Below are 167,027 nucleotides of genomic sequence, written 5' to 3' on the forward strand. Positions count from 1 at the left end.
AGCTTAGCGGAAGAACTGTGTTTTTTTACAATTCCAGTTTGGGCAGACTTCTCGTCGAAAACGAGAATATCACTAGAAGTATGCAAGAGATATTCAATTTTTTTGAGAGAAACCAGGATATTGCTATTATCTGGCGTCCACATCCATTAAGTATTAAAACAATAATGTCTATGAGACCACACTTACTTAGCCCATATCTGAAACTTGTGGAAAAGGTCAAAAATATGTCCAATGCTGTTTATGACGAGTCTGAGGATATGGATACTGCTATCATCCATTCAGACGCCTACATTGGGGATTTTAGCTCAGTCATAATTCCTTATACTTATACTGGTAAACCAATACTTAAATTCTGGCCAAATATGGATTTGGTTTTGGAAGACTTCGGAGTTAATCCCGCATATCTTGATTTTAATGAAGAACTCAACGTTCCGATCTCAGTAACCCCAGGTTCTATCTCAGATAATGCTTTCATATTTGCGGCTAAAAACCGAGGCGGTATATTTTCACTGGATCTAAAATCAGGCGATTTAACATTGATTCAGCCTTTCCAGCCCGAAAAGTACAGTCAACCACAACTTTTTGTCAAGTCACTCACTTATCAAGATACGGTATGGTTTGTTCCTGACAGATCTTCCACAGTAGTTTCCTTAAATTTCAAATCCGGAGAAATAAACGAGTACTCTCTTCCTTCGGATTGTATTTGTTACGGTCACAAACATTTTGCTACAGCAGTGCAGCATGAAGAGTACTTATGGATGCTCCCCGCTCAATCGAATATGGTTGTTCGGCTTAACATGATAACCGGGGAAATGATAGGACATAAGTTATATCCAGAAAGAACTATCGATATTCATGAAGAATCCATTTGTTCTGATGGTGTAATCTCTAATGGCTATCTATGGATTGCATTGCAGGGGAAGATGACAATCTTACAAATGGATCTTGATTCTGGGGAATTAAAAGTTCACGATCTGAAATTTCTGCAAGAGCCTATTCGATCTATCACTTCTGATGGTCAATCATTATGGCTTATTTTCGAGAAGGCGCCTTATGTCATCAAATGGAACCCTACATCCGATGCAGTGAAAGAATTTAACCATTTCCCTGAGGGCTTTGTTGGAGGAGTCAAACCTTTTTCCGGTGCTTTATTTGATGGAATGAATATATGGTTGGTACCAAATGAGGCCAATATGATAATCAAAGTTTCTCCGTACTCCGAAGAGATGTCAGTTGCCTATGCAACTCTACAAAAATCAACATGGGCAGTGATTAATTCATGGTATCTATTTGATCCGGCAGGAAAACCCCAAGGTCTAAATGCAGATCACAGCTTATTTTCAGGTGCCGTTATCAATCAAGATTGGATATGGTTCTCCCCTGTCACTGCACCAGAAATGATCGGAATAAACATAAATACAAACGAAACTAGAACAATCCCAGTAAAATTCTCAAGAATTAATGATGAAAAGACTTTTATAATCAATCGCTTTCCCGACCCGATTCAAAAAGGGGAGGGATTGAGAAGTACATTTAATAATCGATCTTTGCCACTTACATCATTTATTTATATGGTTCGTGACAAAGACGATACTTGGACTCAGAAACAACAAAAAGAGTTGCGTGCTAGCATTGCGAATTCTGATGGTAGTTGCGGCCTCAAAATCTGGGATCACATAATTGAGCATTTAGATCACTAGGATTTAATAAAAAGTACAACATGTATGATGTGGATAGAAAAGTAACCCTATCAGTAATCAGTGATCTTCTTAAGCTTTTCAAGCCGGAGGAAGATCTGACCACTGAAAGGGTTACTTTGTTCGTTTGCCTGATAGTTTCGTTGCTATTAGCCACTGCCTGTTAGAACTTATGAATGGCCCGTTAATTCAACCTTTCACTCTCGCAACCGCCGGTCCATACCTATATGAAGCCGCTAGCCCATAATACTGTTGCGCCTCAGTTTTGTTTCCCACAGACTCATAAAACACAGCCAGATTATAAGCCGCCAAGAAAGTCGAAGAACCAACTACAGTTTCAGAAACTCCCCGACGCCCCAGCTCCAGACACTTCAAGTAACTGTTTTCAATGTTTTCGATAACCGAGTAGTCCTGCGAATCAATTGCATAGTCAAGTAAAAACTGCCCCACCGCAAAGCAGAAATCAGGAGATCTCTCCAGCCACGCAACTTCATCGCCCACCAGTTCCATCGCTTTATCATAACGCTTGCATTTTGTGTAGGCTTGGAGCAACTCGGTAATATTTTCTATCGCAATTGGATCGGTTTGTCGAAGCAAAGCATACGCCTTTTCCAAGTATTGCACAGCGAGTTCGTGCTGCTTCATGCCCTGATATTGCCTACCTAACTGGAAATTCAAATATGCACTGCCAGGCTTGTCTTTCAACGCTTTCAGCAATAATGGTATATTGCGGTCAGACTTATCAGTCATATAGTAACCGTCATGCAACAACCTCAGCCCTGTCTCTACCATTGGTAAGATCGGGGTTGGTTGCTCATGAATACGCCCTTCATAGGTGACTCCTCGGGGAAACAGTCTTGGGTTAGAATGTATGCCTTCGAATGTGTGTCCATCCTCTACGAATTTGGATACAATCTCTATCAGGCCAATTCGACGAGAAGTCGATCTCGTAAATGCCCTGATCGCATCCGCGCTTTCTTCCACAAAGTACTCGTCGGCATCCAGTACAAGTAGCCAATCTCCTGACGCTTGCTTAAGCGCGTAATTTCTGGCTGCAGAGAAATCGTCGCACCATTCAAAATGAAACAACTTCGCTCCGTACTCTAAAGCTATTTCTCTTGTTTGATCCGTTGATCCCGTATCTACAACAATGATCTCGTCAACCATCGCAGCAGCGCTGCACAAACACCGAGCCAAATACTTCTCCTCATTCTTAACAATCATAGCTAACGATATCAAGGTTACACGCCCCATTGTGTTCGAATAGATATGTGATGCTCAATTAAACAATACTTTCCGTCCATTTGTTGTAGTAATCGTACAGAGCAGCTTGAAAAAAGTCGTAATGCCTTCTGTTAAGATAGGCCTCATACTTGAAGTCCAGCATTGCGTTCTTTAATTCATTCGTCTGATACTTCAAGTCTATATTGTCAAATAGCATGTAATACTGCGCGATAAGCACCTCTGCCCGACTCATCCCTTCGATTGCGCAATCTATGCTTGTATGCCATTCGTCTTGTTGAGATATTGGGTAATTGGACAAGACATATTGTAAAGCTTGAAAAACTTCTTGATTATAGGAATGAATAAGGTCCATTACTTGTTCTTTCAGAGTCTCCTTATATGAAACTGCAGACGACTCTTTGGAACCAAAACTGGCTATAAACCCTTCCGTTCCAAACGGATATAGTCTAAGACCATCCGCTGACAATAACTGATTCAACTCTACTCCATACATTCCCGAACCGTACAAAATCACCTGGCCGTTCTTAGCCGCCAAACGATTGCATTCGTACAGCATGCTTTCAAATCGGTCTCTGAACAGGTCAACGTTAATTAGAACTGCAACAAAGGCCTTGTCAGTTAAAACCTCCAAATCCTGAAAGCTTGTGCCGATGATGGAGATCCTATTATCGGAGCTGTTGGGCCTATAGTTATTCTTATCGCATAGCTCGTACAAGAGATTGTCTTTACCGAACATGCCAACCACATTTGCATATGCGCTGTTAAGCAAGTCGCCGCCCACGCTTAGCAATGCAACAGAAGCATTTCTGGAAGACATCGTCTTAAAAATCTCGGCAAAAATAACCATCGTTTGTGCCTGGATGATTCTCGGAAGATCAGACTCGTAAATCTGCTTAATCAACTGATAATAGACTTGAGCTTGCTGCTCCATACCAATCGAGGAGATGTTCCCGTACCTATCATTAAAATCGTAAATCACGTTTCCTTCAAAAACCAGCCTTCCTCCGGTAAAAACAAGCGATTCTCCATAAAGATAAATGTCTTTTATAGGATCAGTCAATTTACATGTCCCCTGGCGAGAGATTTATTAGATGATTCAACTTGTATACGATTTTTTCATAGCTAAAAAATCTTTCCTGGTATTCTTGAATATCATAACAACCTCTGGCAAAGTAACTTTCATCATTGCAAATTTCCAACAAAATTCGAGACAACTGCCTAATATTGCTGACCTCAAAACTCTTGCCACATTCCCCCCAGTTGGTGGCTTCACCTACTGCATCGATTTCACTACATATCATGTAACATCCATTTCTCGCAGCTTCAACCCATACATTCGGTGTTCCCCCTTCAAACTCGGAGGTCAATGCAAAGACTTTTGCCTTTTTATATTCGTTCTCAAGAATATCCTTATCCATAATTTTTTCGGTAAAAATCACTCTATCTCTAAGATGCGGAGATTCACTGAAAAAATCTTCAATATACGGTCTAAACGATTCTTCAATTACGCCCACCAGTTTCACTTTCCAATCGGGAATCGAGTCGGCAATTAATCGGAAGGATTCCATTAATATTTCGTTTGCCTTTTGTCGGGTTCCGATTCTACCTACTGTCAAAATCGTATTCTCTTTTTCAGAATACTCGGTTCGTTTGCGGGGGACAAAATCAGCAGAAGCGTTAGGTACATAATCAATGATATAAGGCCATTTTCGGGAAAGGTGCTGCTTCAATTTTTTGGACTCGACAGTGATTAAGTCACAGTTACCCAAAAATTCCTCATAGCCAGCCTCTCTAAAAGCTATTCTGTCTTGCCAGTAAAGGTTAGCATCCAACTTCAAAATAACTTTGCCATCGGGCCGCAATTGCTTGTAACGCCGGACCATTTCAATATGGGAAGCATAGGCTCCGAAACAAAACATCACATCAATTTTATGAAAATGTTCAGAAATATATTCGCAGCACACTTCCACCCACTCGTTTAAATCTTGAGGAGTTCTCAAGATCTCCAACTCAAGCCCGCTTAACAGTTGCTGATAGGTGTATTCCTCTTTTTGGGCAGTAACGATGACTGTCCTGTACCCTAAATATCTATGGAACATATAAGGGACAAGGCAACAATCCTTCATCAGTTGCTCATTTCTATAGTAAATATAAGGTGAAAAATTGTATATTCCCTTTGCCATATGCGTGCCGTCCTTGTCTTATAGTTTGGCTTATATTAGAGTATATCGGCCTATTTCATTCACACTATTAGAAAGTCCACAAATATTCCTTACAACTCTTGATTGTCTATTGGACTTTTCAGTAAACTATATTAATATTTAATTACGAACATCTCCACTATGCTCGTACTTCGGAGGATCAATGAACAAACTGATGTCTTTATGTATGATCGTAAAAAACGAGGAGCAATTTCTCGAACGTTGCTTAAAGAGTGTACAGGAGTGGGTAGACGAAATCATTATTGTGGACACCGGCTCTACAGATCGAACGAAAGAGATTGCTCAAGCTTTTACCAATAACATCTTTGATTTCAAATGGATTAACGACTTTGCTGCAGCCCGCAATGAAGCGCTTAAGCATGCAACCGGCAAATGGATTTTGATTCTGGATGCGGACGAATATATGGAAGAAAAAGATATTCGCGGATTAAGAGACTTCCTGGATGGCGAGAAGCCATCGACTGAATTCGTCTATCGCGTCACCGTACGTAACTTTATGGATTCATCGAATCATACCGGAATATCTGAATCTCCTATTCTCCGTATATTCCCTAACCGAGTGGGCTTCGAATATTATCGTCCTATTCATGAACAAATCCGGCTGACTACCGGTGCCCCTTACCAGATTATTGCATTGCCGTTCCAGATTCTTCATTCCGGGTATCTTGATCATGTCGTAGCCTCTCAGAACAAACATGACCGCAATATGTCTATTTTCGAGCAGATGATGAATCATACTAAACTTAATGCCTACGATCACAGCATGATTGGACAACAATTAAGTATGATGAGGAAGAGCGAAGAGGCTCTACATCATCTAGAAATTGCCTTTGCCCATGGGGACAAATCCTCACCCTGGTTCTTAAATAATCTCTGGACAATGCTCGACGTTTACCTGCAATCCCAACAGTATATCAAAGCATGGGACTTAATTGATCAACATATGGCGGAATATATCGACTATCCAGATATTCGCTGTGTGCGCGGCCTCATTCTCATCTCACTAGGAATGCGCGAACAAGCCAAGCAAGAGTTGATGCTTGCACATCAGGAAGCGGAAAATCGTGCTAGATTGCAGAAAGATATAACCCTGGTCAGCCCGAATTTGGGCATGCGCATGCCTTTATGGCTTCTTGCTATTATGTTTGAAAACGAAAATAATTTCCAGCCATGTATTCACTATCTAACGCTCTTGCTTAGAGCAGACGATCAAGACATAGAAGCATGGGTTAAAATGGTTGAGATTTTAAGTTTGAATGAATCAAGCGAGAATATTGCTGTTTTTCTGAACAGGCTACTTCATGTAGACGCATATCCAAAAAAAGTCGTTGCAATGGCTAAAATCTCAATTAGCCTAGGAAATCAGCAACTTGCGAAGTATTATGTAGACCGCTTGCCGTCCATTGATCGATTAAGTTTAAACGAACAACTGCGATATACATTATTAAGCAAAGATCCGATCACTTTCGAACAATTCCTGAAGAACAGAGCAGTTGAAGAATTGACTGAATCTGCTGCAGTTAAGATGATCATTCTCGGCTCCATCGTATGGTCTCGTCCAGAATGGATAGAGCTGTGCAATCAAGGGCTAACAGATGAAAGCGTTGGAATACAGTTTGCCAAGGATCTTCTTCAACCCGCTTTGACCAAGGAACTAGATTCTTCTTTTGAACCTGTAGCGATCGATATCTTAAGCCAACTCTACTTTTTGAAAGCATGGGATACATTCGACTCGCTCATTGACCAGTTTAGTTCAGCGGCCGTCATCAATCAATTGGCTAATGTTTTTCTATCCAAGCATTTTGTACAGCCCGCCATGCAGTTTTACCAACACTTGCTCGATCATAACGAATTAGATGCCACAAGTTGCGAAAACCTTGCCTTATTACATATCATCGATGGGAAAACCGAAGAAGCACTTGAGTTCTGGGAGCAGGCCATTTTACTGCAACCTAAAGCTCCAATAAGATTATTTATTCAATATTGTTTTTTTTGCAAAGATGCCTCTGCTAAAGCAAAAATGAAGGCCAAACTGACCGAACAATATCCGGATGATGCCAAATCGCTGCTAATCAAAGGTTTATAGTCAACAGAAAGGCCTGCGGATATCCGCAGGCCTTTCTGTTGACCTGAATACTATTCAAGTCTGCTGGGCCTCAGCCTGAGCCGATTTTCTAATCGCTGTGATCCAGGTTGCCTTTAACTCTAGCAGATGATTCAATGCCTCTTGAGCAGGCGCAGTCTCTTTGCGAGTATTGGCCGTAATTAATTGATGAATCATATATTCGTAAATTTGAACAAGATTGTGGGACAGTTCATATTCAAAATTCAGGGAGGCCACAAGCTCATGAATGACTTGCTGCGCCTTGATTAAATTGGTATTGGATTGCTGCATATTCCGCTGTTGAATCCCCTCAATCCCTGCACGCGTAAACCGAATAGCTCCATCGTACAGCATTAACAACAATTGCGGGCCGGATGTCTGTACTGCTGTCTGTTGATACTTCATAAACGGGTTCGTGTTCATCCTTATACCCCTTTGTCGAACATGATGCTTTCATGAGTACCTGTATACCCATATCCTTCTTTAAGCTTTCTGGAACCGCTAATCCGCTGAATACCTGATGAAGCCTCATCTTTTAACATTTGCATATGACTAAGAAGAATCTTGTCATACTGCCCTATACTGCTTAATAATACTTTTTCTGCTTCGGATACAGTACTTCTCGCATGCACTTCTTCCGCTAATACCTGTCTACGCTCAGTCAATCTCACATATACTTCATAGTCTGCCGGTTCCGCTAACCTTGCCAAGCGGTCACTCTCTGCCAAAACCTCTTGAACAAGCTGAATCATCTTATCCATTAGGAGAACAGGCCGGATTGTGCTTGATAACGATTCATAGCCTTCTCCATTGCAGTAAATTGCTTGTAATAAGAAGTTTCCCAACGATCCATTCGCACATTGAAGTCGCTGATGCGCGTACTAAGCGTTCTTAATTGTTCACTGATCAGGCTGGATTCCAAGAACGCTGCATCCTTGCTTGTACTCACCTTAGATGTACCTGCTTTTGATGACAGACTTTCAATACCTGTCATTAAAACGTTCGACAGACGGTTAAACAACCCACTATCGGGGTTAGTCGCTGAAGTTTTCTTTGCAGGGTCTGTTTCCTTAGTTTGTTGAATAAACAGTTTCTCGAAAGCGTTAGGGTCTGCCTCTATTGCAGCACGTAGCTTAGCTTCATCTTTAATAACTAATTTACCACGTTGCTGCCAATCCCCAGTTTCGATGCCAAAAGAGGCTAAATTGACGCTTTTCCCATCAATTGTAACGCTTGTCATCATCGAGAGCCTAAGATTATCAACCACAGTCGAAAGCGTCGGATCGCGACGCAGCAGACCACTCCGTGCCTTCTCCTCCCAGAGCTTGATTTCGTCATCTTTCATTTCTTCTTTCTGGGCGCTCGTAAGTGGAGCGTAGCTGCGGTATCGCTCTTCATTCAGTTTATTGTTAACCGACTCCAGTAAATCGTTGTAATCCTTAATAAAGGACTTGAGCGAGTCCACAATACTGTCCGTATTGGACTTAATGGATAAGTTGCTTACCGCCCCATTCGACTTTGCATTTAAAGTGATTTCAACCCCGTCTTCTGTAAACGTATTGCTGTTTCTCTCTACTGCTATTCCATTGATCACAACTTTAGCCGTACTTCCTGACTTCGTATCTACATCTGCAGGCAAAGTTGAAGGAAGAAACTTCTTCAGTAGCGACCCTGTTGAACTGTCCCACGTAATCGTTGTCGCTTCCATCGTTTTGGAGGTTAACGAAAGCTTGCCGGAAGCGGCATCAATGTACGCCGTTACATTCATTTCTTTATTTGCGTTGATCTTGGCGACCATTGAATTGAGCGTATCTTTCGTTTCATCCAATTGAATCGTCTTGTTGTTGATAGTAATGTTCACTTTACCACTGTCCAGAGTGTAATCCAAAACTCCCGCAGCCTTTAGTTCTGCTAGCGTTTTGGTTTTATCAACCTGTCCAACACCCGTCTTACTTGCGACAGACGCATTGACTCCCAATTCCGTAACCTCTATCGTCATCGCGCCAGTGACAGCAGATGAAGAAGCTTTGGCGCTGACCGCTGACGAATTGCCGGATACACTGACCTGCTTTGCATTTAAAGAACCTTCGAGTCCGTAGTTGAACAACTTGTTATTGCGCAAATCAATCATCTTAATGTTCAGGTCGCGATACTGCTCCCGCTGCCACTCCAGTGTCGTTTTTTGTTGTGTCAGCTTATCCAGAGGCGCCCGCTTCGCCTTCATTAAGTCTTTGACAAGACTGTCAATATCCAACCCCGATGTAAATCCTGTAATCCGTGTAACCATGTCTTTGACCTCCTCTATACCTTTTCATCGACCAAAATACCGGCAATTTCTTTCATTTTGACTACAAGATCAAGCGACTTCTCTGGAGGAATTTCCCGAATCAGTTCGCCGGTTTCCTTATTGAATACTTTTATCGTAACGACGTTTGTTGCGTCATGAACCTTCATCTCGAATCTTGTCTCCGGTCCTTCAAGGGACTTGATTGCACGATCGATTGCCCGAATCAATTGCTCTTCTCCTACCGACAGCTTTACGCCTTTCAATTCTGCTAATTGCAACTGTTTCCCGCTACGCACTTGCAGAATCTCCGATTGATTTGGCTGTTCAACCCCCTGTTTTACAGGTTCAGCTACGGGATTACTTGTGATCGGTGAATAACCAGTTGACTGAACATGAGTCGAAGATTGCACGTTCATGGTATCACTCCGCTCCGATAATATTGACATATTATTTATATCGACTGTTCTGCAACCAAATATTAGCTTGAACGCAAAAAAAGACCCTTGAAGATTTCCAAGGGTCTTTTTTCTGCATTCATTAAGCTTAACGGAGCAAGGACAGAACGCCTTGCGGAGCCGAGTTCGCTTGTGCAAGCATTGCTTGCGAAGATTGCAACAGGATTTGGTTCTTCGTGAGTTCGACCATTTCCTTTGCCATATCCGTATCGCGAATACGGGACTCGGAAGCCGTCAAGTTCTCGATTGTCGTACCAAGGTTGTTGGAGGTGTACTCCAGACGGTTTTGCATAGCACCCAGTTTAGCACGTTCTTTCGCTACCGTTTCAATAGCCGTTTCAATCGTGCTAATAGAAGTAGCGCCTGCCAAGCCTTGAATGTTCGAAGTCGTAATGCCTGCAATGCCAATCTTAACGGAGTTATCGTCAGCTTGGATCGATACCGTTCCGCCGGAGATGGAAATACCGTTAAACTTGGTATTTTGAAGAATGCTGTCGATTTGATTCGACAGATTTGTCAACTCAACCTCAATGCTGTCTGCCTTCTGAGTCGTAGTGTACGTACCTGTAGCATATTGAACGTTCAATTCTTTCATACGAGTAAGCATCGAGCTGATTTCGTTCATTGCGCCCTCAGCCGTTTGAATGAAAGAGATACCGTCTTGAACGTTGCGTTGAGCTTGTTCCAGACCGCGGATTTGGCCGCGCATTTTCTCGGATACAGCCAGACCTGCCGCGTCATCGCCAGCACGGTTAATACGAAGACCGGAAGACAGCTTCTCCATGTTCTTCCCTGTTGCTACGTTGTTCAAAGTCATGTTGCGGTGGTTGTTCAAAGCAGTAATGTTGTGGTTAATACGCATAATGATATTCCTCCCTGAATTATACAAATTGAGACCCGCATCCTTGCAGATCTCCTATTTACCGATAACAAGTCGGCCGCCTCGTTCCGGTCATAATCTATATATCGGTACAAAGAATCGCTAACTTAATACTGCTGTCATTATTTTTTTAATTTTTTTAACTGCTCTGATAGTGCTGCGATATCCGTCGGCTGCGCAACGGAATCAATATTCGATTCTTTGACGGAAAGAAGCAACTCTTTCCGAACGATTGGCATTTCTTTTGGCGCAGAAATCCCTAGTTTGATCGTATCTCCGTCGATCTCCAACAAGGTAATCTCTATCGAATCCTGAATGACAACGGATTGTCCCTTTTTTCGCGAAAGTACGAGCATCCCTCTCGCCCCCTTCTAGCGCCCTTCGGACGGCTCAAATAAACGATGTCTGGTCGAATATTGGGTATTGGTCAGAATGACCTGCCTGCCTTCACGATTCGTTCTATTGACGACAATCGGAGCGACCAGATTAACCGAAGCTTCTCCTGCCTCTCCCCGGATGGAGACGATGGAACGAATGAGCAAATCCTCGGCTTGACGGATTTGCAACTCCTGGCAAGACGTTTCGGCAAGATCGAACTCATAATCCTTAAAAAACAGAAACGGATCAACGACAACAAAGCTGATCGTTTCTTGGTCCGTAGATTGCAAAGTGCCAAACGGTTTATTGCTTTCGTTCTCTAAAAGGTTAAACGCCTTACAAGCTTCAAATCCGGGAAGTCCTTCTTTGAAATGTATCCTTAACGACTCAACGTTATCCGTTTTCGCTTCTGCAGACATTTTGACTGAACCTCCATAGTCAACAAAATTAGAAAAGCTATAAGCGATAACTCGCTTACAGCCAATAATGTGTCACTCTTCCCGTTATGCCGTAATGTCGATCTCGGGCGGAGTGATCGTCACTTTAGGATACTGCTGCATATAAATACGCACAGATCCGCGATGGAATTGTATATCTGGCCGATGGATTTGCGCGTCGACGGTTAAATTCCCTCGTTCAACTTGGATATTCACATCATTTGGTGTATATTGAAACGCAATATTAGTCGGAGAAGCATGTCCGAAAACCTGCAAATCTGGAGCTCCTTCAATGAAATCCCCCAGCGCGATATCTGCAATCGGGCTTCCCTTGATATGCAGCGCTCCCATTCGGTTACCGTTCTCCACGATTTGCTGAATGTTTTGCGCTGCGACCTGTTTATACTGAGAATAGATTCTTTCCCAGAAGGCTTGAGGCTTCCCCCCGGTCAAAGCATCGTTAGTTAGATTCTGATCGATGCTAAGTATGCCTGGTTTGTTGTTCGCCGTAATCGTTGCACGTTCGGAATGAATTTTCAGTTCGGGCTGCGGTCTGCTGATTTCATACTGCCCACGCTGTGATTCTATTCCGATAAGTGCCCTTTGTGACTGTATAGAAATTCTCGGGAACATATGGGGGGACACCTCAATTTTTAAGCTATCTCAGAAAATCGACCAAGGAAGGCTGAATCACTTTAGCTCCGACAGATAGGGACGCCTGATAGACCGATTCATTCACTTTTGATTTGATCAAAACATCTTCAATGTCCGCATCTTCGGTCTTCGATTGGAGCGTCGTCAAGTTCAAATTCAGATCCTGCAATCTTTGCTCCATCAACTCGACACGGTTTACTCGCGCTCCCAATTCCGCGCGCTGAGTTAAAACTTTATTTGCTCTGGAGTCCAGGAAAGTGAGTTGGGCGCTTACCGCTGACGTGTCACCGGCTTCCAAACCGGCAATCATCTGATCTAAAACGTGAAACAGATTGTCATCCTCATTCTTCGGCGCAGTCACGCCAGAAGGAGGGTAACCAAATACATCGTTTCCGGTCAGATTCACTCTCACAGGAGATCCCGAGCTAATCAGGTACTCAAGTCCGAAATCGTCTGTAAGCGTATTGGAAGCATTGGTAAGATTGGTATACGGCTCAACATCCGTAAATTGACCGTTAAACACATACTTTCCTTTGAACTGACTATTTCCGATACCCTGCAATTGTTCCTTCAGTTGCTTCATTTCCGCTGCAATATTATTCAAGGCAACATCCGGGTTAGTGCCATTGGAACCTTGAATTGCTAGTTCCTTCGCTCTCTTGACTACCTCTCCAACCTGAGAGAGCAAAGTATCACTATAATCCAACCAAGAGGCAGCCGCAGTAACATTTTCTTGGTAACGTTCATTAAGCGAAAGATCGCTTCTGTATCGCAGCGAGTAAGTGATCCCTACAGGATCGTCTGAAGGCCGATTAAGCTTCATCCCGGTTGACAATTGCTCCTGCAGCCCCTGCATCTGCCCCAGGTTCTTGTTAATGTTGCGAAGCAATTGATTGGTTATCGTTCCTTGGGTTACGCGTCCTAACACTTTACTTCACTCCCTCTCCTGCCAAATTATCTACCTACCGTACCCATACCGTTAATAATTCTATCCAATGTTTCGTCGATGGTTGTCATAAAACGAGCCGCCGCATTATAAGCATGCTGGAACTTCACCATGTTGCTCATTTCTTCGTCTAACGAAACTCCGCTTACAGATTGACGTCTCGACTCCACCTGATCAACTACGATTTTGGCGTTAGTCGTTTGACGGTTGGCTTCTTCAGCTTCAACGCCCAATTGACCGACGATAGACCGGAAGAAGTCGTTAACGGTGCCCTGCGCAGTAGCGGCTCCGGTAGCTACAGAAGAAAAGTCAATCTTCATTTCGCTGAATTGGCTGATCAGGAGCGCCAAATCCTTGTTTCCTTTGACGACAGTTTCAGGCGTCCCCGTCGTTCTCATCGAGGAGGCAATATATCCGGCATCATTAAGGATATTCTGGTTTAATCCCAAATTCCCGGCCGTCACAGGCCCTCCATCTTTGGATACGAAGAAGGTACCACCAGCCTGAGGCGGGTCCATCATCGTGTATCCGAGTTGGTGGAGACCGTTAAATCCCTGTACCGTTACAGTTAACGGAGCAGTCAAAGTGCGAGCCGTTCCACTGTAAGTGACGTTATTCAATGTTGTGCCGTCAGGCAGAACCGTCCCTGCCGGAAGCGTAACCGTAATATCTCCGTTAACCAATCCATTAACAAGCGTATCCAGTTGCCGTTGATAGTTGGCTACGTATTGATCTCTGGAAATAATCATCCCGTGAACTTCGCCGCCGTTCAAGTCGCCGCCTGCGAAGCTGGCTAGCAGCCCTTCGGCCGTTACCGGTGTGAACTCTCCATCTTCAACCAATGCTGTTCCACCCATTAACACCTGATAGTTGCCCTCAGTGGTTTCCACGCTTGTAACATTAATGATTTTGGACAATCCGTCCATTAATAAATCCCGTTGATCTCGAAGATCGTTCGCATTATCTCCAAGGCCTTCGATACGCTGAATTTGCAAGTTGAGGTTGGCGATCGTTTCGAGCGATGTATTGATTTGATTGGCTTTCACGCCTATGTTCTCAGTGATGTCGGCACTAAGATCGTCCAACTGACGGGCCGTCTGGTTGATCGCGTCCGTAACTGCCTTGGCTGTTTCGCGGACCAGTTTGCGAGCCGTTATGTCCTCCGGGTTCTCGCTAAGATCGTGCCAAGACTTCCAAAACTTATCAAGCACCGCCCGCAATCCAGTGTCCGAAGGCTCATTCACGATCGTCTCCAGCTTCTGCAGCGTATCCGCCTGAATCGACCAGCTTCCATGCGTTTTGCTCTCATTTCTAAATTGGGCATCCAAGAAACCCTCTCGAATCCGGGTGATCGAGCTGAACTCTACGCCAGTACCAAGCTGCCCCGGAATTGTCGACTTGCTCATCCCGAGCGCTTCCATCGGTTTGGTTGCCGCCATATTCACAACTTGGCGAGTATATCCGGTTGTATTAGCGTTGGCCACGTTGTGCCCGGTCGTCTGTAGAGCAGCTTGCTGCGTGAACAAACTGCGCTTGGCCGTTTCAATCGCATGGAAAGTGGAGCGTATCATTTACTATCTTCCCCATTTCGCCGTAAGTTAAAGTGACTAGGCTTTAGAATCAAAGAAGCTGAGCTTGTTTTGCCCGTACGCCGATTCGGTCGGCTTCTTGTATACATAATCTTGATCGTCATAAGAGCTGGATAAGAGATTTAAGGAAAAATCATTAAATTCGATGGATTGCTGCGTCAGCCTCATGTTCAGTTCATTCAAGGCTCTGACGTGCTCAACAGTAGCACTAAGTTTCTCTGCGAGGTTCGAAAGCTTCAATTTGTCTTCTGCGTTCGTAATCCTTCGAATAAGGCTGGCCACTGTAGTTGAGGGCGTAGGGCTGAAGCCCGCTTCCTTCAGAAATTGAACGACGGCTTGCTGGCGACGTCCTTCGGTTTCCACGATTAGCCTGACCAATCGCGACTCTTTCGTCACCATTTCGTTCAATAGCTCAATTTCGTTCGCAATCAGCGCCTCTTTCTTGCGCTCGGCAAATCCGCTCATCTGTTCATGCTGAAGCAGTAGCGTTTCCATTGCTTCGCACAATTCGTGAACTGCCATTGTTATCACCTTCCGCCATCTGGATTGCGAGCGACCTATTCACGAACGAATGGCAGCATCTTCTCGGCTAGCTTGCCGGAATCGACATGATACGTCCCCGTTGCGACTTCCTTCTTCAACGTCTCAATCCGCTGGGAGCGGTTCGGATCTTCCGCGCGCTGCGCTCCGAGAAGCTCCATCGCTTCAGCCGAAAACTGCACCTCGTCCTTGCGGCGTTTGCCGGAGGCCTGGCTGGCGCGGATATCGTTTTGCTGCTGATACGTGCGGTAGGCGCCAATGCGCTGAACATCATTTATTTTCACGAAGATCACCTCTATAAATAAAAAAGACCGATAATAATCTATCCCTATTATCGGTCAGTTCCTATGAAATGTTTAGAGTTTCCTTTAATTCCCGCCGCGGTCTTGAAGCCGATCGCCGATCTGATAGGCGCTTCTGTGCTTCTCCTCGTCAGGGTTGATGCGTGTTCCCCCCGGAGAAGTGGCATTCCGTACGTCCCGCTGCAGCCGCTTCCGGCAATTCTCGCATATGTGTCCTTCACGAATAGGCGTGCCGCAAGATTCGCAAGGATAGGTCAGGTTAGGCGCGTCCATCATCGAAATCCGGCCTTCGCGCACCCATCTGGCAATCTGTTTGATGCTGATTTCCGTTTCTTCGGATAGCTGCTGGATGTCCATGCCTTTATTTTTGCGAAGATGCTCGGCGCATCTCTCGTAATCCTTCTCCAGCTCCTGGTGGCAGTTATTGCAGACCTCTCGGAAGTTTTTCGAGAATAGTCGTCCGCATCTCGGACAGTAGGTTAAATCCATGCCATCATCTCCCCGAATTCCGACATCAACTACTACAATTGCTTAAATTATACTAAATATAACCTAAATTCGCCAGTCCATCAAAGATTATGCCGATGCAGCGGGTTTGCCGGACGGCTTGTCGACACGATTCGAGTCCGAATAGGCGGCTTGAAGCTGATTAGGAACGCTGCCGAACAGCAGCCAGGACCATCCAGTCAACCGACTCAACGCAGTGACGACGACCCAGGAAATCAGCAAGGCAAGCAGGAAGCCCCCGGCATACCAGGCGTGATGGATGAGCGTACTGCCGCCATTAGGCGGAAATTGCCGATAGACGAGCAGGACAAGCGGATGCACCAAGTACACGCCGAACGATACGATCCCCAAATGACGCAATCGGCCGACCCAGAACGAAGTGTTCATTTTTCCGCCAATCAGAAAAGCGATCTGGATCAGAACCAGCGGAGTGATCATCGTATAGAGATCCCACACGCCGTCGTATAGCGCATTCGAATACCTCGTCTGATACAGTCGAGCGTTATAGAACATCGTCACATAGGTAATGCCGGCCCCCAGCCAAACAGCCCAGAGCGCGATCCATGACGCTATTTTCGTTGCCGACAGATTTTCCTTCGCAATGATCAACCAGCCTTTGATCCGATCAAAGTAGATGCCCAGCCATGCCCCGAGAAAATAATGCCCGAAGTACGACAAAGACCAGCTCCCCCGATTCGTGACCTGCCAGTATTCGCGATTAAGCAGGAAAAATGCCCACTGTAAGCCGACGCCGATCAAGATCGCGGACGCCGCGAGCCATTTGTACCGTTTCATCAGAAACAGAAAAACCGGAAACAGCAGGTATAGCTGAATACTAATAAACACAAAATACAAATGCGTGTAGGCCTGGCCCTGCGACACTTTGCTCCAGAAGCTCGGCCACATCTGCGACAAATCCCAGGCGAAGCCGTTCTGATACCATCTCAGCACGAAATACACCATCGAAAACAGCAAATACGGAACGATAATATACATCAGCCGATTGCGATAAAACTTCTTGAAGCGCTGCAGCGTGAGCGGCTGCGGATAATAGTTGTAGAACAGCACGAAGCTGCTGAGCAAAATAAAAGAAGTCGTCCCGATCTTGGAAAAAATGTTCAGGAAGTTGTAAACCCCGAACAGAGTTGTATTTTTCATATCGATTGTTGCGAACGAGGTCGAGTGCACCATCAGCACGCCCAGAATCGCAATACCGCGTACAATGTCGATTTCGTTTAATTTAGCGCGACGTTCCATGTCTCCTCCTTTTGATTGCAGGAATGATTTGGATGAGAGTGCAATCCGAAGTCACCCTATCATAGCATAGGCGAACGCCGTCGAAAAGGAAGTTTCAATGGAATATCTCTAGGAGCGGGCCCAGAGCAAGCCGTAAATTCGACGCTCTGATTGCGGTTCGGATGCTTGCAGTAAGACGCGAGCGCACTCATCAAGCGTGCTTCCGGTCGTGTACACATCGTCCAAGACCAGGATATTTCCGGAAAAAGAGCTCCGATGAGTTGCTGCGAAATTGCCTTTCATGTCGACGACGCGACTGCGACGGGTTTTGAGACTTTGTTTCTCGGTGTGACGTAGGCGAAGGAGCAGCGGCTGATAGGTCATTCCGTACCATTGAGCCAATCTAATGGCTAACCGCTCAGCTTGGTTGAATCCGCGTTCACGCAGTCTCTCAGGAGCAAGCGGAACAGCCGTAATGAACGGGAAATGGGCTTGGGGATCCGCCGCTCGCAAACGCTCAAACGCAAATGCCGCCATAGCCGCCAAAATGGTCTCGACACCCTCGTTGCCCCGATATTTGTAAAGCGCCAGCCAGTTCTTCATCTCATCGGTGTATCGCACCGCGCAGCGACTGATCGCGTAAAAGCGTTCCGTCCTGCGAACGCAGTCCTCGCACAGCTCCGCGCGTCCGCAGACGCGACAGACCGGATTTGCAATCCAGGGGATGTTTTGAAGACAGGAGCCGCACAATGACGCCAAAGCCTTCCTCGGCGCCGAGTTCTTAACTGGAATAGGCACAGCGGCCGGACGAGAATCTCGCCCACAGATCGGGCATTCGCGCTTGGTCGGCGCAAACCAGCCACCTATGTTTATTGGCATGGGAAGATCACTCCTATTTGGACGAGATAAAGTTCTGAAAAGTTACGAATGAGGGGAAAGCCCCTCACATTTCGCAAGAATTAGCTTTGCCGACTGGGTCGCCTGCTGCGATACTCATCGTTCTTTTAAGTAACCTCTGCGTTTTGCAGCGGTATTCATCTTCTGGATCTGTCTTACCGAGCTTCGCTGAGAGCTTGTCCACTCCGGAGCGCCGTAGTAGACGAATCCGAATGGATCATCCCCCGAACGCCCCGCCCTGCCCGCCATCTGGACGAGCGAAGACGCATCGAACAGCGAGTTATGGGCGTCAATGACAAAAACGTCGCTACGCGGGATCGTAACGCCACGCTCCAAAATCGTCGTTGTCACAAGAAGCTGTACGGAGCTATCCCGGAAAGCGACAACTTTGTCGCCCCGCTCCTCGTCTTGAGAAGACGTGCCCGAGATCGCCGAAGCAGTCAGTCCAAGACTCTTCGCACCCTGACGGAGCAGGCGAACCATCGGTTCCACCTGTTTCACGTATGGCACGAACAGAAACACCTGCGCTCCTCGGGCGACGGATCGACGTATTGGGCTCAGCAGCTTACTAGGTATTGTCTGCTTACCAAGCATGAAGCGGATAGACGGCAGCTTTAATCTACCGGGCACAGGCAATGGATAACGATGGTACCGAACCGGAACTCTCGCATAGCTCAGTTTCCCGCGCGACACATCACGCTGCATCGCAACTGGAGGCGTTGCGCTAAGATATACCGTGCGCCCCTCCGGTTTGCCGCATTTACCCGCAGCGTAATGAAGCATCGGATCGTTGTGGTACGGAAAAGCATCCAACTCGTCAATCAGCACGAGATCAAACGCCCCTTGAAAACGAAGTAACTGATGGGTCGTCGCCAAAGTCAGCTCTCCTTCCCGCCACCGATCCGGACTCCCTCCATACAAAACAGCAAATCTGCGATCAGGGAACGCTTTAGCCAGCCTCGGCGCCAACTCCAACACGACATCCCTTCTTGGCGTCGCCACTAGTGCTCGCCCCCCTCTCTCCAGAACCGAATCCAGCAGCGGGAAAATCATCTCGGTCTTTCCCGCTCCCGTCACGGCCCAGAGCAGAAACGAACGCCCCCGGGAAGCCGAAGGGTCTTCCAGAAAAGCGAGCGCTTCAGCCGCAGCGTCGCTTTGCGCAGGGCTGAGCCCCCAGCGCTTGGCGAGATAGCGTCGAACTTCTTCGGCTTCGGCCGCGGTTGTGGAATTTACAGCCGGTTTGACGGCTATTTCGGGCGTCGAAGTGGCGGCCAAATGAGACGCCGACTTCGCGGCCGATATGGACATCGGGCATGTGGATTCGGTGCCCGCCGAGCCTGGGACCGGCGCGCCGACTATGAGCAGCTCGCATTCGCGGCTGCGCCCCATCGTCAGGCAAGCCTCGCAATACGCGCAGGCTTGCCTCCCACATGCGGCGCACTCCGTGCGCCGCAGCCTAGCGCTGCCGCAACGCCGGCAGCGCAATTCCGGGGCGCGACGCCGTCCGCGCCCCCACAACAGCCGAGCGCGGCGCAGCGCCCGCTCGGCCCAACCAGGCAGCCCCGCCGCAGCGGGGGCTGCAACATCATCGGGGGCCACGGCAGCCGTAAGCTGCACGGCCCCCAACAGCGCCGCGAGCTGCAGCGCAGCAAGCGGCTTGACGCCCGCGCTGCCTGCCGGCGCGGCGTCCAACAGCTGCTGCGCTTCCTCGCGGAGCAGCGAGCGGCCGGCCATGCGCTCGGCCGCTAACCCCGCCGCTTCGATCAGGCGCGAATCCGCCCCTTCCTTCAGCGCAACCCACTCTATCTCTCCACTGTATCCGGCGGATCTCGCCACATTCGCCAACCGATCCGCCCAGCTGCCGTCCTTATCTCGCCCTTCTACTGAACCTTTCGCGGAAGCTTCCTTCCCGCCGTGCAAACCCGTCGTTCGCTCAGCGTGTCTATCCGCCTTGGCCGCTCCCTCCCACTCTTCCTTCAACAAGCGGCACAACCGCTCCGCCTCGCCCAGAGGAAGCTCCTCGCGAAGGCGAACGACTTCATCCGCTCTTCCGCTCCAATACTGGCGATCCGTCTCCCAGTCGATGGAGAATATCGCCTTACGCTCTCTATTCAGTCGCACCGCATATACGACAACTCTCATACACTCCACTCCCTGGCATGAGCCAATAATCTCTCGGAAACAACAAAAAAAGCCCACCCTCATCACGCCTACACGGCAATTCGAGGTGTGCTTCACCTTGCTGCAAGCCTATTTAGTACCCGTAGTCTCCCCGCTCCGACCGGCATCACGTTACTTTGTCGACTTCAAGCCGCGAACTAAGCTCACGAATCCGCCCTGCAGGTAGTCCAGTCATTTCTTCCACAATAGCCGGATCAAGCCCTTTGGCCAGCATTTTAGTGGCGATTTCTTCCTTACTTTCTTGCCTGCCCTGCTCCAAACCCTTCTTCTCCCAGGAGGTTAACCATTCCATAACCATAGCCTCTCCTTCAGTTCTGTTTGCTCTATCTTCTACACCAACTGCTCGTTCTCCGCTTCCGTTAATGGCAAATACGTTTCGAAAAATACCGTCAGCAACTTCATTCTCGCCGGGTCCAACTGAAGCCGTGTCATCATCCGTAGAAATTCTAATTTTACGGTTACGCAGTCCTTCTTATTATATCCCATGCTGCTCAACAATGCAGCAGCCACCGGATTGTTCTTCCGCACAAACTGACGCCAACTTTTCTTGCGCAACTTCACCTCCTAGAAAAAGGTTTCAATAACTCCTTGTACTGTCGATCATGATCTATTGTAGCTGCATTGCTCATCCCGACCACTCACCCTATTTTGCCGCAAAATGCAAAAGCCACCCATCCCCCTGACCATCAAGAGAAAGAGCGGCGTGTGCTTCTCGCCCGAACAGATTTAGCAACACCGAGCAATGTTTAGTGAGTCATTTATGGGTAAAAAATTGGATGACAAAACAAAGGAGGTTACGGATTTGCGGATAGGCTAAGGTAGGTGAGGATCGGGATTATGTTGACGTGGAGCCGAGGATTAATGCGCGAGTACGTTTTCGGAATTGGACAAAGGCGGGTATGTTGAGGAGGCCGGAATTCGTGGAGTTTGTAGTTTAATGCCCGAGGTCTTTGGCTCTCGGGCTGAATGTTCTTATACAACAAAAATCCACAAAATACTGGATGACCAGAAGGAAGACGAGGACTAAAGTAACATTTTTGATAATTTTAAACTTTTTTTGTAACAAAATGTATTTAATCGTGTCTTAATATATGAAAGCTGGCCAGCTTATCACGTCGAGAGGATGATCTGTAATGAAAAAAAGAAATTTACTGCTTTTCTTTGCACTCGCATTAGGTATTTGCTTAACTTCTATTACTGCTGCAGCTGCAATTAATTTCGATCCTGGCGGTGTTGATGATATTCCGCCTCTGGCTTTGGATGCGTCCGATGAGGAAATGATACAGCACAAACAGATGTTAATGGAGAAACTTAAGAAAGAATTGAAATTCGAACCTCTTAGCGGAGACGAAACTTTGGGCAAAGAAATTATGATAAGTGAAAAGCTTGTTAAGCTCCCACCTGACACAAAGCTGGAAGGAATTATTATTTCGGACCATGGTTATAACTCCGACGATTTACCCGCATATAAGATTTCAAGAGGCGATTCGCTTATTAAGGTCAGCATTGCAACTGGAAAAATACTTGATGAACACCTAGACCCTTCTGCAAAAGGACAATCGCCATTTTCTTTCTTGGATGCGTTCACTTTTTCGGAAAAATGATAATACCAATTCCAATCTATGAGGTGAGAAAATGAAAAGACACTTATTGAGCTTCATTGCACTTTTCTTAGTTTTTGTGACCTTCAACACTACCATTTCCTCTGCTCACCACTATAGATGGATGATAATGGATCCAGCTAAGCATGCGGGATCTGCTGGTTTTAATAACATTTTCCTGTCCATTTTCAACAACGGCTATACCGAATATGGTTATACTCCTGGTGTCAGCATTGCGCCACAAATTGTCGCAGCATTCAACGCGTGGACAAGTAAGATACCTCAAACAAATTTCCGTGATATAAGTTCAACTGATGATATTAAAGTTGTTCAAATTTCATCTACAAGTACTTCATGTCAATTAAGTGCCGCAGCTTGTTTAGATGTAACTTTACGTGCCTTAGATTCAGATAGAAATGCTCACTTCAACGTAACAGGTACCATTTTTATTAGGGACACATACGCAGGGAGTGATGCACTTGAAATTTTACTTCATGAAATCGGCCACGCACTTGGTTTCCACGAAGGTTATGTAGACTCCACCGGGGCATGCAACAATGCATTGACCAGTGTAATGGACGCTTGGCGATGTGATAAACTGTCAGAGCCTTCTACCACCGATGTGAATGATTACAATAATGTGATGGGGGGGCTCATAGGAACAGCAACTGACATTTCCCATACTTGGGTTGGAAATCAGTTAAATCTAAGCTTTAAAGATAACGCTATTGGTGAATACAACTATTGGGTTCACTACTACAAGGTAGGCGATACAACACTACTTAAAGCAGCCAATGTAACGAAAGACATTGGATTAGTCAAGGGAATAACAACCTCTACGAGCCATGTCGCTAAGGATAGGATTATTACTGAAAACCTACTATTTTCAAAAGCCGGGCGTCCATCTGGACAATATAAAGCTGTAATAAAAACTTATTACAGAAACAACTTTAGTAGAAATGGGCCTGAAGTAACGTACTACTTTAATATCTAAGTTCTGAAATATCCCCGCCCGGCAACTTGGCTGAGCGGGTTTTTCTGTTTTTCTTTATCAAAATAGATCGAGAGCCTAAGCCACCAGGTTGAACGTTTTATTAATCGACATCAATCCACAATTCCAAAAATGAATATATTAAAATAAGTTAATTATATAAATTTTTACTATTTTTCAACAATTTTCATTAAATAGTGTTTTAATATATGAAAGCTGATCAGCTTATCATATCTAGCATTAGGTATTTTCTTCACGACGATCACTGCTGCAGCTGCAATCAATCTAATCCTGTAACTGAAATCAATTCCCGTCCTGAAGCTTTTGATGATTTACCGCCCTTACCGTTGGACGCATCTGATAAAGATAAAATAATGTACAAACAAAAGGTGTACGAGAAGCTCAAGTCCGAAGGAATTTTCGAAGTTGTCAGCGGTGATGAAACTTTAGGCAAAGAAATTTTGATAAATAACAAACCTATTAAACTACTGGGGATCTTCGCGGAGCAATATTCCAAGGCGGAGCAGACTCCTACTGCTCCAATACTTGCGATCCGTCTCCCAGTCGACTGAGAAGACGACCTTGCGCACCTGTTCTATCCGCACCGCATATACGACAACCCTCATCGATTTTTCACTCCCTTAAAACTTCATCCTCAGTTCCACTCCACTCGCAACGCGACCAATCGCCAACAAAATACAAAAGCCGCCCATTCCCCTGAATTCATCAGGAGAAAGAGCGGCGTGTGCTTCACGACCGTCTAGCTTTTTCACCATCGTAGCATGTATCCATGCAACGAATCAATTGGGTTTTCTCTTTCATCAGTCTTCTCTTCCATCAGTTGTCTTTCCACCAGTTATCTTTCCATCAATTTCTCTTTCATCTGTTTTCTCTTTCACGCTTTTCCCAGTAAAGATCCCTTCCCCACTGTTTCCCTTCTATACTCAGAGAGGAAGACGCTTCATCCCCTCCTGATGCCCCAGCTCCAACCAAACCACGCGCGAACCCACAGCCGATGACTCCACCATTGCCTCCGTCCGTTCGCAAACCTTTTCATATTCCTGCCTGACATCGTCCGATCCGTTCCGTCGCACCCACGCGATCCCCGAATCCCGGCGAGCCATACGCTCCAAGATCGGCCCTGTCTCGTCCGTCGAACGATCCAGCAGGACCGTTATGCCGATATCCGTTCCCGTCCTTCTCGAAAAATGCTGAAGAGTCCGAATATATCCCTCAATCTGCATCTGATGATTCCCCGCGACCAGCACATAGTGGCGACGCCCTTTGCGTGAGCTTCGACGAACGATGGCGCTCACCAGCAACGCAGCCGCAATGTACAAACCGACAATCCACAACAGCTCGGGAAGCATAGCTGTGCTCCTCCTTTGCCATGAAGATGAGCGACGGCTGACCCGAACCGGACGTTTCCTCCCCGTTCACCGACCGTCTACTCGTTCCACAATATATGCCATCTTACGTTGCGGGGTTCCGAGGCGCCCTTCTGCTCGCCAGCGCTAACTCTCATGCCCCTTTAAGAAAACCTCCCTTTAATTTCAACTTCTCTGAATACCTTGGTCTTAAGCCAAGGGACTCCCTGTCTCATCCGCCATCCCGCCTCACAAATAAAAAACCGCGATCCTCAGGCCCAGGCCCGAAAACCGCGATTGCTATTCCCTACAAAGTCACCCAACCATACTTGATCGAGTTGATAACCGCTTGAGTTCGATCGTCCACTTCCATCTTCTGCAAAATGCTGCTGACGTGGTTTTTGACCGTTTTCTCGCTAATAAACAGGTTCTCTCCGATCGTCTTGTTGCTCTTGCCCTCGGCCATCAACCGAAGCACCTCCGCCTCGCGGCGAGTAAGCGGATTGTTTCCGCGAGGTACAAGCTTGGCCACCGTCTCCCGGCTGGCCGCAGCGCCCGAAGCGGCGCCGATCTCGTCAAGATAAGTCATGCGACGGAGCTGATTGATCAGCTTGCCCGTTACTTTCGGATGTATGTATGCATGTCCTTCAGCGACCGTTCGGATCGCATTCACCAGCGACTCAGCCTCCATGTCCTTAAGCAGATACCCCGACGCGCCCTTGCGCAGAGTCTCGAACACGTAGCTTTCGTCGTCATGAATCGAGAGAATGATCACCTTGATCTCCGGAAAAATATCGCGCAGCTTCTCCGTTGCCACCACGCCGTTCTCAATCGGCATATTAATGTCGAGCAGCACGACGTCCGGCTTAGCCTGGTTACAGAATTCCAGCACCTGGATTCCGTCGCCGCACTCTCCTATAACCTCCAGATCGCTCTCCATGTTCAGAATCCGCTTCAGTCCTTCGCGGAAGAGCTGATGATCGTCGGCTAGCAGTACTTTAATCGTACGTACCGTTGTCTTATTCTCCATACGCGATTAACTCCTTTCCTGAATCCGCTTTGATGGGAACATTGATCTTGATTACCGTACCTTGACCAACTGTTGAATCGATCTCTATCTTGCCTTGCAGCAGATCCACTCGCTCATTCATTCCAATCAAGCCGAAATGGGAATGCGACTTAGAACGAACAGCCACGGCTTCCCGATTAAAACCAATTCCATTATCCTCGATAAACATCCGAACCGTATCGTCCAGAAAGATCAGCTCAAGCGAGACGAAGGTCGACTGCGCGTGCTTCAGCACATTGTTGAAGGCTTCCTGCACGAGCCGGAACATAGCCGCTTCCATCGCGTCGGGCAGCCGCTTCTCCTTGCCCGAAGTCTCGAATACGGATCTAATTCTCGTCTTCTCCTCGAAGTCCTGCACGAACTTCCGGAGCGTCGGCACCAGACCGAGATCATCCAAGGCCATCGGACGAAGGTTGAAAATAATTTTGCGAATCTCCTCCAGCCCGATCCGGATTTGCGACTTCAGGTCGATCAGCTCGCTGCGTACGACCGTAAGATCGCCCGTATCCAGCAGCCGTTCGGCAATCTCCGTTCTCAGAACGAGATTCGCCAGCGACTGCGCCGGTCCGTCGTGAATTTCCCTGGCTACTCGCTTGCGCTCATCTTCCTGGGCCAGAATGATCTTGAGACCGATCATCTGACGATTTTTCGCCGATTCCAATATCCTCGTAACCTGCGTCAGATCGCCTGACAAGTAATCAAGTACAACACTCATCTGCAGACTGATCGTGTCCGCTCGTTCGATGGACTGCTCTACTCCCCTTACCCTCATCTGCAGCTCGTCTCTACGGGCTTTCAGATAGCTTTCCTTTTCGCGGTACACCATCAAATCAAGCTGTAGCTGAGTTGCCTTCTCGTACGCCAATTTGATATCCTGCTCGGAATACCTGACGAAATCCCGGCTCACTTCCGTGAGCCGGATTCTCGCCAGTCGGTAGTCCCGTTCGATGCGATCTACCTTATCTATTGTGTCCGACGTCTCCTGCAGGACGGTCTCCAGCTCATTCGTGAGGGAGAGCAGCTCCCGGCGGGCAGCCTCGCAGATTTCGAACACTTGAACTTTGCTGTCTTCCATGACGGAAATGGCCTTCTGGATGACGCGGTCTATCTGATCAACATGATAATCCACGTTAACTACTCCCCTACTCGAGACGCCGTCTACAATCTTCCTCTATCCGCTTGCAGTCGATCACATTTTGCTATAACAAGTCGAAAACCTTTTCCGTTTTATTACTTAACTCATATAGCATTGTTTATCATACCATATTTCAGCGTTTTATTGAGAGAGGAATAGGTCCTTCGGTCTAAAATTAACGAATTGTAATCGTTTGAGTTTTATTCTCCCAATCTACTTTTTGACCGAGCTGCTCCGATATGAGACGAACCGGAACGTAGACGCTGCCCTTGATCAGCAGAGGCGCCGCAGGCACGGGCTGACGAATTCCGTTCGCGGTCATCGTGTCCTTGCCGACCCACAGCTCCAGCATTTTATCGCCGCGCAGCACCGTGACTCGCTTCGTTTTATTGTCCCAGACGACCTGCGCCCCAAGCGTATCCCCGACAAAGCGAAGCGGCAAATAGTTCGTGTTCGTGCCTTTTTGGATAAAAGGCGCTCCCGGAAGAGTGACCTTGGCACCGTCAACCGTTGCTTGCTTGTTCCCAACCTTCATTTCGATCGTCGGATTAGTAACTGCGATCTTTCCCGGTGGATACTGAAGCACCAAGTTGTCAAAAGCGATCTGGCCCAGCATCGAACGCTCGTCCTGATCATTCTCCTGATTAACGAGATACAGCTTAGTCAGCTTGGCTTCGCCCTTCAGCCCGGCTTGAGCGAGATCGAAGCGAATGTTCTTCCAGCCGGTCCAATCAACTTTATCGGCAATCGTAGCATAGGCCGGTTTGCCGTCTCCGTTGATAAACTCGGCCCGCAGCCAGTGCATGCCTCCATCGCCCATCACATCAAGCGACATAGCGCTTGGCGAGCCCTTGATCGCGATGCCTTTGCCGTCGTTCAGAACGGCGTTCGCATACCTTTTGCCGGCTCCGACCGTAAAATCGTAATCCATCGCCAGAACCTTCGACAGCTCACGCCCGGCAATTCCCGTGACGATCGCCGCCGAACCCATCGTCTCGACAGGCGTGCCGGCGAAGTTTACTCCGTACGCGGCTTTCTCGAAATCCTCCAGCACCTGCTCCGAACCCGAAGCGAGCACCGCAATTGCTCCATAGCCGTCATAGCGGGCAATCGCATAGCCTGCGGCTGCGTCGTTCTGCACCTTGTTCACCGTCAGCTTGCCGTCCTGCACCGTTGCCGTAAAGCCGCGGAACTCCCAAGACACCGACGATGCCGGTACGGACATCAGCCGTCCATCCGTCAGCTGCGCTTTGACCGGTACATTAATCACAGATCCCGGCTTCAGCAGCGTCGAGCTTGGTTCGACGATCAGCTTGGCAATCTGCGCCTCGCCGACAATCTCCAGTTTAAGCGAGTCGCTGGCGCTGCCCGATTTTACGCTGACCGTGGCCGTGCCGGCTTTCGCCGCCTGGAATGTCCCGTTCGAGAACGAACCCAACTGTTTATCGATACTCCATGTTGCGGTCAAACCGTTCGGATCGAGCGGATTGTAGTGCGTGTCATAAGCCTTCAGCGAGTAAGCCGCCTGTTGGCCGATGAACACCGTTTGCGGACCGCTGGCCGCAATGCCCTTCAATGAGCCTTGCGGAGCCGTCGTATAGACGCCGATCCCGTTCGTGACCAGACGCTGCGTCGTCCCATAAGAGGTTGGATGCGTAAGCTGCGTCTGAAAATCTCCCAACGGACGAGTCACCATCGTCGTCGACCCGCCCCCGTCCAGATTGACAGCCTTCCAGACGCCCAATTCCTTCAGCATCTGCTGCAATTCCTTCAGCGTGACGCCTTTGCGGCCACCATTCTCCTCGACGGTGAGCATATAGGCAGTGGAGCCGTCCTTGGAGAAGCCAACGGCCGTGCGCGCACGATCCGCATACCCGCTTAGCCCGTTGACATCCCGCGTGAAAGAGACGGGCGCCCCTTGGTCCATCAGGAGCGTATGTCCGCTCACCATCATCTGGAAGTCGGACGGATTGTACGTTTTGCCGGAGGCTGTTGTTAATGAATAGTCTGCAGCAACACGGTCTCCGACTGCCAGACTCGCGACGAAATTGCCGGATTCCCTTCTATTGTGCCCTCGAAGAATGAAGCCGTTCTCGGGGATCGGAGTTGAAATCGCCGCCCCTTCTACAACCTCCGTTACGATACCATCGACGATAAGCGCCTCATTCGGGGTAGCCGAACTGTTCGCAGGCCGCTCCGACGCCGTCCAGGCATTCGTATACATGTACAGAGCGTTAACGTGACTGTAGGCTTTGTCCGGCTCCGTGCGGTAGGCCGACTTGTTCAGCCCCGCCAGAGGATACGATACCCCCTTGTCCGTCGCTGTGACCGTACCGCTAAACATAAAGTTGTCGATAACAGGACGACGATCCTGAGTTACGCCAAACGCATACATTCCCTGCAACTGCTCGGTACTGGCAAGCAATTGTCCTGAAGTGATCTGCGCCCCCATCGGCACGCCTTCCGTGCCGCTTGCCGTACGGAACACGTCGCCGTTAATGCCGGCAACCGCCCCCGTCTCCCTGGTCATCGCGCCAACTGATTGCTTAGCGGTGACGCTTCCTTTCGGTCCTCCCATAGCATTGAGCTGGACGTAAGGATTTTGGAGATCCACCTGCAGAACGTGCAAAACCTCGGTCGGAATCGAAGAGTCGGACGGAATCCAGGCATAGGTCAGTTGGCGAACGCCGGAAGTCACGATCGATTCGCTTTGCTTGGAAAGCTTATAGGTGACCGCTGTCTTCTGAGTCGCGGCGACGGCATAAGGAACGGGGAGGAATCCCGAACTGACGGGACCGGTAAACACCAACACTCCTGCGAGAAAAGGCAACACAAAACGGGAACGCTTCTGTCGAGCATTTGAAGTGAATAATCGCATGTACTTCTGTTCTCCTGTAAGTCTATGAATTTAGGGAGAAGTTCCTCTACGACGCTAGTAGCGGCCATAGCTGGGCAACTTCCCATTATCCCTAATCTATTAGACTCTAAAATAGAGCAAAAGTTACAGTCGACGATCGACTTCGCAAAATTTAATAGAAAAAAGACGACGATCGCTCGCCGCCTTTTTACCTAATCTTCCACTATTACTACGTTATATAGGTTGAAACTACGAATAGGAAAACTCTCGTACTTCGCCATAAGAGTCGCCTTATCTGCGGTTCAAACTTTTATAGCAGCTCATCTCTCTCCCGCTTAGGAAGCTTGTCCCGTACAAGTAGATAGGATTGCTCCAGCATTGCAAGCACCTCGTCGTCCGGAACTATACCGTTCAAGACAACCGTATTCCAATGCTTCTTGTTCATATGGTACCCCGGCAGCACGGCTCCTTCATACTGCTGACGCAGCAGCCACGTTTCCTCAGGGTCCGCCTTCAGATTGATGCTCTCCACCTCGCCCGTATGGCCAAGCAACGCGAACATTTTGCTGCCGACGAACAGCACGGGCAGGTCGGGATCGAAAGGATAGCGAAGGGTTGTTCCGGGCCGCTGCAACCCTCTCTTCATCAGCTCGGCGTGGTTCATCGTCAACCTTCTTTCAGATCATTAGGAATCAATAAACTCTACGAACTCCAACAATCGCTTGATCATAACAACGGCCTCGGCTCGGGTCGCATTGCTCTTTGGCTTCATCGAAGTCGAGGTCACTCCACTAATAATACCGGCCTGTACACTGATCGACACGCCTTCTTTCGCCCAACTGCTGATGTTTCCTCTATCGTTGAATCGATTTAGGTTAGAACTATCGGCAGACTGCTGGACTCCGGCCACATTCATAGCCCTAACCATCATCGTCGCCATCTCTTCACGCGTAATCGGCGAGTTCGGCCGGAATTTGCCATCCGTTCCGCCTTGAACGATGCCTGCCGCACTTGCAGCTCCAATATAGGCTGCGGACGCTCCCGCTCCTTGCACGTCAGTGAACTTGCTGGCAGCCGAACGATCTCCATTCAGCCCTAGGCCGCGAACAATATACTGAGCGAAATCTGCCCTGGTAATGTTCGTTTTCGGAGCGAAAGTCGTCGGAGTTGTCCCATCCACAATAAACTTCGAAGCCAGCAAGGACACGTCTCCGTTTGCCCAGTGCGTTTTCATATCTGTATATTGCATGGTTTTGCGTACCACTGCATATTTGCTGTTGCTCTTCCGCATGAAGTTCACATACAACGAGGTTCCGCTATTCGTAATTCGTGTCGGTACATAGCTGATCTTGCCTGTCAACTGATCAAAATGCACAACAGCCAAGTTGTCAAGAGAGCCGGCAGACGCCGGAATTACAAAAGAACGCGTTACATACCTATCATAGCTGTTGATCGGGTATTCCTTCCCGCCAAATAAAATAGAAGCCGAGAAATCCGCAGGCGCAACCACTCTCTGTGCTCCTTGGGCGGCAAGCGCAGAAATGAAGGCAACATCAGATACCTTTTCAATACTTAAGAGCAGTGAAGCATCACTCGACGTGTTGCCTCCGATCTGCTGCAATTGTTTTGTAAGGTTAATCGCGTTTAACGGCAGGTTGAACTGCAAATCCCCAAAATCAAGCAGGAACTCCGCATTGGATACGTTCGTTGCCGATGAAATCAACGATTGGATCGGAAGACTGACGAGCGCTCCCGCCTCCGTAGTCGGAATACGGACGGATACCCTTGGAACGGTAACACTGCTATTCGATTTAATTAACGAGTATGACGCCGCCAGCTTGTTCGCATCGACCACATAACGTTTGGCTGCTTTTCCAGATGGCGTCACCGCTGCCGTTGCCGTCACTGCCTTCCCGACGACAAGTCTGACAGCTCCGGCGCCGTCCGACTCCAGATAATCCGGCAAATTGGCGATCGGCGTACCGGTTTGCGCGCCTACCGTAATATTGTTTAAAGCAGCAACAATGCGATCAAGCGTGTCCCTCAGTGGATTACCCGTCGTTATATAGCTAAGCGTCACCGTCTGCCCTGCCCCAACAGGAGAAGACAAGTTGAGGACAACTTGAGTTCCCGCCACTGATACTCCTGTTACGGGAACGGTTGCTCCATTATATTTTACCGTATACTGAGACGCATATGGAGCCGTATTTGGATTCAGTGGAGCGGAGTAAACTAACGTCAACTGACTGTTCGAAATGCTGGATGATGCCAATTGGGCAACATCGCTTGAACCGGAAGTAAAGTTGTATCCAACGATCGCAGGAGCAATATTCCCGGACAAGTCCATAATAGCAGGCGAGCTTTGGTAATAGTACAACAGGACCGGCACATTGGAGGAGACGCTCTGCGACAACGTCAGCTCGATTGTATTGTTCGCTACTACAACTTTTGTCACAGTAGGCGGAGTTACGCCGGTCGTAACCACCGAAAATGCAGTTATCGGAGGCACGCTGGACGGATTTAGCCCTTCATTGTAGGTCATTACAATCTTGCTGCCATTCAAAACTGCGGACGTCAACTGCGGCGGTTCGGTGTCGTATTGGTTCCGAACGTAGTAATCCGTAAATGCCGGAACCATGCTACCGCTCGGATCACGAAGAGGGTAAACCCCTGGTGCATAAGATACCGACACAGGCAATGAACTGGTCGATGAGGAATTCAGTGTCATCGTCAAAAAATTACCGCTTAAAAAAGCAGAGTTGATCCCAATAACGTTGCCGTTCTGCTTCACCGTAAACTGGCTCTGAATCTGGGTTTGGAATTGGGGAGCCACATCTGCCATCGCTTTATTGAAGGTTAATGTTAATGAACTTCCGTAAAAATACCCGTTCTCCGGCTTAGGCAAAGTAGAATCAGTAGAGTTTGTCAGAACCCTATTGGTGAAAGACGCGACTTCGATTCCGCTCGTATTTTGCAATCTTCTGGCTACAACAGCATCCGGATAATACGACAATCTGACCGTCTGTCCTACCAATACGCTACTTTGAAGACTTAGTCGTACTTCATTGCCACTGACAGAAACGCCCGTTATGGCTCTTGCTGCTTCATTTGCCGTTGCATAGAAATTGCTCGCATTTGGCGTTTTCGTGGAATCAAGATTTTCGCTGAATGTCAGGACAATACTGGAGCCGCTAATCGTCGAATTCGAAACAACCGGCACGCTGTTGGTTCCAGTCTGAAAAGTCCATTGATTTGGGTTGGTGACTCCCGCGAAAAAATTCCCCGCCTCATCGCGGATAACGTTGGCAGGAACAGTTACGGCATATAACGTTGAATTGCTGAGTTTGGCGGTACCAGTCAGCTTAAGGATCACTCTTTTGTTATTGGCAGGGTCGATCGACATCGTCAAATCTCTCTTGTTTGCTTGAGCATTTTGCGGAAAAATTTGCGCCGTCGCCGTCGAAGCCAGCGTCCCCAGCGGCTCATTAAAGGTCAAACTAAGCTCATTTAAGGAAGTACTGATCGCAGTCGCGGACACTGTCGGAAAATAAGTACTAATCGCCGGAGGAGTGGTATCCGTGAGCACCTTGAACTTCCAAGTCAATGCATCAAAGTAGTTTCCGCTCGCATCCCGATAAACGTCTGATCCGATCTGAACGGAGTAATCCGTATTATTCGCGAATTTGGGACAAGATGCTGCGGAAAGATTAAAAACAACGTTAGGATTGCCTGTATTAGCAACCGTTGCATTCGCAGGCACTGTGCAGACAAGCGCACCGCTCGCCGTTGTAATAATCACGCTCCGATTCGAGTTGGCAAAAACGGGTTCATCGAATAAAAGAGAGATTTGCGTCGCATTTACATCTGCCAGAACTCCGTTATTGGCAGGATTGAATGTCTGAATCTTCGGCTTGGTCGTGTCGAGCGCGGGTTTAGTTCTGAACGTCCAGCTGCCTGGGCCGCTTGGCGTTTGAATACCGGAATAAGCCCCGTTAAGCGGATCAACCAACGCTCCGGCATCGATCAGGACATAATAAGACGTATTATATTCCAAACCTTTTAGCGGAAGACTGACTCTCCAGTTGACCCCGACCTGGTTCAAGGTAACGTCTGCAGCCTGTACACTTACCGAATGTACCGTGACATTATCGGCAACCCTTTTTACCTGGATGTAACCCGAACCTTTCACAACTTTGCGCGCAAATTCAAATGAAAGGCTGCCCGGATTCACTGGATCCAATGTCGAATACTGATCCACAGGAACGAAATTCACGGCAACTGGGAGGAGCTGCTCCGCTCGGAACATCCACTGGCCATACGGAATCCCGACAAATGAAGCGCTATTCGAATAATTGCGCACCGTATCGGGCGGAACAACGACTGTATAGCGTACTCCGGATGTCAATCCACCAGCGGGCGTGATTACAATCGCTTTATTTTGAATATCAACTTGAACTTCTGAAGGAGAGGTTTTGGCGATGTCGTACTCCCCTACCAATGTTGTCGTATCATAATCGTACAATTGAATTTTACCGGCTCCCCGAATGATCTCTTCGTCGAAGGTGAGGATCAACTCCGTTGTCGTTACGGCCGCGCTTGCTCCATGGCTTGGAGTCATGCTAACGACAACAGGGCCTCCCGTAGCTGCCTTAGCACTTGGAAAAGCAAAAGTCTGTAAAATAAGCGCAACTGTTAAAATTAGAGATAGAGCACGAATTCGTTGCAACCGAATGACCTCCCGAAAATGAACATACTTATCTATTTCTTCGGCCAAAATGCCGCTTATCTTTAGTTTTCGGCGTTAAAAAAAGCGCGTTGCCCCCGAAATAAGGGCAACGCGCTTCTATTCATTATTTTGCTTACTCCAAATCACTATTAAGCAGCAGATTTCATAGTGTATTCTGCGAAAAGGAATCGGATTGAGGCCGTTATAGCTTCTCATTAGAGTATATAACAGTTCAGATACGACTATAGAAAGCAGCTATAAATCCATATTTAATTCGTCACATCACAATTACGTAATCAATGAAATCATTCCTTATATTAAAATAGATAACTGGATGTGTTAGGTATAAAGTGGGGTGTCTCAAAGGTCACCTTTTTATGTCCTTTGAGACACCCCACTCTGGTTATTTGAATCATACTCTTTTGCTATACACAATGTTCCTAAATTTTTGCATGTGTATTGATAAACGGAACGTTAACCGCAACAGTAATTTATAGTGCTATTGAAAAGCCATTGATGAGAATGGGGAAGAATTAAAGTAATCTATCACTGAAATATAGCGATGTTTCACTTTTTAGTTTTATTTATTATTTAGATTGCATACGACTAATTCTGACGAATTACTCCCGGACGCCGCTATCTTAAAGGTAACTACCGCTTTGTTAAAATCGTTTACTGATATGCTATGAGAATTTGTATTTACCCAAACCGACTTTGGGTTCTCCCCTTTTTGACTAGAAGTAACCAGATAATTTTCGACATCAGATTTTTCGTTCCATTTTAAGTGGATTATTTGATTTTCAATTGAACATTGCAGGTCATAATCAAAGGTATCATCAGTTCTAGCTGTTAAATTGAAATACAGAAATAAACCTATAATGCTAACAATTATTAATTTATATCCAAACCTTCTCTTTATCCCTGTCTCTATATCTCCATTTTTTTCTCTTCTAGCGGATTTAATCATTGGTTTTTCAACAAAATGATAGGTTACTGTTGAAATCAAAATAGTAAAGATCATCAAGATAATCATTGTTATAAAATTACTTTCTAACTTCATATTAGAATTAATTAAACCATAAGACGTGAAAACTATTGGATGTAGTAGATACAATGAATAAGATATTTCTCCAAAATAATCCAAAACTGTTTTCAAATGATTTTCTTTTATTGTAATATTCATTGCACTTATTACCATAGAAAAAATAGCTATTGATAACACTATTTTACCCATCCCTGTAACATAGTTTATTTGATCTTCACCGTTTATCGGAAAAAAAATAAAAATCAATACTGAAGCTATAAAAATCAACTTCGATATCCATATTTCCCCTATTTTTTTATTTGCATACAACCAGCCAATTATCAAGCCCCCAATAAACAAATACATTTGATTTAATGGACTAATAAAATCAGTCCATTGAACCGCTAAACTCAGTTGGTCATTAATTAGACTAGTAGAAAAATATCCAGTCAAAATTAAAGACAATCCAAAAAAGGTTATCAAATAATATACTGACTTCCTTGACATTATTAGAATTAAAGGTAATGCTGAATAGAACACCAATTCGTTACCAATTGACCATGCTCCAGTTGCAATATAACCATCATGGTCAAACCAGCTAAATAATAGCGAATAATTATAAAACAAATCATTAAGTTTTGGTAAAAATAAAGTGTTGCTATAAATCAAGCTCGTTAGTTCATTAACTATTAATGTTAAGGTTGTTGCTAAATAAAATAATGGCACTATTCTATATAATCTTTTAACAGCAAAACTTTTTAATAAAGTACTAGTTACTTTTTGATTCATATAAACAAGAGCCAAACTAACTCCGCTAATTAGATAAAAAGCTGAAACAGCGTATATTCCTAATCTATTATTTATTTCATTTAGGGGGTATAAATAATTAACTCCAATCCACCCAGAGAAGTGGTAGACCATAACTAATATAGCCATAATACCTCTTAGGTGGTCTAGCGAGCTTACTCTCTGAGCCTTATCCATAGATATTTCAACCTCCAACTAATTCACTTCAGAGTACCCTACCTAATAAAAAGATTAAAGTCTATTCTTTTACTTACCGGGGACCATGACGTAGTTACAAGACCATTTGCATCATTACAATTCTGACTGCTAATCAGATAACGTGCAGTTGTTTCGAGCAGTTCCCGCGCCGTTTAACCTGTCAAAACTTGTGGTTGGGGTAATAACTGTCGCTTCAGCAGAACTGTTATACTCGTGTAACTCTCCACATTTTGAAGATTCTGAAACGTAGTTCTGTCCGACACGATGGATTGTTACTCCTGCATTCTGAAAACACCTACGAATTTGTATCTGTACGTATGATTTTTCCTTACCATCTCTAGCTGCGGTTTCTTTGCTGTAAGCGATTGACCAAAATAGCGCTGACACAACCAGTAGAAGCGTTTACTGGGCGAAAGTTCGGATACTTCCACAAGGCTATTCGAAATCCTAACCAAATCGATTCCTGCCAAGGATTCGAGCAAGCATATCTTGCCGTAGTTGCCTCCTACTATCTTCATTCCCCGGATACTCGCATTAATTGGAGCGAAGAGCCGATACTCTTCAGGTGGAAGAGGAAAGAAGAGTGTTCCAGCCTTCCCTCCCATTGCCGCCTTTACGACCTCAAACCCGGAGTGTCATCTGTTATGCCGGCGCTTTTTGCTACAAGCCATGACGTTAAATATGCCCGTCAGAGTTTGCGTCTTTTGTACAATATAAGCTGCTCTTTAACGGCTGCTTGTTCGGTATACGTTCGGAACGGCAATTGGAGTTGGAGGTTCACGCCAACATTGCATGTCGTTGGTTTTAAGGTCTTGGTCCCACTGACCGTGTCCTAGACCACAGTACGGTAAGTTACTTCCGAGAGCGCCTTCATGAAGGGGATGTGCTGCAGAAAGTATTCGACGAGGTCGTTCTTCTAGCTATCAAGCATCGTCTGGTTGCGGGGCGGGTGCTTATTACGGATTCTACGCATCTGAAAGCCAGTGCCAAGAAGCGAAATTCTCCAAAGAGCAAGTGACGCAAAGTACAAAAGCTTACGTAAATGAACTAGATCAGATCGTGAGGCACATGGAGTAAGCCCTGAAGCCCCAGAAGGGGTGGAAGAACAAAAGGAGATCAAAGTGAGCACAACCGACCCGGACAGCGGTTATATGCTACGTGACGGCAAGCCGGAAGGGTTCTTCTATTTGGATCATCCAACGGACAACCACAAGTATAACATCATCACCGTTGTACATATTACATATGGCAACGTCCATGATTACATTCCCTACATCGAGCGATTGGAGCATAAGTTCGAATCGAGCATAACCTTCGCATTCAATGCAGGTTACAACACGTCGAACATTTGCAAGAGCTCCATGATAGGCAGAAGGTCGTTTATGCCTGTGAAGGACTAATCTCAATAATGGCGTTTCAAAAGGGGATCGTCAATTCAACCGATCCCCAGCATCGTGGCGGGTGACTAATGCTTAAGGAATGCACCGGTCGCGCAATTATTGTGATCACGAGTCATGTCTGGCATGAGAGTAATGAATAGGTGAGTACCAACAGCAGAAACAGGTTGGGCAAATATTTGGAGCAACTAAGTTTCCAAACTATAAAGCAAAGCTTTTGCGGATGCCAATGAGCCCCCCCGATAACCAATATCTGTCAGAATAACATCAAGAAGATCGCCAAAATCCTAGCTAAGATGAAAGGATATTGGCGATCTTTTTCTTTTTATGCTGAAGCTGCTTTTTATTGGGGTATGGTCAAGATCCCAAATCTGCTATGAAAACCTACTTTGCCAAGTTTTCCGCTAAAACGGAAGCCTGAGATATATTACGCCAAAGCCCCTTGCTTCAAAGCCTCGACACGGTCCAGACGCTCCCAAGGGAGATCGACGTCTGTGCGGCCGAAGTGGCCATATGCAGCCGTCTGGCGGTAGATAGGACGACGCAGATCAAGCATCTTAATGATGCCAGCCGGGCGAAGATCGAAGTTGCTCTTGATCAACTCGACCAGCTTCTCTTCTGCAATCTTGCCTGTGCCGTATGTGTCGACATTAATGGAAACCGGGCTAGCTACACCGATGGCATAAGCAAGCTGGATTTCGCACTTGTCGGCAAGACCTGCCGCAACGATGTTCTTAGCCACGTAGCGGGCCGCGTAAGCTGCGGAACGGTCGACCTTGGTCGGATCCTTGCCGGAGAACGCGCCACCGCCGTGACGAGCGTAGCCGCCGTAAGTATCTACGATAATTTTGCGCCCCGTAAGTCCTGCATCGCCTTGAGGACCGCCGATGACGAAACGCCCTGTTGGGTTGATGAAAAACTTCGAGTCGGCATCCAGCCACTCTGCCGGAACTTCCGGATAGATGATGTGCTCGCGAATATCTTGCTGGATTTGCTCCAGACTAATGTCTTCGGCGTGCTGAGTGGAGACAACGATCGTGTCGACTCGTACCGGCTTGCCGTCCTCGTATTGAACTGTAACTTGCGTTTTGCCGTCCGGACGCAGGTAAGCAAGCTTGCCATCCTTGCGAACTTCCGACAAACGACGAGACAGACGATGAGCCAAGGCGATCGGCAAAGGCATCAGTTCAGGAGTCTCATTCGTCGCAAAACCGAACATCAAGCCCTGATCGCCCGCACCGATGTCTTCATTCTCTTGTTGAACGTCTTTACCGTCACGCGACTCAAGAGCGGCATTAACCCCTTGAGCTATATCTGCGGACTGTTCGTTCAGCGAAGTCAACACTGCACAAGTGCTGGAATCAAAGCCATATTTCGCGCGTGTATATCCAATCTCCTTGATCGTGCGACGCGCAATGGAGGAAATATCGATAAAATCGGCTTTACTGCTGATCTCGCCGATCACGAGAACAAGTCCTGTCGCTACAGAAACCTCACAAGCTACGCGTGCATAAGGGTCCGCTTCCAAGAATGCGTCCAACACCGCGTCGGAAATTTGGTCGCAAATTTTATCCGGATGGCCTTCCGTGACCGATTCGGATGTGAAGAGATGCCTGCCTTTAATCGACAAATTCTCCAACCTCCACATATATATAAAAATCAACCTTTCCCAATTGGAAAAGGCTGTTAGGAATAAACCTTCGATAAATAATGATACCGGAAGCGTCGAGTCGTGTCAATAAAACACACGCCCAACTTTGCCAGTCCAGACATGACTTACAGAAGCGTCTGCTGAGCTTGTTGAACAAGACGTTTCGTAATTCCGCCTCCTAGAGATCCCGCTTCCCTTGAAGGCAAGTTACCAAGATAAGCTTGCCCGAATCCGGCTGCTCCTACGCTTCCCAATTCTCCCGCAAATTCCGTATCGAAGCCTTCCCCCTGCTGACCGATCTGAACGCCAAGCTCGGATGCGATTTCGTACTTCATTTGGTTGATCGCGTTCTTGCACTCCGGTACGACAAGCCTGTTGCTCCTTCTGGCCATGATCCATTCCTCCTTGAAAGTTGATGCAGTTATTATGGCTCGACTGCACCTCTTCAAGGCGTATTACATTATGGATGGTCGGGGAAAATGTAGGAGGCGGTATGCTCCGACAGATAATCCCGTAAAGCCTCTCTCCATGGTCTAAGAGGTGTAAATCCTGCTTTTATCAGCGCCTGTTGACCGAGCACAGAATAGGCTGGACGGGGCGCAGGACGTGGAAATTGTTCTGTAGAGCAAGGATGTATAACTGCCGAACTTATTCCAGCATCTTCAAAAATCGCTTTGGCAAACTCGAACCAGGAACAGTTTCCTGAATTGGAGGCATGGTAAATGCCGTATTTCTCCGATTGAACCAGTTCGATAATAAAATTAGCCAAATCATATGTGTACGTTGGCGAGCCAATCTGATCGTCCACGACCATCAGTTCCTTTTTGCTTTTTGCAAGCTGCAGCATAGTCTGCACGAAGTTCCGGCCATATTTTCCATACACCCATGATGTACGTACAACAAAACATTTCGAGGATAGCTCTAACGCATTGCGTTCACCTTCCAACTTGGAGGCTCCGTATACAGATTGAGGAGCTGTTGGATGACTTTCGGGATAAGGCTCCTTCCCCGATCCATCGAATACATAATCCGTACTGATATAGCAGAACTTAGCTCCAACTGCCTCTGCTGCTTTTGCCATATTTCGCGTACCTTCCACATTAACCGCCCAGGCCGCTTCCGGTTTGGATTCCGCTTGATCAACCGCCGTGTAGGCAGCGGCGTGAACAATGAAGTCCGGTTTTATTATCGCGCATAACGCCTGGCAGCTTTCGTAATCCGTAATGTCCAGCTCGGATCGATTCTTGCCAATAATCTCGATGCCGTCATGGTCCATATGAACAAACTCTTGCCCCAACTGTCCGCCTGCACCGGTCACCAGAAGATTTAGTTTTCGTTCGCTCATTGCCGATATGCTCCGGAAGCGATTCTGTTGATCCAATCTTCATGCTGCAAATACCATTCGATCGTTTTTTTGATCCCGGATTCGTAATCATACTGCGGCTTCCACCCAAGCTCACGACGGATTTTGGAAGCATCTATAGCGTATCTCCTATCATGCCCCAACCGGTCGTCCACGAACTGAATAAGCGTCTCCGGCTTGCCCAGCTCCTTCAAAATCGTTCTTACAACCTGAAGATTCGTTCGTTCGTTATTACCGCCGATATTGTACACTTCGCCTTTTTTACCATTATGCAGAACCAGATCGATGGCACGGCAGTGGTCCTCCACGTACAACCAATCCCTTACATTCAATCCGTCTCCATATACGGGCAAATGCCGATCCCGCAATGCTTTAGTAATTATGAGTGGGATTAACTTTTCCGGGAATTGAAAAGGTCCATAATTATTGGAGCAACGAGTAATATTGACATGCATCCCGTATGTTTCGTGATAGGCTCGAACGAGGAGATCCGCTCCCGCTTTGCTGGCTGAATACGGACTATTGGGGGCGAGCGGCGTCTCTTCGGAAAATAGCCCGTCGTCTCCTAGTGTACCGTACACTTCATCCGTTGAAATTTGTATGAACCTCGGAACGTTATATTTTCTCGCTAAGTTGAGCAGCACCTGAGTTCCCGTCACGTTCGTTCTGACGAACACCCCCGGATCGACTATACTGCGATCGACATGCGATTCTGCAGCAAAGTTAACAATTGCATCGAACCCTTCAGCGACGATCGGCTCCATCATTACCGTATCGGAAATATCAGCCTTCACGAAGCGATAGTCAGAGCCTTCCGTCAGCCCCTGCAAGTTATCCAAGTTTCCCGCATAAGTAAGCAGATCGACGTTGACCAACTGATACTGCTGATAGTTCCTTCTCATACATTGAACGAAATTACTGCCGATAAAACCGGCTCCGCCTGTAACAAGCAATTTCATGCTGACCACCCTCTAGTACTTAAAATTATGCTCCGCTTTCGCTAAAACCGGATGTCCGGCATCCTTATCCGAGAGAATTGGCTGTGTTGTTGGCCACTTAATTCCAATCGCAGGGTCATTCCACAGAATTCCTCTGTCATGCTCCTTGGAATACAGCCGATCTACCTTGTACTGCACTTCGGTATTCGGAACCAACGTGCAGAAGCCGTGAGCAAACCCTGTTGGAACAAATAATTGCCTTTTGTTGTCGGCAGACAGCTCGAAGCCTTCCCATTGTCCATATGTCGGAGAGCCTTGGCGAATGTCAACCACGACATCGTAGATGACCCCTGCTGTAACTCTGACCAGCTTGCTTTGTGCTTCCGGTTTGAGCTGATAGTGAAGCCCTCTGATCACTCCTGCTTCCTTGGATAAGGAATGGTTGTCTTGAACGAATACCTGCGGAAGTCCGACTTTTGCATATCGTATTGCCTGATAGCTCTCCAAAAAATAACCGCGTGCATCCTTGAAAACTCCCGGCTCGATCAACTTTACCCCTGCCAGCCTGCCCTCCGTAACCTTCACATGATCACCCGTATCGGATAGTTGCCGTAAGTCGGCATTCTATAGGGTATTCATATCCAGCAGCTTCGTTATGGGTTTCCAAGTATAAAAAAACTGCCCTCCTTGTAGGAGTGGCAGCTTTAATTATGAAAATGGCATGAGAACTATTGTTGAAGCTTGTACCCCCCCCGAACGAGCACGATAAGCCCTTTGCCTTGCTTAGGATCAGCCTCAACTCCTCTTTCCCCTCTCGGGTTAAGAATGAGATGATTGTTCCCGACGGGCTTGCCCGGCTTAATATCCGTACCGTCCGTTAAATCCGACAGCCCATTCGCATCCGAGCTATAGGCAATAGCCTTACCCGAACGAACTATCATCTCGCCACCATCTCCAACAATGAGCTTCGATCCCCAGGGCACTGTAACGACCTCTAACTCCGACGATGCGGCTCCGCTTCCGGAGCCCACCTTCTCTAGCTCTTGCTTAACGAGCTTGGCAACCGTTGCATCCACATACGCTTTCGTGACAATTGGATCGTCGACTGAGCCAGGGGTAGAACCGCCGTCCGCCTCGGCAGTCGATATGGCGCCTGCCGTGCCGATCGTCGCTGCCAGTATGACCGTCGCCCCACATACCGCCCATTTCTTCGGTGTCTGCAAGTTTCATCTCTCCCGTTTCGACAAGTTCTATCCATTTGTACGCATTATGGTACTGAGAAGTTGCGGTTTATTAACATTAACTCGAACCTAAGGATTAACTACTCAACACGAGGATCGTTAGCGCACTGCTCGGTTTGGATTATTTAAGTTAGATAACTCCCATACTATATTAAATAACCGATTAATTTGAATGACCCTGTGGTTATCTGAATCACTGATCAGCCAATCCCCATTTGATAATTCTCTCGCACTGTTCGGTGACAGTAACCCTCCATGGTATTCACGCACAATTTCCTTGTTGGATGGATTAACTTCAACAACACGATTGTTGTGTTCGTCTGCAATGAGATAGTTTTTATTTTTCATTTCTTGGATCGAGCTTGGGTGATTAAACCCGCCTATTTCCCATATGATTTCTTTTGATTTGTAATCTATTTCATAAGCTTTATGATTAAAGTCTACCACTAGAATATTACCATCGGTTTTACGCCAAACACCCCGAGGATATAAGAATGTTGGTTTTGACGCCCAAATGATTTTACCAGTTTGCGATAACAGAATAACTTTGCTCGTCTCCGAATTTTCTACAGTTAAGATGTCACCATCAGAAGTCACTTGCACGTCTCTAACAGCTTGGTTTAAGATTGTCGTTTCTTCACCTGTTCTTTTATTAATCTTTACTAGCTGATTATAGTTTAACAGGGAAAGAAGCAATTCATCCTTATTTAAAGGTGCAATACCGAAATACGTTTGTCCTTGTAGTTTCTTCTCCCATACGACATTTCCAAGTGGATCAATCTCCATTGCCGCCATTCCCATGTCATCGGTAACATAAGTATTTTCTTTGGGTAAAAAATAGTACATAAGATTAGGAGCGGTTACAATCTGATGGTAAATGGGAATGGTTCCTTCATTACTAATTATTGACTTTTCATGGTTGTCCGCCTCATGCCAAGCACCGCGCCGAGCTATTTCATGAAAGATATTTTCAGTAATAGAAGAATTGTTCTTGTACACATCTGTCGACAAGCCAGTGTAGATAAACATAGACAGTATAAGGATTGTCTTTGTAATTTCCACGATGATTCCTCCGATTAGATCCAGTAATTCCGTCATTAAATACGCTTGTGACTTAGGTTTGCAACTCTAGAGTCTTAACATCACCTAGCAATCTACCAAGCTTCTAACCACTTTCATCACATTTAATGTAGATTGTCCAAGACTTGTATTCTCCCACTCGCAGTTCCCCTGCCGGGTTAAGGCGATTATTAAGGCTTCTTCCAGTTGCTCCAGGTCAGTAATTCCTTTGGAAATACCCAGATTTGAGTACGCGACTTCCGTAGTATAGACCGATAAATCAACGGTAATAACTGGCTTTCCCAATAGTGCTGCCTCAAGTCCTACTGTAGAAGTCATAGTTACGACTAGATCAACGGCATGCAGCAAGGGATGCAGATTGTCTTTATTAATTTCTACTCGATCCGGCAGTTCCGAATACTTTATATCCTCGCTCGGATGAAATCTTAACAACAAAATCCAGTCGTCGTGTTTTTTCACGCATTCCATCAAGCGTTGTTCTATTAACCGAGGCAATTGCTCATTTCCAGGCTCAGGTTGGGAAGCCCATAAGATTACCTTTTTGTCTTTCCAATGTTTACGGGCTTTTAAGGATTCGCCCTCTTCCATTAAACGATTGTCCGTAAGATAATCGAAGGCCGGATTTCCAGTGACGACAATATCACTCTCGTCTCGCCCCTTCATAATGAAGAAATCTTTAATCCGCTTATCCAGCACGCATACTTTATTGCCGTAGCGCCTATCTTTAATCCATTCGATTTCCGTGAATCCAAATAGATCAACTAAGCAAATAGAAGGTATATTTAATATGCTGGCGCACGTAATTAAGGCTTGCTCCGATCTCGGGGAGTTCGTTGCAACTACCAAGTCAGGCTTGACCTTTTTAAGAAGTCTCTCCATAACGGTCAATTGCAGAAACCCCTGTCTCCCCTTTTCTGCGAATATAGCTTTGGCTTCGACTTCACCGAATCTATTCACGAGATCCATATATGACAAGCCCATGTAAGCTACTGATTCCTCGTATGATACCAACTTGGTATCCAACTGTTTAACTAGATCGCGCCCTATCCGATAAGCAGCTTGATCGTCTGGTTCAATAATATCCTTGTAGCCGATATACGGAATCCCTTCTTCCTCAAGTTTCTTTCCTGCCGTTGTCAATCCCAAAACCTCAATATCCCAATCCGTATGTCGTTGAACATACTTAATAACCGGTAAAACGGCGTTAATATGGCCACCGCCATATGCCGCAAATAGTATTTTCGTCATATCAACCTCGTTTTCATATCAATAGGATAGATCGGACTCGTTAATAAATATATCGAACCAATACTCCAAAGATATAAGTGCCCTGATTAATCGTGTATTATTTTGTTTGCCCGTTTGATGATTAGTTAGCATCGCCCTTACGTATTCTTGATTCACGATCCCTCTACGAATTAAATTGCCTTGAAGCAGTTTGGTTTCCGTAAATTCAGCAAGATCCTTTTTAAACCATTCCCCTATCGGAACGGTGAACATTTGTTTTTTTCTATAGACAAGCTCATTACCCAATAATGATTCTACTGCTTTTTTAAAAATGTATTTTGTTTCTCCATTCATTAATTTGTATTTCCCGGGAATCTTAAAGGCCAGTTCAACCATTCTGACATCTAAGAAAGGAGTACGCGCCTCTAACGAAACCGCCATCCCCATTCTATCCGGTTTCACCAAATTATTGCCGGGTAGCAGTAACATCGTATCTATGTATAGCGCTTTATTTATCCGATCCATATGCGCAGATTGTTGGAATAAAGGGGCAAGAACATCGAACGAACTTACGCTGTTGAGATTCCTGCGCTTATACTCTTCCGTCAGCAACAGATTCTTCTGTTCCTCCGTGAACAGGGAGATGTTCTCGAAGTACTTACTTTCGAATTGAAGGGCATCAAGCTCCGCTTGTTGTCCGAAGAAATGCTTGTACTTATCGTATCCGGCAAATAGCTCGTCTCCCCCGTCTCCGGTTAGAACCATTTTGACATGCTTAGCCGCCAGCTGGGAAACTTTATATGTAGGCATAAACGAAACATCGCCATGGGGTTGGTCGCAATGATAAATCATTTTAGACCACAGATTCAACATATTAAGATCGACTTTTTCCATCGTGTGATCCGTATGAAACAAATCCGCTACTTGTTGGGCATAAGGAGATTCATCAAACCTATCGTCATGGAACCCGATCGAGAAAGTCTTGACCGGCCAGTTCATATGCTTCGACATAAGCCCTACAACCGTACTTGAATCAACGCCGCCGGACAGAAACGCACCAAACGGAACATCCGCACGCAATCTTATTCTTACGGCATCATCCAATACGGATAAAATTTGGTCTATCCAGTACGAATCGCTATGTTCTTCGCAGGTAATGGACGACAGGTTCCACCACTGTTTGACATGAATATCCGATTTACTAACTTTTATCCAATGTCCTGGCATAAGGTGAGTGATATTCTTAAACATAGTTAATGGAGGAGGTACAAAGTTATAGCTCAAATAATGGCTTAGAGCAGCGTCATTTACTTTTCTGCTTATCCCCGACTTAAGAATCGTTTTGATCTCCGAACCAAACAATACCTTTCCGTTATCATCGGAAATATACATTGGTTTTACGCCGACTCTGTCTCTAATTACATACATTGCATCTTCACGAGAATCATAAATTGCGATGCTAAACATCCCGTTCAGCTTTTCTACAAAGTCGATTCCATGAACCTCATATAGCCTTAATATAACTTCGGTATCCGAGTTAGTCTTACAGGGATACCCCTTATCCGATACATATTTAGCTAATTCGATATGATTGTAGATTTCCCCGTTTTGAACCACAACGATATCTTCGTCGTCCGAAATAAACGGCTGATTTCCTCCCTCGATATCGATAATCGACAATCTTTGGTTCCCAAGCGCGACGCCTTTCCCTTCCCATATTGCGCAATCATCGGGGCCGCGATGTTTTATGCTGTCCGCCATGGATTGTAATACATTCCTCTGTAAGTTACGTCCGTCTCTACTATAATAACCAAAGATGCCGCACATGGATTAATAGCTCCCCCTTTTTACAACTTGCTTTGCCGTCAAAAAAATAATTTTTATATCGAAAGAAAAGCTGCATTCTTTTACGTAGTTCAGATCAAGTTCCTTCCTTTGCTCGATAGTAGCATCAGAGCGAAGCGTTGCCTGAGCGTATCCTGTTATGCCCGGTCTCACTCGATGCCTCATTTCCCACTCCGCATCCGAGTAGAACTCCTTTTGCGCTTGGAGATCCGGTCTAGGTCCTACTAAGCTCATATCGCCTTTCAACACATTGATGAGTTGAGGCAATTCGTCAAGACTTGTTTTTCTAAGAAAAGCTCCTACTCTTGTAATCCTCTTATCGCCTTTAGCAGTATAATAAGGGCCTCTTGACTCTGCGTCGGGTATCATACTACGAAATTTATATATTGGGAACTCCTTGCCGTAGATGCCTACCCTATTCTGTTTAAATAGGACTCCGCCTTTAGAATTTATTACGATAGCCAAGGATATTATTAATAAAAACGGTAATGTCAAAAGAAGAAAGGTGAAGCTTACAACGATGTCGAAACTTCTTTTCACACACTCATCTCCTCACTAGATCTCTTCTAGACTTCACGAACTCTTCAACTTTTGATTTGAATAGCAATCTGCCTTTTTCCGTTTCTTCAGGACTACGCTCTATTAATTTCCGTCTCAATAGTCGTAACTGTCGGATTTCCTTTTCCAGATCGACGTTTGCGATCAGCTCTTGCAGATTTTTAGCGTTCCCGTGAAACGCTCTCGATAGAATCACGGACTCCGATCCTAATCTAGCATGTTCCCCCAATACTAACTCACCGGATACGATCCCACTGCCGAATCTAGAAATTCCGCCAAAGCCAAACCGCAGTCCACGTAATTTAACGATTCCAGCCATATAGTCGACTAATCCGCCGGATAATATCTCAAACATAAAATCAAGCTTTAACGCCAAGTGCAGGTCATTTAATCCAAAATAAATTTCGGTAATCCCTTCTACCTCCGCAATCCCATCCAATCGAACCATAGCCTGTGCAGTTTCGACCAGCGGAATTACATCGCATCTCCCATTCACATAAGCACAAAATTGTTCAACTTCTTCTCTTCCATAGAACATCGGAATCATCAATATATCTGCCCCTGCATCCAAAGCCCGTTCTACTTCATCTTTCGTATTGTCATGAAACGGATTAAGACGGATAAGCATTTGGGCATCCGCAATGGACTTCTTCACCTTATATGCGTCCTCGAACGAATGACTACTGATAACGGTATCCAAATGTCCTTGCCGTTCAACTTTCCCATTCCGTTCTAAGTCAACAAATACCCGATCCACGCCTGACTGGACGGCATATTGAGCGACTTCAGGATCATTAGCTATTAACATTAATTTCATTGTTATCTACCCTCCGCTTAAACTTAATAAGAAGAATGGACCTAATCTTCTCTACCGCCAAAAATGCCAATGAAAGAGAGAGGACGCCGCCAAGCAATGCTACAATGATTTGAACCCCCACGGAGGTAGGCAAAAGGTAACTAGCAATCATTACGATCACGCTTGAGCATCCCAGTACGCAAATCATTCGTACGATATCCAGGGATATTAGTACTTTAAATAGATTAATCTTATGTCTTCTAAATAAGAATATACTTTGCGTCCCAAACAATAGCCAAAAAATAATCGTATTTGATATCATTAACCCTTCAATTTCAAAAGTCGTAACAAACAACAGACATAATGGGATAAATAAAACAACGGAAATGAGGCTAATGACAAACGGTACTTTCGTATCCCCTTTTGCGTTGAATATCATCTGAACTAAGTTTGAAAGCCCCATCGCCGGCAGTGCCAAAGCGCCTAGCATTAACAAACGGGAAATCTCATTCAAACTTTCGTTCGAAAGATTACCCCAGCCAAATGTTAGCGTAGCAATTTCCGGGCTGAACCAGGCAAAATATATGCTTACTGCAGTCGCAACTACAAAGGTCAGCCCCGCCGCAAGGGAGACCGTAGATTGCATTTCTTTTACGTCGGCATTTGCTGACATTTCTGCTAGCCTAGGCAGTAATACGATTGGTATTACCGTTAATACAGCTCCCATTGGCAGTTCAATAATTTTATTGGCAAAATTTAAAATAGATACCGCTCCATCGCCTTCGAACGAAGCAAAGCCTCTAGCGATCACTGGTATCAAAAACAACAATCCACTTGTTGAAACGACTTGGAAATAACGGAAGAGCATCCCTTTGTTAAATATTCGTGTTTTGCCACCGGTAGGGTTATTACTCGCGAATAACCTAGGAACATTCAAAATTTGTGAAGACAATCTAACCATGGAAGCAACTAATATTGCCCACGATAAATAAAATAATGCGCTACTTTGAGGAGATAGGGCAAGAACAAGAATAAGAATCGCATTAAAGATTAACGTCCCTAGGGCGGGGACAACAAATCTTCCGTCCGATTGCAAGTACGACGTAACCATAGCCGTAGCGGCGGTAATAGGAATCGACCAAAATACTATTCTTAAATAATTTCCTGACTCCGCGAGGGTGTCCTGACTAAACCCCGGCGAAATTAAAGAAACAATATCTCGAGAAAATAACGATAACACAATGGAGATAAAACCAAATGATGCTAGAGTTAATACCATTCCTTCAAAGTACAATCGACGACCATCGGCCGGGCCCAATTTCTTAAACTCGGGAATAAAAACTGCGCTGACGGCTCCGCCGATAAGTATTGTCAAAAATAAATCCGGTAACGTTAGTATCGTTATCGCGATATCGCTATCAGATGTGGCACCGAATTTCGAGGCAATAACCGCTTCCCGAAAAAATCCAGCGATTCTGCCTAGCATTATGCCCAGAGAAACGATAATTCCAGCTTTAATAATTTTTCTGAGCATTGGTTCCAACCACATCCAAACCTGTAAGAGTCATTACTAACCTGGTAAAGAAAAAGCTACTGATCAAAATAATGCTCGGGATAATCATAAGAGCTGTCGAAACTCCGAATAATCCCCCAAACATACATATTGGCAATGAGAGGATAACAGGTAAAAGCATCGGATTTCGATCTCTAGAGTATCTATAAATTTTGATTGCCGGGATCATGATTAATAGAACAAAAACGATAACGATCGCAATCAGTTTTGGGTGTGTATTCATGATACTTCCCAGACCGTGTGTCATCATCTTGTAAATCCCGTCAAATCCACCCCCAAAATACGAAATGTTTTTGTTAATCATTTTCATAATGTAGGGTCCAGTTAATATAACAAAGAACGCCAAAAAGAGTAACAAACCTATATATGAACGTTTATTATGCTTAAGTATAATAAACGTACCCATCAATATTTGAAGTAAAGTAATCATCATCGTTCCGCTGCTGACCGTGCTGATGAAGAAACATACCGAAAATGCAAAGTAATCACTTATGGCGAAACTTTCTTTCGAGTTTATTTTGCTCATTTGAATATAGATTATGTATATTAATCCCACGAATGCAGCGATAAGCCTTCCATTCATTAACGCTGAAAGAGCAATCGTCGACATAACCGAAGTTATTCCAAACACGATAGGCGCTAAAGCCATAACATTCCGATACAAGTAACCTACGGATACATGAGTAAGCACAAACGCCGCAAATAAAACCGCGCCATAGAACGTAAAGGAGGTATCAATATCCCAATCCAGCCACTCTGAAAGCACAACAGCAGGATAAGACACCATAAACCTCGGCCCCCAAATATGCCCTGATAGCAACACCTTAATTGGGTCAGAGTATATTAAATCCCGAATTTGAGGCAAAAATTCAAAATGAATGTACTCTAACCTGATCCCAACTATAATAATATAAGAAAATAGAAACAGATTTACGAAATAAGCCCATTTGCGATACATGACAAACAGGCCTAAGATGAAAGCAAGCATGACTAAAAAAAACAAGGGATAGACTGGGAATAATGTCATGTATATAGGAAATAAGATTCCTATAACAAGCACCAACAACCAACTACTTTTCCCCATTCCCCCGCACCTACCCTAAATTGTGATTCACAAAATTGTTCATGATCTTCAAGCCTACATGCCCGCTTTTCTCGGGATGAAATTGGCATCCATATATATTACCGGATCTTATGACTCCAGTAATCTCATGATTGTAATAGGAGGTAACCGCTAAAACCATATTCCGGTTAGCCGGTTGAACTCGAAAGGAATGTACAAAGTACACGGATGACTGTTGAGGTATTCCCGTCAAAATGGAATTATCCCATGTATCTCCATCATGACCTCTCGTCGTTATCTCGCTCCAACCAATATGCGGAATACGAATTTTATCCCCATTTTGGTCGACGTTAGGAATAGCGGATACTTTCCCGCTGATCATCCCAAGCCCCTCGTGTTCACCAAATTCTTCGCTCGCATCCATCAATAATTGCATACCCAGACATATCCCTAGAAAAGGTCGGCCGCTCTTAACAAACTCCTTTAACGGAGCTATCAAGTCTCTCGACCTTAAACCTTCCATTCCATCGGCGAATGCACCGACTCCCGGCAGCACTACTCTACCTGAATGCAATATGTCTTTAGGATCGCTGGATAATTTGACAGTAGCGCCGCATAATTCAAGAGCGCGTTTAACGCTACTTATGTTACCAATACCATAATCAATTATCGTGACTGAGCGATCCATCTTCGTTAAATCTCCTAACATTGATGTTATTGTTAATAGCGTAATGACGAATATCATTGAGGGAGAAGCGATTATAATGTAGTATGTCTGCCATTGCGACAGCATCTGCCCCGCTTTGATGTATTACATCGGAGAGATGTTGTAGTGTCCCCATTCCTCCACTTGCGATTACCGGTATGTTAACCGCCGAGCTAACTCTCTCTACTAATTCTAAATCAAATCCCTTCTTTGTGCCCTCTTGGTCAATTGAGGTTAGCAGGATTTCTCCTGCCCCCAGTCTCTCGCCTTGAATCGCCCATTGTACGACATCAAGTCCAGTCGTTTCTCGTCCATTATCGGTATAACACTCCCAACCGTCCGCTTTTCTCTTCGCCTCTAATGAGAGTACCATGCATTGAGATCCGAATTTTCGAGAGATTTCACTAATCAATTCGGGCCTTTTTATTGCAGCCGTATTAACCGCCACCTTATCCGCACCGGCACGCAACAATTTGTTAACATCTTCTACACTACGCACTCCGCCTCCGACGGTAAGAGGTATAAATACCTTATCGATAGTCCGCGCAACAATATCTAACAGGTTGTTTCTTCCGTACAAACTTGCCACGGAATCCATGTATATTAATTCATCTATACCTTCATTGTAATACTTCTCGGCAAACATTTGGGGGTCGCCTAATACCCTCAAGCCTTCTAGATGGATACCTTTTATCAAATTCGGGCCCTTGATGTCTAGCCTGGCAGTTAGCCGAACCTTTCTCAAATTAATCCCACCTCTATTATTGTTCCCAAACCGCGGACTTCAACTTCCAATCGTTTCCTGACTTAAGCCAGATATGATCTGATCTCCAACTATCAACGACTCTCTCAAACTGTTCTTCGGTAATATTCACGTATTCTAAGAACTCTTTATAATATTTACTAGGGAATTCACCATCGTATTTCTGAACTAGCGCTACCCCTTCTTCACGAGTAATCTTCCCATCCCTGATCTCGTGTGCGGTATCCGAAGTGCAGCGTCCAATACCGAATTTAATATATCCTAAGAAATAATGGAACCCGTCGATTTTGTCATCCAAGCTTGCATATTTCGAATAAGTTCCTTGCGATCTTTCTGGATTCGCGGAGAATCCGGTGTTTTCCACGCAATAATAATAGTTCTCTTGAGGGTCCCAAAATTTATAATATCCATAAAAATGAATTTCAGTTTTGTTTTTCAAAATTTGTTCGTACTGCGGTGCTAAGTAAGGATGAATGTCACTATCTGTCACGCCGTGATCTTTCCAAAATTCAGGTGGGAGTCCAGAAAAATAATGTTTATCATGATCGGCAATTTCCCTTGTTGGCCGAAATGCGTTTTTCATATCTCCGCCATATTCAACTTCACCATTCTCACCATACATAATAAGCGACACATTATTTTGAATCGCTACTTTAAGTGGGAAATTGGTTTGGCCGTAAATAAAGGGTTGGAAAGGATCTCCCAGATGATTAAACGCCAGATTGGTCATCAGTCGATGAGTTTTGCCATTAGGTGTTCCAAGAATGTTATCGAAACCGGATTGAATAAATGACTGCAAATTGGCGCGACCAATATCCGTCGGAATGTGAGGAGCCCATGTAACGGTTAATGGATTCATGCCATATTTATATTTCAATTGATGTGCAACATAAGAGCCGTCTTTTCCTCCGCTGCAAGGAACAATGACATCGTAGGATCCATCGCTTTTACGATGCCGGTCCAGCATCTCTATCAATTCTTTCTCGCGCAAGTCCCAATCTACCTTTGTTCGTTTGAATTCAGCATAATTACAAGCGCTGCAAACACCATGCTCATCAAAAGTAATTCGCGGACGTTGGTTAGAAATCGTGCATTTTTTACAATATCGAATTTCTTCAGGAAGGTTATACAACTTTCGCAAATCTCGTTTCATCATGATATAGTCACCATCATTTCGAATAATTTTAGGTCAAGCACTGTATCAATGTCGATAGATCTTTCATTCGGCATCTTGTAAGCAAGAGTTTCCTTGTTTACGAATACCTTGTTTTCCTTCAACCAATCCGTTTTTGCGAAATATAGCGCGCCATTCAAAACATAGGCTTCGTTGATATCTTGCCGTCTTTTCTTTAACCCTTCATTACTTATCACCGGAGTATCTAATACTCTCGATTGGTCTAAGAAAAACATCCAGTATGGGCTTTTGTCGACGGTAGTAACGGATACGCAGGCAGGAGCTTTTTCGCTTATGCACATCTCGATGCAATTATCAATGTCATCGGCCGTCCTAAGAGGCGAGGTTGGCTGCAGATAAAGTACATAATCGTAATGTTGACCGATAGAATCCACAGCATGCAACACCGCGTCCATTCCCGAAGCAAAATCATCGGAAAGCTCTTTAGGCCTAACAAACGGCACTTCGCACCCGTACTTCAATGCGATATTCATAATTTCATGATCATCGGAGGATAGAATTAATCTGTCAATGTACTTTGATTTTTTAGCTTCCTCTATCGTCCAAGAAATAAGCGGCTTTCCTAAGACAAGGCTAATGTTCTTTTTTGGAATGCCTTTGGAACCGCCTCTGGCCGGAATCACAGCTAAAATCGTTTTTCCATCTATCATCCAAAGACCTCCATGAAATCGATGTTAGCTTTCTCGAAGTCTTCTATCCTACCGATATCGAGCCAGTACTCACGTATAGGAAACACGGTAAGCTCTTTTTCATGATTGCGAATCTGGGTAAACAAATCGGGCATATCGTAAAATTGATCGCTCGGAATATAATCCAGAGCTATCGGATCCAGTACGTACACTCCCGCATTCACAAAGTACTGATGAATTGGCTTTTCTTCAATAGAAACAAATTTTTGTTTATTAATATTAACGACGCCGTAAGGAATTTGGTACTCATAATCTCTAACACACATAGTAGCGTAAGATTTATGCTCCTTATGAAAGGCAATGAGATTGTTAAAGTTAACGCTTGTCAACAGATCGCCATTCATTATGATAAACGGTTTATCCGGCCTATGAGGCAATAAACTCAAAGCTCCGGCTGTCCCCATTCTTTTATTTTCCCTTACGTAACGAATATTCACGCCCCATTGCGAACCATCTCCGAAATGCCGTACGATCATTTCCGCTTTATAGTTAACAGTTAAGTAAAAGTTTCTAAAACCTTGACTAATAAACCTTTCTAGCGTCGTTTCTAACAATGGCTTACCGCCTACCTTCAACAGCGGTTTGGGACACTCGTTCGTTAATGGTCTCAATCTGCTCCCGAGCCCGCCAGCCATTAAGACTACCCAATTATCAAGCTGTTGAGGCTTATGTAAATCTTCTGAGGTTTCCAATCGAACAATTCTCCCCAACCTATCTACGACTGGGATTTGCCGAATATGTTTATTTGTCATTATTGCGCGTAAAGAGGCCTTCCCTTCATGCTCAAAGGCTACAGTAGGCTTATGATTCATTATCGTACCGACGGGCTCCGTCAACGAAATTCCCTTCAATATTCCCCTACGTATATCTCCGTCCGTGATGGTTCCTTCCAATACTTGATATCCATTAACGACCAATACGATACCTAGTGAATTGGATTCCAAACACTCTATCGCATCTCTGATTGAACAATTATTACTCAGAAGTGTTTTTTTCCAATCATCCATTTCTCTTTTGAACCTCCCTTGCAGGTATCCCAACAACAGTCGTATAAGGCAATACATTTTTGATCACAACGGCTCCAGCTCCGACGATGCTTCCTCTGCCCAAGGTAATCCCTTGGATCACTGTTGCACCTGCGCCAATATGTACCTCATCCTCTACAACAACCGAACCGCAAAGTATGGCTCCCGGAGAAACATGGACATGATTTCCTACGATGCAATCATGGTCAATTCTGGAACCTGTATTGACAATCACGTTATCTCCAATGCGAGTTCCTGATTGAATGATAGCGCCCGCCATAATTTGCACGCTTACTCCTATTGTCACGTACTTGGACAGAATGGCAGCTGGATGAACGACATTAGCAAAGGCAAAACCTCTCTCATGGAAATCCTTGAAAAGTTTTGTTCGAAATTGATTTCGTCCCGTCGAGCCAACCGCGTTAATTAGACAAATTTCTTCTTTATTATACTCTAAAATAGCACTATCATCACCGATATAGGGCATATTAAATAATTCCATGCTACCGTCCAAGGCAGTAAATCCTATTATCGCTTCTTCAAGCCCCATTAAAGACAATGATTCGGCAATAACCTTCGCATGACCGCCTCCGCCCATAATAATGAGAGGCTTCATACAATCTCGTCATCTTGACTATAATTTTTAGCAGCTTCTTTCCCCAGATAATCCCAATAAAGCATGGGCGATATTCCATTGCCTGGTCGTTTTACCCCTAGGTTATGATGTGAAAAAATCTCTCCTTGTTTGATTTCTTCTAACGCTACAATACTTTTTCTTACGATGTTTATATTGTTAAGCTCCGATTTGACTGGTACCTTTAACGAATTCCCCATTGCCAACTCGACATCTCTAATGGACTGAACCATTTCTTTTAATTCATGCGGTTCTAGTGAAGCTTGATGATCCGGTCCTGGCATATTTCGATCAAGCGTAAAATGCTTTTCGATGACCGAAGCCCCCATTGTTGCCGCAGCAACAGGGATAGCAATTCCCTTTGTATGATCCGAGTAGCCTACTTCTAATGAAAACGCATGCTTCATAGTATGAAGAACCTTTAAGTTCACCTCTTCTAAAGGCGCCGGGTATTCTGTCGTACAATGAAGCAATGTCACGTTCGTCTTAATTAACTTCTGCCCTTCATCAGAAAAATAAGCGTTTTGGAACTGCGCTTTACTCGGAGACTCAGTAGAGTTCAAGTAACCAAATGCGAGGACGCTCAATGCAGCCTCAATTTCAGACAACGTACTCATGCCCGTTGAAAGAAAAATGGGCTTTCCAGTTTTTGACGCCTCTAACAACAATGGGCCGTTAGTAATTTCGCCAGACGATAGCTTCAAACTTTTTACATTTAGACGGTGGGTTAAAAAGTGCAGACTATCAATATCAAAAGGCGTTGATATGAAATCGATTGCCCGTTGCTCGCAATATTCCACCAGGTCAAAATGATCCTGTTCGCTTAATTGCAGTTTCTTTAACATGTCGAATTGGGATTCTTCATTATCCGTCGTTTGCTTCTGATAGGTTGCTTTTGGGGCTTTCTTGCTGACAAGATTCTCTGCCTTGAAGGTTTGGAATTTTACCGCATTAGCCCCAGCTTCTACGGCAGCGTCCACCAAGGAGCGAGCCAATTCTATTGATCCGTTATGATTAACTCCCGCCTCGGCTATGATATAGGTTTTTCGCACTTAGATATTCTCCTTTTAATGAAGTGGGTAGTCATAGAAGCTCTTCTTTAAGATTCCATCCAGATTAACCGTTTTTAATACCTCTTTAATCTTCAATGAAGTTTGGCCATCGCCATAGATATGTTCAACCGAGTCTAGTTCGTTTTGAAACTTCTCAGACATGGCATATCTGATTGAGCTTACAATTGATTCTTGATCTTCAGAACAATCGATTACCGAAGCGCTCCTCAATCGACCGAGCTGTCGATCACCAATATTCACGGTTGCCTTCTTAAGTGCAGGAACTTCGATTATCCCGCTTGAAGAATTTCCAATTACAACATGTGAGTATTGGATCGCGCTTAAATAGCGTAACTGGCCCATCGAGATAAAGGATTTTGTCCTTGTCGGATGTCGTTCGCAGTACTCGTCAATAAGGGCAGTAATAATTCTTCCGTCCGTATCGGAGTTAGGTTTGGTAAAAATAATTCGGGCTTCTGGAAATTGATCCAATGCCAGCAGTAATTGACCCATCGCTCCTCCAGGTCCATTGCGATCTAACGTTACGGGATGGTAGGTTACTAGGAAATTTAACGTTCCGAATTGAAAACCAATAGAGTCTTCCAGTGATTTCCGATCCATTAGTTTCAATCTATTTATATTCTCAATCCCCGGCGCTCCGTAATTAAACACCAATGATGGATTTTCACCAAGTTGTATCACTCTTCTACGATATGGTTCAGCCGCAGTAAAGTGGATATGAGACATTTTGGTGATGGAGTGCCTAATCGCTTCGTCGAAAGCCCCTTCCGTCGTTTCTCCTCCGTGCAAATGAGCAATGGGAATTCTACTAATAATGGCGGCCTGAGCGGCCGCCATTATTTCATAACGATCCCCTAGTATTACTAATAGATCCGGCTTAAGCCTATCGAACATCTCGCCGAATCCGATCACTCCTAAACCTATAGACTTCGTAATACTAACCGCAGTATCGCTTGACAGAAGTATTTCTATTTTTTCATGAATAGAAAATCCATCTTTTTCGATTTGTTGATACGTAGATCCGAATTCTGGAGATAGATGCATTCCCGTTACGGCGACGATCAACTCTAATTCCGGATCTTGATCGATCTCCTTCATCAGCCAATACAGTAAACCATATTCTGCTCGAGTTCCCGTAACTACGCAAATTTTCCTTCTTGTCATTCCAATCCTCCTAGGAATGAACTACTTGGAATATTGATCATTCTTTTGGACAGTTTTTCCGATGCAATAAGCTCCATTCTCGGACATTCCTGATACATAACAAGCTTATGCAACAACGTCCATGCAGGTCTAGACATCAAACCATGATCATTGAGTTGCTCTAACACATGGTCTCTTTCATCCTGGGTCTCATCGTTAAGGATTATTGTGTTAAGCCAGTAATTGCTTTTGCACTCGGGAGGTTCAGTAAAGAAAGTAATCCCGTCAACTAACTGTAAGTTTTTTCGATATTGATCGGCTAAGCTGCGTTTTCTTTCAAGAAAGTAAGGTAGCTGTTCCATCTGTGCACAGCCGAGAGCAGCATTAATATTCGGAAGTCGATAATTATATCCGACTTGATCGTGTATAAATTCCCATCGGTGAGGCACTTTCGCGGTAGTCGTAATATGTTTGGCCAACTTGCCGAGCACCTCATCCTGCACGAGAATAGCTCCACCGCCGCCTGTTGTCATAATTTTGTTTCCATTAAAACTCATCGCGCTTACCTTACCAAAAGTCCCGGTATGTTTGCCTTTATAAAAAGAACCTAAGGATTCCGCCGCATCCTCGATTAATTCAAGGCCATATTTCGAACAAACTTCCATCAACTTTTCCAACCGAACGGGATGTCCGAAGGTATGCATGGGAACAACAGCCGAGATCGGGCGGCCAGTTACTTTGTTATAGGGTCTTTTGCCTTCTATCCGTACAATTTCGCTAAGATAAGAATCTAGCTTTTTGGGATCAATTCCAAGCGTTATTTCGTCGACATCTACAAAATGAGGTACAGCTCCGCAATAAGTAATTGCATTAGTAGTAGCAACGAACGATAAGGATGGGCAAATTACTTCATCCCCAGGTCGAACTCCACTAATCAGTAAACCTATATGCAATGCAGCAGTCCCATTAACGACTGCAACCGCTCTAACAGAACCAGTGTATTCAGCCAGCATTTGTTCGAACAAATCGACATACTTACCTACAGAAGACACCCAGCCCGTTTCTAAGCAATCAACTACGAACTCTTTCTCCCGTCCTTGAAATACTGGTTCATGCAGAGCGACGAACGGCTTCTCTGAATGAATGGTCGCTCTTATTACTTCTATTAATTGAGTTGTGTTTATTTGCTTACTCATATGTTATAGAAATCGGCTTTGTAGTTTTTGAGATTTCCCGGGTTCGTAAACCACTCTACCGTGTTCTCTAGCCCCCTTCTTAAACCATCTTTACCAGCGTAATGCGATTCCCATCCCAGCAGACGCTTTGCTTTTTGATTATCGGCCCACAACCGCTCAACTTCGCTTTTCTCCGGTCTCAGCCTGGAAGAGTCCGTCACGATTTCGATATTGCTGTTCATGATTTCGGCAATGAGTCGGACTGTCTCGCCGATGGAAATCTCATAGTTGCTTCCGATATTGATGACTTCGCCGATCGACGCATTCGACTCCATCACATCGATGAATCCTCTTACGGTATCCTCGACGTAATTAAAGTCTCGGGTCGGGTGTAGAGATCCCAGCTTGATTTCTTTTTTCCCGCTCGCGATCTGAGTAATAACCGTCGGAATGACCGCTCTGGCCGATTGTCTAGGCCCGTAGGTGTTAAATGGTCGTATGATGGCTACGGGAGTCTGAAACGAATCATGAAAGGACATTGCCATCTGGTCGGCTCCGATCTTGCTGGCGGAATACGGAGACTGCCCCTGAAGAGGATGTTCCTCCGTAATCGGAACGAAGCGTGCTGTTCCATAAACCTCGCTCGTAGACGTATGAACGAACTTCGACACACCAGATTCCCTGGCTGCTTGAAGCAAGTTCAATGTTCCTTTGATATTCGTATCCACGTAAGTATCCGGTGAATGATAGGAATACGGGATCGCAATCAATGCGGCCAAGTGAAGTATGACATCGCATCCGCGCATTGCTTGCTTAACTCCATGGGGATCCCGGATGTCCCCCAGGAATACGTCTAAAGAAGACTTTATTTCTTTAGGGGATTGATCTAGCCACCCCCAGCTATTAAAGGAGTTATAAACAGCGAATGCTCTTACATCATATCCCTGGCGCACCATTTCTTCCGTGAGATGAGAACCGATGAATCCGTCAGCACCTGTAATGAGTACTTTTCCTTTAATACGATTAGTCATTTTTCCCCTCCGCTACCAAACGCTCAATATTATCTTTTTCTTGTGGAACTTCTGTTATTAAATTCATATACAACTCTCTAAATTCACTTAATCTATCTTGGAGCATGGTGGATGCTATGAATAGTCTAGACAATTCAACGTTAATTGGGATATCAAAGCTTTGCTGTATGAGAACTCCTAACATGTCCGATACTTGTTTGTACTCTCCTTCGCTAAACAGGATTCGACCCATAGTTAGTTTCATTGCTTTATTAATTTCAAAATGATCTACTTGTATATTATTTTTATTGGCGAATGCTTCTTTATCTTGTATTTTCTCATAGAGTTGATGAGCTTCTTTCCAATACTCTTCTTCATTAGAAGAATTATTGCCTACTTGCCACAACAAACTTAGGTAAATTTCGTACTGCTCCGCGTTCCAAGGAAAGTCGTTTTCTTTGTTTCTTATTAATTTCAAAGCTTCTTTGTACTCGCCGATTTGAACAAGAAAACTATAATGTTCTCGATAAAGATGTTTGTTATAAGGTTCTGTCTTTTCTAGCTTTTGAATAGAACTTTTGATCTCGCTTAACAATTTCTGATCCTTGGTTTGACCGTAAAGCTGTCTCTTTATGTTTATTTCAAATAGGGCATATTCTGGGTTCAACGGCTGCATTTTCACAGCCTCATTCAACTCCGGAACGATCTGATTCTTTTTATAGATGTTCTCTATAGCATATGCAAACTTATCGTTAGCTTGCAATAAACATATTGAGCTTACGAATAGAATTACCGCTACTATCGACACAATGGAAAGAAATACGCTTTTTACTATGCGATAATTTCTCTTTGAATTAGTGATTTCCTTAGTCTTATTCCTACTGATTCGAACCGAACCCCACATCACTCCTAAAGCCAGGAAAACAATAGAGGCTAGATAGACAAAACTTAGCGTAAAATCGACTAGGCTATGCATCAGCAACACGCCTGCCACAAGCACAAAAGTAAATGATTCCGATTCAGACCAATCTTCTTTGATATGCATCATTAAGTAGTTAAAGAATATCCAACCTATTAAAACCAGTAGTACGATCCCGCCTAAAAATCCGACCTCAATAATATACTGAACAATAAAATCATGGGCCTGATTGCTTGTGTACGGAAAACTTCTATACTTCTCATAAACCGCACTCCATCCTCCGCCACCGTAACCGAATATCGGTTTCTGGTTAATCATAGTCAGTGCGTCTTTCAGGAATGAAAAACGATCGGAAAATGCCGCTTGACCTAAATCGAATGCTGTTAAGCGCTGTAAAAGCGATGGAAGTATGCTAAATACTCGATCTAACTGAATAATAATAAAGCCGAGCAGGCCCACTATGAATAACATAGATACCGGAAGTACGAGTCTATTTGATCCTTTACAGCGATCCATAAACTCGTTTAACTTAACTAACTTCTCTTTTAAGACCCAGATCATAAAAGTCACAATACCAGAAGCTAGGATCAAAAGCGATCCGCCTACGATTTCTTCATTGACCGATGGCGCTCTCGCATTGTATATAATCGAACTGACCATTATCGATACTACGACTGTCGTGGCTATAATGAGTATGGAGATCAGTTGTTTTCTCCAATTCATTATACTGATGTACAAGAAAAAAGAAACAATTAATAGAATAAGCCCTCCCCTTGATAAAGTAAATATGATCGAAAGCATTATGGGAACCAACATCAGGCTATGCAATACGTAAATTTTCCAAGATCTGCTTCGAAGGATTTGCGTAATAGAAATAAATAGAAATCCGATCAAAAATGCGGCATATGCATTAGGATATTGAAACGCACCTGCTAGTCTATACCCGAAAATGGCATCCTTGTATTGAACGAATCCAAACCAGTTTAGAAAACCGTGCAGGACAACAATATACCCTGATATAATTAAAGTTTGTTCAAGAACATTTAAGGTATTTTTGCTTTTAGCGATTAGACATCCTGCTCCGAAAAAAATAACATAGAACACATGTATATAAATACTATAGATGGAACTATACGTAGAAACCCCGTTAATTGCCGAAATAATGAAGGTAACAGGAATTAACCAAATCCATACGATTGGATCCTTAATGCTGATGGTTTCAGCATCTCTAAATGCAATCCAACTTTGAAGGATTAACGCCAAAGATAAGCCTATCAATGAAATGTAGATAGGTTTATCAAAGGTGTAGCTCCCACCCATGAACAAACCTCTGCTATAGGGTGCAATTATTAAATATATTATAATAACACCCAATAACAGCAACAATAACTTTGATTCCTGTTTAGCAGGATTCTTTCTCAAGAGATTTACCACCTATTTCAACGAATTTTTTTCGACCGTCGCCAAAACCTCAATAGAGGACCGGATGTTATCTTTGATTTCCTCAATTGAACTCAATGCGGAATCGCGTTTATAAGTCGGGACAAGATTAGCTAATTGCTGACGTATCAATTCATCGTTATTCTCGTCCGAGCTTTTGACTAATTGCTCCAGTTTCTTCAGTATGAAATCCATACGGGCATAGGATTCCTCTGAGGGCTTACCGATAAATATCCGATCGTGTTTGGTCGTTTTTGCCCCCTCATCGTTCGTTAAAATCTCTTCGAAGAGTTTCTCTCCAGGACGAATCCCCGTATATTCCACTTTAATATCTTCTCCGGGCTCCATCCCCGAAAGGCGAATTAAATCATAAGCCAAATCGGATATTTTAACCGGCTGTCCCATATCCAGTATGAATATTTCCCCTCCGGTTGCCAGAGCCCCCGCCTGAATGACCAGTTGTACCGCTTCCGGAATCGTCATGAAATAACGGACCATTTCTGGGTGTGTAACCGTAATCGGTCCTCCCGCTTCTATTTGTTTCTTGAATATCGGAATAACGCTTCCGCGGCTACCTAGCACATTTCCAAAACGTACCGCAACAAAATCCGTTTGGCTTTTTTCGTTCAATTGCAAAATCAGCATTTCCGCTGCTCTTTTGGTAGCACCCATCACATTAGTTGGATTAACCGCTTTATCCGTCGAAATCATAACAAATCGTTCCACCTGGTAAGTATCGGAACATTCCGCTACGTTCTTTGTTCCAAATATATTGTTTTTGATGGCTTCGGCTGGATTTTTCTCCATTAGTGGCACATGCTTATGAGCAGCAGCATGGAAAACTACGTTGGGCCTATATTTCTCAAATACAGAATTCAGGCGGATGCGATCCTGTATATCGACAATTAACGTTTCAATCTGCAGATTCGGGAACTTTCTTTTCATTTCGAATTCTATTTCGTAAATACTATTTTCTCCATGTCCGAGCAGAAGTAATGTTCTTGGACTGAACTTAGCACATTGTCTGCAAAGCTCCGACCCTATTGAACCGCCTGCGCCAGTAACCAACACAACTTTATCCTTTATGTAGCCCGTAACTTGTCTAAGATCAACGATAATTGGATCTCTTCCCAACAAGTCCTCTACTTCCACGTTCTTGATAAGATTTAAGGATATTCTTCCGTCTATGAGATCGTTAATTTTGGGCATAATTTTAATCTTGCATCCCGTCGTTTTGCAAATCTGTAATATACTCGCTTGCTCCACTCGGGATGTAGAGGGTATGGCTAGTATAATGTCCTGTATATGATATTGATTTACTAAACTCGGGATGTCCTCTCGTTTTCCGGCAACCAATATTCCATTCATCCGATAGCCTACTTTTGTAACGTCATCATCCACGATTACAACGGGATAGCTCTCTGAATTCGTATTATTCAACTCTTTGATGACCAGCATCCCGGCTTCGCCCGCACCAACGATCAATGTCCGCCTGTGATGCTTCTGAATTTTCCCCCTGAATCCTTTGATCTCTCGCGTCAAAACGCGGCTCATTAAGATGCCAACGAGAATAAACGCAAACGAGAGAACAGTAGTGCTACGGGGTACCGTAATGTATCGCGAAAAGTAATGATATGCAATGCTATTAATTGCAAGATGGTGCACTATATAAAAGCAAGCCGAGGCAAAAACAGCCCCCTTAAAGATGCTGATATAATCACCTAAGCTTGCAAATTTCCATATTGTTCTGTATACCCTAAAATATATGTTGAAGCCAATGGTAAGCAATGAAAGACTTACCATGACATATTCAATATAAGCAAAGTTAACACTACTCGTTTCAAAATCAAACCGAATTAGATAGGCTAGAAATATTGACAGGCACACAACTGTCGTATCTATCAATATAAATATTACTATTCTTCTGAAATTGCTATTCATGCCCTCACCACTTTTATTTAGATTCATCTTTTAGATATTCTTTAAGAATAATCGCTAGCAAAGTGGATATTAAACAAACAATGCTAACCCCTACAACAAATCCTATTCTCGATGAGATAGAAGTTTGAATCTCGCTTTCTAATGGTTGAACTTCAAGAAATTCTTTATTATAACTGATTTGAATAGCCTGACCATCGTTGATTTTTAGCAACTCCGAGTTGAGTTGTCCCTCTAAACTGGATACTAGTTCGTTGAACTTCCCTTCCTCTTGCTTCAGCACAAGTTCTATTAAAGCTGCTTCCTCTTCAAGCTGGCTTTGCTTATTCATTAACTGAACGTAAATCGGATTGATTTCTTCGCCGTCCCCGATTTTCCCATCCATTAAGATCGAATTAGCTAGTTCTATAGTCTGCGGCGTTTTTTTGAGCGTTTCGGAATTCATATTGATTTTGATTTTCGCCGCATCCAATGAATCCTTGGTCGCGTTCATCTTTTCTTCGTAGACGATCTTCTCCGATTTCAGAATACCGTTCGTCCATGCCCTTGCAAACTCTTGCGATAATAGCATCGCAATATTTTCCGACAGAGCCTTGTTGGGATCACTTACTTCAATCTCGACAGAGTTGGATTTGAAATCAGCACTGATCGTACTTATAGTCTTCATTTTGGAGAATGTATACACCTTAGGGTCTAGTTGTAATTGTTCGATCATTTTGGAGTAAGTTTGTTTATTGTTAATCACGTTTTTGTAAGCAAGATTGTAACGTGCTTCAAATTTTTCGAGTTCTATAATAGGCGAGATTTGAATATTCTGGTTCGAAGTATAGCTTGTCTTCATAAACAACACATTTAAAAGTGTACTTGTTACAATAGATACAAACATAATAATTATTAACAACTTTTTATTCATACTTGTGTATTTAATAATTTTTTTTAGATTCATCTCTGTTTGCAACGTCATCTTCTCCCATTACTTTATTCGACTTTATTCAACATACGATTATACCCTCTAATTATACCCCCGATAAGATATCGAGACAAACAATAATTGTCCTCAATACCAATATGCTATATAAGTTTAGCTTAAGATCAACCCCACAAAAATGAACGGGAGAAAAACAACTGGAATATTAACAAGTTAATGCCGTGTGAGAAAAGGCGGCATAACTTTACATACAAGGCAAGATTGTATAGATCAGATTGAAATGTTATGAGTGTGGCAACTGCTCGTACCGTCACAAGCCGTATAAGCTTGCTTCAAGTCACCGAGAAATTTCGTCATAACAGATACCCGAATTTTTGTAAAGGTGGCAGTTCCTTAATGAATGACGCAATGCTGTACATCCGCTTTCGGATAGCTTTCCTGTAATGCTTCTTCCACCCCCGGCAGTCCGTCATAGGCCTTAGCATTACATCTGTCTCCCCACGGATCTTTGCACTTCTCGTCAGCCCATGGCACACTATCATGCCTGCCTACGTAGAAGATAAGTATCTGGCGGTAGCTTATCTCTTCAATACCCATCGCCTGGTAAACAACCGCACTGCTGATCGAGTTACTTTTAAGCCTATTGCTATGAGAAATTCGTAAGAAGCATTAGAAACGCTACCATGGGCAAAACAGATCGAGGGACTTGGAAGAATGCATGTTACCTACTTACTTACATTATGAACGCTCGTTGCACAGAAATGGCCCTGGCGGAATTGCCAGGGCCATTAAATTTCTTTTTAAGAAAAGCCCGTTAGGCATCATGTGATAACAGATAAGAATGATTATTACTACTTTAAGGACTTATTAGACAGCCAATTGAAATTCTGCGTCGCGATCAAACTACGGTAACCTGTTTGCGCTTGTGCATAAACGTTGAACTGGAACTCCTTTAACTCTTGAATAATCAAGAAAACATCCTGGTTATCCCATTCAATTCGTTGCGTACGATCTCCCAGTTGTAACGTAATATCCTCAGATTGAGCTTTTGTGTCACCTGACGGCAACGTCAATTCTTTAGTGAACTTAGTTCCTTGTTTAACATCAACTAGTTCGAGTACAATTTTTCTATCCTTTACATTGGCCTTTGTCAACAAATCGCGACTTAGGGTATAGTCAAAATCTAATGTCACCTTCGACTCGCCCTGTGTTGCATTATACTTTATTTGAGTAGCCACACGATTAATTGTAAAGTCAAATGGAGTTAGATCAATGTGCTGCAGATCATTCTTCAGTTCACGCACACTTGGCATTTGGAACGAAACCGGGCTCGCATAACCAGCCAGTTTTTCGGTCGTCTTGCCATCACTACCACCAGTCTGAGCACTTTCAAGTATCGCCTTACCCAGAACAAACCTCATATCTTCGGTTGTCGTTCCTTTAGGCAATGTCGCTACGGCTTGTAATAGTCCCTTTCCATTAGCACCAATCTTTTCATCAAGTGTGTCAACCACTGCTTCAAATACGGTTCCATCTTCCTTCTCAAAGTAGCCTACCAACTTTGGATGGGCCGCTTGCCTTTTCTCCATATTTTGAGTGGTGAGTTGAACCATTACAATATCTGTGTTTACTCCTTCAAATAGCTGATAATCTTTAAGACTTATTTCAGATCGATATCCGACATCATTAATTTTCATAGTCGATTTTGCTGTTAGTCTTGGAATCGAATTGAAAGCATCTTTATACTCGAATGCAACTAAATCAATAGAATTACTACTATCCGGCTTTTCCGTTGAATCATTAGATTTAATTGAGATCTTTGTTTCTCCAATACTAAACGTGTAGGGAACCCTAGCAGAGAACTGTACTACAGTGGTTTGATTGGGTTGAAGAGCGATCAGCTTATTGTTTTCGAGCACGTTTGCAGTTCTGTTAACTGAACCGTTAAATGTATACTCAGCCTTTAGATCAGGCATTTGAAGGGTCTTGTTTGTTTTGTTTGCTACCGTGAAGCTACTCACTATAAGATCATCATCTTCGATCGGCAATCGATAGATTGTATCAAGCTTCATTTCATACATTCCTTCTGCAGTAAGAAATGAATAGTATTTCCCCAAAGTATTGCCGCTCGTAACTTCTGCTTTTGGTAATTCGAATAATGCGAGAGATTGCTTGTCTTTACCTTCGTTTTCAAGGGATACGACAACCAATTTCCAATTTGATGCCTTCACTTTTATCGGGATCTGCGCAGTCAGCTTAAACTCCTTCTCTGTCCAAGGATCTAGAGCAACTCCTTTCATATCCTTAGTAGTGAGTGGATACATTAGATTTCCTTCAGTCATAACGTACAGCTGATAATCTGGCAGTGTGATTGAACGAACACCATTATTTCGTATAGACAGAGTGATCTCCGGTCGGTAGTAGCTATCGCTTTTCCCTATAATCGCATTTTTAATATAAAAAGATATTTGTGCATCTCCTGTTACTACCGACCGACCTTTTCCAGCCGGTGTAACCGGTGAATATCGATCAGGCACTTCTATTTGACCTAATACGCGTTTGTATGAACTAACAGAGAAATCCCATTTAATAAGTTTAAGTGTGATATCCGACAGTTTCACACCAATTCCTACAGTACCAGTGAACACAATATTTACAGTCGAATCTGCAGGAATTTTATTAATTTGGGAATCAATCATTTTTAAGTTCACTTTGGCTCCGGCCTTTGTGTAAGCTTCAAGCCAATAATCAAGGAATTGAACTTCTGAGCGACTTTTATTAGTGACCTGCAGTGTAATAGCAATAAATTGACTATTGTTGTCCGGGGTAGCTATTAGATTCAATAATTTCGCGTTAACGTTGTCTTGCAATTTAATTGTTCCAAGGGAAATAGGATTCAAGTACTCTACTTTGCTCTCACTCTTTGCATCAGCTGATACATGAACTGCTCCAGTATTTAGTCCGCCAAACAATACTACAAAACACAGCCATATAATTATTAACTTGCGCTTCTCTTTCATTGTTCATCCTCCTGCATTAGCTTTATCTACTATATAGAACGTATCAACCTCATTGCAAGTTGCGCTAATACTGGGAAATCTTTATTATTAATATAGGATTTAAATTAAAAAAGAAGAGGATGAACCCTTATGGGTCTCATCCTCTTCTTTTAGAAAATCCTCAAGCTATTAGTTCTGGTTGTGGAACACAGTGCTTGTGGTTTTGCCATTCGGAGCAGTAGCTGTTACAACGAACTGATAAGGCTTCGTAGTATCAGTTACACTAAATCCAGTAAACTCGCCAGTAATCGCATTGACAGTAACTGCAACGTTTGTCAATTCGGACACTGTGTAACGAACACCCAGCAGCTTATCATACGTGTTAATTGCATCCTTCTCGTATGCAACGCCATAGTTATCCGTTACTTTTGCTGCCATTTCTACTGGTGCGAACTTGTTATTCACAGCAGTACCAAGGTTCTTAGAGCCATCGGAAGTAATCGCGTCAGCAATTACAGCATCGTTTTTAACCGTTACTTTAGCACTCAGTGTTGCAGACTCGCCATTTGCTTTAGCGATAACAACAGAAACTGTAGCTTCACCGGCTTTGTTACCAACAATTCTGCCAGCATCGGCTTCTGCATTCACTACATTATTATTCGAAGAAGCAACGTTACGAACCAGCGATGGAACAGCTACAGAATTCCCAGCGTTATCCTTAACAGTCAAACCAACTTCTTTAGCTGGCAAGAAAGTAGAAAGTGACGTTGGTGCTACATTATCTGCAGTTGCAAATGCCGCAACTCCTGTAAACAAAGCTTTATTGTCTCTAGCAGCGTACAGAGTGATGTCGCCAACAGAGTAGTTCAGCGGTGTTTGAGCGTCAATTGCATCAATCGACACTGCGACTGTGCTGGAGATTGCTTTCCACGTTGTATCATTCTCCTCCAACGTAGCTTTAAGAGTAGCTCTGCCAGTAGAACCAGTTGTTGCTTGGAAGAATAGATCGCCGTTGATACTAGCAGTCGTTGTAGAGTATACCGACTGAGCAACGCTCGAACCTGTTCCAGCAACCGGAATAGCACCAGTTACTGTAATTCCCGAAGAAACTGCAGATGCGCCAGTTCCGGAACCGTTGATGAAGTCATACGAAACACGATAGTTAGCTGGAAGTGCTTTTTCGTACTTATCGCCATACTGGTCAAGAATGTTAATGACAAACTTTGATTCAGCATTCAGAACCATTTTGTCATGAGCCTTAGTAGCAACCTTCAGAGAAGCAGGTTTGCGCTCAGGGTTTACCTTGATTTGCAGTTGTTTAGAAGTATTAGCATTCGGAGAAAGAATGCTCAGGTTCAAGAATACAAACGAATTCTTAACTGCAGTAATAGACGGAAGATGAATTTTGCCTCTGTTAGGGCCAACCGTTACGATTTTCGCACCAGTACCGCCTACACCAGATCCATTCAAGATAAAGCGATCATTTTTAGCATTATCAGCAATTTCTGCTGCAGTCAGTTGATCACCATTAGCATCGAATGCATTGAAAGTGACATATTTATCAGCATCATTCTCTGCAAGTGTACCATCAAAGCCATTGAATTCAATGGAGGTAGCTACTTTGGAAGTTCCAACTTCGAACTTCGCAGTTGCAGTTGCAGAACCAACAAACAATGTCAGAGTATGAGTAGAAGCTTTGTCCGTCTTCTTATCAAGCGTTACACGCACTTCATACTCATCGTCACTATCATAGTCGTCAACCGTGACTTTGGAATCTTGAAGGTATGGCAGGATATTGTTGTTGAACACAGGGTTCAGGTTTTGACTTACTGCAACAGGATTGCCGTATTGGTCATATACACTCAATTGAGCAGTAGCTGTATCGCCGTTACCAATGATAGCAGCTTTACCGTTGTCATACTTGAATTCGCTCAGTTCAGCTTTGGAGATGAAAGGCTCAAAACCAAGTTTGAACGATTTGAACGCAGTCAGATGGTTTTCGTTAGCATAGACATAAATCGGAATTTGTGTCAGGCCTTTGTTGTAAGAATTTTGTGCTGTGTTGATTCTCACAACCAAGTAACCTTCAGAATCCTTAGTCAGCGTAGCACCGAGGATCGCATCAGCAGTAACAGTGTAGTTAGCGGAGTTGAACGAAGCCAACTTACCATATTGGTTTTCCGCTCTCAGTTTAACACGTGCAGCAGTTGTATACGCGATTTCGTCGCTTGTTGTTACGAAGTCAAGCTTCGCAACTTTTTCGTCTTCACCTTTGAAAGAAGCTGTAGCAGTAGCGATTTCCTCTGCATCAAGGCCAGACAGAGTGACAGTGTAGTCTGCTTCAGTGATCTTGGAGCTAGTCAAAGTCAGTGTAGCAGATTTCTTGTCTTCAGACCATTTCGTCTCAGTTGCAACAGATCCAGTTCCGCGCTTAAGAGCCAGTTTCGCTTTCTCTGTGTCAACAGCTTTGTCCAGAGTTACCGTTACTTCGTTGTAGTCGCTAGCTTTAGCAGAAGCTACAGAAACCTTAGCAGGTTCAACTTGGTTCAGCTTCTCGTAAACCGAGTAGCCAACAAGGATCGTTTGGCCGCGAGTAGCGTCAGCTTTGTAGTCCAGACCAGTAGCGATCAGACCAGCGTCCAGAGCAGCCTTGATGTAAGGAGCAGCCCATGCGGAAGCACCTTCAACTGCTTCAGCTTTCTCGTCGATCTTCAGATCAGCAGCTTGAACAGCAACTTTGATCACTTGCTCAACTGTTACGTTAGCTTTAGGATCGAATTTGCCGTTGTAGCCTTCAACCAAACCTGCTTTAGCAGCAGCTTCGATTGCGCCATACCACCATTGCTTGGAATTAACATCAGAGAAAGTTGCCGTAGCAGGCTTCTCTGGAGCCAATCCGGAGATGGCAATAGCGATCGTAGCGAACTCAGCGCGGTTCAGGTTAGCGTCCAGACGAGCATCGCCGTCAGGGTTACCTTTCAGTACGCCTTTATCAACAAGTGCTTGGTATTTCTGTGCAACCGTCAATTCAGTGTCGGCTGCAGATGCCATGGATGCGAACAAGCCGAATACCAGGGCGAAGGAAAGCAGAATAGATAAACTTTTCTTCATAACCTTTTTTTCTCCTCCTCGAGAAAATATCTGTTGTGTTTGTGTGTGAAAATTATAGCTCGAATCTCTCATTGGCGTTTTCACCCCCTTCCTTGAGAAGAGCATTGTCTATAATTGATGTCTGACGGCATGTCTATTTTAGTAGATACATGTCGCAGAAACTTGAAACCTAGTAATTGTAGTGCCATACAGGCAAAAAATGGGCAGGGTAAATTATGCCACTTTCTTCATTATACATGAGACGCTTGCCCAGCGTAAAGCACAAATTCATAGAGATGATGCGAGTTTTAGTTCCTGAGTCCCTCTCGTTGCGACCCACATCTTTAAACGCATGGGATTCGGAAAAGTTGCGGTCGAATTCAAAAACCTCAAACATTTTTATTGCGTTGTGCAGATCAACCGTTTCGTTATGTACGCTTAATCGCTACTTTAGTATAGCTTGGCCTATGCTTTAAATCATTGTCAAATCTTTTCCTATAGAACCAACATGCAACATGGCACGTCTTGGTGTAAAAGAGGGAGAGGGAGCCGCCCAAGGCGACTCCCTTAAATCTACTTATAGCTTCTTAAGCTTTTTCATGATCCGCTCCACAATAACCGCCGCATCTGCGCGTGTCAGATTGGAATTCGGTTCGAAGCGATACGACAATTTAGCTCCAGGAGTATTATTCGGAATCCCAGTAATATATCCGGCCTTCTGCATGGCCAGAACCGCACTGGCCGAATACACGCTGATCGTATTCGCATCCGTAAACAACTTCTGCAGTGATACAGCATCTTTATCCATGTCTGCCTTGCCCTTGACCAAATTCAGTGCTCTTGCGATCATCACAGAAGCATCCTCACGCGTCAAAGTATCGTTAGGCCAGAACAGCCTTGGCGACCTTCCGCGTATGAAGCCTTTTTTGACTGCTGTTTCAATGTAACGATAGTTCCACAATGCATCCGGGAAGTCGATCGCGATCACGTCATCAAACGTCATGTTGTTGGGATCATACTCCAACGGAATGTCCAGCATTTTAACAAGGACTTGGGCGAATTCGCCACGAGTTATATTGTCATATACGCCAAACGAGTTGTTATCTTTATTGAGCATAATTCCGCGGGAGAACATCGTCTCGAGCGCCAGACGGGCATATCGATGACCGACAATATCACTAAAGCTGTAACGAAGAGACATGACCGCATAATAACCAAAACCGTCAAAAGAACCCGTTACAGTCTTCTTCTTAGTGTCTACCGTGCCGCCAACGTTAACCCAGCCTTGTGACGTATAACGCCAAATGCTCAAATTTCGGGCAATGGCATCTACGATATTCGAATCATACTTGATTGTGATCGTTCCTCGTTGTGATGGTTCTAACCACTTGTCTGGATAGAAGGACCGAAGGTAGAACACATCGTCGCCATTATCCGTTGTCGCATATGGATGCATGGCATCAACCAACTGATAATCGTTGACCAATCCCGTACCCTTAAAGTATCCCGAATCCACCCAGAACAGGTTTGATGCAAATGTGAAGTTATTTTTCGGAATCAGACGATCTGTCGCTTCCGCTCTTACAGGAACATCTACCAGGATACCATCCATTGGGTTGCTCTGAAGATCAACCTCACCTACTGCATTGTAACGTTTGACCGTCCGACCGTCTTCACGATCCGCAATTCCGAAATAGAGCTCTTGAGCATCGAACAGGTTAATTGTCTTGACGTCTTGGCCCGGATTCCGGTTCGCCTGTCTCAAGAACGTGTTTTTAGGGAATGTCAACCCCAATTCGCCTTTGAACAAAGATATCTTGCCGGAGGTCGGCAACTTAGACTTGTACTGCGCCGTTACAGAACTGTCGCCAGCGTAGTTCACGGTAAAAGAACCGTTAATTTTCTGAGTTCCCTGCTGAACGGTAAACTTAATCGTATTCTTCCCAACCTTCAGACCCTTCAGTTCGTATCTGAAAATATCTCCTGTGTCTTTAACCATCGCGTTCTTCCCGATCAGAACCGAATCCGCTCCTTCGGCCTTAATGCTGACCTTCAGGAAGTTCGAGTTGATGACGCTCTCGTTCGGCAGTTGAGGCGATAAAATCAGAAACGGAGACAAATCACGAACGATCGTGTACGTTTCGGATACGGATACCGTACCTTTTCGTACAATAATGGTGATGTTCGTAGAGCCCGACTGTGGCAGCTTAACCTCTGACAGACGAAGCCGATATTTATATTCCGGATCTAAGTAGCTTGTTACCGCCATATTGTTATTCGGGTTTTCAATATAAAGCTTGATGGTATCGGAGATTTCGGAATCAAATGTTTCAATCGTTCCCGCACCCGGTCCGGAATCCGTAACGGTAGCCGTAACAACTTTTTTGCCGTCGATTTGGATCTCAGCACTCGTAAGCGCCTCAACGTCAAACAACAAATCCAGCGATCTCTCCGTGGTCGTGAATTGTTTGTCGCCTGTTGGAGCAAACTTGACTTCGATATCATTGAATTTACGTTTAATGTCCAGAACATTCGTATCCAACGAAGGCTCAATGACGAACGGAACAGGCCGAATGTTCTTGATTGCCGGATTGTCTTTAGAGAAGAAGTAAACCGTAAAGTTGGTCGATACTGGTACGCCGTTGGCGATTCCTTCGAAGATCAGCTCGTTAGCGCCCGGAAGAAGCTGAAGTCCGCCCGTAATCGCTGCAGTAGAGTCAAATCTGAAATCACCCGGTTTGTAATTGACTCCTCCAACCGTTTCTGCAGCCGTGAAGATCTTACCTACACCCGAAGTGTTAATCTGATACTTTTGGCCATTGAGCTTCATATAAACGCTATTTAATTCAGCAGCATCGGTCAGGTTGAAGTTGATGACTTTACCCTCAATGATTGGCAACGCATTAGACTCAAAAATTTGACCGTTGTACACGTTGCTTAATTGAATCGAAGGCGCAGGTACGAATACAATTGTACGCACTACGCTGTCGGAGAACGTGCCGTTAGTCACGGTGAACGTAAGCTCGACCGTACCTGTCGGCATTTTGTTAATCACTATTGCCGGCAGTCCGGAATTCGTCACCCTTGTGCTAAAGACAAAGTTCGCTCCCGAAACTGCAACTCCGTTCTGCTTTGCCGTTACAGTTGCCGTAACCCCTGTAGGATTGGCAACGTCAAGCAAAATCCATAAAGGAACGATGCTTACTGCGGAATTATTCGGGAATGAAGCAGACGAAGCAAACGCAATGGTAGATCCTGTGCCGCCCGGATCCGTTACGTCATATGCTTGCTTGATATCCGTAATATACGGCGAAGCTGCGTCGCGGTAAGTAAACGGAACTAAAATAAAAGGTGCGCCGCTCACGCTCGTATCGCTGATTTTCAAATTGTACTTGCCATTTGACAAGCCTGCAAGGCTTAGTGCGCTATCTGTAGTGATTGAATAGGTTGTTAAATCGCCTTCCACGACGACTCCGGTAGCCGGAACATAGCTCGCGTCGCTAGCGATCGAAGGAGACAGCGGATTGCCAGCGCTATCGACAAGTTCTACTCTGAACTCCGGAGGAAGCGCGGTCGGTGAAACGTTCGTTTTCAAAATGACTTTCGAGGTAACATTGCCGTTAGGGGCAGTGCTGAATACGGGATCGCCATCCAAGGCCGTTCCCGCCCAATTCACATTGTAGGCCGTTAATGAGCCGTTGAAGTAAACTAAATAACGAGTCAATTCATATGTTTTAGTTCCATTGCGAGCCAAAATGACAAGCTTATTATATCCCCGTTTTAATCCGAGATTGTTTAGCAAGAACGTTGTCCCTGAGCCCCCAAACATCTCTACGCCATTGATCGTTACATTGGTTGCGTTAGGAGCATTGACAGAGATTGCTTCGTTGGCACGGGCAGTTACGACAGGAGCCGAAGAAGATAACGGTCTGCCATCCGTAAGCTTAACCTCGGTAATTACCGGAACATTGGAAAAATTGACGTAGGCCACTCCGGAAACGACGTTACCGACCTGGTTAACACCTAGAACTGTAATCCGATTCAAGCCTTCATAAATCGTTACGGCGGCAAAACGGAAGGAGTTCCCGCCTGTAATGATCGGCTGCGTCGAGCTGTTCGAAGCTTCAACTGCTTGTCCGTTGACGATTTTCTCAACGCGATAAGACAAACTTGTTACGGAGTTAAACGTACCAGCAATCTCAATCTGATTGGAATTTACTTCTGTTGGAGAAGTGTCCGATGTGCTGAAATCCCGGAACTGAAAATATATAGGATCGGCCGCCTCCGATTTCGAAGGAGCTATTGGCAGCATCGATACGACCAAGGCTGCAACTAACAGCCACTGCATGATGCGATTAATCGTTGGTTTCACGTTCAAAATTCCTCCTCGTTAAACATTGGACACTCGTACTGGCTCCTAGATTGATAATTGCTGCTCTCGATTCACCGCCCCGTCCCATTGCTATGCCAGTTGATCAGACATTCCGTATACCTGTTTATCGGTCTCGAATCCTTGAAAGTTTAGCCATCCTTCGCCTTTTTCTCCTAAAATAAGCCTCAAGACATAACAAAGCCCCGAAATGCCGAAAGCATCTCGGGGCGAAGAATAAAAGCTCAACGCCAAACGATATTTTATTTCCGCGACCCCGTCTGAGGCTTCATCCGAATCCTCGCGAGAAAATCCAGAACCGGACGGCGGGTTTTGTCGACAATGCCGATCAGTTCCGCACCAATCTGCAGCAGGAACACAAGCGCACAGATAACGATAAACGTAATCCAGTTGCCCAGTCCTGTATTGGTGACGGACGATTGAACGACCGCACACGTACCGAAAAACGCCGCGATTGCGTAGATGATCAGAACGGTTTTGCGGTGGCTGAAGCCGAGCTGCTGCAGACAGTGGTGCAGGTGTCCTTTATCCGCTTCGAAAATCGGCTTGCCCTTCCGCCAGCGCCGAATGATGGCGAAGAACGTATCCGACAGCGGCACGCCGATGATCAGCAGAGGCGTTACGAACGACACGACTGTAATCTGCTTAAACCCGAGCATCGACAGCGTCGCCAGCGCAAAGCCGAGGAACAACGCACCGGAATCGCCCATGAAAATTTTCGCCGGGTGGAAGTTGAAGAACAAGAAGCCCCCGATGCTGCCAAGCAGCAGCGCCCCCAGCAGAATAACCGCTTCGTTGCTCATAATAATGCCCATCACGAGAATCGTGGCGATGGCGATGCCCGATACTCCGGCGGCTAGCCCATCCAGGCCGTCAATCAGGTTGATTGCGTTCGTGACGCCCACAATCCAGACAATCGTCAAAGCCACGCTGAACCATTCGCCGAGCGGCTGCATCGCCGAACCGAACGGAATGTTCAACAGGTTGATCTTAACTCCGAAGCCGAACACAACGATGCAAGCCGCGCCGATCTGCACGAGCAGCTTCAGCTTGGCGTTTAAGTCGTATTTATCGTCGAGCGCGCCCAGCAGCACGATCAATGTGCCGCCAACGAGCAGCGCGCTAATGAGATTGCGGTCGTATGCACTCAGGTAACCGTCCGGCACCCAAGGCAGGATACAGAGCAAACCGATCGTAAAAGCTGCGTAAATCCCTACGCCTCCAAGGCGAGGCATCGTTCTAGTATGGACCTTGCGATGATTCGGCTCGTCGATTGCTCCGACGCGGTAAGCCAGCTTCTTGACTAGCGGCGTCAATACCAATGCTAAAATCATTGCCGCAACGAATGAAATAAGTGCGATTCCTAGCATCCAACCGGACAATATCCACAACTCCCTTTTTTTCTGTACCGAAATGAATTATACTCCGGCCACAAGAAATTCAACAAGGTGGTCAATTCGTCGTTTTCAGCCGTTTTTCATGAATTAAGCGATTTTCACGAATGCTTTCATCGCGGATTGCCCGCTTTTAGGACTTTATCTCCGTCTTTAATCACTTTAAGCGCAAATCGAGGCAGCACCAGCATCCTCCCGAACCGCGAAGGCTCCTGCAGCAGACGATACAACCATTCCATCCCCGCCTTGCGGAAAATGAGCGGCGCTCGCTTGAGCTTGCCCGACACCACGTCGAAGCTGCCCCCAACTCCCATAACGACAGGTACTCCCAGCTGAGCCTGATACTTTTCGATCCACGGCTCCTGATTCATCGTGGACCGGGCGACGAACAGCATGTCCGGATTCGCCTCGCGAATCGCGGCCACGACCTCTTCATCCTCATCATCCTTGAAATACCCATCTCGGCAACCCACGAAACGCACCCCGGGAAACTGCAAACTCAGCTTCTCCTTCGCCGCTTCGATCACTTCCTTCGTTGCTCCCAGCAGATAGGCGCTCCAACTGCGCACGCTCCCTTCCTTCAGAAGCTCGTGCATCAGATCATAGCCGGGTACCCGCTCCTTAACCGGCTCATTCAGCCTGCGGGCAGCCCAGACGACTCCGGAGCCATCGGGAACGACGAGATCCGCCGTAGCGAGCGTCCGATGGAAGTCGGCATTTTCCAATCCGACCATCAGCATGATCGGGTTGCCGGTAATGACTCGATGAGGCGTCTTCGTCTCAATCGCATTTGCCAAATAATTGACCGTCTCTTGCATATTCATTTTTGAGAAGGGTACGCCGTACAAGGAAACCGTAGCAAACGCCTTCGTCTTCGCATTCATTAAAGGTCAACTCCAACTGATCAGACTGTCGTCTCATCTCTCAGGACTCGTTGTCCCCCGAATCGACGTTAGCCTACATATTATTTACGTATGAAAGCGATAATTTGTTGCGCGGGTTTGGCAGCTTCTTCCTTAAGCCGTTTGATCGAGCTCATTTTTTCGCTTTTCCACGCCTCCGGATCGCGCAACAGCGCTGCTGCCCTCTCGGCTGTAGCTTGAGCGTCGAGCGATTCCGTCGTCCCGATCGCTTTCTCGCCCAGACGCTGCAGAAATTGATCGATCTTCGGATCGTACGAAATGCCGAGCAGCGGCACCTCCCGATTCGCCGCATAAATCAGCGAATGCAGCCGCATTCCGATGAGCAGCGCGCATCGGCCCACCTCCCGCAGCATCTGCTGCGGGTCGTCGTGCGCCGGGGCCAACTCGAGCTCCCGCTCGGAGTATGCCCCCGTGCGCGCCAGCCGTTCCATCACGTAGCGGGACGAATCCTCGTCCGCGCCGCGATGGAACGGCAAAAAGCGCAGCCGCGCCCGCACGCCGTGCGCGGCCAGCGCTTCAAGCGCCGCAGCCGCGCGATCCAGGTCCGCGCGGTCGCTGCGCCAAAACCTGACGGACACGCCCACCACGGGCAGCGTGTCCACAACATCGGCGCCGCCCATCTCGTCGGCGCCAAGCCCTCCCGGCGGCAAGCCCATCACCGGGTCGGGCACAACCGCCACGCGGGACGCGGGCACGCCATAGCCGCGCAACAGCGCGGCCGACTCCTCGTCCCGCACAGACACGTATTGCGCGCGCTTGAACGCTCGCGCAATAAACGGCTTGAACATCGCCCGATTCACGGGCCCGATGCCCTGCGCAAACACAAACGTCGGCTTGCCGCACCAGCGGGCCATCTCCATAATCCCTAAATAATACGGAATGGAGCCCATGCCAGTTGCATCCTGCAGCAAACTCCCTCCGCCGCTGATCAGCCCGTCGCTCCCCTTAAGCGCCCGTCGGACCTCGGCCAGCTTCATTCGCGGAACGGCTTCGATGCCGTACTGCCGGCTTGTCCATTCCGGGTCCCCCGACAGCACGATTGGCTCCACTCTTACTCCAGCCGCGTCCGCAGCCTCCTCCAGCGCGGTCAGAATGCTTTTAAGCACCGCCTCGTCACCGCTGTTCTTAAACCCGTAATACCCCGACAGCACAAGACGATACATTTTCTTCTCCTGTCCGATTGCCCTCCGCCTCCGTCGCTTCCTTATCTCTCTATAGATACCCGTAGGATTCGCTAAAGCGCCGTTTCCTACATCACGCATTTCTACGTTAAACCGTTTCTTGCTCCAATGCCCCGACATACTCGATTTCTTTTACTTAACTGCCGCCTTTACTTATCTTGTTCTGTACTAATCTTCGCTTTACTCGCCGGCACCTTACTTATCTAATGCAGCACTCCTCTTGTGCCTTACTGTATCTTGCACCCTACTTATACAGTAACGTTACACCATACCCGCAGCCCATTTCCACAAAAAAATTTTCATTTTTCTCACAGAGCTTAAATTTAGCCGACTTCTTACGACAAGAGGAGCCCGATTAGACTCGGGCCCCTCTTCCTTTTCAATATCGCCACAGGGCTGCACATGGACTATTGCCCTGCATCTCCTAATACCTTTTTACCCCAACGCTGCCATAAACGTTCCAGCACCTGCCACACTGCAATTGCTACGAATCCCAGCAGCAGGCCGATTCCCAGTCCGAGCAGCACGCGAATAAACGATAACAGCAGCGGCGTATGAATATGAGCGAACGTATCCACCATCGACAACTGCGCGATCGTGCCTACGACCAGCAGCACCATGCCCCAACGATAGCGAAGCGCGATAAAAATGCCGGCAAAGAACAGCGGATGACCGAACATAAACTCCTTGATCCGCGGTCGCACGCCAAACGTATTTTCCATCAGCGAGCGGAATTCCTTCTCGATGCCCGTCACCTGTCCGCTATTGCCCGTACGGGACAAATAGTAATAGCCCACCACAGCAAGTACGCCTACGCCTGCGATCCACAGCACCGTGAGCGGCATAGACAGAATCTTCCTGGCATTGCCGATTACCGTATTGCCGGAGCCGTACAAGAACACGTACAGCGCCACAAGTCCGATAGGCACAAGATGCAGCGCGCTAACGCCGCGGAATTGCTGCAGCACCAGACTGTAGGAGATATGGTTGAGCAGCGCGACAACGAAAGGCACAGCCGCCAACGACAAAATCGTCGTTCTGACGAATAGCAGCAGCGCTCCGCCCAGTCTGTGCAGCGACGACATCTTCCGATCCTCCCCGCTGTCGCGGAGCACTCGAATGCGCTTGACGAGCAGGACGACAGCCGCCGTCGGAGCGGCAATCCCCGCCATCAAAGCTAGCGCCTGCACCATCAACGTCGAGCTAAGCACATACAGTCCTGCTCCTCCGACCGCCCCCGCGACCAGAGAAGGAACGAGCAGCGACGGCAGGAACAGACCGATCGTCAGCGCTACAAGCGCAATTGCGCCGAGCATTGCAACTCCGCGCAGCGCCATTTCGGCAGGAGCATGCTCAATCTGGAACGCCTTCGGCGATCCGATCTCGAAGCCGAAATCGTGCAATTGCTTCACGACGCCGACGCTGACCGTATTGCCGTCATCGTCTTTCTCGCCTTTCAGCACGTCCACGATATTTTGCAGCGGATGCGTGACTTGCCCTTTGGTTGAATCGCGAACTGTAATCGCGTTTAGATAGAGCAAACGAATGTTGCGATCCTTAACTGCCAGCACGAGCCTGTCTTCCAGCACGGGCTTTTTGATCACCGACATTTCCGCCTCGCTGACGGAATGCGCGCGAATCGCATTGTAACCGAGCAGATTGGCCAGCTTGGACATCCCTTTCTGCGGGATGCGCAAGTTTTCGAAAATAGCCACTCCGATTCCATGTTCCTTCAGTTCTCCGGCGAAAAACGTAATGCCCTTGTGTTTCTCGTCGTCATCCGCAAACCCGGTAACGGCCTCGCCGTCGAATACGATACGGTCGATTCCAAGCTCTTGATAGCTATCGAGCCATCTGGCCACTTCCGTCTGATCGAACGGGTCAAAACGGTCGGACAGCCTCGGAATAACGAGGAAGCCGGCTTCGCTCAGCGACTTGATCGCAAGCGGATTCGGCTGCATCGGCCGCAGGATTGCATCATCGTAGCCCATGCTTATACGCACGCCGGCTTGTCCCTTAACGGACCAACTTGTCACTTCCGCCCCATGGTGCCGGAACGCCCACTCAATGATCGGACGGAACGTCGCTTCATGCTCCGGACGGTTAAACACGACGTACGTGCCATTGTCATCAGGAGGCGAGACGCGACCTTCGAGCAGCGCGGCTTGCGTAGCGTTGTATACATTCACCTCGCCCGCCCAGCTCAGCTCCTCCAGCGTGCTCTCGAACACGACCATTCCGTTGACTCCGGCATCCTTCAGCAGTCCAATCTGTTCCTCCACAAAACGCCGAGGATCGACTTGCGTATTCGAAACTTGCAGCAAGTCACGATAATCCATGACGATTGCGACCTCATTGGCGGACTGCTCAGTCTGCTCCCTTGCGTAGACGACCGGCAGCGACGCTATAACGCCGAGCAGCACGACCCACCAGAGCCATTTCGCCATTATTGTATTCAATCTATTCACCCACTGAGGCACAACAGTCACTCCTTAAAGGTAATTCAAAAAATCCACTTTTGATCACGATGTATTTCCGAGGAGCCTATTCGACGTCGAATCTTGAACTCAACCGGACCTTCCGGTACTCATGTAGGTTCGCCTACACTCCGTTCCTCAGTTCCTAGTTTCGTTCAACCTTCTCGGTGCTGAAAACCGGACTTTTTGAACTTTCATCTGAACGGTAATTCAAAAAATCCACTTTTGATCTATCCTAACGAGTCGACGCGCGCCATCACGGAAGCCGCCAGCTTCTGAAGAGAAGCGGAAGCTTCCCCGAGGCCCTGACCGCGAACCGCAAAATAAACTTTGATCTTCGGCTCCGTGCCCGAAGGACGAAGGCAGAACCACGAATTGTCCTCCAGCAGGAACTTCAGCACGTTCTCGGCCGGCAGTCCGTCGAGGCCCTGCGAGTAATCGAGCATCTGCGATACGCGAACGCCCGCAATCTCCTGCGGAGGAGCGTTGCGCCAGTCGTTCATGATCGCGCCGATCTTCTCCACGCCGTCCTTGCCTTTAAGCGTGCGCGACTCCAGCTTCTCCAAATACGTACCGTATTGCGCGTACAGCTCCAGCAGCACGTCGTACAGCGTCTTACCTTGGGACTTATAATAAGCGGCCGCCTCGCTAATCAACAAGGAAGCGACTACCGCATCCTTGTCCCGCGCGTAAGTTCCCGTTAAGTATCCATAGCTTTCCTCGTATCCGAAAAGAAACTCATGAGAGCCGTCCTTTTCGAACTTCGTCATCAGCTCTCCAATATATTTGAAGCCCGTCAGCGTACTGAACACCTTACAGCCGTAAGAAGCGGCAATGTCGGCCCCCATCTCGCTCGTCACAATCGTCTTGATGACCGCGCCGTTTGCAGGTAGCTTGTCCTTAGCTTTCAAAACAGACAATAAATAATGAACCATAAGTGCGCCTGACTGATTGCCCGTTAGCACGACAAATTCGCCTTTGTCGTTCTTCACGACTGCGCCCATCCGGTCGCAATCCGGGTCCGTACCGATAATGAGATCGGCTCCGACCTCTCCCGCCAGCTTAATCGCCAGCGTAAAAGCCTCCTGCTCTTCCGGGTTCGGCGATTTGACCGTCGGGAACATGCCGTCCGGCTGCTCCTGCTCGCGCACGACGCTTACCTTGGTGAAGCCGGTCTGCGCCAGTACGCGCTGAATCGGCACGTTGCCCGCGCCGTGCAGCGGCGTGAACACAATGCCCAGCTCCGCTCCGGCTCCGCCGCGAATTAGCTCAGGCTGCACGACCTGCGCCGCCACCGCATCCACAAAACGCTGATCCGCCGCATCGTCCAGCCAGACGAGCAGCCCTTGCGCCTCTGCTTCCTCGCGGGACAATCTCTTCACCTGATCGAACGAAGCGATCGCCCGAATCTCGCCAATCACCTGTTCCGCTTGATCGGGAATCAACTGACCGCCGTCCGCGCCGTATACTTTATATCCGTTATATTCCGGCGGGTTATGACTGGCCGTGACGACTACGCCGCCCGTCGCGCCAAGATCGCGGACCGCAAACGACAGCTGCGGAGTCGGACGCAAGGAACGAAACAAATAAGTACGAATTCCGTTGGCCGCCAGTACGCATGCCGCTTCCAACGAGAAGACATCGGAATTGCGACGAGAGTCGTGCGCAATGACGACCGAAGGGGACGAGGATTGTCCGAGCAGGAAGTTCGCGAAGCCTTGCGTCGCCTTGCCGATCACGTAACGATTCATCCGGTTCGTTCCGGCTCCCATAACGCCGCGCAGCCCGCCGGTGCCGAATTCCAGCTCCCGGTAGAAACGATCCTCGATTTCCCCGGCTTGTCCGGCAATGCCTCTGAGCTCCTCTTTCGTCTGCTCATCGATGTTGACGTCTTTTAACCATCCCTCATATAATTCCAATGGATTAATTGCGGACATCATACCCCACCCTTTCTATTATTAGCCTTTAGACGGATCGGACAGCGCGAACATCAGCTCTCCCTCGGCCACGACTTTGTCGCCTACGCGAGCGACGCCGCGTCCTTTGCCGATCGGCCCTTTCAGGCGCGTTACTTCCAGCTCCAGCGTCAGCGTATCTCCCGGCTTAACCTGCTCGCGGAAACGGAATCCGTCGATGCCGGCGAAAAAGCCCAGCTTGCCCCGGTTCTCCTCCAAAGCCAGCATAGCCACCGTACCGACTTGAGCCAGCGCTTCGACGATCAACACTCCCGGCATAACCGGATAACCCGGAAAATGCCCGACAAAATACGGTTCGTTCATCGTCACGTTTTTGAGACCGACCGCTCTCTTGCCCGGCTCAAGCTCCAAAATCCGGTCAACGAGCAGAAAAGGCGGGCGATGCGGAATCAATTCCTGAATTTGTACGATATCGAGCATGGGCTATTCCTCCTGAATATTCGAGTTTCTTACGCATAAGCCTTCGCCTGACGGCGAATAATACAGGCATCCCTCCGGCGAGCTGCAGCAGCCGAGGTTGATATAGGCTGCCCGCTGTCGCTTGGCGATGTCCAATCCGACGGCGGGTTTCTTGGTTTTCTTGCGCACGCCTCAGGACACTCCGTTTATTTTTCTGAATTTCATAAAATAAATGAACGAAGCGATGAACGACAGCGCAATTCCTCCCCACAGTACCGGGACGCCTCCCGGCAGCTCTAGCATCAGCAGCGTAATCGCAAGATAGTAAATAATCGTTGTCGCCTTGCCTACTCCATTTGCCGGAACCGTCTTAAAACCGCGGAAATAAAAAACAGCCGAGCCGACGATCATCCCCAGCTCCCGGAAAGCCATCGCGATAAAAGCGCTTAAAGGAAGCACGCTCTTAATCAGCAGCGAGAGAATGACGGACAGCATCATCAACTTGTCGGCCAACGGGTCCAGCATGCTGCCCGTGACGGTAACTTGTCCGTTCTTTCGGGCGAGATAGCCGTCGAGAAAATCGGTAAATCCGGCCAGCAACAGCGTGAGCAGCGCCGCAAGCGCACAGCCTTCGAAGTACAGCACCAAAAAAACGGGAATTAGCACGAAGCGGGACATCGTAAGCAGATTTGGCACGTTCATTCCCGCGTTCCTCCCGTCTCTCTCAAGTTCCCCATCATTATAACGCTCACCTCTACAAATGAAAACTCCCCGAGCTATAGCCGGGGAGCTGCAGTCCCGGTTGCAAAGCGCAGACTCGCGTCAGCCGCCTTCCGCGAACACGAGATCATACATATGCTTCCAGGTTTTAATGTCGAATACTTCCGATACAGGCTTATCCCCAAGGACGGAAAATCCGATTGCGAGTCCGACGATAAGCGCGGCAACGCATAGAACCGGTATAATCAATAACTTTATGCTCATCCAAACGACCCGGGCAATTATCCTGCCAAAGGAAGGTTTGCTCTTGCCGTTTGAACGGGAAGGTGCTTTCATGAAATGTCGTCTCCTTCGACGAGCAACGGCGCGGCTGTCTGGCCGCTTTCAATCCGCTTCGCATTAAGCGCGCAGGTTGTTTGCCATCCCCATCATCTGTTCGCTGGAGGACAACGCCCTGGCGCTAAGCTGGTACGCGCGTTGCACCATCATTAAATCGCTCATCTCGTCCGCCATATTCACGTTGGATTGCTCTATGAAGCCTTGGCGAACCGCAATGCCGGCCGCGTTGATATCGCCGGGCTCCCGAACGACGCCGTTTGGATCGACTCCGTCCGGAATGCCGTACAGATTGTCGGCCAGCGTCCGAAGCAGCTCGGCGTTAGTGAGCTCAACCACTTTCAGCCGGCCCAGTCCGACCGACGCGATGCCGTCGGCGGCAACGGCCGTCAAAGTTCCGTCAGCGGCGATCTGCAGATCGTAACCGTTCGGCACGCGAACCGGTTGATTCCCGGCTCCGATAACCTGCTGGCCGGTATTCGTCACCAGAACCCGCTGGTCCTGCCCGTCGGGAAGCAGTTGGAACGGGCCGTGCCGCGTAAAAGCGCGAGCCCCGTCAACGGTCTGAACCTCGAACAAACCGTTGCCCTCGATCGCAACGTCCGTCATGATGCCGGTTTCCAGAAGGGAGCCTTGGGTCATATCCGTATGGATTTGCATCAGCCGCGTTCCCCAGCCTTCGACGAGACCGAGCGGAGATTTTCTTCCCGGCTGGTTGAAATCGTTCAACTGGTTATTGACGCTCGTCAAAATGTCCTCGAATACGGCCGTCTTGCGTTTGTAGCCAGCCGTATTGACGTTGGCGAAGTTGTCGGCGAGCATGTCCAGCTTCTGCTGCAGCGACCCCATCGATACGGATGCGGTAATCATGGAAGTGTTCATTCAGCTTGCTCCTCCTACACTCTGCCAATTTCGTTAACGGCTTTGTCCAAGCTGCGGTCATATGTCTGAATGACCTTCTGATTCGCCTCGTACGCTCGAAGGGCGGCCATCAGATCGATAGCGGCCTGCGTCGTGTCCACGTTGGAGCGTTCCAGGAAGCCTTGCCGCACCTCGACTTGGTCCCCCGCTTCCATCTGACGCAGGCCGTTCGCTTCACCTGCATAACGGAAGCGGCCGTCGCCTTCGCGAACGAGCAGATTCGGATTGTCCACACGCATAATGCGAAGCTGCGGATTGCCCGGAAGCGCCCCGCGAGTCTCGGCATTTACGAGCCGCCCGTCCGCCGTTACGGCGATATTCTCCCACGACTGTCCCAAAACGATCGGCTGTCCGTCCGCTCCCGTTACCGGGTACCCGTCCGATGTGACCAACGTGCCGTCCTGCGTAGTCTTAAAGCTGCCGTCGCGCGTATAGCGCTCCTGTCCCGCAACGTTCACGGCGAAGAACGCCTGAGGCTGATACGTAATTTGCCCGTTCGCGTCCACGGACTTGCCGGATGCGTCGAAGTTGACGCCGTCCACAAAAATATCCGATACGAGCGCCAAATCCTGATTCCGGTAGGTTTCCTTAAGGTCGCCCTGCGCCATGCTCAGCAGATTCTCCTCGGAGAATACGCCCATGCTCATTTTGCCTACCTTGTTAGCAGACGGGTCCGATCCGCCCATCGCGTAGACGAGCGCTTCCGGAAACGTGCGATTGACCGCATTGCCGCCCTTGAAGCCGACCGTATTGATATTTGCAATGTTGTTCGTGATCACGTCGTGCCGCCGTTGCTGGGCGATCATTCCCGATGCGGCCGTATAGAGCCCTCTTAACATGGAGCCTGTCCTCCTTGCGTATGCTGGATCCGGTTGCTTGCATCCTCCAGGGCGCTCTTAAGCTTACCCTAGCCTGCGGGTCATCTTATCCAAATGATCGAGCATAATTCCGGTGCCCTTCACGACGCAATGCTTGGGCTCCTCCGCGATCAGCACCGGAACCTTGATCTCCTCCGCGAGCAGCGCGTCCAGTCCGTCCAGCAGCGCGCCGCCTCCGGTCAGAATGACTCCGCGGTCGATAATGTCCGCGGACAGCTCCGGAGGCGTACGCTCCAGCACCGTTTTGGTCGATGCGACAATCGACATGATCGGCTCCCACAGCGCTTCTCGAACCTCGTCCGAATAGATCGTAACGGTGAGCGGCAGACCGGATACCATATCCCTGCCGCGGATATCCATCTCTTCCCGGCGGCCGTTCATATACACGGTGCCGATCTTGATCTTGATATCCTCGCTCGTCCGTTCGCCGATCAACAGCTTATACTTGTTCTTTATGTATCTCATAATCGCGGCGTCGAACTTGTCCCCCGCGACTTTAAGAGAAGAGGCGGTTACGACGTCGCCCATGGATAGAACAGCGACATCCGTCGTACCTCCGCCTATGTCGACTACCATATTGCCGCTGGGCTGGAAAATATCCATCCCCGCTCCGATCGCGGCCGCCTTCGCTTCCTCTTCGAGGAACACTTCTTTAGCGCCGCTTCTCTCTGCCGCTTCCCGAATCGCCTTCTGCTCCACCGACGTAATGTTCGTAGGGGCGCAGATCAGAATGCGGGGCCTGCTGTACCAATTTTTTCCTCCGACCCGTTGGATAAACGCCTTCAGCATCATATCCGTCACTTCGAAGTCGGCAATGACGCCATCCTTAAGAGGCCGAATAGCAACGATATTTCCCGGTGTACGTCCAACCATCCGATGGGCTTCTTCTCCCACCGCTACTACCTTGCGCGTATCGGTTTCCAGCGCAACCACGGAAGGCTCGTCGAGCACGACTCCCCTGCCTTTTACATGAATGGATACGTTCGCCGTACCCAGGTCGATGCCGATGTCTTTGCTAAACATGCGTCTTTTATCCCTCGCCAAAATGGAGTGTCGATATTGTAATAGTATAATATTCGATGCATGCGCGGCAAATCCTTCTTTTCATTCGACATCATTAGCAAAATTATGCTTTTCCGGCTGTCATAACCTCCCGTTTCTTGACGGTCGTCTTCTTGTACTTGATTTTAGTCGCTTCTCCTCCTCTAAGGTGCCGGATCGACTTATGATACTCAAGGATGTGCTTGACCTGGTCAGCCAAATCCGGGTTGATCTCCGGCAGCCGCTCTGTCAGGTCTTTATGCACCGTGCTTTTGGAGACGCCGAATTCCTTGGCAATCGTACGAACCGTATTGCGCGTCTCCACAATGCAGCGGCCAATCTTGATCGTGCGTTCCTTGATATAATCGTGCACGCTCCCGCCTCCCTGCTGAAATAGATTGGTACAGTATATGAGGGGCGCGGTCACTTATTCTAGATTGCCAAGCCTGACAGGCTAGGAAAGTCCCTTTTTTGACGGAAAATATGGGTCTGACGGCCGAAAAGCTGAATCTTTAGCCCTATAAAAAAAGACGAAGGGGGACTTCCCCTCTCCGTCTTTGGGACATGTAGGTATGGTTAATTGTCAGCTTTGCCAACAATTACGACATTCGTATGGGACTGCAACTCCAACGTATAGGGAACAATGATGTCCCTTCCGTCGCTCTCGCGGAACACTTGGACTTGCGGTCTTTGAATCGGGCGGCCGGACGTCTCCACAACCGTCGCAAGCTGCCCGCTGCTCAGCTTCACCCTGGTCGAGACCGGATAGATAATGACATGACTGAGGAACGAGCGGATCAGCTCCCAATCGAAATCGTAATTGCCCGAAGCCGACAAATATTCAATCGCCTCCGCCGGTCCATAAGCGTTCCGGTGATGCCGCGGAGAGCCCAATGCGTTATACACGTCCGCGATTGCAACGATCTGCGCATATTCCGGAATTTTATCGTTCATCATGCCGAGCGGGTAACCCGAGCCGCGATAACGTTCGTGATGCAGCAGGGCGCACTGCGCGGAAAGCGAAGGAATCTCCTTCATCCCCTTCAATACCCGGTAGCCTTCGCTCGTGTGCTGACGCAAAATCTGCTGCTCCGACTCGTTTAATTTCCGATTCACTTTAGTAAAATCCACGGGCAGCCTCGTCATGCCGATATCGCAAAACAATGCGCCCGTCGCCAGCTCGTACATCTGCGACTTGTCCAACCCGCGCGAGATTCCCATAATGCTCGAGCATAACGTCACGTTTAATGCATGCTCGAATAAGATCCGATCCGTCTGCAGCAGAATGCCCAATTCCTCCGCAAGCGCAGGCTGCCGCGAAATCTCCAGAACGATATCGCGAAAGGTCTGACGAAAATTCGCCTCCGGGAACGGCAGGACGATCTGCTCCATCATCAAACCGCGGTTTACGAACTCGCCGATGATCCTCCCCGCTTCCTTGCGGGGCCTGTCGTCATTTTTCATTGCCGCGATGTCGGGACGTTCCCACGCTGCAATCACGGCTTCGCCGCGCTTCCTGCCTAGCTCCCCGCCGGTTTGGCCGGACCCGTTGGATAAATGCACGTATTTGATTCTGAGCGCCTTCAGCCTCTCGATATAATGCTCCGTAAGCACGGAGCCCGCCTCCAGCATAACGATGCCGCTATGGTTCAACACCGCTTTCTCCAGCACGTCGCCAGGTTTCAGTTCCGCGGTAGCCACGATCCTCATCCTTGTACTCCCCTTCGAATCATCGGATTTCTGCCATCGTTTCTCTACCCTCTCGCTATTGCAAAATTATCACATATCCGCCCGTTTCTTGTCGAGAACTCTTCCCGCAAAAACAAACAGAGGATCAAGACCGGCTTGCGCCAATCTCAATCCTCCGCCTATAGCCATTCCTACTTCAGTCTAGCATTTTTGCTGCGCGATTATTTCTCCGACTTGATCAACGCATTCGGGTTGACGGATACGCCGTTCTCCCGAACTTCGAAGTGAACGTGAGCGCCCTCGCCCGGCTCAAGCTCGCTGTGGCCCGCCGCTCCGATGGCATCTCCTTGCTCAACTTCGTCTCCGGCTTTCACTTTCAGATCCGTGAGGCTTTGATAGACGGTCACCAACCCGTTCGGGTGCTCGATTTGCACCTCATAGCCGTTGGTCGGCGATTGGGAAGCGACTTTGACCGTACCGCTCAATGCCGCCAGAACATCGAACGACTCTCCGTCTTGACGGGACAAGTCGGTCGCCATATGCGGCGTGAACGTGTTCTGGTACTCGACCATGGCGGCTACGCGCTCTTCCTCGGATGCCGCAGCATCATAGAAAGGCATCAGCGTAGTCATGTCTTCGATCTTCTCTACCGGCCAGCGAAGCGATTCTCCATTTGCGAGAACGGCTGACGCTTCCGGACTTTCCTGACCGCTAGTGGCGGCTTCGCTCGCGACTTCTGCTTGACCGGGAATGGCTGGATCTTGCTGATCCTTGCCCGTGTTCAGCCAGAGAATCGTTACGATAATTGCTGCCGCGGCCATGTACGCTGCAGGGAAAACCCAGCGCTTGGAGAGAAATTTCTTCCATCCGGTAGGCCTGACAGCTGGAGACGTGCCCGCAATCGACTTGTGGGATTCTTCGATTTTGCGTGGCGTTTTGTTTCCTTCATTCATGATTATCATCACCTCAGTAAGCCATTGTTACCAGGTGAAGAAGTTTTATACCTGATTTCTTTGGAAGATTACAATTTTTAGAGCTCTACCTTGTCTATAGACGTTTACTGGCCGCAATCGCAAGCTTAGAAGCTTGCTAGCTTGGCCCCTTTATAATAGTGTGCCAGAATATGCGATGCGTCATCCCCGGCCCGCGCCATCCCTTCCGCTCCCCACTGGCTCATTCCTACGCCGTGACCGTATCCATAGACGGTCAGCACCGCCATGCCGCGCTCTGCCTTCCATTCGAAGGAAGCCGAGCGCAACCCTAGCAGCTGCCTAACCTCCGTCCCTTTAAGCCGCTTATCCCCGGCCAACAGCGTTTTCACCCTTCGTCCCGCCGTCCGTTCCAACACCCGAATAAGATCCGTCGATAAAGCCCCTCCTGCCGCCGGAGCCGTTTTTACCCCCAGCAGCTCGTAAAACTCAGTCAGCTCCATCTCCACCGTCTGTTTTGCTCTATCGGAAATCGCTTGATCCCATGGACTCTCCACAGACCTCAAGTACGGCCGGCTGACCGAAAACACATCCTCCGAATTTTCCGTATACCCGTTGCTTGTCGAGAAGAAAAGGGCTTCAATCGGCTCGCCCTCGTATACGAGAATTCGGCCTTTCGTAGCGGCCACGGCGTCCCGAACCTTCTCCCATCCCTCTCTGTCGTCCTCCTTCAACCGCTTCATCTCCGTCAAGGACAAATAAGCCTGATGCTCCTGGGTATCCGTCACATCCGCTTCCTTTGCGTCGCTTCCCGCATGCTCGCCCAGCCACAGCCTACGAATCGCATACGTCCGCGCCGCTACCGCCTGTGCTTCAAGCGCTGCCGAACGGAACATCAGCGGCATCTCCGCCGCCACCACTCCCTCTACATACGTCTCGAGCGGCACAGTCTCTACCTTTCCCTCCTCCGTCAAAAATACAGAGATACTAGGCAACGCCTCCCGCCGCCCCTCCTCGCCTTTCCGATCGAGAACGAAAGCACCGCCAGCGCCCCCAGCCCCGCTATTTCCGCCAGTCCCGTCAGCCCCACTTCCCGTCTTTTCCCGACTCTGGGCCTCCCCTTTCTCTACAGCCGAACCTTCTCCTTCTGCTTTTGCTTCTGCTTCTGCTTCTGCTTCTCCCCCTACCTTTTCTACTGCCTGCCCTTTGACCTCTCCCTTCTCTACCGCCCTACTTTCCTCCACTTGTTGAAAAGCTTGTCCCATCGCACTGCCGGCACCGCTATGAATCGACGCCCACATTAAGATCGCGATTATAACCCCCAATCCATATGCCACGCCGATAACCGTCCAAGAAACTTCCCCCGCGCGCGCCCGGCCTCTCCGTCCGTATGCCATTTTTCTCACTCGTCCACCTCCGCCCGGTCGTGCTTCGTCACGTCGAACTCTCGGCTCTCCGCTATCAACCGATGCTTCCAAACTATGCGAGAGTGCGAGAGGGTAGAACTTCGGTCTTGGCCTCGACCTCGCCCCCAGCCTCAGCCTGGGTCTGCCTCCTATTACCTATCCGGAGCTTCCTCAGCATATTTATGAAGTTTCTAGCGTCCTTGCTTCGGTGCAAATTCAATGTCTCTCCTTTTCGCCTCACCTGAGTGATCTGCAGATACCCGAAATCCGCACCTGCCCCCTTCTCAATCTCATCTCTTGCCCCCTCTCCGAACTCCTTCCCACACCAATCCCTCTCCTGCGCTCCCCTACACCTCCCTTCAATCTCATCTCTTGCCCCTCTCCGAACTTCTCTCCCACACTTCTCACCTTACATTCTCCTGACCCTCCCCTAATCTCATCCCTTGCCCTTTCTCCGAACTCCTCTCTCCCTGCTCTCACCAAACCGTTTCCCGCGCTCCCTGCGCCTCCATTCAATCTCATCTCTTCCCCCCTCAGAACTCTTCCACACCTCTCATCTTACCTTCTCCGGCCCCCTCCCTTAATCTCATCTCCTGCACTCTTCCCTCAAATCTCTCCTCCACTCCTCTCCTTATTCCTCCTCTACACCGCTCCCCTTCCTGGCCTTCTCTTTATCTCATCTCGTGTACTCCTCTCTGAACACCCGTTGCTCCCCTCTCACCAAACCCCCTCCGATTCCCGCCTCTTCTATCTGCCATTTACTCAGGTAAGCCAAATTCGAGACACATTGCACGCAACAAAAGCAAATATAAGGAAATTTTTTTCTGATTTAATTAAAAAAACATCTTGAAACAGGAACAAATGTTCGTTAAAATAAAGAAAAGAACACCCGTTCCCACCGGAGCAAGGAGGAAAAAATGGCGTCCATTCGTAAGTTTATGGCGTTGTTTCCGGACGAGCAGTCTTGTCGCAACCATTTGTTTGCCGTTCGCTGGCCGAGGGGATTTATTTGCACCAAGTGCGGAGAGATGCGGTACTGTTTGATCAAAACCCGGAACGTCTACGAATGCGCCAATTGCAAAACGCAAACCTCCATTACATCCAATACGCTGATGCATCGCACGAAGCTGCCTTTGCGCTATTGGATGGTCGCCCTCTATTGGGTTGCTTCAGGCCAGCGCTGCTCCGCCCGCAGACTCGCCCGGACGCTGCAAATTCAACAACGGACGGCAGAGAGGCTGCTCCTTAAGATTCGGCATGCCATGCATAGATCCGAGCGCACGCCGATGCTTGATTTCTGGAACCGCGAGAAACGAACAGCCCAACAGCCGATCGTGCGTCGAGCCTTGCTGATGTTGTACAGGAAGTCCCGCACCTTCATTCGCAAGTATTACGGGCGGCGTGTATCCAAATGGAATCGGCTATATTATTACTACGAGTATCGATTCCGCAGCAACAACGCCCACAACGCAGTAGCAGCGCTTAGCAAGCTGATTATCAGCGCATGCACAACGATCTACTCACTCAACGAATACGGGATGCTGCGCGAAAACAAAAAACAGCCCCCGAACCAGACGGTCCAGGGGCGTTGCTTTCAATAACGGCTAAGTATAAGAACGCGTTCATCCATGCGTTTCCCGAAACGCGGCCAAATTAAGCCAACGTCGGTTGTATGTTGCGAATAACCACTTCCGCCGACGCCGCGGCGCGCTGTTCGAACTGCTTCATCAAGTTGTCCGGCTGCAGAGCCGCTTTTTCCGATTCCTTAATAACATCTTCAGGGGAAGGCGCGCGATAAATTTCCGCTCCAAGCCCTGCCAGCTTGTTAACGATATTCACATAACCGCGCTCAATATGGTGCAGACCGCCAACCTCCGTGTTGCCGTCTGCCGCCAAGGCGGCGCAAATCAGAGCCGCGCCGGCCCGGAGATCCGTCGCGCACACGCTAGCTCCGGAGAGCTTCGTGCCGCCCGTAACAATCGCCGTGCGTCCGTCCACTTTAATTTCGGCGCCCATCTTGATCAGCTCGTCGACATGCATGAAGCGGTTTTCGAACACCGTTTCCGTCACGATACTCGTGCCGTCCGCAACCAGCAGAAGCGTCATCATCTGAGCCTGCATATCGGTCGGGAAGCCCGGGTAAGGCAAAGTTTTCACATCAACGGCCCGAAGCGGCTTCAACGCGCATACTCGTATGCCGTTCTCGTCGCACTCGACTTGAACGCCCATTTCTTCCAGCTTGGCGATGATCGGACCAAGGTGATCGCGAATCGCTCCGTCTACATACACGTCTCCGCCCGTAATCGCAGCGGCGATCATATACGTACCGGCCTCAACCCGATCGGGAATAACCTGGTGCTCGGCCGCATGAAGCCGTTCCACGCCTTCAATTCGAATAATGCCGGTGCCGGCGCCGCGAACTTTAGCCCCCATCGCATTCAAGAAGTTGGCAAGATCCACGATTTCCGGTTCTTTGGCCGCATTTTCTATAATCGTCGTTCCGTCCGCAGTCGCTGCCGCCATCATAATATTCTCAGTAGCGCCAACGCTTGCGATATCCAGATAAATTCTTGCCCCGCGCAATTTTCCGTTTACAGTTGCTTCGATGGAGCCTTGGCCGAAGCCGATTTCCGCTCCCATCGCTTCGAAGCCCTTCAGATGCTGGTCAATCGGACGCGTGCCGATGGCGCAGCCGCCAGGCAACGATATCCGCACCTTGCCCACGCGAGCCAACAAGGGCCCCATGACCAAGAACGAAGCGCGCATTTTTCTGACCAGCTCATAAGGCGCTTCCCACGAAGTTAGCGACTCCGCGTTCAGTTTTACGCTATCGTCTTGATGCTGCGCGTAAACCCCCAAAGCCGCGAGCACCTGAAGGATATTAGTGACATCGTCCAAGGCGGGAACGTCATGAATGACGCTTGATCCTTGCTCCGCCAACAAAGAAGCGGCCAGGATCGGAAGGACGGAATTTTTAGCGCCGTGCACGCGGACAGTTCCCTTCAGGGTACGTCCGCCGCGGACGATGATTTTGCTCATGGGTGGTTCCCTCCGCGCGTAATAGATTCATTCCGAAGCACTGGCAAATATACCCGACTCCGAAAAACCCAAATTTTATCATACCACTTTCAGCAACATTGACACAAGCGGCATTTTTTGGGGCAATCAGCCGTCATTCGACTTCTTTCGAGCTCAAATGAACGAATGCTTGGGTTTGTATATTATTGCCCAATCATAAGGAACTAACCGCCGCCAAATAGCCATTTAAGGGTACCTACCCAACTCCAATAATCCAACACGAACCGGGAAACGAGATGCCCCAGCCCGATCGCAGCCAGCAAGTGCAGCATTCGAACCTTCGGCCCGCGCGGATCTCGCGCAATTTTATCCCATCTGATTTCCTGCAGAACGATCCAGGCGATGACAACGCAGCCCAAAGTGACAAATATTGAAAACAGCCCGTTCCATCCCGCCAACTCGAACAACCCTGAATCATTCCCCATAACCTGCTCCTTCCGCCCTAATCGCAGCTATGTCGCGCCGATTCGAGCCTTCCCCCCGCTACTCGCTTACCGTTTGAATCTTAAGTCCGTAATATTGGCTGCGATCATACCCGTCCGCAGTCATCTGAACATAATATGTGCCTGGCGACAGCTTTATTTCTCCGCCGGTCGTCTTCTGTTCCTTCCCGCCGGTCCATTTGCCTAGCCTTTGCAGCTTTTTACCCCGTAATTCAACGTTCACAGCCAACGACGACGGAATATTCGTAACATCGAGCTTCACTTTTGCGTCTTTGGCCAGTTCGAAGCGGTACCAGTCTTCATCCTTATCCGATTGGATCAGAGCGTTATACGTCTTGCCCAGAACGAGCGGCGTCGAAGCTAGCGCGCTCTCGTTCGGTTCGTATAAATCCTCCTTCTCGGTAATGTATTCCAGCGAGACGGCATATGTCCCGATTACTGCTTCGGGATTCGACGATACCGCATTGGAAATACGAAAATAATACTTGCCCGCCTTGGCATTGTTAATCGTTCCGTACTCAATGCCGCCGTCGCCGCGCTCATCGACGAGGATCATTTTGCCTCCGGCCGGGTAAATCCGCAGCTCCGGATCGATTCGCGTCGTGTCCGGAGTCAGCGTTAGCTTGAGACTGCCCGGCTTGGGAAGCGTTACGACAAACCAATCGACATCCCCCCGACTATGAAACGATCCGTTCCATTTCTGGCTTCGGGCAGGAAGCGTAGCAGCCGATGCAGACGTATCGTTAGGCTCATTGGCGTCAGGCAGCATTGCAAAACCCGAAACGAGTCGATAATTCTGCGTTTCCTCTTTCGAATTCTCGGGCATTTGCGCAAGCAGCCAATTGCGACCTGCTTTTACGGGCCACTGCATAAGCTTGTCCTTGGATGCCGGCTCGGAAGAACTCGACTTGATCAGCTTGCCGTTAGCATCGTACAGCGTGAACCGACCGGAATCGCCCGATAGAATAAACACCCCGTCGTACTTTGCTTCGAACACAAACCAATCGGCATCTGCTTTTCCATCCCAGCTTCCGAACACCTCTTTGCCAAGCGGCAGCACGGCAGCTTGCGATCTCATGTTGTTGGGCTCCCGCCAATCGATCGTTTCATCGGCCAGCAGCGCTTTGGAGGCCGATAAGAGGCCGTAGCCGGTATTCGGAGTCCACGGCTTAAGCACATTCAGCGGAGTCGCCGTTCTACGCAGCGTCTCGCGAATTCGCAGCGGCTCCCATTCCGGATGAGCCGCTCTCAGCAGCGCCGCAACGATAGCAACTTGCGGCGCTGCCATGGACGTGCCTTCCATTTCGATTTCTCCGCCGCCGATCGCCATCGTCTGTACGTTCCATGCCGCTCCGATGTCGTTCTCCGGCCCGGAGGTCGACCCGGCAACCGTCCTTTTGTTGTCAATGCCCGCAACGGAAATAACGGAAGGATACGCCGCCGGATACTGTACGGCAGCTTTGTCCCCGAAGATCGCCGCATCGTTGCCGCTTGCGGCGACAAGCAGCACCCCGCGGCTTTCAGCGTATGCGACCGCTTCGCGCAAGCTCTGTGCATCGCGTCGAAGGCCCAGGGACATCACGATAATATCCGCCCCTTGATTAACCGCATGACGAATGCCCTGCGTCAACTTCTCCTCGTTGCCCGCACCAAACTGGTCAAGCGCCTTAATAGGCATAAGCTTGCCCTTCCATCTGCCCCGGGCCGGAGAAGCCTCCCCCGCTTGCGCCGCCGCCGCAATAATGCCTGCGACTGCCGTCCCATGACCATTATCGTCCTGGGCGGATTTACGGGTATTGACGAGATTGATTCCGGGCAGCAAATAAGGCTTCAACTCGGGACGATTAAAATCGATCCCCGTATCGATAATCGCAATCGTTGCCGTGACGTCTTTGTCTAACAGCGCCCAGGCATCCTCTATGCCGATCGTCCTAATAAATTCGGGCAGCGGCGGCGCAAGATGCGGAGCGTTCCTGATCATATCCGTTGTGCCGATGGCTTGGGCATGAACGGCAGGCACCCGCTGCATGCTCCCCCAATCGTCCGCTAACCGGGGAGGGATTAGGACAGCAGTGCTCAGAAGAACGACGGATAATGTCGAAATCGCGGCTCGACTGCCAGGTACGAACGTTAGCATGATCGTGCTAAACTGTTTCCCGCCCTTATTCATCTCGCCTCCGCCGCCTTTCGCCCTCGCATGCATTCTATTGTAGCTGCGCCGCCTGACAAATTTCTGAATGAATTCTCCGACAACGACGCATATTCTTTATTACCCATGTTGCATTCTTCTTAATTTCGATTTTCAAGCCCTGTTTCCCTGCTTCTGGCGACAAAATGGGGACTAAGGTCGCAATTTGTCACAAAAATGTAAAACCGCCGAGACGAATCGTCCCGACGGTTTATTCCTAAGCCTTTATGCTTAATAATCTCAACGCACCAGAAAATCGACCGGTATAGAGAACAGATCGTTGATCCAATTAAGAATCGGCACGGGCAGAAACCCAAGTACCAATGTCGCTGCAGTACATAGCCAGATCGTAATCGTCGCCGGAACCGTCAGCTTCAGTCTCGAATCCGTCGCTCCGCTTCTCATATACATCTGACGAATGATCGAAAAATAAACCGCATAGGACACAATTGTCGTGACGAGCATAATCGCCGCCAACCAGTATGTCTTCGTCTGAATGGTACTGAATAATATGAACAGTTTTCCGAAGAAGCCGCCGGTTATCGGCAAGCCGGCCAACGAGCACAGCAGCACGGTCATAGCCCCGGCCGTCCAAGGCGCCCGATGATACAATCCCGCAAAGCCCGATACCGTTTCATTGCCGGAATCGCGCGTCACGATTAGAAGAACCGTAAACGCTCCGATATTCATAAAGGCGTAAGCCACCAGATAATAGATAAATTCCGAGAACATCGAAGTATGAATATCCGCGAACCCAAGCGCCAGAGGGGTTAGCAGAATACCGGCGTTAGCTACGCCGGACAGCGCAAGCAGTCGCTTGAAGTTGCGCTGGCGCAGCGCTCCCGCCGTACCTACGATCATCGCCGCGGCGGCAAGAATGCCGAGCCCGAGGAAAACGTCCTGCTGCAGGAACGATTCGCCGGCGGGAACGAGATTCGCCGAATTGATGAAAATCCGATACAGCATCGCAAAAGCGGCGCCTTTGGCGACAACCGCCAGGAACGTCGTTACCGGTGTCGGGGCGCCCTGATACACATCAGGCGACCAGGCATGAAACGGCGCCAGTGCCAGCTTCGCCGCGAAGCCAGCCAGCATCAGGAAGAAGCTGATGTACAGCAGCGCCTCCGAATTCTCAATCGCAGAGCCGAGGTTGACGCGAATCTGTGCAACGTTCGTCGATCCCGTAATTCCGTACAGGAAGGACATCCCGTACAAAATAAACGCAGACGCCGTTCCCCCTGTAACGAAATACTTAAACGCCGCTTCGCTGGACAGCTTGTTTTTCTTCCTCACACCTACCAAAATATACGATGTGATGCTGAGCAGCTCCAGGCCGACAAACAACGTAATCAAATCTCCGGATGAGGACATGACCATCGCGCCGAGCGTCGCCGGAAGCACGAGCGAGTACATCTCGCTCTTGATCGGAACATCCTCGTCCTTGACCGCTCCGAGCGACGAGAAAACGATAAACGCAGACGCCCCCAAGAAGACCAGCTTCAAAAGATTGCCGAAGTCGTCGACACGGTAGCTTCCCGCCAATAGCTCAACGACGCCCGAATCGGTTCTCGTCAGATCGCTCATGAGCAAGACGACGAACACTCCCGAGACCAGCAGGCCGACAAGCGTAAGCCACCCGACGACATACTGGCTTGCCCTTCGGGGCAACACCAGATCCAGCAGCGTCAGGAGCACGGCAAATCCGGTTAAAATCAGTTCGGGGGTCACGTACCACAAATCGCTCAAAGTCAAAGCGAGCTTAGTTTCCATGTTAACCCCCCACCCTTGTCTGTAATTGTTCCAGCAATGCGCCGAAGCCGTTCTGCATCAGATCGGTCAGCAGGGATGGGTATACGCCCAGCAAGACGATTAGCGCGGATAGCGCGACCATCGGCAGCGCTTCGATGAATCGGGCGTCTTTCAGCTCGGCGTACTTCTCATTCAACGCCCCGTAGGTGATGTTCAGCACGCTTCGCAGCACGTATATCGCCGCCAGCAGAACTCCCAGCACGCCGATAGCGGTCAGAACCTTCATCGAACCGAACAGCCCCAGGAAAGACAGGAATTCTCCGACGAAGCCCGACAATCCCGGAAGCCCAAGCGAAGCAAGTCCCGTCAACAGCAAAATGCCGGATGTGAACGGCATCGCTTTGGCCAATCCGCCCAGCTTGCCCAGCTCCGTCGTTCCCGTTCGTTCGTAAATATTGCCGACGATCAGGAAGAACAGCGCCGAGATCAAACCGTGCGACACCGATTGGAAGATCGCCCCTTGCAGGCCAACCTCCTCCAAAGAAGCGATACCCAGCAATACGATGCCCATATGGCTGATACTCGAGTAAGCCAATACCAGCCTGAACTCATTCTGCACGCAAGCCAGAACCGCCCCGTACAAAATGTTGATAACGCCGAGTACAGCCAGCACCGTCGTCCAAGAGCTCGCCTGCTCCGGGAACAGGCCCAGCGCAAAGCGAATCAACCCGTATACGCCCATCTTCAGCAAAATGCCGGAGTGGATCATGACGACCGCCGGCGGAGCTTCGACATGCACCTTCAGCATCCACGTATGGAACGGGAAGATCGGCACCTTGATTCCGAAGGCAACGAGGAGCAAGATGAACGCCGCCCAGCGCATGTTATCCGACAGGAACCATACCGGATTCATTGCGTTGTTGGCAAATGCCCCCCCATCCTGCAAGTTGCCAAGCAGGATATCGTAGTTGCCGGAGAAAAAGAAATTGACATTGTCGGTTGAACCGAAGCCCAGAGTGGCAATCAGGATCAAAAAGGCGAACAGCATCGCGGTCGACCCCAGCCCATTATAGACTAGGAAACGAGTCGCAGCCCTCTCCCGCCCGTAATAACCCCAAATGCCAATCAGGAAAAACATCGGAATAAGCGTCACTTCGAAGAAAATAAAGAATAGGACCAGGTCCCGCGCCAGAAAAACGCCGTATATTCCCGTCAGCAGCAGCAAAAATAGAAAATAGTACGTTTTCCAGCGTTTACGGATATGCACAGAAGCGAGAGCAGCCATCGTCGAGACGATACTCGTTAGCAGAAGCAACGGCAGCGAGATGCCGTCTACGGCCAGATGGTACTCAAAGCTCAGTTTTAGAGACTCAACCCCGTTGAAAGCCTCGACATTCAGCGGAATCGCCAGCCACTCCATTTGCTCGGAGTATGCCGCTCCCCCCACGGAAGGATTGTAGGAAGCGAACAGCCATAGAGTCAACAGAAGCGGAATGAGCGTAAACACAATGGCGGTTCCGCGTATCCAACTGTTTTTGCCGCTAGGCAGCAAGAGCACGACAAGTGCGCCAAGGAGCGGCGCGAATGTAATCAGAGACAGAACCGGCAGGTCCTCCAGCATTACCAGAACCTCCTTCCGGCGAGCGCGACCATCAGAATCACGATGCCGATCACGGCGGCCAGCGCGTAAGCTTGAACTTGCCCGCTCTGCAGCCTGGAATTCAGTCTGCCGACCGCGCCGACCGCATGGCCGGACAGCCGGACAAGACCGTCGATCACATATTCGTCGAACAGCTCGAGCAGCTTGCCAAGTCCATAAAGCGGCCTGACGAATACGGCCTGATAGAGCTCATCGATGTAATATTTGCGCTCAAGCAATTTAACAAGTCCCGGAACGCGGGAGGAGACGGCATCCCTTCGAATCGTGCCTTTGGCGTACATCAACCATCCGATGTAGATGCCGAGCAATCCGACGGCCGCAGATACGATCATCACGAGACCGCTGACATGGTGCTCCGCTTCCCCTCCGAGCAGCCAACCGCCCAGCCAACCGTTAAACGGCGTCTCCACGAAACCGGAGACAACTGCCAGCACAGCCAGCACGATCAACGGTATGGTCATAACGGAGGAAGACTCCTTGGCCGCTTGACCCTCCTTGGGCTTGCCCGCGAAGACGAGGAAGAATAGCCTTGCCATATAGAGTGCGGTGAAGAATGCGGCGACCAAGGCAACAATGAACAAAATCGGCTGCTTATCCAGAGCAACGGTCAGAATCGCGTCTTTTGACCAGAAGCCCGACAGCGGAGGAATTCCCGACAAGGCGAGCGCGCCGATGCCGAACGTCCAGGCCGTGATCTTCATTTTGCCGCCGAGGCCGCCCATCTCCCGAATGTCCTGTGTATGTACGCTATGAATGACGCTGCCGGCTCCAAGGAACAGCAATGCCTTGAAAAATGCGTGCGTAAACAGGTGGAACATCGCACCCGTAACAGAGCCGACGCCTAGCGCCAGCATCATGTAGCCAAGCTGGCTAACCGTCGAGAAAGCGAGAATCCGCTTAATATCGTTCTGCGCCAAACCGATCGTCGCCGCGAAGATCGCTGTGAACGCGCCGATAATCGCCACCGTATTCATCGCCACCTGCGACGCTTCGAAAATATCGAAGGTGCGAGCCACGAGGAAGACGCCGGCTGCGACCATCGTCGCCGCATGGATCAAGGCGCTGATCGGCGTCGGACCTTCCATCGCGTCCGGAAGCCAGACGTGCAGCGGGAATTGGCCGGACTTGCCGACCGCTCCGAGGAAGATCAGTAGCGCAATCAACGTCGTAATACCCGTGGAGATGACGCCTCCCTGAGTATCGAACACGTTATGGATCGAGGTGAAATCCAAAGCCTGCCCCGGCATGTACCAGAACAGCAGCAGAATGGCGATCAACAAGCCCAAGTCGCCGATCCGGGTGACGATAAAAGCTTTCTTCGCCGCTGCTTTAGCTTCCGGCTTCTGGTACCAGAAGCCGACGAGCAGGAAGGAGCATACGCCGACCAGCTCCCAGAAAATGTAGAAGGTTAAAAGGTTGTCCGCCAGCACCAAGCCCAGCATCGAGCTTGTAAATAGCGCCACATAGGCATAGAAAGTCGAGATTCTCTCGTCTTTCTTCATATATCCTTGCGAGTACAGATTCACAAGGAACGCCACCAGCGTAACGACGACCAGCATCAGCGTGGACAGATTCGTCACTTCGAAGCCCGCCATCAGCTTCAGCTTGCCAATGGTGATCCATTCGAATTGCTTGCTGTACTCCGGCGCGTCGCTCGCCATTCTCTCCGTAGCTAGACATAACGCCAATACGAGGGACGCGAACGAAGCCACCGTACCGATCCAGGCGCCGGTTTTTCCTAACGATTTTCCGGCTCCGGTCAATAGGATAAAAGCGACAAACGGAAGCAGCGGAATCAGCCAAGCGTATTCGGTAAAGAAGGTGCTCATAAAGTTACCTCCTCAACTCGTCGAATTCATCCACGTTCACCGTAGCGCGGCTGCGATAGAAGACGATCAATATCGCGATGCCGACCGCGGCTTCCGCCGCCGCGACCGAGATGGTGAACAAGGAGAAGATTTGTCCCGTCAGCGACGGGAGCACTCCGTATTTGGAGAAGGCGATCAGGTTGAGGTTCGCGGCGTTAAGCATCAGCTCGATCGAAAGCAGCACGATGATCGCGTTGCGCTTCGTCAGCACGCCGTACAGCCCGATGCAGAACAAAACCGCCGCCAGCGTTAAGTAGGAGGACAGCATGCTCATTCCGCGTCCTCCTCTCTCTTCGCCAGAGCGATCGCTCCGATAAAGGCGACCGTCAGCAGAACGGAAGTCAGCTCGAACGGAATCGCATATTGGGTGAACATCAGAATGCCGATTTCCCTCGTATTGTCTTCAGACGCCAAAGCCGTCGGGACCTGAAAGGTCGCATTGCGGATCCCGAAGAACAGAATGCCGAACAAGCAAATGCATCCGATGGCCGCCAGCGTCTCCAACAGCGGCCTTGCCGGCTCTCGTCCTTCCCCGTCGTGCTTGGTCATCATGATGCCGAAGATCATCAGGATCGTAATCGCGCCTACATATAGCAGCACCTGCACGAAAGCGAGAAATTCCGCCTCCAGCACGACATACAACCCGGCCAACGAGATAAACGTGAAAGCAATCGAGAGCGTCGTATGCACAACCTTGGTAAAATTGATCGCCAGCACCGCTCCGACGATCGCGCACACCGACAATATGAAGAACGCGACGAATTCTCCCGTAAATTCAATATTGAAGTTGAACACCGGTTATTTGGCGCCCCCTTTCGGAGAGCCGATGTTGTTGTTGTCCAGGCGAACGTTCGTATTGTTGTCGAACAGCCACTGTTTGTCCTTGAACAGTTCGTCCCGACTGTAAGCCGCCAGTTCGAAATTATTCGTCATGACGATCGCCTCGGTCGGGCATACCTCCGTGCACAGGTCGCAGAGTATGCAGATTTCGAAATTGACGTCGAACGTATCGATGACCTTGCCCTTCTTTTCCGGATCCGGATTCGGCTTGCCCGTCAGCGTAATGCAATCGGTCGGACAAATCCGCGCGCACTGGTTGCAGACGATGCACTTGTCCGGCTCGAAGTATTGAATCCCGCGGAACCTTTCCGGCATCTGGATCGGGATGTCGGGATACGCGTACGTCAGCTTTTTGGTCCCCATCGTTTTCAGGGTCACGCCTAGTCCTTTGAGCATGCCTTTCACGGCGTCCGCCTCCCTATCCCATCAATTCTATGCCAATTGCCGTCAAGAAAATATTGAGAATCGCCAGCGGCAGCAGTACCTTCCATGCCATGCCCATCAACTGATCGACGCGCAGCCGCGGAAACGTCGCCCGCATCCAGAACAGGAAGAAGACGATAAAAGCGAATTTCAGGAAAAACCAGATTAATCCCGGAATGAAGTCAAGCTGCGGAATCGGCGCGTTCCAGCCGCCAAGGAACAGAATCGTCGTCAGACAGGCGATCGCATACACGTAAATGTACTCCGAAAGCATGAAGAACGCGAAGCGGAAACCGCTGTACTCGACGTGGTAGCCTGCGACCAGCTCGGATTCCGCTTCCGGCAAGTCAAACGGCGTACGATTGAGCTCGGATACCGCGGCGATAACGAAGATCGCGAAGCCGAGAATTTGCGGCAGGAAGTTCCAATGCCAGAAGTAGCCGCTCTGCGCCAGCACGATCTCCCGCAGGTTCAAGCTTCCGGTCATCATCACGACGCCGACGACCGACATAACTAGCGGCACCTCATAGCTGATCATCTGCGCCGCGGAGCGCATGCCGCCCAGCAGCGAGTATTTGTTGTTCGATGCCCAGCCGGCGATAACGATTCCGATCGTCGTAATTCCGGAGAGCGCGATATAGTAGAGGAACCCGACGTTCAAGTCCGCAAACTGCAAATTCATCGAATAAGGAATGAAAGCAAGCACCAGGAACGAAGGAATGAAGGCCAGCACCGGCGCCAAAATGAACAGTCCGCGATCCGCCTTGCGCGGGATCGTATCTTCCTTCAGCAGCAGCTTGGCGACGTCGGCCACCGTCTGGAGCAAGCCGAGCGGTCCTGTCCGGTTCGGCCCTTTGCGATACTGCATCCAACCGATGACCTTGCGCTCGAAATAAATCGCATACGTAACAAACACGATAACGACCGCGAGCACGCCGATTCCCCCGGCAATGAAGATCGCCGCGTTGCCCCAGCTTAACGGTTCATCCAAGAAGCGTTGCATCAGCAGTCAACCTCCCCCAGCACGATATCGATGCCGCCGAGAATCGTAACGAGGTTCGTCATGCTTTCGCCGACGAGCAGCTTCGGCAGAATCTGCAAATTGACGAACGAAGGTCTGCGGAACTTCAGCCGATACGGCTCCGCCTTGCCCTTGGACACGATGTGGCAGCCGATCTCTCCGCGCGGCGATTCGATGCGGACGTAAATCTCTCCGGCGGGGGGACGGATGGCCCGAGGCACCTTGCCCATCGTATCGCCTTCTCCCGGAAACTGCTCCAGCGCCTGCTCGAGAATGCGCAAGCTCTGTTCAATCTCCGCAATGCGAATCAAGTAACGATCGTAGCAGTCCCCGTTCTTGCCTACCGGGACATCGAACTTGAACCGATCGTACAAGCTGTACGGCTCCGCTTTGCGCAGGTCCCACTGCACGCCCGTACACCTCAAGTTCGCCCCCGACAAACCGTAGCTGATCGCCGTCTCCGCGTCGTATTGACCGATTCCTTTTACCCGCGACAGAAAGATTTCGTTGCCGCTAACGAGATTGTGATACTCGTCAAGCCGAAAGTACATATCCTTGACGAACGTCTTCACTCGATCGATCCAGCCCTCGGGCGCGTCCCACTTCACGCCTCCGACCCGCATGTAATTGTACGTCAGCCGCGCTCCGCACAATTCATTGAACAGCCCCAGTACGCGTTCCCGGTCGCTGAAGGCGTACAGGAACGGACTAAGGGCTCCGATGTCCAGCAAATAAGTACCCCACCAGACCAAATGACTGGCGACTCGCTGCAGCTCCATCACGATCAGACGCATAAACTCCGCTCGCTCCGGAATTTCCAGCCCCATCATTTTCTCCACCGCATGACAGAGAACATAATTGTTCGTCATTGCGGATACATAGTCCATTCGATCCGTGTAAGGAACGATCTGCGTAAAATTCAAATCTTCCGCCAGCTTCTCCGTACCGCGATGCAAATAACCCATGACCGGAGTCGCTTCCGTGATGATTTCCCCATCCAGCTTAACAATGATCCGAAACACGCCGTGCGTGCTCGGATGCTGCGGGCCTACGTTCAACAGCAGCTCTTCAGTACGAATCACGTGATCTTACACCTCCGGGTCCAGCGGAACGTAGTCTTTGCGAAGCGGATGGCCGACCCAATCGTCGGGCATCATGATGCGTCTCAAATCCGGATGTCCGGGAAAATCGACGCCCAGCAAGTCGTAAATTTCTCTCTCGTTCCAGTTCGCCGTCTCCCAGATCGGAGTGGCGGACGCGACGGACGGATTGTCCCGATCCGTACGTACCTTCACGCAATAACCTTCGCGGGCGTTCATGTTCCACGGGTAGTACACGACTTCCATGTGAGTCTCGTAATCTACGCCGGAAACATTGCGCAAATACTTGCAGCCCAACTCCGCGTGATCGCAGAACAGCCTTGCCGCCTGCTCCCAACGGTCGTTCTTGATCACGAGCGTCGGCAGGTGATCGTTTGCTTCATTGATATAGGCTTCCTCTACCGCATCCTCCGCGACAAGCTCGCGCAGCATCGCCGCAACGCGATCAAGACGGGGCTGGCTCGGCGACGGAGGTTTCGGCGGAGGCGCATCGCCTCCCGGGCTCCCGTCTCCGCCTGCAGCCGTCGCTGGCGCGCCTCCTTGCGCAGCCGCTTGGGCCGCTGCAGCCTTGGCCGCCTCGCGAGCCTCCAGCGCAGCTTTACGCCGCGCCGCCTTCTCCTCATCCGTCTCCTTGCGACGTTCCGGAGCCGGCGCGGACGCATCGCTTTCGCCTGCCGCTGGAGCGGCCGAGGCCGGTGCCGCTGGCGTCGCCTGCGTATCCCCTGCGACGGGCTGCGCACTTGCGGCTCCCGCAGATGCGCCTCCTTTCGCCGCTTCGGCGGCCGCCAGTGCCGCTGCTACCTTGGCCGCTTCGCGAGCCTCAAGCGTCGCTTTACGGCGGGCCGCCTTCTCTTCGTCCGTCTCCTTGCGACGTTCCGGAGCCGGCGCTGGCGCAGCGTCCTCGACTGTCGGCGGCGTTGCCGCTGCCGGGGCCTCTGCCGACTGTGCTTCAGGCTTCGCCGCTACATCCTCGGCTTCCGTCTGCGCGCTATCCGCCACTGGCTCCGCTGCTGCTTGCTCCTGTTGCTTTTCCTCGTTCGCCTGCTCCTTTGCCGCGTCCGCCTCTTGTTGGTCCGCGGCTTCCGCAGCAGCAGCCTCTGCCGGCGCCTGCGCTTCCGGAGATTTATTTTCTATCGTATTATCGTCGTCCCGTTTGTTCTCTTCGCTCATCGGCTAGTCACCTGCTTCCCGGTTTTTGCCTCGTAGCGAATTTTCGCCTGCAGTTTATTGATTCCATAGATTAGAGCGGCAGGGTTCGGCGGACAGCCTGGTATGTATACATCTACGGGAACGATCTGGTCGACTCCCTTCACGACGGAGTAGGACTTGACGTACGGGCCACCAGCCGTTGCGCAGGAACCCATCGCGATGACCCACTTCGGCTCGGGCATCTGGTCGTACAGACGCTTGAGCAGCGGCGCCATCTTCTTGGTCACCGTTCCCGATACGATCATCACGTCAGCCTGACGAGGCGATGTCCGAAACATAACCCCGAAACGGTCCAAATCGTAATGGGCCCCGCCCGCAGCCATCATTTCGATCGCGCAGCATGCCAAACCGAAGGTCAGCGGCCATAGCGAATTGCTTCGCGCCCACCCCTTCAATTGTTCAATGGTGCCAAAGAAAACGTTACGCTCCACTTCCTTCCGGTCCTCCGGAGATACGTTCGCTAAATCGAGTTCCATTTGAACACCTTCTTTCTCCATGCATACACCAGACCAACGAGCAGCAAGCCCGCAAAAATCAGCATCTCAATTAATGCAAATAGACCAAGCTGATTGTAAGCTACGGCCCAAGGGTACAGAAATACGGTTTCGACATCGAATACGACAAACATAAGCGCGTACAAGTAGTACCTGACGTTAAAGCGGATCTGGCTGTCTCCAACCGGCTCGTTGCCGCTCTCGTAAGTGGTCATTTTCTCTTCGGTAGGTTTTTTGGGCCTAAGAATTGAACCGAGCCACAGCACGAAAATCGGAAAAGCGATACCTAGTACCAAGAAGACCGTAACAATGACGTATGAATTGATATAATTCTCCACTGCAACGCCTCCGCAAACAGGTGAATTTACCCCATAATTATAGCAAATGCTCCCAATCAAGTCCATGAAAAAAGCGTTTTCAATGGAAGTTGTCCAATCTTGTCGAAAGGTAGAGGAGGAAAATATTGGGGTATTGAGCACTCCCTTATACATATATATGCTGCTTTGTCCCCGCTAGTCCAGAGCGCGCAAGGAACCGCCGAGCTTATGCTCCGGCGGTTCCTTCGATCCCTATCTGTCTTATGCCAGCGTCGCTTTCAGCATCCAAACCTGCTTTTGCAGCTCTTCCACCTGGCCGATCAGCATATCCGAAGTTGCGGTGTCTTCCGCTTCTTCAGCCGAGGAAGCGGCCGCTTTCAGCCCTTCAATCAGCTCCTTCAGATCCTCGATCGTGGCCGACAGCATGTCATTCTCCGTCTTGGCTTTATCCGCTTCCTTTATCGTCGCCTGCGCAAGAAATTCCTTCATCGTCGATACCGGTTTGCCCTCGATTGAGAGAATCCGTTCCGCAAGATCGTCCAGCTTCAGAGCCGCCATGTCGTACAGCTCTTCGAATTTCGCATGCAGCACGGGGAAATGCGGCCCTTTCACATACCAATGATAATGGTGAAGCTTAAAATATAGCACCGACCAATTGGACAACTGTACGTTCAACTTATCCGTCAACGAATTCGAATTCATCTGAGCCACTCCTTAAACTTTTTGTCTATCTCTAATGTACCCCTTCTCGTCGAAATGAATCAGTGACACCCGTCACTTCTGACTCCTATTCATCCTCGCTTGCCGACATAGTTCCCCTTCTGAGCAAAAGGGATACCGGCGAATAAACGCATACGAGACAGCGATCACACGTAAAAAAACCGCCCAACGGGAGATCGTGTTCGATCTTCCGCCAGGCGGTCGATAAAGCCGTTTATTGGTTCCGATGCTGCTGTTCCCGCTCGTGGACCGTTTCCAGCCGCAAGATGGCGCGCTGCAGCGCCAGTTCAGCGCGAGCCGCGCTGATGTCCGCTTGCTTCTGCGCGAGACGGCGCTCAGCCCGTTCCTTCGCAAGACGCGCGCGGGAAACGTCGATGTCCGACTCCAGCTCGGCAGCTTCGGCCAGAATAACGACTTTGTCCTTTCGCACTTCCATAAAACCGCCGTGAACGGCAATGAATTCGTTCGTATTGCCGATCTTGGCTTTAACCGGAGCCACTTTCAGCGGCGTAACCAGAGGAATATGGTTGGGCAGAATGCCGAGCTCGCCGGCCACGCCTTTAACGACGACCATATTCACGTCTTTCTCGTAAACCTTGTGCTCCGGAGTGACGATCTCCAACCGTAAGGTACTCATATCGATCCCTCCAAACCAGCCGCCGGATTAAACCTCAGCAGCGAGTTTCTTCGCTTTCTCGACCGCTTCCTCGATAACGCCGACGTTGTGGAAAGCCGGTTCCGGAAGATCGTCGTGCTTGCCTTCGAGGATTTCCTTAAAGCTGCGGATCGTTTCTTTGATCGGAGCATAGACTCCAGGAATGCCGTTGAACGCCTCAGCAACGTGCAGCGGTTGGGACAGGAACAGTTGAATGCGGCGAGCGCGTTGAACGACCTGTTTGTCTTCATCGGACAACTCGTCCATACCGAGGATGGCGATGATGTCTTGAAGCTCTTTGTAACGCTGCAGCAATTTCTTAACGCCTTGCGCTACAGTGTAGTGCTCTTCGCCGACGATTTCCGGCGCAAGAATCCGGGAAGAGGAAGCCAGCGGGTCAACCGCCGGGAAAATCCCCATTGCCGCGATGTTACGCTCCAGGTTCGTCGTCGCATCCAAGTGAGCGAACGCCGTAGCCGGAGCCGGGTCGGTATAGTCATCCGCAGGTACGTAGATCGCTTGGATCGACGTTACGGAACCTTTTTTCGTAGAGGTGATACGTTCTTGCAGTTGACCCATCTCGGTTGCCAGCGTAGGTTGGTAACCAACCGCGGAAGGCATACGGCCGAGGAGTGCCGATACTTCTGAGCCCGCTTGCGTGAAGCGGAAAATGTTGTCGACGAACAGCAGAACGTCGCGGCCTTCTTCATCGCGGAAATATTCCGCCATCGTCAGACCCGTCAGAGCAACGCGCATACGCGCGCCCGGAGGCTCGTTCATCTGACCGAACACCATCGCCAGCTTCGCGATAACGCCGGATTCCGTCATCTCGTGGTAGAGGTCGTTACCTTCGCGGGTACGCTCCCCTACGCCGGCGAATACGGAGATACCGCCGTGCTCGGATGCGATGTTGTGGATGAGCTCCTGCATCAGAACGGTTTTACCTACGCCTGCGCCGCCGAACAGACCGATCTTACCGCCCTTGGTGTAAGGCGCGAGCAAGTCGACGACTTTGATTCCCGTCTCCAGCATTTCCGTCTGGGTCGTCAAATCTTCGAAAGAAGGCGCTTGACGGTGGATCGGGTTCGTATTCGCACGGTCGACTTCGCCTTTGCCGTCGATCGAATCGCCCAATACGTTAAATACCCGGCCCAATGTCGCAGGACCTACAGGAATCGTGATCGGTACGCCTAAGTCGACCGCTTCAGTTCCTCTAACCAAACCGTCGGTAGAGGACATCGCAACCGCGCGAACCAGATTGTCGCCAAGGTGCTGCGCGACTTCAACCGTAAGGCTGACGTCGGTGCCGCTAGCGCTCTCGGCCTTCGCTTCAATTTTAATCGCATTGAGAATGTCTGGCAGATGACCGTGGTCGAACTCGATGTCGACAACAGGCCCCAGAACCTGAACAACGCGCCCTTTGCTCATGGATTTACCTCCTAAAATAGTGCGACCAACGAGTTGCGCCTTGCATCTACGGTTGGTCGTCACGATAGTGCGATCACTGAGCAATCGTCACAATTGTTATTGCTGTGCGTTCGCTCCCGCGACGATCTCCGAGATTTCCTGAGTAATTGCCGCTTGACGAGCACGGTTGTAATGCAGCGTCAAATCGGCGATCATCTTCGTCGCATTCTTCGTCGCATTGCCCATTGCCGTCATACGCGCTCCGAACTCGCTCGCTTTGCCCTCCAGCACTGCGCTGAACACGAGCGTCTCTGCGTATTTAGGCAAAAGCACGTTAAGCACCTCTTCGGCGGACGGCTCGTATTCGTATTCGGCTTTGTCGGCTCCCGCGGCGATATCGCCAAGCGGAAGCAAGCGTTTAAGCGTCGGAATTTGGGTGACCGCGTTCCTGAATTCGTTGTAAGCCAAGTGAAGCTCGTCGTACTTGCCTTCTTCGAAGCCTTGAACCGCTTTGGCCGCAACCTCTTTAATGTCCGAGAACTTAGGAGAATCAGACAGTCCGGTCACTTCCTCGACGATCGGAATACCGCGTCGCTGGAAGAAGTCGCGCCCTTTACGGCCGATCACGAATACGGCGTACTCGTCCTTCGAGTTATGCTTCTCTTTAATCGTCAACAGCACTTTACGCAAAATGTTGGCGTTGTATCCTCCGGCAAGACCGCGATCCGAGGTAATCACCAGATAGGCCGTTCTCTTGATCGGACGGCTCTGGAGCATCGGATGCTTGCTGCCTCCCGAAGCGGATGCAATGCTGGATACGACTTCCTTCAGCTTGTCCGTATAGGGTCGAGCGGAGACGGCTGCTTCCTGGGCTCTTCTCAGCCGCGAAGCGGCGACCATCTCCATCGCTTTCGTAATCTGCTTCGTATTCTGCTTACTCTTGATCGAGCGCTTGATCTCGCGCATCCCTTTAGCCAATCGTTTCACCACCTTATTGCCAGGCTTGCCGACGGCAAACCCGGCTCAAGCTTATTGTTGCGACTCGAGTTCCATGTTCCGAATCTATCTTATGCCGATGTGTTGAAGCCCTTCTTGAACGTCGCGATCGCGTCGATCAGAGCGCTGTCGGTATCGGCCGTCAAATCCTTCGTATCGCGGATCGACTGGAAGATTTCCGGACGGTTCACTTCCACATAAGCAAGGAACTCCGCTTCGAAGCGACGAACGTCTTGTACGGGGATCGTGTCCAGATGGCCTTTGGTTACGATATACAGAGATACGACTTGGCGCTCGACCGGAAGCGGCTGATTAACGCCTTGCTTCAAAATTTCGAGCGTACGGATTCCGCGATCCAGACGCGACTTCGTCACTTTATCGAGGTCGGAACCGAATTGCGCGAACGCAGCCAATTCGCGATATTGCGCGAGGTCGGTTTTGAGCGTGCCCGCAACCTTCTTCATCGCTTTAATTTGAGCGGAGCTACCTACCCGGGATACAGAAATACCGACGTTAACCGCCGGACGTTGACCGGAATAGAACAGGTCTGCTTCAAGGAAGATTTGACCGTCGGTAATCGAGATTACGTTGGTCGGAATATAAGCGGAGACGTCGCCCGCTTGCGTCTCGATGAACGGCAGAGCGGTCATCGAACCGCCGCCCTTCTCGTCGCTCAGCTTAGCAGCGCGCTCGAGAAGACGGGAGTGCAAGTAGAATACGTCGCCCGGATAAGCTTCACGGCCCGGAGGACGACGAAGCAAGAGGGACAATTCGCGGTATGCGGCGGCTTGCTTCGTCAAGTCATCATAGATGATCAGAACGTGCTTGCCGTTGTACATGAATTCTTCGCCCATCGATACGCCCGTATAAGGAGCGAGATAGAGCAATGGAGCCGGTTCGGACGCGTTCGCCGTTACGACGATCGTGTAGTCGAGGGCACCATGTTTGCGCAGCGTTTCAACCAAGCCGCGCACGGTCGATTGCTTCTGACCGATTGCAACGTAGATACAGATAACTCCGTTGCCTTTCTGGTTAACGATTGTATCGACCGCAATCGTCGTCTTACCCGTCTGACGGTCGCCGATGATCAATTCCCGTTGGCCGCGGCCGATCGGAATCATCGCGTCGATCGCTTTGATACCGGTCTGCATTGGCTCGTGAACGGATTTACGATCCATAACGCCCGGAGCCGGGGATTCGATAGGACGGGTTTTCGTCGTGTTGATCGGTCCGTTGCCGTCAATCGGCTGACCCAGAGCGTTCACGACGCGGCCGAGCAATTGCTCGCCGACCGGAACTTCCATGATGCGGCCGGTTCTTTTTACTTGGTCGCCTTCGCGGATGCCTGTGTAAGGACCCATGATAACGACACCGACGTTGTCTTCTTCCAAGTTGAGGGCCATGCCGATAACGCCGCCTTCAAACTCGAGAAGCTCTCCCGCCATACATTTTTCCAAACCGTGCACGCGCGCGATTCCGTCACCGACCTGGATGACGGTGCCGACGTCGACGACTTGAATATCGGATTGATATTGCTCGATCTGCTTCTTGATCAGAGTACTGATCTCTTCGGGCCTAATACTCAATTCGTTCACCCCTGTCTCCATTGCTTGCAAATGGTATTATTATTCGTTAGATCGCCGCGGTCTGCAGCGTTTTGTCCAGACGTTCGAGTTTGCCCTTCAGGCTGCCGTCGTACAGCGTGTCGCCGATGCGAACGGTCAGGCCTCCGAGCAGTTCGGGGTTTACGGAATTCGTAACCCGTATGGTCTTGCCTAGCAGAGCGCCGAATTTCTCCGCGAGATTCGACTTCTCCTGTTCGCTAAGCGGAGCAGGCGAGGTCACGTGAGCATCCGCGCGGCCGAGAGCTTCGCCCGCCACTTGCAAATAAGCGTCCAATACGCCGGCCAATTCGCCTTCGCGTCCGCGCTCGATCAGCAAGCCGACGGCGTTCAGGACGATCGGCGACACATCCGCGCCGAACGCTTGAAACAGCGTCTTTTTTTTCGTGTCCAACGTAATGTTGGGCGCCACGAGGAATGCGCGAAGATCGGCATTTCCTGCAACGACGTCTACGATCAGCTTAAGCTGGCTCTCGGTTTCCGCGACGAGCCCTTTGTCGTTGGCCGCTTGGAATAGCGCCTTCGCATAGCGCTTGGCGACTACCGAAGCGCGGCTCATGATTTATTCCCTACATTCTGCAGGTATTGATCGACAAGCTCCTTCTGGGACTGCTCGTCGACTTGTTTCTCGATAATCTTGGAAGCGATCAGGACGGACAGGCCGCTGACTTGCGCTTTAAGCGCGGCAACCGCCTTATTCTTCTCGGCTTCGATCTCGCGAACCGCCTCTTCCTTGATGCGGTTGGACTCGTCGCGAGCGGCTTGAACGATATCTTCCGCCTGGCGGGAGCTAGTCGTTCTAGCTTGCTCGATAATATCGTGAGCTTCTTTGCGCGCTTGCTGAAGCGCTTGCTTCTGCTCCTCGATGAATTGATCCGCTTCCGCGCGATTTTTTTCCGCGCTGTTCATTTGCTCGAGAACCATCTGGCGACGTTTCTCCATGATGCTGAACAACGGTTTGAACGCATACCGCTGCAGTAGTAAGAACAAAATTAGAAACGCAACTAATTGAACAAAAAAGTTGGACCAAACAATGTTTTCCAACACGGATCTTCACTCCTTTCATACGGCTTTACTTAAGCTGTTTCGTGCTTCGCAAAACGAAGGCGTGGAGGCATCGCACTCCCCGCCTTATTCTTGTTACCGTATTACTCAGCTTGACCCATCAAGATGAATGCAAGAACGAGCGAGATGATCGGAAGGGCTTCTACCAGACCTACGCCGATGAACGCCGTCGTTTGCAGGGAACCGCGCAGCTCAGGCTGACGGGAGATTCCTTCGATTGTTTTGCTGAAGATCATACCGTTACCGATACTTGCGCCGAACGCACCAAGACCAAAAACAATTGCCGCTGCCAACAGACCGTATACCATTTTGTAAATCCTCCTCAAGAGTGTGGGTTTATTTTTAATGGGTAATTCCTATGGGTTAGTGCTCGTCGTGAATACTTGCCTGACCGATGTACACCATCGTCAACATCGTAAATACGAACGCTTGGATCGCGCCTACGAAAATACTGAAACCCTGCCAAACCATGAGCGCCGGAATGCCGACCCAGCCCATCCCGAGGATGATCCCGATCATGACTTCGCCTGCATAAATGTTACCGTAAAGCCGGAGACCTAGCGTAAGCGGCTTAGCGGCCGTCTCAATCAGGTTGATCGGTAGGAAGAATGGCCACGGCTCAAAATAGTGCTTCAGGTAGTGCTTGCGATTATGACGCACGCCTTGGATATGCGACAGCACGATAACCGTAAGAGCCAGAGCCATCGTCATTGCCATGTCCGCCGTCGGCGACTTCCACCATAACCAAGCGAGATGCTCGTGTTCTCCTTTGACGATCAGCTCTTGGCCGAACACCTTCGGAATTTGATTATCATGCGCCTCGGATACGATCCCGAACGGCAAGCCGAGCATGTTGCTCACGAAAATATACATGATAAGCGCAAGCCCAAGCCCGGTGTAGACCCGGCCTCTCTTGAAATCCGTCGCCATGCCGATAATGCTCTGGACAAATTCGACGACCCATTCCAAGAAATTCTGTAGCTTTCCTGGGTTTTCCACCGACAGATTACGAACGGCCAGTCGGGCCAGCACGAATACGATAATACTGGATAGAACAACCATTAGAATAGCTGCGAGGTCAAATTCGATACCGAAAATCTTAATAATGGGCACTAAATGATCCATGTTACTGCTTTTCACCCCTTTCATTTGAGGGATGTCCATTGCGTCTGCGGATGGACGATAATCCCAATACGAGTGTTGCCATCGGAGTCACAATTAATCCAGCCACCGTAGCAGCCGGGTCGTACCCCAACGTTCTGACGGAAATGACCGCGGCCAGCAATGCGATCGCCGCCCTGGACAGGAAGCCGAAGCCCCGTCCCCTGCGTCCTCCGACAGCCAAATCGGCAATGCGGATTACCTTCCATGCGAGCTGCCAAGTAAAAAGGATGCTGCCGACCGCGCCGATCAAGAAACCTCCGAAGTAGATTCCCCACTCGGGCCAGATCGCCCAGCCTAAGCAACCCAAGAACAAAAAGAAGAATGTGATGCGGCTAATCTTGCGCATAATTACCGAAATATCGTCCATTATGACCCCCTGCCTCCCGCATATTTGCGGATAAGGCCGATTGCCGAGCCGATTCCGGCGACGAGACCGACGATTAGACCGACGATGTACCCGCTGTCGGTGCCGTTTCTCTCATCATATGCGCTGCCAAGCCACCAACCGAGACCGACCAGAACGGCAAGCTCCACACCGATGGCCGTCACGAGTCCGGCCGCCCGCCAAGGGTTTTCGTCCTGCGGAGGGATCTTCGGGGAATTCGCCATCTTTCGTCGCTCCTCGCTGTTTCCTCGGGGGATTGAAACCAATCGAAGTAAGCCCTTTCCACCCAAGTTCCACGTTATATTGTAGCTTTGCTTCGCGCGGTTTGTCAATCGAGCGAAATTCAAATTTTATGTGAACACGACAGATGAAAACCGCGTAATATCAAGACTTTCCGGTCTCGCAAACCATACAGTCCAACTGTACGCTGTACGGCTCGCAAGGCTTTCCGGCTGTTGCCGTCTGCTCGGCCTTCTTACCGGCCGAAAGACTCCGGACGTTCCGTCCCTCGAAAATGGTGTAAAATTCCTTCGACAATTCTCCGCGAGGCCTGACCGTCGCCGTAAGGATTCGACGCTTCGCTCATCCGCTTGTACAAAGCCGCATCGGTCAGCAGCGCCCTCGTCCGCTCGTAAACGTTCTTTTCGTCCGTCCCGACAAGCTCCAGCGTGCCTGCCTCGATGCCTTCCGGACGTTCCGTCGTATCCCGCAGCACCAGCGTCGGCACTCCGAACGAAGGAGCTTCTTCCTGAATACCGCCCGAATCGGTCAAAATGAGGTGGGTATGCGCATAGAAATTGTTCATCCCTACCACGTCCAGCGGCTCGATCAATCTGATCCGGGGGTGCTCACCCAAAATTTCGCGGGCCGGTTCGAGAACGGCCGGGTTCGGGTGAACCGGGTAGACGATCGCGACGTCCTCGAATTCGTCGGCGATTCGCTTCACCGCGCGGAAGATTTGGCGATGTGGCTCTCCGAGCGATTCGCGGCGGTGCGCCGTCATCAGAATCATTCTTTTGCCCGCCGCCCACTCCAGATCGGGATGAGCGTAATCCGGCTTCACCGTGTATTGGAATACGTCGGTGGCCGTGTTGCCCGTGACATAGATCGTGTCGGGATTCTTGTTCTCTTTGATCAGATTGCCTGCGGACCACGAAGTCGGGGCAAAATGCAGATCGGCCAGCACGCCGGTAAGCTGCCGGTTCATCTCTTCCGGATACGGCGACAGCTTGTTCCACGTCCGCAGTCCCGCCTCTACGTGACCGACCTTGATCTGCTGCAGGAACGAGGCGTAGCTGGCCAGGAAAGTCGTCAGCGTATCGCCGTGTACAAGTACGATGTCCGGCTTCGCTTCCTTCAGCACAGGCTCCAATCCTTGCAGAACGCGAATCGTAACCTCGTTAAGCGTCTGGCTTGCCTGCATGACATCGAGATCGTAGTTCGGCGTGATTCCGAACACCTCAAGCACCTGATCGAGCATCTGACGGTGCTGTGCGGTGACGCATACGATGGATTCGATCTGCTCCGGGTGTTTCTGCAATTCCAAAATCAGCGGCGCCATCTTAATCGCTTCCGGCCGCACGCCGAAAATCGTCATGACTTTGATTTTGTCGCTCAACTCTTCTCTCCCTCTCCTACAAAACAATGCTTCTCTTGTTTGCCTTACTTCGTGCCGTACAGCCGGTCACCAGCATCGCCCAGCCCCGGAACGATGTAACCGTGCTCGTTCAACCTCTCGTCCAAAGCTCCCAAATAAATATCGATATCCGGATGCTTCTCCTGAACCGCCTTTACGCCCTCGGGAGCCGCAATCAGGCACATCAGCTTCGTAGGACGGCAATTCCGCGCCTTCAGCATGTCGATGGCCGCATTCGCCGAGCCTCCCGTTGCCAGCATCGGATCGATCACGATCAGCTCCCGCTCCGTCACGTCGGACGGCAGGCTGCAATAGTACTCCACCGGCTGCAGCGTCTCATGATCGCGATACAGGCCAATGTGACCGACCTTCGCGGAAGGAATGATTTTGAGCACGCCGTCGACCATTCCGAGCCCTGCGCGCAAAATCGGGATCAGTCCCATCATGCGCCCGGCAATCACTTTCCCCTCGGTGGCCTGAACAGGCGTCTCAACTCGCACGGTGGATAGCGGAACGTCCCTGGTCAGCTCATAGGCCATCAGCATGGCCACCTCGTCGACCAGTTCGCGGAATTGCTTCGTATTTGTCATTTTGTCACGAATAAACGTGATTTTGTGCTGGATCAGCGGATGATCGCAAATGACGAGTCGTCCCATTGTGTTCTACCCTTTCTTCTACGGCGACGGCAAGCGCCTCAGCGCTTCCGGCCGTGCTCCTATGTAGCTTGCACCGTTCATTATATCATTGTCTCCGAACGGGTGCATAACATCCTTCCTCCTCCGCGCGGATTTCGTCGAATAAATTTCTAGTCTCACCTCCCGTTAGGCGAACGCATAGCATAAAGCACAGACATCTTAGGAGGAATGACGATGCCATCCCGTTCCGCGCCCGCCGACTCGACGCAGCTGTACAAGGCCGACAGCCAGTGGTGCGACCAAATGCGGAAAACCCGCCAGAAGCTTGCCGGCATATGCGGCCAGTGCATGAATCGTCGGGTTCGCATAGAGACGATTGACGGACATTCGTACGAAGGCGTTGTCGTAGGAGCGGACAACACTTATTTGCACCTCATGACCGGCGATGCCCGTTTCTTCGGCCCCTACGCCTCCAACGCGATTCTTACGCTGGTGCTGTTCGAGCTATTGGTCATCACGCTGCTGATCTGATGACCGGTCCCGCGAGGCCCGCGTGCGAAAGAACCTCTCTTGCCCGATGCGGGAGAGGTTCTTCTCACGTTACTTTTGAGTCGCTCTACAAGTCTGTTCTCCGATCCGGGTTTAGCAAGGAATAAACCTCCTCCCCGGTTCGACAATCGAATAATCGTCCGGAAAGCCCCGCCAATTCGTCGAGACTCCTCCAATCCAACGCCTGACAAACTTTCTCGTCAGGGAAATCAAAATAACGAACCAGGAATTCGCTTAACATTTCCCGTCTCGTATGCAGCTCCACCTCATAGGCGACAAAAGCCCGGTCCACTTCGGCGGCCGTTAATACATCCGTATAAAATCCGTCTACCTGCTCGCGGACATATCTTCGAACGGAGTCGAGATCGTTGATCGTATGAAGGAATACCGATGCCCCGACATCCTTTAGCCGCTGCCCCAGCCCCACGCTATAGCGGTCGGAACTCGCGGCGACGAAGCGTATTCCCTTGCTCGCCGCGAACCGGACGACTTCATCGTCCGTCGCCTTCGTTTGGTACAAGGTGTAGACGTATCGCGGAAAAGGAAAAACCCTCTCGACCGCATCGTACATTTCTTCCGTATACAGCTGCGGGATCACGCGCAGCAGGACGTCGTAGCCGAATGGAGCGGCCGCCTCGACCAGCTTCGAGAATTGACGCTCCGCAAGCCTGGGGTCGGAGTGTTTGGTATCCGTGACCAAACAGGCGTCCGGATAGCGGATGAGGAACGAGAACAAATCGGCGGCAGTTACGGGCGTATAACGATTCAAGATTTTCAGACTCTTGAATTGCTCCAGAGTAAGCGGCTGACCCTCGGCCTGCCCCTCCGGCCGCTTCTGATGAAGATGCCGGTACAAATAAGCCTCCCAATCATGTCTGAGCACGGGCTCTCCGTCCAAGGTCAGCAGAATATCGGCTTCGAAGACGCGATGTCCGCGCTGCGTATAGCTAAGCTCAAAGGCCTCCAGGCAGTTGGTATAGTCTACCCCGTCAAGTCTGCCCCCGGCGTGGCCGATCGTTCGGAAGTCGCCGGACGCGGGGCGCGGCGGATCGGCGCGGTACAAGCTCCCTTGCGCATGCAGGGTTGCGAACGTGTCGAAGCACGTAGACTCCACCTGCAAGCCGGAAGCCCAGGTCACGATATTGAGTCCTCTCTGATTGGGGCTTCTCTCGATCCCGTTCAGCCGTATGCTGCTGACGTTCGTCGACAGGGAGCCTCCGCTCGCGACGACGGCCTCGGTTTCTCCCAGCACCCCTTCCCACCGCAATTCTTCGACCGAGCATTCTTCGTGCAGCACCTCGTAGGACGTTCCTTCTTTCTTACGGCCGATCCACACGTAGCTGTGGCGAAGCTTCCGTCTGTCAAGCTCGGCCATGCCGAACAGACGCAAGCGTTCCGCAACCTCGTCCGCAATTTGCTGGCTTCCTTCGTCTTTAACGGAGACGATCGCGTAAGCGCCCTCGGGAATGCCGCCGAGATAATCCAGCAACCCGCATCCCTCCACCGCCTTGATGCCGTACCCTTGATAGTTCAAGTGGGGAATATAGGAGCTGGCATGAAAATAAATCGGCCGGTCGTTCCGGTCCAGGACGATATCGGCAAAAGAACGAATCCAAACCCCGTGGCGCCGGTACAGCGATGAGCAATAGGCGGCGTAAACCAGACCGGCTTTTCCGCTCCTCTTCTCCGCCGGCATGCCGGATGGCGGAATGTAGATGCTCTCCCGCTCCAGCGAGACCAGCTCGGCCATCCTAGGAAGCATTCTTCTCCCCCTCTGCCGGAACGGCGCGATAGATGGCGTTATCCTCATACATGGTAATGAACGTATCCACTCTGTAAATCCCTTCCGCCTTGGAATCTATCATATCGAATACGGCGATGTTCATGCCTCGCAGATTTTGCGAGCACTGCCGGCCGTCGATCCGGATACGGGAGTAATTGCCCGCGTGGTAGCCTGCGCTCTCGACCTCCAAGCACATCGGAAACTTGAAATCGTTGATGAAGTCCCCTTGATCGTAACGCTTGGCCAACGGCCCGACCGAACACTCTTCGTATAAGTTGATATACGTATTGTGATATTTCTTCCAAATGATATTGATATAGCTATGGCGCAAATGCTCCCTGGTCAGCGAACGTACGCCTACTTCGCAAAGCTTCTCTTGCCAATCGTGATTCAACGCTTGGGAGCCGTCGTCCTTAACCGAAATAATGATAATCGAGAAAGGCGCCGCCTCCCTCAGCAGATCGAATAAGCTTCTCCCCTGAACCAGATGAACATGGTAGTTTTCCGCCCACAGGAGCGGCATCAAGCGGCAGTCGTCGAAATGCGCGGTTATGCGCCTGGAGATCCAATCCGAACGCTCCCGCCCTACAAAGACAATCCCCTTCTCCTCGCAGCTCTTCGCAAAAACGTCGTACGCTTCCGCTGCCTCTTCCCATCGCGGGTTTTCACAGATGAACTTGCAGGTGCCGTCTTCCTCCCCCAACAGCTTCTCCCATTTCGAGAACGAGTACGGAGGCGCTGCGGCGACAGCCTCCGGCTCGACCGAATCTTCCTCCGAAGCGAACGCCTTCTTCGGATCGAGAATGGCCGGCAACCCGGGGCCCGGCTTCCTCATAGCGAGCAGTATTGAAATCCAAGTCAAAAACAATGCCGCTGCCGCAGCCTTCAACCACACCTCGCTCATGCGCCCACCTCCCGGGAAGATCTTTCCTTGAAGGCCCGATACATCTGCGTATCGATGTGAGTCGACGCGAACGTGTCCGCTCCGAACATTTCCGCGACGGCTCCCGTCTCCATGTCCACCACCGCGAAATTCAATCCCCTTTGATTGCGGCTGCACGAGCAGCCGTTGACCTTGATCTCGGACAGATTGCCCGCCGCCGCGCCCCGACTACCGACTTGAAGATCGCAAGGCAGCGCGATTCCGTCGATCAGCGCCCCGTTCGGCCAGTTCTTTTCGATCGGAAGCTCGGTCGCCTCTTCGTACAAGGAGACGTATCCTTTATTTTTATAAATCAGGTTTGCATAGCTGTGTCGATATTTCGTAACGTCCAACTGGTGAAAGCCGTATTCGGCCATCTCCCGAGCAAACCTCTGTCCGAACTGGGCGGAAGCTTCGTCCTTGGCCGCGACCACGATCAGAGAGTGATCCGGAAGGCCTCGCAAATACTCGGGCAGGGAAACCGGATTCACGGGCTCCACCTGGTAGCCTTTTTCGATCAGTCTATCCGCATAGGAGCGATCCCCGAAATAAATCTGCTGCTCGTTGGCGTCCCAGTCGATAGTAGAGTAAAAACGAATGTTCTTTCTCCTTGCCCGCCGGTAATAGCTTTCCAATCGTTTCATCTCGTCCGGGTTCGTCTGACCGCCTGAATACTGACTATCCATGTCCAGCGTTATCGGAATGACGACCGCCTCATCGTCTGCGATGCTTAATAATCGCTCTATGTTCGGAGTAAAAGCCGCCTGTACGGCCGCTCCCTCTCCCTCCGCGACCTCCGAAGGACGATCCGGAACGAGCAAGTCGTTGGCGATCAAATGCTCCGACCGGTTAACCTTCTCGCGACTATACTCGAACCTGCTTTTGTTGATCCCCGACACCGGAAGAACCATCGTTTCTTTCTCACGGTCGAAAATAGCGCTGTACACGTAATCGCCGGATTCGGAAGCGCAGCACAGCGCGTCGCGGGTCGCAAAGGAGCCCGGATGGAACTGTGTTAAGGGAACGACTCGATCCTCAGGCGCCGAAAACAGGTTTGCCCCCATTCCATAAGCGATTTTCGGCAGGCCCAGCAGGTGAAGCAGCGTCTGTCCCACGTCCAGCGTGCTGCCGACCCTGTCGGATACGTGCGCGATTCTCCGGCTCGGATCGCCGCAGGCGACGACGAAAGGCACTTGCGCTACGCTCATCCTGTTGGTTTCCCTCAGCAAGTTCGATTGCGGGATGCCCAATTCTTCGTATAACACCGGAAGATGCTCCAATCCGATCCCTTCATGATCGCCATAGACGGCGAAAACCGTATTTTCCAGCAATCCGTCCCGTTCCAGCAGCTCATAAAACCGCTGCAGCGCCCGGTCGGTATAATTGACGCTTTGATAGTATCGGACCAACGGCTCCGGAACGTCATTATCCAGCTGAAGGCCCCACAGACTCTGTTCGAGTTCAAACGGAAAATGGGAGGTCAAGCTGATCGTAAACGAGAAAAATGGCGGCTTCATCGCTTTGATCTTCTCGACAGATTGCTCGAAAAACGAAAAATCCGACATCCAATAGGAGGCCCGATCCGTAGACAAATAATCTTCTTCCGAATAGAACGCCTCAAATCCGTAAGTCTTCATCATCGTGCGCCGATTATAGAAATCGCCCTTGTACCCATGGTAAGCCGTCGCCTGGTAACCGTGGCTTCGCAATATCGCCGGCAGCCCGTGGAATTTCTTGTCGTAGTGCCTGTAATTGACGACCTCTCGTTTCAAGGGATACAAGGATTGCAGCACGGCCAATTCGGCATCGCAGGTGTGTCCTTGAGCGTATTGACTGAAAATGTCCGTGAAAGCCAGATTTTCGCGGGCCAGCCGGTTAAGGAACGGCGTAATCTCCTGACCTGCAGCTCGGCGATGCAGCAGGAACTGCTGGAACGATTCCAACTGAATCAGAATGAGATTCATCCCCTTAAACCGTCCGAACCATTCGTCCCCTGAGGGATCGTCATCGGCCCGCTCGTCCCCGTCCCCTCCTCCTTCACTATCTTCATTCCGCAGCATTGCCGACTCCTCGCGCATTCGCTCTTGCTCCGCCCGGCTTCTCCGCGCCAACAGCCAGGAGAAATAATAAGAGACGAACATTCCGAACAGATGGCTCTCCATCGCGCCTGTTTTCAGCCTGCGATATTGCCTTAAGGTGAGAGCGACCAGGACGACAAGCGCCCCGTTCAAAACCCGCCATTCCCATAAGGGGTCGTCCGGATCGCCGACAATAAAGAGGGCGGCAAGCGTTTCCGCCCACACAAAGATCAACACGATATCGCCCCGCTTCGCCAGTCGGCCGGCCGACTGAATGAGCATTGCGGCGCTCGAAGAAGCCGTCTTCGCGGAGCGCGAAAACTGCTTGATGTGCGAAAGCGGGATCGGATGCCCGAAGAAGCGCGCATGGACCACATTCCCGTAATAGGCCAGATTGGCCAAAAAGGTCAAGGCGATCGTCGCCCAAACGTTCCAATCGGCGAGCAACTGGAGAGTCGCGCCGGCGACGGTCGATGCCGCGATTTGTTCCATGGAGAGCGGCTTCAAGCCGCGCGCCTGATTCAAAGCCATGTTCCAGCTCAAATGCCACACGATAAAAACAAAAACGAGTATTACGGAGGACATAACCTTATCCCTTCTTCCTAGTCGAACCTTGCCACGGTTGGCCGAAAGCTAAGCTCCGTCTCTTCGGCGATCCACTGCAGCCGGCCAAAGCTGGACTCCGGCGGTTGACCGCCGTCCCCCCGGATAAACACGGCCATTCCTTTTTTCAGGCAACCTACGACCTCGGGCAGCCAATCTGCCTCTTTCGCTCCGGGCCCCAAGCGGAATTCGATCTCTCCGGGCTCGCGCTTCTCCGCTTTCGCCCTGCCGTCGTTTTGAAGCTCTTCGCTTCCGAGAGCGTCCCGAATCACCTTTTTCCAGCGTTCCTTCCAACTTGCTTTATCGAAGGCCTTGGACACTTGAAGCGCATTACTCCCCATTCGCCTGCGCAATTCCGGGTTGTCCAGGCACTCGACGATCGCAGCCTCCAAAGCTTCGGCGTTCGGACCGACGAGAAGCCCGTTAAACCGGTCGATGACGATGTCCGTCAGACCGCCGATTCTGGTCGCGATCACGGCGTTGCCCGTTGCGCACGCCTCCAGGCAGGACAGGCTCGTCCCTTCGCTGTATAAGGTTGGAATCAATACGATGTCCGCTTCTTTGTAGACCGCATGCATCTCATCTGGATCTCGATGATAGCAGAAGACGCGGCCGGGCCAACGCTTCATCGCTTCGCGAATTTGCCGAACGTCTTCATCGAAGCCCTTGCCGACGAAATGGAATTCGGTCGACGGATACCGGGCCAAAATGCGATCCGTCGAGGCCAGCGTTAAATATAAGCCTCTCGCCTCATACAGTCTCCTGGGGTAGACAATGCGAATTTTTCCGTCTCGTTTCCGCGGAACGGGGAAAAACTCGTTCGGATCGACGTAATTCGGTATCGTCAACATCTGCTGCCCAGTTCGGTAAGAGACGGTTTGAAACCAATTCGCTGTATTCGTATCCACGGAAACGATCTTCTGCAGGTGCTCCGCGCTGCGAATAAAACGTTCGTTGCTCAGCCAGAACTGCTCGCCGTTCGCGTAGTCGCTTCCCCGGTTGTCCCACGCAACGCCGTGGCTGATCCCGATGCTGGGATGGGCGACGCGCGGATAAGCCTGGAAGAACGCCGAGTATATGTGAAGCAGCGACTTGCCTTCCTCCGCGTACAAATACCGCCGATTAAACGCATTAAGCCGCTCCATCGAGAATTCCCCGATATCCAGCGTCCCATGGCCGAGACTGTAAACGTCGATATTGCGGTACTTGCGGTACCAGGCGTAATTGCCGTACTGATGCAGATCCAGCCTCACGCCGAGCTCTTCGCATACTTCGTGAAGATCGATAAGGTATCTTTCCGCCCCGCCCGTATAAAAATTTTCCCCATCGTAGTCGAAGAACGTTGCAGTAAATACGCTGACATGCGGGTCATGGAGGCGGTTGGCCAACAGCTTCAGACAGCCCGGCCGGGATTCGAGCTCGCACTCGATCTCGTCGGCCCTCGTCTTCCACTGATTGGAGCCGGCGATCGAGCGCAAGCGCGCTCGGGCATCCGGGGTCAAGCTCCGGAAGCAGTCGTCGAACGCCAAACCTTCCCCTGAACGAACGATCGTGATCCCGGGTCCGGCATAAGGCAGCACCTCGGCGATCGGTGTCGACAGAATCGGCTTGCCGATGGCGCAATATTCGAAAAACTTCACCGGCGAAACCGCGTTCGTCAAATCGTTCACGACAAATGGGATCATGAGCGCGTCGAAATGCTCGGCATATTCCTTTAGGCTCTCATACGGCTTCGGTCCAAGAAAATGCACGTTGTCCGGGAACGGGTCCTGCGAAATTCCGCAATGTCCGATCAGGACGATTTCGACCTGCGGCAAGCGGGCCAGCTCGATGACCAGCTTCGTATCGAACCATTCCTCGATCGCTCCGTAATAGCCGACGATCTTTTTGTTTTTCGCGACAATCGCATTAAGCTCTTCCGGCGTTTCGCGTTTCCCTGCCGATTCTGTCCGGAAGTCCTCCGGTCGCACAGCATTCGGCAAGTAGACGGCATCGGGCCGGTCCCCCACGTATTCGGCCAATCGACGCGCAGAATACGTAACCAGATCGGCTTCGTGCAGCACCTCGTAATGCTTGGCCAGCATATTGCGATCGTAGAGACCGAAGAAATCGACCCGATCGAGAACGTCGTACCATACCGTTTTGTGGGGAAGATGATCGGCCCACGCATTTTGCATCAGATACGTATTCAGCACGAGAACATGGCAGGTCTGCAAGGCCTGAAGCAGATGCTCCTGCCCGGATACGACGTACAGCCCCCGCTCCCGTTCCTTCAGGCGGAATTGGCCGCCGGGCTCGCAGAAAAAGCAAAGATAGCCCCTTCTGGCGAATTCGATCAACAATTGCTGCGGACGTTGAAGCGGCTCCCAGTGCACGGCGATCGGATAAACGACGATCCCGCGATAATCCCCGCCTTGCACAACCTGCATGATCCGTCTTGCTTCGTCGGTCAACGGCGACTCGACGAACTGGCCGTAATAGATGGATTGGTCGCGATAACGCGGAGCGAAGAGCAGATCCGCTTTCGCCAGCTCGCCTTCAAGGCGAACGATTTCCTCGCGAAGCTGCCGGACGGCCGCCTCTCCGGCCTCCTCCTCCCTCTCCAGCTCCGCGATCGTCCGCTTACGGCTCTCCAACGAGTCGAACTGATCCTCAATCAGCGCCTGAAAACGTTCCAATGCTCTGCGAAGAGCTTCCGCCTCCCGCTGTACCGCCGTCGGCGCCGCGAAGGCCTCGGGATTATCCCGCATGCTTGCGCACCTCCAGCTGTGCGCTTAAGGTGGGAAGCATAGCGGCGATGACTCCCGACTCCAGCGCGAACGCATCTTTTCTGGCCGCGGCGTAAGGTCTCCATCTTTTGTCCGAGTAGGTGACGAGTCCGGCTTCTTTAAGCAGCTCGTAGTGTTTAAGCCTTGCCGAAGCATCCATTCCCCACAGCAGGTCCTCGTGCTCGCAGAGGTCGTACCAGATCGTCTTGGCGGGCAGCAAATCGAACCAGGCGGCTTGCAATACCCAGGTGCATAAAATCGTCGGCGCAATTTTTCGTTCGATCAGCCAGCCAAGAAGAGCGGCCTCATCTTCGAATTCATAGTAGCCATCCGGCATGTCCGTGCCCGAGGAGCGGTTTCCGCGATCGACATAGGTCAAACAAACGAAGCCTTCGTTAGCTAACCCCTTCAACAAAGCCGACACGCGGCCGTCGCTGAAACGGAGCCCGTCGGGCGCCACGACAACGCCCTTATGCGAAGCCCTAAGCCGGAGCATTTCGCTCGCTTGCGAGGTTGCCGGGTCGATCCTCCGCGAGGCCTCCATGTAATACTGTCGCCTTTGCCGATAATCGGAATCGTATGAAACCCGAGCCGTCCGGCTTTCCAGCAGCTGCGACAGGCTTTGGACCTGCAGCCGCAGCGCCTCGATCTCCCGCTGCTTCTCCCGTACCGCTTCCCTGCGCGCTGCCGCGTCCCGATCCATTTCCTCCGCCATCCGCTTCAGGCGATGAAGCTCCAGCCTCCTGCTTCGGCTCAGTTCCCCAAGCGCGTCCAATTGCCGCTCTTGATGGCTCTGCTGCAAGAAGGCAGCTTCCGCATTAGGTTCCAATCGGATCATAACTTCACTTCCTTGGTTTTATACGAAGCTCAAATGCAGCCACTTTCTTTTCAGCTTCTCGTGCAGCCGGGGCCAGCCCCCGGCGAAGCCCGAGTCGATCCTGGAAGACAGGCTTCCTTCGTGAATCCGGTAATAATACAGGGGCTCCTGCAGGTGGACGAACCGCCCGACCAGCGCGAGACGAATCGCGAAATCCCTGTCTTCAATGCCGAACAGAGACTCGTCGAATCCCCCGGATTTCCGATAAGCCGAAGCTCTCCACAGCAGCGACGGGCCGCCGTTCTGCAGCCCGTTCAGCCGATACGCGGACAAACGCTTCGTCTCGATCGCCAGCCCGTCCTTGTCGATGTGGTAGTAATCGGAGAAGACGGCGCTTGCATCCGGACAGGCGGCGAGAGTCTGCACCATCCGTTCCAGCCATCGAGGCTGGACTCCGTTGTCTGCGGAAGTCCAGCCCATCAGAGAGCCCTCGGCTTTCGACAGGCCATAATTCAGCGCATGCGGGAGCCCCCGGTTCTTCTCCAATCTGTAATACTTCACCCGACTGTCATGGGCGAACCGACGTACGATCGCCGCCACGTCATCGTCCGATCCGTCGTCTACGACGACGAGTTCCAGCTCCAGGTAGGTTTGAGCCAGAATGGCGCGAATGCTCTCGAATAAATAAAGCGTATCGTTATAGACGGGCAAAATCAGACTGACAAGCGGCCGTCCCGATTGCCTAGTCGTTTCTGCCTGCTTCGTCGAGCTTCCCTCTCGCGAACGCGCAAATAGCGCGGACCACTCTGGCATATTCAAATAAGAGAATATCGGGGAAAGCATGCTTTGCGCCGCCGTCGAATCGATGGGGAAGGCTTCCATAATCGCCCGGGATATTCGGTCGTGCCCCTCGGCCGCATGCGTCTCGTAAATCGCCCCGGCAAGCCGATAAACGCAGCGCTCATTCGTATAGCCGGAGCTTTCCAAGCCTTGCCGCCAGGACACGAGCGCCCGCAATCTGTCTCCCGTCTGCCACTGAAGCTCGGCAATCAGGGACAACCAATCCGACTCGGTCGTCCGCACGTGCTTCGAATGGACGACCGGATTCGCTTTTAACGTGTCGACCAATAAGCCCAGCGCCTCCCGCTTCATTTCGTCCATCTCCGCGTTCGCGGCAAGCTTCCCGTAGAGATAGACGAAATCCAGCGTCTCCCTTGGGCCGAGCTCAGCTTCCATCGCGTTGTAGAGACACTCCGAAGCTTCCTCCGTCCTGCCCAAATTAATCAAAGCCAAAATTCGATAAAATTGAAAAGTCGGCCATTCCTCCGCCCCGTCCGGAGGCTGGCGCATATCCAATACCTCCTAGTACCTTTGGCAGGCGAAGGCGACAAGCATGCGCTGAATCGGCGGAGCTCCCAAGGAGATTTCGCGATAGGCGTTCCGCTTGTCCGATGAGACGACAAACGGTCTCTCTACGATAATTCCGGCGGTGCCCCGCGACAGGGAAAGCCCCGGATCGGCAATGCCCGAATTGGCCGCAACCCGGATTCGCCGCTCCGTCCATTCGCACCCCAGACGGTCCGAGTAGGCACGCACCAATACGTCTCCTCCGCAGGCAATCGTCTCCGCGAACGTCTCCTCATCCCATTCGGACGCAAGCCGCTCGTTGGGGTGCCATATCCACAAAATATCCGCCCGGCATGCAGCCGCGAATTTGGCTCCGGCTTGTTCCGCTCCTTGCTCCTCCACCCAACGGATGCGGCTTCGCTTTGGCCAATTTTTAGCGTCCTTGCCAAAGCTCGGCTTGGACCACAGTCCGATCTCGTACGGCATGTCCTTGAAGCGAAGCGAGAGATGCTCCAGCAATTCCTCGCGATCCGCCTCCAATTGCGGGTGGACGATTAATATCGCCACTTTCATTTCTCGAACCTCTTTTCCGAACGTCTCCTCGATTTTTTTCGCCTTGACGGCGGCGATCCGTCCGTGCCGACGAATGACGTCAGCGCGCGAACCGCAGTGATCCGGCAGAAATTCCGTTTGCCGCGCAACCTTCCGCTCCCATCGTCTATACCAGGCATAGGCCTCTTCCCAACGTCGTTCGCTATAGCAAATTTCGATCTGGATCGCGTAAGGATCCGGATAAGAGGGCAAATCTTCAACGCTTGCCCGAACCGCCTGCTCGGCTTCCAATGACTGCTCCAAATGCAGACAGGCCATAATTTTAAAATAGTGCGCTTGAGCCCTGCTGTACGCATCCGACCCCGCCAGCAAGCTAAGCGCGGAATTCGCGTATTCAATGCATTCGATGTAACTTCCGACATGGTGCAGCTCCGCCGCGAGGTAACGATGAATTCGTCCGTCGGAAGGGCGCGCCTGCAGCTCTCTGCCTAAAATCCTCATGTTCCTCCGGCTTTTGGCGAGATGGAATTCCGAGGAGTACCCAACGTGGCGGAAGGAAGCGAACGGACATTGCGCGTTCAGTCGCTGAATCCCTTCGCAGGCTGCGACCAGCTTTTCGTGAATGCCACCCTCGTATCGATAGTGTCTAGGAGAAAAAAGCCGATCGACGTGAGTTACCGCCAACATCCGGTCGTCCTTCGTCTCGTAGTGGCGACATTCGAATGCGACAACCGTATGCCGGGCAAGAGAACCGAGCCACTCCTTGAGACCGGTCTCTCCTTTCCAGACAAACTCTTCGTCCGCATCGATCACCAGAACCCAATCCGCCCCATCCGCGTATTTCAGCGAAATATTTCGCGCCTCGCCGAAATGATCGTTCCACTCCGCTTCGTAAACGCGGGCGCCGAGCTCGCGGGCCGTTTGGACACTGCCGTCCTCGGACCCCGTATCCACGATGACGATGTCGTCCAAGTGCGGCATTACGCTTCGCACGGCTTTGGCCAAAGACGCCTCATTGTTTCTCGTCAGCATGCAGCATACGATTTTCATCCCGCTCATTTCTTTCTCGCCTCGTGAAATAGGAAAGGCCGTTACCCGCTCTCGGGTGAAAGCGGGATAACGTCCTCGGAAATCCGCTGCCCGATCAGACCGACGGATCGCTGTTCGAAATCTTCTTCCCTTCGTCTAGCAGCGCTTTTACGCTTTCCTTGTACGCCTCGAAGTTGTCGCCGTTGATAAATGCCGAGGTGACCAAGGCCACTTCCTTGCGATCGACCTGGCTCTTGGGAGCGAATCTGCCGCCTGGCGCCGAGAGCAAGTCGGCTTCGAGGGCGGCCTGGACGTAAGGCTTGGCCCACGAACTGATCTCGCTAGCATCGCTGACCGCCAATCCGCCCCCTTTGCCCACGATGCTTGTCTGCGTAATCCGAACCAAAATGACGGCTAGTTCCTCTCTTGTAAGAACGGCGTTCGGACGGAAGCTGCCGTCCGAGCCCGTCATGACTCCCAATCTGTCCATGACGCTGATGTATTTCAAGCCCCAATGGTCTTTGCTCACGTCCTTGAAATCCGATACCGGCGCGAGCGTCGCGTTCAGGTTTAACGACCTGGCCAAAATTGCGGCAACCTGGGCGCGGGTCAATTTTCCTTCCAGATTGAGCTGTCCTTTGTCGTCGCCAACCATAATGGCCTTCTCCATCAGTTCGTTTACCGCCGCCTGCAGCGCGTCTGGACTTCTCGCCTCGTCGGCCGCGAATACCGCGACCGGCGCTGCCAGCGCATTGGCGACCATCGCCGAAGAAACGACATATCTCGTTATCTTGCTTTTCTTATCGATATTCAAATCTAATTCCTCCGTTTCGGTAGGCTGCATAATTAAGCGACCGTGCGCGGTCAAGCTTCGACATCCTTCGAGGAGTATTATAGTTTGCTCTCTGTAATGCCGGTAAGTGACCGCCGTCATCGTTTTTGTCATCGTTTTGGTCACCTAGGGTCATGTCCTCCCCACGCGCTTAGCTCGAAAAAGACACCGGAACGCAAAAAAAGCCCTCCGGCTTCCGGTCAGGAAGCAAGAGGGCTTGTGCTTATATTCTATGCAACCAAAGCATTAGTACGCCAGGTTCGGGTACAAAGGATACTGCGCAGTCAGATCGGCGACCATCTTGCGGGCTTGCGCCAGCGTCGCTTCGTCCTTCGTATTTCTCAACGTCAGAGCGATGACCTTGGCGATCGTCTTCATCGCTTCGACGTCCATACCGCGCGTCGTAACGGCCGGCGTGCCGAGACGGATGCCGCTCGTAATGAACGGGCTGGTCGGATCGAACGGAATCGCGTTCTTGTTAACGGTAATCGCAACGGAGTCGAGCACGTGCTCCGCCTCTTTACCCGTAATGTTCAAGTTGCGCGTATCGATCAGCATCAGGTGGTTGTCGGTGCCGCCGGATACGATGTTCAGACCTTCGGCGACAAGCGCTTCGGACAGCGCCTTGGCGTTGATGACAACGTTGCGCGCATAATCCTTGAACGAAGGCTGGAGCGCTTCGCCGAGCGCGACCGCTTTAGCCGCGATGATGTGCATCAGCGGACCGCCTTGCGTGCCCGGGAATACCGCTTTGTCGATCGCCGCCGCCCAAGCTTTGCGGCACAGAATCAAGCCGCCGCGAGGACCGCGCAGCGTCTTGTGCGTCGTCGTCGTAACGAAGTGCGCGTACGGCACCGGATTCTGGTGCTCGCCGCCGGCTACAAGACCTGCGATATGCGCCATGTCGACCATGAACAGCGCGCCTACGTCGTTGGCGATTTGGCCGATTTTCTCGAAATCGATCGCGCGCGGATAAGCGGATGCGCCTGCAACGATTAGACGAGGACGGTGCTTAAACGCCGCCTTGCGCAGCTCTTCGTAATCGATCGTGAACGTCTGGTCGTTAACGCCGTAAGCGACGAAGTTGTACAGCAGGCCGGACGCGTTCGCCGGATTGCCGTGCGTCAAGTGGCCGCCGTGCGCCAAATTCATGCCCAGTACCGTATCGCCCGGCTTCAGAACGGCCAGATAGACGGCCAGGTTCGCCTGAGCACCGGAGTGAGGCTGCACGTTGGCGTGCTCGGCTCCGAACAGTTCCTTCGCACGATCGCGCGCGATTTGCTCCGGGATGTCGACGTATTCGCAGCCGCCATAGTAACGCTTGCCCGGGTAGCCTTCCGCATATTTATTCGTCAGTACCGTGCCCATCGTTTCGAGAACGGCTTCGCTGACGATATTTTCGGAAGCGATCAGTTCGATGTTGTCGCGTTGACGTTTCAGTTCCAGGTTCAGGGCTTCGACGATCTCCGGATCTTGATTGCGCAAATTTTCCAACATAATAGCTATTCCTCCCGTTTTGTAGTCCGTTTTTTTTGTTCCTTTGCTCATTCGATAAAGCGTTAATCGCAAGCAGGCGACGAGGGACTGCCGCCAGACTCTCCCGCTATGGAAGCATCGCGGCCATCCTGCTCGTATACGGCTCTTGCGCCCCCGATCAACTTCGGCCGAGTGGCGGCCATGTTAACCCGAGCGTGCCCAACCTCGCGGATGGACGGCCTGAGAGGCACGGCGACGGGACGAAGATGCATCCCGATGAGCGTCTCGCCGATATCGATGCCGGCATGGGCTTGCACCGCCTCGACGAGACAGGGCTCCTCCAGTCGGCGATAAGCGTAGGCGGCCATCGATCCGCCCGCTTTGGGGACGGGAACCGCAGCCACCTCGGTCCAGCCTTGAGCTTCGGCTAGCCGCCGCTCGGCTACGAGCGCCCGGTTCAGATGCTCGCAGCATTGCCAGACGACATGCACCCCGACGCGCGCCCGCACCCGTTCGACCCCTTCATGAATCAGGCTCGCAACCTCCTCCGCCCCGAAGGTTCCGATGCGCTGTCCTCGCACTTCGCTCGTGCTGACTCCCAGCACGACAATCTGGCCCGGACGGAGCTTGCCCATCCTCACCAATTCGTCCATCAACATTTCCGCTTGATCGGCGATCGAACGAGACTCCGCAGTCATACCTGCCATCCTCCTAGGGCGTGTCTGCCTACTCCGAGGGCAGCAGATTTTGCCGAATTTTCGTCCCATGCAAGGAACTTTTGTGAAGGCCTACCGGGGGTACGTCAAGCAAAAGTGACGAAGCAGGCGGTGAAAGACGCCCCCGAGCGGGTTTGCAGACATGCCCTAGCCGCACAGTTGTTCCGTTAGACGACAATACAGGTATTATACCTGAATTTACCGGGCTCAAACATAGGACGGGTGTCGAACGATGCCGCATTAACGCCTCCAGCCGGCGTCCCGGTCGGCTTCAAACCAAGTTCGAACAACCTCTTCAAGAGGTAAAAAGACAAAAAAGAGCAAGCGCGCTTATAGCACGCTGCTCTTCGCCCAGGCGACCGGCCGTCATTCCGATGCTCCACCGTGGTATACTCCACTTGTCGTCGCCAGTTACATCGGAATCTTGAAGTTATAGGATCATCATACCTAAGCTTCGCAAAAAAATCAATCACCGGCTCGCGAATTTCCGCGATCCCGGTCCCACTTGTCGATCAGCATCAATAAAATATCCTCGATTTCGTCGGCTGTCCGCTCATAGAGAGACAACGGGCCTCCGAACGGATCGGCGACATCGAAGTCCGGAATTCGGCGCTGCAGCTCGAATAGCCGTACCTTCTCCTCGTCCGTCATCGGCTCGCCGAGCAGCTGCTTTACCTGCCACTCCGAATAGATCCGTTCCGCCTCCGCCACATCGTCCATAACCGGATCTCCGCGCAGCGCATATTCCTTCAGCGTGAACGTCTTGGACAGCGCTTCGGGATAACGTTCCAGAATCGCCCTCTTGTGCCCGGCCGTCATCGTCAGGATGAGGTTGGCCCAGACTACCTCTTCCGCGCTTAACGAAGTCGAAGTTCCGGGTATCTCCAGTTTGCGCCTTTTGAGCGTCTCCGCCGCATTCGGCGAAATCGGCGAGCCGTTAGCCGCGGCTATGCCTGCGGAGCGAATCTCGAGCGGCTTGCCGCTGCGCGCGGCCAAATCCTTGAAGATCGCCTCGGCCATGGGACTACGGCAAGTGTTGCCCGTGCATACGATCAAAACCCGATTCATATTCTCCCCCTGCTTGCATAGTTGATGGATAACTCTCTATATCAGAAATAATAGACCAAATCCGAACAAAATAACACCGCCAAGCGCCTCGCCATATCCTCCCAGGCTCCGGCTTGCTTTTCTCCCGAGCATCAGTCCGAACACGCTCAGCATTCCGCCGAACAGCCCGAACATCAGCACGGTTAGCCACACATGCGCAGAGAACATCCCCAAGGATACCCCGACGGAAAAGGAATCGACGCTCACGCTAAATGCAAATACGAGCATCCCCCATAAGGTACGATGATTGATCGAATCCACCGACTCCCCGCGCAAGGAGCTGTACACCATATGTCCTCCAAGCAGAAGCAGCAGCGCTCCGGCTGCGGAAGTGGCGATCCCTCCGAGCAGTTCGCTGACGTATTGCCCCGTATACATGCCGCCGAGCGGCATCAGCACATGGAAAATGCCGATCAGCGTGCTCAGCTTCAAAATATCGTACAGCCGCACGCCCTTCAAACCGATGCCGATCCCTAGCGAGAACGCGTCCATGCCCAAAGCGACCGCCATCACCAGAATGGTCAGCGCCTGACCGGTTGCCGCAGACACGTCAACCATGCTTGTCCCTCCTTGCATTCAACCGACGCCGCGAGTTATCGCGGCGCAAGCTTGCCGCCTGTCCCTCTCCACAACATATGCGGACAAGACGGCGATCATGCAAAAGGGAGGAATGCCGGCCGTTAGCGGGCTTCGATCTCGCGTCCTCCGGAGGCTTTGCGCAGCCGGTTCATCAGCGCAGCGCCGATCCCGTCCTCGGGGTAGCCTTCGGCGACGATATAATCGACGCCCTGTTCATCGCATTCGCGCAGCGTCGCATACAAAGTCTGCGCAGCCTTCCCGGGTTCATTGCGAGGGCCGCAGTCGTAGACAATGTCCGCCCGGTAGCCCGCGGCGTGTTCCGAACAGCTCAGCACGGCCACTCGCTTCCCTGCGTCCGCGGCTTGGCGCGCCTGGGCCTGCACGGTCGAGGACAGCCGTTCGAACGCACCCGTAACGAGCAGCATTTCGCCCTGCGGCGCATAATGCGCGTACTTGACTCCCGGGGAGCGCGGCGCTTCCGCGTCGGTCGCAAAGGATCGGGACGAGCCTTGCTCGCCTCTTGAGGAGAGAGAGGCCTCCGTTCCAACTCCCACCGCCGCGGTTGCCGCCCGTCTCTCCGCTCGCGCCTCCTCCTTCGTCTCCTCCGCTACGATCGCCAGTCCGACGACCGCATCGCGCAGCTGCTCCCGCGTAACGCCGCCCGGCCGCAAAATATGAATCATACCGTCCACGACCCGCACGACCGTCGATTCCACGCCGACCCCGGTCGCCCCGCCGTCCAGCACTCCGTCGATTCTCCCGTTCAGATCCTCCAGAACGTGCCGCGCCTGCGTCGGGCTCGGACGTCCGGAGCGATTGGCGCTCGGCGCCGCGATCGGGCAGCCCGCCCGCTCAATCAGCTCCCTGGCCAGATCGTGCGCGGGAACCCGCACGGCGACCGTGTCCAGCCCAGCCGTCACGAGCGGCGAGACCGCCCCCTCTCGCACCGGCAGCACCAGCGTGAGCGGCCCCGGCCAGAAAGCGTCCATCAACGCCGCTTCGACGGCGCCGATCTCCTTGACCAGGCCGGCCACGCTTGCGCCGTGCGCCAGATGCACGATCAGCGGATTGTCGGACGGGCGGCCCTTGGCCGCAAAAATCCGCCCCACCGCTTCCGTGCTCCTTGCGTCCCCGCCGAGACCGTACACGGTCTCGGTCGGGAACGCGACAACGCCGCCTGCGGCAATCGCCGTGGCGGCTTCCTCGATGCCGGCCCGCGATAGCTCCGCGGGCCAGTACTTCGTCTCTATGTTCATGATGCCGATCATCCTTGTCTTCAGGGCGTTTACGTTATTATAGCACACTGGCTAAGGTCGGGTTAGCCGAACAAGGAGCCGAGAAACGCAAACAGCTTCTCAAGCAATTCCCACAGGAAAAACTTTGCCTTAGGCTCCTCGTCTCCCGCGTCCGCGGAAGATCCTCCGGCCGAAGCTGCGCGCGCCTCCGCCGATGCTCCGGGATCGTCCTTCGCAACAGCAGCCGTCAGGCAGAGCGGCGGGAACAGCACGCACCACCAATTGGTCCCGTTGCCTTTGCCCAGCGTAATTCTCAGCGCTTCGTAATTGCCCGCCTCGTAACGCTCTCCCTCGAACGTTTTCTCGGGAAATGGCACCTCTCCGAGTTCAACTGCTCCCCCATAGGAAACGCCAAGCTCATCCAGTTTGTCGTCTACGATGCGCTGAATGTCGGCCATATGGCTTTTAATTAGCGCATAGGCTTTGTCGTGAGTGTCGGGCATGCCGCCCCACGTTTGGATGTAAGCGGCGACCTCGTCGCGCACTTTATTTTTGACGGACTGATCCGTTTTTTTATCGGAATTGGCGATAATACGAATGCGGATAGCGTCCTCGGGAATTCCATCTCCCGAATTAGCCTCGACATAGCGACCTACCGTTGCAAGCAAACCGAAACCTACAGCTACGATCAACAGAACAACTTTGATAAAGGAAAAGAAATGATGGCTCTTACGCATAGTTACCGCTCCTTGTCGCACCCGTCGGTGCAGCGCTATGCGTTCCGGAACGTCTTAGCCATCAGTATGTCCGGATTTGAAATCTATAAACCTATCCATCCTTTAATAGTTTCAATATTAAGTTTGGTAGTCAAAGTACGGCGCTCTGCATCCTCCCAAAGCGTATGCCGCAAAATGTCCGTATCCTTAAGCAAATTGCCCGTAAGAATACAGGCGGCCGTCTCGTCTCGATCCACCGTCCCACTCGCGACCAGCTTGCGCAAGCCCGCAACCGTCGCCGCCGACGCAGGCTCGCAGCCGATGCCGCTCCGATCGATCAACCGCTTCGCTTCGAGAATTTCTCCGTCCGTTACGGAACAGGTCGTCCCCCCGATGCTCTCCAGCAAATCCCGCGCCTTTTTCCAGCTTGGAGGATGCCCGATGTTTACCGCGGTCGCGATCGTAGACGGCCTCTCGAACGGAACGAGCTCCCGCCTTCCTTCGATCCTCATCGCATGAAACGGGCTCGCCCCTTCGGCCTGAACCACGGCGATCTTCGGCATTCGCTCGATAAACCCTAAGGCCAGAAGCTCCTTCAGCCCTTTTCCAAGCGCCGTAACATTGCTAAGCGCCCCTCCGGGAAGGACGATCCAGTCCGGAAGCCGCCAATCCATACTCTGCGCCAGCTCGTAGACGATGCTCTTCTGACCCTCGATCCGGTATGGATTAATTGAATTGCAGATGTACCAGCCCAGTTCCCGTCCATATCGCTCGTAGAAACGAATGCCGTCGTCGTACGTTCCGTCGAAGCCGATCGTCTCTGCCCCGTACGCCAGCGTCTGAAGCACCTTGTTGATCGAAATCTGCTCCTTCGGAACAAGCACGAACGATTCGCAGCCCGCCAACGCCGCGTACATCGCCAGAGAGGACGACGTGTTTCCGGTCGACGCGCATGTAAAACGACTATAACCAAGCGCTCTGCCATGGGATACCGCGACGGTCATCCCGTTGTCCTTGAACGAGCCGCTCGGATTTTCGCTTTGCGCTTTCAGCCAAATCTCCCTCATTCCGACCGCCAGCCGGATCGACTCGGACCGGTACAATCCCGTGTTCCCCTCGTATTTCGTCACGATTGCCTCCTCCGGCAGATCCGGATAGATCAGCTCCTTATACCGCCACACGCCGCTCGCGTAAGGTCCCGTTCTTTCGGACAGTCTCTCGTGAAAAATACGCTTTAGACGCTCCGTATCCACACCTTTGAATTTATGAATAATTTCAAGCAGCCCCCCGCATTCGCAGCGATATCCCGCATCCTCTTCCTCGTGCCGTTTTCCGCAATCGTAGCATGCAATCGTCGCCATCTCGACCATCTCTCCCTCTTCCCTGAAGTTGCTTTCAGACTTAGAATAAGGGAGAGTTTTTCATAAAACTAATATATTATAATTGGGTTTTCATAAATTTCAATTATGATATAGATTAGGAGGGGACGAGAAAATGTTGAATCTTCACGCGCTGCGACTTTTTCTGAAAGCTGCGGAGCTTGGGAGCGTTACTCAGGCGGCGCAGGAGCTTAACATCAGTCAACCTGCCGTCACCTCGCAAATCAAGAAGCTGGAGAAGGAACTGGGACTGCAGCTGTTGTCTCCGCTTGGCCGAGGCGTACGCCTGACTGAGGTTGGCGCTCGACTCGCGAGCGAAGCGGGCAGACTGTTCTCTCTGGAGGGGCGTATCGAAGCGATGCTGGAGGAGTACAGGCAGGGACAGGAGGGTACGCTTAGAATCGCTGCCACCTATTTGCCAGCCAACTTTCTGCTGCCCAGGCCGATTGCGGACTTTAAGCGCGGACATCCGACAGTCGACGTCGCGTTAAAGACAACCAGTTCAAACCAGATCTTCGACCTGCTGCTAAGATACGAAGCGGACATCGCCTTTATTGGCGGAGGAAATCGGCGCGAGCACGCCGATCTGGAGGGTACGCCCTGGCTGGAGGACGAGATGTGGTTTGTCGTTCATCAGGAGCATAAGCTCGCGGACAAGAGCGTCTCTCTAGCCGAGCTTGCCGAAGAGCCGTTCGCTCTGCGCGAGTCGGGAAGCTTCTCCCGCGAGCAGCTCTTCTCGCTGTTCCGCCTTCGCGGGCTGCCGCCGCCTCGCGTCGGTCTGGAAATAAACGGGTTCAGCGAGCTCATTCGGGTCGTCTCCGACGGCTACGGACTTGCCTTTCTTTCAGCTCTGGAGGCGCGAGAGGCCGTCGAACGCGGTTCCTTGCGGCGAATCCGCGTCGAGGACGTCCGGCTGACCAACTCGATCAGCCTGTACACAAGGAAAGAACCTTTACCCGCTATCGCGGCAAGGTTCCTAGAGATTTTTTCATCGGAAGTGGGACTCGCACCTGCGGACTTTCTTGATTAACCATTTGTCCCGATTCCCCACCTAAGTGCCAATCTACAGAGTCACCCGTCATCTTGGACCCGATTTCTCCATCGACTCGGGCGAGTCAGGCTCCGGCCGGCCGTTTAAGACCGTCACGCGCGCCAATTTGAACCTCATCATACGCTTTTTATGTTTCGGCGGGAGGCGCTTATCGAATCGCCACGACATGTCGCTCGATACCGGCGTAATCCGTTACGAAGCGAATCTCGGTCCAATCTGCTGCGGCCCTTAACAGCTCGGCCACGTCTCGAGCTTGGCCAGCGCCGACTTCCCAGGCAACAATCCGCGGCAGCTGCGGCAGATCCTTCAATTGCCCCGCCATCGTCCGATACGGATTCAGCCCGTCCTCGCCTCCGTCCAGAGCCAGACGCGGCTCGTGGTCGCGTACCTCGCGCTGCAAGCCGGGAATGTCGGACGAAGGGATATACGGAGGATTGGACACGAGAATATCGACGGCCAATCCTCCCCCCGGAGCCGATGATAGAAACGGCTGCAATAGATCCCCCTGTACGAACGAAATTCGTTCGCCCGCCTCATGCTTACGAGCGTTCGAACGCGCAACCTGCAGCGCCGCATCCGACAAGTCGGACGCGTTCACCCGCCAAGTCGGACGCTCCGCCGCCAACGTCACCGCTAGCGCTCCGCTTCCCGTCCCGACGTCCAACACGACAGGAAAAGTGCGACCTGCTTCTTCCGCTCCATTCGCCCAATCCTTCTGCGCCGAGCTCCTTGCTTCGCTCGCGCGCCCTATGGGCCACAGAGCATCGCCTGCCTGCAGCACAGCCTCGGCCAGCAGTTCCGTCTCCGGGCGCGGAATAAGCACCGCATTCGTCACCTCGAATGCCCGCCCGTAAAAATATTGCTCCCCAATCACGTATTGCACCGGAAGCCCCGTCGCCCGTCGCTCCAACAGCTCCAACCAAGTTCTACTTTTCCCCTCCGGAAAAGGCTCCCGCCAATCCCGCAGCAGCTCCGCCTTCCCGATGCCGAGCGCATAAAGAAGAAGAAGCTCCGCATCCGCGTTCGCTTCCTCGACTCCTGCTTGCCCCAGTCGATTCGCGCCCGCTCGCCAAGCTTCTCCCAACGTCGGCGGGCGGCCAGCATTTTGTTCCACGCTCACGCCCAGCCCTCCATTATTGCTTCATCTGCTCACGTTCGAGTATTTCGGCCTGCTCGGCCAGCGTCAGCGCTTGGACGATCTCGTCCATATCGCCGTTCAGCACGTACTCCAGACGGTGAAGCGTCAGGCCAATCCGATGATCCGTCACCCGGCTTTGCGGAAAATTGTACGTGCGAATCCGCTCGCTCCGGTCGCCCGTCCCAATCTTCTCCCTGCGTTCCCCGGAATACTTGGCTTCTTCCTCCTGACGCTTGACGTCCATGATCCGTGTCCGCAGTACCTGCAGCGCCTTATCCTTGTTGTCGTTCTGCGATTTGCCGTCCTGACAGGTCGCCACGATGCCCGTAGGCACGTGGGTAACGCGCACAGCCGACTTGGTCGTGTTAACCGATTGCCCGCCGGCTCCGCTGGAACAGAACGTATCGACGCGGATATCCTTATCGTGAATTACGATGTCCAGCTCCTCGGCCTCCGGCATTACGACAACCGTCGAAGTAGACGTATGAATGCGACCGCCGGACTCCGTCTCCGGAACCCGCTGTACGCGATGCGCTCCGCTCTCGTACTTCATCTTGCGATAAGCTTCCGGTCCGCTGACCGAGAAAATAACTTCCTTGAAGCCGCCGAGATCGCTCACGCTCGCTTCCAGCATCTCCGTACGCCAGCCTTGGCTGTCCGCAAACTTCGCGTACATCCGATACAGCTCGGCCGCAAACAAGTTCGCTTCTTCTCCGCCGGCCGCACCGCGGATTTCCACGATAATGTCCTTGCCGTCGTTCGGATCCTTAGGCAGCAGCAGGAAACGAATTTGCTCCTCCAACTCGGTGCGCCGTTCGTCCAACTCCTCGATCTCGAGCTTAACCATCTCGCGCATCTCGTCGTCCAATTTATCTTCCTGCATGGCTTTCGCATCCTGAAGCTGCGTCAGCACTTGCTTATATTCCTCATAAGCGCGGTACGCTTCCTCAAGTCCGGATTGCTCTTTCGCATACGTTCTCAGTCGCGTCGAGTCGTTTACCACATCCGGATCGCTCAACAGTTCGTTAAGCTTCTCGTATCGATCCGCCAAAACTTGCAGACGGTCCAGCACTATCCTCATCCTCCGCTCACTTGCAGTGTGTACATCATCCTATTATAACACACGATAGCAAATTCGTGCGGAATGGGACCCGATGAGACGAAAAGAGGCTGGCCTATAAGCAAAACTGCTTAAGATGATCGATATACAAAGTAAGGGGTATGTACCTCCTGGAGACTGCCTCATACGCTCCTGAAACCACCTTATCACGGGTTTACCCATTCAGGTTTCATGAGCGTATAGCATCGGAAGGAGGTACATACCCCTTGCATCTTTGTCATCGATTATCTTTCAGAGCAACTCGGTTGGCTTATAGGTCAGCCTCTGGCTCCCGAATTATTTCCGCGGAAGGAATCCCAGCAACGTTTTGGACTCCGGATCGAAAATCATGACGATCGGTCCAATCAAAGCGTCCTGATCCGTGTTATAGACGATGGAGATCAGCTTGCCGTTAGCAGCTTGGATCTCGGCCAGCTTCTTCTTCTGTTCGTCGGACGACATCATCACCGTAATTTTGGCGGAATCGACTTCCTCAACCCGAGCGTCTTCCTTCTTCGTCGTTACATGCGACTTCTGGTCGGCCGGCATGTTCTTCCAGCTCAGCTCGCGATATTCCTCGATTGTCGCCGGAGCAAGCTGCTCTTTGTCGGACAGTACGACGAGGAAGTGCAGCGGGCTTTGCGGAGGCAGGCTCTTCGTCATGATCGGGCCGTAATAGGCGCGAACCTTGTCTCCAGCCTTCAGGTTAGCGAACGGAACGTCGATGCCTTGGGTCGTCATCACGCTCGTTTCCTTGCCTGCGTTCAGCACGATCGATGTCGTCGTTTGTCCGTCCTTCGTCTCGCCGAACTTCACCTGCCAGCCGTCTTCAGTTTTCTCAATAGACTGAATGACGTCTTCCTTGACAAGCGTTTGTGCGCTGACAACGACTTTATGCGCATGAGACTGTCCGGGGTAGCTCATTGCCATAGCCGGACCGAACTCCGCCATAATCCGCGTTCCCGCCTTCAGGTCGGCGGCGCCAACGGCTTTGCCGCTCTCGTCCGCTAGCTCGGTGTCTTTATCGACATATAGAATCATCCAGCGCTGGTCCCCATAGCCGAGCACCTCGACCCGGTACTGTCCCTCTTTGTCCGTCGGAACGACGTCCACAATCACACCCAGCATTCTCGCATATTCCACCGCTTGCTCTTCCTTAGAATTAATTTGAATGTTTTTCGTTTTTGAATTCCAGTTGAGCGTATAACCAAGCTCATCCGCCATCTCGCGCGCCGGCAAGTACGCTTTGCCTTGAATGTAGACCGGGTGCAGAGACGTCTGGTCCCCGTTGACGGATACTGCAATATCTTTATGGAACACCCCGGTCACTTTGCTGACCAATCCGCTTGCCCCAACGCCTGCGCTTGTCCCCAACAGTCCCACGGCAGTCATTACCACTAACAGCTTCTTCTTTTGCATTCTACATTCTCCTTCCGGAATATCGATGAAGCGTCGATGTCGACGTCCCTCTCCTGCTTCCTCCTCACTGACGCGCTTCCGATCCCAAATGTTTCATGAGAAAAATGAAAAGTGCGACACCGCCCGGAACATTCCCGGTCAGCGTCGCACATATTGTTTCCATTCTGCCTACTCAGTAAAAGGCTTTAGCCGCTAATATCGCTCATTACCTGTGCATAGCTGGATCGCCCCGAAGCGACGTCGTCGACGGCCTCGGCGAACATGTTCAGCATCATTTCAAACAAGCGGATGACGGATAACGCCTCGGTGGACTGAAGTTCCCTGTTAGCCGGAACGCTGTACACATACCGATAGGTCACTTCATCCCCGGTCACATTAAAGTGCCCGATGGCCAAGCTGCCGTTAATCGCCGGCAGCAGCTTCTCGACCTGCTCGCGCGTGCCTTCGGCCCATTCTACCGGAACCGTCGTGTAAATCTGCAGCAAATCGATGGCTTCCAAATCCTCTTCGTCCAGAGGCACAAAGCTGAAATGCAAAAAGCGGTCTCTCTGCCGGTGATCCTTCATAAGCGGCAGCAGCACCACGGGGATCGGAATATCCTGCGACGGTTCCACCCAATGCGCTTCCAGTCCCGCTTCGTCAAAATACTGCCGCAGCAAACCCAACTGATCCTTTAGCCGAGCATTCCCTCCGTCAAGCATTCAACACCCTCCTCGATTCGCTTTGCAATCGCCGCCGCTTTATTCCCGCTTGGCCATATTTTCCACGATGAGCTTGCGCTGTTCGCTCACATCGCCGTTTTTCCGGTGCAGCTCGCGAATACTGGTGCCCGTAGCGGCCAAATATCGTTCCACTTGCCGGTATTCTTTTTGAACCTTGTCGTCCAGCGAATACTCGGGCAGCTGTTCGATCATTTCCAGAATCATATTCGCGTGCTCGATGCGTTTGGCCTGCTTCTTGTCCGACGACTTCTCCGCATTGAAGATCGATTTTGTAATTCCCCAAGCTCCCTGTTGGGAGGCGCGATCCCGTCCATACTGCTTGACCTTGCGGGCGATGCTCATCGACACGCCGACGCCGGAAGCCGCCGCCTTGAGCGGAATGCCCACCTGAGCGCCAACTCCGCTCAGAGTCGCGATTTCTCCGGCGATATTGGTCATCTCAAGCCCGACTTGGATCGTTCCGCGAGTCAGACGCTTGCTGTTGATATACTTCATTTCCTTGGCCAACTGATATTCCTGTATATCCTTCAGTTCGGCATCCTCATCCGGGGTGCGATCCTGCTTGACGGACAACTCATTAACTCGATCCGCCAACTTCTCCTTATCGGTTCCCGTCGAGCTGCGCAGCGAAAAACCGCCTATGCTGTAGTTGTTTTCCTTCACATAGCTTTTTTCCTTGTAGCTGTCTCCGTGTTCGGCTTTGTGCTTTTCCAGATACTTGCTCTTAAAGTCCCGCTTGATCGTCGTCATCTCCCGCTGGGAGATGCTGGCTTTGATCATATTGTACACTTTAACCGTGATTGAGATTCCGCTGACCGCAATGCCAAGACCGGGAATGACCTTGGACAGCTCTCCCGTTCCCATCTTCAGAATCTCCAGAATCGACTTAACCGTCTCTACTCCCGACTTGGCCGCTTCCAGCAGGTTGTGTACGGCGGACAGCCCGCCTTCAACGGTTTCGTCCAGGCTTGCTCCCTCGTCGCTAAGCGCTTTTTTCACCAGCTCATAGATGTCCTTGACCGCAAAGAAAGCGCTTTTAATCGCACCGATCGCCTCTCCGACTGAACCGCTCCAATCGCTGACCGCCTCCGCTTTGGAAAGCTCGGCCCCCTTAAGCGTCCCGATATCGTTGACCAGACCGGACACGCCTTCGACAAAGCCGCTCGTTCCGCTCGCCGTATCCAAGACGCCTTCCGTAATGTCGAAGGCTTTCTCGTCGGTCTCTTTATCCGTCGATTTGGCCGATTTGATGATCTTCCTCAAGCCGATCAAGCCTTCGAGACCGGCGCCGGCTAGCGTACCGGCGGAGCTTGCTACTCCGACTGTTGCATTCTCACGCTCGAGACTTTCCTTCTCATCCGCTTTATCCTCTATGCCGTCCAGCGCGTCGATCTTCTCGTCCAGCACATCCATGACGCCTTCGGGTCCGGTCATCAACAGCTCGACGCCTTCGGCGGCGTGATCCATCGGGCCTTCCTCATCGTCTTCCTTCGGCGGATTTCCGATTTGGGAGATTTGCTGCGCTCCATGCTTCTTCTTCTCGCTCGCCAGCCCTTCGTGAAGACCCGCCATACTCTTGTAAGAGATCTTCGATTTACGGAGAAAGCCTTTTTCTTGACCGGAGCGGATCATTCTCCATTCCCCGGTCGAATCGTCGATGCCAAGATCGTAGAACTCATTCCGATGGCCGATCTTGCTGCCCTTTTTCGTCTGCTCCTGAACCTCGTAGGCGGTCTGCCCCGGAGTCGATGTGTCTTCCTTATAATCTCGCATGAAAGCTCCCGTCCAGGAGTTCAGCCGGGCGGGCTTCTCCTGTGCCGGAGCGCTGGACGATGATGAGGGTGCGGAGCCGGCATTGGCCTGTTGAAGCGCCTGCGCAGTCGCCTGATTGCCGACTGTTCCCTGCATTTGCAGCAAAGTTCCGCCGCCTTGCCCCGTTAGCGTTTGCGCCAGTCCAAGACCCTGCGCGCCAAGAAGCTGCCCCGTAGATGCTTGCTTACTTAAGGGGGGCTGTTGCGTTGTAGTCGTAGTCGTACGTTGCACCGTTTGAGCCTTGCCCGTCACTTCGCATCTCCTCTCTCTTGGGGATTTCCGGAAGAAATCGCCCACCGCCGAGATTTATCTTCTATGCGAGTTAAACGCCCTGTCGTACTCTAGACGTTAAACAAGAAGTGCATGACATCGCCATCGGCGACGACATATTCTTTGCCTTCCAGCCGTACCAGACCTTTCTCTTTGGCCGCTTTCATAGATCCGTTGGCGACCAAATCCTCGTACGACACAACCTCGGCGCGGATAAAGCCCCGCTCGAAGTCCGTGTGGATAACGCCTGCAGCTTGCGGAGCTTTCGTCCCCTGACGAATCGTCCATGCCCGTACTTCCTGAACGCCTGCCGTAAAGTACGTGTACAGTCCTAACAGCTTGTACGAAGCGCGAATGAGCCGATTCAGCCCGGACTCGGTCAGCCCTAGCTCCTCCAGGAACATTTCCTTGTCCTCGCCCTCCAGCTCGGCGATTTCGGACTCCACCTTCGCGCTGATATGCACGACCTCGGAGCCTTCCGCAGCCGCATATTCGCGCACTCTCTGCACATACTCGTTGCCGTCGGCGTTGGCCGCGTCGCTCTCGCTTACATTCGTCGCATACAGCACCGGCTTCATCGTAAGCAGATGAAGATCGCGGACGAGACGAGCTTCCTCCGGGGTCAGCTCCAAGCTTCTTGCCGCCTTCTCCGCGGTAAGCGTCGCATGCAGACGCTCAAGCACTGCAAGCTCCTCGACAACCTTCTTGTCCCCGCTCTTCAGCCCTTTGCGCGTACGTTCCATCCGCTTCTCGACGGATTCGATATCCGTCAAAATCAATTCAAGATTGATGATCTCGATATCGTTGATCGGATCGATCTTGCCGGACACATGAGTAATGTTCTCGTCCTGGAAGCAGCGAACGACGTGAACGATCGCGTCCACTTCGCGGATATTGGCCAAAAACTTATTGCCAAGTCCCTCTCCGCGGCTAGCGCCTTTGACCAGGCCCGCGATATCGACAAATTCGAAAGCAGTCGGTACGATCCGGTTCGGATTCACGATCTCCGCCAGCTTCTGCATCCGCTCATCCGGCACTTCCACGACGCCGACGTTCGGATCGATTGTACAGAACGGATAGTTCGCCATTTCCGCTCCCGCTTGCGTAATTGCATTAAACAAGGTCGACTTCCCTACGTTCGGAAGACCGACAATTCCGCACGACAATGCCATTATCCTAACACTCCTGACTTCTTGCGACCGCTTGCGACATCTGACGCAAACGCATCGTCAAGCTGTTCAATTCTCACGCAATTATAACGGAACTGCGTTGCAACGTCCACTGTCCAACCTATTGCCCGATAAGCATTATTTCTGCCGCGCCAAGCTCTCGATTTCCTCCGTCGACAGCTCAGTCGCTTTGACAATCGTATCCCTGTCGACGCCCAGTTCCAACAGGTTGCGCGCCACCTTAATCTGTCTGGCCCTTTCACCTTCTTTTCTTCCCTCTCTCCTGCCCCGTTTCAGCGCCTCGGGAATAAACGTCTTGATCATCTCGTTTACCTCCTTTTCCGTTTGTTTATATTCTCCGTAATGACGGTATAAGTAGTTCAGAATATTCTGCAGCACCTGCAACATCTTATCCAAGTCTTCAAGCCGTAACTGCCGCTTCCTGCGCAGCTCCCGCAGTACTTCCACCGTTTCCTCGATCATCGTTTTAAGGCGCTTAAACTCTTGGGCGAGAAGACGCTGCTTCTCGTCGTCCGTACGCTGACTTAGTGCAATGCGGCGCATCCGCTTGCGAGAGCGGAACACCTGCAGCGGCAGCAGAGCGAACAGCTTTCGCTCTTGCATGTCACGGGGCGTCAGCGTCCAGAGCTTCAACACCGGCACCGCGTACATCGTCTCCGTCCCGTCCGGCAGCCGCAATCGGAAGCGCAGCTCGTCGCCGATCGCTTTGTTTTGCTCCAGGAAGATCACGAGCTGCTTGGGGAATGCGGGCAGTTGCACGCCGTCCTCCGCCTTCGCTTCAACTAGCTCTAACGCTTTCTCAAAGCCGTATCTGAACATGCGGATAACCATCGATCTGTTGTTCAGTGTCTGGAACTCGACATGATAGTGAAAAACGCCGCGAATCGTATCCAGCTTCATAAACAGATCGCCGATGATGCGATTGTAATCGTCCGAATCGAATTTGGCGTTGCCGTAGTGAATCGACTTTACGTCGGCTCTGGCAAAGTTCTCACCGAACAAACCGTTAAGCAGTTGTAATTGCAAATGTTTGGAGAGTCGGAACAGCACGCTCATCATCTGATCCAACTTCATTGGTTCTTTCTTCAGTTGCTTCTTCTTATCTGGATTCTTTGCCTTCATTATACACCACATCCCCTCTGATCCGCGATTATCCGCCAAAGCAAAAAAAGCACACCCCGAGCGCGTTGCGCGCTAATCGGAGTGTGCTTCACTCGTCGTTTCATGAGCTTCCTAATGACTATTATACCAAACAAACGTTCCTATGCAAAGAAACTGATCAGAATGCATTTCCCCACTACTCCGTTCCATCCTTGACCACCGCCGCAAAACGGATAACGTCCTCGCAAACTGCGCACAATGACCTCGAAGAGAGGAGGGATAACCCGTGGAAAACAAATCGCATAAAGGCAACTACAAAGGTACGACCCGGATGCACGCGGAAAATCAGGACATGGCCTTCGTCAACGATACGTTGGAGAATACCAAATCCGTCGCTCCCGTTCCTAAAGCCAAGAAGAAAACCGATTAATCCTCTCGCCTCCCCGGCATGAACTTTAACAGCCCGGATATACAGCAAGGAACCCGCTTCAATGGGGCCTCTGTACATCCGGGCTTGTTTCTTAAGCTTAAGCAACGAAAGTCCCCTTCCCTCCGCCCAAAAGCAATAAATTATTGCATCTCATCATTTTCCACCGGAACATCTCGGCGATTATTGCGTCTAAATAAATACTTAACTGCAAGGAGGAATAGACTATGCGCAGCAAGTTTCCGCTTCTGGCCGCGGTTCTTCTCGCTGTCCTATTGGCTGGCTGCGGAGCCGCCACCAATAAGAACGGAGCAACCGATGCTCCGATAACTTTCCCGCCCGCATCGTCTTTAGGGGGCCAAGCTACATCTACCGCAAGCGAGGAGCCGTCCGTCGAGCCAAGCGAAAGCTCGCCCGCTCCGTCTACCGATCAAGAGCAAACGTCCGACGCGAAGATCAAGGAGCTTGCGCTCGAAGCCGTCGGTTATTTAAGAGAGAGGGACCTCGGTTCCCTAGTCACCCTGATCGACCCGGAGCAAGGCCTGCGCTTCTCGCCGTATCCTTATGTCAATGTAGATACCGATCTCTCGTTCAAGCCGGAGACGTTCCCAACCTTCAAGGACGAGAAAAAGCTGAAGTGGGGCGAAGCCGACGGCAGCGGAGAGCCGATCGAGCTCACGTTCAGAGATTACTACGAGCAGTTCGTATATACGAAGGATTTCGCGGATGCGCCGCAAGTCAACGTCAATAAAATCGTCGGCACGGGCAATGCGATCTTTAACGTTCCAGAGGTTTACCCTGGAGCCTCATATGTAGAATTCTATTTCCCCGGATTCGACGAAGAGCTCGACGGCATGGATTGGCAGAGCCTTGTGCTCGTATTTACGCCCGCTGGCGACGATTGGCATCTTGTCGGGATCGTTCACGGGCAATGGACGATCTAGATTTGCACACGACCAGCACTGTCGACATCAGACAGGGGCCGGCAACTCCCCCAGCCTTCCGGGAGATGCCGACCCCTGTTTTTTAACGAACCGCCTCGGCTATCTAAGCAAAATGAACTTCCTTCGCCAAAGCTACTTTCCTGATGATTTCCTCAGCGCTCTCATAAGGGTTCCACATGCTCTCCGCGCATAGCGCCGCAGGGAACCACATATACCGCTCCCATAGTCCATGCTCGACCAACGCTTCGGCGGCAATCCGTTTCGGGTTTTGCTCCACAATGACCTTCAGCGTATCCAACAGATTGTGCAGGTTTTTCATCCAGTAGGCTTGCTGATGTCTCCACTGCTTATAAGGTCGGGCTTTCTGACCGGACAGGCTGTCAATTAACGCTTCGCTGGCTTGGCCGAGCACAATGACGCCTTTCTGATGCTCGAAAGCAAACCAGTTCAGGAACGTTCCGCCCTTGATGACCAAGCCGAAATCCTCCTGCTCGCCTCGCAGCCCGCCGATGTTGGCCGTATACTGCATCGTTTCGGCAATCGACTGGTTATCGTTCGCATCGTAGCTGTACGGGAACGCCCCGGCGTCTTCCCAGGTAATGTTTACCCTTGGGTCCAGCTTCGCGAGCAGCGGATAATTCTCTTCGATCGACGTGGCATGGATGCCGAACTTGAGCCACAGCTCGGGGTGTCTCTCCAACAGCTTCCCGGCGATGTGGTTCACCCAGTCCACCACGACCTCCGCAATCAGCTTGCCGCCGATATGCTTTTCCTTCGTTTCCGTGAACGTCTGAAAATAAATGCCGTCTCCGCCCAGATGAGCATACTGCGTCTCGTAAGTGTCGAGCACGCGCTCCGTCCATTTGTTCAGCTCTTCCGGGTCGTTCGGATCGCAAACCTCGCCCCAGCTCCAGGAGAACGACCAGATGACTTTAATGCCCCGGGAATGCGCGTAATCGGTCACTTCCTTGGCATTGATGGGAGCGAAATCGTTCCAGATCGTAATGAAATTCAGCTTCCACTTGGCCATGTGGTCCATATACTTCCGATAGTCGTAGATGACGTGTCCCCATGTCCAGAAGCCTCTCTCGGGGATGGCCGGAGCGCTGGAGGCTTCGTATTCCGGCATCGGTTCCGTGAAATTCCTTTTCTTCTCGTACAGATCGTCCTCGTTCGGGTCCAAATAATAGTGCTCGAAATCGTTCACGCCGTACAACGTCCCGTTCCCGTCCGCGCCGGCGATCACGATCATCTGCCGCTCCGGGTTGAGCGGGCTGGCGAACACTTTAATGGCATACCCTTCCGCTTTCGGATTCGGCTGAATGTGACCCCGCTCCGACAATTCCGCGATCCAGGCATTGGAGCGGACGGTGCCCAGCACAATCAGGTTGTAGTCGCTCAAACTTTGCTTGTCCGTCGCATGCGAGTGCAACGTCATTAAGTACGGTACATGCGGCTGCACGATATTGTACAGCACGTCGAGCGCATGGCGCTCCACTCCCTCATATTCTCCGTGAACGATCGTCCAGCGGATTCCTTCATGTTTGACATAATCCAAGTAAGGCGCCTCCTTGCTTCTGCTTAAATTTCCGCTTCATTTGCTGCTTGAATCGGCCGTTCTAGCTGGTTTGAATTTCGTTTACGACAAAATGGTTCCACAGCAGGTTTGCGCTGTTAATTTTAATGCGGATCGCCTTGATCCCGGTCACCGGAGCGAAGCTTACGGTCTTCGTCTCGATGGCGGCGCTATTGCTCGTATAGTTTAGCGTGCCGGAGGATGCTGCTGTGCTCCAACTCGTGCCGTCCGTGGATACCTCCACGTCAAAGCTCGTAATGCCTTGCCCCTGACAAAAATCGCAGGTAAGGCTCAGCTGCTGATAAGACTGCGGCAGGCTGTTGGTCAAGGTCAAATATTGCGGGAAAGTCGGATTATCGGCACTGACGTAAGCCGTGCCTTGATCTCCGTCGATGGCCCGCGAAGCCGGGAACGCTCCGTTAACGCTTGTTGCGCTGGCGGTCACCGTATTCGAAGAGCCGGCGCTATACGACGGAGTCATCTCATTCACCACAAAATGATCCCACTGGATATTCGCGCTGTTGATTTGGATGCGAATGCCTGTAATTCCCGTTACTGCCGTGAAGTCCACGACGCTCGTCTCAATGGCCGCGCTATTGCCCGTATAGATTACCGTGCCTGAGGACCCTACTGTGCTCCAATTCGCACCATCCGTTGTCACCTGTACGTCGTAGCTCGTAACGCCCTGCCCTTGGCAGAAATCGCAGGACACACTGAGTCGGTTAAACGTCTGCGGCTGATTGTAATAGAGGGTCAAATACTCCGGGAAAGCCTGAGAATCCGCGCTCACATAGGCCGTACCCTGGCTGCCGTCGATCGCGTTGGAGGCCGGGAACAGATTGTTGGCGTTCGTCGCCGCGGCGAATTTCTCCGCCGGAGACAGCTCGATTCTGACCGCCTGCTGCGAGGAATACGGAATCTTCCACGTTCCGTTGCCGTTATTCACGACAGCTATATGGCCTTGGCTAACCCAGTTTCCGCTGCTGTCCATATACCCGTAAGTGGCCGAAACCGGATTTTCCTTGGTCGTAAAATAAACATTTGCGGAATTGGCCGTGTCCGATACCGCATAGAAATAGCTTCCGTTATTGACGACCATGCCCACGGAACTGTCCGTCGAATAGAAGGCAATGTCCTTGCCGACTACCGACTTGAACGCATTGTAGGATGAGGTCGGATTGTCGCTCTCGATGTTGTAGCCCGCCATTCTCGACGGATGCGCAGCCGCGATCAGTGAACCGACTTTATTCATCGCGTTGTTCAGGTTTTTCATATCGGTCGCTTGCGCCGTAAACGGAGGCAGCGTCCCGAGCGTCCACGTATTGTACAGGGTCGCTCCCAACATCCCTTGATTGGAGAAAGTCCACGAGTCGTTAAGCTGGTACACTTCGTAAAATCCGCCGTTGACGAGCGCCGTCAAGGTCAGCGAAGACGAGTTGCCGAAGTCGCCCGCATTCTCGGGAATGTAGGTCAAGCTGGAATTGCCGTGATCGTTGATCGCGTTCATCACCGCAGTTACGTTCGACGAATAGAGATCGGGGCCGTTAAAATCGATGTACGGGCTGCTGTTTTTAATATCCGGATCGCCGCTCGTGTAGCCGGCCAGATTCACTCTCGTAGCCACGACGTAATCGGACAGCTTGACCTGCTCCGCCAAACGGTTCAGGACGCTGAGCCACTCCGTCTTGTTGGCCTCGTAATTGGCGGCCAGATTCGGCTCGTTGTTCACTTGGAAGAGAACCACTCTATGATTGGTGTCGTATACGGCCAAGTGATCGAATAACGCTCTGATCGTCTGTCTCTCCCAAGCGAACAGGTTGGCGGCATCCGTGCCATGCGAAGGAAGATGGGGCGTGTTCGCGCCCGAACCGACTCCGTCGCCGTTATTCCAATATTTGTTGTGATTCTGCAAATAAGGAGGCACATTCGTGTTCCAGCCGTAAGGGTATCCCGACAGCACGCCGCCTCCGCCTACATTGGTGCCGAACCAGACGATGTCGATATACAGATCGTACTCGTTCGCCCAATCGACGTACTGATCGATGATCGTCCAATCGTACACGCCCGGCGTATTCGTCAGCTCCAGATCGGACCAAGTCAACTGCTGTTGAACGACCTTGTAGCCGAGCGCCTGCGTTTTCTCATAGGCGTTCTCCAGCCAGCTCAGCGGCATAGGCGTCGGGTACGGCGCGTAAGGAGGATTGTCGTTGGCGTACCTGCCTTTTAATTGGGTTGTGCCGGTATTTTGAATGCCGAGGTACAGAAACGGGCTGCCGTCTTTTTGCAAATAATACTTGCCTTCCGGACTTTGCACGACTTGCGACACGATCGTTTGGGCGGAAGCTCTGGAAGAGCAGATCACGGCAATCACAAGTGCGAGCAAAGCCAAACCGGCATATTGAACCGTTCTTTTGAGCGTAAAACTGTACATTTTCAAATCACCTCTCAAGTGAATTGGACAGGCCTCCGTTGCGGGTTATCCTTTTACCCCGGAGCTTGCTACGCTTTCTACGAACTGACGTTGAAAAATAAAGAACAGCAGCATAACCGGCGTCATCGCGATCACGCTGGCGGGAATCAGCGCGGAAATTTTGACCGAGTTGTCGGACGATTTCGCCAGGAAGGTAAGCGAGATCGGCAGCGTCCGCATCTGGTCGGAGAGAACCACAATGTTCGCCCAGGCATATTCATTCCAAATGAACGAGAACGCCATAATGCCCAGCGCGGCGATCGCCGATTTGAGCAGCGGCAGCGCGATCCGGAAGAAAATGCGGTACTCCGAGCAGCCGTCGATTCGGGCCGATTCGAGAATTTCATCCGGGATGGCGCGGGCGAATTGCATCATCAGAAAGACGCCGAAGCCGCTGTAGAAGAACGGAATCGCCAAGCCCAGATGACTATCGACCAGACCGAACGATTTTACGAGATTGTAGACCGGCAGAAAAGTAATCTCCTGCGGCAGCATCAGCGTCGCCAGCACGAATACGATCATCAGGCTCTTGAATTTGAAGGAATACTTCACGATCACATACCCGCTGAACGCATTAAGGAACAGGTGGAACACAAGCATCAGCACGGATACGGACACGGAATTCCACAGCGCCCTCCCGATCTGCCCGACTTCCCAAGCATTTTTGTAATTTTCCAAAGAAATGTGCTGCGGAATCCACCGGAACGGAACCTTGAAAATTTCTCCCGGCCCTTGGAACGAAGCGGACACAAGCCAAATGACAGGGGACAGGAGCACAAAAGCGACCGCCGCCATCCCCAGCAAATAAACAAAATCCAGCCAGCTTCTGCTCGCCTTCTGCGTATTCACGTCTTCATCCCCCCTGCTCGGAGAAAAATTTGGTCAACTTCAGCTGCAGCAGGGATATAAACATCGTAATCAGGAAAATGACAATCCCCAGCACCGAGGCGTAGCCTACGTTCCTCGATACGAACCCCTGATCGAACATATACATCAGAATCGTCTCCGTCGAGCGGTAGGGCCCGCCGTTCGTCAGAATGACGACCGAGGGATACGTCTTCAGGTAGATCGATACGGCGATAATCGAGGAGAAGATCATGATCGGCTTTAATTGCGGCAGCGTAATCCGGAAAAACAACTGTCGTTTGTTCGCCCCGTCCATCATGCCGGCTTCCAATTGCTGCGTGTCGATGCCGGAAATTCCCGCCAGGAAAATGACCATAAAATAGCCCATCAGCAGCCACACGCTCAGCATAATAATCGCAACCATCGCCCAAAATGGGTCGGTGAGCCAAGCTACTTTTTTCACCCCAAGGCCGGTCAAAATGCTGTTCACGTAGCCGAGCTCGTCGTTGAACCACACCTTGAACGTGATAGCGGCCACAATCGTCGAGACGATGTAGGTGGAGAAGATCGCTCCCCGGATGACGGCCTTGCCCAGCTTCAAGTAAAACACGGCCATGGCCAGCGCCAAGGAGACGCCCAGCGTCAGCGGCGTGCTGACCAGTGTAATCACAAAAGTATTTTTGAGCGCTTTCCAGGCATAAGGGTCATCGAAGAAATGCGCGATGTTTTTCAAACCGACAAATTTCGCACTATTCAGAAAATTATAGTCCGTGAACATCCAGACGACGTTCGTAAAGAACGGATAGTAGAAAAACAGCGCAAAGTACAAAACGGTCGGCGTCAGCACGGCATAGACGATTCCTCGCTTCGACAGCTTGCGTTTTCTCATCTTCGGCGCATTTGCTATAGCTGCTATACTTCTCACTCCCAAGCGCATCGGCCCGATCCGGCCTATCGCGACCGGACCGATGTGTTCTATGTTCGGATATCGGGCTTACGTTAGGAATTCGACACCTCTGCTATCCCTTTATTGATTTGCTCGGCCGCCTCTTTCATCGTAGCCGTCACATCCGCTCCGCCGATCAAGATTTTCTCAAGCGCGGCGTTGTAGATTTTGGATGCGTCCGGGAACAGGAACGGCGCTTCCAGGAAGTTATATTTCGTGTTTTGCAGCTGAACCTTCTCCGCCATGCGGCCTTCAAAGGTGCCGTCGGCCTTCCAGGTCGCCTGAAGCTCAGGATCGTCGTATAACGCCAGGTCGGTGGTCAGCCCTTGCGTTTTCAACTGGAATTCCTTCGATACGAGAATTTCAATGAAATCGAGTGCTTCCTTCTTACGCTTCGATTGCTTGAATACCGCCCACTCCACGCCGCCGACGCTGGTCGTATTTAGACCGGACGAGCCTTGGGGCATAGGCGCATAGCCGGCGTTGATGTTCGCGTTGCTCGTTGCCGGGATGTCCCAGTCGCCGCAAAACCAGACCGCGACTTGACCGTTGAGCCAGAGCTGGTCGTAACTTCCGTCGATTTTCGGCGCCCACCCGTTATTCACGAAGTCCTGCATAAATTGGTAGGCTTGGATCGATTCCGGTGAGTCGATCAGCGTCTTCGAATAGTCGTCCGTCATTTGCTTGCCGCCGTTGGCCCACAGCCAGTAATCGGTCGCCCAGTTGCCGCCCTCGAAGCTGGTCGCGTAGATCGGCTTGCCATCCGCCGTCTGCAAGTTCGCTTCCTTGATTTTCTTGGCGATCGCTGCGAGATCGTCGAGTGTTTTCGGCGCTTCGTTAAAGCCCGCTTGGGCTAAAATGTCTTTGTTATAGAACATGTAGACGGTGTTGCTGCTGAAGGTGACGCCGTACACTTTGCCGTCCAGCATCATTCTGTCCTTCTGCCCGTCGCTCAGGCGGTCGTAGACCTCCCAGCTTTTCACCGCGTCCGTAATATCGTCGATGACGCCGGAGCGAAAAAACTCCTTGCCCCAGATCATTTTGCCGACGTCGGCCGACTCTCCGCCGCTTAGCAGAATCAGCTGCTTGTTGCGCAAATCCTGTCCGCCGCTGCCCCAGCCCCCCGTAACGACCTGCACTTCGGCGTTCGGATATTTCTGCTTGAACATTTCCGTCGCTACGTCCAGCCCGTCGCCCTTCAGGTCGGAAGCAACCACTTTCAACGTGAATTTATCGTTCGTGGAGTCCGACGGACTCGATTCCGCGCTGGCAGAGGAGCCGGATGGCGCCAGCGTTCCCGTTGAATCGCCATTATTACTGCTGCCGCATGCCGTCGTGACGCCGGCCAGTAAAATAGCCGAAGCCGCAATGCCGAACAACTTTTTCATTTGCTATGTCCCCCTCGTGGATGTGCAGTCGCAATGGCAGCGCTACCATGCATGTACCTAAATTCTACGTTGCAAGGGAGACGTCCTCAATAACGAGAAATACCGATTCATGTTCTAAAATCATGGATTTGCGTATCGCCGCTGTCGATACTCGGCTGGAGTGACGCCTACGGTCTGCTTAAACACTTTGCCGAAATGGCTCGTATTTTTATAGCCGACCTCCTCCGCGATCTGGTGCACCCCTTTTTCCGTCCTTTCCAGTCGGAGCTTGGCTTGCTCCATACGAACATTCGTCAAATATTCGAGAAAGTTAACGCCCGTCTTCTGCTTGAATACGGCGCTGATATAGTTTTTGCTCAAATAAAGCCGTTCGGCCAGCAGATGCAGAGAAATGTCCTGCGCGTAGTTCTCCCGAATGTAGGCTTTGATTTTATGCACGACCCGCTCCGCATCTTCTACCGTTGCCGCCGGAGCGAGCGCGGCGAACAGCCGCTCGAAGAATGCGTCGATTTCGGACAGCGTTGAATAAGCCGCCAGCTCCGCAAGCCCTAGATCCGCAAGCTGTTTCTTCACCGGCTCCGGCGCTTCCAGGCGCGGCAAATTGTGCTTGATCGCTGTCGCGAATTGATAATACTGCCGGTATACGGCATCCAGGTCCTCATCCTTGCGCCGCTCCAGCGTTTCCGTAAAGCCGCGGATCATCGTCCAGGCTTCGCCCAGCAAGCCCAGCTCCAGCTTCTCCGACAGCTGCTCAAATCCGCGCTGATCCGTCAACGCATCCGGCTCGTCCCCTGTCGCCGTCTTCCGCTCCGCAAATCGGTAAATAGGCGGCTCGCCTGCCGCATCCCGGTAGAATAGCGCGGCCTTCGCTTGCCGATAGGCAAGTCGAATATTTTCTTCTCCGGCAAACGGCGCGCTTATCCCGCATGGATGCTCTGCCGCTCCATCCTTCGTTAAGCGGGTCGCAAGCTCCTCGTCCGTCAGCTCCCGAGCAGTCCGATAGAGGAGAATCAGCTCGCCTTTGTAGGCAATGACCGCCGGGTCGCCGCTGCCTCCGATTCGCGAAACGACGCCGTCAGACGGCCTGACGACGACCAATCGTCCGCAACCGTCCGAGAAATCCGGCATCCCTTCCGGACGCTCCGCGAACGCCGTCTCCTCTCCTGCAAGCAGACGCTCCAAGTAGCCCGTTTTTCGCAGCTCCGCCAATTGCCGCTTCGCCGTCTCCGCCTGCCGCTCCTCGTCGATTTTCCGCCCGGCCTTGATCGTCATCTCGACCAGCTTTTTCTCGTCGATCGGCTTGACCAGATAGCCGAATGCCCCGTATTCGATCGCCCTCGCCGCATAATCGAAATCGCGATAGGCGGTCAGAATAATCGTCATTACCGCCATATTCCTCTCTTGCAATCGCTGCAGCAAATCAAAACCGTTCATCAGCGGCATCCGAACGTCGAGGAACAAAATGTCCGCCCGCGTCCGTTCCAGCTCGCTCAGCGCCTCGATGCCGTTGCCGGCCTCTCCGACGACAACGACCTCCAGCTCGTTGCGGATCAATAGCTTTTTGAGCGCCTGTCGGATCAGAGGTTCATCGTCGATAATGAGTACTCGTTTCATGATTACCACCCGCTATTTTAGAATGGGAATGACCAGTTCGACCTTCGTCCCCTTCCGATATACGGAATGAAAATTCATCCCGTATTGGGGACCGTATTCGATCTTGATCCGCTGCTGGACATTCGAAAGGCCGATGCTCCTCTCGGATGCCGCCTCATTATTATCCAGTCGGGCGACGACGGCTTGCAGTTCCCGCTCTGTCATGCCGATACCGTTATCCTCGACCGTAAAATGAATTTGACCGTCTGCGGCAAAGCCCCTAATTCGCAATATTTTCTCGTCCGCCACCTTGTCCAGTCCGTGGAACACCGCATTCTCCACGATCGGCTGCAGCAGAAGCTTGGAAATATAGCACAGCTTGACCTGCTCCTCCACCTCGATGTCGACCCGGATCGCGTGATCGTAGCGAATGTTCTGTATTTTCAAGTAGTCCTCGATATAGTTAAGCTCCTTGAAAATCAGCACCCGCTTCTCCTTCTCGTAGAGGGAATATTCCAGCAGATTGCCGAGCGCGGTGACGACCTGCTCAATATCCCGGCTCCGCTCCAAAACGGCGAGCGAATGGATCACCTGCAGCGTATTGTTCAGAAAATGCGGGTGGATGTTCGATTCCAGCGCTTTGAACTCCGCTTCTCTTTGCTTGATTTTCCCCGCGTACACCTCGTCGAACAGCACATTGATTTTATTGGTCATCAGGTTAAAGCCGCTGCTTAAAATTTTGAACTCCAGATGCTTGTCGTCTTCGGGAATGCGGATCGAGAAGTTGCCTCGTCCTACCTCTCGCATATGGTTCATCAGTTCCATCATCGGCTTCGCGTTTTTGCGCGAGATCACGACCGAGAGCAGAATGCTGAAGACGATGACCCCCAACAGCAGATAAGTGGTAATGACGTACGTTTGGTTGACGTTCTTTTGAATTTCCGCCGTTTTGCTTAAATACACGAGCTTCCAACCCGTCACTTGCGAGGTGGAATAGGTGACCAGCAGCTTCTCCTCTTGAAACTCGGTGCTGTAGTACCCGCCCCCGCTCTGGAAAATGGGTCCGACGTCCAAACCCTCCGTGATGTCGCTGCCGGCTTGAAAGCCCGTGTCGGTTGAATAGATCACACTCCCGGAATCCGTCAGCAGAATGATGCGGTCGCTTGGTCCCAGCTTGGAATGCTCGATAATCTGCGTGATTTTCTCGAAGTTGAAATCAATAAAGCAAATCGCGAGATTTTCCGTCCCGTAGTGCATAATGTCCCGGATCGGATAGCTCATGCTGACCACTTTATGATTCGTGAATGCCGAATTGTAATAGTCCGGCACGTGCGTGGAGTAGAAGATCGGCTTCATATGCGGCGGAGCCTGCTCGGCTTCCTTCCAGACGTTCTTCAGAAACGGGGAATTGACGTTAACGGACTTCGTAATCGTCGGCTTGATAAAGAAATCCGGTCGGAAAATAAAAATCTCGCTAATGTCCGGCTTTAGCGATTTGATGTTTTGCAGCATTTGAATGATCTGCTGGGCGTTCGTATAGTTCGTGTAGCTGGGATTCGCATCGTAAGCGGACAGGCTTGACAGGACAAACGGATGAGTCGCGACCATCTCGAGCGAGGTGACGATCTCGTTAAAATAATTGTCCAGGCTCATATTCGTCTGATTGGAAATTTTCTGCGCATGGGTCAGCATGTCCGACTTCATCGTCCTGGAAAACAGCGAGAACATAATGCCGCCGAACAGCGCAAAAGAAAACAACGTAATCAACGAGTAATAGAGCACCATCTTGGCAAACAACGACTCGATGGGCTTCCACCATTTTCGAACCTTGAGTCCTGGCATGCGCCCGCTCCACTCTCCGATTAGGAAACATTCCGGCTTGCTGCAAATTTCGACAAAATCGGCGTTATTTTGTGTCTGATACTAAAGGAGGCCGTGCGGGAAGTCAATCCTTGCATGGCTCCGGAGCCTGTAATATATGCTAACGCGCTTTCGGCGTATTGGGGTGCCGAAGCAGATGAAAAAAGACAGCGCCACAAGACGCCGTCTCTTCTCGCAATCCTATATTTGCCCTTGCTGCTTACACCGCCAAAGCCGTCCCTTCCTTCTTCGAGCCGCGATATTCCTTGCGATACACGATCACGAAGTAGGCAAGCGTCAATACCGCGAACGCCGCGAAGAAGGCGAACAAGACGTACGCATTATCCCACATGACGGCATAGTCGCCGCTGGAGATAACGGCTTTCAGACCCGATACCGAGTAGGTCATCGGCAGCCAAGCGCTGGCCGTTTGCAGCCAGCCCGGAATCAATTCCAGCGGGAACGTGCCCGCGGAGCTCGTCAATTGGAAAATGAGAATGACGATAGCCACGAATCTGCCCGGGTGCTGCAGCACCGTCACCAGGAATTGAATCAACGCCATAAAGGAGATGCTCGTCAAAATCGTAAACAGGAAGAACAGCGGCAGGCTTTGCACCTCAAGCCCCAGTCCGTACAGCAGCACCAGATCGGCGATGACCGCTTGAACGGCGCCGATGAACACCATTGTCAACAGCTTGCTAGCGAACCAGCTCCAACCGCTTGTCGGACGAATCGCCGGCTCCTTAACCGAATAGACGATCGTCAGCAGCAGCGCTCCGACGAACAAGCCGAGCGAGATAAAATATGGAGCAAAGCCGGTTCCGTAGTTCGGAACTTCGTTCGACTTGACCACATCCAGATCAACCGGGTTGGCGAACATGTCGACGACCGGATCGCTGCCGTTCAGCCCTGCCGTTTTCTCGGCCGCTTCGCTCAGCTTGCTGGACAGCTCTCCCGTACCGTCGGTCAGCTTCACCAGGCCTTCCGCCATTTGCTGCGCGCCTGCATCCAGCTTGCCCGTACCGTCCGCGAACTCGCCGACACCTTTGCGCAGATCGCCAAGTCCCTGCTTCAATTGAGACGCGCCCCCGTGCAGCTGTTGCGCCCCAGTCGCCAGACTCTGACTGCCCTTGCCCGCTTCCTTCAGCTTTTCGCCGAACTGCTCGAGTCCTCCCGCTAGCTGCGTTGTACCGTCCTTCAGCTTAACCGCTCCGGTAGCCAACTGATCCTGACCTTTCTTCGCTTCGCCCAATCCGCCTGCAAGCTGCTTGCTCGCTGCAATCAGGCGCTGCATCCCCTCATCTTCGGCGAGCTCGGGGTGCGCCTTCGCGTACTGCTCAAGCCCTGCGGCCAGCTCCGTCGCCCCGGCTTCCAGCTTGGCAGCTCCGGCCGCCGATTGGCCCAATCCCCCAGCCAGCTGCGAAGCGCCCTGCTCCGCTTGCTTAGCTCCTTGGCTTAGCTGCCCGCTAGCATCCGACAGCTGCGTCAGCCCTCCGTTCAGCGCGGTGCTGCCCTTCTGCAAATCGCCTAATCCGACCTCCAGCTTCGCGCTGCCGTCGAGCAGCTTATTTACGCCGCTTTTCATCGTCAGGGAGCCGGAAGCCAGCTTATTCAAGTTTTGCTCCAGCAGCGTCGCCCCGTCCTTCGCGCTGTTCGTGCCGGACGCGATCTCCGTTGCGCCTTCGCTCGCTTTGCTCAAGCCGTCCGCCAACGTCTGCACTTGATCGAAAACCGTATGCGTGTAGGCCTTGGTCACTTCCTGGCTCAGCTCGGTTTTCATTTTTTCGATTGCGGTATTACCGATCTGAGCGGCCAGGAAGTTATAGCTCTCGTTCGGCAAAAACCGGATTTGCGCCGGCGTCGGCTGCTCCGTCGTCAGCGTTGCCGTATTTTTCGAGAAGTCCTGCGGAACCTCGATCGCCATATAGTACTTGTTGCTCTTCAGCCCTTCAAGCGCTTCGTTCTCGCTTACGAACTGATAATCGAAGTGTTTGCCTTCCTTCAGCTTCTCGATAAAGTCCTCTCCGATATGCAGCTGTTTCCCTTCGTGCACTGTGCCTTGATCCGAATTGACAACGGCGACCGGCAGCTCCTCCAGCTTCGCGTACGGGTCCCAGAACGCTCCGAGGAACATCGCGCAATAGAGCACGGGAACCGTCAGCACGGCGATAACCGGAATGAGCACCTTCTTGTTCCGGGCAATCCCGGACATTTCCTTGGCAAACTGCTTAATTCCTTTCATTATTCCACACTCCTGATCTTGTTGGTTTACCTGGTCTTATTGGTCTTCCTTTGTTGGTTTTTCTCATCTCGTTGACCTTATAAACCCAATTGACCATTTTGTTCATTTGGTCATTTTGCAACAAAAAAAGAAGACAAGCCTTGTAATGCTTATTCCCCGTTGGCCAGCCCCCGCAGCAGATAGAGCTGAAACAGCTCGGTAATCTTCTCCTTCTTCAACGGCTCGTGAACCGTCTGCCACTCCGACGCCAGCGCCAAATACAGCTTCAGCATGACGAACGCTGTGACTTCGGGATCGCAGCGCTTTAGCTCGCCTTTGTCGATCGCGGCCTGTACCTTGACCTGAATGTAGGACAGAATCGCGTTCTCCAGTCGATTCAACCCTTCCAATGCCTTGGGCGTTCCGATATCTCGAACTTCATGAGCCATCTTGACCGCCAACTGATGCTTCTCCCGAAAATCGAGTATCCGTCCCAGCACGCGATTCAGATTGTCGAAAAAGGAGCCTCCCGGATCGTACTCGGCTTCCGCCACGTGCTTCATCTCCTGGATCAGGCTGTTCATAATTTCGTCGAACAGCTCCTCCTTGTTGTTGAAGAACGTGTAGATCGTGCCTTTGCCGACATTGGCCAACTTCGCTACCTGATCCATCGTCGTCGCCTTGTACCCGAACAACGAGAACGACTTCGCAGCCGCTTCTACGATCTGCTTCCTTCGGTCGATCGCCATCGTTGCATGCCTCCCTTCGCGCAAAACTGACTATATGACTAAATTTCATTCTCGGTCATTCGGTCAAAAATTATGTTAGCACGATTTGCGGCGCTTGGCAACAACTAAAAAATACGATTGACCAATGGACTTACATTCGCCCTCCAAATCCACACTTCTTACGGTCTCCCAGACCGTTACACACCCCGACATCCGCAAATCCACACCTCTTACGGTCCCCCAGACCGTTACACGCCCCGCCAACCTCAAATCCACACCTCTTACGGTCTCCCAGACCGTTACACGCCCTGCCATCCTCAAATCCACACCTCTTACGGTCTCCCAGACCGTTACACGCCCTACCATCCTCAAATCCACACTTCTTACGGTCTCCCAGACCGTCCCGCCAACCTCTCATCCGCACCCGGTACCCCAGACCGCACGGAACAGTCAAATCGAGCAACCCTACAGCCGCTTCAGACCATTCTCCTCACGAAAGCTCACCAGAAAAGAGAACCTACGTACGCAAAAATGGTCAGCCATAGAAAAAAACGCCGCAGCCACCAAGCAGGGGGGCTAACGGCGTCTTTACTCCGAATTACAGGTGGTTTTCGATTTTCGCTTTCAGAGCTTCTTTGCTTTGCAGGCCGACCAGTTTGTCAACCGGTTGTCCATCCTTGAACAGAATCAGCGTAGGAATGCTCATCACTCCGAATTGGCTTGCGAGCTCAGGCTGTTCGTCCACGTTGACCTTCGCGATCGTCGCCGTTCCTTTCAATTCCTCGGACAGCTCCTCCACGATCGGAAGCTGCATTTTGCAAGGGCCGCACCACGGCGCCCAGAAATCAAGCAAGGATACGCCTTGCGCCACGTTCTCGCTAAAGTTGTCTTTCGTAATCGCAACTGCCATAAGACATCTCTCCTATCCTCAGTGTATAAAGTGATAACACCTATGATGATCGGGCCGTCTGTTCGACCCGCTCCACCCTCTTCGATCGGCTGGACTACGCCTTCGCCATGGCGGTCAGCTGCGACAGCATCTGTCCGATCGTAATCGATTCGAAGTATTGCTCAAGCTGCCGGTCCGCGCCGCAGAAAACCCCGTTCATTACCTCGCCCATATTCGATCCGACCAGACAATCGGATTCCGGATCCCCGCTGCACCATTTCGGAGCAAGCGAGCCGGCGGCAAGGGAACGATACACGTCGGCCAGCGTCATATTCCCCGGCTCTCGCGACAGTCTGTAGCCTCCGCCCGAGCCTTCCCGGGTATCCACGAAGCCGTTTTTGCGCAGACAGCTCATCACCTTGCGAACGCGCACCGGGTTCGTGCAGACGTTGTTCGCGATTTCTTCGCTGGAAGCCATCCCGTCGGGACGATGCGCCAAGAGGACCAAGCTGTGGACAGCTATTATAAATTCACTGTTCATGAGTTCAGCCTCCCCGATTACTGTAATCATAACAATTACAGTTGAGACTGTCAATAGCTACTCTTACCCGGTATTATCCCTGTCGAACCATGCTTCTATGCTTCTATCCTAGAGCCTGTATGCAAACCCCTCAGAGGCATCTTCACCGCCTCTTCGCCCCCTGTTTTATCACTTTTGACATATCCCAGTACGCCTTCACAATGCTCCTTGCATGGAACGAAGATTCGAAAAAATCTCATGTCCTCGGAGTAAGCATACACGCCTTAGAAATCGACATGGTCCGGGTCCTTGCCAAATCGCCGATTTTCGTTTAACCCGTCTATAGCCACGACGTCCTCCGGCTCCAGCACGAAGTCGAACACGTCGGCATTCTCGCGAATGCGCTCCGCACGGGACGACTTCGGAATCGTGACGACTCCCAGCTGGAGGTGCCAGCGGATCAGGATTTGCGCTGGCGTTTTGCCGTATTTACCTGCAAGCTGCACGATCAGAGGATGATCCAGCCTGCCCTGCATAAGCGGACGCCACGATACCAGCTGAATGCCTTCCTTGCGGCAAAAAGCGAACAATCTTTTCTGCGTAAGCAGCGGATGCATCTCCACCTGGTTCACCATCGGCTTAATGCGGCAGCTTCCCATCAAATCCTCCAGATGAGTAATGTTGAAGTTGCTCACCCCGATCGCCTTCACCAGCCCTTGCTCGTAGAGCTCCTCCAGCGCACGGTACGTTTCCTTATACTTGCCGACGACTGCCCAGTGAATGAGGTACAAATCCGCGTAATCCATACCGAGGCGCTCCAGACTTCTGTGACAGGCCGCTATCGTGTTGTCGTAGCCCTGCTCGTCGTTCCACACTTTGGTCGTCACGAACACCTTCTCGCGCGCAACGCCCGATGCCCGTATCGCCCGGCCGACGCTCGCCTCATTCCCGTACAACGAAGCCGTATCTATGCTGCGGTATCCCGCTTGCAGTGCGGCCAGCACCGCATTTTCCGTTTCTGCGCCGTCTTCCGCCCGCCAAACGCCCAGTCCAAGCCGCGGCATCTCCGTTCCGTTCAGCAGCTCCACCGTCGAATCGATCGTCAGTTTCATGATTATTCCCATTCCTTTCGCTTCGCTCAAGGCACAAAACGGAATGAAATCCGTCAGCCTTGGGCGTTTTTTTGTATGCTTGAGTTACGGA

Annotated in this window: 145 protein-coding genes, 1 pseudogene and 1 riboswitch (1 of these 147 only partly in view); of the genes and pseudogenes, 10 read left to right on the plus strand and 136 right to left on the minus strand. The window is 50.6% G+C overall.

The window, feature by feature from the left end; translation table 11 throughout:
* Window positions 1-1,700: the 3' portion of a CDP-glycerol glycerophosphotransferase family protein gene (locus DFP98_RS10900; RefSeq protein ID WP_116060617.1), read on the plus strand. The gene continues 835 nt to the left of window position 1, outside the view; the window shows 1,700 of its 2,535 coding nt (coding positions 836-2,535); its start codon lies off the left edge, out of view; the stop codon is at window positions 1,698-1,700.
* A 186-nt stretch (window positions 1,701-1,886) separates the two neighbouring features.
* Here the strand turns inward: DFP98_RS10900 and DFP98_RS10905 are convergent, their stop codons facing one another.
* Genes DFP98_RS10905 through DFP98_RS10915 form a run of 3 tightly spaced genes read right to left on the minus strand, consistent with a single transcriptional unit; the run spans window position 1,887 to window position 5,125 of the window.
* A complete protein-coding gene (locus DFP98_RS10905; RefSeq protein WP_220377078.1) occupies window positions 1,887-2,936 on the minus strand; it encodes a tetratricopeptide repeat-containing glycosyltransferase family 2 protein in 1,050 nt (349 codons plus the stop codon).
* Between the two features lie 43 nt (window positions 2,937-2,979).
* A complete protein-coding gene (locus DFP98_RS10910) occupies window positions 2,980-4,002 on the minus strand; it encodes a hypothetical protein (RefSeq protein ID WP_116060619.1) in 1,023 nt (340 codons plus the stop codon).
* Between the two features lies 1 nt (window position 4,003).
* Entirely contained in the window at window positions 4,004-5,125 is a 1,122-nt protein-coding gene (locus tag DFP98_RS10915) for a glycosyltransferase family 4 protein (RefSeq protein ID WP_116060620.1), read from the minus strand.
* A gap of 181 nt (window positions 5,126-5,306) precedes the next feature.
* On the opposite strand from DFP98_RS10915, the gene DFP98_RS10920 reads away from it, so the two are divergent.
* Entirely contained in the window at window positions 5,307-7,250 is a 1,944-nt protein-coding gene (locus DFP98_RS10920; protein WP_116060621.1) for a tetratricopeptide repeat-containing glycosyltransferase family 2 protein, read from the plus strand.
* A 54-nt stretch (window positions 7,251-7,304) separates the two neighbouring features.
* Here DFP98_RS10920 and fliS read toward each other — a convergent pair whose 3' ends face one another.
* The 18 genes from fliS to DFP98_RS11010 form a co-directional block, all read right to left on the minus strand.
* Window positions 7,305-7,691 carry a flagellar export chaperone FliS gene (gene fliS, locus DFP98_RS10925; RefSeq protein WP_116060622.1) on the minus strand — a complete coding sequence of 129 codons (387 nt, stop codon included), beginning with the start codon at window positions 7,689-7,691 and terminating at the stop codon, window positions 7,305-7,307.
* A gap of 2 nt (window positions 7,692-7,693) precedes the next feature.
* The gene (locus tag DFP98_RS10930) at window positions 7,694-8,029 is read right to left on the minus strand and encodes a hypothetical protein (RefSeq protein ID WP_147310164.1); all 336 of its coding nucleotides are present in this window, start codon (window positions 8,027-8,029) and stop codon (window positions 7,694-7,696) included.
* On the minus strand, window positions 8,029-9,555 hold the full coding sequence (gene fliD, locus DFP98_RS10935; RefSeq protein WP_116060624.1) for a flagellar filament capping protein FliD: 1,527 nt from the start codon (window positions 9,553-9,555) through the stop codon (window positions 8,029-8,031). The genes DFP98_RS10930 and fliD overlap by 1 nt, the downstream gene beginning before the upstream one ends.
* Window positions 9,556-9,569: 14 nt before the next feature.
* Window positions 9,570-9,971: a flagellar protein FlaG gene (locus DFP98_RS10940; RefSeq protein WP_116060625.1), complete on the minus strand. Its 402-nt coding sequence runs from the start codon at window positions 9,969-9,971 to the stop codon at window positions 9,570-9,572.
* 127 nt (window positions 9,972-10,098) lie between these two features.
* Window positions 10,099-10,872 carry a flagellin N-terminal helical domain-containing protein gene (locus tag DFP98_RS10945; protein ID WP_116060626.1) on the minus strand — a complete coding sequence of 258 codons (774 nt, stop codon included), beginning with the start codon at window positions 10,870-10,872 and terminating at the stop codon, window positions 10,099-10,101.
* 140 nt (window positions 10,873-11,012) lie between these two features.
* Window positions 11,013-11,246 (minus strand): carbon storage regulator, encoded by a 234-nt coding sequence (locus DFP98_RS10950; RefSeq protein ID WP_116060627.1) that lies wholly within the window; start codon window positions 11,244-11,246, stop codon window positions 11,013-11,015.
* 15 nt (window positions 11,247-11,261) lie between these two features.
* Window positions 11,262-11,687, minus strand: a complete 426-nt coding sequence (gene fliW, locus DFP98_RS10955) for a flagellar assembly protein FliW (protein ID WP_116060628.1) — start codon at window positions 11,685-11,687, stop codon at window positions 11,262-11,264.
* 84 nt (window positions 11,688-11,771) lie between these two features.
* A complete protein-coding gene (locus tag DFP98_RS10960) occupies window positions 11,772-12,338 on the minus strand; it encodes a DUF6470 family protein (protein WP_116060629.1) in 567 nt (188 codons plus the stop codon).
* A 25-nt stretch (window positions 12,339-12,363) separates the two neighbouring features.
* Window positions 12,364-13,287, minus strand: coding sequence for a flagellar hook-associated protein FlgL (gene flgL / locus DFP98_RS10965; protein WP_116060630.1), 924 nt, complete (start codon window positions 13,285-13,287; stop codon window positions 12,364-12,366).
* Between the two features lie 26 nt (window positions 13,288-13,313).
* On the minus strand, window positions 13,314-14,876 hold the full coding sequence (gene flgK / locus DFP98_RS10970; protein ID WP_425455530.1) for a flagellar hook-associated protein FlgK: 1,563 nt from the start codon (window positions 14,874-14,876) through the stop codon (window positions 13,314-13,316).
* A 36-nt stretch (window positions 14,877-14,912) separates the two neighbouring features.
* Window positions 14,913-15,416, minus strand: coding sequence for a flagellar protein FlgN (locus DFP98_RS10975; RefSeq protein WP_116060631.1), 504 nt, complete (start codon window positions 15,414-15,416; stop codon window positions 14,913-14,915).
* A 35-nt stretch (window positions 15,417-15,451) separates the two neighbouring features.
* Window positions 15,452-15,718 (minus strand): flagellar biosynthesis anti-sigma factor FlgM, encoded by a 267-nt coding sequence (gene flgM, locus DFP98_RS10980; protein ID WP_116060632.1) that lies wholly within the window; start codon window positions 15,716-15,718, stop codon window positions 15,452-15,454.
* Between the two features lie 84 nt (window positions 15,719-15,802).
* The gene (locus DFP98_RS10985) at window positions 15,803-16,225 is read right to left on the minus strand and encodes a TIGR03826 family flagellar region protein (protein WP_116060633.1); all 423 of its coding nucleotides are present in this window, start codon (window positions 16,223-16,225) and stop codon (window positions 15,803-15,805) included.
* Between the two features lie 87 nt (window positions 16,226-16,312).
* Window positions 16,313-17,500 carry an acyltransferase gene (locus DFP98_RS10990; protein ID WP_116060634.1) on the minus strand — a complete coding sequence of 396 codons (1,188 nt, stop codon included), beginning with the start codon at window positions 17,498-17,500 and terminating at the stop codon, window positions 16,313-16,315.
* A 108-nt stretch (window positions 17,501-17,608) separates the two neighbouring features.
* The gene (locus DFP98_RS39450; protein WP_220377079.1) at window positions 17,609-18,358 is read right to left on the minus strand and encodes a ComFC family protein; all 750 of its coding nucleotides are present in this window, start codon (window positions 18,356-18,358) and stop codon (window positions 17,609-17,611) included.
* 114 nt (window positions 18,359-18,472) lie between these two features.
* Window positions 18,473-20,518 carry a helicase-related protein gene (locus DFP98_RS11000; protein ID WP_116060636.1) on the minus strand — a complete coding sequence of 682 codons (2,046 nt, stop codon included), beginning with the start codon at window positions 20,516-20,518 and terminating at the stop codon, window positions 18,473-18,475.
* Window positions 20,519-20,663: 145 nt separating this feature from the next.
* On the minus strand, window positions 20,664-20,849 hold the full coding sequence (locus DFP98_RS11005; RefSeq protein WP_116060637.1) for a hypothetical protein: 186 nt from the start codon (window positions 20,847-20,849) through the stop codon (window positions 20,664-20,666).
* Between the two features lie 38 nt (window positions 20,850-20,887).
* Window positions 20,888-21,112, minus strand: coding sequence for a hypothetical protein (locus tag DFP98_RS11010; RefSeq protein WP_116060638.1), 225 nt, complete (start codon window positions 21,110-21,112; stop codon window positions 20,888-20,890).
* Window positions 21,113-21,690: 578 nt separating this feature from the next.
* Here DFP98_RS11010 and DFP98_RS11020 point away from each other — a divergent pair.
* Together DFP98_RS11020 and DFP98_RS11025 are read left to right on the plus strand one after the other, a co-directional pair.
* Complete coding sequence (locus tag DFP98_RS11020; RefSeq protein WP_116060639.1) at window positions 21,691-22,161, plus strand: hypothetical protein; 471 nt, start codon at window positions 21,691-21,693, stop codon at window positions 22,159-22,161.
* Window positions 22,162-22,192: 31 nt separating this feature from the next.
* Window positions 22,193-23,152, plus strand: a complete 960-nt coding sequence (locus DFP98_RS11025; RefSeq protein ID WP_116060640.1) for a hypothetical protein — start codon at window positions 22,193-22,195, stop codon at window positions 23,150-23,152.
* Window positions 23,153-23,634: 482 nt separating this feature from the next.
* Here the strand turns inward: DFP98_RS11025 and DFP98_RS39455 are convergent, their stop codons facing one another.
* From DFP98_RS39455 to DFP98_RS11065, 8 genes are all read right to left on the minus strand, one after another.
* Complete coding sequence (locus DFP98_RS39455) at window positions 23,635-23,775, minus strand: hypothetical protein (RefSeq protein ID WP_220377080.1); 141 nt, start codon at window positions 23,773-23,775, stop codon at window positions 23,635-23,637.
* A gap of 318 nt (window positions 23,776-24,093) precedes the next feature.
* Complete coding sequence (locus DFP98_RS11035; RefSeq protein ID WP_116060642.1) at window positions 24,094-24,519, minus strand: hypothetical protein; 426 nt, start codon at window positions 24,517-24,519, stop codon at window positions 24,094-24,096.
* Between the two features lie 304 nt (window positions 24,520-24,823).
* Window positions 24,824-25,546: a response regulator gene (locus tag DFP98_RS11040; protein WP_116060643.1), complete on the minus strand. Its 723-nt coding sequence runs from the start codon at window positions 25,544-25,546 to the stop codon at window positions 24,824-24,826.
* Complete coding sequence (locus tag DFP98_RS11045) at window positions 25,536-26,714, minus strand: sensor histidine kinase (RefSeq protein WP_116060644.1); 1,179 nt, start codon at window positions 26,712-26,714, stop codon at window positions 25,536-25,538. Before DFP98_RS11045 ends, DFP98_RS11040 begins: the two co-directional genes overlap by 11 nt.
* 181 nt (window positions 26,715-26,895) lie before the next feature.
* Window positions 26,896-29,598, minus strand: coding sequence for a phosphodiester glycosidase family protein (locus DFP98_RS11050; RefSeq protein WP_116060645.1), 2,703 nt, complete (start codon window positions 29,596-29,598; stop codon window positions 26,896-26,898).
* A 289-nt stretch (window positions 29,599-29,887) separates the two neighbouring features.
* Complete coding sequence (locus tag DFP98_RS11055) at window positions 29,888-30,241, minus strand: MmcQ/YjbR family DNA-binding protein (protein ID WP_116060646.1); 354 nt, start codon at window positions 30,239-30,241, stop codon at window positions 29,888-29,890.
* A gap of 21 nt (window positions 30,242-30,262) precedes the next feature.
* Window positions 30,263-34,303: an Ig-like domain-containing protein gene (locus tag DFP98_RS11060; protein ID WP_147310167.1), complete on the minus strand. Its 4,041-nt coding sequence runs from the start codon at window positions 34,301-34,303 to the stop codon at window positions 30,263-30,265.
* Between the two features lie 580 nt (window positions 34,304-34,883).
* On the minus strand, window positions 34,884-36,311 hold the full coding sequence (locus DFP98_RS11065; protein ID WP_116060648.1) for an acyltransferase family protein: 1,428 nt from the start codon (window positions 36,309-36,311) through the stop codon (window positions 34,884-34,886).
* 1,142 nt (window positions 36,312-37,453) lie between these two features.
* Between DFP98_RS11065 and DFP98_RS40210 the strand changes: the two genes are divergently transcribed.
* Window positions 37,454-37,732, plus strand: coding sequence for a hypothetical protein (locus tag DFP98_RS40210; RefSeq protein WP_147310168.1), 279 nt, complete (start codon window positions 37,454-37,456; stop codon window positions 37,730-37,732).
* A gap of 424 nt (window positions 37,733-38,156) precedes the next feature.
* On the opposite strand, the gene metK is transcribed toward DFP98_RS40210, so the two are convergent.
* From metK to spoIID, 46 genes and pseudogenes are all read right to left on the minus strand, one after another.
* Window positions 38,157-39,359 (minus strand): methionine adenosyltransferase, encoded by a 1,203-nt coding sequence (gene metK, locus DFP98_RS11080; RefSeq protein WP_116060651.1) that lies wholly within the window; start codon window positions 39,357-39,359, stop codon window positions 38,157-38,159.
* A 146-nt stretch (window positions 39,360-39,505) separates the two neighbouring features.
* Window positions 39,506-39,772, minus strand: a complete 267-nt coding sequence (locus DFP98_RS11085; protein ID WP_116060652.1) for an alpha/beta-type small acid-soluble spore protein — start codon at window positions 39,770-39,772, stop codon at window positions 39,506-39,508.
* A gap of 68 nt (window positions 39,773-39,840) precedes the next feature.
* The gene (gene rfbD / locus DFP98_RS11090) at window positions 39,841-40,725 is read right to left on the minus strand and encodes a dTDP-4-dehydrorhamnose reductase (protein WP_116060653.1); all 885 of its coding nucleotides are present in this window, start codon (window positions 40,723-40,725) and stop codon (window positions 39,841-39,843) included.
* Entirely contained in the window at window positions 40,722-41,702 is a 981-nt protein-coding gene (gene rfbB / locus DFP98_RS11095; RefSeq protein WP_116060654.1) for a dTDP-glucose 4,6-dehydratase, read from the minus strand. The genes rfbD and rfbB overlap by 4 nt, the downstream gene beginning before the upstream one ends.
* A 12-nt stretch (window positions 41,703-41,714) precedes the next feature.
* On the minus strand, window positions 41,715-42,266 hold the full coding sequence (rfbC, locus tag DFP98_RS11100) for a dTDP-4-dehydrorhamnose 3,5-epimerase (protein WP_116060655.1): 552 nt from the start codon (window positions 42,264-42,266) through the stop codon (window positions 41,715-41,717).
* A 143-nt stretch (window positions 42,267-42,409) separates the two neighbouring features.
* Window positions 42,410-42,904 (minus strand): hypothetical protein, encoded by a 495-nt coding sequence (locus DFP98_RS11105; RefSeq protein ID WP_116060656.1) that lies wholly within the window; start codon window positions 42,902-42,904, stop codon window positions 42,410-42,412.
* A 117-nt stretch (window positions 42,905-43,021) separates the two neighbouring features.
* Window positions 43,022-43,984: an NHL repeat-containing protein gene (locus DFP98_RS11110; protein ID WP_116060657.1), complete on the minus strand. Its 963-nt coding sequence runs from the start codon at window positions 43,982-43,984 to the stop codon at window positions 43,022-43,024.
* Between the two features lie 84 nt (window positions 43,985-44,068).
* A complete protein-coding gene (locus DFP98_RS11115; RefSeq protein WP_116060658.1) occupies window positions 44,069-45,250 on the minus strand; it encodes a CDP-glycerol glycerophosphotransferase family protein in 1,182 nt (393 codons plus the stop codon).
* 18 nt (window positions 45,251-45,268) lie between these two features.
* Window positions 45,269-47,056 (minus strand): asparagine synthase (glutamine-hydrolyzing), encoded by a 1,788-nt coding sequence (gene asnB / locus DFP98_RS11120; RefSeq protein WP_116060659.1) that lies wholly within the window; start codon window positions 47,054-47,056, stop codon window positions 45,269-45,271.
* Window positions 47,057-47,059: 3 nt separating this feature from the next.
* Complete coding sequence (locus tag DFP98_RS11125) at window positions 47,060-47,614, minus strand: sugar transferase (RefSeq protein WP_116060660.1); 555 nt, start codon at window positions 47,612-47,614, stop codon at window positions 47,060-47,062.
* Between the two features lie 4 nt (window positions 47,615-47,618).
* Window positions 47,619-48,449, minus strand: a complete 831-nt coding sequence (locus DFP98_RS11130; protein ID WP_116060661.1) for an aldolase/citrate lyase family protein — start codon at window positions 48,447-48,449, stop codon at window positions 47,619-47,621.
* The gene (locus DFP98_RS11135) at window positions 48,427-49,962 is read right to left on the minus strand and encodes a lipid II flippase MurJ (RefSeq protein WP_181917621.1); all 1,536 of its coding nucleotides are present in this window, start codon (window positions 49,960-49,962) and stop codon (window positions 48,427-48,429) included. The genes DFP98_RS11130 and DFP98_RS11135 overlap by 23 nt, the downstream gene beginning before the upstream one ends.
* Window positions 49,943-51,085: a hypothetical protein gene (locus DFP98_RS11140; RefSeq protein WP_116060663.1), complete on the minus strand. Its 1,143-nt coding sequence runs from the start codon at window positions 51,083-51,085 to the stop codon at window positions 49,943-49,945. The genes DFP98_RS11135 and DFP98_RS11140 overlap by 20 nt, the downstream gene beginning before the upstream one ends.
* A 10-nt stretch (window positions 51,086-51,095) precedes the next feature.
* The gene (gene hisH, locus DFP98_RS11145) at window positions 51,096-51,752 is read right to left on the minus strand and encodes an imidazole glycerol phosphate synthase subunit HisH (protein WP_116060664.1); all 657 of its coding nucleotides are present in this window, start codon (window positions 51,750-51,752) and stop codon (window positions 51,096-51,098) included.
* Complete coding sequence (gene hisF, locus DFP98_RS11150) at window positions 51,727-52,515, minus strand: imidazole glycerol phosphate synthase subunit HisF (protein ID WP_116060665.1); 789 nt, start codon at window positions 52,513-52,515, stop codon at window positions 51,727-51,729. The genes hisH and hisF overlap by 26 nt, the downstream gene beginning before the upstream one ends.
* Window positions 52,516-52,531: 16 nt before the next feature.
* Window positions 52,532-53,689: an N-acetyl sugar amidotransferase gene (locus DFP98_RS11155; RefSeq protein ID WP_116060666.1), complete on the minus strand. Its 1,158-nt coding sequence runs from the start codon at window positions 53,687-53,689 to the stop codon at window positions 52,532-52,534.
* A complete protein-coding gene (locus DFP98_RS11160) occupies window positions 53,686-54,378 on the minus strand; it encodes an acylneuraminate cytidylyltransferase family protein (RefSeq protein ID WP_116060667.1) in 693 nt (230 codons plus the stop codon). Before DFP98_RS11160 ends, DFP98_RS11155 begins: the two co-directional genes overlap by 4 nt.
* The gene (locus tag DFP98_RS11165) at window positions 54,375-55,424 is read right to left on the minus strand and encodes a nucleotidyltransferase family protein (protein ID WP_116060668.1); all 1,050 of its coding nucleotides are present in this window, start codon (window positions 55,422-55,424) and stop codon (window positions 54,375-54,377) included. The genes DFP98_RS11160 and DFP98_RS11165 overlap by 4 nt, the downstream gene beginning before the upstream one ends.
* Window positions 55,417-56,058 carry an acetyltransferase gene (locus DFP98_RS11170; RefSeq protein WP_116060669.1) on the minus strand — a complete coding sequence of 214 codons (642 nt, stop codon included), beginning with the start codon at window positions 56,056-56,058 and terminating at the stop codon, window positions 55,417-55,419. The genes DFP98_RS11165 and DFP98_RS11170 overlap by 8 nt, the downstream gene beginning before the upstream one ends.
* Window positions 56,055-57,128 carry an N-acetylneuraminate synthase gene (neuB, locus tag DFP98_RS11175; protein ID WP_116060670.1) on the minus strand — a complete coding sequence of 358 codons (1,074 nt, stop codon included), beginning with the start codon at window positions 57,126-57,128 and terminating at the stop codon, window positions 56,055-56,057. Before neuB ends, DFP98_RS11170 begins: the two co-directional genes overlap by 4 nt.
* Window positions 57,129-57,143: 15 nt before the next feature.
* The gene (neuC, locus tag DFP98_RS11180) at window positions 57,144-58,313 is read right to left on the minus strand and encodes a UDP-N-acetylglucosamine 2-epimerase (RefSeq protein WP_116060671.1); all 1,170 of its coding nucleotides are present in this window, start codon (window positions 58,311-58,313) and stop codon (window positions 57,144-57,146) included.
* The gene (locus tag DFP98_RS11185; RefSeq protein ID WP_116060672.1) at window positions 58,310-59,488 is read right to left on the minus strand and encodes a LegC family aminotransferase; all 1,179 of its coding nucleotides are present in this window, start codon (window positions 59,486-59,488) and stop codon (window positions 58,310-58,312) included. The genes neuC and DFP98_RS11185 overlap by 4 nt, the downstream gene beginning before the upstream one ends.
* Window positions 59,485-60,498, minus strand: coding sequence for an NAD-dependent 4,6-dehydratase LegB (locus DFP98_RS11190; RefSeq protein ID WP_116060673.1), 1,014 nt, complete (start codon window positions 60,496-60,498; stop codon window positions 59,485-59,487). Before DFP98_RS11190 ends, DFP98_RS11185 begins: the two co-directional genes overlap by 4 nt.
* On the minus strand, window positions 60,491-62,716 hold the full coding sequence (locus DFP98_RS11195) for an O-antigen ligase family protein (protein WP_116060674.1): 2,226 nt from the start codon (window positions 62,714-62,716) through the stop codon (window positions 60,491-60,493). Before DFP98_RS11195 ends, DFP98_RS11190 begins: the two co-directional genes overlap by 8 nt.
* Before the next feature lie 114 nt (window positions 62,717-62,830).
* On the minus strand, window positions 62,831-64,777 hold the full coding sequence (locus DFP98_RS11200) for a nucleoside-diphosphate sugar epimerase/dehydratase (protein ID WP_116060675.1): 1,947 nt from the start codon (window positions 64,775-64,777) through the stop codon (window positions 62,831-62,833).
* 13 nt (window positions 64,778-64,790) lie between these two features.
* Entirely contained in the window at window positions 64,791-65,732 is a 942-nt protein-coding gene (locus DFP98_RS11205) for a YveK family protein (RefSeq protein WP_116060676.1), read from the minus strand.
* Window positions 65,733-66,008: 276 nt separating this feature from the next.
* Window positions 66,009-66,344: pseudogene (locus tag DFP98_RS40215) on the minus strand (transposase); the annotation flags it as partial.
* 209 nt (window positions 66,345-66,553) lie between these two features.
* On the minus strand, window positions 66,554-68,722 hold the full coding sequence (locus DFP98_RS11210) for a hypothetical protein (protein ID WP_116060677.1): 2,169 nt from the start codon (window positions 68,720-68,722) through the stop codon (window positions 66,554-66,556).
* 168 nt (window positions 68,723-68,890) lie between these two features.
* Window positions 68,891-71,812: an S-layer homology domain-containing protein gene (locus tag DFP98_RS11215; protein WP_181917622.1), complete on the minus strand. Its 2,922-nt coding sequence runs from the start codon at window positions 71,810-71,812 to the stop codon at window positions 68,891-68,893.
* Window positions 71,813-72,368: 556 nt separating this feature from the next.
* Entirely contained in the window at window positions 72,369-76,163 is a 3,795-nt protein-coding gene (locus tag DFP98_RS11220) for an S-layer homology domain-containing protein (protein ID WP_116060679.1), read from the minus strand.
* A 260-nt stretch (window positions 76,164-76,423) separates the two neighbouring features.
* Window positions 76,424-77,551, minus strand: coding sequence for a glycosyltransferase family 4 protein (locus DFP98_RS11225; RefSeq protein ID WP_116060759.1), 1,128 nt, complete (start codon window positions 77,549-77,551; stop codon window positions 76,424-76,426).
* Window positions 77,552-77,688: 137 nt separating this feature from the next.
* On the minus strand, window positions 77,689-78,459 hold the full coding sequence (locus DFP98_RS11230; RefSeq protein WP_116060680.1) for a WecB/TagA/CpsF family glycosyltransferase: 771 nt from the start codon (window positions 78,457-78,459) through the stop codon (window positions 77,689-77,691).
* 80 nt (window positions 78,460-78,539) lie between these two features.
* Window positions 78,540-79,661, minus strand: a complete 1,122-nt coding sequence (gene csaB, locus DFP98_RS11235) for a polysaccharide pyruvyl transferase CsaB (RefSeq protein ID WP_116060681.1) — start codon at window positions 79,659-79,661, stop codon at window positions 78,540-78,542.
* A 425-nt stretch (window positions 79,662-80,086) separates the two neighbouring features.
* The gene (locus DFP98_RS11240; protein ID WP_116060682.1) at window positions 80,087-82,159 is read right to left on the minus strand and encodes a DUF5693 family protein; all 2,073 of its coding nucleotides are present in this window, start codon (window positions 82,157-82,159) and stop codon (window positions 80,087-80,089) included.
* Window positions 82,160-82,386: 227 nt separating this feature from the next.
* Window positions 82,387-84,096 carry a phospho-sugar mutase gene (locus DFP98_RS11245; RefSeq protein WP_425455531.1) on the minus strand — a complete coding sequence of 570 codons (1,710 nt, stop codon included), beginning with the start codon at window positions 84,094-84,096 and terminating at the stop codon, window positions 82,387-82,389.
* A gap of 18 nt (window positions 84,097-84,114) precedes the next feature.
* Window positions 84,115-84,552, minus strand: a complete 438-nt coding sequence (fabZ, locus tag DFP98_RS11250; RefSeq protein WP_116060684.1) for a 3-hydroxyacyl-ACP dehydratase FabZ — start codon at window positions 84,550-84,552, stop codon at window positions 84,115-84,117.
* 3 nt (window positions 84,553-84,555) lie between these two features.
* Window positions 84,556-84,720: a hypothetical protein gene (locus tag DFP98_RS39020; protein WP_181917624.1), complete on the minus strand. Its 165-nt coding sequence runs from the start codon at window positions 84,718-84,720 to the stop codon at window positions 84,556-84,558.
* A 3-nt stretch (window positions 84,721-84,723) separates the two neighbouring features.
* Entirely contained in the window at window positions 84,724-85,233 is a 510-nt protein-coding gene (locus tag DFP98_RS11255) for a CDP-alcohol phosphatidyltransferase family protein (protein ID WP_116060685.1), read from the minus strand.
* A gap of 120 nt (window positions 85,234-85,353) precedes the next feature.
* Window positions 85,354-85,587: a DNA-directed RNA polymerase subunit beta gene (locus DFP98_RS11260; protein WP_116060686.1), complete on the minus strand. Its 234-nt coding sequence runs from the start codon at window positions 85,585-85,587 to the stop codon at window positions 85,354-85,356.
* A 63-nt stretch (window positions 85,588-85,650) separates the two neighbouring features.
* On the minus strand, window positions 85,651-86,469 hold the full coding sequence (locus DFP98_RS11265) for a flagellar hook-basal body protein (RefSeq protein WP_116060687.1): 819 nt from the start codon (window positions 86,467-86,469) through the stop codon (window positions 85,651-85,653).
* A gap of 14 nt (window positions 86,470-86,483) precedes the next feature.
* Window positions 86,484-87,347, minus strand: a complete 864-nt coding sequence (locus DFP98_RS11270) for a flagellar hook-basal body protein (RefSeq protein WP_116060688.1) — start codon at window positions 87,345-87,347, stop codon at window positions 86,484-86,486.
* A 63-nt stretch (window positions 87,348-87,410) separates the two neighbouring features.
* Window positions 87,411-88,409 carry a rod shape-determining protein MreB gene (gene mreB, locus DFP98_RS11275; protein ID WP_116060689.1) on the minus strand — a complete coding sequence of 333 codons (999 nt, stop codon included), beginning with the start codon at window positions 88,407-88,409 and terminating at the stop codon, window positions 87,411-87,413.
* 103 nt (window positions 88,410-88,512) lie between these two features.
* A complete protein-coding gene (spoIIID, locus tag DFP98_RS11280) occupies window positions 88,513-88,800 on the minus strand; it encodes a sporulation transcriptional regulator SpoIIID (protein ID WP_094047597.1) in 288 nt (95 codons plus the stop codon).
* A 203-nt stretch (window positions 88,801-89,003) separates the two neighbouring features.
* A complete protein-coding gene (locus DFP98_RS11285) occupies window positions 89,004-90,137 on the minus strand; it encodes an HD-GYP domain-containing protein (RefSeq protein WP_116060690.1) in 1,134 nt (377 codons plus the stop codon).
* Between the two features lie 200 nt (window positions 90,138-90,337).
* Entirely contained in the window at window positions 90,338-91,069 is a 732-nt protein-coding gene (locus DFP98_RS11290) for a M23 family metallopeptidase (RefSeq protein ID WP_116060691.1), read from the minus strand.
* 125 nt (window positions 91,070-91,194) lie between these two features.
* Window positions 91,195-92,442: a stage II sporulation protein D gene (gene spoIID / locus DFP98_RS11295; RefSeq protein WP_246016500.1), complete on the minus strand. Its 1,248-nt coding sequence runs from the start codon at window positions 92,440-92,442 to the stop codon at window positions 91,195-91,197.
* Window positions 92,443-93,368: 926 nt separating this feature from the next.
* Here spoIID and DFP98_RS11305 point away from each other — a divergent pair.
* Window positions 93,369-94,052, plus strand: a complete 684-nt coding sequence (locus DFP98_RS11305; protein WP_116060693.1) for a transposase — start codon at window positions 93,369-93,371, stop codon at window positions 94,050-94,052.
* A 52-nt stretch (window positions 94,053-94,104) separates the two neighbouring features.
* On the opposite strand, the gene murA is transcribed toward DFP98_RS11305, so the two are convergent.
* The 27 genes from murA to upp form a co-directional block, all read right to left on the minus strand.
* The gene (gene murA / locus DFP98_RS11310) at window positions 94,105-95,490 is read right to left on the minus strand and encodes a UDP-N-acetylglucosamine 1-carboxyvinyltransferase (RefSeq protein ID WP_116060694.1); all 1,386 of its coding nucleotides are present in this window, start codon (window positions 95,488-95,490) and stop codon (window positions 94,105-94,107) included.
* 203 nt (window positions 95,491-95,693) lie between these two features.
* Window positions 95,694-95,954: a DUF1146 family protein gene (locus DFP98_RS11315; protein ID WP_116060695.1), complete on the minus strand. Its 261-nt coding sequence runs from the start codon at window positions 95,952-95,954 to the stop codon at window positions 95,694-95,696.
* 58 nt (window positions 95,955-96,012) lie between these two features.
* The gene (locus DFP98_RS11320) at window positions 96,013-98,142 is read right to left on the minus strand and encodes a S8 family serine peptidase (protein WP_220377081.1); all 2,130 of its coding nucleotides are present in this window, start codon (window positions 98,140-98,142) and stop codon (window positions 96,013-96,015) included.
* 258 nt (window positions 98,143-98,400) lie between these two features.
* A complete protein-coding gene (locus tag DFP98_RS11325; RefSeq protein WP_116060697.1) occupies window positions 98,401-99,930 on the minus strand; it encodes an NADH-quinone oxidoreductase subunit N in 1,530 nt (509 codons plus the stop codon).
* A gap of 1 nt (window position 99,931) precedes the next feature.
* Window positions 99,932-101,530, minus strand: a complete 1,599-nt coding sequence (locus DFP98_RS11330) for a complex I subunit 4 family protein (RefSeq protein ID WP_116060698.1) — start codon at window positions 101,528-101,530, stop codon at window positions 99,932-99,934.
* On the minus strand, window positions 101,530-103,398 hold the full coding sequence (gene nuoL / locus DFP98_RS11335; RefSeq protein ID WP_116060699.1) for an NADH-quinone oxidoreductase subunit L: 1,869 nt from the start codon (window positions 103,396-103,398) through the stop codon (window positions 101,530-101,532). The genes DFP98_RS11330 and nuoL overlap by 1 nt, the downstream gene beginning before the upstream one ends.
* 4 nt (window positions 103,399-103,402) lie before the next feature.
* Window positions 103,403-103,705, minus strand: coding sequence for an NADH-quinone oxidoreductase subunit NuoK (gene nuoK, locus DFP98_RS11340; RefSeq protein WP_371822924.1), 303 nt, complete (start codon window positions 103,703-103,705; stop codon window positions 103,403-103,405).
* A gap of 2 nt (window positions 103,706-103,707) precedes the next feature.
* The gene (locus DFP98_RS11345) at window positions 103,708-104,232 is read right to left on the minus strand and encodes an NADH-quinone oxidoreductase subunit J (protein WP_116060701.1); all 525 of its coding nucleotides are present in this window, start codon (window positions 104,230-104,232) and stop codon (window positions 103,708-103,710) included.
* Between the two features lie 3 nt (window positions 104,233-104,235).
* Window positions 104,236-104,682, minus strand: coding sequence for an NADH-quinone oxidoreductase subunit NuoI (gene nuoI / locus DFP98_RS11350; RefSeq protein ID WP_116060702.1), 447 nt, complete (start codon window positions 104,680-104,682; stop codon window positions 104,236-104,238).
* A 13-nt stretch (window positions 104,683-104,695) separates the two neighbouring features.
* The gene (gene nuoH / locus DFP98_RS11355) at window positions 104,696-105,703 is read right to left on the minus strand and encodes an NADH-quinone oxidoreductase subunit NuoH (protein WP_116060703.1); all 1,008 of its coding nucleotides are present in this window, start codon (window positions 105,701-105,703) and stop codon (window positions 104,696-104,698) included.
* Window positions 105,703-106,803, minus strand: coding sequence for an NADH-quinone oxidoreductase subunit D (locus DFP98_RS11360; RefSeq protein WP_116060704.1), 1,101 nt, complete (start codon window positions 106,801-106,803; stop codon window positions 105,703-105,705). The genes nuoH and DFP98_RS11360 overlap by 1 nt, the downstream gene beginning before the upstream one ends.
* Before the next feature lie 6 nt (window positions 106,804-106,809).
* Complete coding sequence (locus tag DFP98_RS11365) at window positions 106,810-107,991, minus strand: NADH-quinone oxidoreductase subunit C (RefSeq protein WP_116060705.1); 1,182 nt, start codon at window positions 107,989-107,991, stop codon at window positions 106,810-106,812.
* Complete coding sequence (locus DFP98_RS11370; RefSeq protein WP_116060706.1) at window positions 107,988-108,506, minus strand: NuoB/complex I 20 kDa subunit family protein; 519 nt, start codon at window positions 108,504-108,506, stop codon at window positions 107,988-107,990. Before DFP98_RS11370 ends, DFP98_RS11365 begins: the two co-directional genes overlap by 4 nt.
* The gene (locus DFP98_RS11375) at window positions 108,491-108,862 is read right to left on the minus strand and encodes an NADH-quinone oxidoreductase subunit A (RefSeq protein ID WP_246016495.1); all 372 of its coding nucleotides are present in this window, start codon (window positions 108,860-108,862) and stop codon (window positions 108,491-108,493) included. Before DFP98_RS11375 ends, DFP98_RS11370 begins: the two co-directional genes overlap by 16 nt.
* 240 nt (window positions 108,863-109,102) lie before the next feature.
* Window positions 109,103-109,543: a Dps family protein gene (locus DFP98_RS11380; RefSeq protein ID WP_116060707.1), complete on the minus strand. Its 441-nt coding sequence runs from the start codon at window positions 109,541-109,543 to the stop codon at window positions 109,103-109,105.
* Between the two features lie 232 nt (window positions 109,544-109,775).
* Window positions 109,776-110,198 (minus strand): F0F1 ATP synthase subunit epsilon, encoded by a 423-nt coding sequence (locus DFP98_RS11385; protein WP_116060708.1) that lies wholly within the window; start codon window positions 110,196-110,198, stop codon window positions 109,776-109,778.
* A 27-nt stretch (window positions 110,199-110,225) separates the two neighbouring features.
* A complete protein-coding gene (gene atpD / locus DFP98_RS11390; RefSeq protein WP_116060709.1) occupies window positions 110,226-111,644 on the minus strand; it encodes a F0F1 ATP synthase subunit beta in 1,419 nt (472 codons plus the stop codon).
* 96 nt (window positions 111,645-111,740) lie between these two features.
* Window positions 111,741-112,601: an ATP synthase F1 subunit gamma gene (gene atpG, locus DFP98_RS11395; RefSeq protein WP_116060710.1), complete on the minus strand. Its 861-nt coding sequence runs from the start codon at window positions 112,599-112,601 to the stop codon at window positions 111,741-111,743.
* Window positions 112,602-112,690: 89 nt separating this feature from the next.
* A complete protein-coding gene (gene atpA / locus DFP98_RS11400; protein WP_116060762.1) occupies window positions 112,691-114,205 on the minus strand; it encodes a F0F1 ATP synthase subunit alpha in 1,515 nt (504 codons plus the stop codon).
* Window positions 114,206-114,251: 46 nt separating this feature from the next.
* Window positions 114,252-114,800, minus strand: a complete 549-nt coding sequence (locus tag DFP98_RS11405) for a F0F1 ATP synthase subunit delta (RefSeq protein WP_116060711.1) — start codon at window positions 114,798-114,800, stop codon at window positions 114,252-114,254.
* Window positions 114,797-115,288, minus strand: coding sequence for a F0F1 ATP synthase subunit B (gene atpF / locus DFP98_RS11410; protein WP_246016496.1), 492 nt, complete (start codon window positions 115,286-115,288; stop codon window positions 114,797-114,799). Before atpF ends, DFP98_RS11405 begins: the two co-directional genes overlap by 4 nt.
* 101 nt (window positions 115,289-115,389) lie before the next feature.
* Entirely contained in the window at window positions 115,390-115,614 is a 225-nt protein-coding gene (gene atpE / locus DFP98_RS11415) for a F0F1 ATP synthase subunit C (RefSeq protein ID WP_094047624.1), read from the minus strand.
* A 55-nt stretch (window positions 115,615-115,669) separates the two neighbouring features.
* Complete coding sequence (gene atpB, locus DFP98_RS11420; protein ID WP_116060712.1) at window positions 115,670-116,431, minus strand: F0F1 ATP synthase subunit A; 762 nt, start codon at window positions 116,429-116,431, stop codon at window positions 115,670-115,672.
* A 1-nt stretch (window position 116,432) separates the two neighbouring features.
* Entirely contained in the window at window positions 116,433-116,837 is a 405-nt protein-coding gene (locus tag DFP98_RS11425; protein WP_116060713.1) for an ATP synthase subunit I, read from the minus strand.
* Window positions 116,837-117,079 carry an AtpZ/AtpI family protein gene (locus DFP98_RS11430; protein ID WP_116060714.1) on the minus strand — a complete coding sequence of 81 codons (243 nt, stop codon included), beginning with the start codon at window positions 117,077-117,079 and terminating at the stop codon, window positions 116,837-116,839. The genes DFP98_RS11425 and DFP98_RS11430 overlap by 1 nt, the downstream gene beginning before the upstream one ends.
* 251 nt (window positions 117,080-117,330) lie before the next feature.
* The gene (gene wecB, locus DFP98_RS11435; protein WP_116060764.1) at window positions 117,331-118,452 is read right to left on the minus strand and encodes a non-hydrolyzing UDP-N-acetylglucosamine 2-epimerase; all 1,122 of its coding nucleotides are present in this window, start codon (window positions 118,450-118,452) and stop codon (window positions 117,331-117,333) included.
* A gap of 65 nt (window positions 118,453-118,517) precedes the next feature.
* Window positions 118,518-119,147, minus strand: coding sequence for a uracil phosphoribosyltransferase (upp, locus tag DFP98_RS11440; protein WP_116060715.1), 630 nt, complete (start codon window positions 119,145-119,147; stop codon window positions 118,518-118,520).
* 213 nt (window positions 119,148-119,360) lie between these two features.
* On the opposite strand from upp, the gene DFP98_RS11445 reads away from it, so the two are divergent.
* A complete protein-coding gene (locus DFP98_RS11445; protein WP_246016497.1) occupies window positions 119,361-119,657 on the plus strand; it encodes an LSm family protein in 297 nt (98 codons plus the stop codon).
* A gap of 85 nt (window positions 119,658-119,742) precedes the next feature.
* On the opposite strand, the gene DFP98_RS11450 is transcribed toward DFP98_RS11445, so the two are convergent.
* The 15 genes from DFP98_RS11450 to thrC form a co-directional block, all read right to left on the minus strand.
* Window positions 119,743-121,437, minus strand: a complete 1,695-nt coding sequence (locus DFP98_RS11450; RefSeq protein ID WP_181917626.1) for a glycerophosphodiester phosphodiesterase family protein — start codon at window positions 121,435-121,437, stop codon at window positions 119,743-119,745.
* Window positions 121,427-122,362 (minus strand): hypothetical protein, encoded by a 936-nt coding sequence (locus tag DFP98_RS11455; RefSeq protein ID WP_116060717.1) that lies wholly within the window; start codon window positions 122,360-122,362, stop codon window positions 121,427-121,429. The genes DFP98_RS11450 and DFP98_RS11455 overlap by 11 nt, the downstream gene beginning before the upstream one ends.
* The gene (locus DFP98_RS11460; protein ID WP_116060718.1) at window positions 122,359-125,043 is read right to left on the minus strand and encodes a sulfatase-like hydrolase/transferase; all 2,685 of its coding nucleotides are present in this window, start codon (window positions 125,041-125,043) and stop codon (window positions 122,359-122,361) included. Before DFP98_RS11460 ends, DFP98_RS11455 begins: the two co-directional genes overlap by 4 nt.
* Window positions 125,044-125,060: 17 nt before the next feature.
* The gene (locus DFP98_RS11465; RefSeq protein ID WP_116060719.1) at window positions 125,061-127,811 is read right to left on the minus strand and encodes a glycosyltransferase; all 2,751 of its coding nucleotides are present in this window, start codon (window positions 127,809-127,811) and stop codon (window positions 125,061-125,063) included.
* Window positions 127,801-128,667 (minus strand): hypothetical protein, encoded by an 867-nt coding sequence (locus DFP98_RS11470; protein ID WP_116060720.1) that lies wholly within the window; start codon window positions 128,665-128,667, stop codon window positions 127,801-127,803. Before DFP98_RS11470 ends, DFP98_RS11465 begins: the two co-directional genes overlap by 11 nt.
* Window positions 128,668-128,685: 18 nt before the next feature.
* A complete protein-coding gene (locus DFP98_RS11475; RefSeq protein ID WP_116060721.1) occupies window positions 128,686-129,996 on the minus strand; it encodes a glycosyltransferase in 1,311 nt (436 codons plus the stop codon).
* Between the two features lie 12 nt (window positions 129,997-130,008).
* Window positions 130,009-131,604 (minus strand): glycosyltransferase, encoded by a 1,596-nt coding sequence (locus tag DFP98_RS11480; protein WP_116060722.1) that lies wholly within the window; start codon window positions 131,602-131,604, stop codon window positions 130,009-130,011.
* A gap of 85 nt (window positions 131,605-131,689) precedes the next feature.
* Complete coding sequence (locus DFP98_RS11485; protein WP_181917627.1) at window positions 131,690-132,388, minus strand: S-layer homology domain-containing protein; 699 nt, start codon at window positions 132,386-132,388, stop codon at window positions 131,690-131,692.
* A gap of 264 nt (window positions 132,389-132,652) precedes the next feature.
* Window positions 132,653-133,903: a serine hydroxymethyltransferase gene (locus tag DFP98_RS11490; protein ID WP_116060724.1), complete on the minus strand. Its 1,251-nt coding sequence runs from the start codon at window positions 133,901-133,903 to the stop codon at window positions 132,653-132,655.
* Between the two features lie 62 nt (window positions 133,904-133,965).
* A complete protein-coding gene (locus DFP98_RS11495) occupies window positions 133,966-134,580 on the minus strand; it encodes a TIGR01440 family protein (RefSeq protein ID WP_116060725.1) in 615 nt (204 codons plus the stop codon).
* A 360-nt stretch (window positions 134,581-134,940) separates the two neighbouring features.
* Window positions 134,941-135,023, minus strand: a riboswitch (ZMP/ZTP riboswitch).
* Window positions 135,024-135,063: 40 nt separating this feature from the next.
* Entirely contained in the window at window positions 135,064-135,666 is a 603-nt protein-coding gene (locus DFP98_RS11500) for a low molecular weight protein arginine phosphatase (RefSeq protein ID WP_116060726.1), read from the minus strand.
* Window positions 135,667-135,702: 36 nt separating this feature from the next.
* Window positions 135,703-136,263, minus strand: coding sequence for a manganese efflux pump MntP (locus tag DFP98_RS11505; protein WP_116060727.1), 561 nt, complete (start codon window positions 136,261-136,263; stop codon window positions 135,703-135,705).
* A 122-nt stretch (window positions 136,264-136,385) separates the two neighbouring features.
* On the minus strand, window positions 136,386-137,540 hold the full coding sequence (locus tag DFP98_RS11510; protein WP_116060728.1) for an L-threonylcarbamoyladenylate synthase: 1,155 nt from the start codon (window positions 137,538-137,540) through the stop codon (window positions 136,386-136,388).
* Window positions 137,541-137,602: 62 nt separating this feature from the next.
* Complete coding sequence (locus tag DFP98_RS11515; RefSeq protein WP_116060729.1) at window positions 137,603-138,256, minus strand: stage II sporulation protein R; 654 nt, start codon at window positions 138,254-138,256, stop codon at window positions 137,603-137,605.
* A gap of 83 nt (window positions 138,257-138,339) precedes the next feature.
* Entirely contained in the window at window positions 138,340-139,596 is a 1,257-nt protein-coding gene (gene thrC, locus DFP98_RS11520; RefSeq protein WP_116060766.1) for a threonine synthase, read from the minus strand.
* A 133-nt stretch (window positions 139,597-139,729) separates the two neighbouring features.
* On the opposite strand from thrC, the gene DFP98_RS11525 reads away from it, so the two are divergent.
* The gene (locus tag DFP98_RS11525) at window positions 139,730-140,644 is read left to right on the plus strand and encodes a LysR family transcriptional regulator (protein WP_246016498.1); all 915 of its coding nucleotides are present in this window, start codon (window positions 139,730-139,732) and stop codon (window positions 140,642-140,644) included.
* A 169-nt stretch (window positions 140,645-140,813) separates the two neighbouring features.
* Here DFP98_RS11525 and prmC read toward each other — a convergent pair whose 3' ends face one another.
* The 7 genes from prmC to DFP98_RS11560 form a co-directional block, all read right to left on the minus strand.
* Window positions 140,814-141,785, minus strand: coding sequence for a peptide chain release factor N(5)-glutamine methyltransferase (prmC, locus tag DFP98_RS11530; protein WP_246016499.1), 972 nt, complete (start codon window positions 141,783-141,785; stop codon window positions 140,814-140,816).
* Window positions 141,786-141,798: 13 nt separating this feature from the next.
* Entirely contained in the window at window positions 141,799-142,875 is a 1,077-nt protein-coding gene (prfA, locus tag DFP98_RS11535; RefSeq protein ID WP_116060730.1) for a peptide chain release factor 1, read from the minus strand.
* Between the two features lie 324 nt (window positions 142,876-143,199).
* Window positions 143,200-144,321 carry a stalk domain-containing protein gene (locus DFP98_RS11540; RefSeq protein WP_116060731.1) on the minus strand — a complete coding sequence of 374 codons (1,122 nt, stop codon included), beginning with the start codon at window positions 144,319-144,321 and terminating at the stop codon, window positions 143,200-143,202.
* A 185-nt stretch (window positions 144,322-144,506) separates the two neighbouring features.
* Window positions 144,507-145,022 (minus strand): YbjN domain-containing protein, encoded by a 516-nt coding sequence (locus tag DFP98_RS11545; protein ID WP_116060732.1) that lies wholly within the window; start codon window positions 145,020-145,022, stop codon window positions 144,507-144,509.
* A 39-nt stretch (window positions 145,023-145,061) separates the two neighbouring features.
* Entirely contained in the window at window positions 145,062-147,107 is a 2,046-nt protein-coding gene (locus tag DFP98_RS11550; RefSeq protein WP_116060733.1) for a hypothetical protein, read from the minus strand.
* Between the two features lie 89 nt (window positions 147,108-147,196).
* Window positions 147,197-148,297 (minus strand): redox-regulated ATPase YchF, encoded by a 1,101-nt coding sequence (ychF, locus tag DFP98_RS11555; protein ID WP_116060734.1) that lies wholly within the window; start codon window positions 148,295-148,297, stop codon window positions 147,197-147,199.
* Window positions 148,298-148,432: 135 nt separating this feature from the next.
* Window positions 148,433-149,437, minus strand: coding sequence for an RpnC/YadD family protein (locus DFP98_RS11560; RefSeq protein ID WP_116060735.1), 1,005 nt, complete (start codon window positions 149,435-149,437; stop codon window positions 148,433-148,435).
* A gap of 265 nt (window positions 149,438-149,702) precedes the next feature.
* Between DFP98_RS11560 and DFP98_RS39025 the strand changes: the two genes are divergently transcribed.
* Both DFP98_RS39025 and DFP98_RS11565 read left to right on the plus strand, forming a co-directional pair.
* Entirely contained in the window at window positions 149,703-149,846 is a 144-nt protein-coding gene (locus tag DFP98_RS39025) for a hypothetical protein (protein WP_181917628.1), read from the plus strand.
* A 224-nt stretch (window positions 149,847-150,070) separates the two neighbouring features.
* A complete protein-coding gene (locus DFP98_RS11565; protein WP_116060736.1) occupies window positions 150,071-150,787 on the plus strand; it encodes a hypothetical protein in 717 nt (238 codons plus the stop codon).
* Window positions 150,788-150,890: 103 nt separating this feature from the next.
* On the opposite strand, the gene DFP98_RS11570 is transcribed toward DFP98_RS11565, so the two are convergent.
* The 12 genes from DFP98_RS11570 to DFP98_RS11625 form a co-directional block, all read right to left on the minus strand.
* Complete coding sequence (locus DFP98_RS11570; protein WP_116060737.1) at window positions 150,891-152,345, minus strand: hypothetical protein; 1,455 nt, start codon at window positions 152,343-152,345, stop codon at window positions 150,891-150,893.
* Between the two features lie 61 nt (window positions 152,346-152,406).
* The gene (locus tag DFP98_RS11575; RefSeq protein WP_116060738.1) at window positions 152,407-154,794 is read right to left on the minus strand and encodes a discoidin domain-containing protein; all 2,388 of its coding nucleotides are present in this window, start codon (window positions 154,792-154,794) and stop codon (window positions 152,407-152,409) included.
* A 45-nt stretch (window positions 154,795-154,839) separates the two neighbouring features.
* Window positions 154,840-155,682 (minus strand): carbohydrate ABC transporter permease, encoded by an 843-nt coding sequence (locus DFP98_RS11580; protein WP_116060739.1) that lies wholly within the window; start codon window positions 155,680-155,682, stop codon window positions 154,840-154,842.
* 4 nt (window positions 155,683-155,686) lie between these two features.
* Window positions 155,687-156,568, minus strand: coding sequence for a carbohydrate ABC transporter permease (locus tag DFP98_RS11585; RefSeq protein ID WP_181917629.1), 882 nt, complete (start codon window positions 156,566-156,568; stop codon window positions 155,687-155,689).
* Window positions 156,569-156,678: 110 nt separating this feature from the next.
* Window positions 156,679-158,013 (minus strand): ABC transporter substrate-binding protein, encoded by a 1,335-nt coding sequence (locus DFP98_RS11590; RefSeq protein ID WP_116060741.1) that lies wholly within the window; start codon window positions 158,011-158,013, stop codon window positions 156,679-156,681.
* 120 nt (window positions 158,014-158,133) lie between these two features.
* Window positions 158,134-159,627 (minus strand): response regulator, encoded by a 1,494-nt coding sequence (locus DFP98_RS11595; protein ID WP_116060742.1) that lies wholly within the window; start codon window positions 159,625-159,627, stop codon window positions 158,134-158,136.
* 12 nt (window positions 159,628-159,639) lie between these two features.
* A complete protein-coding gene (locus tag DFP98_RS11600; protein ID WP_116060743.1) occupies window positions 159,640-161,448 on the minus strand; it encodes a cache domain-containing sensor histidine kinase in 1,809 nt (602 codons plus the stop codon).
* Between the two features lie 238 nt (window positions 161,449-161,686).
* Complete coding sequence (locus DFP98_RS11605; RefSeq protein ID WP_116060744.1) at window positions 161,687-163,708, minus strand: YhgE/Pip domain-containing protein; 2,022 nt, start codon at window positions 163,706-163,708, stop codon at window positions 161,687-161,689.
* Window positions 163,709-163,857: 149 nt separating this feature from the next.
* The gene (locus DFP98_RS11610; protein WP_116060745.1) at window positions 163,858-164,436 is read right to left on the minus strand and encodes a TetR/AcrR family transcriptional regulator; all 579 of its coding nucleotides are present in this window, start codon (window positions 164,434-164,436) and stop codon (window positions 163,858-163,860) included.
* 577 nt (window positions 164,437-165,013) lie between these two features.
* Window positions 165,014-165,325 (minus strand): thioredoxin, encoded by a 312-nt coding sequence (gene trxA, locus DFP98_RS11615; protein WP_116060746.1) that lies wholly within the window; start codon window positions 165,323-165,325, stop codon window positions 165,014-165,016.
* Between the two features lie 94 nt (window positions 165,326-165,419).
* Window positions 165,420-165,845: an RrF2 family transcriptional regulator gene (locus tag DFP98_RS11620; protein WP_116060747.1), complete on the minus strand. Its 426-nt coding sequence runs from the start codon at window positions 165,843-165,845 to the stop codon at window positions 165,420-165,422.
* 263 nt (window positions 165,846-166,108) lie between these two features.
* Window positions 166,109-166,936 carry an aldo/keto reductase gene (locus DFP98_RS11625; protein ID WP_116060748.1) on the minus strand — a complete coding sequence of 276 codons (828 nt, stop codon included), beginning with the start codon at window positions 166,934-166,936 and terminating at the stop codon, window positions 166,109-166,111.
* Between the last annotated feature and the right edge of the window lie 91 nt (window positions 166,937-167,027).

The organism is Cohnella phaseoli, assembly GCF_003386235.1.
GTDB classification, from domain to species: domain Bacteria; phylum Bacillota; class Bacilli; order Paenibacillales; family Paenibacillaceae; genus Cohnella; species Cohnella phaseoli.

Coding starts and splice junctions, on each gene's coding strand:
- DFP98_RS10915 (WP_116060620.1), bottom strand. CDS start 5,125: ATGGCAAAGGGAATATACAATTTTTCACCTTATATTTACTATAGAAAT.
- DFP98_RS10920 (WP_116060621.1), top strand. CDS start 5,307: ATGAACAAACTGATGTCTTTATGTATGATCGTAAAAAACGAGGAGCAA.
- fliS (WP_116060622.1), bottom strand. CDS start 7,691: ATGAACACGAACCCGTTTATGAAGTATCAACAGACAGCAGTACAGACA.
- DFP98_RS10930 (WP_147310164.1), bottom strand. CDS start 8,029: ATGGATAAGATGATTCAGCTTGTTCAAGAGGTTTTGGCAGAGAGTGAC.
- fliD (WP_116060624.1), bottom strand. CDS start 9,555: ATGGTTACACGGATTACAGGATTTACATCGGGGTTGGATATTGACAGT.
- DFP98_RS10940 (WP_116060625.1), bottom strand. CDS start 9,971: ATGAACGTGCAATCTTCGACTCATGTTCAGTCAACTGGTTATTCACCG.
- DFP98_RS10945 (WP_116060626.1), bottom strand. CDS start 10,872: ATGCGTATTAACCACAACATTACTGCTTTGAACAACCACCGCAACATG.
- DFP98_RS10950 (WP_116060627.1), bottom strand. CDS start 11,246: ATGCTCGTACTTTCGCGAAAAAAGGGACAATCCGTTGTCATTCAGGAT.
- fliW (WP_116060628.1), bottom strand. CDS start 11,687: ATGTCTGCAGAAGCGAAAACGGATAACGTTGAGTCGTTAAGGATACAT.
- DFP98_RS10960 (WP_116060629.1), bottom strand. CDS start 12,338: ATGTTCCCGAGAATTTCTATACAGTCACAAAGGGCACTTATCGGAATA.
- flgK (WP_425455530.1), bottom strand. CDS start 14,876: ATGATACGCTCCACTTTCCATGCGATTGAAACGGCCAAGCGCAGTTTG.
- DFP98_RS10975 (WP_116060631.1), bottom strand. CDS start 15,416: ATGGCAGTTCACGAATTGTGCGAAGCAATGGAAACGCTACTGCTTCAG.
- DFP98_RS10985 (WP_116060633.1), bottom strand. CDS start 16,225: ATGGATTTAACCTACTGTCCGAGATGCGGACGACTATTCTCGAAAAAC.
- DFP98_RS10990 (WP_116060634.1), bottom strand. CDS start 17,500: ATGGAACGTCGCGCTAAATTAAACGAAATCGACATTGTACGCGGTATT.
- DFP98_RS39450 (WP_220377079.1), bottom strand. CDS start 18,358: ATGCCAATAAACATAGGTGGCTGGTTTGCGCCGACCAAGCGCGAATGC.
- DFP98_RS11000 (WP_116060636.1), bottom strand. CDS start 20,518: ATGAGAGTTGTCGTATATGCGGTGCGACTGAATAGAGAGCGTAAGGCG.
- DFP98_RS11005 (WP_116060637.1), bottom strand. CDS start 20,849: ATGGAATGGTTAACCTCCTGGGAGAAGAAGGGTTTGGAGCAGGGCAGG.
- DFP98_RS11020 (WP_116060639.1), top strand. CDS start 21,691: ATGAAAAAAAGAAATTTACTGCTTTTCTTTGCACTCGCATTAGGTATT.
- DFP98_RS11025 (WP_116060640.1), top strand. CDS start 22,193: ATGAAAAGACACTTATTGAGCTTCATTGCACTTTTCTTAGTTTTTGTG.
- DFP98_RS39455 (WP_220377080.1), bottom strand. CDS start 23,775: ATGAGGGTTGTCGTATATGCGGTGCGGATAGAACAGGTGCGCAAGGTC.
- DFP98_RS11035 (WP_116060642.1), bottom strand. CDS start 24,519: ATGCTTCCCGAGCTGTTGTGGATTGTCGGTTTGTACATTGCGGCTGCG.
- DFP98_RS11040 (WP_116060643.1), bottom strand. CDS start 25,546: ATGGAGAATAAGACAACGGTACGTACGATTAAAGTACTGCTAGCCGAC.
- DFP98_RS11050 (WP_116060645.1), bottom strand. CDS start 29,598: ATGCGATTATTCACTTCAAATGCTCGACAGAAGCGTTCCCGTTTTGTG.
- DFP98_RS11055 (WP_116060646.1), bottom strand. CDS start 30,241: ATGAACCACGCCGAGCTGATGAAGAGAGGGTTGCAGCGGCCCGGAACA.
- DFP98_RS11065 (WP_116060648.1), bottom strand. CDS start 36,311: ATGGATAAGGCTCAGAGAGTAAGCTCGCTAGACCACCTAAGAGGTATT.
- DFP98_RS11085 (WP_116060652.1), bottom strand. CDS start 39,772: ATGGCCAGAAGGAGCAACAGGCTTGTCGTACCGGAGTGCAAGAACGCG.
- rfbD (WP_116060653.1), bottom strand. CDS start 40,725: ATGAGCGAACGAAAACTAAATCTTCTGGTGACCGGTGCAGGCGGACAG.
- rfbB (WP_116060654.1), bottom strand. CDS start 41,702: ATGAAATTGCTTGTTACAGGCGGAGCCGGTTTTATCGGCAGTAATTTC.
- DFP98_RS11115 (WP_116060658.1), bottom strand. CDS start 45,250: ATGACGAAAATACTATTTGCGGCATATGGCGGTGGCCATATTAACGCC.
- asnB (WP_116060659.1), bottom strand. CDS start 47,056: ATGTGCGGCATCTTTGGTTATTATAGTAGAGACGGACGTAACTTACAG.
- DFP98_RS11130 (WP_116060661.1), bottom strand. CDS start 48,449: ATGAAATTAATGTTAATAGCTAATGATCCTGAAGTCGCTCAATATGCC.
- DFP98_RS11135 (WP_181917621.1), bottom strand. CDS start 49,962: ATGCTCAGAAAAATTATTAAAGCTGGAATTATCGTTTCTCTGGGCATA.
- DFP98_RS11140 (WP_116060663.1), bottom strand. CDS start 51,085: ATGGGGAAAAGTAGTTGGTTGTTGGTGCTTGTTATAGGAATCTTATTT.
- hisH (WP_116060664.1), bottom strand. CDS start 51,752: ATGGATCGCTCAGTCACGATAATTGATTATGGTATTGGTAACATAAGT.
- DFP98_RS11155 (WP_116060666.1), bottom strand. CDS start 53,689: ATGATGAAACGAGATTTGCGAAAGTTGTATAACCTTCCTGAAGAAATT.
- DFP98_RS11160 (WP_116060667.1), bottom strand. CDS start 54,378: ATGATAGATGGAAAAACGATTTTAGCTGTGATTCCGGCCAGAGGCGGT.
- DFP98_RS11165 (WP_116060668.1), bottom strand. CDS start 55,424: ATGGATGATTGGAAAAAAACACTTCTGAGTAATAATTGTTCAATCAGA.
- DFP98_RS11170 (WP_116060669.1), bottom strand. CDS start 56,058: ATGAAGCCTCTCATTATTATGGGCGGAGGCGGTCATGCGAAGGTTATT.
- neuC (WP_116060671.1), bottom strand. CDS start 58,313: ATGACAAGAAGGAAAATTTGCGTAGTTACGGGAACTCGAGCAGAATAT.
- DFP98_RS11185 (WP_116060672.1), bottom strand. CDS start 59,488: ATGAGTAAGCAAATAAACACAACTCAATTAATAGAAGTAATAAGAGCG.
- DFP98_RS11190 (WP_116060673.1), bottom strand. CDS start 60,498: ATGACTAATCGTATTAAAGGAAAAGTACTCATTACAGGTGCTGACGGA.
- DFP98_RS11195 (WP_116060674.1), bottom strand. CDS start 62,716: ATGGGTGGGAGCTACACCTTTGATAAACCTATCTACATTTCATTGATA.
- DFP98_RS11200 (WP_116060675.1), bottom strand. CDS start 64,777: ATGAATAGCAATTTCAGAAGAATAGTAATATTTATATTGATAGATACG.
- DFP98_RS11210 (WP_116060677.1), bottom strand. CDS start 68,722: ATGAAAGAGAAGCGCAAGTTAATAATTATATGGCTGTGTTTTGTAGTA.
- DFP98_RS11215 (WP_181917622.1), bottom strand. CDS start 71,812: ATGAAGAAAAGTTTATCTATTCTGCTTTCCTTCGCCCTGGTATTCGGC.
- DFP98_RS11225 (WP_116060759.1), bottom strand. CDS start 77,551: ATGCTAGGAATCGCACTTATTTCATTCGTTGCGGCAATGATTTTAGCA.
- DFP98_RS11230 (WP_116060680.1), bottom strand. CDS start 78,459: ATGAATGCGAAGACGAAGGCGTTTGCTACGGTTTCCTTGTACGGCGTA.
- csaB (WP_116060681.1), bottom strand. CDS start 79,661: ATGTATCGTCTTGTGCTGTCGGGGTATTACGGGTTTAAGAACAGCGGT.
- DFP98_RS11245 (WP_425455531.1), bottom strand. CDS start 84,096: ATGATGTCCGCAATTAATCCATTGGAATTATATGAGGGATGGTTAAAA.
- fabZ (WP_116060684.1), bottom strand. CDS start 84,552: ATGCTCGATATCGTACAAATTCAGGAATTGATTCCGCATCGCCCGCCT.
- DFP98_RS11255 (WP_116060685.1), bottom strand. CDS start 85,233: ATGAACGTGCCAAATCTGCTTACGATGTCCCGCTTCGTGCTAATTCCC.
- DFP98_RS11260 (WP_116060686.1), bottom strand. CDS start 85,587: ATGAAAGCACCTTCCCGTTCAAACGGCAAGAGCAAACCTTCCTTTGGC.
- DFP98_RS11265 (WP_116060687.1), bottom strand. CDS start 86,469: ATGAACACTTCCATGATTACCGCATCCGTATCGATGGGGTCGCTGCAG.
- DFP98_RS11270 (WP_116060688.1), bottom strand. CDS start 87,347: ATGTTAAGAGGGCTCTATACGGCCGCATCGGGAATGATCGCCCAGCAA.
- mreB (WP_116060689.1), bottom strand. CDS start 88,409: ATGTTTAGCAAAGACATCGGCATCGACCTGGGTACGGCGAACGTATCC.
- DFP98_RS11285 (WP_116060690.1), bottom strand. CDS start 90,137: ATGAGGATCGTGGCTACCGCGGAACTGAAACCTGGCGACGTGCTGGAG.
- DFP98_RS11290 (WP_116060691.1), bottom strand. CDS start 91,069: ATGAATGAAGGAAACAAAACGCCACGCAAAATCGAAGAATCCCACAAG.
- spoIID (WP_246016500.1), bottom strand. CDS start 92,442: ATGGCATACGGACGGAGAGGCCGGGCGCGCGCGGGGGAAGTTTCTTGG.
- DFP98_RS11305 (WP_116060693.1), top strand. CDS start 93,369: ATGGCGTCCATTCGTAAGTTTATGGCGTTGTTTCCGGACGAGCAGTCT.
- murA (WP_116060694.1), bottom strand. CDS start 95,490: ATGAGCAAAATCATCGTCCGCGGCGGACGTACCCTGAAGGGAACTGTC.
- DFP98_RS11315 (WP_116060695.1), bottom strand. CDS start 95,954: ATGGGGAATGATTCAGGGTTGTTCGAGTTGGCGGGATGGAACGGGCTG.
- DFP98_RS11320 (WP_220377081.1), bottom strand. CDS start 98,142: ATGAATAAGGGCGGGAAACAGTTTAGCACGATCATGCTAACGTTCGTA.
- DFP98_RS11325 (WP_116060697.1), bottom strand. CDS start 99,930: ATGGAAACTAAGCTCGCTTTGACTTTGAGCGATTTGTGGTACGTGACC.
- DFP98_RS11330 (WP_116060698.1), bottom strand. CDS start 101,530: ATGCTGGAGGACCTGCCGGTTCTGTCTCTGATTACATTCGCGCCGCTC.
- nuoL (WP_116060699.1), bottom strand. CDS start 103,398: ATGAGCACCTTCTTTACCGAATACGCTTGGCTGATTCCGCTGCTTCCG.
- nuoK (WP_371822924.1), bottom strand. CDS start 103,705: ATGCTGTCCTCCTACTTAACGCTGGCGGCGGTTTTGTTCTGCATCGGG.
- nuoH (WP_116060703.1), bottom strand. CDS start 105,703: ATGCAACGCTTCTTGGATGAACCGTTAAGCTGGGGCAACGCGGCGATC.
- DFP98_RS11365 (WP_116060705.1), bottom strand. CDS start 107,991: ATGAGCGAAGAGAACAAACGGGACGACGATAATACGATAGAAAATAAA.
- DFP98_RS11370 (WP_116060706.1), bottom strand. CDS start 108,506: ATGGAACTCGATTTAGCGAACGTATCTCCGGAGGACCGGAAGGAAGTG.
- DFP98_RS11380 (WP_116060707.1), bottom strand. CDS start 109,543: ATGAATTCGAATTCGTTGACGGATAAGTTGAACGTACAGTTGTCCAAT.
- DFP98_RS11385 (WP_116060708.1), bottom strand. CDS start 110,198: ATGAGTACCTTACGGTTGGAGATCGTCACTCCGGAGCACAAGGTTTAC.
- atpD (WP_116060709.1), bottom strand. CDS start 111,644: ATGAGCAAAGGGCGCGTTGTTCAGGTTCTGGGGCCTGTTGTCGACATC.
- DFP98_RS11405 (WP_116060711.1), bottom strand. CDS start 114,800: ATGAGCCGCGCTTCGGTAGTCGCCAAGCGCTATGCGAAGGCGCTATTC.
- atpE (WP_094047624.1), bottom strand. CDS start 115,614: ATGGTATACGGTCTGTTGGCAGCGGCAATTGTTTTTGGTCTTGGTGCG.
- atpB (WP_116060712.1), bottom strand. CDS start 116,431: ATGGATCATTTAGTGCCCATTATTAAGATTTTCGGTATCGAATTTGAC.
- DFP98_RS11425 (WP_116060713.1), bottom strand. CDS start 116,837: ATGGACGATATTTCGGTAATTATGCGCAAGATTAGCCGCATCACATTC.
- DFP98_RS11430 (WP_116060714.1), bottom strand. CDS start 117,079: ATGGCGAATTCCCCGAAGATCCCTCCGCAGGACGAAAACCCTTGGCGG.
- wecB (WP_116060764.1), bottom strand. CDS start 118,452: ATGACGATTTTCGGCGTGCGGCCGGAAGCGATTAAGATGGCGCCGCTG.
- upp (WP_116060715.1), bottom strand. CDS start 119,147: ATGGGACGACTCGTCATTTGCGATCATCCGCTGATCCAGCACAAAATC.
- DFP98_RS11445 (WP_246016497.1), top strand. CDS start 119,361: ATGCCATCCCGTTCCGCGCCCGCCGACTCGACGCAGCTGTACAAGGCC.
- DFP98_RS11450 (WP_181917626.1), bottom strand. CDS start 121,437: ATGCTTCCTAGGATGGCCGAGCTGGTCTCGCTGGAGCGGGAGAGCATC.
- DFP98_RS11455 (WP_116060717.1), bottom strand. CDS start 122,362: ATGAGCGAGGTGTGGTTGAAGGCTGCGGCAGCGGCATTGTTTTTGACT.
- DFP98_RS11460 (WP_116060718.1), bottom strand. CDS start 125,043: ATGTCCTCCGTAATACTCGTTTTTGTTTTTATCGTGTGGCATTTGAGC.
- DFP98_RS11465 (WP_116060719.1), bottom strand. CDS start 127,811: ATGCGGGATAATCCCGAGGCCTTCGCGGCGCCGACGGCGGTACAGCGG.
- DFP98_RS11470 (WP_116060720.1), bottom strand. CDS start 128,667: ATGATCCGATTGGAACCTAATGCGGAAGCTGCCTTCTTGCAGCAGAGC.
- DFP98_RS11475 (WP_116060721.1), bottom strand. CDS start 129,996: ATGCGCCAGCCTCCGGACGGGGCGGAGGAATGGCCGACTTTTCAATTT.
- DFP98_RS11480 (WP_116060722.1), bottom strand. CDS start 131,604: ATGAGCGGGATGAAAATCGTATGCTGCATGCTGACGAGAAACAATGAG.
- DFP98_RS11490 (WP_116060724.1), bottom strand. CDS start 133,903: ATGTTGGAAAATTTGCGCAATCAAGATCCGGAGATCGTCGAAGCCCTG.
- DFP98_RS11495 (WP_116060725.1), bottom strand. CDS start 134,580: ATGACTGCGGAGTCTCGTTCGATCGCCGATCAAGCGGAAATGTTGATG.
- DFP98_RS11500 (WP_116060726.1), bottom strand. CDS start 135,666: ATGAATCGGGTTTTGATCGTATGCACGGGCAACACTTGCCGTAGTCCC.
- DFP98_RS11505 (WP_116060727.1), bottom strand. CDS start 136,263: ATGGTTGACGTGTCTGCGGCAACCGGTCAGGCGCTGACCATTCTGGTG.
- DFP98_RS11510 (WP_116060728.1), bottom strand. CDS start 137,540: ATGAACATAGAGACGAAGTACTGGCCCGCGGAGCTATCGCGGGCCGGC.
- DFP98_RS11515 (WP_116060729.1), bottom strand. CDS start 138,256: ATGCGTAAGAGCCATCATTTCTTTTCCTTTATCAAAGTTGTTCTGTTG.
- thrC (WP_116060766.1), bottom strand. CDS start 139,596: ATGGCGACGATTGCATGCTACGATTGCGGAAAACGGCACGAGGAAGAG.
- DFP98_RS11525 (WP_246016498.1), top strand. CDS start 139,730: ATGTTGAATCTTCACGCGCTGCGACTTTTTCTGAAAGCTGCGGAGCTT.
- DFP98_RS11540 (WP_116060731.1), bottom strand. CDS start 144,321: ATGCAAAAGAAGAAGCTGTTAGTGGTAATGACTGCCGTGGGACTGTTG.
- DFP98_RS11545 (WP_116060732.1), bottom strand. CDS start 145,022: ATGCTTGACGGAGGGAATGCTCGGCTAAAGGATCAGTTGGGTTTGCTG.
- ychF (WP_116060734.1), bottom strand. CDS start 148,297: ATGGCATTGTCGTGCGGAATTGTCGGTCTTCCGAACGTAGGGAAGTCG.
- DFP98_RS11560 (WP_116060735.1), bottom strand. CDS start 149,437: ATGAAGGCAAAGAATCCAGATAAGAAGAAGCAACTGAAGAAAGAACCA.
- DFP98_RS11565 (WP_116060736.1), top strand. CDS start 150,071: ATGCGCAGCAAGTTTCCGCTTCTGGCCGCGGTTCTTCTCGCTGTCCTA.
- DFP98_RS11575 (WP_116060738.1), bottom strand. CDS start 154,794: ATGTACAGTTTTACGCTCAAAAGAACGGTTCAATATGCCGGTTTGGCT.
- DFP98_RS11585 (WP_181917629.1), bottom strand. CDS start 156,568: ATGAGAAAACGCAAGCTGTCGAAGCGAGGAATCGTCTATGCCGTGCTG.
- DFP98_RS11590 (WP_116060741.1), bottom strand. CDS start 158,013: ATGAAAAAGTTGTTCGGCATTGCGGCTTCGGCTATTTTACTGGCCGGC.
- DFP98_RS11595 (WP_116060742.1), bottom strand. CDS start 159,627: ATGAAACGAGTACTCATTATCGACGATGAACCTCTGATCCGACAGGCG.
- DFP98_RS11600 (WP_116060743.1), bottom strand. CDS start 161,448: ATGCCAGGACTCAAGGTTCGAAAATGGTGGAAGCCCATCGAGTCGTTG.
- DFP98_RS11605 (WP_116060744.1), bottom strand. CDS start 163,708: ATGAAAGGAATTAAGCAGTTTGCCAAGGAAATGTCCGGGATTGCCCGG.
- DFP98_RS11610 (WP_116060745.1), bottom strand. CDS start 164,436: ATGGCGATCGACCGAAGGAAGCAGATCGTAGAAGCGGCTGCGAAGTCG.
- trxA (WP_116060746.1), bottom strand. CDS start 165,325: ATGGCAGTTGCGATTACGAAAGACAACTTTAGCGAGAACGTGGCGCAA.
- DFP98_RS11620 (WP_116060747.1), bottom strand. CDS start 165,845: ATGAACAGTGAATTTATAATAGCTGTCCACAGCTTGGTCCTCTTGGCG.
- DFP98_RS11625 (WP_116060748.1), bottom strand. CDS start 166,936: ATGAAACTGACGATCGATTCGACGGTGGAGCTGCTGAACGGAACGGAG.